The organism is Roseovarius sp. THAF9, from assembly GCF_009363715.1.
In the GTDB taxonomy this organism is placed as follows: domain Bacteria; phylum Pseudomonadota; class Alphaproteobacteria; order Rhodobacterales; family Rhodobacteraceae; genus Roseovarius.
Map to the genome: position 1 here is coordinate 2747743 of NZ_CP045404.1, position 230686 is coordinate 2978428.

Annotated in this window: 203 protein-coding genes and 4 pseudogenes (2 of these 207 running past the window's edge); 98 read left to right on the forward strand and 109 right to left on the reverse strand. The window is 63.1% G+C overall.

Annotated elements, in window-relative coordinates; genetic code table 11:
- The 4 genes in view from FIU86_RS13655 to FIU86_RS13670 are tightly spaced (at most 42 nt apart) and all read right to left on the reverse strand, a layout consistent with a single transcriptional unit that may run on beyond the window.
- Positions 1-47: the 5' end (the start) of a serine protease gene (locus tag FIU86_RS13655; protein ID WP_152475582.1), read on the reverse strand. 1075 nt of this gene lie to the left of the window's left edge; 47 of the gene's 1122 nt are visible here — the first part of the coding sequence; its start codon is at positions 45-47; its stop codon lies off the left edge, out of view.
- Positions 48-79: 32 nt separating this feature from the next.
- Positions 80-1390 carry a serine protease gene (locus FIU86_RS13660; RefSeq protein WP_152475583.1) on the reverse strand — a complete coding sequence of 437 codons (1311 nt, stop codon included), beginning with the start codon at positions 1388-1390 and terminating at the stop codon, positions 80-82.
- Entirely contained in the window at positions 1387-3570 is a 2184-nt protein-coding gene (locus tag FIU86_RS13665; RefSeq protein ID WP_152475584.1) for a S8 family serine peptidase, read from the reverse strand. The genes FIU86_RS13660 and FIU86_RS13665 overlap by 4 nt, the downstream gene beginning before the upstream one ends.
- A gap of 42 nt (positions 3571-3612) precedes the next feature.
- On the reverse strand, positions 3613-5484 hold the full coding sequence (locus tag FIU86_RS13670) for a di-heme-cytochrome C peroxidase (protein ID WP_152475585.1): 1872 nt from the start codon (positions 5482-5484) through the stop codon (positions 3613-3615).
- Positions 5485-6046: 562 nt separating this feature from the next.
- Here FIU86_RS13670 and FIU86_RS22840 point away from each other — a divergent pair.
- Positions 6047-6139: an AraC family transcriptional regulator gene (locus FIU86_RS22840; protein ID WP_302848750.1), complete on the forward strand. Its 93-nt coding sequence runs from the start codon at positions 6047-6049 to the stop codon at positions 6137-6139.
- 361 nt (positions 6140-6500) lie between these two features.
- On the opposite strand, the gene FIU86_RS13680 is transcribed toward FIU86_RS22840, so the two are convergent.
- Positions 6501-7328 carry a hypothetical protein gene (locus tag FIU86_RS13680; RefSeq protein ID WP_152475586.1) on the reverse strand — a complete coding sequence of 276 codons (828 nt, stop codon included), beginning with the start codon at positions 7326-7328 and terminating at the stop codon, positions 6501-6503.
- Positions 7329-7616: 288 nt separating this feature from the next.
- On the opposite strand from FIU86_RS13680, the pseudogene FIU86_RS13685 reads away from it, so the two are divergent.
- Positions 7617-8569: pseudogene (locus FIU86_RS13685) on the forward strand (DDE-type integrase/transposase/recombinase); the annotation flags it as partial.
- Between the two features lie 73 nt (positions 8570-8642).
- On the opposite strand, the gene FIU86_RS13690 reads toward FIU86_RS13685, so the two are convergent.
- Positions 8643-9994 (reverse strand): IS3 family transposase gene (locus tag FIU86_RS13690; protein ID WP_152473331.1). Its coding sequence is split into 2 segments (ribosomal slippage): positions 8643-9658 and positions 9658-9994, totalling 1353 coding nucleotides; the frame shifts between segments, so codons are not numbered across the junction.
- 330 nt (positions 9995-10324) lie between these two features.
- Between FIU86_RS13690 and FIU86_RS13695 the strand changes: the two genes are divergently transcribed.
- The 3 genes from FIU86_RS13695 (at position 10325) to FIU86_RS13705 (ending at position 14379) form a co-directional block, all read left to right on the forward strand.
- Positions 10325-11176: a hypothetical protein gene (locus tag FIU86_RS13695; RefSeq protein WP_152475587.1), complete on the forward strand. Its 852-nt coding sequence runs from the start codon at positions 10325-10327 to the stop codon at positions 11174-11176.
- Positions 11177-12442: 1266 nt separating this feature from the next.
- A complete protein-coding gene (locus FIU86_RS13700; RefSeq protein WP_152475588.1) occupies positions 12443-13657 on the forward strand; it encodes a CaiB/BaiF CoA-transferase family protein in 1215 nt (404 codons plus the stop codon).
- Complete coding sequence (locus FIU86_RS13705; RefSeq protein WP_152475589.1) at positions 13654-14379, forward strand: glutathione S-transferase N-terminal domain-containing protein; 726 nt, start codon at positions 13654-13656, stop codon at positions 14377-14379. The genes FIU86_RS13700 and FIU86_RS13705 overlap by 4 nt, the downstream gene beginning before the upstream one ends.
- Positions 14380-14454: 75 nt before the next feature.
- On the opposite strand, the gene FIU86_RS13710 is transcribed toward FIU86_RS13705, so the two are convergent.
- The 7 genes from FIU86_RS13710 to FIU86_RS13740 form a co-directional block, all read right to left on the reverse strand.
- A complete protein-coding gene (locus FIU86_RS13710) occupies positions 14455-15264 on the reverse strand; it encodes a metallophosphoesterase (protein WP_152475590.1) in 810 nt (269 codons plus the stop codon).
- Positions 15261-16178, reverse strand: a complete 918-nt coding sequence (locus FIU86_RS13715) for a diacylglycerol kinase family protein (RefSeq protein WP_172977507.1) — start codon at positions 16176-16178, stop codon at positions 15261-15263. Before FIU86_RS13715 ends, FIU86_RS13710 begins: the two co-directional genes overlap by 4 nt.
- Positions 16179-16391: 213 nt before the next feature.
- The gene (locus tag FIU86_RS13720) at positions 16392-17870 is read right to left on the reverse strand and encodes an aldehyde dehydrogenase (RefSeq protein WP_152475592.1); all 1479 of its coding nucleotides are present in this window, start codon (positions 17868-17870) and stop codon (positions 16392-16394) included.
- 8 nt (positions 17871-17878) lie between these two features.
- Entirely contained in the window at positions 17879-18913 is a 1035-nt protein-coding gene (locus tag FIU86_RS13725) for an LLM class flavin-dependent oxidoreductase (protein ID WP_152475593.1), read from the reverse strand.
- 2 nt (positions 18914-18915) lie between these two features.
- Positions 18916-19830 carry a flavin reductase family protein gene (locus FIU86_RS13730; protein ID WP_152475594.1) on the reverse strand — a complete coding sequence of 305 codons (915 nt, stop codon included), beginning with the start codon at positions 19828-19830 and terminating at the stop codon, positions 18916-18918.
- Entirely contained in the window at positions 19827-20615 is a 789-nt protein-coding gene (locus tag FIU86_RS13735; protein ID WP_152475595.1) for an alpha/beta fold hydrolase, read from the reverse strand. The genes FIU86_RS13730 and FIU86_RS13735 overlap by 4 nt, the downstream gene beginning before the upstream one ends.
- The gene (locus FIU86_RS13740) at positions 20587-21186 is read right to left on the reverse strand and encodes an amino acid synthesis family protein (RefSeq protein ID WP_152475596.1); all 600 of its coding nucleotides are present in this window, start codon (positions 21184-21186) and stop codon (positions 20587-20589) included. Before FIU86_RS13740 ends, FIU86_RS13735 begins: the two co-directional genes overlap by 29 nt.
- Positions 21187-21292: 106 nt before the next feature.
- Here FIU86_RS13740 and FIU86_RS13745 point away from each other — a divergent pair, with 106 nt between their 5' ends.
- The gene (locus tag FIU86_RS13745; RefSeq protein ID WP_152475597.1) at positions 21293-22123 is read left to right on the forward strand and encodes a LysR family transcriptional regulator; all 831 of its coding nucleotides are present in this window, start codon (positions 21293-21295) and stop codon (positions 22121-22123) included.
- A gap of 28 nt (positions 22124-22151) precedes the next feature.
- On the opposite strand, the gene FIU86_RS13750 is transcribed toward FIU86_RS13745, so the two are convergent.
- The 5 genes from FIU86_RS13750 to FIU86_RS13770 form a co-directional block, all read right to left on the reverse strand.
- Complete coding sequence (locus tag FIU86_RS13750) at positions 22152-24788, reverse strand: phosphoenolpyruvate carboxylase (protein ID WP_152475598.1); 2637 nt, start codon at positions 24786-24788, stop codon at positions 22152-22154.
- A 541-nt stretch (positions 24789-25329) separates the two neighbouring features.
- Complete coding sequence (locus tag FIU86_RS13755) at positions 25330-27339, reverse strand: CocE/NonD family hydrolase (RefSeq protein WP_172977508.1); 2010 nt, start codon at positions 27337-27339, stop codon at positions 25330-25332.
- Between the two features lie 151 nt (positions 27340-27490).
- Entirely contained in the window at positions 27491-28789 is a 1299-nt protein-coding gene (locus tag FIU86_RS13760) for an acetyl-CoA carboxylase biotin carboxylase subunit family protein (RefSeq protein ID WP_152475599.1), read from the reverse strand.
- 69 nt (positions 28790-28858) lie between these two features.
- Complete coding sequence (cphA, locus tag FIU86_RS13765) at positions 28859-31501, reverse strand: cyanophycin synthetase (protein ID WP_152475600.1); 2643 nt, start codon at positions 31499-31501, stop codon at positions 28859-28861.
- A complete protein-coding gene (locus FIU86_RS13770) occupies positions 31488-32348 on the reverse strand; it encodes a cyanophycinase (protein ID WP_152475601.1) in 861 nt (286 codons plus the stop codon). Before FIU86_RS13770 ends, cphA begins: the two co-directional genes overlap by 14 nt.
- A gap of 189 nt (positions 32349-32537) precedes the next feature.
- Here FIU86_RS13770 and FIU86_RS13775 point away from each other — a divergent pair, with 189 nt between their 5' ends.
- Positions 32538-33464: an isoaspartyl peptidase/L-asparaginase family protein gene (locus FIU86_RS13775; RefSeq protein WP_152475602.1), complete on the forward strand. Its 927-nt coding sequence runs from the start codon at positions 32538-32540 to the stop codon at positions 33462-33464.
- Between the two features lie 34 nt (positions 33465-33498).
- Here FIU86_RS13775 and FIU86_RS13780 read toward each other — a convergent pair whose 3' ends face one another.
- Positions 33499-34569 (reverse strand): AI-2E family transporter, encoded by a 1071-nt coding sequence (locus FIU86_RS13780; protein WP_152475603.1) that lies wholly within the window; start codon positions 34567-34569, stop codon positions 33499-33501.
- 458 nt (positions 34570-35027) lie between these two features.
- On the opposite strand from FIU86_RS13780, the gene FIU86_RS13785 reads away from it, so the two are divergent.
- Both FIU86_RS13785 and FIU86_RS13790 read left to right on the forward strand, forming a co-directional pair.
- Positions 35028-36821, forward strand: a complete 1794-nt coding sequence (locus tag FIU86_RS13785; protein WP_254703843.1) for an autotransporter assembly complex family protein — start codon at positions 35028-35030, stop codon at positions 36819-36821.
- On the forward strand, positions 36821-41077 hold the full coding sequence (locus FIU86_RS13790) for a translocation/assembly module TamB domain-containing protein (RefSeq protein ID WP_152475604.1): 4257 nt from the start codon (positions 36821-36823) through the stop codon (positions 41075-41077). Before FIU86_RS13785 ends, FIU86_RS13790 begins: the two co-directional genes overlap by 1 nt.
- On the opposite strand, the gene FIU86_RS13795 is transcribed toward FIU86_RS13790, so the two are convergent.
- A complete protein-coding gene (locus tag FIU86_RS13795) occupies positions 41071-41979 on the reverse strand; it encodes a hydrogen peroxide-inducible genes activator (protein ID WP_152475605.1) in 909 nt (302 codons plus the stop codon). The two genes, FIU86_RS13790 and FIU86_RS13795, sit on opposite strands and share 7 nt — an antisense overlap.
- Positions 41980-42169: 190 nt before the next feature.
- Here FIU86_RS13795 and katG point away from each other — a divergent pair, with 190 nt between their 5' ends.
- From katG to FIU86_RS13820, 5 genes are all read left to right on the forward strand, one after another.
- Positions 42170-44389 carry a catalase/peroxidase HPI gene (gene katG / locus FIU86_RS13800; protein ID WP_152475606.1) on the forward strand — a complete coding sequence of 740 codons (2220 nt, stop codon included), beginning with the start codon at positions 42170-42172 and terminating at the stop codon, positions 44387-44389.
- A gap of 154 nt (positions 44390-44543) precedes the next feature.
- Positions 44544-45098 (forward strand): response regulator transcription factor, encoded by a 555-nt coding sequence (locus tag FIU86_RS13805; RefSeq protein WP_152475607.1) that lies wholly within the window; start codon positions 44544-44546, stop codon positions 45096-45098.
- Positions 45099-45100: 2 nt separating this feature from the next.
- Positions 45101-45493, forward strand: a complete 393-nt coding sequence (locus FIU86_RS13810; RefSeq protein ID WP_152475608.1) for a thiol-disulfide oxidoreductase DCC family protein — start codon at positions 45101-45103, stop codon at positions 45491-45493.
- A 92-nt stretch (positions 45494-45585) separates the two neighbouring features.
- Positions 45586-46332 (forward strand): isoprenylcysteine carboxylmethyltransferase family protein, encoded by a 747-nt coding sequence (locus FIU86_RS13815; RefSeq protein WP_216647180.1) that lies wholly within the window; start codon positions 45586-45588, stop codon positions 46330-46332.
- Positions 46329-47657, forward strand: coding sequence for an AarF/ABC1/UbiB kinase family protein (locus FIU86_RS13820; RefSeq protein WP_152475609.1), 1329 nt, complete (start codon positions 46329-46331; stop codon positions 47655-47657). Before FIU86_RS13815 ends, FIU86_RS13820 begins: the two co-directional genes overlap by 4 nt.
- On the opposite strand, the gene FIU86_RS13825 is transcribed toward FIU86_RS13820, so the two are convergent.
- Positions 47654-47794, reverse strand: coding sequence for a DUF2256 domain-containing protein (locus FIU86_RS13825; protein WP_172977509.1), 141 nt, complete (start codon positions 47792-47794; stop codon positions 47654-47656). The two genes, FIU86_RS13820 and FIU86_RS13825, sit on opposite strands and share 4 nt — an antisense overlap.
- Before the next feature lie 226 nt (positions 47795-48020).
- Here FIU86_RS13825 and FIU86_RS13830 point away from each other — a divergent pair, with 226 nt between their 5' ends.
- The 3 genes from FIU86_RS13830 (at position 48021) to FIU86_RS13840 (ending at position 51633) form a co-directional block, all read left to right on the forward strand.
- A complete protein-coding gene (locus FIU86_RS13830; protein WP_152475611.1) occupies positions 48021-49601 on the forward strand; it encodes an ABC transporter substrate-binding protein in 1581 nt (526 codons plus the stop codon).
- Between the two features lie 89 nt (positions 49602-49690).
- Positions 49691-50677, forward strand: a complete 987-nt coding sequence (locus FIU86_RS13835; protein WP_152475612.1) for an ABC transporter permease — start codon at positions 49691-49693, stop codon at positions 50675-50677.
- Positions 50677-51633: an ABC transporter permease gene (locus FIU86_RS13840; protein ID WP_152475613.1), complete on the forward strand. Its 957-nt coding sequence runs from the start codon at positions 50677-50679 to the stop codon at positions 51631-51633. The genes FIU86_RS13835 and FIU86_RS13840 overlap by 1 nt, the downstream gene beginning before the upstream one ends.
- 38 nt (positions 51634-51671) lie before the next feature.
- On the opposite strand, the gene FIU86_RS22590 is transcribed toward FIU86_RS13840, so the two are convergent.
- Positions 51672-51839, reverse strand: a complete 168-nt coding sequence (locus FIU86_RS22590) for a hypothetical protein (protein WP_172977510.1) — start codon at positions 51837-51839, stop codon at positions 51672-51674.
- A 191-nt stretch (positions 51840-52030) separates the two neighbouring features.
- Here FIU86_RS22590 and FIU86_RS13845 point away from each other — a divergent pair, with 191 nt between their 5' ends.
- From FIU86_RS13845 to FIU86_RS13865, 5 genes are all read left to right on the forward strand, one after another.
- Complete coding sequence (locus tag FIU86_RS13845; protein WP_152475614.1) at positions 52031-53026, forward strand: ABC transporter ATP-binding protein; 996 nt, start codon at positions 52031-52033, stop codon at positions 53024-53026.
- On the forward strand, positions 53023-53988 hold the full coding sequence (locus FIU86_RS13850; protein WP_152475615.1) for an ABC transporter ATP-binding protein: 966 nt from the start codon (positions 53023-53025) through the stop codon (positions 53986-53988). Before FIU86_RS13845 ends, FIU86_RS13850 begins: the two co-directional genes overlap by 4 nt.
- 223 nt (positions 53989-54211) lie before the next feature.
- Positions 54212-55312, forward strand: coding sequence for a TRAP transporter substrate-binding protein DctP (gene dctP, locus FIU86_RS13855; RefSeq protein WP_152475616.1), 1101 nt, complete (start codon positions 54212-54214; stop codon positions 55310-55312).
- A gap of 79 nt (positions 55313-55391) precedes the next feature.
- A complete protein-coding gene (locus tag FIU86_RS13860; protein ID WP_152475617.1) occupies positions 55392-56705 on the forward strand; it encodes a TRAP transporter small permease subunit in 1314 nt (437 codons plus the stop codon).
- Between the two features lie 5 nt (positions 56706-56710).
- A complete protein-coding gene (locus FIU86_RS13865) occupies positions 56711-58066 on the forward strand; it encodes a TRAP transporter large permease subunit (protein WP_152475618.1) in 1356 nt (451 codons plus the stop codon).
- 80 nt (positions 58067-58146) lie between these two features.
- Here the strand turns inward: FIU86_RS13865 and FIU86_RS13870 are convergent, their stop codons facing one another.
- The 3 genes from FIU86_RS13870 to FIU86_RS13880 all read right to left on the reverse strand — a co-directional run bounded on the left by FIU86_RS13870 (position 58147) and on the right by FIU86_RS13880 (position 62504).
- A complete protein-coding gene (locus tag FIU86_RS13870; protein WP_172977511.1) occupies positions 58147-59985 on the reverse strand; it encodes a tetratricopeptide repeat-containing sulfotransferase family protein in 1839 nt (612 codons plus the stop codon).
- 227 nt (positions 59986-60212) lie between these two features.
- The gene (locus FIU86_RS13875; RefSeq protein ID WP_172977512.1) at positions 60213-61091 is read right to left on the reverse strand and encodes a Hint domain-containing protein; all 879 of its coding nucleotides are present in this window, start codon (positions 61089-61091) and stop codon (positions 60213-60215) included.
- 372 nt (positions 61092-61463) lie between these two features.
- Positions 61464-62504: a Hint domain-containing protein gene (locus FIU86_RS13880; RefSeq protein ID WP_172977513.1), complete on the reverse strand. Its 1041-nt coding sequence runs from the start codon at positions 62502-62504 to the stop codon at positions 61464-61466.
- A gap of 224 nt (positions 62505-62728) precedes the next feature.
- Between FIU86_RS13880 and FIU86_RS13885 the strand changes: the two genes are divergently transcribed.
- Positions 62729-63037 carry a hypothetical protein gene (locus FIU86_RS13885; RefSeq protein WP_152475622.1) on the forward strand — a complete coding sequence of 103 codons (309 nt, stop codon included), beginning with the start codon at positions 62729-62731 and terminating at the stop codon, positions 63035-63037.
- 12 nt (positions 63038-63049) lie between these two features.
- Here the strand turns inward: FIU86_RS13885 and FIU86_RS13890 are convergent, their stop codons facing one another.
- The 4 genes from FIU86_RS13890 to FIU86_RS13905 all read right to left on the reverse strand — a co-directional run bounded on the left by FIU86_RS13890 (position 63050) and on the right by FIU86_RS13905 (position 65345).
- Positions 63050-63568, reverse strand: coding sequence for a GNAT family N-acetyltransferase (locus FIU86_RS13890; protein WP_152475623.1), 519 nt, complete (start codon positions 63566-63568; stop codon positions 63050-63052).
- A gap of 34 nt (positions 63569-63602) precedes the next feature.
- Complete coding sequence (locus FIU86_RS13895; RefSeq protein ID WP_152475624.1) at positions 63603-64076, reverse strand: hypothetical protein; 474 nt, start codon at positions 64074-64076, stop codon at positions 63603-63605.
- Between the two features lie 26 nt (positions 64077-64102).
- The gene (locus FIU86_RS13900; RefSeq protein ID WP_152475625.1) at positions 64103-64669 is read right to left on the reverse strand and encodes a phage tail protein; all 567 of its coding nucleotides are present in this window, start codon (positions 64667-64669) and stop codon (positions 64103-64105) included.
- Between the two features lie 109 nt (positions 64670-64778).
- Positions 64779-65345 carry a phage tail protein gene (locus tag FIU86_RS13905; RefSeq protein WP_152475626.1) on the reverse strand — a complete coding sequence of 189 codons (567 nt, stop codon included), beginning with the start codon at positions 65343-65345 and terminating at the stop codon, positions 64779-64781.
- Between the two features lie 277 nt (positions 65346-65622).
- Between FIU86_RS13905 and FIU86_RS13910 the strand changes: the two genes are divergently transcribed.
- The 3 genes and pseudogenes from FIU86_RS13910 to FIU86_RS13920 all read left to right on the forward strand — a co-directional run bounded on the left by FIU86_RS13910 (position 65623) and on the right by FIU86_RS13920 (position 70012).
- The gene (locus FIU86_RS13910) at positions 65623-68505 is read left to right on the forward strand and encodes a tetratricopeptide repeat protein (protein ID WP_152475627.1); all 2883 of its coding nucleotides are present in this window, start codon (positions 65623-65625) and stop codon (positions 68503-68505) included.
- A gap of 160 nt (positions 68506-68665) precedes the next feature.
- Positions 68666-68992 (forward strand): annotated as a pseudogene (locus FIU86_RS22845) (transposase); the annotation flags it as partial.
- A gap of 24 nt (positions 68993-69016) precedes the next feature.
- Positions 69017-70012 (forward strand): LysR family transcriptional regulator, encoded by a 996-nt coding sequence (locus FIU86_RS13920; RefSeq protein ID WP_152475628.1) that lies wholly within the window; start codon positions 69017-69019, stop codon positions 70010-70012.
- On the opposite strand, the gene FIU86_RS13925 is transcribed toward FIU86_RS13920, so the two are convergent.
- Positions 70003-71523 carry a trimethylamine methyltransferase family protein gene (locus FIU86_RS13925; RefSeq protein WP_152475629.1) on the reverse strand — a complete coding sequence of 507 codons (1521 nt, stop codon included), beginning with the start codon at positions 71521-71523 and terminating at the stop codon, positions 70003-70005. The two genes, FIU86_RS13920 and FIU86_RS13925, sit on opposite strands and share 10 nt — an antisense overlap.
- 187 nt (positions 71524-71710) lie before the next feature.
- Here FIU86_RS13925 and FIU86_RS13930 point away from each other — a divergent pair, with 187 nt between their 5' ends.
- Positions 71711-74146 (forward strand): FAD-dependent oxidoreductase, encoded by a 2436-nt coding sequence (locus FIU86_RS13930; RefSeq protein ID WP_152475630.1) that lies wholly within the window; start codon positions 71711-71713, stop codon positions 74144-74146.
- A 212-nt stretch (positions 74147-74358) separates the two neighbouring features.
- Here FIU86_RS13930 and FIU86_RS13935 read toward each other — a convergent pair whose 3' ends face one another.
- The gene (locus tag FIU86_RS13935; protein ID WP_152475631.1) at positions 74359-76857 is read right to left on the reverse strand and encodes a cation:proton antiporter; all 2499 of its coding nucleotides are present in this window, start codon (positions 76855-76857) and stop codon (positions 74359-74361) included.
- A gap of 203 nt (positions 76858-77060) precedes the next feature.
- The gene (locus FIU86_RS13940) at positions 77061-77630 is read right to left on the reverse strand and encodes a carboxymuconolactone decarboxylase family protein (RefSeq protein ID WP_152475632.1); all 570 of its coding nucleotides are present in this window, start codon (positions 77628-77630) and stop codon (positions 77061-77063) included.
- 158 nt (positions 77631-77788) lie between these two features.
- Between FIU86_RS13940 and FIU86_RS13945 the strand changes: the two genes are divergently transcribed.
- Positions 77789-78334, forward strand: a complete 546-nt coding sequence (locus tag FIU86_RS13945) for a TetR/AcrR family transcriptional regulator (RefSeq protein WP_254703846.1) — start codon at positions 77789-77791, stop codon at positions 78332-78334.
- 233 nt (positions 78335-78567) lie between these two features.
- Here the strand turns inward: FIU86_RS13945 and FIU86_RS13950 are convergent, their stop codons facing one another.
- Together FIU86_RS13950 and FIU86_RS13955 are read right to left on the reverse strand one after the other, a co-directional pair.
- Positions 78568-79812 carry an MFS transporter gene (locus FIU86_RS13950; RefSeq protein WP_152475634.1) on the reverse strand — a complete coding sequence of 415 codons (1245 nt, stop codon included), beginning with the start codon at positions 79810-79812 and terminating at the stop codon, positions 78568-78570.
- A 384-nt stretch (positions 79813-80196) separates the two neighbouring features.
- Positions 80197-80694 carry a lactoylglutathione lyase family protein gene (locus FIU86_RS13955; protein ID WP_152475635.1) on the reverse strand — a complete coding sequence of 166 codons (498 nt, stop codon included), beginning with the start codon at positions 80692-80694 and terminating at the stop codon, positions 80197-80199.
- Positions 80695-80797: 103 nt separating this feature from the next.
- Between FIU86_RS13955 and FIU86_RS13960 the strand changes: the two are divergent.
- From FIU86_RS13960 to FIU86_RS13975, 4 genes and pseudogenes are all read left to right on the forward strand, one after another.
- Positions 80798-81689: pseudogene (locus FIU86_RS13960) on the forward strand (LysR family transcriptional regulator).
- A 360-nt stretch (positions 81690-82049) separates the two neighbouring features.
- Positions 82050-82820: a hypothetical protein gene (locus tag FIU86_RS13965; protein WP_152475636.1), complete on the forward strand. Its 771-nt coding sequence runs from the start codon at positions 82050-82052 to the stop codon at positions 82818-82820.
- A complete protein-coding gene (locus FIU86_RS13970) occupies positions 82817-83089 on the forward strand; it encodes a hypothetical protein (protein WP_152475637.1) in 273 nt (90 codons plus the stop codon). The genes FIU86_RS13965 and FIU86_RS13970 overlap by 4 nt, the downstream gene beginning before the upstream one ends.
- A complete protein-coding gene (locus FIU86_RS13975) occupies positions 83041-84351 on the forward strand; it encodes a hypothetical protein (RefSeq protein ID WP_152475638.1) in 1311 nt (436 codons plus the stop codon). Before FIU86_RS13970 ends, FIU86_RS13975 begins: the two co-directional genes overlap by 49 nt.
- A 31-nt stretch (positions 84352-84382) precedes the next feature.
- Here FIU86_RS13975 and FIU86_RS22850 read toward each other — a convergent pair.
- The 4 genes and pseudogenes from FIU86_RS22850 to FIU86_RS13995 all read right to left on the reverse strand — a co-directional run.
- Positions 84383-84507, reverse strand: a pseudogene (locus FIU86_RS22850) (gamma carboxymuconolactone decarboxylase); the annotation flags it as partial.
- Positions 84508-84511: 4 nt separating this feature from the next.
- Positions 84512-85957, reverse strand: coding sequence for an aldehyde dehydrogenase family protein (locus FIU86_RS13985; protein WP_152475639.1), 1446 nt, complete (start codon positions 85955-85957; stop codon positions 84512-84514).
- Between the two features lies 1 nt (position 85958).
- Positions 85959-87041: an aromatic ring-hydroxylating dioxygenase subunit alpha gene (locus tag FIU86_RS13990; protein WP_152475640.1), complete on the reverse strand. Its 1083-nt coding sequence runs from the start codon at positions 87039-87041 to the stop codon at positions 85959-85961.
- The gene (locus FIU86_RS13995) at positions 87038-87925 is read right to left on the reverse strand and encodes a MurR/RpiR family transcriptional regulator (RefSeq protein ID WP_152475641.1); all 888 of its coding nucleotides are present in this window, start codon (positions 87923-87925) and stop codon (positions 87038-87040) included. Before FIU86_RS13995 ends, FIU86_RS13990 begins: the two co-directional genes overlap by 4 nt.
- A gap of 71 nt (positions 87926-87996) precedes the next feature.
- Here FIU86_RS13995 and FIU86_RS14000 point away from each other — a divergent pair, with 71 nt between their 5' ends.
- The 3 genes from FIU86_RS14000 to FIU86_RS14010 are packed head-to-tail and all read left to right on the forward strand — an operon-like array spanning position 87997 to position 92859.
- On the forward strand, positions 87997-90471 hold the full coding sequence (locus tag FIU86_RS14000) for an FAD-dependent oxidoreductase (RefSeq protein WP_152475642.1): 2475 nt from the start codon (positions 87997-87999) through the stop codon (positions 90469-90471).
- Positions 90468-91571 (forward strand): mandelate racemase/muconate lactonizing enzyme family protein, encoded by a 1104-nt coding sequence (locus FIU86_RS14005; protein ID WP_152475643.1) that lies wholly within the window; start codon positions 90468-90470, stop codon positions 91569-91571. The genes FIU86_RS14000 and FIU86_RS14005 overlap by 4 nt, the downstream gene beginning before the upstream one ends.
- Positions 91572-91575: 4 nt before the next feature.
- Positions 91576-92859 (forward strand): aspartate aminotransferase family protein, encoded by a 1284-nt coding sequence (locus tag FIU86_RS14010; protein ID WP_152475644.1) that lies wholly within the window; start codon positions 91576-91578, stop codon positions 92857-92859.
- A 764-nt stretch (positions 92860-93623) separates the two neighbouring features.
- On the opposite strand, the gene FIU86_RS14015 is transcribed toward FIU86_RS14010, so the two are convergent.
- The 4 genes from FIU86_RS14015 to FIU86_RS14030 are packed head-to-tail and all read right to left on the reverse strand — an operon-like array spanning position 93624 to position 97813.
- Entirely contained in the window at positions 93624-94715 is a 1092-nt protein-coding gene (locus FIU86_RS14015; protein ID WP_254703847.1) for a glycosyltransferase, read from the reverse strand.
- Positions 94681-95667 carry a glycosyltransferase family A protein gene (locus FIU86_RS14020; protein WP_152475646.1) on the reverse strand — a complete coding sequence of 329 codons (987 nt, stop codon included), beginning with the start codon at positions 95665-95667 and terminating at the stop codon, positions 94681-94683. The genes FIU86_RS14015 and FIU86_RS14020 overlap by 35 nt, the downstream gene beginning before the upstream one ends.
- 11 nt (positions 95668-95678) lie before the next feature.
- Positions 95679-96602 carry a glycosyltransferase family 2 protein gene (locus FIU86_RS14025; protein WP_152475647.1) on the reverse strand — a complete coding sequence of 308 codons (924 nt, stop codon included), beginning with the start codon at positions 96600-96602 and terminating at the stop codon, positions 95679-95681.
- On the reverse strand, positions 96599-97813 hold the full coding sequence (locus tag FIU86_RS14030) for an oligosaccharide flippase family protein (protein WP_152475648.1): 1215 nt from the start codon (positions 97811-97813) through the stop codon (positions 96599-96601). The genes FIU86_RS14025 and FIU86_RS14030 overlap by 4 nt, the downstream gene beginning before the upstream one ends.
- 209 nt (positions 97814-98022) lie before the next feature.
- On the opposite strand from FIU86_RS14030, the gene FIU86_RS14035 reads away from it, so the two are divergent.
- Positions 98023-99234 carry a polysaccharide biosynthesis/export family protein gene (locus tag FIU86_RS14035; protein ID WP_152475649.1) on the forward strand — a complete coding sequence of 404 codons (1212 nt, stop codon included), beginning with the start codon at positions 98023-98025 and terminating at the stop codon, positions 99232-99234.
- Between the two features lie 3 nt (positions 99235-99237).
- Here FIU86_RS14035 and FIU86_RS14040 read toward each other — a convergent pair whose 3' ends face one another.
- The 3 genes from FIU86_RS14040 to FIU86_RS14050 form a co-directional block, all read right to left on the reverse strand.
- Complete coding sequence (locus tag FIU86_RS14040) at positions 99238-101736, reverse strand: PAS domain-containing hybrid sensor histidine kinase/response regulator (protein WP_254703848.1); 2499 nt, start codon at positions 101734-101736, stop codon at positions 99238-99240.
- Complete coding sequence (locus FIU86_RS14045; RefSeq protein WP_152475650.1) at positions 101733-102245, reverse strand: molybdopterin-dependent oxidoreductase; 513 nt, start codon at positions 102243-102245, stop codon at positions 101733-101735. Before FIU86_RS14045 ends, FIU86_RS14040 begins: the two co-directional genes overlap by 4 nt.
- Positions 102246-102360: 115 nt before the next feature.
- Positions 102361-103746, reverse strand: a complete 1386-nt coding sequence (locus tag FIU86_RS14050; RefSeq protein ID WP_152475651.1) for a WecB/TagA/CpsF family glycosyltransferase — start codon at positions 103744-103746, stop codon at positions 102361-102363.
- 285 nt (positions 103747-104031) lie between these two features.
- Here FIU86_RS14050 and FIU86_RS14055 point away from each other — a divergent pair, with 285 nt between their 5' ends.
- The 3 genes from FIU86_RS14055 (at position 104032) to FIU86_RS14065 (ending at position 107478) form a co-directional block, all read left to right on the forward strand.
- Complete coding sequence (locus FIU86_RS14055) at positions 104032-104646, forward strand: response regulator transcription factor (protein ID WP_152475652.1); 615 nt, start codon at positions 104032-104034, stop codon at positions 104644-104646.
- A gap of 115 nt (positions 104647-104761) precedes the next feature.
- The gene (locus FIU86_RS14060; protein WP_254703849.1) at positions 104762-106204 is read left to right on the forward strand and encodes a hypothetical protein; all 1443 of its coding nucleotides are present in this window, start codon (positions 104762-104764) and stop codon (positions 106202-106204) included.
- Positions 106204-107478, forward strand: coding sequence for an O-antigen ligase (locus FIU86_RS14065; protein WP_152477167.1), 1275 nt, complete (start codon positions 106204-106206; stop codon positions 107476-107478). Before FIU86_RS14060 ends, FIU86_RS14065 begins: the two co-directional genes overlap by 1 nt.
- A 152-nt stretch (positions 107479-107630) precedes the next feature.
- Here the strand turns inward: FIU86_RS14065 and FIU86_RS14070 are convergent, their stop codons facing one another.
- A complete protein-coding gene (locus FIU86_RS14070) occupies positions 107631-108008 on the reverse strand; it encodes a hypothetical protein (protein WP_152475653.1) in 378 nt (125 codons plus the stop codon).
- Positions 108009-108347: 339 nt separating this feature from the next.
- Positions 108348-110606, reverse strand: a complete 2259-nt coding sequence (locus FIU86_RS14075) for an adenosylcobalamin-dependent ribonucleoside-diphosphate reductase (protein ID WP_152475654.1) — start codon at positions 110604-110606, stop codon at positions 108348-108350.
- A gap of 262 nt (positions 110607-110868) precedes the next feature.
- On the opposite strand from FIU86_RS14075, the gene FIU86_RS14080 reads away from it, so the two are divergent.
- From FIU86_RS14080 to FIU86_RS14090, 3 genes are all read left to right on the forward strand, one after another.
- On the forward strand, positions 110869-111303 hold the full coding sequence (locus FIU86_RS14080) for a DUF1489 family protein (protein ID WP_152475655.1): 435 nt from the start codon (positions 110869-110871) through the stop codon (positions 111301-111303).
- A 318-nt stretch (positions 111304-111621) separates the two neighbouring features.
- Positions 111622-112218: an outer membrane protein gene (locus FIU86_RS14085; protein ID WP_152475656.1), complete on the forward strand. Its 597-nt coding sequence runs from the start codon at positions 111622-111624 to the stop codon at positions 112216-112218.
- A gap of 321 nt (positions 112219-112539) precedes the next feature.
- Positions 112540-113136, forward strand: a complete 597-nt coding sequence (locus tag FIU86_RS14090) for an outer membrane protein (RefSeq protein ID WP_152475657.1) — start codon at positions 112540-112542, stop codon at positions 113134-113136.
- A 246-nt stretch (positions 113137-113382) separates the two neighbouring features.
- Here FIU86_RS14090 and arsC read toward each other — a convergent pair whose 3' ends face one another.
- Genes arsC through FIU86_RS14105 form a run of 3 tightly spaced genes read right to left on the reverse strand, consistent with a single transcriptional unit; the run spans position 113383 to position 115114 of the window.
- Positions 113383-113730 (reverse strand): arsenate reductase (glutaredoxin), encoded by a 348-nt coding sequence (gene arsC, locus FIU86_RS14095; RefSeq protein ID WP_152475658.1) that lies wholly within the window; start codon positions 113728-113730, stop codon positions 113383-113385.
- A complete protein-coding gene (locus FIU86_RS14100) occupies positions 113721-114779 on the reverse strand; it encodes a quinone-dependent dihydroorotate dehydrogenase (RefSeq protein WP_152475659.1) in 1059 nt (352 codons plus the stop codon). Before FIU86_RS14100 ends, arsC begins: the two co-directional genes overlap by 10 nt.
- On the reverse strand, positions 114776-115114 hold the full coding sequence (locus tag FIU86_RS14105) for a DUF952 domain-containing protein (RefSeq protein WP_152475660.1): 339 nt from the start codon (positions 115112-115114) through the stop codon (positions 114776-114778). The genes FIU86_RS14100 and FIU86_RS14105 overlap by 4 nt, the downstream gene beginning before the upstream one ends.
- A 101-nt stretch (positions 115115-115215) precedes the next feature.
- Between FIU86_RS14105 and FIU86_RS14110 the strand changes: the two genes are divergently transcribed.
- From FIU86_RS14110 to FIU86_RS14120, 3 genes are read left to right on the forward strand one after another with little or no spacing between them, the layout of a single operon-like run.
- A complete protein-coding gene (locus FIU86_RS14110; protein WP_152475661.1) occupies positions 115216-116775 on the forward strand; it encodes a bifunctional UDP-sugar hydrolase/5'-nucleotidase in 1560 nt (519 codons plus the stop codon).
- A gap of 56 nt (positions 116776-116831) precedes the next feature.
- A complete protein-coding gene (locus FIU86_RS14115) occupies positions 116832-118019 on the forward strand; it encodes a bifunctional 2-polyprenyl-6-hydroxyphenol methylase/3-demethylubiquinol 3-O-methyltransferase UbiG (protein WP_152475662.1) in 1188 nt (395 codons plus the stop codon).
- A gap of 4 nt (positions 118020-118023) precedes the next feature.
- Positions 118024-118689: an SOS response-associated peptidase gene (locus FIU86_RS14120; protein WP_152475663.1), complete on the forward strand. Its 666-nt coding sequence runs from the start codon at positions 118024-118026 to the stop codon at positions 118687-118689.
- Between the two features lie 71 nt (positions 118690-118760).
- Here FIU86_RS14120 and FIU86_RS14125 read toward each other — a convergent pair whose 3' ends face one another.
- The 4 genes from FIU86_RS14125 to FIU86_RS14140 all read right to left on the reverse strand — a co-directional run bounded on the left by FIU86_RS14125 (position 118761) and on the right by FIU86_RS14140 (position 122116).
- Complete coding sequence (locus tag FIU86_RS14125; protein ID WP_152475664.1) at positions 118761-119756, reverse strand: type I glyceraldehyde-3-phosphate dehydrogenase; 996 nt, start codon at positions 119754-119756, stop codon at positions 118761-118763.
- Between the two features lie 86 nt (positions 119757-119842).
- A complete protein-coding gene (locus tag FIU86_RS14130) occupies positions 119843-121195 on the reverse strand; it encodes an MATE family efflux transporter (RefSeq protein WP_152475665.1) in 1353 nt (450 codons plus the stop codon).
- The gene (locus FIU86_RS14135) at positions 121188-121697 is read right to left on the reverse strand and encodes a PaaI family thioesterase (RefSeq protein WP_152475666.1); all 510 of its coding nucleotides are present in this window, start codon (positions 121695-121697) and stop codon (positions 121188-121190) included. Before FIU86_RS14135 ends, FIU86_RS14130 begins: the two co-directional genes overlap by 8 nt.
- The gene (locus FIU86_RS14140) at positions 121694-122116 is read right to left on the reverse strand and encodes a PaaI family thioesterase (RefSeq protein ID WP_152475667.1); all 423 of its coding nucleotides are present in this window, start codon (positions 122114-122116) and stop codon (positions 121694-121696) included. The genes FIU86_RS14135 and FIU86_RS14140 overlap by 4 nt, the downstream gene beginning before the upstream one ends.
- Positions 122117-122230: 114 nt before the next feature.
- Here FIU86_RS14140 and FIU86_RS14145 point away from each other — a divergent pair, with 114 nt between their 5' ends.
- The 8 genes from FIU86_RS14145 (at position 122231) to FIU86_RS14180 (ending at position 130709) form a co-directional block, all read left to right on the forward strand.
- The gene (locus tag FIU86_RS14145) at positions 122231-122599 is read left to right on the forward strand and encodes a MerR family DNA-binding transcriptional regulator (protein WP_152475668.1); all 369 of its coding nucleotides are present in this window, start codon (positions 122231-122233) and stop codon (positions 122597-122599) included.
- Positions 122600-122788: 189 nt separating this feature from the next.
- Positions 122789-123190: a MerR family DNA-binding transcriptional regulator gene (locus tag FIU86_RS14150; RefSeq protein WP_152475669.1), complete on the forward strand. Its 402-nt coding sequence runs from the start codon at positions 122789-122791 to the stop codon at positions 123188-123190.
- A 40-nt stretch (positions 123191-123230) separates the two neighbouring features.
- Positions 123231-125009, forward strand: coding sequence for an acyl-CoA dehydrogenase C-terminal domain-containing protein (locus FIU86_RS14155; protein ID WP_152475670.1), 1779 nt, complete (start codon positions 123231-123233; stop codon positions 125007-125009).
- Between the two features lie 59 nt (positions 125010-125068).
- Entirely contained in the window at positions 125069-125281 is a 213-nt protein-coding gene (locus FIU86_RS14160) for a hypothetical protein (RefSeq protein WP_152475671.1), read from the forward strand.
- Positions 125282-125292: 11 nt separating this feature from the next.
- On the forward strand, positions 125293-126432 hold the full coding sequence (locus FIU86_RS14165; RefSeq protein WP_152475672.1) for an acyl-CoA dehydrogenase family protein: 1140 nt from the start codon (positions 125293-125295) through the stop codon (positions 126430-126432).
- Positions 126433-126577: 145 nt separating this feature from the next.
- A complete protein-coding gene (locus FIU86_RS14170; protein WP_152475673.1) occupies positions 126578-127216 on the forward strand; it encodes a glutathione S-transferase family protein in 639 nt (212 codons plus the stop codon).
- Positions 127217-127278: 62 nt separating this feature from the next.
- On the forward strand, positions 127279-128490 hold the full coding sequence (locus FIU86_RS14175; RefSeq protein ID WP_152475674.1) for an acetyl-CoA C-acetyltransferase: 1212 nt from the start codon (positions 127279-127281) through the stop codon (positions 128488-128490).
- Positions 128491-128513: 23 nt separating this feature from the next.
- Entirely contained in the window at positions 128514-130709 is a 2196-nt protein-coding gene (locus FIU86_RS14180; protein WP_152475675.1) for a 3-hydroxyacyl-CoA dehydrogenase NAD-binding domain-containing protein, read from the forward strand.
- Between the two features lie 87 nt (positions 130710-130796).
- On the opposite strand, the gene FIU86_RS14185 is transcribed toward FIU86_RS14180, so the two are convergent.
- Positions 130797-131459: a Hint domain-containing protein gene (locus FIU86_RS14185; protein ID WP_152475676.1), complete on the reverse strand. Its 663-nt coding sequence runs from the start codon at positions 131457-131459 to the stop codon at positions 130797-130799.
- 175 nt (positions 131460-131634) lie between these two features.
- Entirely contained in the window at positions 131635-132279 is a 645-nt protein-coding gene (locus FIU86_RS14190) for a sulfotransferase family 2 domain-containing protein (protein ID WP_152475677.1), read from the reverse strand.
- Between the two features lie 131 nt (positions 132280-132410).
- Here FIU86_RS14190 and FIU86_RS14195 point away from each other — a divergent pair, with 131 nt between their 5' ends.
- Both FIU86_RS14195 and FIU86_RS14200 read left to right on the forward strand, forming a co-directional pair.
- Positions 132411-134033 (forward strand): AMP-binding protein, encoded by a 1623-nt coding sequence (locus tag FIU86_RS14195; protein WP_152475678.1) that lies wholly within the window; start codon positions 132411-132413, stop codon positions 134031-134033.
- A gap of 202 nt (positions 134034-134235) precedes the next feature.
- On the forward strand, positions 134236-135261 hold the full coding sequence (locus FIU86_RS14200; protein WP_152475679.1) for a hypothetical protein: 1026 nt from the start codon (positions 134236-134238) through the stop codon (positions 135259-135261).
- An 18-nt stretch (positions 135262-135279) separates the two neighbouring features.
- Here the strand turns inward: FIU86_RS14200 and FIU86_RS14205 are convergent, their stop codons facing one another.
- The 5 genes from FIU86_RS14205 to FIU86_RS14225 all read right to left on the reverse strand — a co-directional run bounded on the left by FIU86_RS14205 (position 135280) and on the right by FIU86_RS14225 (position 140403).
- On the reverse strand, positions 135280-136743 hold the full coding sequence (locus tag FIU86_RS14205; RefSeq protein ID WP_152475680.1) for an SPOR domain-containing protein: 1464 nt from the start codon (positions 136741-136743) through the stop codon (positions 135280-135282).
- 64 nt (positions 136744-136807) lie between these two features.
- Positions 136808-137440, reverse strand: coding sequence for a uracil phosphoribosyltransferase (gene upp, locus FIU86_RS14210; protein ID WP_152475681.1), 633 nt, complete (start codon positions 137438-137440; stop codon positions 136808-136810).
- Positions 137441-137515: 75 nt separating this feature from the next.
- Positions 137516-138703, reverse strand: coding sequence for a phosphopentomutase (locus FIU86_RS14215; RefSeq protein WP_152475682.1), 1188 nt, complete (start codon positions 138701-138703; stop codon positions 137516-137518).
- Entirely contained in the window at positions 138700-140007 is a 1308-nt protein-coding gene (locus FIU86_RS14220; RefSeq protein ID WP_152475683.1) for a thymidine phosphorylase, read from the reverse strand. Before FIU86_RS14220 ends, FIU86_RS14215 begins: the two co-directional genes overlap by 4 nt.
- A gap of 3 nt (positions 140008-140010) precedes the next feature.
- Positions 140011-140403, reverse strand: coding sequence for a cytidine deaminase (locus tag FIU86_RS14225; protein ID WP_152475684.1), 393 nt, complete (start codon positions 140401-140403; stop codon positions 140011-140013).
- 156 nt (positions 140404-140559) lie between these two features.
- Between FIU86_RS14225 and FIU86_RS14230 the strand changes: the two genes are divergently transcribed.
- The 3 genes from FIU86_RS14230 to FIU86_RS14240 all read left to right on the forward strand — a co-directional run bounded on the left by FIU86_RS14230 (position 140560) and on the right by FIU86_RS14240 (position 145413).
- Positions 140560-142839, forward strand: coding sequence for an NADP-dependent malic enzyme (locus FIU86_RS14230; protein ID WP_152475685.1), 2280 nt, complete (start codon positions 140560-140562; stop codon positions 142837-142839).
- Positions 142840-142960: 121 nt separating this feature from the next.
- Positions 142961-144850, forward strand: a complete 1890-nt coding sequence (prpE, locus tag FIU86_RS14235; protein ID WP_152475686.1) for a propionate-CoA ligase PrpE — start codon at positions 142961-142963, stop codon at positions 144848-144850.
- Positions 144851-144939: 89 nt separating this feature from the next.
- Positions 144940-145413 (forward strand): CIA30 family protein, encoded by a 474-nt coding sequence (locus FIU86_RS14240; RefSeq protein WP_254703850.1) that lies wholly within the window; start codon positions 144940-144942, stop codon positions 145411-145413.
- A gap of 49 nt (positions 145414-145462) precedes the next feature.
- Here the strand turns inward: FIU86_RS14240 and FIU86_RS14245 are convergent, their stop codons facing one another.
- Positions 145463-146230, reverse strand: coding sequence for an NAD kinase (locus tag FIU86_RS14245; protein WP_152475687.1), 768 nt, complete (start codon positions 146228-146230; stop codon positions 145463-145465).
- A gap of 161 nt (positions 146231-146391) precedes the next feature.
- On the opposite strand from FIU86_RS14245, the gene glyA reads away from it, so the two are divergent.
- Positions 146392-147699, forward strand: coding sequence for a serine hydroxymethyltransferase (gene glyA / locus FIU86_RS14250; protein WP_152475688.1), 1308 nt, complete (start codon positions 146392-146394; stop codon positions 147697-147699).
- Positions 147700-147751: 52 nt separating this feature from the next.
- Here the strand turns inward: glyA and FIU86_RS14255 are convergent, their stop codons facing one another.
- The gene (locus tag FIU86_RS14255) at positions 147752-148126 is read right to left on the reverse strand and encodes a hypothetical protein (protein WP_152475689.1); all 375 of its coding nucleotides are present in this window, start codon (positions 148124-148126) and stop codon (positions 147752-147754) included.
- A gap of 72 nt (positions 148127-148198) precedes the next feature.
- On the opposite strand from FIU86_RS14255, the gene FIU86_RS14260 reads away from it, so the two are divergent.
- Positions 148199-148972 carry an alpha/beta fold hydrolase gene (locus tag FIU86_RS14260; protein WP_152475690.1) on the forward strand — a complete coding sequence of 258 codons (774 nt, stop codon included), beginning with the start codon at positions 148199-148201 and terminating at the stop codon, positions 148970-148972.
- 44 nt (positions 148973-149016) lie between these two features.
- On the opposite strand, the gene FIU86_RS14265 is transcribed toward FIU86_RS14260, so the two are convergent.
- The gene (locus FIU86_RS14265) at positions 149017-149202 is read right to left on the reverse strand and encodes a CTP synthetase (protein ID WP_152475691.1); all 186 of its coding nucleotides are present in this window, start codon (positions 149200-149202) and stop codon (positions 149017-149019) included.
- A 277-nt stretch (positions 149203-149479) separates the two neighbouring features.
- Positions 149480-149701: a hypothetical protein gene (locus tag FIU86_RS14270; protein ID WP_152475692.1), complete on the reverse strand. Its 222-nt coding sequence runs from the start codon at positions 149699-149701 to the stop codon at positions 149480-149482.
- Between the two features lie 474 nt (positions 149702-150175).
- Between FIU86_RS14270 and FIU86_RS22595 the strand changes: the two genes are divergently transcribed.
- The 3 genes from FIU86_RS22595 to FIU86_RS14280 all read left to right on the forward strand — a co-directional run bounded on the left by FIU86_RS22595 (position 150176) and on the right by FIU86_RS14280 (position 151769).
- Entirely contained in the window at positions 150176-150349 is a 174-nt protein-coding gene (locus tag FIU86_RS22595; protein ID WP_172977515.1) for a hypothetical protein, read from the forward strand.
- A 343-nt stretch (positions 150350-150692) separates the two neighbouring features.
- The gene (locus FIU86_RS22600) at positions 150693-150971 is read left to right on the forward strand and encodes a hypothetical protein (RefSeq protein ID WP_172977516.1); all 279 of its coding nucleotides are present in this window, start codon (positions 150693-150695) and stop codon (positions 150969-150971) included.
- Between the two features lie 33 nt (positions 150972-151004).
- Positions 151005-151769 carry a hypothetical protein gene (locus FIU86_RS14280; protein WP_152475694.1) on the forward strand — a complete coding sequence of 255 codons (765 nt, stop codon included), beginning with the start codon at positions 151005-151007 and terminating at the stop codon, positions 151767-151769.
- A gap of 125 nt (positions 151770-151894) precedes the next feature.
- Here FIU86_RS14280 and lepA read toward each other — a convergent pair whose 3' ends face one another.
- Entirely contained in the window at positions 151895-153694 is a 1800-nt protein-coding gene (lepA, locus tag FIU86_RS14285; RefSeq protein ID WP_152475695.1) for a translation elongation factor 4, read from the reverse strand.
- A gap of 102 nt (positions 153695-153796) precedes the next feature.
- Between lepA and FIU86_RS14290 the strand changes: the two genes are divergently transcribed.
- Positions 153797-154078, forward strand: coding sequence for an acylphosphatase (locus FIU86_RS14290; RefSeq protein WP_152475696.1), 282 nt, complete (start codon positions 153797-153799; stop codon positions 154076-154078).
- Positions 154079-154268: 190 nt separating this feature from the next.
- The gene (locus FIU86_RS14295; protein ID WP_152477169.1) at positions 154269-155099 is read left to right on the forward strand and encodes an MBL fold metallo-hydrolase; all 831 of its coding nucleotides are present in this window, start codon (positions 154269-154271) and stop codon (positions 155097-155099) included.
- A 3-nt stretch (positions 155100-155102) separates the two neighbouring features.
- Here FIU86_RS14295 and FIU86_RS14300 read toward each other — a convergent pair whose 3' ends face one another.
- Positions 155103-155690, reverse strand: a complete 588-nt coding sequence (locus tag FIU86_RS14300; protein WP_152475697.1) for a GcrA family cell cycle regulator — start codon at positions 155688-155690, stop codon at positions 155103-155105.
- 125 nt (positions 155691-155815) lie between these two features.
- Here FIU86_RS14300 and FIU86_RS14305 point away from each other — a divergent pair, with 125 nt between their 5' ends.
- Positions 155816-156619 carry an ABC transporter permease gene (locus FIU86_RS14305; RefSeq protein WP_152475698.1) on the forward strand — a complete coding sequence of 268 codons (804 nt, stop codon included), beginning with the start codon at positions 155816-155818 and terminating at the stop codon, positions 156617-156619.
- Between the two features lie 67 nt (positions 156620-156686).
- Here the strand turns inward: FIU86_RS14305 and FIU86_RS14310 are convergent, their stop codons facing one another.
- From FIU86_RS14310 to FIU86_RS14320, 3 genes are all read right to left on the reverse strand, one after another.
- The gene (locus FIU86_RS14310) at positions 156687-157403 is read right to left on the reverse strand and encodes a bifunctional 2-polyprenyl-6-hydroxyphenol methylase/3-demethylubiquinol 3-O-methyltransferase UbiG (protein WP_152475699.1); all 717 of its coding nucleotides are present in this window, start codon (positions 157401-157403) and stop codon (positions 156687-156689) included.
- Positions 157400-157750 carry a hypothetical protein gene (locus FIU86_RS14315; protein ID WP_254703851.1) on the reverse strand — a complete coding sequence of 117 codons (351 nt, stop codon included), beginning with the start codon at positions 157748-157750 and terminating at the stop codon, positions 157400-157402. Before FIU86_RS14315 ends, FIU86_RS14310 begins: the two co-directional genes overlap by 4 nt.
- A gap of 145 nt (positions 157751-157895) precedes the next feature.
- Entirely contained in the window at positions 157896-158492 is a 597-nt protein-coding gene (locus FIU86_RS14320; RefSeq protein ID WP_152475700.1) for a hypothetical protein, read from the reverse strand.
- 212 nt (positions 158493-158704) lie between these two features.
- Between FIU86_RS14320 and FIU86_RS14325 the strand changes: the two genes are divergently transcribed.
- A complete protein-coding gene (locus FIU86_RS14325) occupies positions 158705-159556 on the forward strand; it encodes a DUF4394 domain-containing protein (protein WP_152475701.1) in 852 nt (283 codons plus the stop codon).
- Between the two features lie 262 nt (positions 159557-159818).
- On the opposite strand, the gene FIU86_RS14330 is transcribed toward FIU86_RS14325, so the two are convergent.
- The 9 genes from FIU86_RS14330 to coxB form a co-directional block, all read right to left on the reverse strand.
- Positions 159819-160403, reverse strand: a complete 585-nt coding sequence (locus FIU86_RS14330; protein ID WP_152475702.1) for a GNAT family N-acetyltransferase — start codon at positions 160401-160403, stop codon at positions 159819-159821.
- Complete coding sequence (locus FIU86_RS14335; protein WP_152475703.1) at positions 160403-161665, reverse strand: pitrilysin family protein; 1263 nt, start codon at positions 161663-161665, stop codon at positions 160403-160405. Before FIU86_RS14335 ends, FIU86_RS14330 begins: the two co-directional genes overlap by 1 nt.
- Positions 161662-163050: a threonine synthase gene (thrC, locus tag FIU86_RS14340; RefSeq protein ID WP_152475704.1), complete on the reverse strand. Its 1389-nt coding sequence runs from the start codon at positions 163048-163050 to the stop codon at positions 161662-161664. The genes FIU86_RS14335 and thrC overlap by 4 nt, the downstream gene beginning before the upstream one ends.
- Positions 163047-163736 carry an SURF1 family protein gene (locus FIU86_RS14345; protein ID WP_152475705.1) on the reverse strand — a complete coding sequence of 230 codons (690 nt, stop codon included), beginning with the start codon at positions 163734-163736 and terminating at the stop codon, positions 163047-163049. Before FIU86_RS14345 ends, thrC begins: the two co-directional genes overlap by 4 nt.
- A 102-nt stretch (positions 163737-163838) precedes the next feature.
- Complete coding sequence (locus tag FIU86_RS14350; protein WP_152475706.1) at positions 163839-164639, reverse strand: cytochrome c oxidase subunit 3; 801 nt, start codon at positions 164637-164639, stop codon at positions 163839-163841.
- A 26-nt stretch (positions 164640-164665) separates the two neighbouring features.
- Complete coding sequence (locus FIU86_RS14355) at positions 164666-165253, reverse strand: cytochrome c oxidase assembly protein (protein ID WP_152475707.1); 588 nt, start codon at positions 165251-165253, stop codon at positions 164666-164668.
- Positions 165253-165411 (reverse strand): hypothetical protein, encoded by a 159-nt coding sequence (locus FIU86_RS22605; protein WP_170067268.1) that lies wholly within the window; start codon positions 165409-165411, stop codon positions 165253-165255. The genes FIU86_RS14355 and FIU86_RS22605 overlap by 1 nt, the downstream gene beginning before the upstream one ends.
- Before the next feature lie 3 nt (positions 165412-165414).
- The gene (gene cyoE, locus FIU86_RS14360; protein ID WP_152475708.1) at positions 165415-166362 is read right to left on the reverse strand and encodes a heme o synthase; all 948 of its coding nucleotides are present in this window, start codon (positions 166360-166362) and stop codon (positions 165415-165417) included.
- An 86-nt stretch (positions 166363-166448) separates the two neighbouring features.
- Complete coding sequence (coxB, locus tag FIU86_RS14365) at positions 166449-167348, reverse strand: cytochrome c oxidase subunit II (protein WP_152475709.1); 900 nt, start codon at positions 167346-167348, stop codon at positions 166449-166451.
- Positions 167349-167542: 194 nt separating this feature from the next.
- Here coxB and tldD point away from each other — a divergent pair, with 194 nt between their 5' ends.
- The 4 genes from tldD (at position 167543) to topA (ending at position 173896) form a co-directional block, all read left to right on the forward strand.
- Complete coding sequence (gene tldD, locus FIU86_RS14370; RefSeq protein WP_152475710.1) at positions 167543-168970, forward strand: metalloprotease TldD; 1428 nt, start codon at positions 167543-167545, stop codon at positions 168968-168970.
- A gap of 210 nt (positions 168971-169180) precedes the next feature.
- Positions 169181-170002, forward strand: coding sequence for a class I SAM-dependent methyltransferase (locus tag FIU86_RS14375; protein ID WP_152475711.1), 822 nt, complete (start codon positions 169181-169183; stop codon positions 170000-170002).
- 106 nt (positions 170003-170108) lie between these two features.
- Complete coding sequence (gene dprA, locus FIU86_RS14380; protein WP_152475712.1) at positions 170109-171251, forward strand: DNA-processing protein DprA; 1143 nt, start codon at positions 170109-170111, stop codon at positions 171249-171251.
- 125 nt (positions 171252-171376) lie between these two features.
- A complete protein-coding gene (gene topA / locus FIU86_RS14385) occupies positions 171377-173896 on the forward strand; it encodes a type I DNA topoisomerase (protein WP_152475713.1) in 2520 nt (839 codons plus the stop codon).
- 9 nt (positions 173897-173905) lie between these two features.
- On the opposite strand, the gene FIU86_RS14390 is transcribed toward topA, so the two are convergent.
- On the reverse strand, positions 173906-174742 hold the full coding sequence (locus FIU86_RS14390; protein WP_152475714.1) for a lytic transglycosylase domain-containing protein: 837 nt from the start codon (positions 174740-174742) through the stop codon (positions 173906-173908).
- Between the two features lie 360 nt (positions 174743-175102).
- Here FIU86_RS14390 and FIU86_RS14395 point away from each other — a divergent pair, with 360 nt between their 5' ends.
- From FIU86_RS14395 to FIU86_RS14470, 16 genes are all read left to right on the forward strand, one after another.
- The gene (locus FIU86_RS14395) at positions 175103-175294 is read left to right on the forward strand and encodes a Flp family type IVb pilin (protein ID WP_152475715.1); all 192 of its coding nucleotides are present in this window, start codon (positions 175103-175105) and stop codon (positions 175292-175294) included.
- Between the two features lie 153 nt (positions 175295-175447).
- Positions 175448-175636 carry a hypothetical protein gene (locus FIU86_RS14400; protein ID WP_152475716.1) on the forward strand — a complete coding sequence of 63 codons (189 nt, stop codon included), beginning with the start codon at positions 175448-175450 and terminating at the stop codon, positions 175634-175636.
- Between the two features lie 177 nt (positions 175637-175813).
- Positions 175814-176686, forward strand: coding sequence for a Flp pilus assembly protein CpaB (gene cpaB, locus FIU86_RS14405; protein WP_152475717.1), 873 nt, complete (start codon positions 175814-175816; stop codon positions 176684-176686).
- Positions 176687-176885: 199 nt separating this feature from the next.
- On the forward strand, positions 176886-178307 hold the full coding sequence (locus tag FIU86_RS14410; RefSeq protein WP_152475718.1) for a type II and III secretion system protein family protein: 1422 nt from the start codon (positions 176886-176888) through the stop codon (positions 178305-178307).
- A 14-nt stretch (positions 178308-178321) separates the two neighbouring features.
- Positions 178322-178987, forward strand: a complete 666-nt coding sequence (locus FIU86_RS14415; RefSeq protein WP_152475719.1) for an OmpA family protein — start codon at positions 178322-178324, stop codon at positions 178985-178987.
- Positions 178988-179236: 249 nt separating this feature from the next.
- The gene (locus FIU86_RS14420; protein ID WP_152475720.1) at positions 179237-180478 is read left to right on the forward strand and encodes an AAA family ATPase; all 1242 of its coding nucleotides are present in this window, start codon (positions 179237-179239) and stop codon (positions 180476-180478) included.
- A gap of 13 nt (positions 180479-180491) precedes the next feature.
- Positions 180492-181940: a CpaF family protein gene (locus FIU86_RS14425; protein WP_152475721.1), complete on the forward strand. Its 1449-nt coding sequence runs from the start codon at positions 180492-180494 to the stop codon at positions 181938-181940.
- Positions 181941-181945: 5 nt separating this feature from the next.
- Complete coding sequence (locus tag FIU86_RS14430; RefSeq protein WP_152475722.1) at positions 181946-182914, forward strand: type II secretion system F family protein; 969 nt, start codon at positions 181946-181948, stop codon at positions 182912-182914.
- A gap of 11 nt (positions 182915-182925) precedes the next feature.
- Positions 182926-183906 carry a type II secretion system F family protein gene (locus tag FIU86_RS14435; RefSeq protein ID WP_152475723.1) on the forward strand — a complete coding sequence of 327 codons (981 nt, stop codon included), beginning with the start codon at positions 182926-182928 and terminating at the stop codon, positions 183904-183906.
- A gap of 67 nt (positions 183907-183973) precedes the next feature.
- A complete protein-coding gene (locus FIU86_RS14440) occupies positions 183974-184534 on the forward strand; it encodes a tetratricopeptide repeat protein (protein ID WP_152475724.1) in 561 nt (186 codons plus the stop codon).
- Positions 184535-184562: 28 nt separating this feature from the next.
- Positions 184563-185420, forward strand: coding sequence for a lipopolysaccharide assembly protein LapB (locus FIU86_RS14445; RefSeq protein WP_152475725.1), 858 nt, complete (start codon positions 184563-184565; stop codon positions 185418-185420).
- Positions 185421-185441: 21 nt separating this feature from the next.
- Positions 185442-185948, forward strand: coding sequence for a prepilin peptidase (locus FIU86_RS14450; protein ID WP_152475726.1), 507 nt, complete (start codon positions 185442-185444; stop codon positions 185946-185948).
- A gap of 131 nt (positions 185949-186079) precedes the next feature.
- A complete protein-coding gene (locus FIU86_RS14455) occupies positions 186080-187390 on the forward strand; it encodes an ATPase (protein WP_152475727.1) in 1311 nt (436 codons plus the stop codon).
- A 77-nt stretch (positions 187391-187467) separates the two neighbouring features.
- Complete coding sequence (locus FIU86_RS14460; protein WP_152475728.1) at positions 187468-189870, forward strand: ligase-associated DNA damage response DEXH box helicase; 2403 nt, start codon at positions 187468-187470, stop codon at positions 189868-189870.
- A gap of 50 nt (positions 189871-189920) precedes the next feature.
- Positions 189921-190595: a ligase-associated DNA damage response endonuclease PdeM gene (pdeM, locus tag FIU86_RS14465; RefSeq protein WP_152475729.1), complete on the forward strand. Its 675-nt coding sequence runs from the start codon at positions 189921-189923 to the stop codon at positions 190593-190595.
- Positions 190596-190663: 68 nt separating this feature from the next.
- On the forward strand, positions 190664-191083 hold the full coding sequence (locus FIU86_RS14470) for a PaaI family thioesterase (RefSeq protein WP_152475730.1): 420 nt from the start codon (positions 190664-190666) through the stop codon (positions 191081-191083).
- Positions 191084-191192: 109 nt separating this feature from the next.
- Here the strand turns inward: FIU86_RS14470 and folD are convergent, their stop codons facing one another.
- The 19 genes from folD to ruvC all read right to left on the reverse strand — a co-directional run bounded on the left by folD (position 191193) and on the right by ruvC (position 208395).
- Entirely contained in the window at positions 191193-192083 is an 891-nt protein-coding gene (gene folD, locus FIU86_RS14475) for a bifunctional methylenetetrahydrofolate dehydrogenase/methenyltetrahydrofolate cyclohydrolase FolD (RefSeq protein WP_152475731.1), read from the reverse strand.
- Positions 192084-192153: 70 nt separating this feature from the next.
- The gene (locus FIU86_RS14480; protein ID WP_152475732.1) at positions 192154-193830 is read right to left on the reverse strand and encodes a formate--tetrahydrofolate ligase; all 1677 of its coding nucleotides are present in this window, start codon (positions 193828-193830) and stop codon (positions 192154-192156) included.
- 146 nt (positions 193831-193976) lie between these two features.
- Complete coding sequence (locus FIU86_RS14485) at positions 193977-194585, reverse strand: MOSC domain-containing protein (RefSeq protein WP_152475733.1); 609 nt, start codon at positions 194583-194585, stop codon at positions 193977-193979.
- A gap of 118 nt (positions 194586-194703) precedes the next feature.
- Positions 194704-195411: a methyltransferase domain-containing protein gene (locus tag FIU86_RS14490; protein ID WP_152477171.1), complete on the reverse strand. Its 708-nt coding sequence runs from the start codon at positions 195409-195411 to the stop codon at positions 194704-194706.
- Positions 195412-195488: 77 nt separating this feature from the next.
- Positions 195489-197408 carry an ATP-dependent zinc metalloprotease FtsH gene (gene ftsH / locus FIU86_RS14495; protein ID WP_152475734.1) on the reverse strand — a complete coding sequence of 640 codons (1920 nt, stop codon included), beginning with the start codon at positions 197406-197408 and terminating at the stop codon, positions 195489-195491.
- Between the two features lie 78 nt (positions 197409-197486).
- Positions 197487-198740 carry a tRNA lysidine(34) synthetase TilS gene (tilS, locus tag FIU86_RS14500; protein ID WP_254703852.1) on the reverse strand — a complete coding sequence of 418 codons (1254 nt, stop codon included), beginning with the start codon at positions 198738-198740 and terminating at the stop codon, positions 197487-197489.
- The gene (gene ybgF, locus FIU86_RS14505; protein ID WP_152475735.1) at positions 198737-199615 is read right to left on the reverse strand and encodes a tol-pal system protein YbgF; all 879 of its coding nucleotides are present in this window, start codon (positions 199613-199615) and stop codon (positions 198737-198739) included. Before ybgF ends, tilS begins: the two co-directional genes overlap by 4 nt.
- Positions 199616-199634: 19 nt before the next feature.
- Positions 199635-200150 (reverse strand): peptidoglycan-associated lipoprotein Pal, encoded by a 516-nt coding sequence (gene pal / locus FIU86_RS14510; RefSeq protein WP_152475736.1) that lies wholly within the window; start codon positions 200148-200150, stop codon positions 199635-199637.
- A gap of 83 nt (positions 200151-200233) precedes the next feature.
- Positions 200234-201562: a Tol-Pal system beta propeller repeat protein TolB gene (gene tolB, locus FIU86_RS14515; protein WP_152475737.1), complete on the reverse strand. Its 1329-nt coding sequence runs from the start codon at positions 201560-201562 to the stop codon at positions 200234-200236.
- A 1-nt stretch (position 201563) separates the two neighbouring features.
- Positions 201564-201926 carry a cell envelope integrity protein TolA gene (locus tag FIU86_RS14520; protein WP_152475738.1) on the reverse strand — a complete coding sequence of 121 codons (363 nt, stop codon included), beginning with the start codon at positions 201924-201926 and terminating at the stop codon, positions 201564-201566.
- Complete coding sequence (locus FIU86_RS14525) at positions 201923-203080, reverse strand: energy transducer TonB (RefSeq protein WP_368373132.1); 1158 nt, start codon at positions 203078-203080, stop codon at positions 201923-201925. Before FIU86_RS14525 ends, FIU86_RS14520 begins: the two co-directional genes overlap by 4 nt.
- A 1-nt stretch (position 203081) precedes the next feature.
- Complete coding sequence (gene tolR, locus FIU86_RS14530) at positions 203082-203555, reverse strand: protein TolR (protein WP_057791869.1); 474 nt, start codon at positions 203553-203555, stop codon at positions 203082-203084.
- Between the two features lies 1 nt (position 203556).
- On the reverse strand, positions 203557-204252 hold the full coding sequence (gene tolQ / locus FIU86_RS14535; RefSeq protein WP_152475739.1) for a protein TolQ: 696 nt from the start codon (positions 204250-204252) through the stop codon (positions 203557-203559).
- A 115-nt stretch (positions 204253-204367) separates the two neighbouring features.
- Complete coding sequence (gene ybgC, locus FIU86_RS14540) at positions 204368-204757, reverse strand: tol-pal system-associated acyl-CoA thioesterase (protein ID WP_152475740.1); 390 nt, start codon at positions 204755-204757, stop codon at positions 204368-204370.
- A 117-nt stretch (positions 204758-204874) separates the two neighbouring features.
- Entirely contained in the window at positions 204875-205411 is a 537-nt protein-coding gene (thpR, locus tag FIU86_RS14545; protein WP_152475741.1) for an RNA 2',3'-cyclic phosphodiesterase, read from the reverse strand.
- A gap of 3 nt (positions 205412-205414) precedes the next feature.
- On the reverse strand, positions 205415-206050 hold the full coding sequence (locus tag FIU86_RS14550; RefSeq protein WP_254703853.1) for a hypothetical protein: 636 nt from the start codon (positions 206048-206050) through the stop codon (positions 205415-205417).
- Between the two features lie 95 nt (positions 206051-206145).
- Positions 206146-207174 carry a Holliday junction branch migration DNA helicase RuvB gene (gene ruvB / locus FIU86_RS14555; RefSeq protein ID WP_152475742.1) on the reverse strand — a complete coding sequence of 343 codons (1029 nt, stop codon included), beginning with the start codon at positions 207172-207174 and terminating at the stop codon, positions 206146-206148.
- Positions 207175-207232: 58 nt separating this feature from the next.
- Positions 207233-207904 carry a Holliday junction branch migration protein RuvA gene (gene ruvA, locus FIU86_RS14560; protein ID WP_152475743.1) on the reverse strand — a complete coding sequence of 224 codons (672 nt, stop codon included), beginning with the start codon at positions 207902-207904 and terminating at the stop codon, positions 207233-207235.
- Positions 207901-208395: a crossover junction endodeoxyribonuclease RuvC gene (gene ruvC / locus FIU86_RS14565; RefSeq protein ID WP_152477175.1), complete on the reverse strand. Its 495-nt coding sequence runs from the start codon at positions 208393-208395 to the stop codon at positions 207901-207903. The genes ruvA and ruvC overlap by 4 nt, the downstream gene beginning before the upstream one ends.
- Positions 208396-208700: 305 nt before the next feature.
- On the opposite strand from ruvC, the gene FIU86_RS14570 reads away from it, so the two are divergent.
- Positions 208701-208892, forward strand: a complete 192-nt coding sequence (locus FIU86_RS14570; RefSeq protein ID WP_103763404.1) for a DUF1127 domain-containing protein — start codon at positions 208701-208703, stop codon at positions 208890-208892.
- A gap of 149 nt (positions 208893-209041) precedes the next feature.
- Here the strand turns inward: FIU86_RS14570 and FIU86_RS14575 are convergent, their stop codons facing one another.
- From FIU86_RS14575 to FIU86_RS14585, 3 genes are all read right to left on the reverse strand, one after another.
- Complete coding sequence (locus FIU86_RS14575; protein ID WP_152475744.1) at positions 209042-209395, reverse strand: hypothetical protein; 354 nt, start codon at positions 209393-209395, stop codon at positions 209042-209044.
- Between the two features lie 109 nt (positions 209396-209504).
- Positions 209505-210380 carry a 50S ribosomal protein L11 methyltransferase gene (locus tag FIU86_RS14580; protein WP_152475745.1) on the reverse strand — a complete coding sequence of 292 codons (876 nt, stop codon included), beginning with the start codon at positions 210378-210380 and terminating at the stop codon, positions 209505-209507.
- Between the two features lie 22 nt (positions 210381-210402).
- On the reverse strand, positions 210403-211635 hold the full coding sequence (locus FIU86_RS14585) for an MFS transporter (protein WP_152475746.1): 1233 nt from the start codon (positions 211633-211635) through the stop codon (positions 210403-210405).
- A 141-nt stretch (positions 211636-211776) separates the two neighbouring features.
- On the opposite strand from FIU86_RS14585, the gene FIU86_RS14590 reads away from it, so the two are divergent.
- The gene (locus tag FIU86_RS14590; protein WP_152477176.1) at positions 211777-212841 is read left to right on the forward strand and encodes a YeeE/YedE family protein; all 1065 of its coding nucleotides are present in this window, start codon (positions 211777-211779) and stop codon (positions 212839-212841) included.
- 32 nt (positions 212842-212873) lie between these two features.
- Complete coding sequence (locus FIU86_RS14595; RefSeq protein WP_152475747.1) at positions 212874-213572, forward strand: hypothetical protein; 699 nt, start codon at positions 212874-212876, stop codon at positions 213570-213572.
- Here FIU86_RS14595 and FIU86_RS14600 read toward each other — a convergent pair.
- Positions 213515-214405 (reverse strand): glycosyltransferase family 10, encoded by an 891-nt coding sequence (locus FIU86_RS14600; RefSeq protein ID WP_152475748.1) that lies wholly within the window; start codon positions 214403-214405, stop codon positions 213515-213517. The two genes, FIU86_RS14595 and FIU86_RS14600, sit on opposite strands and share 58 nt — an antisense overlap.
- 130 nt (positions 214406-214535) lie before the next feature.
- Here FIU86_RS14600 and FIU86_RS14605 point away from each other — a divergent pair, with 130 nt between their 5' ends.
- From FIU86_RS14605 to FIU86_RS14615, 3 genes are all read left to right on the forward strand, one after another.
- The gene (locus FIU86_RS14605; RefSeq protein WP_152475749.1) at positions 214536-215027 is read left to right on the forward strand and encodes a flavin reductase family protein; all 492 of its coding nucleotides are present in this window, start codon (positions 214536-214538) and stop codon (positions 215025-215027) included.
- A 149-nt stretch (positions 215028-215176) separates the two neighbouring features.
- Positions 215177-215797: a hypothetical protein gene (locus FIU86_RS14610; RefSeq protein WP_152475750.1), complete on the forward strand. Its 621-nt coding sequence runs from the start codon at positions 215177-215179 to the stop codon at positions 215795-215797.
- 123 nt (positions 215798-215920) lie between these two features.
- On the forward strand, positions 215921-217159 hold the full coding sequence (locus FIU86_RS14615; protein ID WP_216647181.1) for a hypothetical protein: 1239 nt from the start codon (positions 215921-215923) through the stop codon (positions 217157-217159).
- 137 nt (positions 217160-217296) lie between these two features.
- On the opposite strand, the gene groL is transcribed toward FIU86_RS14615, so the two are convergent.
- Entirely contained in the window at positions 217297-218946 is a 1650-nt protein-coding gene (gene groL, locus FIU86_RS14620; RefSeq protein WP_152475752.1) for a chaperonin GroEL, read from the reverse strand.
- A 57-nt stretch (positions 218947-219003) separates the two neighbouring features.
- Entirely contained in the window at positions 219004-219315 is a 312-nt protein-coding gene (gene groES / locus FIU86_RS14625) for a co-chaperone GroES (protein WP_103763300.1), read from the reverse strand.
- 220 nt (positions 219316-219535) lie between these two features.
- Here groES and FIU86_RS14630 point away from each other — a divergent pair, with 220 nt between their 5' ends.
- Complete coding sequence (locus tag FIU86_RS14630; RefSeq protein WP_216647182.1) at positions 219536-220555, forward strand: TraB/GumN family protein; 1020 nt, start codon at positions 219536-219538, stop codon at positions 220553-220555.
- 190 nt (positions 220556-220745) lie between these two features.
- Here FIU86_RS14630 and meaB read toward each other — a convergent pair whose 3' ends face one another.
- Positions 220746-221732, reverse strand: a complete 987-nt coding sequence (meaB, locus tag FIU86_RS14635; protein ID WP_152475754.1) for a methylmalonyl Co-A mutase-associated GTPase MeaB — start codon at positions 221730-221732, stop codon at positions 220746-220748.
- A gap of 260 nt (positions 221733-221992) precedes the next feature.
- Here meaB and FIU86_RS14640 point away from each other — a divergent pair, with 260 nt between their 5' ends.
- From FIU86_RS14640 to FIU86_RS14655, 4 genes are all read left to right on the forward strand, one after another.
- Positions 221993-222715 carry a DUF3108 domain-containing protein gene (locus FIU86_RS14640; protein WP_172977517.1) on the forward strand — a complete coding sequence of 241 codons (723 nt, stop codon included), beginning with the start codon at positions 221993-221995 and terminating at the stop codon, positions 222713-222715.
- A gap of 7 nt (positions 222716-222722) precedes the next feature.
- Positions 222723-225167 carry an ATP-dependent helicase HrpB gene (hrpB, locus tag FIU86_RS14645; RefSeq protein WP_152475756.1) on the forward strand — a complete coding sequence of 815 codons (2445 nt, stop codon included), beginning with the start codon at positions 222723-222725 and terminating at the stop codon, positions 225165-225167.
- An 89-nt stretch (positions 225168-225256) separates the two neighbouring features.
- The gene (locus tag FIU86_RS14650) at positions 225257-225718 is read left to right on the forward strand and encodes an NUDIX hydrolase (protein ID WP_152475757.1); all 462 of its coding nucleotides are present in this window, start codon (positions 225257-225259) and stop codon (positions 225716-225718) included.
- A gap of 80 nt (positions 225719-225798) precedes the next feature.
- Positions 225799-227280: an inorganic phosphate transporter gene (locus FIU86_RS14655; RefSeq protein ID WP_152475758.1), complete on the forward strand. Its 1482-nt coding sequence runs from the start codon at positions 225799-225801 to the stop codon at positions 227278-227280.
- Between the two features lie 3 nt (positions 227281-227283).
- On the opposite strand, the gene FIU86_RS14660 is transcribed toward FIU86_RS14655, so the two are convergent.
- The 3 genes from FIU86_RS14660 to argF all read right to left on the reverse strand — a co-directional run.
- Positions 227284-228273, reverse strand: a complete 990-nt coding sequence (locus tag FIU86_RS14660; RefSeq protein ID WP_152475759.1) for a sterol desaturase family protein — start codon at positions 228271-228273, stop codon at positions 227284-227286.
- Positions 228270-229682: an NADP-dependent phosphogluconate dehydrogenase gene (gene gndA / locus FIU86_RS14665; RefSeq protein WP_152475760.1), complete on the reverse strand. Its 1413-nt coding sequence runs from the start codon at positions 229680-229682 to the stop codon at positions 228270-228272. Before gndA ends, FIU86_RS14660 begins: the two co-directional genes overlap by 4 nt.
- A gap of 256 nt (positions 229683-229938) precedes the next feature.
- Positions 229939-230686 carry the 3' portion of an ornithine carbamoyltransferase gene (argF, locus tag FIU86_RS14670; RefSeq protein WP_152475761.1) on the reverse strand. Its footprint extends 179 nt past the window's final position, so only the last 748 of its 927 coding nucleotides appear in the window; its start codon lies beyond the right edge, outside the window; it ends in the stop codon at positions 229939-229941.

The window sequence follows — 230686 nt, forward strand, 5'->3', positions numbered from 1 at the left end:
GCGATGAAAGCCAGAGCTAGCAATGTTGAAATCCGTTTTAAAAACATGGAGTTCTCCTTCCTTGGGCTGATAGATTGTGTCAATTGCTTGTGTCCGGTGCGACGCCGCCACCACTCGAGCCCGGCGAAACGATTGTCGGGTCGCCCGCGTTGCCGTCACTTTCGTTCGCGGTGGCACTTTCGGATGCGGTCGGCAGTGGCAGCGGAGTGGCGTTGTCGGTCGATGTCTCGTGGTTGGTGGAAGTTGCCGGAGCGAAAACCGGCTCGGCGGCTTCGGGCGCGTCGACACCGGTCAGAAGCGTGCCTAAGGTGGCGAGGTTAAGCTTGTCGGTGATATCGGGGTTGCCGTGGCCTGCGCGCTGCTGCCCAACGACGAGACCCTCGAGGCTGAACACTGGCGAGCCGGAAGAGCCACCCTTGGTGTCGCAGGTGTGACCGAAAGCGTGGGGTTCGGCCCCGGTGATGACGTCATCCTCACGTCCGCAGCCGACGATTGACACCTGCTTGGTTGCGCCGCCGGGGTGCTGGACGATGAACAGCGGTTCCTCAGAATCGGGGTCGGAATCCCGGAAGGAGACTGTTGCGTATTCGTCATCCGGCGAGGGTACGACGCGCAGCAATACGGTGTCTGCGGCGCTTTCGTCTTCGGCTGCGATGACCTCCGCGCACGCCACCTCCTGTCCGCGCAGCGTCGCGTTGAAGGCGTTTTTCTTGTAGCCAAACAATATTTTGGCGCCGTCGCACGTGGCATCGTCGCGAATGCAGTGGCGGCTGGTCTGGAGGAGGTCGGGGCCGACGCGGAAGGCGGTGCAATAGTCACGTGCGATGTCGTCGACGAAGAACGTCAGGCGACCGACCGCGCTCTCGACGCTGGCGACGACATCAGCGTGATCGCCGTCATAGTTGTCAACGCCGATCAGGTCGTTGTCGCCGAAGATCGACTCCAGCGCGCCTCCGGGTACGGGAAAGGCGACACGGTCGATCTCGAATGCGAGGCCGTCGAGGGCGTCGACGCCGTAGACGCTGACCTCTGCAAAGTTCGCAGGCACGGTCAGGGTCCAGTAGACCTCGCCAACAGTCAGATCTTCGCCGCGAATGGTCTCAAAGACGGTGCCAAAAGCGTTGGTGATCTCGATGACAAAATCTCGGGTGTCGGGCAGAGCGCTGATGGTCAGGCGCAGGTTCATCTCTGGCTCGGCTCCGACTGCGGCCTGCACGGGGGCCGGGATGCCAGCAACCCAGGCAAGGTTGCGGTCCCCGGCGACGATACCGGGCGGGTCAAACTCGACGTTCAAGCTGCTGACCACGCCGCCGCGATGCGATTGGGCTGAGCCGTCCCCGGCAAGCAAGGCCGCGACGATCGCCGCCGTGCAGGAGGTGCGAAGGGTCATCTTGCGCTCGCGATGAAGTCCACGAGGCGGGAAAGCTGCACCTTGTGAACGCTGTCGTCGAATTCGCCGTTGCAGGCGTCCGAGAAGGATTTCACGTCGATATGGATGCGATAGATTTCTGGGTTGTCGTCGAAACTAGCGTGCGCGCGCCCGAACCCGTCGCCGTTGGCATAGAAGAAAATACCTTCGTCATCTTTCCAGTGAAGGCGGCGAATGTCCCCGATCGGGCGAGTGAGAACGGCATCGTTCGACAGCAGTTTCAACTTGAAATCCGCGTCTTTCCACTGCTGATCCACATGCTTCTTGAAGTTCCGGACGTCGCCCGACAGCACGCAACCGTTGTCCAGCTGCATCCAGTCCTCTTCCAACAATGCCGCGCTGGCATCGAGCGCGCCGCCCTGAAGCTGCTCGACCGCGTCGGTCGACAGCCGGGAGGAATAAATCAGCCGTTCGCGTGTTTTCGTCGGGGAAAGGTTGCCGCGTTGCATCAAGAGCGCGGCGGCGGCGGTGACCTGCGGGGCGGCTTGCGAAGTACCGGTCATCGCGCCGAAGGCGCCTTTTTCGATGGTTGAGACGATGTTGCGCGCGGGCGCGCCGACTGCAAAGGTGCTGGCGCCGTAGTTGGTGAGAAACTTGTCGGGGTCGTCCTTCTGCTTCAGAAGCTCGACGCTTTCAAGTGCGCCTTCCAGCCCGACGACCGCAATGACATTCGGCAACGAGCGGGCGTAGCAGGCCGGTTTGGCGGGGCAGGTGCCCTTCTCGGCATTCACACCGTGCTTGCCGGCGGCTGCGACGAAGAGGATGTGATCGGCGAGACTTTCGATCACTTCCAGAACCGGATCCTTCTCGGCCTCGTCGACAACGCGATACGACGAGCTAAAGTTGAAGATCCGCACGCCTTCGATCACCGCGCGACGAATTGAATCCGCCAGATGCACCGGGAAGTTCGGATCGCCCTGAAGGTCGGTCGCCTCGTCGAACGGGATGACCACGTAGGAGAAGTTCGGCACGTCGCCCAACAGCCCACCGACGCCACGGGCGTTCTGCTTTGCGGCGAGGAGGCCCAGCACGTGCGTGCCGTGGTGCTTTCGTTGGACGAGGTCCGGATGCCGCACGTCGTCGTCGCAATCAGTGGTCGCGCCCTGGGCCGCGCCATCGCCGTCGCCATCGACGATGCTCAGATTGAGGACGCGGATGTTGTCGCCAAAGTCGCAATGTATCTCGGGTGTCTGGTCGATGACGCCGATAACGAAGGGGAGGATCGCGTTGATTTCAATCTCCGGGCATTTACCGTGGACGGCGACGTTGCAGAACGAGTCGAGAATGATCTGCTGATGTGTAGCAAGCGGTTCTTGCGCGAAACTGGCGAAGAGACCGGCACCGTGATTGGATTCGAACTGCAGTTCGATTGGCGCGATGAGGTCTTTCGACAGCCGTTGGTTGAACTTCTGGAACGCCGTGTCGGAGAAATCGTGGTTGGTCGGGCTCGTAGCGCGTAGCCTTTCGTAGTCTTCGATCGGGCGCTCGGACACGTTAACCCTGGCGGCGAGGTGCGGCACGAGTCGGAGAGGAAAAGGCGCCTTGTTCGACTCGCGGGTTGCCACGACAATGTCGCGCAAGCGTCCGAGAGGTTCGTCGGGGTCGGTGACGTAATCGTCAAAGCAAAGCGAATCGGTCAGGCAGATTCGCTCGATCCTGAAATCCGGCACCTCGACGGTTGCGTTGGGTTGTGCCGGTTCAGGGCGGGAGATCTGGATGATCCGCACATCGGGTATCGTGATCGTATCGGTGGGTCTCACGGTCCAGCGTTCCGGCTTGGCGAAGACACCAGCAACGCTTTGCACATCCTTGTTCCGGTTCGAGTCCGATGGCACAAGATCGCACCTGGCTTCGTTCAATTGGCATAGAAGGGTCGCGATCTGTTCGGTCATCGGGCCGACCCATGCGCCGTTCGCGCGCATCACCTCTTCGGGTGTCGTATGACCGTCCATCGGAACTTCGCGAAACGGCAGGCGTCCCGTGTTGTAAAGCGTCAGGAGAAAGTCTTGCTGCGCAAGTTGTGCCTGGTCTCGATTAACTACACGTTTTTCCCAGACAATGTCGCGGGTTTGCGCGAGCGCCGGGAGGGCAAGGGTTGCGAGGACGGCACCCAACGCCACGGTGCGAGCGAGATAAATCACTGTTCCCTCCAAGTTTTCTCCGTTCTCCGTAATTTGGAACGGTCAAAGTCCTTTCAGATATTCAACGATTGCACGGCGCTCGGAGTCGGTGAACGCCGCATTGCCATAATCATGCCCGGCGTTGGAATTGCCGGGGATGATATTGCCGTCGTCGTCACGAACGCGGAACGTCCAGGGCGCACCGCCACTCGTGAAGCCAACGTTGACGGGGTCGAACTCGCGCGAGCCAACGCCGAAGGTTTCGGGGCGGAACGGGCCGGAGCCGTCACTTTCGGCGGCAGCGAAATTGCGCGCACGCGCGGGTAGGAGGAGATCGTAGAGCGTTGGCACCGAGCCGTTGGCCCAGATGCCGTTAAGCGGGCGGGCCTTGTAGGCCAGAAGCGGATCGGACGCGGTAAGGCACTGGCGAGCACGCTCTTTTTTCACTGGGTCGACCACGCCGGGGAGAACCTCTCCGGCAGGCGTGTCCATAATGATGGTACCGCGCTCGGGCTCGATGTCAGAAAACAGCGCCGAGACCAGTTCGTCCGCCTTACCGATGATCGAGCCGACCGAAGCGTTAATGAGCATTTTTCGCGTTGCATCGACCTCGTCGATCTTGTCGCCAAAGAAGCCAAGGGTGCGCTGGCCTTCCATGTTGCCAGACGCCGTAGTGCGCAGGTAGGTGTTGCAGGCCAAGAATATATCGGTGCCGGATTCGAGAAGATTGGTCATCTGGTCGCCAGCGGGCGTGCGTAGGTCATCGGGTTCAAGATGCGCGTGGCAGCGGCGGCAGTTGGCTTCGAACAGCACGTGGCCTTCCGCCTCCAGAACCGGGTCGATCGCGCCGAGAATATCTTCGGGCCAGACTGGGGATTGCAGGCGCGAGAGCAGGCGCTCCAGTCCGACCATCTCGGTTAGCCGCGTGCTGCTGTCATAGCCAAGCCCAGCATAGCCACGGTTGGCTTCAATGTGGGCGAAGACACCGATGACCTCGGAGACGTTGCGGACCAGCGCGCCGAAATCCGTGGTCCGTCCGAAGAGCGGAAGCTTAAGGATCGAGGGGGCAATTCCGTTCCACTGGAGCAGGGTTTGCTGGTGGGTGTTCCAGATGAACGGGTAGCTGGCGGGTGCATCAGAGGCGAAATCGTCCGCCGGGCTCGCGGCTCCGTTGATCATGGAAACCTTGGTCAAGATGTGGCCCTGCGCATCGAGGCGGGCAGGACCGGCAATGACCTCGCCGTGGTTGATGGCGCGCAGCGCGGCCATCCAGTCGAGCTGTTCATTGAGCTGATCGCGGAGCGAGCTGAGCGTTTCGGCATCGGCTTGGCCACCGGAAATGGCCGTGGCGAAGCTCTGGAAACGGGCGGCGTCGGCTACGGTAGCACGCAGGGCGTCCTCGGTGCCGTTCACCAGCGCGTCGAAATCGGCTAGCGCGGGGCCGCCGTCGACGCGGAAGCGAGTTCCGTTCGAGGTGATTTCCATCGTATGGCAGGCCGAGCAGTTGAGGCCGATCCAGGGCTCGCGCATCGTCCGGGATCGGCAGGTTTCGGGGAAAGTGTCGCACATGAGGTCGGCGGTACGCCGCGGATCATGATCGACAACGAAGCCCACAGGCAGCCCCTCGGGGTTGGCAACAGAGGCTGGGTTGGGAAGGTAGCCGAGCCGCGCGAGGTTGGCGGGGCCATACATAGCTGAGGTGCCGTCAGCGGTCTTCAAGGCCAGCGCCCAAGAGAGCGGAATCAGGCGCGAGCCTTGCGAGACCGTGTACCACCATTGCCTTTGTTCTTCCGACCAGCCTTGATCGAGGCAAGTGAGGTCGCCGCCCGTGCAGGCAGTAGAAACTTCGGATAGCGGCTGTGCGGAGGACGGCAGTGCAGCGGCGCTGAATACGAAGGCGGCTGAGAAATGAAGGAATTTGAGGCACTTTTTCATGGCAAGTTCCTGCGTGCTGTGGCGCATTGGAGAAATATGGGCAGAATACATGGCAGGTCAGGCTGGCCCTCGACGCGGTATACTTAGACGCACTCCCGGACATCGGTTAGGCACGCGCATCAATGCTGGTACGGGAAAATTACTTATCTGAGAGGCATCACCTCGCCGACAAACGCTTGTTGAACGTCGCCAAAGAATGCCTGTGCGACCGCAAGGAAGAGCGCCAGAATTGCAGTAATTAAAATTTGATAACGACTTTTATGACAGAACTCCTATCGTTGAAAATGTTAACAATGTACTCTACTTTAAGGATTTAAGCAATCAGTTTGGCGCCGGGTGCATCACGCGTGAAGAGTATTAGTGCGACGATCCTCTTTCTCATTCAATAACTCTTCCAAATGGACGATCAGAGCTTACTTTGACAGTCATAACTCTTTTTTCTTGATTGTGTGCTCAACAATCTGACCGTAAGAACCATTAGTTTTTTGCTCCGCTTGATCTGCGCTACCCACTCGTGAAATGCATGCGCCTGAACAACGCCGCGATGAAGATTGCTTGAGGCATGACGGTCGACGAAACAGCGATGGATGTAGGCTACCTCAGCCCGTCGCGCTTCAGCCGTGAGTTCAAGCCTATTTATGGGCAGTCGCCCTAGCAATGGGACGAAGCTAAGCAGTTTTCATGGGTTTTGCTTGAGGCCTCGAAGGCTTGCTTATGTATGCAACCGTGAATGCGTGAATGAATGTCGGCTACGTGGGCTGCGGCTGCAGCATCACGACACCTAACTGAGCCAGCTAAATGGGCAACAACTATAGCATTAAAAACGTGAGAGTACTTGAACTAATGCGATTGAAGTGCACGACGTACATCCGCTAGTGTTTCAACAGGATTTTCAGACGGCTCAAAAAATAGATACTCATTTTCAAGAAATGATTGTGAGTGGCTAGCAACTGCCCAAAAACTAGATCTCGTCAAAGCTGCATACACAAGGACTTCGCCCGTTAAGGCCAAGTTGTCTAATCGTCTTTTGTTTCAGGGGCCACTCCATCGCTACTCAAACACCCAGCGACTACCTTGAAGAAGCGTTCTAGAGCGGCATTCTGTACAATTACTGAGACGGTGCCGCCCCCAGTATCGCTAGCACTTGCAGAACTTTGCGCAGAAATATTCCCATCTTCTTCTGGGATTTCTGGAATACCGGATACATCTGTTATCGCAGCTGAGAACGCTTGCACCAAAGCAGAAAAATTAGCAACTTCGCGCGTCGTACCATACAAAGTTCTATATTCAACTTCTCGCATGGCGAGGACCATTACAAAGGACGCAAATTGAACGGGTATCGCATTGCTTGAACTACCTGGGCTGTAGTCTTCAAGATCAACTTCTTCGTAAAGTGATCCAGAAAGAGCTATACAATTCATTCGAGAGGCGCCTTCATACAACGACTGTATCGCCGTTTTTGGGACCGCTCTTGAGCCAGCTTGTTGAACTGCCACAGCCCCAGTAGCCCTTCTAACCAATGTCTCGTCCGAGACGCCATCGACAGCGCCCAAAACCGTGGCACCAGCTGCAATTATTAGTGCACCAGTCGAGACATCCTGAATATTCTGTGATTGCCTAGCAGCACGGGCATAGGCATCAGCTTGATCGAATGCTAGACGAACGGCCCCGGACAACGAACAACTATGTGAATTTTTAGAAGTCCGAGGACATGCAAGCATTTTCATGTCGTCAAAATCGTCGAGTTGTCTGTGAGTTCCTTCAACCCCTTGAACTTGTTGCTCTAGGATAAACTCAGCGCAACCACTCAGTAAAAAAGCCAAAAGAAGCGAGCGAAACTTCATGCTTTCCCCCGAAAAAACTAATCCAAAAAAAACTCCACACACGAAAAAGTTGTATCGGAAGAAAACTTTCTCAAAACGATTCTGTCTAGTAATTTCTTTAGGTGCACTCGAGAGACGAGTTGCTGTGATCCTTGAAAGCGTCCTCGTTTAAGGTTAGGACACCGACCCATAAACGCGCAATCAGATGCGTGTTGGGGCGAGTTTGTCTAACGTCAGCACCTACCGGACAGATTTAGGTGTTTGAGGAACGGAGGATTTCTGGTTCATCGAAGCCATAATGGAGCGAAGATGAACAAGAGATCCGGAACATCCAAGGATGCTGCTGACAAGCTTGTTAGGGGTATCAAGCGTAAGACCCGCAAGCACTACTCGGCGGAGGAGAAGATCCGCATCGTGCTTGCCGGGATGCGGGGCGAAGAAAGCATAGCGGCCCTGTGCCGTCGTGAAGGGATCGCTGAGAGCCTTTATTACAGCTGGTCGAAGGAGTTTCTTGAGGCTGGGAAGAACCGGCTGGCGGGTGACACAGCCCGTCAGGCGACAGCTCCCGAGGTCAAGGAACTGCGCTCTGAGGCAGCCGCGCTGAAAGAAGTGGTCGCGGAGCTGACACTGGAGAACAGGCTGCTCAAAAAAAGCACGTTCGGGGATGGGGAGGACGACGCATGAGATACCCAGCCTCGGAGAAGCTCGAGATCATTCGGACAGTCGAAGCCTCGCATTTGCCGGTCAGGCGGACCCTGACCATGCTCGGCATTCCCAGCAGCACCTATTACCAGTGGTATGCGCGGTGGGCCGATGGCGGCGTTGACGCTTTGCGTGACACGTCCCCGCGGCCTCGGGCGGTGTGGAACCGCATCCCGGACGAGATCCGCGACGCCTTCGTTGAGTTCGCGCTGGATCATGAGGATCTGACGCCACGGGAATTGGCGGTCAAATACACCGATGAGAAACGGTATTTTGTATCTGAGTCCTCGGCATACCGCATTCTCAAGGCCCAGGACCTGATCACGGCTCCGGCCCATGTGGTGATCCGTGCCGCCGATGAGTTCCGGGACAAGACAACTCGGCCCAACGAACTCTGGCAAACCGACTTCACCTATCTCAAGGTCATCGGTTGGGGCTGGTTCTATCTCAGCACGATCCTCGACGATTACAGCCGCTACATCATCGCGTGGAAGCTCTGCACGACAATGAAGGCCGTGGATGTGACGGACACGCTGGATCTGGCGCTGGAGGCCTCGGGTGTCCGTCTTCAGAGTTTTTCGGACAAGTCGTTTGTTTTGGTAACGGAGGCTCTGGTTCGGTTTCTGTTTGAGTTTAGGCGACCGCGGCTTTGTGCTGCAACCGGCGCTTTCGGATTGTCTGTTTCTTGATCTCCTCTCTCATTTTCAGGATCGTCCGACCCCGACCGTGGTAGACGTCAGCCGGCGTCAGGTTATCCAGGCTCTCGTGGTATCGCCGAGTGTTGTAGTATCCGACGAAGTCGCCGATCTGGCGTTCAAGATCCCCCGGCAGATAGTAGTTCTCCAGCAGAACCCGGTTCTTCATGGTCTGGTGCCAGCGTTCGATCTTGCCCTGGGTCTGTGGGTGGTGCGGCGCTCCGCGGACGTGATCCATACCTTTGGTATCGAGGTAGTCGGCCAGGTCGGCCGCAACGTAGGACGAGCCGTTGTCGCTGAGCAGCCGGGGCTTGTGAACGACTGTCGCATGAGCACAGCCCGAGGCCTCCAGCGCCAGATCCAGCGTGTCCGTCACATCCACGGCCTTCATTGTCGTGCAGAGCTTCCACGCGATGATGTAGCGGCTGTAATCGTCGAGGATCGTGCTGAGATAGAACCAGCCCCAACCGATGACCTTGAGATAGGTGAAGTCGGTTTGCCAGAGTTCGTTGGGCCGAGTTGTCTTGTCCCGGAACTCATCGGCGGCACGGATCACCACATGGGCCGGAGCCGTGATCAGGTCCTGGGCCTTGAGAATGCGGTATGCCGAGGACTCAGATACAAAATACCGTTTCTCATCGGTGTATTTGACCGCCAATTCCCGTGGCGTCAGATCCTCATGATCCAGCGCGAACTCAACGAAGGCGTCGCGGATCTCGTCCGGGATGCGGTTCCACACCGCCCGAGGCCGCGGGGACGTGTCACGCAAAGCGTCAACGCCGCCATCGGCCCACCGCGCATACCACTGGTAATAGGTGCTGCTGGGAATGCCGAGCATGGTCAGGGTCCGCCTGACCGGCAAATGCGAGGCTTCGACTGTCCGAATGATCTCGAGCTTCTCCGAGGCTGGGTATCTCATGCGTCGTCCTCCCCATCCCCGAACGTGCTTTTTTTGAGCAGCCTGTTCTCCAGTGTCAGCTCCGCGACCACTTCTTTCAGCGCGGCTGCCTCAGAGCGCAGTTCCTTGACCTCGGGAGCTGTCGCCTGACGGGCTGTGTCACCCGCCAGCCGGTTCTTCCCAGCCTCAAGAAACTCCTTCGACCAGCTGTAATAAAGGCTCTCAGCGATCCCTTCACGACGGCACAGGGCCGCTATGCTTTCTTCGCCCCGCATCCCGGCAAGCACGATGCGGATCTTCTCCTCCGCCGAGTAGTGCTTGCGGGTCTTACGCTTGATACCCCTAACAAGCTTGTCAGCAGCATCCTTGGATGTTCCGGATCTCTTGTTCATCTTCGCTCCATTATGGCTTCGATGAACCAGAAATCCTCCGTTCCTCAAACACCTAAATCTGTCCGGTAGGTGCTGACGTTAGACATAATGGAAAGAGGCATGGAGAAAGGTAACCAAAGTGGATGGACCACCAACCACTAACCTTTTCTCACTGATCGCAAATACGGCGCATGCTACCGTACGACCTTCTGGTCGCGCGGCCGCAAAAAACCTTGCAAAACCAAGATCATCTACTTACCAAGTTAGAAATTTACAGTCTTTGTCTGGCCATCTGCGATGGTGAGACGAGAATTCAGTCGCTAATCAAGTGTTTCAAGGAATCTTTAGACGATGATTTTTAAGAATTCTCTTAGAGTTGCGCGCGCAAACCTCGTGCTTGCGCTTGACCCGCTACGCTTCAAGCAACGGCGGCTGATGCGCGATGCCACTGCGCCAGTCGAAGAAAAAATCAACTTCGATGCCTACCCTCGGCCCCATTTTGCCTATGGCGTGCACCGGGCAGCGATGCAGGCCAAAGCGCTTGGTATCGACGCGATCAGCGTAATTGAGTTTGGCTGCGCGGGGGGAAATGGGCTTCTGGCACTTGAAGCGATGGCACTTGAAATAGGCAAGGATGTCGGCGTGCGTGTGGACGTCTACGGGTTTGATGTGGGGGAAGGGTTGCCCAAGCCGCTCGACTACCGCGATCTGCCCTACGCGTGGAAGATGGAACAATTCAAGATGGACGTTCCAAAGCTAAAGGCGAGACTGACAGCCGCCCAATTGGTGATAGGAGACGTCGCTGACACGGTCGAGCCGTTCGGTCAACGTGAGGGTTTGGCGCCTGTTGGGTTCATATCGTTCGACTTGGATTATTATTCGTCAACAATGGCGGCGTTCAAAATCTTTGATGCCGAAACCGCAAAGATGCTACCGCGCGTCTACTGCTATTTCGACGATATCATTGGCCCTGACAACGAATTGCATTGCGAGTACGTTGGAGAGTTGCTCGCGATAAAAGACTTCAACGCATCGAAGTCGGCTAAGAAGATCGCTCAGATCAATGGCCTGTCATGGAAGCGCTATATACCGGCGCCGTGGAATGACAGCATGTTTATCATGCATGCATTCGATCATCCCCTTTATGGGGTCTACATCGATACAAAGGTCGACATGGATCTTGCGCTTGATTCCACCAACTAGCCCGATTGGCGAGGACATTTCACCACTAGACCTGCCTATTCCGATATAGCCCGAAGGAGAACGGCGCCCTTGCGACAGGTCTGCACACGTCCCCCTTTTTCCCTCTCCCCGAACACGCGATTGGACCTGTGATCGGCACTCGTTTCTTATGCGTTCCATTGGACGCACACGTCATTTTATTGAGGAAGACGGGATGGGACTAATTTCAAGATTGACGGCGCTGGCCAGCCTCGTGCCGGTGATCGCATTGGCGGCCAAGCGCGAGAAAGTCGACGTCAGGGGCGAGCTCATAGACACCTGGCGCTATTATTCGGGCGTCATGGGCAGGCCCAACGCCGTGGTCGGCACCGCGCATCACACCTACGCTTTTTGGTGCTCCGCTAGGGGATCCCCATGGGCCTGTTGGGCGAGGATAGCGAGGTCTACATGGTCTTGATGATTGAGCGCGACGATGCCTCGGCCTCGGGCTATACCCAACTGCGGCTGGCCAGCCACGAGGTGCGCGCGAACGGCATGCTCTACCGGCGCGGTTCGAGGCCAACGAGATCAATTGGAACGGCACCCAAAGGACCGTCCGGTCCGGTTTTGCCCCCGGGAAATGCCCCGATCCGAGGTGGCCGGCGGAGAAAGAGGTTCAAATCTTCGGCTTTGAAGGTCTCCTACCACCCCAGCCAATTCTCTTTGATCCTTTCCCCGCTGACCCGGCAACGCCGTCCTGGTGTCGAAGTGCCCCGGACAGTGCCCCGCCGGATGCCGCGGGTGAGCGGCTGAGTGGTTCCGGCGGAGGCATTCCCGCTTGGCCGTTAGAGGAAGTCCGGGTCCGTCCATCCCAAACGTCCAGTGCGCCCAGTCGTCGTGCTTGTTGTCTCTCTGCCAGTCGATCCGGAGATGGTCTAGGTCTACGCACCGACGGTTGTAGTAGCGGTGACGTATCATCCTGCGACCTCCCCGGTCAGCACGCAGCAGATGAATCGGTAGGCTTCGATCGTGCGATTGTGGAAACTTATCTTTCCGGGTTTGACGGTGTCAGCAACCAGAAGCCGCTGTCGGCCTGCTCGGCGCTTTCCAAAAGCGAGAGGGCCCGTCTCCGCGCCTCCTTCAGCTGAATTTCAGCACGTGCCGGAATCAAGCCTCGCTTTCGTCCTCAAAGCACGGGTGGGCGAAGCCACTTGGCCTTCGGGCCGCAAGCCGTGTAAATGAGAACCAGGGGCAGCACCAAATCGTGACGGGTCCAGTGCTTTGCAAACAAGAACGGAGTCCTACCATATGCCAGGACCGCTCAAAGGGTTTCGCGTGATCGACCTGACGACAATGATCTCTGGCCCGCTGGCCACCATGACCCTCGCGGATCAGGGCGCCGACGTGATCAAGATAGAGCATCCCCGAGGCGGCGACCACAGCCGCCAGGTCACCGGTCGGCGCGGTGGATTTTCGGCCTCTTTCCTGAACAACAACCGAGGCAAGAAATCGGTAACGCTGAACCTCAAGGACAAGCGCGGCGTTGACGCCGCGCTGAGGCTTTGCGAAACGGCGGACGTCTTCGTTCAAAACTTCAGACCCGGCGTGGCCGAGCGGATCGGCCTTGGCGAGGCGGCCGTGCGTGCAGTACGCCCCAACATCATATACACCTCCATCGCGGGGTTCGGTTTCGAAGGCGACTGGGCCGGCAAACCTGTCTACGACCCGCTCATACAGGCACTTTCCGGACTGGCGAGCGTACAAGGCGGCGCGGATGCCGCGAGACCCCGGCTTGTGCGCACCATTCTGCCCGACAAACTGACCGCAGTTCAGGCGGCCCAAAGCATCACCGCGGCCCTGCTCGCCCGCAGCCGCACCGGCCAAGGCAGCCACGTACAGATCTCCATGCTGGATACGGTTCTCGCCTTCCTGTGGAGTTCGGACATGGCGGGCTACACGTTTGTCGGCGACGAGGTGGAGCCGGACCAGAGTGGCAACGCACAAACCTTCGTCGAGCTTATCTACCAGACCGCCGATGGCTGGATGGCCGTCTCGGCTCATACGGACAGTACCTGGGCGGGGCTGGCCGCCGCCGTTGACCGGCCGGACTGGCTGGACGATCCGCGTTTCGCAACCGTTGCCGCGCGGGAAGAAAACAAACCTGCCCGTCTTGAACTAACGCAGGAGGCTTTGTTGCAGGACACGACAGAGAGCTGGATGCAGCGGCTAAGTGCCGAAGACGTACCCTGCGCGCCGGTCCTGACACGCGCCGAAGTCTACGCGCACCCGCAAGTCGTCGCCAACGGCATTGTCCTGGAACAATACCATCCTCAGGCCGGCACTCTGCGGCAGGCCAGATCACCCGCGCGGTTTTCAGCCACTCCCACTGACACTTCGTCGCCTGCCCGGCGGCTGGGCGAAGACACGCGCGCGGTGCTGACAGCGGCGGGCTTTGACGCGGCCGAGATCGACGAGATGATCGCGACCGGCGTCGCGACGGATACACAGGACAGCGAAGAATGATTGATCTTTACTACGCCCCCACACCCAACGGGTGGAAAGCCGCGATCATGCTGGAGGAGACGGGTCTTGCCTACCGTCCGATCCTGATGCGTCTTAGCGAGGGCGATCAGTTCACCCGAGAATTTCTGAAGATCAGCCCCAACGCGAAGATGCCGGCTATCGTCGACCACGCACCCGCAGATGATTGGGGCGACACCCCCGTATCCATTTTCGAATCCGGCGCGATCCTGCTTTATCTCGCGGACAAGACGCGCCAATTCGCCCCGCCGGAAAATCATCGCAGACGCCGTAAGGAACTGCTGGAGTGGCTTTTCTGGCAGGTCGGCAACCAGGGCCCGATGGGCGGACAGCTCAGCCATTTCCGAAATTACGCTCCGCGAGACCAACGCGACTACGGCTTCAAGCGGTACTTAGGCGAATACGACCGCAACCTCGGCGTGCTCGAGGCTCGGCTGGAAACACGAGACTACATCCTCGACGACTATTCCATCGCCGACATGCTGGCATTCCCGTGGGCCTTCATCGCCAAACCGCTCGGAGCCTCGCTCGACAATTTCCCGCGCGTGGCCGACTGGCGTGCACGGATCAAGGAAAGGCCGGCTGTGCAACGCGCCATCGACCTGCACAAGTCCAAGCAAAATAGCGGCCGACACCGGGTCGACAACAACACAATCCTGTTCAATCAGTCCGCAGCGTCCTTCAAACCCAAATCCGCCGACTAAAGTGTCTCGCGATAAGCTGTTGTTCAGATTTATCGCAAAACGCTTCAAGCACGATTGCAAGGACACTCGCGTCGATCATCGCTCTATTTGCGCGCCCCGTCTTTCCCAGCCGTGCTCGCCGAGCGTGTACCGGGTGCGTCCGGAGTCGTGAAAGGTGCCGTCTTCGGCCACCATCCGCGTCACGGTGACGTCTTCGGCGGTGCAATCCAGTACAGCGAAATCATTCGGATGGCCGCGTCGCCGCGTGGACAGACCGGTGCCACAGTGCAACTGCAAGGTCATGTTCGCGCCCTTTCGACGCACGAAAGGTTCAACCAACCACTGGTGAAGATGCCCCGACATGATGACGTGAGGCCCGCATTGGGCCCAGTGCTCCAGCGCCTCCGAGGCACCGATCATCAGATCCTTTTCCACATCGGCGGTATGGTGAAACGGATGATGTGCGGCGATGATGGTCAGACCGCCTTGATTCGAGGAGATTGCCTCTCCCACTCTGTGAACATCATTCTCTCCCACGCGTCCCCGCTGGTGTGCCCACGGGTCAGTCGTGTTCAGACCCACGACCTTGACGTCGCCCAGATCGACGCACGGTTCAAGCTCTGGACAAATCCAGCACTTGTAGCGTCGAAACGGGTCCAAAGCCCTCAAAAGCAGATTATAAAGCGGAATATCGTGATTGCCGGGCACACCCAGCCACGGCTGACCCAGCGAATTCATGAAGTCGGCGGCGGGTCGGAACTGAGAAGCACGCGCGCGCTGGACAAAGTCACCGGCCATGATAACCAGATCCGGTGCCGCGCCTTGTATTGCGGTCCTGAGCGGGTCCAGGAGGTCGGGGTCCTCCCTGCCGAAATGCAGGTCGCTGATCTGCACCAGCCGGATCATTCCGCCGCGGCTGCTTGGCTGGTCGCATCGGGCAGACGGACGCAAATGGCGTTCTTCAGGATGCTGAACTCGAATGGACCTTTCATGCGACGACGCTCTCCATCCAAGGCGACATCCCGCGCAGACCGCCTGGTCTCGACGGTTGCGCGTTCGCCGGTCAGCAAGGTGAAGTCCCGGCCTTTGCGCACGTCACGCAACGCGACCAGAAACGCTTTCCAGATCAACATGAAGCGGCCTACATCCGGCGCAAGCAATATCGCGAACTTGCCGTTCCTGACCGCATCCGCGCCTTCAATCTCGAATTCATCCAGCTGATACGCGCTCATGCCGACAAACATCGTGGGGGCCTTCGCGCTTTGCAGCTGCCCATCGACCTCGATGCGCATTGTCAGCGGGCTGTAGACGGTCACCATCGCCACAATGACCGACCAGTAGGCCGCCAGCCGCGACCGTCCCCAGCGCTGATAAATGCTTTCGCGCTGCTTCAGGATAGCGGGATAAAGCCCGATGCTCGCGTTGTTGATGAAAACCTGTCCGTTTACGCATCCAAGGTCGATCAACACCTTGCGCCCGGCGCAGATCGCGTCGACTGCCTCTTCGATATCCTCGGGGATACCGAAACGCCGCGCGAAATAATTGAACGTGCCGAACGGAAGAACACCAAGATCGACCCCGCTTTTGGACAGCGCCCCCGCAACCGCACAGATGGTGCCGTCCCCGCCCGCCGCGACAACGCATTCGACCCCGGGGGCTTTGATCGCTCTCGCTACCTTCGCCGCGATATCGTCGCCGCCTTTCACGGGCACGATGGTCACAGACACGCCACGCGCATCGAACAAGCGTTCGAGCGTATCTGCGCCGGGGTTGTCGTCGCCTTTCCCGGACTCGGTATTGAAGATAACTACATAAGACATGCAGGCTTTCGCGTTTCTTTGGTCGTTTCCGGTACCGGGACTGCAAATCCACAGGTCATCAGGACACATAACTGCCCGGAATTACCTTCTGTTCCGCTACAAGGTCCGAAACGTCGAAATAAACCGCCCAGCAAAAAAACTTGCGCGATCAGAACCGCGAACACCGTCCCCCGTCACACACGCTTACAGCGCCGATGAGGCACAACAAATGCATCACCGCATCACGAAAGGATTGGCCATCGGACGGTCCGATGTATTGATCCAGACGGTCTTTGTGCAGGTATAGTCGCGAACCGCTTCCAGCCCGGCTTCGCGCCCGTACCCCGACTGGTTGAAGCCTCCGAATGGCGCGATGGGCGACACAGCGCGATACGTGTTCACCCAGCAGATTCCGGCCCGCAGGCGAGACGACACGCGATGCGCCCGTGACAGGTTTTCCGTGAACACCCCGGAACCAAGACCGTAAGGCGTGCTGTTGGCCAGGGCGATGGCCTCTTCCTCGGTATCGAAGGGCAAAAGCGACATGACAGGGCCGAACATCTCGACCTTCAGGGTTTCCGTATCGGCGTCGACACACTCGACCAGGGTCGGCGCCATGTAATTTCCCGCACGGTCTTGCGGTGTACCGCCAAATCGGATCTTTGCGCCGCCCGCGACCGCAGCGGCAAGCGTTGCCTCGATCTTCCGTATCTGCTCGCCAGTGCAAAGCGGGCCGATCTGCGTATGGGGATCCAGCGGATCGCCGACGACGACGCCCTTGACCGTGTCCTCGATCCTTGCGGCCAGATCATCGAGGATCGACCGGTGCACCAGCCCGCGTGTTCCCGCCACGCAGCTTTGGCCCGAAGCCCCGAAGTTGCCTGCGATCAGGCCATTGGCCGCCCCTTCCAGGTCGGCGTCCTCGAACACGATGATGGGTGATTTCCCCCCAAGCTCCAGCGTGGTGACGGCGAAATTTTCGGCCGAGTTGCGCACGACATGCCGCGCCGTGTCCGGCCCGCCTGTGAAAGCGATGCGGTCCACGTCCGGATGGCGCGTCAGCGGAATGGCGCAATTCTGGGCATCCCCGGCAATGATCGAGACGACCCCCTTGGGAAAACCTGCCTTTTCAATCAGGCGCGCAAACTCGAGCATCGGCGCAGGCGCGATCTCGGATGCCTTCAGGACGACGGTGCAACCAGCGGCAAGCGCTGGGCCAAGCTTGGTCGCCGTCAGGAACATCTGCGCATTCCACGGCACGATCGCCGCGACGACACCAATCGGCTCGCGACGGGTGTAAACATGCATATCGGGCTTGTCGATCGGCAGGACCGCCCCTTCGATCTTGTCCGCCAATCCTGCGTAATACCGGTAATAGTCTCCGACATAAGCAGACTGGCTCGCGGTTTCGGCAAGCAGCTTGCCGCTATCGGTGGTCTCGATCCGTCCCAGTTCCGGAGCGTGTTCTTCGATCAGGTCCGCCAACCGGTAAAGCAGCTTGCCCCGCTGAGTCTGGGTCATGTCGCGCCATTCCGGATCGTCGAGCGCCCGGCGCGCGGCCAAAACGGCACGGTCGACATCCGCGGCAGACGCACAGGCAAACGTGGCCCAGTCCTGCCCGGTGGCGGGGTTCTGCGATGCCATTCTCTGGCCCTCCTCCCCGTCGGCCCAAGCACCGTCAATGAATAGCTGGAAATGTGGTTTGCTTGGCATTTTGCACCTCACCTGAAAGCCGGCATGACGTCTTCGATGAACCGCTCGAGCGAGGCCCGCTTGCGTTCGAAACTCATACCGCTGTCTATCCAAAACGAGTACTCATCATACCCGAGTTCTTCGTATTTCCTGATCTTTTCGATCACATCATCAGCCGTTCCAATGGTCAGGTCACGCGCCATATTCTCGGCGCTCATCAACCTGTTGCCTGCCATCTCTTCCTCTGTCAGAGGCGCAAGCAAGCCCTTTTCCACTGGGCGCTTGTTTTGAAACCAGGCGCCGAAATAGCAGTAGAACCGCGACAACTCGCGCGCCGCCAGCGCCACATCCTCCGCGTCGGATCCGACATAGGTATGATGCAGAAGCATGATCTTGGGGCGCGGGCCATCGTGGCTGTCGCAGGCCGCATCGAACCGTTGCTTCAGCGTGGTGATCTCGTCCAGCCCTTGCCATAACGGGGTCACCTGAATGTTGAACCCGTTATGCACGCCGAATTCATGGCTATTGGGGTCGCGCGCCGCAATCCAGATCGGCGGGCCGCCGGGCTGAACTGGCTTGGGCGCGGATGTCGTGGCGGGAAAATTGAAGAACACGCCATCATGGGCGCAGTCACCGGTCCATAGTTGAGGAAGCAGCGGCGCCAGCTCGCGCATGCGCTGACCGGCCTCCCACGCGTCCAGACCGGGCATGAGCCGTTCGTATTCATAGGAATAGGCCCCGCGCGCGATCCCCAGTTCGATGCGTCCGTCGGTCATCAGGTCAGCGGCTGCGGCCTCCCCGGCCAGTTTGATCGGGTGCCAGAACGGCGCGATGACGGTCCCGGTGCCTAGTTTCACGTTCCTGGTATGATGGGCAATATGCACCAGCGACATCAAGGGGTTCGGGGCAATTGTGAATTCCATGCCATGATGCTCGCCCGTCCAGACCGCGCGCATCCCGGCGTCATCCGCCATCTTGCACAGCTCGATCAACTCCGCTTGCAGCTGCTTGTGCGATTGGTCCTCCGTCAGACGTTCCATATGCACGAAAAGCGAGAAGTCCATTTTCATGTCCCTTCTTGTGACTGGTGTACATCCCCACGTCGCGCATCACCGATATAAAGACCGAAGCTGCGAGTCCGCGTCTCGACCGCGTATCGCATCATCATGTCGCGGATCGCGGACGAGGCGAATTTCAGATCAGGGATTTCGGCGACCGGGCACCGGGTGAAACCGGTGGTGCCGCCGCCGTTTGCCGTCGCGAGGAAATACGAGCATTGCGTATTGCCGTCGTTGAAAACCGAATAGGCAGGCCCAAGCGTCACCGGCTGTCCCCGTCCCGCCACGTCCTGACACAAGCGCTGGCGTGAATTCTCGCGATCTTCCGCAACGACCTGCGGCGGTCGAAACCCGCGATCTGTCGCTTCCAACAGCACATCATCGCCCAGTGCAATGATCGCGCCAAAGAGCGCCGCATTGCCCGACGGCTCCAACGCCGCACGCTCCAGGCCCAAGCTGAAGAACCGCCCACCAGCATAGCCCAGCCCCCGCCCGGCGTCATGGCTGACACCCTGAACCTCACCGATCAGGATCGCATGATCCCCGGCATCGACCACGTCATGAGTCCGGCACGAAAACTGCGCCACCGCACCATCGACAAGGATATTGCCAAGCGCGTCTTCGCGATGCGCGACCCGCGCAAAACGGTCGCCCTTGTAGCCGGCAAAGGTGTTCGCCACCTCTTCCTGACCCTCGGCAAGCACGTTCACGGCGAAATGAAGGCAGGTCGCAAAGCTGTCATAGGACGACAGGAACTTGCCGGGACACACCAGCAACAACGGCGGATCGAGAGACACCGACGAAAAGGAATTGGCCGCGAACCCCACGGGCTCCCCCGCCGCGTTCCGGGTGGTCACGACCGTCACGCCGGTCATGAAACTGCCGAAGGCGCGGCGCAGAGCAAGACTGTCCAAAGAGGTCATGACCACACCTCCCGCGCAAGATCGGCCAGCGCGGCGGTCACCTCTTCGGCGTGTGTCATCGGCATCATGTGCGCGGCGTCTTCGATGACCAACGCGCGGCCATCCGGGGCAAGGGCCGCCATCGCCCGCGACATCGCCGGCGTTGAATTCGGGTCACGCCCTCCCGTGGCGAAAAGCGCCGGACAAGTCAGCGCGCTGATTGCCATGCGGCTCGGACCCTCTGCGCAGGCAAAGGCCGTATAGGCCATCTTGTACCCTTTGGGGTCCACCGCGCGCAGCCATGCATCACAGGCCGTCCGCGCGGGCGAGCCCTGCGTGCCGAACCAGCGTTCCAGCGTGGGGGTCGGGCCCGGGTTCTGCACGCCATCAAGGCTCCCGGCGCGTGCCTGCACGGCCGAAGCCGCCTCCGGGGCGCGCTCGAACACGCCGTTCAGCACCCCAACCGCACAAACGCTGGACGGTGCGCAACTCGCGATTTCCAGCGCGGTCAGCGCCCCCATAGAGTGACCCGCGATCAGTGTAGGCTCGGACAGGCCCTCGATCAGCGGTAGAACGGCCGTAACGTAGTCGGACATGGAAACCGAGCCGCTCAGGCAGTCACTTTGCCCATGGCCGGGCATATCGGGCGCAATCACTCGATGATCACGGCTCAGGACATCGATCTGCGCGCCCCAGGCCAAGGCGTTGAGACCAACACCGTGCAACAGCACGATAGGCCTCCCCTCGCCCGCCTCCAACACGGACAGACCCATAACCTCAGACCGATGCAGGGTTGTCGAGGTCATGGCCCAAATCCTTCAGATCCTGATAGCGGTCCCCGATCCGGTGATGGGGCCGGCCGGACAAGGCGGCCCCCAGCACGACGACAACCTCGTCATCGCGGGGCGCATCGGGGATCGCGAATTGAATGGTCAGATAATGCGAGCGTCGTCCGGCGTCGTTCTTGTCCATCAGCGGCACCATGATCGGCGCATTGGCGGAACCGCGCGTGTTGGTGAAGGCAAGATAGGATTTGGCTTCGACCGCCTCGCGGTAAAAATTGCCGAACCGCAGGGTGTGGATCAAACCCGAGGCGTGCTCGATCTCGCCGTCAAGACCGACGACAGCCGCCTTTCCGTAGGCTTCGATCGCCGCGCCTTTGCCGGCAAGGCCGATCATCCGGTCTGTCATCATCTTGCCAAGTGCGGGGCCGTATGCGCGAATTTCCGGGCCGAGGTCTTCGACGAAGCGGCCCGCCCACGGATTTCGTAACACGACCGCGACCGCAAACATGCGCCACGGCGTGCTGGCGGTACGGTATCCTTCGATCAGCACCTCTTCGTCGAACGTCACAATTTTCCGTATCTCAGGGGTCATCGCATCATCCTTTTGCCGATGCCCCAAGTTAGAAATCCGAGAAAATTTTGACAAACGAAGGGATTACCCCCATAGGCATTAACAACACTAATACCTACCTGAACGCATGGCAAAATCTCTTCCTCCCCTCAGCTGGCTGCGTTCCTTCGAGGCCGCGGCGCGCAACCTCAGCTTCACGACCGCAGCCGAAGAAATTGGCCTCACCCAGTCGGCGGTCAGCCAGCAGGTCAAATCGCTCGAATCGCGGCTCGGCGTCCAACTTTTCATCCGCCACGCACGGGGATTGGCCCTGACGGATGCGGGCCGCCGTCTGCTGCCCGAGGTCGACGCGCCGCTCCAAGCCTTGTCGCGCGCCATGGTCGGCATGGACACACGCCCGTCCCGTAACCTGCTCACGATCGCGTCCTCGATCAGCGTCGCACATTGGAAAATAGCGCCCCGCCTGACGGAGTTCAGAGCACGTTTCCCGCAAACGGAGGTCAGGATTCTCAGCGCGATCTGGCCAGATGACTTCCACTCCACCCGCGCTGACGTCGAGATACGGTTCGGGTCCGCGCAGCAGGCCGGCCCCGAGGCCGAGGCGATCCTGCCGAACGACCTCATCGCGCTGAAGACGCCGACACTGAATGGCGATGTGGCAGACCTGCCGCTGATCGAAACGGTCGGCACATCCAGCGGTTGGCAGGCCTGGTCCAGACAGATCGAACCCGTGCCAAACCCGTCCATTTATACCGACACCTACGGCATGGCACTCCACCTCGCGGCGCAGGGCAACGGCGTGGTCTTGGCGAACGCGTGGCTGGCGCAATATGCCTTGGAAAACAAGCTTGTCACACGGGCGCATTCCGCATCGATCCCCAGCCAGGAGGGCTACCACCTGTCGGTCAACAGGGACAAATGGCAGGCTGAGGCATTCCGGGAATGGCTGTTGAGTTAGCGGCACCAATCGGCCAACCTACCGCGGCCTACCCGGTCCAGCCCAACCCCGAAGATATAGAGTTCATGGATTGAAGCAGCGGAATAGAAACCCGGTTCGGTTCATCCCGGGACCGCACATCGCGCAGCAGTGCCACCTGCAGCGCATTGATCCGGTCCAGACCGGGACGTATCCTGTCAAATCGGGCTCTCATGCGTGGGAAACGCTCGGCAATGGTCTTCTGGCCGGTCAGGAACGTGATCCCTTCGCAGGCCAGCGCGTATTCCTTGCGGACCGCCTCCGTGACACGCTTTCGGGTGTCGGCATCCGTGACCAGAGAGGCGTATTCCCCAGCGATGCCGAGGTCGCTTTGAAAGAGCGACTTCTCCACCTCGTCCACGATCAGCCGGAACAGTTTGGTCTTCTCGAACATGGCGCGAAGCGTCTCCTCTCCGCGGGTGCCCTGGAATTTTCGAAACGACTCGATGGCCGAGCCAAACCCGTACCAGCCCGTGATCAGGTGCCGGTTCTGCGACCAGGCAAAGACCCAAGGAATAGCTCGCAGGTCATCCAGCGACGCCGCGCCGAAACGGCGCGCAGGCCGCGAGCCGATCTTGAGCATGGCCAGCTCCTCCACCGGGCTGGCCTGCTGGAAATAGTCGATGAAGCCGGGCATGTGCAGAAGCGTGGAATACGCGGTCTGCGACAGGCCCGACAGCGCATCCAGCGCATCGTTGAATTCCGGCGCACGGGGCGGATCGTGCGCATCCGCCGTATGTTTCAGAACGCTCGACGCCAGAAGCTCAAGATGCGCCGCCGCGGTGCCACGATTGGCATAGTTGGCCGACACGACCTCGCCCTGCTCCGTAAGGCGCATTCTGCCGTTCACGGTATCCGTCGGCTGGGCCGCGATGGCGCGGTCCATCGGAGCGCCGCCGCGGCTGACCGATCCGCCGCGCCCGTGAAAGAAGACAGGCTTCAGACCCTGCGACGCCAAGACCCGCGTGATCTTGCGCTGCGCCTGATCCAGTTCGCAGGTCGAGCATACGAAACCGCCATCCTTGTTGCTGTCTGAATAGCCGAGCATGACCTCGATCAAGGGCCCGTCCCGCGTCAGGCTGCGTTTTGCCAGCGGCACCTTCAGAAGGTCGACAAGGATATCCGGCCCCGCGCGCAGGTCCTTGATGGTCTCGAAAAGCGGTACGACCTTGAGCTCCAGCGTCTCTGCGCCGAAGCCCGCGTAGCGCGCCAGCAGGAACACCCCCAGCAGGTCGTCCGACGAGCGCGTCATCGACAAAATGAACGGGCCGACCGCCGCCGGGTCCGGGCCATACTGGCGCTTCGACATCAGGCTCAGAAGCTTGAGGAGCTCAATGGCCTGATCCGACAACGCGTTCTGGTCCGGCTCGGGCAGTTCCGGTTCGGCCAGCTCGGCCCGAAGCCGCTTCGACCACGCGGAATCGCCATATTCCGGCACCTCGCCATCGTCCCGGCTTCGCCAGATTTCGGCGATCGTGTCCGTCGTCACCGTGGAGTTCTGACGAATATCGAGCGTGTAGATGCTGAACCCGAAGACCGAGACACGCCAACGGATCGGTCGGATGTAGCGGCGCGCCAGTTTCACCGCGTCGACTGACTCAAGTGCCTTTTCGACCATTTCCAGATCGGCAATGAAATGGCTGATATGCCGATACGTTTCCAATCGGTGCAGGATCGCCGAAATCGCCTGGCGGAACAGTTCGTTGGGGTTGCGGTCTTGCGTCGGTGAAAGCGAGGCCAGACGCTCAAGCTCGCCCTGCACCTCTGGGTCCAGCGGCACGATCCTGTTGCTGATGCTCAGGCGCTCCGCCGCAATCCGCAGATGTTCCTTGTACATGTCCATCACCGCGTCGCGCGCCCGTTTCAGCGCATGAGCGGTGCTGTCGGCAGTGACGTTCGGGTTGCCATCCCGGTCACCGCCGATCCAGGAATGAAAGCGGATGCAGGGGGACACGGCGTCAGGCGTCCCGAACCTGTTCGTGGCGGCCAGCTCGAACTGCTCGAAGACCTGCGGTACGGCGTCGAAGATCCCGTCGCGAAAGAACTGCAACCCCCACTCGATCTCGTCGCTCAGATCGGGACGTTCCAGCCGCAACTCGCCCGTCATCCACAGCAGGTCGATCTCACCCTCGATATCGGTAAGGATCGCGGCACGTTCCCGGCTGGTCCAGCGTTGCGCCTCCAATGAAACCAGATTGCGATAGATCCTGCGGTGGATCTCCAGAACCGTGACACGCTTTGCTTCGGTCGGATGCGCCGTCAGGGTTGGTCCTACCGACAGGCTTTGTGATATCTCTGCAAAGCGCTCCCGCGTCAGATCCTCGCGTGCCAGCGCTTGCGCGAAACTGCTGGGAACGGTCTCGGCCCCGCTTTGCGTCTCAACTTGGCGTCGGTCCCGAATTGTGGCGTTTTCCTCCACGATCCTCAAAAGCTGGAACCAGATGTTCAGCGCCTGAAGGTAGGGCACGGCGCCCGGTCCCGCCGGAATGACGTGCTCGGTGTCGCTATGCGCCCACTCCGCAACATGAGGCGCGCGCCGCTTCAGCACGTTTCCCCAAAGATCGAAAAGCTCCCTGCGCAGGTCGGCGGCATAGGATTCGTCACTGTCGGTGACGTCGCAGGCGGCGTTCAGCAAAACCGACGGCATCAGCTGATGTCCCGGTTTGCGCATAGAGGGCGGCCCGCATGCACGTGACGCCCGTCAGGCCTTGCGAAACTGCACCCGATGATATGTTTAGGCGTCCTGAAACAAATGCTTTCGCTTAGCCGCATGCCGTACATGATGTTCCTTCCCTTGTGGTATCGCTCACCAACCAGCGACTCAGCCGTCGCGTACGCTTTCCTGCCACACGTTTCACCTGACTTTAGCGCAATGGCGCCCTGTTCCTCAGCGTGAGGCTACTGTCCATGTCCGCTTATTGGCCTGCGGATTCCGACAGAACCCAACGTGAATCCACCTGCCCGGCGACAATAGTTGCCCCGGCAAGGTGCCACAGCACCCCCGCTGCTGACTACCTACACTTGAGTGTGAAGTCGCTTCAGGCGGGGCACCTCTGTTTGAGTGCTGTCGGCCTGAAACGAACGACATCATCCTGGCCCCGCGACCGTTTGAAAAAGACGGCGGGCATTCCATCGACTGGAAAATAACCTCGGGCGTGATGAACGCGCTCGCCAGCCTTACTCCGTTGTCAATTGTGGTCGCGCGGAATCCGAACGTCCCAGTCAAGCTCGCGGATGCAATCGCCGTTCAGAAACGCTTCAAGCCGCGCCGTGATCAGATAATCGCAGGCGGTGCAGGTCATTTGTGTCCGGGTGACGGTTTTCACGCTCCAATCCTCGCGCGCCATCTCGTGGGTCCACGTCACCTCGCCGGTGGCCGAAGTCGGATCTTCGGGCAGAATCGTGTAACGTTCCTTGGCCGCGGCCGCGTGGAAATACCCCTGGCTCAGGATCGTCGCCGCGCCCTCGTCGTCGGTCACCTCGATGCTCAGCAGCCCGGTCTCGACGTCCTCGCCCAGACGCCAGGTCGCGCCGGGCGCGCGTTCAACGTCCAGCTCCAGCAACTCGGCCGACCGGGCCGGGCCGAAGGCATCGACCGCCTCGGGCGCGTCCTTGCGCATCGGCAGATCCAGCACGCACTCTCCCGTCAGCATGGTCAGGGTCACCGGCTCCGGCGCCGGCCAGGCAATGGGAAAATAACTGGTCGAAACGCCCAGCCGGATACGATGCCCCGCGCGGAAGGTCTGCGCGACATGCTTCATCGGCACGCGCACCGTGTATTGGCGCCCGGGCTCCAGATTTTCCGGCTGCTCGTGGCTTTCGCGATGCGTCAGGTTCAGCAAGCCATAGCTCACCCGTGTCGCCGCACCGTCGGGGGCCACGTCCATCAACCGCAGCGCCACCTGCGCCACCGGCTTGTCCACTTTGAACGTCAATGTCAGCCCCGGATCGCCTATCATGTGGCAATCCTCCTGCAAGGGTGCGGTCTGAAACGTCAGGCTGCCCGCATCCTCGCGCCGCTGGTCACCGGGCTGGTCCCCTGGATGCCCGTAAGAGCACCACTTGCCGCCATGCCGCCCGACCCAGAGCGGCGAGCAGATGTCCAGCGCGTCCTGCGGCCCCTCCACGCCAATGCCCCCGTCAGAAGTCAGCGAAAACGCGCGGCGTTCCACGTTGGGCGACGGCCATGACGGCTCGTCGATCCAGACACCCTCGCGCGTGTCATAATGTGTCTGTGGCCGGGCGTGATCCTGCAGGAACACACGCAGCTTCGGCTCATCCGCGATACTCGTGTCCCGCCCCTTCATCCACTGGTCCCACCAGCGCACCTCTTCGGTCAGCCAGTCGATCGCCGGACCCGGCTCGCCCAGATGCGGGTAGCGATGCGACCACGGCCCCACCAGCCCCTTCACCGGGCTCTTCAGGTTTTCCACCAGCCGGAACACTGCGCGGCAATAGCCGTCGGCCCAGCCGCTGACGGCATAGACCGGCACCTCGATATCCGAGAAATCCTCGCAGACCGACCCATGCTTCCAGAAAGCGTCCCGAGTCTGGTGCTGCATCCAGTTCTCCAGCCACAGGCCCGACCCGTCCAGTCGCTCTTCCCACATCCCGCGCCAGCGGTCGCCTACATGCGCGGGGTCCGGCGGCAGTGTATTGATCCCGAACATCACCGATGCCCATGACAGGTGATCACCCAGCAGCGTGCCGCCCATGTAATGGATGTCGTCGGCATACCGGTCATCCGTCGAACAGATCGTGACCACCGCCTTCAGCGCCGGGGGTCGCAGCGCGGCAAGCTGCAAGCCATTGAAACCGCCCCAGGAAATCCCGACGATCCCGACCCCGCCATCGCACCAGTCCTGCGCCGCGATCCACGCAATCACATCGCAGCCATCCTGCAGCTCTTCTTCGGTATATTCGTCCGTCATCAGCCCTTCGGACTCGCCCGTGCCACGCAAGTCGACGCGCACATAGGCATAGCCCTGCGCCGCCATCCACGGCGCCCGGGCGTGATCTCGCTCCAGCGTCTTGTCGTTCTTGCGATAGGGGATGAACTCAAGAATCGCCGGCACCGGCTCTGGGTCCGCGCCCTCCGGCATCCAGACCCGCGCCGCCAGCCGCGTGCCGTCCGGCATGGGGATTTCAAGATGCTCGATTTCTCGGATGGTCTGCGGCAGCGGATGGTCGATTATCATGAGAAACGCTCGGATCTAGGGGCGATGTGGTGTCCGAGCCCGCGTACCGCCCGCGCCGGCGGATGTCCAGCCGATGACACCAAAGCGCCCGATCCCGGGCCTAACCCGGGATCTCGCCCTCACGGGGATGCCGGCAAGATGCGCTGCCAGCTTACTCCTCGATGTCCGTGAACTCGTAATTCAGCCGCTTCATCACCTGCTCGTAATTCCAAAGCAGTTTCGACTGTTTCTGCGCCCCCATCCAGACCGACGCCACCGCATAGCTGTAGGCGTCCTGCTCCGGCAGCTCCGACAGTTTCGCGCCCTTTTTGACGTAAGAGGTGATGCGCGTGCCCTCTACCTGTTCGGCAGCGACCTCCACTTCGGCGCGCGACGGCGCACGGGCCACGGTCGCGTCGTTGAAGAACACCCGGTAGAAGAACTCCGCCGCGACGGTTTCCGGCCCTTCGCCCTGGGGCATGTCGGGCTTGCGGCCCAAGCCAAGATCGACTGTCACCTGCTGGTGGCTGACCCCATCGACCATCTCGAAAAGGTCACAGTGGGACTGCGCGATGCGCGTGTTGATCTCCAGCAGCCAGATCTGGTTCTGCACCTCATCCCAATAATACTCGATGTTGAACCCGGCATTGTCATAACCGATATGCTTCATCACCGTCTTGGTGATCTCGGCCATCTGCTCCTGGATGCGCGGCGGCAGGGTGGACGGGTAGAGATAGTAGAAAAAGCTCAGAACCTGCGGATAGCGGATCGAATCCACCGTGCCGTAAGGAACGACCTCGCCGTTATGCACGTAGCCCTCGACGGTGCATTGCCGCCCGCCGATCACCCGCTCGGCCATGCAGTAATGCCCTTCCACCGCTTTGACGTCTTCGGGCAGGTTGGCCTTGTTCAGGATATAATTGAACGGCTCGGAAATCTCGTTGATCTCGGCGCGGAAGGCCTCGGTCGCGTAGGCGAAATCCTCGGGGCTATCGATGCGAAAGCCAAGCCGCGAGCCGGACGACTTGATCGGCTTCACGAAAAAGGGAAAGCGTAGACCCGCCTCGCCGATCTTGGACAAGGCCTCGTCGTCGAACGGGTCAAAAGCGGTGAAGTTGGGCGTATGATCGGGGATCACCTCGGCCATGACCTTGCGCGACCAATACTTGTGCTCGCATTTCAGAAGCGATTCCAGGGACGCGTTCCGCGTACCGTATTTCTCGCACAAGAGCGGCAGCATGGTGGACACCGGAAAGTCGATATAGCCCACGATCGCGTCGATCGAGCCGTCGAAGGCATCCAGCGTCTCTTCGGCCCGGCGCAGCATGTCCGGGATATCGAAAATCTGCGTGTCCGACACTTCGGCAGAGGTCAGAAGCGGGTGGAACTCCACATCCTCCACGCCGCGCAGTCGCTTCAGGCGCTCTGCGTTCAATTCGTTCATTCCGACGACGAAAACGTTCTTGGTCATATCTGTCCCCTATGGGTGAAACGCCCGAAACCGGGCGCGGTTCCCAGTCTTGTGTCGTTCCGCGCCCCGTTACGTCTGCGCCAGATCCGCCTGTGTGCCATAGGTACGACCCTTGAGCCGTTCCGTTGCACCCTCGATGTCATCGACCAGCAACAACAGGAAATCCCCCGGCTTCGCCTCTGAAATGGCGCGATCCATCGCGGCTTGCTCGTCCATGATGAGCTCGACCGCGCCTGCGGCGCCGGCGTCTTTCGCGCCCTGTTCGATCAACCTGCCGGTCTCGCCTTCGCTGCGTCCGCGCGCATCGGTCTCGTAAACGTAGACCGCGTCGCACATCTTCGCCAATTGCGCACCCAGCGCAGCAAGGTCCTCGTCCCGGCGGTTGCCCGGGGCCGTGGCCACCGCGATCTTGCGCTGTTGCCCCAGGCCGTTGACCAGCGGCTCCAACGCCTCCAGCGCCGGGACGTTGTGGCCATAGTCGATCAGGCATTTCACGCCGTCGGCCTCGAAGTAGTTGGTCCGCCCCGGCATCTGCGCCGGTGTCGGGTGGAAGCTCAACAGACCCGCGCGGATATCGTCGATCTCAAGCCCGTGCGCCAGCGCGGCAGCCGTGGCCGCCATGGCGTTCTGCACGTTGAAGGGCGCGTGCCCCTCGAAGGAAATCGGAACGTCGTTGACCGCCGCCACCTCGACCTCGACCTGGCCACGCAACAGCACGATCCGGCCTTGGCGCACGGTAACAACCATCTTGTGGTCGGCCAGATGGTCCTTCAGGTCCGGGTTGTCGGGGTCCATCGTGAAGTAGATGATCTCGCCCCGCGCCCAGTAGGTGCCCTGGTCCATCACCAGCGGGTCGTCGGCGTTCAGCACGCAAAAGCCGCCGATCTTCTTGACCGCGTCGACGACCACAGTCTTGCACCGCGCCAGTTCGTCCAGCGTATGAATGTCACGCTCGCCCAGATGATCCGACGCGATGTTCAGCAACACGCCCACATCGCATTCGTCAAACCCGAGGCCCCGGCGCATGATCCCGCCGCGCGCAACTTCCAGAACGGCGTGTTCCACCGTCGGCTCGTGCAGCACCGCGTGTGCGGCGGCGGGGCCGGAATAGTCGCCCCGCAGGATGACGTGATTGTCGATCTCGATCGTGCCGGTACAGCCCATGCCCACCGAGTTGCCCGCCTGCCGCAGGATATGCGTGATCAGGCGCGTCGTCGTGGTTTTGCCGTTGGTGCCGGTGATCGCGGTGATCGGGATACGTCCGTCATCCGTTGGATCCGGGAACAGCATGTCGACAACAGCCTCGCCGACCGGCCGCGGCGTGCCGTGGGTGGGTGCCATATGCATCCGAAAACCGGGGCCCGCATTGACCTCGACCACCCCGGCCGATTGCTGGTCCAGCGGTTTGGACAAGGTTTCGGCCAGCATATCGATCCCGATGATATCCAGACCGACAATCCGTCCGATCCGTTCCATCGCGAACTTGATCTCGGGATGCACCTCGTCGGTCAGGTCCGTAGCGGTGCCGCCGGTCGAGATGTTGGCGGTGGATTTCAGATAGATGATCTCGCCCTTAGCGGGCACGGAGTCGAGCGTCAACTCGGCCTGCTCCAGCAGGCGCATCGTCTGTTCGTCCACGATGATCTGGGTCAGCAGGTTCTCGTGCCCCACACCGCGGCGCGGGTCCTCGTTTTCCTTGTCGATCAATTGCTGGATGGTGGAGGTGCCGTCACCTTCGACATGTGCCGGACGGCGGCGGGCGGCGGCTATCATCTTGCCGCCGACGACGAGAATGCGGTGATCTTCGCCCTTGATATAGCTCTCGACGATCACCGCTCCGTAATCGTCGCGACAGCGCGCCAGCGCCGCCTCGTAGCCCGATTTCAGCTCTTCCTCGTTGGTGATGTCGGTGGTCACGCCGCGCCCGTGGTTGCCCGACAGCGGCTTGGTGACGACCGGCCAGCCGATCCAGTCAGCCGCATCCTTGATCTCGTCCCAGGAATAACAGATGTAGCCCTTGGGCACCGCCACGCCGGCATCATCGAGCACCTGCTTGGTCCACTCCTTGTCGTCGGCAATCGAGTGTCCGATGATGCCCGACGCATCCGTCACGGTCGCCTGAAACTTGCGCTGCTTCACGCCATGGCCCAGCTGGGTATAGCTGGTGCCTTCGGTCAGATTGTACCACGGGATATTGCGCGCTTTCGCGGCGTTCACGATCGACCCGGTGGACGGTCCCAGCGCGTTCGCGTCCCGGACCTCTTTCAGCCTGTCGATCACCGGCTCCAGATCCACGTCCTTGCCATCGTAAAGCGCTTGCACGATCTCGACCGCCTCTTCGCCGCAGGCCAGCCCACTCGCTTCGTCGCGATAGCGGTAGACGACGTGGTAGACACCCTTGTCGTAGCTGTCGACGGTCTTGCCGTAGCCCACCGAAAAGCCGATCAGGTTCTGCAATTCGATCGCCACATGCTCGACCATGTGCCCGGCCCAGGTGCCGTCTTTCACCCGGGACAAAAAACCACCAGCCTCTCCGACAGAGCAGCGATGCTCGTAAATCGTGGGGATCAGCGCTTGCAGCTTGTCAGCAATGCCGTCGACCTTGTCACTCGGCCGGTCTTCGAGTTCCTCGATGTCCAGCCGCATATAGATCGACTGATAGCGACTGTAGTAGTTCGGTCCGCGCAGCGCACGGTGTTCAAGTATACGCATCCTTCAGCTCCAGGCTCTCGGCCCCAAGCTGTTTGGCACTCAGGACCTGCCGGTCCGCCAGGTTGTATCCATCACCCTCGACCAGCGCATGCATCACGACGTTGTGGACGCTCACCGCCTCACCGTCTGATAAGTCGAATACATTGCAACTGGTTATGTCCGAACTGTCAACGAGGATTACGTGACCGGGCCCAAAGGCCTTTATGACACCGTTCTCGAACAATACGGCCGCGTCTTCACCCAACCCGATCCCCAGGTATTCGGGGTTGGTGGCCCCCACTTCCATCAGCCGCGAAAATCGGCCGCGCTCCAGAAAATGGGTGTCGATGATGACCCCTTCGATCAGGCCGAAACCGGCGCTCATTTTCACCGCGCCCTTGCGAAGGCTGTCGATCGCGCTGCCGCCATATACCATCGTGCTTGATTGGCAGGCCGCGCCGGCGCTGGTCCCCGCGATCACGGCGCCCTCTAGGTAAATGGATCGAATCGCCTCTAGTGCCTCCGAAGCGCCGAAGATGCTGGTCAGGCGCATCTGGTCACCGCCGGATATGAAAAGCACGTCACACTTTCGGATCATTTCGACCATCTTGGCATCATCGGCATCGGACCGCTCGCGGATGCGCACATCAAGCACTTCGGCCGCGCCCAGCGCGCTGAACGCCTCTTCGTACGCTGGAAAGACCTCATCGGGGATGCTGCTGGCGGTGGTGATCACACCGACGACCGGCGCCTCGGCAGAGGATAATTTCAGGACCCGCCCAAGAATGGCCGCCTTTGCCGATTTGTCTTCGGCGCCGCCAATTGCGACAAGTTTGCCCCGGGGCAACGGTTTCACGGACATATCCATCGAGTAACTCCATCCATCTCTGGACTCATATCTATATGTTGTGGATGTTACCATCCCGTTCACAAGAATGTCACGTTAACCAAGCCCCGCAACTGCAAAAGCGGTCGCAACGTCACGAATCCCGCGCTATGTGGGATTCTCGGCAACCAAAGCCCGCCAAAACGGCACGAAACAAGGCAGGAGCAAGATATGAGCGACGGATTTGCACTGGCGATTCACGGTGGTGCCGGGGTTCTGCCCCGGTCGGAGATGAGCGCAGAGCGTGAAGCCGCCTGTCACGCCGCGCTTGCCCGCGTTCTGGAGGCGGGTGAGTCGGTGCTCGCCGCCGATGGCACTGCACTCGACGCCGTCACGGCGGCGGTCCGCGCGTTGGAGGATGAGCCGCTGTTCAACGCCGGGCGCGGCGCCGTCTTTACCCGTGCAGGAACGCACGAGATGGACGCCGCCCTCATGGACGGGCGCGACCGCCGCGCCGGGGCCGTGGCGGGTATCTGCGGCCCGCGCCACCCGGTCGACGCCGCCCGCGCGGTCATGGAGCATACCTCGCACGTGCTCATGGCCGGCGAAGGCGCGCACACAGTCGCCCGCGAGGCCGACCTGCCGTTCGAGAAAGAGAGCTATTTCTTCACGCAGGAGCGTTGGGACACGCTGCAAGAGACCTTGCAGATGGAGGCCGACGGCACGCTCGACGACGACCCTTCACGGCGCCACGGCACCGTCGGCGCCGTGGCCCGCGACCGGGCCGGAAACCTTGCCGCTGCCACCTCCACCGGCGGCATGACAGCCAAAAGCGCCGGACGCATCGGCGACAGCCCCCTGATCGGCGCCGGCACGCTCGCTCTCAACGAAAGCTGCGCGGTCTCGGCCACCGGCGACGGCGAGGCGTTCATCCGCCTGTCGGTCGCACATGAAATCGACGCCCGTATCCGCTTGGCCGGCCAGACCGTCACCGACGCCGCGGCGCAGGTGGTGATGCATGGTCTCGTGGCCATAGGGGGATCGGGGGGTCTCATTGCCATCGGCGCGGACGGCACCGTCACCATGCCCTTCAACTGCGAAGGCATGTATCGCGGCCAGTCGGTCGAAGGAGGGCAGCGCGACACCTTGATCTACTGATCAGGTCCTCCGCGCCCGACGCTCTCTGCCTGCCTCAGGAGGCCCTCCGGCTTTCGATTTCCTCGTTCAGCCGGTCAAGCTCGCGGTCGTCCTCGGGCAGACCTTCGCGCGAGAGCAGCACCGCCACCTTCCGCAATTGCGGCACATGGCTGCAAATCACCAGCAGCATCACCATGATCGGCACCGACAGGAACATCCCCGGAATGCCCCAGACCGCACCCCAGAACGCCAGGCTGATGATGATCCCGAAGGATGACAGCCGCAGCGCCCGCCCCATCAGCCACGGGTCGATCACGTTGCCGTTCACGAACTGGATGATCCCGGTGATCACGAACAGCACCGCCGTCACCGACGCCTCGCCCGTCTCGACATAGCCCACCAGCGCCACCATCCCGGTGGCCACGATCGACCCGATATTGGGAATATAATTCAGGATGAAGGTCAGTATCCCCAGCGACAGCGCCAGCTCGATGCGGAAGAACGTCGCCACCGCGTAAACCATCGCCCCGGTGATCAGGCTGACCAGCGTCTTGATCAGCAGGTAATAATTCACCCGGTGAATGATCGAGATGAAGATCCGGTTCGCCCGCTCTGCCTGTGCCGGGTCGTCAAAGAAGTTCGACATCTTGGTCCCGAACCATATCCGCTCGGCGAACAGGAAGCCGAAGAACAGGATGACCAGCACCGTGCCCTGCATCAGGCTGCCCGCCTGCCCCGCCACGGTCCGCACATATCCCGAGACTTCGACGCTGTTGAGCGAGTTCAGCACCGCCCGCTCCACGTCCTCGCCCATCCACGCGAACAGCGATGCCACCGCCGACGGTGCGCGCTCGGCATAGGACAGCGTCGTGCCCAAGACCGTGTTCAGCTGCGCCAATATGATCGACGACAACAGCAGCAGCGCTGTCGAGATCAGCAGGAGCGCCACGATGGACGCCAACCAGTTGGGAATGCGAAACCGCCCGATGCTCTGCCGTGCGATCAGCCGGATCACGTCCGAGGTCAGCGTGAACAGGATCACCGCCACCGCCAGCGAAATCAGGATGAAGCGGGCCTGCACCAGCAGGAACAGCACCACGGCGAAGGCGATGATAACCAACGCCACCGTCCGGACCTGAGAATATTTCTGCGTGTCCCCCAAGTGCCCTTTCAACGGATCGAGTTCTCTTATCTTACCGGACGTAATATTCCCTCTCGCGACGATGGGCAATCGCCTGACACTGCGCGTTCCGATCCGATCGGGCCATTAGCAGGTGGCAAAGATGCTGCGCCGATGCCATGCGTTACGGCAATTGCCTGGACCTTTGACACCACGCGCCTCCCGGGGAGCAGCAGGGACAATACGGCGCACCCGCGTCAACATCGCTTCGGAGAAATCTTGCCGATCACGCAAGTGTTTGCGCCCGATCGCCTTGAAAATGAACTTTCCTGCTGGGAATGCCGCTGCCCCCGTTCTAGTTTGTTGCCGGATGGGGAGACGCGCAGCGCGAAACTGGCGCACGTCGCATTTTTCCCATCGTCACGCCTTGGGCCCGCTGCGGGCCCCGGAAACGGAGCTGCCTGTTGTTCAAGTGTCGTCGCGTCGCGCCCTGGTTTGTCGTTTTGACCCTGCTGTTGATCCGCCCCGTGCTGGCGGTCGAAGCCACGGTACAGGTCCGTGGAGCATCGGAGGACCTGGTCGAGTACCTCAGCAGGTCCTCCCTCAGCGTCGAAACCGCAGAGGCAGAAGACGCGACGGCCCAGGATGTCCTGGCCGCCGCGCGCGCCGATTACGCCCGGATGGTGGGGGCGCTTTATGACGCCGGCTACTACGGTGGCGTGGTCAGCATCCGCGTCGACGGGCGCGAAGCGGCCGACATCTCGCCCATCGCCGGGCCCAGCCGCGTGAACCGTGTCGTCGTGATCGTGCAACCCGGGACGCCTTTCACCTTTTCCCGTGCCGCCATCGGCCCCGTGGCTCCCGAATCCGAACTGCCCGAAGGCTATGCTCGTGGTCAGCGCGCCGGCGCCACCGTCATCCGCGACGCGGCAGAGGCGGGCGTCACCGGCTGGCGCGAGGCCGGCCACGCCAAGGTCGAACTCGACGGCCAGTCGATCACCGCCGACCACCGCAATTCGACACTGGCATCCGAAATCCGCCTGTCCCCCGGCCCCCAGCTGCGCTTTGGCGACCTCGTGATCACGCGCCCCAGCGCCGTGCGCGCCAACCGCATCCGCGCCATCGCCGGCCTGCCCTCAGGCAAGGTCTTCTCGCCCGAAGAACTCGAAGACGCCAGCCAGCGCTTGCGCCGCACCGGCGCGTTCCGCTCGGTCGTGCTGAACGAGGCCGAGGTTCCCAAGCCCGACGGCACGCTCGATATCCAGGCCGAGGTCATCGACGCCAAGCCCCGCCGCATCGGCTTTGGCGCCGAAATCGCCTCGCTCGAAGGCCTGACGCTAAGCGGCTTCTGGTTGCACCGCAACCTTCTTGGCGGCGCCGAACGCCTGCGTATCGAAGGCGAGGTCGGCGGCATCGGCGGCGACTCGGGCGGCATCGACTATCGCCTGTCCGCCCGCTTCGAACGCCCCGCCACCTTCACGCCCGACACCACCGCCTTTCTTCAGGCCCGGGCCGAGGAAGTGGACGAAGAGGACTACCGCCAGCGCACCTTCGAGATCGGCGGCGGCGTGTCGCACATCTTCTCGGACGAGCTAGAAGGCGAGATCGGCATCGCCTATCAATATGCCGAGATCGACGACGACCTCGGCTCGCGCACCAACGAATTGCTGCTCCTGCCCGGCAAGCTGACCTTCGACAATCGCGACGACGCGCTCGACGCCACGGAAGGGTTTTACGTCGGGCTGGAGGCCACGCCGTTTCTTGCGCTCGACGCGGGCGACCCGGCCTTCCGCCTCTATGCCGACGCGCGGACCTACGTGGGCTTTGGTGAAAACGACACGATCGTGCTGGCTGGCCGCGGCCAGATCGGCTCGGTCACCGGCGCATCGCTCGTGGACGTGCCGCCCGACATGCTGTTCTTCTCCGGCGGCTCCAACACCGTGCGCGGCCAGCCTTACCAGTCGCTCGGCGTCGATCTGGGCGGCGGCAACACCAGCGGCGGCCGCTCGTTCCTTGCGTTCTCTGGCGAGGTGCGCGCACGTGTGGCCGACTCCTGGCAGGTTGTGGGCTTTGCCGACACCGGCTTTGTCGGTCGCGACAGCTTCGGCAGCGACAATGGCGACTGGCATTCCGGTGCCGGCTTCGGCATCCGCTACGACACCGGCATCGGCCCGATCCGCTTTGACGTGGCCACCCCGCTCGACGGCGACGCGGGCGAAGACTACGAGTTCTACATCGGTATTGGACAGGCATTTTGATGCGCCTACTGCTTTCTCTCCTTCTCGTTCTCACTTTCGCGATCTCGACGCCCCTGCTCGCCCAGGATCAGGAGGAAGAAGACAAGTCGTTTATCGAGAACTGGCTGCAGGACAACCTCTCCGGCGCGGGCCGCGATGTAACTGTCACCGGCTTTAGCGGCGCTCTTTCGTCCAATGCCACGCTCGAACGACTGACAATCGCCGACGAGAATGGCGTCTGGCTGACGCTGCGCGACGCATCGCTCGTGTGGTCCCGGTCCGCCCTGCTGAGCGGCCGGCTGGAGGTCGAAGAGCTTACTGCCGCCGAAGTCATCCTCGAACGTCTGCCCTCGGGGGGCGAAACCGTCAGCACCGACGACGCCGAGGCGACACAGTTCTCCCTGCCCGAATTGCCGGTCTCGGTAAATGTCGAACTGGTCCAGATCGAAACGGTGGAACTCGGAGAGTCCGTGCTTGGCGAACCGGCCCGGCTGTCGCTGGAAGGCAGCGCCAACCTGGCCGACGGTGAGGGCACCGCCAACCTCGCCATCCAGCGGCTGGACCGGCAAGACAGCCTGACTTTCGAAGGCTCTTTTGCGAACGAAAGCCGCGTCCTTGCGATCGATCTCGATTTCCAGGAAGGCCCCGAAGGCATCGTCTCCACCCTGCTCGGCATCCCGGAGACGCCCGCTCTGCGTCTGCAGGTGACCGGCGACGCCCCCCTGTCGGATTTCTCCGCTCGCATCCTGCTCAGCTCCGATGGCCAAGAACGCTTTGGCGGCACCGTGAATGTCGGCGCCATCGACGGCGACGACACCCAAGGCTACACGTTTGCCGCAGATCTTGATGGCGACCTACGCCCGCTCTTCGAGGAACAGTTTCAACCCTTCTTCGGCGAAGCCACCCGCCTCTCCGTCTCCGGTCAGACCGAGGCCAGCGGTCGGCTGGTGCTCGACGAACTGGCCCTCGCCTCCGAGGCGCTGGAGCTTCAGGGCAACCTAGCGCTCTCGGCCTCCGGCTGGCCGGAAACGCTCCAGCTTGAGGGCCGTATCGGAAGCGACGAGGGCGACGTCGTGCGCCTTCCGATTTCCGGCGCGCCGACAACCCTTCAAAACGCCCGGCTCACCGCCAGCTTCGATGCCGCACAGGACGATGCCTGGCAGGCCGAAATGCAGATCGTCGACCTCGTTCAGGAAAACGGATTGCAACTGGATCGTGCCACGCTTTCGGGCACGGGCCAGATCACGGATGCCCCCGACAGATCCTTTTCGGGCGACATCACCTTCAATACCGAAGGCGTGGATCATTCCGATCCCGCGCTGGCCGAGGCCATTGGCGCCGCGCCGGCGGGCAGCATGACCCTCGACTGGCAACAGGATCAGCCTCTTGTGATCGACGCGCTCGACGTCGAAAGCGGCAACGTCACCCTCACCGCCAACGGTGAACTCGAAAGCCTCGAAGACGGCTTTCCCTTCACCGGCAGCGCGACGCTGAACGCCGCCGACCTGTCGCGCTTTGCGGCCATCTCGAACCAAGATATCTCCGGCGCCGCAAATGCGACGCTGGAAGGCACCGGCACGCTTCTGGGCGGGTCCTTCGATATCGAACTCGAGGCCGAAACCAACGATCTGGCCATCGGCCAACCGCGCCTCGACCCGCTGATGACCGGCCAGGGCACCCTGTCGCTGGCCGCGCGCCGCGACACCACCGGCACCGTGCTTGAGCGGCTCACTATCCAGACGCAGGCCATCGCCGCCAACGCCTCGGGCCGGCTCGATGCCGATGATGGCCAGCTGGACATCGAGGCACGGCTGAAGAACGTCGCGCAAGTCGAGCCCACGCTGTCCGGCCCTGCCACACTGACGACATCCGTCAACTGGAGCACCGGCGATGCCCTCAACATCTCCGCGCTCGAAGCCACCTTGGCCGAAGCCACGCTGACCGGCAGCGGCGCGGTCTTCCCCGAAGACCCCAACCTGCCCGCCGAAGGCAAGGTGACGCTCGCGGCGCAGGACCTCTCGCGCTTTGCCCAACTGGCGGGTCGTGACCTGGACGGCGCGGCGACTGTCGTGCTCGAAGGTTCCGGGCGCATCCGCGGCGGCGCGTTCGACATCGTGCTCGACGCCGAAACCAACGATGTCGAAATCGGCGAGCCGCGCGTCGACGCGCTGATGAACGGCGCAGGCACAGTGTCCATCGCCGCACAGCGCGACACCGACGGCACCGTGCTCGAACGCTTCTCGGTCCGAACGCCGGCGCTCGAGGCCGACGCCTCGGGCCGGCTCGATTCCGATGACGGCGAAGTGACCCTCAAGGCTGCCATCGCAGACCTCGCCCGGATCGAGCCGCGCATGTCCGGGCCCGCCACCCTCGACACCGCCGCAACCTGGGAAAAGGGCGGCGCGGTCACCATCTCGCGGCTCGAAGCCTCCGGTGCTGGCACGACGCTTTCGGCGACAGGCGCCGTCTTCCCCGACGATGCACTGCTGCCGGTCGAAGGCCAGATGATGCTGAATGCCAGCGACCTGTCGCGCCTCGCGCCGCTTCTGAACCGTCCGCTGACCGGCAGCCTCGACATGACGCTCGAAGGCTCTGGCCAGGTACGCGGCCGCACGCTCGACATCACCACGGATATCGACGGCTCCAACCTGCGCACCGGCATCGCCCAACTCGATCAGCTGATCGCCGGCAGCATCGACGCCCGCGCCTCCGTCGCACTGGGCGAGTCCGCGCCCGGCATCCGCTACATCGACATCCAGACGCCGCGCGTGACCGTCGATGCCGAAGGCAGCGGCCCCGGCGCACCGGTCAACCTGTCGGCCCGGCTTGCAGACCTTGGCATTTTCGTTCCCGATTTCCCCGGCGCGGTCTCGGCCAATGGCACGATCACGATCGTCGACCGGGCCGGCGAACAGATCCGCCTGTCGCTCAATGCGTCCGGCCCTGGCGGCACCAATGCCCGCGTCAACGGGTCGATCAACGGCTACGGCAACAGCCTCGATCTCGACGTGAACGGCTCTGCGCCCCTCGCGCTGGCCAATCCGTTCCTCGCGCCGCGCTCCATCACCGGACTTGCCAATTTCGACCTCAGCGTCAACGGCCCGCCTGCGCTGAATTCCCTGTCGGGTGTGATCAACGTCTCGGACGGCCGCGTCGCCCTGCCCCGCCTGTCGTCCGCCATCACCGGCATCACCGGCGCTGTCCGCCTGGCCTCGGGCCGGGCCGAAACAAACATTACCGCCTCGATGGGCACCGGCGGCAATTTTCGCGTGCGCGGGCCGATCACCCTGTCGGCGCCGTTCAACGCCAATCTGGAGGCCGCGCTGAACGATCTGGTCGTGACCGACCCCGACCTTTACACCACTACCCTGTCGGGCCAGGTCGGCATCAACGGCCCGCTGACAGGCGGCGCCACCATCGGCGGCACCGTCAACCTGGGCCGGACCGAGCTGCGCGTGCCGTCGGGAAGCGGCACCCGCACCCCCGGCGACATTCCCGAGATCACCCATATCGGCGAGCCCGCCGACGTGCGTCGAACCCGCGCCCGCGCCGGGATCATCGGCCAGGACAGCGGCGGCACTCCCGTCGCCTTCCCACTGGATCTTGTCATCAACGCGCCGAACCGGATCTTCGTGCGCGGGCGCGGCCTTGACGCCGAGCTGGGCGGTCGCTTGCGCCTTCAGGGCACCACCGCCGACGTCGTGCCCAGCGGCCTCTTCGAACTCATTCGCGGACGGCTCGATATTCTGGGCCGCCGTCTTGACCTGACCGAAGGCGTGATCGACCTGCGCGGTGCGCTCGACCCCTACCTGCGCTTCGTAGCCGAAACCGAGAATGACGGCATCCTCGTGCGCACCATCATTGAGGGGCTGGCAAGCTCGCCTTCCGTCCGCTTCGAATCCGTCCCCGACCTGCCGCAGGACGAGGCCGTGGCCCGCCTGCTCTTCGGGCGCGGCCTCGACGACATCTCGGCCTTCCAGGCGGCCCAGCTTGTCGCCGCCGCCGCCACGCTTTCGGGCCAGCGCTCGGGCGGTCTGGACATTCGCGGGGCCCTCGGCCTCAGCAATCTCGACGTGTCCACGTCCGAGGACGGCGCGACACAGGTCACCGCCGGCGCTTACCTGTCGGAAAACCTCTATTCCGAGGTCACCGCCGACAGCGAAGGCAATCAGGAGATCAATCTCAACCTCGACATCGGGCGTAACCTGACTGTCAAGGGCTCGACCAGCACCACAGGCAACACCGGCGTCGGCATCTTCTTCGAAAAGGATTACTGAGCCGCCTCGCGCGGTTCAGACTCATCCTGCGTCAGCAGGTCAGCGATCGCGCGGAACCGTTCGGCCAGCGGGCTGGTCTTGCGCCAGACCATGCCGACTTGGCGCTTGGGCTGTGGGTCACGGAACCGCGCCACCGACACCGGCGCCGACCGGGTTTCCACCGGCACCGCCATTTCGGGGATCAGCGTAACCCCCATCCCCGCGCCCACCATCTGAACCAATGTCGACAGCGATGTGCCCTCCAGGCCGTCACGCAGCCCGCCACCGGGGATGTTGCAAAAGGCAAGCGCCTGGTCGCGAAAGCAATGCCCTTCCTCCAGCAGCAACAGCCGCCGCATGTGCAGGGTCGTCACGTCCGGCACCGGCGCATGCGCCTCGGCCTCGGGCCGCACCAACATCATCGGCTCCTCGAAGACCGGGTATTCTTCCAGCGACCGCTCCGACACCGGCAGAGCGACAAGGGCCAAATCCAGCCCGCCCTCACCCAGATCGGCGATCAGCCTTGGCGTGATACTCTCGCGCACCTGCACGTCCAAGTCGGGAAACGCCGCATTCAGCCGCGTCAGGAACCGCGGCAGAAGATAAGGCGCGATCGTCGGAATGACGCCCAGCCGCAGCCGCCCGCTCAATCCCTCCTGCGCCTTGCGCGCAAGGTCCGACAACTCGTCGACCGACCGCAGGATCTCGCGCACCCGCTCGGCAAACTCCACGCCAAACCCGGTCAACCGCACCTCGCGCGTCGTGCGCTCGAAGAGCGCCGCGCCCGCCGAGGCCTCCAATGCCTTTATCTGCACCGACAGCGCCGGCTGGGTGACCGCGCAAATCTCGGCGGCCCGCCCGAAATGGCCAGTACGGGCCAGCACCTCGAAATAGCGCAACTGTTTCAGTGAGATATTTTTCATAAGAAATATTTATCAATTCAATCAATAAATGCAACTTATTCTCATTGAAATGCCTTGCTATGCTTCGCACCAGAAAAGCGATTCCCGCGTTGCACAACGCGCGGCAATGCTTACGTCTTTTAAACAAGCAATCGGCCCCGGATCATACGCATCCGGGCGCAGTCAGACAGCAAACCGTGGGAGAGACTCAATGGACGGCAACGATCTCGAAAACTCCGGCAAATGCCCGGTCATGCATGGTGCGACGCGGTTCAGCGTCCAGTCCAACCGCGATTGGTGGCCGAACCAACTGAACCTCAAGATCCTGCATCAGAACACCCCTGAATCCGACCCGATGGGTCCGGATTTCAGCTATGCCGAAGCCTTCAAGGGCCTCGACATGGACGCGCTGAAAAAAGACCTCAAGGCGCTGATGACCGACAGCCAGGATTGGTGGCCAGCAGACTATGGTCACTATGGCGGCTTCTTCATCCGCATGGCGTGGCACTCGGCGGGCACCTACCGCACCTCCGACGGGCGCGGCGGCTCGCGCTCGGGCACGCAACGGTTCGCCCCGCTCAACAGCTGGCCCGACAACGGCAACCTCGACAAGGCCCGTCGCCTGCTCTGGCCGATCAAGCAGAAATACGGAAATGCCATTTCTTGGGCAGACCTGATGATCCTCGCCGGCAACGTGGCGATTGAGGACATGGGCGGCCCGATCTTCGGCTTCGGCGGCGGCCGCAAGGACGTCTTCGAGCCCGAGGAAGACGTTTATTGGGGCTCGGAAAAAGAGTGGCTTGCCACGTCGGACAAACCCAACAGCCGCTATTCCGGCGACCGCAAGCTGGAAGACCCGCTTGCCGCCGTGCAGATGGGCCTGATCTACGTTAATCCCGAAGGCCCCGACGGCCAGCCAGACCCGCTCGCCTCGGCCCGCGACATCCGTGAAACCTTCGCCCGTATGGCGATGAACGACTATGAAACCGTCGCGCTCACCGCCGGCGGCCACACCTTCGGCAAGGCGCACGGCGCGGGCGACCCCTCGCATGTGGGCGCCGAGCCCGAAGGCGGCGCGATGGAGGCACAGGGCTTCGGCTGGCTCTCCACCTACGGCTCTGGCAAAGGCCGCGACGCGATCACGTCCGGTATAGAAGGTGCGTGGACGCCCAACCCCACCGCATGGGACATGGGCTATTTCGACGTGCTCTTCGGCTACGAATGGGAACTGGTCAAAAGCCCCGCCGGCGCGTGGCAATGGCAGCCCAAAGACCAGAAGCCCGAGGATATGGCCCCCGATCCCGAGGAGCCCTCGACCCGCAACCAGCACATCATGATGACCACCGCCGACATGGCGATGCGCATGGATCCCGAGTACGAGAAGATCTCGCGCCACTTCCATGCCAATCCCGACGAGTTCGCCGATGCCTTCGCGCGCGCATGGTTCAAGCTGACCCATCGCGACATGGGTCCGCGCAACATGTATCTGGGCAACGAAGTGCCCGACGAAGTGCTGATCTGGCAGGATCCGGTGCCGGAAGTCGACCATCCGCTGGTCGACGAGGCGGACGTGAAAACGCTCAAGGCCAAGCTGCGCGATTCCGGTCTGTCGGTCTCGGAACTGGCCTACACGGCATGGTCCTCGGCCTCGACCTTCCGCGGCTCGGACATGCGCGGCGGTGCCAACGGCGCGCGCATCCGTCTTGCCCCGCAAAAGGACTGGGACGTCAACCAGCCCGAGCAACTGGCCAAGGTCCTGAAGGTGCTCGAGGGTATCAAGGCCGACTTCGACGCGTCCGCCTCGGGCGGCAAGAAGATCTCGCTGGCCGACCTCATCGTTCTGGGTGGTAACGCCGCGGTCGAGGCGGCGGCCAAGGCCGGCGGTCACGAAGTCACCGTGCCCTTTACCCCGGGCCGGACCGACGCCACCGACGAGATGACCGACGCCGAATCCTTTGAGATCATGGAGCCGCAGGCCGACGGGTTCCGCAACTACCTCTCCGGCGACTTCACCGTGTCTGCCGAGGAACTGATGATCGACCGCGCGCATCTGCTGGGCCTCTCGGCGCCGCAGATGACCGTTCTGATCGGCGGGTTGCGGATGCTGGGCACCAACTACGGCGGCACGGCGCATGGCGTCTTCACCGACCGTGTCGGCACGCTCAGCAACGACTTCTTCGTCAACCTGATGGACATGGGCACCGTCTGGGAAGCGACCGACGACAAGGGCATGACCTTCATCGGGAAGGACCGCAAGACCGGCGACAAGAAGTGGGACGCGACCCGCTGCGACCTCGTCTTCGGCTCGAACTCGCAACTGCGGGCGCAAGCCGAGGTCTACGCCCAGGCCGACAATGGCGGCAAGTTCGTCAAGGACTTCGTCAAGGCATGGGCCAAGGTCATGGATGCCGACCGGGTCCAACCGGGCTAAGGGCCTGATGCCAGGCTAGAAAATCAGACGGCGCCTCGGATCATCCCGGGGCGCCGTCGGCGTTTCGGTGCCCCCCTGCGCAAACTGTCGCACCCCGGACCCGGCAGTCATCCAACCCCGTCCCGCGCACGTATCAGGTGCAAGAGAGGATGATATGACAAAGCTACCCAAAGACACCACGCTCCTGATCGTCGAGAATGACGACGTCTTCCGCGAGCAATTGTCCAAGGTCATGGCCAGCCGTGGCTTTGACCCCATTCCGGCCGCGACCGTGAGCGAGGCCGCCGCCGCGATCGACACGCGACAACCTGCCTTCGCCATCATCGACCTGCATCTCGGCGAAGGCTCGGGACTCGAGGTGATCGAAATGCTGAAGAAACAGCGCAAATCGGCCCGCGCCCTCGTGCTGACCGGCTATGGCGACACACCCACTGCCGTGGCGGCGGTCAAGCTCGGCGCCATCGACTATCTCGCCAAGCCCGCCGATGGGGACGAAATCGTGGATGCCCTGCTGGCCGCGGAAGGGGTGCAGCCCCCGGCACCGCAAAACCCGATTTCGCCCGAGGAGGCCAAGCGCGTGCATATCGAACGTTTCTTGGAACGCACAGACGGCAACATTACAAAGACTGCACAGTTGCTGAACATGCACCGCCGCACCCTTCAGCGGATACTGAAGCGCGAGCCCGAACTCGGCAAGGACCCGGGCTGATCGTGCAGGGCGCAGATGATACTCGGCTGACGGTCTACTACGACGGGTCCTGCCCGCTATGCCGTGCTGAAATAGGCTTCTATCAGAAACGCGACCGGGCAGATCGCATCAATTTCACCGACATCTCGCGCAGCCCGGCAGACCCCGCACCCGACCTTGACCGCGATGCGGCAATGGGCCGGTTCCACACTCGCCGCCCCGACGGCACCCTAGTGTCCGGAGCCGCCGGTTTCTTCGAGGTGTGGAAACGCCTGCCCGGCTGGCGACACCTTGCAAAACTCTCGCGCATTCCGGGCGTCGTGCCGCTTGCCGAATTGGCATACCGCGCGTTCCTCATCCTGCGTCCGGCCCTCGTGCGCCTGCTCGGTCCCATGCTGCGTCGCCGGTCGGCCTGACCATGCCCGAACCCGCTCCATTCAGACGGTTTCTCGTTTTGCTGCGCGGCAACTTTTCGCCCGAACCGGGCGCGCGCCGGATCATCACGGCTTTGCTGATCGGCGCGGTCGTCCACAGCATCTTCGCCATCGCGGTTGTTTCCATGATCGTCGGCATGTTTTTCGGCATGAGCCGCGCCTTCGGCAGCGTTCCTGCCCTGTGGCACTGGCTCGCGAACGCGGCCCTTTTGCTGCAATTTCCCCTCGCCCATTCGCTTTTGCTGAACGGCCGCGGCCCGCGCATCGTGGCGCGGATTGTACCCGGGCAATACGGCGGCACGCTCGCGACCAGTACCTTCGCCATCATCGCCTCGCTTCAGCTTGCCGCGCTTTTTCTCCTCTGGACGCCCTCCGGCATCGTCTGGTGGCAGCCGGACGGTGCCATCTTCGCGGCGCTCTGCACCGCCTACGCTGCCTCTTGGCTATTGCTGATCAAGGCCAGCATCGACGCCGGCGCCGAGGTACAGTCGGGCGCCTTGGGTTGGATGTCGATGCTGCAGGAGATCAAACCGCGCTATCCGGATATGCCCCGAACCGGCCTCTTTCGCATCATACGACAGCCGATCTACGTGTCCTTCGCGCTTACCACCTGGACCGTTCCTGTCTGGACGCCTGACCAGCTTTTGCTTGCAAGCGTTTTCACGGCCTACTGCCTTCTTGCTCCGGTTCTCAAAGAACGTAGGTTCCGCGCGCGCTACGGCGCAAAGTTCGACGCCTACCAGGCCAAGGTGCCCTATGCCGTGCCGCGCTTTACCGCCGGGTCCCCAGCGCCAAATCCCAGCTCACGAGACCACGGATGAACGACCAGAACCCACCCGACCGCAAACGCGCCGCCCGCATTCCCACCGGGCGCTTCAACCGCATGGCCCGGACCGGCGGCATGGCGACTGCATTGGCGGGCAACGTCGCCACGCGCGGCGGATGGGAATTGTTGCGCGGCCGCAAACCCCGGCTGCAGGACCTGCTGATGACACCGTCCAACGTCACCCGCGTGGCCGATCACTTGGCGAACATGCGCGGGGCCGCCATGAAAGCGGGGCAGCTTCTGTCGATGGAAACCGCCGACATGCTGCCGCCAGAGCTGGCCGAGATCCTCGCCCGCCTGCGCGCCGACGCCCAGTTCATGCCGCCCTCGCAGCTGAAAAAGGTTCTGGCCGGCAATTGGGGCCGCGACTTTCTGCGCCATTTCAAACGCTTCGACGTGCACCCCATTGCCGCCGCGTCGATCGGACAGGTGCACCGCGCCCAGACCCGCGACGGACGCGACCTCGCGATCAAGGTGCAATATCCCGGCATCCGCGACAGCATCGACAGCGACATGCGCAACCTCGGCCTGATCCTACGCCGGTCCGGCATGATGCCCGCCAGCTTCGACACGGACCGCATGCTGACCGACGCCGCCGCGCAGCTGCACGAGGAAACCGACTACGCGCGCGAAGCCGCCGCACTTAATCGTTTCCGCTCACATCTCGCGGATGACGCCGATTTCGTCCTGCCTGAGGTGCACGACGACCTCAGTACGCGCGACATCCTTGCCATGACTTTTGTCGAAGGCCAAAGCATCGACACCGCATCGGAACTGGATCAGCCCACCCGCGACCGCATCGCAACCGCGCTCGTCACGCTGACCCTGCGAGAGCTTTTCGAACTGCACGACATGCAGACCGACCCCAACTTCGCAAACTACCGCTACCAGCCCGACACCGGCCTTATCGTGCTGCTGGATTTCGGCGCGACGCTGCAATTCGAGCCCGGGCGCGTGGACAGCTACCGCGCCCTATTCAACGCCGCGCTGACCGGGGACGACGACGCGGCCTGGGATGCGATGATCGCCATCGGCCTCGTGGGTGCCGACACGTCTGACACCGACCGCGCCCACATCCTGCGCCTCTTTGGGATCGCCGCCGAACCGCTGCGCCAAGGCGGCACGCTCGATTTCGCAACCTGCGGCCTCTTGGCCCGCCTGCGCCGCGAGGGGTTGCTCTTGGCCGACGAACAGGTCGACATCCACGCGCCGCCCACCGACACGCTCTTGCTGCAACGCAAGGTGCTGGGCTGCTACCTACTTGCCGAACGTCTGGGTGCGAGGGTCGATCTCGACCCGATCCTCGCGCGGTTCGCCTAATCCTTCGACCGTGCCCGCTTGCACCGTTCCGAGCAATAGCGCACCTCGTCCCAGACCTTTTCCCACTTCTTGCGCCACGTGAACGGTCGACCGCAGGCCGCACAAACCTTCGTAGGCAAATCCGATTTTCGTCGCATTTTCACAGCTTTCGCAGGCCCTCTGTCGCTCTATCCGTGCCCTCGCAAGCTAGCCCGAAACGCCGCGCCGTCACCCTGCCAAACGCCCATCCCGACGGTTTGCCCTTCCGTTTTTCACGTGACGTGAAGGCATCTGACCATTCGTTTGCTTGCAGCGCCGGACCACTCAGTTATGTTTTCGGGATCAGCCCGAGGATCAACCCGGGCGAAATCCAGGGAGACTTTCATGAAAACCAAGACAGTCCTTGCCGCCGCACTGCTCGCCACCACGGCGATGACCGGCGCATCGGCCGAAACGCTGCGATGGGCCCGCGCGGGCGATTCGCTGACGCTCGACCCCCACGCCCAGAACGAAGGGCCGACGCACACTCTCTCGCACCAGATCTACGAACCACTGATCATCCGTGACCACTCGGGTGAGTTCCAGGCCGCGCTGGCGACCGACTGGGCGCCCAAGGAAAGCGACCCGAACGTCTGGGTCTTCAACCTGCGTCAGGGCGTCACCTATCACGACGGCGCCGACTTCACCGCCGAGGACGTGGTGTTTTCGATCAACCGCGCCAAGTCCGAAACATCGGCGATGAAGGAACTCCTGACCTCGATCACCGAGGTGCGCGCCGTTGACGATCACACCGTCGAATTCGTCACCGACGGTCCCAACCCGATCCTTCCGGCCAACCTCACCAACCTCTTCATGATGGACAAGGGCTGGGCCGAGGAAAACGACGCCGTCGCCGTTCAGGATGTGGCGGGCGGCGAAACAACCTTTGCCTCGTCCAACACCAACGGCACCGGCGCCTTTACGCTGGTCAGCCGCGAACCGGACGTGAAGACGGTGCTGGAAGCGAACGAGAATTACTGGGGCAAGGATGAGTTCCCCCTCGACGTGACCGAGATCATTTACACCCCGATCCAGAACGCCGCCACCCGCGTGGCAGCGCTGCTCTCGGGCGAGGTCGACTTCATCCAGGACGTGCCGGTGCAGGATTTGGGCCGGGTCGGCGACACCGAGGGCCTTGTCGTCAAGACCGCGCCGCAGAACCGCGTGATCTTCTTCGGCATGAACATGGGCGCCGACGATATCGAGAATGACGACGTCGATGGCGCCAACCCGCTGGCCGACGCCAAGGTGCGCAAGGCGATGTCCATGGCAATCAACCGCGACGCCATCAAGCAGGTCGTCATGCGTGACCAGTCCCAGCCCGCGGGCATGATCGCCCCGCCCTTCGTCAACGGCTGGAACGAGGAAATGGACAGCAGCGCGACCACTGACATCGAGGCCGCCAAGGCCCTGATGGAAGAGGCCGGTTATGGCGACGGCTTCAGCATCCAGCTCGACTGCCCCAACGACCGCTACGTCAACGACGAGGCGATCTGCCAGGCGGCCGTCGGGATGCTGGCGCAGATCGGCGTCACCGTGAACCTGGATGCCAAACCCAAGGCACAGCACTTCCCGCTCATCGAGAACGGCGAGACGGATTTCTACATGCTGGGCTGGGGCGTTCCGACCTACGATTCGGAATATATCTTCAACTTCCTCGTCCACACCCGCGGCGACGAGCGCGGCAGCTGGAACGGCACCGGCTATTCCAACCCCGAGCTTGACGAAAAAATCGTCAGCCTCGCCTCGGAAACCGATCTCGAGGCGCGCAACGCCACGATCAACGAGATCTGGCAGGTGGTTCAGGAAGAACAACTTTACATTCCGATCCACCACCAGGTGCTGAACTGGGGCATGACCGACGCGGTCGGCACCGAAGTCAGCCCCGAGGACGATCCCAAGTTCAAGTTCTTCGAAATGAACTAAGCCAATCGCGGGCGGCCTTCCGGGGCCGCCTGCCTGCCGTCACGGGCCAGCACATGAACCGCGCGTGACGACCGCTTCGGGGGCGAAACATGCTAGCATATATAATCCGGCGCGTGGCCCAGTCCGTGCTCGTGCTTCTCGTGGTGGGCCTCGTGGCCTTCGCGATGTTCCGGTTCGTCGGCGATCCGGTCGACAACATGCTCGGCCAGGAACGCACCGTCGCCGATATCGAACGGCTGCGCTCCGAACTCGGCCTCGATCAGAATTTCGCCGTCCAGTACTACAAGTTTCTGACCAACGCCGTGCAGGGCAATTTCGGTCTCAGCTACCGGCAGGGCCGGCCCGTGGCCGATATCCTGATCGAACGCCTGCCCGCCACGCTGGAACTGGCCTTCGTCTCGGGGCTTCTGGCACTTATCGGCGGCATCGGGCTTGGCATCTACACCGCAATCCGAAGGCGCGGGATCTCGGCCAACATCATCATGACCGCCTCGCTCATAGGGGTGTCGCTGCCCACCTTCCTGATCGGCATCCTGCTGATCTACGTCTTCTCGGTCGAGCTTGGCTGGCTGCCCAGTTTCGGGCGCGGCGAGGTGACCTTCGTCAACGGCTGGTCCACCGGGTTCCTGACCAAATCCGGGCTTCAGGCGCTCATCCTGCCCGCCATCACGCTGGGCCTTTACCAGATGACCCTGATCATGCGGCTGGTGCGCACCGAGATGCTCGAGGTGCTGCGCATGGATTACATCCGCTTCGCCCGCGCCCGCGGCATCCGCGAACGCGCGATCAACTTCCGCCATGCGCTGAAGAACACGCTGGTGCCTGTGATCACCATCACCGGGCTTCAGTTGGGATCCATCATCGCCTTCGCCATTATCACTGAAACCGTGTTCCAGTGGCCCGGCGTCGGCCTTCTCTTCATCAACGCGATCCAGTTCGTCGACATCCCCGTGATGGCCGCCTACCTGATGATGATCTCCGTCATGTTCGTGGGCATCAACCTGATCGTCGACATGCTCTATTTCGCCATCGACCCGCGCCTGCGCGTGGACCGCAGCGCTGCAGGAGGCCACTGATGACCGATACACCCGTCACATCACCGGCGCCTAAAGTGCGCGACAGCCGCTTTCGCCGCATCTGGGAAAGCGATTTCATGTGGTCCTTCCGGCACGCACCGGTGGCCATCGCCTCTTTCGCGGTGGTACTGATCCTGATCCTCTCGGCCGTCTTCGCGCCGCTCATCGCGCCGTTTGACCCGTTCAACCCGGCCTCGCTGAACCTGATGAATGGCTTCACCCCGCCGGGCGAGGCCAACGCCTTTACCGGCGATACCTTTATCCTCGGCACCGACGACCAAGGCCGCGACGTCTTCTCGACCATCCTCTACGGGATGCGCATATCGCTCTTCGTGGGCTTCGCCGCCGTCTTCCTCGCCATGCTGATCGGCATCACGCTGGGGCTGATCGCGGGCTATGTCGGGGGCTGGACCGAGACGATCATCATGCGCATCGCCGATGTGCAGCTGACCTTTCCGGCGATCCTCGTCGCCATGCTGATCTTCGGCATTGCCAAGGGCATCACGCCGCCCGCCTATCGCGACCAGATGGCGCTCTGGGTGCTGATCCTCGCCATCGGCCTGTCCGACTGGGTGCAGTTCGCCCGCGTGGTGCGCGGCACAACGCTGGTGGAAAAGAACAAGGAATACGTTCAGGCCGCCCGCCTGATCGGGCGCTCGCCCGTCATCATCATGCTCAAGCACATCCTGCCCAATGTGCTCAACCCGGTGCTGGTCATTGCCACGATTTCGCTGGCCCTCGCCATCATCGCAGAGGCCACGCTCAGCTTCCTCGGCGTCGGCGCCCCGCCCACCAAACCCTCGCTCGGCACGCTCATCCGCATCGGGCAGGAGTTCATGTTCTCCGGCGAATGGTGGATCCTGCTCTTCCCGGCCGGCACCTTGCTGGCGCTGGCGCTCTCGATCAACCTGCTGGGCGACTGGCTGCGCGACGCACTGAACCCGAGGCTCAGATGACGGGCACGCTTTTTCCTACCCGGCAGGGCGGCAGCGGGTCACTCCGCGTCGTCCGCGCTTTCACGGATGCACCAGCGGTTGTCGACGGCAACCCACTCGATATCACCCTCGGTGGCGTGGACCGTGACCGTGCCGGCATCCGACGACAATATACCCGCACCGATTGTTGTCAGGAACAGCGCAAACGCTTCGCTGGTCAAACACATGACTATACTCCTTCAGACCTGCGCCTCATCGGCCTGTCACATGCCCGGCGCGCGTCGGCGGCAGGACAGATCGAGGCCCCCTGCAATCATGCAGCGGCGCACACGTCCCTAAGGTTAAGATACAGTGCGCCGCTCAAATGTCCCGAAAATGCAGGGCAAATCCGCGTGATGCTTGCGAAAGGTCTTCCCGTATGACCGACACTCCCATCCTCTCCGTCCGCGACCTGACCGTGGAAATTCCCACCCGGCACGGCATCCTGCGCCCCGTGGATCACGTCAGCTATGACATCCGCGCGGGCGAGATCCTCGGCGTCGTGGGCGAATCCGGCGCCGGGAAATCCATGACCGGCAACGCCGTTATCGGCCTTCTGGACCCGCCCGCGCGCATCACCGGCGGCGCGGTTCTGCTGAAGGGCGAACCCATCCATGACATCCCGCGCGCCAAGCTGCGCCGCCTGCGGGGCAAGCACATGGGCATGATCTTTCAGGATCCGCTGACGTCGCTCAACCCGCTCCTGACCATCGGCGACCAGCTGACCGAGACCATCACCGAGCACCTGAACGTGAGTCAGGACGAGGCCGGCAAGCGCGCCATTGCGGCGCTGGACGAGGTCGGCATCCCCGCCGCCTCCGCACGCATCGGCAGCTATCCGCACGAGTTCTCCGGCGGTATGCGCCAGCGTGTGGTGATCGCACTCGCCCTCTGCGCCGAGCCGGAACTGGTCATCGCCGACGAGCCCACCACCGCGCTCGACGTCTCGGTGCAGGCCCAGATCGTTTCCCTTCTGAAACGCCTCTGCCGCGAACGCGGCGTGGCGGTCATGCTGGTCACCCACGACATGGGCGTGATCGCCGAGGCCGCCGACCGCGTCGCCGTCATGTATGCCGGCCGCCTGGCCGAACTTGGCCCGGTGCGCGAGGTCATCACCAACGCCCACCACCCCTATACCGCAGGGCTCATGGCCTCGACCCCGCTCGCCAGCGTGGGGCAAAAGCGCCTGAAACAGATCCCCGGCGCCATGCCCCGCCTGGGCGCCCTGCCCGACGGCTGCGCTTTCCACCCCCGCTGCGAATATGCCGAAGCCAAATGCCGCCGCGAACCCGGCCCCAGCATCGAGGCCTGCGACGGCCGCGCCGCCTGCTGGTTCCCGCTCGGCACCACGCAAGAGGAGGACACCGTCGCATGAGCGCCCAGATCTCCATCCGCAACCTCACCCGCCGCTTCGACGTCTCGAAACCGTGGCTCAACCGCGTGATCGAACGGCTGAACAAGGCGTACCTGACGGCCGTCTCGGACGTCTCCTTTGATATCGAGGAGAACAGCGTCTACGCCCTCGTTGGCGAAAGCGGCTCGGGCAAGTCCACCATCGGCAAGATCGTCGTCGGCCTCACCCCGCCCTCGGAAGGCAGCGTCGAGATCAACGGCACCGATCTGGCGACTGAGACCGACGCGTCCAAGATCGAAGCGGTCCGCGACGAGATCCAGATGATCTTTCAGGATCCCTTCGCCTCGCTGAACCCGCGCTGGCGGGTGCGCGACATCATCGCCGAACCGGTCGCGGCCAAGGGCGGCGACACCTCCGGCCTCGCGGAACGCCTACTGGAACAGGTCGGGCTTTCCGCCGCCGACGCCTCCAAGTACCCGCACGAGTTCTCTGGCGGTCAGCGCCAGCGGATCTGCATCGCCCGCGCGTTGGCGTCGGAGCCCAAGATCATCGTCTGCGACGAGCCCACCTCTGCGCTCGACGTCTCGGTGCAAAGCCAGGTCCTGAACCTCATGTCCGACCTGCGAGAGGAGTTCGGGCTGACCTACCTCTTCATCAGCCACGACCTGACCGTTGTGCGCCACATGGCCGACCGCATCGGCGTGCTCTACCTTGGCCGGCTGGTCGAGGAAGCGCCGCGCGACGCGCTCTTCACCGACCCCAAGCATCCCTATACCCAGATGCTGTTCGACGCGGCCCCCCGCATGGATGCCTTCGGGCGCGAGGTCGATCCCCCCAAGGGCGAAATCCCCGACGCGATCAACCCGCCGTCGGGCTGCGCCTTTCATCCCCGCTGCCCCATCGCCATCGACAGATGCAGCAAGGAACGCCCCGAGATGCGCCAACTGGGCCAGACCCGCGTCGCCTGCCACCGAGCCGAGTAGCGCCGCCCTTTCCTGCGCCCCGGGCTGTGCTAGGTTTGCTCTAGGCGAAACGTGTCCGTGACGCGTCCGCCGCGACGACCGCGTGGTTTTAACGGTGCATGTCAGGGTTGAGGGGTCATCACGAATTGGAAAATTAACTTTACCAATTTGGCGGTTTGTCTTAACGCTATAGAGGTCCGGAACCTGAGAAATACAGGACCGGCCACGAACTGGGAGGAATTACATGACCAACAAACTGACAACGCGGCGCAATGCGCTGCGCACCATCGCCGGTGCCGGGGCCGCCACGCTCGCCGCACCGCACGTCGCGGGCGCACAGGCCAACGGCACGACCTGGAAAATCCAGACAAGCTGGCCCGGCGGCGCCGGCCTTCAGATCTTCCGCGACTGGTGCGGAACCATCGCCGAGAAAACCGGCGGCGAACTGACGTTCCAGCCCTTCGGCGCCAATGACGTCGTGGGCGATTTCCAGCTTTACGACGCGGTGAAGAACGGCGTTCTGGAAGCGGTGAACCCCTTCACAATCTATGCCCAGGGCATCATCCCGGCGGCGACGTTCCTGACGTCCATCCCGCTTGGCATGCGCAACCCGCATGAATTCGACGTGTTCTACTACGGCCTGGGCGGCATCGACATCGCGCGCGAACTTTACGCCGCGCAAGGCCTGCACTTCGTCGGCCCCGTGCACCACGGCCCGAACATCATCCACTCCAAGGTTCCGATCCGCTCGATCGACGACTTCGCGGGCCGCAAGATGCGCCTGCCCGGTGGCATGGTCGCCGAGATCTTTAACGAGATCGGCGCCGAAACCACTGTTCTGCCCGGCTCGGAAATCTTCCCGGCGCTGGAAAAGGGCACCATCGACGTGGCCGACTACGTGGGTCCCGCTGTGAACTACGCCCTCGGCTTCAGCCAGGTCACCGACTACATCGTCATGGGCCCTCCGGGCTTCATGTCGCTCTACCAGCCGGTCGACACCATGGACATCACCGTGGGCATGGACGCCTGGAATGCGCTCTCGCCCGAGATGCAGCAATTCGTCGAGATGGAAACCCACGTGTATTCCGACATGCACCACGCCGCGATCCAGGCCGCAGACCAGGAAGCCTGGGAACAGTTCGAGGCCGACGGCACCGAGGTCACCCGCCTCAGCCAGGACGACGTGGCCCTGATGACCGAGGTCGCCGTGCCGATCTGGTTCGACTACGCCAACCGCGACCCCCAAGCCGCACGTGTGTTCAAGATTCAGCTTGATTACATGCAGTCCGGTTCGCTGGGCTATGTCGACCCGGCTCTGACCGAGGGGCTCGAGCTCAAGCTCTGATCCCCCGACCGATCCGCCGCCCGAGGGCCCCGCGCCCCCGGGCGGCATTTTTCAACGCTTTCAACGAGTGAGGACCGCAATGCCGGGGCTCAGCTTCACGCTGCCGCATTGGCTGTACTGGGTGGGACTGATCGTCTTTCCCATCATCGCGATGATCCTGTCGCGCCGACCACAGCCCGAAGAGAAACGCTACACCCTGCCGCTGGCCTACATGATCGCCGTCACTGGCGGCATCCTCGGCCTGCACCGCTTTTATCTCAAGAGCTTGTGGGGCCTGGTCTTCATCCCGATCTTCCTCTTTATCCTCTACGCCAACGCGCAGACGCAGGACGCCCGCACGATCCTCTCGGGCTTCGACAACGAGCTGCGCGTGGCCCAGCGGGTGATCGACCGCGAACAGGGCCGCGTCGAAGAGGCCCGCGCCGACTTGCCTGACCTTCAGGCCGCCTATGACGAGGCCGAAGAAGGCAGCTTTACCCAGCGCGCCGCCGAACGCCGACTGGACCGGGCGAAGGAAACCCTCGACAGCGGGGCCGCCCGCCTCGAAGAAGCACAGGACACGCTGGAAGAGATCCGCCCGCAACAGGTCGAGGCGTTCCGCACCCGCGCCTGGTGGGACAATGCCGCGGGCTATGGCTTCTATGCGCTTCTGGCACTTCTGGCGATCGACCTACTGCTGATGCCCATGCTGGTGCGTCGCGCCAATGAACAGATCCCGCCCGACGAGGTGTCCGAGACTGAAAAGGCCCTCGCCGCCCACGAGGCAGAGGAAGAAGGCCCCAAGCACGACAGCGACTATGCCGAGAACTGGATCGACCGCCTGTCGCTCTTCTGCGGCGAATTCGTGGCCTATTGGGCCGTCATCGCCGTGTTCGTCTACTATTACGAGGTGCTGGCCCGCTACGTCTTCGGCTCGCCCACCAACTGGGCGCACGAGGCGATGTACCTGATGTTCGGGATGCAGTACCTGATCGCCGGCGCCTACGCGATGCTGACCGAAACCCATGTGCGCGTGGACATCTTCTATGCGCCGATGCGGAAAAAGAACAAGGCGTGGGTCGACCTGCTGACCTCGATCTTCTTCTTCATCTTCGCCGGCACGCTCTTGGTCACCTCATGGATCTTCGCCATGGACGCCATCGCCGTGCCGTCCGGCAACGCGGTCGTGTCCGACTGGGCGCGAGGCCAGATCACCTTTGGCGAGATGGTCTCGGGCTTCGGTCTGAACCAGTGGACCGATCCCAACATCCGCTGGGGCGAGATCAGCTTCAACGAATGGGAAGTGCCGCTTTGGCCGATGAAATGGGTCATGGTCATGGGCGGGCTGCTGCTCGTCCTGCAAGGCATCTCGAAACTGTCGAAAGACATCCGTGAAATCGCACGGGGGAACTGAGGCTCATGGGTATTGAAATCGACATCGCGTGGCTCACGCTCATCATGTTCGGCAGCCTTCTGGCGCTCTTGATGGCGGGCCTGCCACTGGCCTTCGTCACCGGCGGCCTGGCCTGCGTGTTCCTCTTCATCCTCGGCGATGAACGCGCACTCAACATTGTGCCCAGCCGCATCTTCCCGCTGATGACCAACTATCAGCTCTCGGCGATCCCGCTCTTCATCTTCATGGCTGCCATGCTGGAAAGGGCAGGCATCATCAACGACATGTTCGACGTGATCTACAAGGTCATGGGCGGGCTGAAGGGCGGGCTGGCCGCGGCCACCATCATCGCCTCGACGATCCTGGCCGCCATGGTCGGCGTGATCGGCGCGGCGGTCGTGACGATGGGCATCATCGCCCTGCCGGCGATGCTGAAGCGCCACTACGATCCCAAGATCGCCATGGGCTCGATCATGGCCGGCGGCACGCTGGGCATCCTGATCCCGCCGTCGATCCTTGCGATCATCTACGCGGTGGTGGCCGAACAATCGGTGGGCGAGCTCTTCATCGGCGCGGTCATCCCGGGCCTGATGCTCTCGAGCATGTACATCGCCTACGTCGTCGTGCGCAGCTACATCAATCCCGCCCTCGGCCCCGCTATCCCGGTCGAGGAACGCGTGTCGAACCGCGAAAAGATGCAACTGATCGGCAAGATGGCCGCGCCCATCACGCTGGTCGCAGTGGTGCTCGGCATCATCTTCTCCGGCGTCGCCACCCCGGTCGAGGCCGCAGGCATCGGCACCTTCGGCGCCTTCATCGTGGCCGCCATCCACCGCAAGCTCGACTGGCCCACCATCCGCGAGGCCTGCACCACGACGCTCAAGGCGTCCGCCATGGTCATCTGGATCATGTTCGGCGCCACGATCTTCGTGGGCCTCTACGTACTCGAAGGCGGGCAACAGTTCGTGCAGGACGCGCTGGCGGCCACCGGCCTTGGCCCGTGGGGCATCCTGATCCTCATGCAAATCCTTTTGGTGATCCTCGGCATGTTCCTCGACTGGGTCGGCATCCTTCTCCTCTGCGTGCCCATCTTCGTGCCGATCATAAAGGCGCTCGGCGCCGCCGCGTTCGGCCTCGACAGCCCCGAGGACCTGGTGCTGTGGTTCGGCGTGCTCTACCTCGTGAACATGCAGATGAGCTTTCTGTCGCCGCCCTTCGGCTACGCGCTCTTCTACCTGCGCGGGGTGGCGCCGCCCGAGATCCCGATGACGGACATCTTCAAGTCCGCCCTGCCCTTCCTGTTCCTGCAGATTGTCGGGCTGGTGCTCTGCATGGTCTTCCCGCAGATCATCACCTGGCTGCCTCGGCTGATCTACGGCTGACGCGATCAAGAAAAGCGGCCCCTGCATTGCGCGGGGGCCGTCATTTTAACGCGATATTATTTTACGTCACACGATGACGCTTACCCGTCCAGCCCGCACGCCTTGCGGTCTTCGGGCGACAGGTGCCCGCCCAGCCGTTCGGCCAGATCCTTCAGCAGCGGGCCATAGCGCTGCCATTTTGCGACCGAGCTGGCATAAATCGGTTCCCGCACCTGGCTGACCGACGCGGTATTTACGGCCCGCAAGGACTTGGTGTAATCCAGAACGCCCGCGTCGTAGGGCAAGCCGACAAAGTCTAGCACCTCCCGCATCTGCGCCTCGGGATCGGCCACGACTTTCTCGTAGTCCACGAACCGTACCTGATCAGGCAGGGTTTCCAGCTGGTGGCGCGCGGTCTTGTCGAACTGGTCGTAGACCTGCGCCATTGTCTCGAAACTGGTCGAGAAGGGTTGGTTGTTCCCAAAGTTCTGCATGTAGTTGGACAACAGGTTGTCCAGCGGGTGCCGGCGCATGATCAGGATCTTTGCCCGCGGAAACGCCAGCGCCAGAAGCCCCGCGTAAAGATAGTTATTGGGCATCTTGTCGGTCACGTATTCCGACCGCAGCCCCTCGCGGTGCAGAAAGGTCTGGTACTGCTCGCCCAGCCGGGTCAGCATGTCGTTGGTCACGATGCTGTCGGGCGCTTCCTCCTCCAGCACCTGTCTCAGGTCCGGGCTGTTGTGAAACGCATAGGCCGTGGCGCGCAGCTCGCCGCCCGCCTGCACCTTCGGATGACGCGAGAACATCTGCTCCATCAGCGTCGTGCCCGACCGCGGCATTCCGCAAATGAAGATCGGCGCGACCTCGTGCAGACCGGCCCCGCGATGACGCGCGACAAAGGCAGGCGTGACCAGGCTGCGCATCCGCTGCTCGCGCGTGAGGAAGGTCTCGGCGTCGAACGGGTACATTTCGGCGGTGATCGCGTTGCCCTTGTGGAAATGTCCTATGGCCGTCTCGGCGTCGCCCAGATCGTCCGCGGCCTTGCCACATGCGAAATGCAACTGCGCGCGCTGCCGCTCCGGCAAGGTTTCGGCGCGGTCCGCGTATTGCGTGAGCAGGCGGTATTCGGGGCTGTCCGCCGTGGTCTTGCGCAGCGCGATCAGCCGGGTCAGCGCACCCAGCGCACGTCCGGGCTGTGCCGCGACCTCCAGAAACGCCTTGGCCGCCTCGTCCATCCTGCCCATCGCGGCCAGGATATTGCCAAGGTGCAGCTTCGCCTCATGGGCGTCCGGATCGATCTCGAGCGCGCGCCGCGCGTGATGTTCCGCCGCCTCGTGCCGCTCGGCGCGAAACAACGCGTGCGCCAGACCGACATGCGCCGCCACCGATTGCGGGTCCAGCGCCAGCGCGCGAAACAACGGATCGACCGCCGGCTGGAACCGGAAACTCCGGATATAGGCCTGCGCCAAGTTCAGGTGCACGTCGACCACGTCACTGTTCAGCCGGGCGGCCGTGTTCAAGGCCGTGATCGCCTCGTCATAGGCCTGTCTCGAAACCAGTAGCGCGCCAAGATTGGCCTGCGCCAGGGCATTGTTCGGCGCGACCTCGACCGCCTGTCGCAAATGGGTCATCGCCTTGTCCGCCTGACCGGCCTGCGCCAGGAAGACGCCGTAATCCACCAAGGCCGGAACGTTATCCGGATCATGGTCGATTACGGTGGCCAGCAAGCTCAGACCGGCCTCGGTTTCGCCCTGCTGGACAAGGTTCAGACCCTTCAGGTGCAAGAGCTGCGGATGATCCGGATACTCGGACAAAAGCGCGTTGATCGCCTTACCCGCCTCGTCGAACCGACCGGCATTCTGGTGACGCTGGATGCGGGCCACCTCCTCGTTGACCTGCTTCAGGCGGGCGGTGGGATCGGTTTCGGTGCTCGAACTCATGAACGGCTCTTTGGCTGGGGGATTTGCGTATGTCAGCATAGGCCCCGGCCCTCCCGCCGCCAACCGTCTATTGCCAAAACGCGCCACGACCTATCGCTTTTTCCGGGTCGAGATTCGGGCGCGTGCGCCGTCCACTCACAAATCCCGCGGGCTGTCGGCATCGCAGTAGGAACACATGAAAAAGCCCGCATGTGCGGGCCCTTCCCTTATCCGTTCGACCAAAGCAGTCAGGCCACCTGCGCAACCCGCGTCAGGCCCAGCGCGTAGGCGCGGGCCGAGAGCTGATCCACCACGTCCTGCGGCACCATCCGGCGCGCCACGATGCGCGGCACGGCCATTTCGGCGATGATCGGCGCATCCGCCTGCTCGTGCCCGTTCACAAAGGCGTCGCGGCCCACCGCGTCCAGATAGGTTTCCGACGCCGCATCCTCGGCCAGCACCAGCTCGTGCGTGCCGGTGTCGATGTGGTAATAGGTGAACCCGTCCTGCGGCATCTGCGCCGCCTGGGTGATCGAGCGTCCGTTCACCAGCGCCGTCGCGTTGTAGAGGATACCGTCGATCTCCATCGCGTGGTCGGGAGAGACGTAAAGGTCGCGCGACGGCACGCCCGGCGCGATCGACCCGGCGGCAAAGCGCACCGGAAAGGCCTTGGCGGGCGTGACGCTCGCGGTGTCGATGGGCTGGATGCCCAGCCAGCGCACCGTGGTCGTGCCGCCCTCCGCCGTCAGGATCTGGTCGCCCGGCTGCAGGTCTTCCACCGCCACGCGGCCCTTGGGCGTCGCGATGCCCGTGCCTCCGAGGTAGCAGGTGACGGAGGCCGACAGGCTGTCGATCTTGAAAAAGTTGATACCCGCAGTCGATGCTGTAAATCGGATGCTTTCGTAATTTTCCGGCGTTGCGAAATTGATCAGCTGGCTGGCCCCCGTGACCGCAAAAGTCTGGTTCAATGCCGTGTTCGTCTCGTGAACGAAGGTCACGGACCAAGAGCCTGTTACCGTAGCGCCGACCACAAGGGCGATAGAACCGCCGGTCGCGCCGAAATCGGTCGAGGCCTGCGTCGAATTCAGGTCGAGCGTGAAGACAGCTCCATCGAAAAAATCAAACATGGTGATATTCCCGCCAGAGCCGACGCCATTTGACGCAAAAGCCCCCGGATTTGCAGTGGTACTCAGGGTGAAGTTGACCGCGCTTCCGGTTGATGTATCGGGAATATCCAGCTCAAACGTCGTTCCCGACGTACTTGCACCGCCGTCCGCAAAGTCGAATGTGGGCATGCTCTAAATCCGTGATGACCAACTACGTTACCGGGTGACCTTGGCAGTTCTGTCTTTGAAAAGCAAACTCGCGGTGGATGGATTTTGCAGAAGACCTTCAGCATCGCGTTGCACGGCAAACTCCGAGGCCGTCGGTCAAGCAGGCGCGAGACATGAAAAAGCCCGCATGTGCGGGCCTTTCCCTTTTCCGTTCGGGCAAAGCGGTCAGGCCACCTGAGCAACCCGCGTCAGGCCCAGCGCGTCGGCGCGGGCCGAGAGCTGATCCACCACGTCCTGCGGCACCATCCGGCGCGCCACGATGCGCGGCACGGCCATCTCGGCGATGATCGGCGCATCCGCCTGCTCGTGCCCGTTCACAAAGGCGTCGCGGCCCACCGCGTCCAGATAGGTTTCCGACGCCGCATCCTCGGCCAGCACCAGCTCATGCGTGCCGGTGTCGATGTGGTAATAGGTGAACCCGTCCTGCGGCATCTGCGCCGCCTGGGTGATCGAGCGTCCGTTCACCAGCGCCGTCGCGTTGTAGAGGATACCGTCGATCTCCATCGCATGGTCGGGCGAGACGTAAAGGTCGCGCGACGGCACGCCCGGCGCAATCGACCCGGCGGCGAAACGCACCGGAAAGGCCGTGGCCGGCGTCACGGTCGCGGTGTCGATCGGCTGGATGCCCAGCCAGCGCACCGTGGTCGTGCCGCCCTCCGCCGTCAGGATCTGGTCGCCCGGCTGCAGGTCTTCCACCGCCACGCGGCCCCCGGGCGTCGCGATGCCCGTGCCTTCGAGGTAGCAGGTGACGGAGGCCGACAGGCTGTCGATCGTGATCCCGTTACTAGCCCCGGTCGCCGTGAAGCGGATGCTTTCGTAATTTTCTGCCGTCGCGAAATTGATCACCTGGCTGGCCCCCGTGACCGCAAATGTCTCGTTCAATGCCGGGTTCGTTTCGTGAAGGAAGGTCACAACCCAGTTGCCTTGTACGAAGGATCCGAGCTGAAGGCCGATAGAACCGCCGGTCGCGCCGAAATTAGTCAAGGCCTGCGTCGAATTCAGATCGAGCGTGAACACACCGCTTCCGCTGTCACTTATGGAGATTAGCCCGCCGAAGGCGCTGGAATTTTGCGCAAAAGCGTCCGGATTTCCGCTGGTACTCAGGGTAAAGTTGACCGCGCTTCCCGTCGACGTATCGGTAAAACCGAAGTCGAACGTCGATCCCGCCGTGAATCCACCGCCGTCCGTAAACTCGAATGTAGGCATACTGTCCTCTCGGAGTTGAGTTTTGCCAATCCTACGGTAAAAGCCGCCACCGCTCCAAGAGAATTCCACACCTATTGCGTGAAAGTTTTGCGGCATTTTCTGGCTCAGCGTGACGGAGCGCGCGGGCGACACGCCCCGCAAAGCCAGCTATACCGCCGTCATGAATTGCCATCCTTGAAACGGTATGACAGGTTGCAACGCGTTACACCAACACCAGGAAGACCATGAAACTGACAGCCGCCCTTTTCGAGCCGCATGTCGGCGCGGAGATCATCGTGCATCTCGACGACGGCACACCGTTTCCGCTGAGGCTTGAAAACGTCAAGCGCGCAACCAGGTCCAGCGCGCAGGGCCCGGACACCGACACGGCTGACTGCACGGTGTTCTCGCTGGGTCTCGCGGGGCCACGGCAGCCTGTCATCAAGGCGCTGACCTATCCCATGACCCTGCCCGGCTTTGAGCCGATCCACCTGTTCATCAGCCCCCACGCGCAGGATGATGACGCGACCTATTACAACATCGCCGTCACCTGACGGACCAAAGGTCTAGGCGGTCTGCCGCGCGGGCGTCCAGATCATCGACACATAGGGCGCGGGCCGCGCCTGCACCACGAACCCCAACCGCCGGTAAAGCCGCTCGGGCCGGCGCCCGTCAAGGGTGCTGAGCGTGACATCCCGCCCCCGCGCGGCGGCTTCGTCGCAAAGTGCCCGGAACATCAGCGTTCCCACACCCCGCCCCTGGAACGCAGGCAGAATGGCGGCGTCGACCGCGTGTACCGGATCGGCCGAGAAATCCACCAGAAAGCGCCCGATTGGCTCGGGCCCTTCGGTCAGGATCAGGTCGGACGCGCCCGGCCAGTCGCGGGCGTATTGTGCGCACCGCGCCGCGAACTGCGGCTCCAGCAGCCGGGCCAGATCAGGTTCCGACAGGGGAAGAGCGCCCATTTTCTGACGCTCGCAGGCCATGAACAGCTGTTTCAGGAACGCGGTGTGCCGCGCCTCGGCCGGCACAAGCGTGTATCCCGGCAGGGTCAGCACCCACGCGCCGGCGCTGGCCGAACTCATGAAGACGCGACCGCCATGCGTATCCGCCCGGCGCCTAGTTGAGCACCAGCTCGATCATGGACCCGCCCGACCGGCGCGGCAGGGTCTTGAGAAAGGCGTCGATCTGCCCGATCCGGGGATGCGAAAGCCGGTGTATCCCGTCCTCCAGCCCGGCCAAAATCTGGGCGTCTGGCCCGTCAAAGATCGCCGATACGCTGAGCCGTCGTGTCAGGACACCCGGACGCGCAGGGTCGCTCTCCGGCGAGGCCACGTCAACGAGCCGTAGCGCCAGGGCTCCGTGCGTTCGCGTCGAGACGCGAAACCGCTGCCCCAAAAATGGCCGAAGTTCGTCCGCGGTGGCGGTCTCCCAACGGGCCGGGGCGACGGGCGTCATCGGCGCATCCATGGCGGAGACGCCTGGCTCGGCGCTGTTGTGTGCGAATGCGGGCACCGGCAACGCCAGCGCCCCTGTAAGGGCGGCCTTCGTGGCCAGAACCATCCGACGGGTCCAACCGGTTTTTTCAGTCATGTTCGTCTCCGTTTTTCGGCGGCGCTTCAGTTGCGCGACGGGAAGATTCCAAAAAGCGCGATGATGTAGTTCACCGCCAGGTAAGGTTGCACGTTGGTGTGGGACTGGCTGCCTCCGGCGTTGCCCAGAGTCACGCTCGTATCGACCTCCAGCATCGCGGGGTCCATCGTCACATCGTCCACCACGGCGTTGGGCCGGAAGATATTCGTGCCTGCCGCCAGCATGTTGCCCGCCGGCGTGCTGGCAGACCCCGGACGCGATTCCGCCCGCATGTTCGCGGTCGTCTGCACGTTGGCCGCATGGGTGTGGTTCGGCATCTCGGCCTCTGTCAGCGTCACGTTTTCCGCGCCGCCTTTTTGCCCCTGGATGTACGAGCTCAGGCCCGGGCCCTGCCGCGGACCGATCGCGACCCTGCCACGCAGGTCCGGCAGTCCGAAGGTCGTTCGCCCATCGCCGCCATACGTCGTCCCCAATATCGCGAACAATGCGTTGTTCTGACTGATCGCCAAAAGCTGTCCGTCGCAAAAGGCCCAATTGCGTGGCGCGAAGTTGCCGCCAAACATGATGATCTCTCCGATGAAAGGATCCGACATCAATACTCTCCTTCAAATTTTTCGGCCAGAGCACCGACCGTGCCGGGGGGGCGTTTTAAATCGGCCTGACGGCGCCCCCAATGCACCGCAAGCAACCGTTCAAATCACGTCAGCTGCGCGACGGGAAAATCCCTTCGAGCGCGATGATGTAGTTCACCGCCAGGTAAGGTTGCACGTTGGTGTGAGGCTGGCTGCCTCCGGCGTTGCCGAGGGTCACGCTCGTGTCGACCTCCAGCATCGCGGGGTCCATGGTCACATCGTCCACCACGGCGTTGGGCCGGAAGATGTTCGTGCCGGCCGCCAGCATGTTGCCCGCCGGCGTGCTGGCAGACCCCGGACGCGATTCCGCCCGCATGTTCGCGGTCGTCTGCACGTTGGCCGCATGGGTGTGGTTCGGCATCTCCAACTGTGTCAGCGTCACACTTTCCACGCCGCCGCGCGCACCCACCGGATAGAAGGACAATCCGGGGCCCTGCCGCGGACCCAGCGGCGCGCGGCCGCGCAGATCCGGCAGCCCGAAAGTGGTGCGCCCGTCACCGCCATAGGTCGTGCCCACGAGCGAGAAAAGCGCGGCGTTCTGGTTGATGGGCAAAAGCTGGCCATCGCAAAATGCCCATCCCCGTGGTGCGAAATTGCCACCGAACAACACGATTTGGGCGATGAAAGGCTCTGACATGCAATGCATCCTTTTGGAATATATCTACGGGCAAATGCCCGCTTTGGTTGACCATAACTGAATTTTTTCCGCGGCGTGACTCTTTCTTCTCGAATACGGAAAAAATCGCCTCTCCGCCGTTTCCGAACGCAACACGCTCCCCGCAACACCGCTGCACCCGCCCTTGCCCATCTGCCGCACCTCGGACGATCCCGTTTCCCAAAGCCAGGGCGTGCGTGCTAAGCATTGACCGCAGTTTCGCGCTGTCTTCAATGATCCCAACCGCTGTGGCCCGACCATGACGCAATCCAAGACGCCCGGTGCACTGATGGCCGATCTGCGTGCGCTTGACGCGGGCGGGCAAGAGACCGCCGTATCCGACCTGTTGGCGTCCATCCTGCGTCATCATCCCGATTTCATGCCGGCGCACCGGTTTCGCATCGACCGGCTGCTGGGGGCGGGCCTGAACGCCGAGGCGCTAGACCTGGCGCAGCGCACCGCCAACGCGTTTCCCGCCATGCGGGCCATGACGACGACACGGCAGGCCACGGCGCTCGACCGGCTGGGACAGACCGAGCAGGCGCTGCGTATGCTCGGGTCTTTGCACGACGATGCCGCCGAGGACATGCCCGCCACCGTGCTTTTCGCCACTCTGCTGGCAAGGGACGGCATGGCGGATCGCGCCGAGCCGCTCTTTCGGCAGGTTCTGTCGCAAGCGCCCGACCACCCCGGCGCCCGGCGCGGCCTGATCGACATCGCCTTGGCCCGCGGCGACGCCGACGCGGCGCTGGACCTGTGTGACGACGCCCGGCCCCATGACGACGCCGCGGCGAGCCTGCTTTCGATCCGGCGCGCCCGCGCTCTGGATCACCTGGGCCGCACGTCCGAAGCCGCCGCGCTTTTGGACAGCGAGGTGGCGGGCGGCAACCGGTCGGACCAGGTTCTGATTCAACTCGCGTGGATGCAGCGCCAGTTGGGGCGGCTCGACGCGGCCCTGCAAAGCTTTGCCGCCGTGCTGGCAACCACACCCGACCATCTCGGCGCCGTGCAGGGCAGCGTCGCAATCCTGCGCCAGCAGGGCGCGATGGACGCGGCGCTGAAGGTCTGTGATGCCGCTATCGCGAAGGCCAAGGACGCCCCCGACCTAATTCACATGCGCCGCGCGGAGATTCTTACCGACATGGGCCGCGCCTCCGAGGCCGCGGCCGCGCTCAAGACCGCGCGGGCCAGTGGCGACGCTACCGGCCAGCTCGACCTTGCCCTGGCCCGCGCGTACGTGGCGTTGGGCAATCCCGACGCGGCGCGCGAGGCATTCGAACAGGCCGCGAGGTCGGTCGAGACCAGGGCCACGGCGCTGATGGGCCTCGCGGACCTGTCGCGCAAGGCGGGTGACCACGACCGGACGCTGACCCACCTGAACGCCGCGGCAGAGACAAGCGACGGCGCCGACGCCGCCGTGACACTTGCCCTGTGCGAGGCGCTGATCCATGCCGGTCGCGCCCGGCAGGTCGCGCCGCATCTCCGGGCGCTGATCGAAAGCGACGCGCCCTTGAACGATCCGCAGATCGAGCAGTTGCTGAACATCGCTGAACGGCAGGCGCTGCCCGACGTCACCCGCCACCTGATCCGGCTGACCAGCGGACGCAGTTCGCTCACGGCCGCTCTTGCACGCCGGTTGCTGCGTCTTGCGCATATCACGGCAGACCGCGACAGCCTGGACCGGATCACACACGGCCTTCTGCCACGGGTGCCGCCGCAACAGCGTTGCGCGCTCAGGGCCGAGGCCGTCGCGCTCTGCGATGGGCCGGACGCCGCAATAGAATTTGCCCGCACGTCGCAGGACGACCGCGGCACGCCCGATCGGATCATCGTACTCGGCCGGCTGCTGATCGACGCCGGGACACCGGCGCTGGCGATGCGTTACCTGCGCTTTGCTCTGCGGACCTGGCCCGCGCATCCGGCCCTCGTGACCGTGTTTGTCCACGCCTGCGTCGGGGCGCGGGATTTCACCGCCGGGCACGCCTGCCTCGACCGGCTGGAGAACGACCTTCCCGGCACCGATACCGAGGCGCACCGGCTTGCGCTGTTTTATGGCGCAGGCGCCGACCGCAGCGTGCTGGACCGCGCATTGCGTCGGCGCGATCTCGGGCTGCCTGGCCTGCATCCGCGGCAGCTTCTGGATCTCTGCTTGTCCTGTGGCGATCTGGACCGGGCGCTTGCGATCCAGAACGGCATCCGCAACGATCCCGGCAGCAGCGGCCGGGTCGCCGCGCATTTCACCACCGGACTGCAAGGCCGGATGCTGACCGATCTGCACGTCTTTCGCACGCTCGAAGCCAAGGCCATCAGCGCTGGCGTCCCCCCCGAAGACGCCAGCACCCGCTTGGCGGACCAGTATTACTACCCGGCCAAGTGTATCCTCGACGCCTGGGCGGACCAAAGCGGGTCCACCCTGCCGCGACGCGAGACACCCGTGCCGCACCGCATCTTCCAGTACTGGGACAGGGCAACGCCGCCCGACGACATCGCCGGCCTGATCGCCGGATGGCAGAACGTGCCCGGTTTCGAGCACGTACTGATGAACCGCACCCGCGCGATCACGATGCTGCGCCGCCAGTTCGGCCCGCGCGTCGTCACCGCCTTTCAAAGGGCCCGCCACGTGACCGAGGAAAGCGACCTGCTGCGGCTTTGCCTGATCTTCAGGTTCGGCGGTGTCTACAGCGACGCAGACGATCGGCGCGTGGGCGACATCGCGGATCTTGCCGATCTGGGCGCGGGGCTGCTGGTCAGTCGAGAACCGATCGGCGCCATCGCGAACAACACCCTGATTGCGCCACCGGGCAACCCGATCCTGCGCATCGCCTTGCAGATGACGGTGCAGGCGCTCCTGGCGCGGGATTCGGACGGCGCCTGGTTCAAGTCCGGCCCCGGGATGCTGACCCGCGCCGCTGCCGTTTTCCTGCGCGACGCCGAGACGTCCGAGGCCGTCCGCAACCTGACGCTGATCGACGGTGAAACGCTGCGCCGCCATGTCGAGCCCCATATCCGCCTGCCCTACAAGAAAACCGCCAGCTACTGGAACGCGCAGGACCGGGCTCTCAGCAAGACCGTGCGCGAAAGCCTTCTCGGACTGGCAGACCTGCCGGAGAGGGACGGGCGCAAGCCCGCCACCATCGGCTGACACCGGGCCTTCGACGCTAAGGACGCGCACGCCCCTCAAAGCCCGGCCCCTGATGCGGCAAGCGGCCTTCAGAACTCGCCCCAAGCCTCGGCAGCCGCCTAAAGACCAAGGCACGAGGCCGGTGAAAGCTGCGAACGTGCTTGAGCGTGAGTTCGAGGCAGGCAGCCCTTGGGAGAATAGCTACGTCGAGAGCTTCAACGCTCGCCTCCGAGATGAATTGCTGAACAGGGAGATCTTCTACTCGCTCAAAGAGGCCCAGATCATCATCGAGGGTTGGAGGAAGCACTGCAACACCAAACGGCCCCACAGCGCCTTGGGGTACCGGCCGCCAGCGCCCGAGAGCATCATCCCAATAGACCAGAGGCCGGCCATGCACTTACAATCAAGCTGGACCAGTCAGGTTAGGCCGCTCCGTTTGCTGTTCCTTGCAGTTTCGGGATTTAAGTGGCCCTTGGCGGAAGAATGGCAGATTGTTGGTGCAGGCTAACTACACGGTAGGACTGATTTCAAAATGCCTAACCCCAGCGCGCGCAAGGCGCTAAACCTGAGATGGTTGGAAATCTTTCAGCTGTGCGCGCGGAACGGCTCACTCCGGCAGACGGCAGACGCGACCGGACTGTCGGTCAGTACCGTGTCGCACCACCTGCGCAGCCTGGAGCATCACCTGGGCGTCGCGCTTTTCAATCATACGCGCCGGCCGATGGTTCTGACACCGAAAGGGCACGTGTTTCTGCGCGACATCGATATCGCACTGCGGGCAATCCGCAAGGCCAAGGCGGAGGCGTCGGCGGGGAACCTGACCGAGGCCAGCCATCTGAGACTGGGCACGATCGAGGATCTTGAAAGCGACGTGATACCGGACCTGGCCGTTCACCTGTCGCAACGGATGCCCGATTGCGATTTTTTGTATCATACGGCCACGAGCCGAGAGATCATCGAGATGCTGCGCGACCGGGAGCTGGACCTCGGCATTGCGACCGCGCCGCCGGACCGGTTGCGCGACCTTCAGGACAGGCCACTGTTACGGGATCCCTTCGTCATCGTATTGCCGGCGGGGGTGGAGCCGTCGGTGTCCGAAGTGCTGAAAGATGGGTTCAGCCTGCCGTTCCTGCAGTTTTCCAGCGACCTGATCATCGCCCGGCAGATCGAGGCCCAGCTGCGCCGCGTGGGGTTCACCCTGCCGCACAAGTTCGAATGCGGCAGCAATCAGACGCTGATGGCGATGGTCGCGGCGGGGGCGGGATGGACGATCACCACGCCGCTTCTGTTCTCGCGGGCGAAGCGGTTCCAGCCGCAGTTGCTGATGCAGCCCTTTCCGGGCAAGCGGTTTGCGCGGACGCTGTCGCTGATCACGACGCCGGATTGTTCGCGGTCGATGCTGGATATCGTGAACGGCAGGATTCGCCGCGCGCTTGAAACGCAGGTGATACGGCCGTTGGTCGCGACCGCGCCGTGGCTTGAAAACCAGTTCAAGCTGGTTGATGCGGTTGGTGAGGATCAGTCGTAGAGGATGTTGAACCGCTGACGGATGGCGCGGTCCTGCTGGGGTGTCAGGTAGTCGGGGCGGTGCGTTTCCAGAATTTCGCGGGCCCGGGCATTGGCCACCGACCAGGCGTCCTTCGCCCCGGTCTGCGCCCATGTTCGCGGCTCCTCGCGGTTGGCGAGGGCGGGATAGAAATAATCGCGCTCCATCGCCGCAAAGGTATGCTGCCCGCCCAGGAAATGCCCGTCGCCCAGAACCGCGTCGACGATCGCGTCATAGCCGAGATTCGCCTCGCTAACCTCGATCCCGCGCAGGGCGCGATAGGTGTGGGAATGCATCTCGTCGTCCAGGACGAAGGCCTCGAAACTCGCGCCCAGAAGCGAAGCGGTCATGCCGGAGCTTTCGTAGATCAGGTTGCCACCCGCCAGCGCCGCAGCCATCGAGGTCAGGCCCTTTTCCATGCCGTATTGCGCGTCGATGGCCTTGGCGTCGGTCATGGAACACGCTACCCCCGACGGCAGGCCCAGCCAGTTCGACAGCTGCGCCGACGCGGCGTTCAGAAGCGCGGTCTCACCGCTGCCCCCGGCAAAGGCGCCGGTGCGCAGGTCTATGACCAGCGGCCAGTTGGAGAAAACCATCGGAAAGCCCGGCCGGATGGCGTGGACCATCACCAGGCTGGCCAGCGTTTCGGCCAGTGACTGGGCAAGGAACCCGGCCATCGTCGCGGGCGCGGTAGCCCCGGCCTGTGCTGCGGTGATGCAGGACATCGGAATGTTGTACCGGATGCATTCATAAACCACGTCGACCGCATCCTCACCGAAGCGCAGGGGCGAAATGATCGGGCTGATATGCGCCTTCACGAAGGGCCGTTCCGAGAAAGCACCGGGGCCGCCGGCGGCGATGTCGAGCATCTCGACGATCGGTGCCACGTGGCTTGCCAGGGTAAAGGAGGTGGCGGTTGGTTTCGTGGTGTTGCGCAGGAGCGCATAGACGGTGTTAACGTCCAGGTCGAAAGTGTCGGGCACGTCCGTGGCCACGCAACAGCGGGTGTACCAGCTGACATTGGCGAGCGTGTCCTGCAACCGGGTGAAATCATGCAGGTCGGCCAGGGTCGAAGGACGGTAGAGGTGGGTGTCTAGGTCCAGCGTCTGCACCGCAGCGCCACCGGTGCCGAAATGCACGCGGTTGCCGCCGACCTCGATGGACCGCGACGGATCGCGCCCGTGCAGGGTGAAGGTCTTGGCGGCGTGGTCCACCGCGTCCTGCACCAACGTCGGCGGGAAGAGGATGCGGCCTCTCTCGCCCTCCAGCGCACCGACGCGCATCAGGTCACCCCGCAGCCGGTCTGGCACCTCGCCCAGGCCCAGCTTGGCAAGCAGGGCCAGCGCGGTGTCGTAGATCGCGTTTAGGTCGGCCTCGGTCAGGGGCTTGTAGGCGCCGCCGGCCTGACCGGGCGGACAAGGATCAAACAGGGGCTTGGCGCGACGTTGCGCCATCCGCTCCACCCGTCCGGCACGTCTAGATCTTTCCGCCACGAGGGTCCGCTTTCGTCGTTGAGGGCTGGGTTGATCTGGGCAGGATATGTCGAGGCGGGCAAGACTTGGTGGAGAGAATTCGAAAATATCGAAATACAATTCCAGTAATATCGTAATAACCGCGTTTCGGTTGCCAGAACGGCAAAATCACGCCCCAGTCGCGAACAGACATCGACGGAGACGGATCATGAAATCGCGGACCAAGGTTGCGGTCATCGGCGGGGGCATCGCGGGGTGTTCGACGCTCTATCACCTGACCCAGGAAGGCTGGAGCGACGTGGTGCTGATCGAGCGGGACGAGCTGACATCCGGCACGACCTGGCATTCGGCGGCGCAGGTGACCAATTTCGGCATGAACCAGACAATGGTGGGCCTGAAATCGCATTCCATCGCGCTTTACAGGAAACTGCGGGACGATCCCGATTATCCCGTGGGCTATCACCATGGCGACGGCGGCATTCGTCTGGCCAATACCGAGGCGCAGATGCAGGGATATCGCCATTTCGCATCGATGGCACGCGGAATGGGTGTCACCTACGAAGTGATTGATGCCGAGGAATGTGCCCGCCGCCATCCCCTGATCTCGACCGACAACCTGCTGGGCGGGCTTTGGGATGGCGAGGATGGAGATATTGACCCCGCGCAGCTGTGCCAGGCGCTGGCCTTTCATGCCCGCAAGGCCGGTGCGGAGGTTTACCGCCAGACCACCGTGACCGGACTAACCCAGAAGGCGGATGATACCTGGACGGTCGAGACGGACAAGGGCGTGATCGACGCCGATATCGTGGTGAACGCCTGCGGCTACCGCGTGAACGAGGTGGGCGCGATGATGGGGGTGCATCATCCCGTCGCGTCGATGGAACACCAGTATTTCGTGACGGATGACATCCCCGCGATTGCAGCAGCGGGCCACCGTATGCCCCTGCTGCGTTGCCCGATTTCGGACTATTACTCCCGCCAGGAAAAGGGCGGACTCCTGGTGGGCTTCTACGAGCAGGATTGCAAAACCTGGGGCATGGACGGGATCAGCCCCGATTTTTCCAACGATCTTTGCCCCGATGACCTCGACCGGGTTATGGACGTGCTGGAAGGCGCGTTCGCGCGGATGCCGGTGCTGGCCGAGGTCGGCATCAAGCGGGTGGTCAATGGCCCGATCACCTATACGATGGACGGCGCGCCGCTGGTCGGCCCGATCCCGGGCAAGCGCAACGCGTTCTGCATCATCGGCCTGCGCGCCGGGCTGGGAGAAGGCGGCGGGCATGGCTGGCTTCTGGCGCAGCAGATCGTGCATGGCGAGGCGTGCTATGACACCTGGTGCCTCGACCCGCGCCGCTTTACCGGCCACGCCAATGTCGAACTGACCTCGCGCAAGGCGATCGAGGATTACCAGAACGAGTTCCGCTTTCACTTCCCTCATGAACACCGCCCGGCGGGCCGACCCGCCAAGACAACGCCACTGACCCCGGTGCTGGCCGCCGAAGGGGCAGAGTTTACCGTTGTAAACGGATGGGAGCGGGTGGAGTACATCAAGCCTGACCCCGCGTTTCATCCCACGCTCTCCTTCGACTTCGACGAGGCGTTCGACATCGTCGGCGCCGAGGTGCGAAACGTGCAGGATAGTGTCGGGCTTTGCGAGGTCAGCGGGTTCAACCGGTTCGAGGTCACCGGTGCCGATCGGCATGCATTCCTTGACCGGATGTTCTGCGGCGCGGTGACGAAGCGCACTGGCCGCGTTGGGCTGGGCTACATGCTCAACCATCACGGCATGGTCAAGGGCGAGGCGACGGTGGCGAACCTGCCCGCCTCGGACCGGGGACCGGAGCGGGTCTGGTATGGCTCGGCGGCGGCCAGCGAATACCATGACATGGACTGGTTGCAGATGCACCTGCGAGACGATGAGGATGTGCACATCCGCAGCCTGACCAACGACCAGACGATCCTGGTGCTGGCCGGTCCGAAGTCGCGCGATGTCATGCAGGCGGTCAGCCGGGCCGATTGGTCGGCGGAGGCGTTCCCGTGGCTGTCGGTGCGCGAATGTTTCATCGGCTTTGCCCCTGCCACCGTGATGTCGGTCAGCTTTTCCGGCGAACTGGCTTATGAAATTCACGTGCCAAACGCGTCGCTTTATGCGGCCTACCTGGCGCTGCGCGAGGCGGGCGAGGCGCATGGGATGCAGCTTTTCGGGGCTCGCGCCGTGGAGGTGATGCGACTGGAGAAGGGTTTCCTGCACTGGAAAGCAGACCTTCTGACAGAGTTCGACCCGTACGAGACCGGGCTGGACCGGTTCGTCAAACCGGACAAGGGCGATTTCATCGGCAAAGAGGCGTTGGCGCGGCACCATGCGAGTGGTCTGCGCAAACGGCTGGTCACGTTGAAGGTCGGGTCAACACAGGGCCCGGCCCACCCCGGCGCCTCTGTCGAGTTGAACGGCGAGGTCGTCGGAACGATCACCTCCGGCGCATGGGGGCACCGGGTTGGTATGAACCTCGCCTATGCCTTTGTGGACGCCGATGTCGTGGAGGCAGAGGCGAAGATCGCTTTGGACCTATGTGGCGAATTGGTAGAGGTGCAGGTGATTGAACCGTGTCCCTATGATCCTGGCCATACACGAATGCGGCAATGACTTCGCAGTGCCGAGACAGCGCGCGTCAGGGAATTGGAAGATCTGCCGCCGCTTTTGTTTACTCGATCCAGCCAAAGACTGACTCAAGCATCATCTTTCGGGATTTCTAATGGATTTTCATGCGCGGTTATCGGGAGGGGATACCTTCCCCTCATCGCTAACGGCACGGAGCGCTCATCAGCAAAACGAAGAGTTCCGCAGCCAGTGCCTCACTACCGTGGCAAAAGTCCTGCCTGATCTATCCCTCGTTTGTCGGCACTGGAAAGGACTGCATCGCGAAGCGTTTGGCTCCGATCCAATAACCTTCGGAATCTTTCTTCATCCAACACGAGTAGTGTCGTCGGAGCAATAGCGCGAACATCGGCACGAGGTGCCTTGTTCGTCAGAATTGCTATCTGGCCAAACATCTCTCCGCGTCCTAAGCGCCATTTCTGTCCGGCGCTCTCCAATTCCACCGCGCCAGAAGCAATGAAGAACACGCTTTTACCAACATTCTCCTTGCGAAGGAGCACCTCCCCCGCATCGACATAACGTGTCTTGAGTGTTCGCCCCAACTTCTTCGTGGCGTTCTTTTCAAGATCTGCAAAAAGTGGGAATTGCCGGACAAGGGTTACCCTGTGTACCGCAACGTCGAGACGTGGCCGTTGCTCCGCCGCCATCCGGCGCATTGCCAATTCCTGCATCAGCGCCGTGTAGACCTCGGCGCCGATCAGTCCGTCTTCGCGCATCGCAACATACTCACGTTCTTCCATACGAAGCGCGGTGCGGCGTATGAAGCGCCGTTCAAGTTCCTCGGCATAACCGGGATATTGCAGCCTCATTCCCTCGAGTGCGGTGTCGATCATCTCAATCCGCCGCGCCAGAAGCTCGTGCAATAACTCGGCGACCCGCCGGCCGTGGATGCGACGTATGCGACCATCTATGAACGCGCCCAGATCACGCAGAATCAGACGTTGCGACAACAGCAGTTCGAACCGGTCCGCCGTCATCCTCGCGAGCGGCCCTGATATCCCGAGCCGGCCATGCAGCAGAACCGCGGCTCGAAACGCTCGTCCATAAGAGACGCTCCGGCGGGCCGCGCGCTGATAACCGCTCCGACCTTGCGTACGGGCGCCTTCGATCAGCCTGTCCGCATCGGAGATTAATAGTTCCGCCATGCGGGCAGATACCGTCCGTTCCCGCACCCGGGCGAGAAGCGTATCACGTTCATGGCCGGCCAGAGCAATCAAGCCCAGAGCAATACGATCCCGGTCAAGGATGTCCGCGTTTTCTTCGGCCATCTTTACCGCACCGTCCAGCCGCTCACCAAATCGCTTGGCCTCGGAGCGGACGGTCTCATGGTTGAGATCGTAGCTCTCGGTGGTCTTTGCCACGTCTTCTCGTACTGTCTGCAAGGCAACGGCCACGACCTGCCGGGAAAGCGCGTCATCGATCGGGGAAAGCCGGTCGAGTCCGAGACGCGCAATGATCCAGCGCAGCGTGGTGCCCTGCACCATTAGCGTAAACAACGTAAAACCTGTGGCGAGGATGCCGACGACACGCTGGATATCGCCTGGTACCCGGACACTCTCGGTGACCGCGAGCGCCAACGCGAGTGTCACGGCGCCCCGGAGACCGCCCCAAAGTATCGCCGCTCGATAGGGGCGCTCGACGGTCGGCGAAAGCTTGAGCGCCGTCAAGACCGGCATCAGGCCGAACAGGATCGCGGCTCTCGCGGCAACGGCAGCAAGGATCACCACGCCGACCAGCAGGAAGTCTTCAAGCCGGACTTCTTCCAGCAACCGGGGGATCAACAACGCGGCCAGAATGAAGATGAGGGCGCCAGCCCAGTGCGCCAGCACACCCCAGAGTTCTCGAAGGTTCAACCATGCTTGCGGTGGCAGGCGGCCGGGAGCCGTAAGGTTAAGTGTCAGTCCAGCGGCAACCACTGCGATCACGCCTGACGCTTCAACGCCCCGCTCCGTAACGATATAGGCAAGGTAGGGCAATGCCACCGAAATCGAGATTTGCGCAAGCTCGTGACGGCTGAACAATGCCATCACCCAAACGGCGATCCGCGCGGCCAGCCACCCAGTGAGCGCGCCACCCGCAATAAGGAACGGAAACCGTGCCAAGGCGTCTCCAAGCTCGGGATCCGGGATGCCCAGCATCACGAAACCCATGAAGAGACCGAACAATGCAATTGCTGCCGCATCGTTCAGAAGGCTCTCGCCTTCGATGATCCGGGCCAGGCGACGCGGCGCCGAGATTGATCGGAAGATCGAAACCACAGCCGAGGGATCTGTGGTCGACACAATGGAGCCGATCAGCAGGCAGGCTGCCAAGGGCAGCGCGCTGACCCAAAAGAGTGCATAGCCAACGGAAATGGTTGCGACGACTACGGCAAGTACCGCCAACACCAGGATCGGGACCCAATCGTCCAGCATCCGCCGCAAGTTCATTTCGAGGGTCGCCTGGAACAGGAGTGTCGGCAAAAAGACATAGAGGAAGACGTTGGACTTGATCGGCAATCCGAGTATCGCCTGGGCAACGGGGTTGAGCACATCCGTAAGGTCGGTTCGCAAAAAGAACGTCGCCCCAGCGCCGATCACGATGCCGAGTACCGCGAGGATCACGCTATAGGGCAGCCGCAAACGCGCAGCCACGGGTTCGGCGATCCCGATGACGAGAAAGAGCGACGCAATGACGGTCGTGACGAGGATGATATCCATGTACTGGGAATATCAGAAGATATTCTGGACGCATCTCTGTTCTTTTCTGATTGGGTTATAGAATATGTGCGACGCACGACATTTCCTGTGAGCCAACGCCGAGGGCGTGTTCAGCGCCACCCACCGAACAATTAAGCCCAGCACCGACGGGTGCTGGGCAGAGATGAATTGTTCAAAATATGCTCTCAGGGAACCTGATACCGTCAAGCCGCGTCTTTGCGTTTCCTTTCCCAAGCGAACGCTTTCATCGGTTCGTCAACAGGCGTTTCCGCAAGATGGTTCGTGTAGTTCGACATGACTTTCTGTGAAAGGCCAAGAATTACTTCAAGCACCTGACGTTTCGTGAAGCCGGCATCAAGGAAAGATTTCACGGCTGCATCGTCCACATTGCCTCGCCCACGAACAACGGCGAGTGTAAAGGTGCGCAGCGCTTCGAGACGGTCAGAGGGCAACGGCGTTTCGTTGCGGAGCGCATCGGTAATCGCATCGTCGACCTTCATCATCTTTGCAATGCCAGTGTGGGCGGGCACGCAGTAGTGGCATTCATGTTCAACATTGATGGATTGCCAGACCACAGTTAGCTCGTCTTTGTCAAAGCTGGTCTGCTCCGCGAACAGCTTGTGCAGCTGCTGATAACCCTCCAGCAGTGCCGGGGCTTCGGCCATCACGGCATGAAGGCCGGGGATGCGGCCAAACGCTTTCTGCGAATTCTCGAGAAGCACTTGGCTATCCTCAGGCGCAGTGTCCATCGTGTGTCTTTTGAACTCGGTCATAACGTTTCCTCTTCTTTCTTGAGTGATTGCTCAAAAACCACGTAACTTTACTTGAGCGATCGTTCAAGATAATTCTTGGACGATCACACAAATGAGATCGGAGGCAAGAGATGGGACGTGCAGCAACCTATGATCGCGACTCAGTGCTGGAAACGGCGATGGCACTGTTCTGGGCGCGCGGTTATCACGCTACATCTCTGAAAGATCTCGAGAGCGCGCTCGATATGCGGCCTGGGTCCATTTATGCGGCCTTCGGCTCCAAAGCGGACCTCTTTCGCGCCGCTCTCGATCTTTACGCCGCCACGGGACGGACGGCGTTCAAGGACACGATGGCACAGGCGAATTCTCCTATCGCAGGGCTCGCTGCGCATGTCCGGATGCTTGCGGGGATGTGTCAAAAGGCTGTTCCGTCCCGCGCGTGCATGCTGGTTAAATCGCTGCTGGAAACACCAGACGACGAACCCGAACTGCGGCAGTCGGTTGAGGCAATGATGCGGCAGACCGAAATGGCCTTCGCAGACGCCTTTCGGTCTGCAATCGAGACCGGAGAGATCGCACCCGACGCAAACCCGGATCGTCTGGCGGCGCGCCTGCAGGCCGGAATCTTTGGTCTGCGGGCCTATGCGCAGAGAACAGACTCTGCAAGCCGGATCGAAGCGATCGCGGAAGATATGGCTCGCGAAATTGAAGGGCTCCGCGTTTGAGAGCCTATATGCACCTCTGACGTCATGGCTCAGTAATGCGGACCTTGTTGCCCGCCCCAGCGAAAGACCAGTCCCCGCCCCGATCTTCAGACCACCGCGCACGGCCCAATCCGGCCGGTGAAGAACTTAAATGTCGTTGCACTGAGTATCGAGAGTGCGGGCATTCGTTTTTGCTCGCAGCCCGGGCCTGCCTGATGCCATGGCCGATTGATACCGACTTGTGCGAAGGATGATCACTCGTTCTCCCCTTCCTGCTCGGTCGTCCACTCGGTTACCGCGGTCACGGCCACCTGCGACGCGTTCGGCGAAAGCGAAACATAGTCTCCCGCCTCGTCCGCAGGGGGCGCAGAGCGGACCGTCATGCGATAGGCGCACCAGGCAGCGATCGCGAGGAAGGTGCCGGCGATGAACAGCCAGAACCCATCATCGCCCATGAGATCCATCATCTGGCCCGTGATAAGTGGCCCGGCAATGGCGCCGAGGCCGTAAATGAAGATCATTCCGCCCGAGGCCGCGGGCATGTCCTCGAGCTCCAGGTAGTCGTTGCAATAGGCGATCAGCAACGAATAGAGCGGCGAGGCCATGCCGCCCATGATAACCCCCGTGCCGAGCAGGACCGGAAAACTCGGACCGAAGAGCCACGGTATCAGGCTGGCGACGCCGCCGACCACGGCGACCCCGAGGATCAGCAGGCGCCGGTCGAAGATGTCCGACAGCCAGCCTACGGGCACCTGGAACAGGATGGAGCCAACGAAGATGGAGGCCACGAAGAGCGTGATCCGGCCCGTCGAAAGACCGATCTCGCTGCCATAGACCGAGGCCATGCCGAGCTGAGCCGCGAACACGCCGCCCAGCAGCAGTGTTCCTACCGTCGCGAGAGGCGAAGTGTAGTAGAGCCGCTTGAGGCTCATCGGCTTGATGTTTTCCGCGAATGGCACGGGGCTTGCCGACAGCAAAATCGGCGCAAAGGAGAGAGACACCAGGATGGAGGCGACCGCGAACACCGTGAAGGTCTCGACGGGTATCACGCCGACCAACACCTGCGCGCCGACCATGCCGAAGGTCTGTGCCAGCATATAGGCCGACAGGATGGTGCCGCGCGTCGTGTTCGTCGCCTTGTCGTTCAGCCAGCTTTCGGCAGAGACGTAGACCCCCGACAGACAGAACCCCAGCAACAGGCGGATGAGCGCCCAGGCCCAAGGTTCCACAAATATCGGAAAGGCAATCAGGCCCGCGGACATGAAGGAGCCCAAAGCCGCGAAGACCCGCACGTGACCGACACTGCGGATAAAACTCGACGCCATCCGAGAGCCGATCAGGAAGCCGGCAAAATAGGCAGAGGTCACGATCGACAGCTCGAATGTCGAGAACCCTTCTAGCCCGCCGCGCACGCCCATCAGTGTGGATTGCATGCCATTGCCGATCATTATGAGAAACACGCCGAAAAGCAGGGCCCAGACGTGCAGGATGACTGTCATTTCCGGACCTCGCGGCATTCGGGTAGCTGTCCACGGCACCCTTGGGCCAGACATACGCAGGCAAAGTCAACAGCGTTGTTTCGCGGTTGCAAGCGTAGATGAAAGCGACCAATGGGAATTGCTCGTTGTTGTCCGTAAGATGATCGCATTGCACAGGTCTTTTCACGCGCTCAGCGATCTTCATGCACCCACGTTGGATCAAGAAACCTCAACGGGCTCATCGGGCTGCAAGCTGTTCAATCACGCCTACGAGATCAATGCTTCGCGTGATGTCCCAGCCATGTGCAGCCGCCACGCCAAGCGCAACGCGGAACAGATCGCACGACCCAATTGAACGATGTCGGGTTCTACCGGCCCCATGTCGCACAGAGCCGTCGCGACCAACTATTCGTAGGCGCCGGCGGAATAGGTGAGCTCATAGCTGTGGCTGTAGAGCTCAAAGACGATGCCGAATGGGTCTTCGACGTAAACCATCCGGTAGGGCTTCGTCCCGGGGAAGTACTCGCGTACCGGCATACGCTGCCGTCCGCCGGCTTCAACAATCCGTTGGGCCAAACCTTCGACGTCCGGGTCCTGTACCGCGAAGTGGAAAGTGCCGTGGCGCTTGTGCTCGAGCTTGTCATCGGGCGCGTAGTTGCCGGGGAACTCGAAGATCTCGATCCCGATACCGTCGGCGGTCGACAGATGCGCGATCCTCAGCGAGCCCCATCCACGGCCGAACACGTCCGTGCACATGATGCCGATGGCGCTCTCGTCCTCTACGGCCTCAGAGGGTTCCATCACGACGTAGAACCCGAGGACTTCGGAGTAGAACTTCACGGCCGCGTCGAGGTCAGGAACGGACAGGCCGATGTGGGAAAAGGTGCGTGGTGTCTGGGGCATCTCATATCTCCATTGGTGTTGTGTCGACGCCGATATGGACCGCACGCACTCTTTTGTGAAATTATCAATCAGCATAGAAATCAGAACGAATCGTTATCCTTTAATGCTCAACGCCACTTGGCTCGAAACCCTTTACCACGCTTTGCGAAACCGGGCACTTCACCCAGGCCGCAGCGCGTCTGAACATGACCCAACCGGGCGTGAGTCAGCATCTCAGGAAACTCGAGGAGCAGGTCGGACAGGGGCTGATCAGTCGGCAGGGCAAGAGCTTTACCCTCACCCCGGCGGGCGAAGCGGTCTTCGAGCTTGGCCTGTCGCGCCGCGCTGAGGAGAAGCACCTGCGCGACGCCATCGAGGCAGATGACCCGGACACTGGGCCGGTTCACATCGCATGTTCCGGCAGCTTCGCGATGCTGCTTTACCCTATCCTGCTGCCCTGGATGCGCAGCGCACCCAACCTGAGCGTCCATCTCACGGCCGCGCCGCAGGCCGAGATCCTGGCAGGGCTTCTGGAAGGACGCTTCGACCTGGGCGTGCTCTGGGCGGACCCCAATCACGCGCGACTCGAAGGCAAACGTATTGGACGCGAGGAGCTATGTCTCGTCCTGCCGGCGGACGCAGCCGACACGCCTGTGTCTTTCGCCGACCTCGAGTCTCGCGGTTTCATCGCGCATCCCGACGGATATGGCTATGCCGACGACTTGCTGAGGCTGAATTTCCCGGACGACTACCCTGGCGCCGACCGGCTGAGCGTGCGCGGTTCAGTTAACCAAATCGGTCAGATTCCTGCGGCCGTGGCAAAGGGGATCGGGTACACGCTCCTTCCTAGAAGCGGCTTGGAGGCTTTCAGCGAAAAAGAGAACCTCTCCATCGCCCAGCTTCCCAAGCGACGCTGGCACGATCTCTGGCTCGTCGAGCGCTGCGGCCGTCGCTTGTCGGCGCGAGCGCGATACGCGCAAGACATGATCGAGAAGGCAGCCGCACAGCTCCAGTGAACAGAAATACAGACCCGCGGAAGCGCGATGACGGGTGTTCACACAAACGCTTTTGCCGATGCTCACGGCCCGAACCTGCCGTTCGTGACTTGTGCCGCCAATGTCCAGTCAAGCACGGAAACCAGTCCGGCTTTTTTGAAGCTGAGCCATGGTGCGCGAGAACGCTCTTTCATTTCGGCACCAGAAATCTATTCAGCTCGATACACACAGAAACTTCTTGACCGAACGAGCCGATCCGCAAGGATGGACCTCACATATTTTGGATTTGATCTTATGCGCCGATTTCTTGCTTTCGTCGTTTTTATTGCTTTCGCCCCTCAGCCACTGTTTGCGGAATGGCGTGTCGGACCGGGGTCGGATTTGTATGAGGGAACCGTATCGGCCTTCGGCGTAACCGAGCGTGGCGTTGGGGCCCTGGCCCTCATGTGCCGAGAGGGCAAGCCTTTGCTCTGGACCCAAGGTTGGGCGCTTTCGAAGGCGGGACCTGACCGGCAGGAAAACTTCGCGGTCATTGTCGACGGGCAGAGTTTCCCCGTGCGCGGCTTGCATCTGCCTGAAGAAGGGCTCTGGACCGGTGCGCCACCCGGTGCACTGATCGCGGCGCTCAGGGCAGGCTCGCGCGCCGTGGTGGCGGTGCCCGGCGAGGCGCAGGTAGGTGTCTCCCTTCGCGGGTCGTCGCGCGCTATCAGCCAAGTGCTTGATGGATGCGAGGGCGATGAGACGACCGCCGCCAGCGCACCTGAGCAGGGCCGCGTGGTACTGTTCGGTCAACTGATCGCGACCCAATGCGGCGGCGGCTACTCGATCACCGATGATGCCGAGATGACCGGACGGCTGGATGGCGACGACACACCGGATTTCGTGCTCGACTGGGGAGGTGTGACCTGCGACGACCGGTCCAAGGGTCGTGGGGCCGGGTTTTGCGGTGCCGCGCTGTGCACGATCGAGATCGCTTTCACCGAAACGCAAAGCCGCCAGCAAGTGCTGGGGGTCAATCCGGAACTGGTCGATCGAGCCTTTGGCCAGAAGGCCTTGAAAACGACCACGCAAGGCGCCACCTGCGGCGGCGCAACACAAGTCTGCGAAATCATCTGGGTCTGGAACGGCTCGAAACTGGAGCCGCTGCAGTGAGATCTATCCTGGCGCTCCTCTTGGCTCTGACGCCCGGTCTCGCCGCCGCACAGCTTGAGTACGAGCTTGGTATTTTCGCGGCTATGATCGAAGCGCCGGAGGGCACCCCGGTGGCCACCGCCACTGTCACCGGCGGCACTCCGGGCAACCTGACCTATCTGACCGTTTCGTCTGTTGGGGACCTCGACGGCGTCTGTGTTCGGATCTGGAACCAAGGTCCGTGTCATGCAGTCACCCGCAGCAGGCCCCTGCCCGGCTACGCCTGCTGATCCTCCTCGATGCACGGGTCAGCTCGGATGACATGATGGCCAAGATGAGCAACATGCAGATGACGCGTATGCCGCTTGTAAGCCAGTATGACCTGGCAAGCGGTGAAGGTTTGTCCTTCATGACGCAGAACGACTTTGGTGGATGGGAGATGCCGGTTGCGCCCGTCGCTCCCTCCGGGCAGAGCGCGGGCCTTGCGATCCTGCGAGATTCCGCGATCACGGCTTTGACGGCGGGCGCTCCGGTGGCGCATCCCGAGAACGGTCTTGTCGGAATCGTGGCGCGGGCAGGCGATGGTGCGGGCGCGGTAATGGCAATCGGGGATGCGTTCCAGGCCGCAGTGGCGGCGGGTGTCGAGATAGACGAAGCGCTGATGCCGCAGGCGGCCGGAGAAAGCGGTCTGCCGCCCCCGATCGAACGCGAGATAGGCAAGGTCTACTATTTTCACGACTACAGCGACCTGGGCTATATCAACGGCTTCTACGGGCCGGGCAAGGCGGGCGGGTTCGATCCGTCTTTCGTGACCACGATCGATTTCTCGGTTTGGTCCGTCGCCCTGTCGGGTGCGGGTGGCACGAAGATTGCGCAAGGCGACAAGAACGCGCCGCTCGTCCAGAACGGCATGTCGCTCGAGGCGCCGTTTCGGGGGCATGCGGATGACTACCTCGCCAGCTGCATCATCCATGCGACGCCGTCGTCGGAAGGCCAGCCGATCTTCCTGGTCCAGTTCTGGCGGAGTGCACCGGAACGCTACAATCCCAACACCGATAGCAAATCCTACGACGAGGCCGCCCCGGCGATGACCGGCTGGGCCGCAGGAGAGAGCACCTGCGGCGATGCGATCCGGCACATGGGATCGGAGCGGCTGGCGGCGCTGGCGAATTCCGAAGCTGCAACGGGGTCCGCCGCGCAACCAGCCGAAGGAGGCGGTGCCCCTGCCGCCCCGGCCACGCCACAGGTCACTTCTACGCAAGGCGAGTGGCGGCGCGTGGACACGTGGGCGGCAACGGGGCTTGAGGGTTTATTCCGGGATCTTCCCGAGGGCCGAATGCTGATGATCGGATGCACTGTCAGCGGGGAACTCGCTGTCGCGATATCGCCCGGACAGAATGTTCAGACCATCGACGGCGAGATGCCCGCGATCGCTCCTGACAAGACACGGTACATCCTGAGATCCGCCAAGATACCGGACATCATCAGCGTGGACATAAATGGCAGGATATTGGATGTCGCTGTGTCTGCGGATGCAGGACCGTGCAGTTAGCGGCGGCATCCAAGCGCACTCGGTCGCAATTCGCCTCCTGAAAAGGGCGGGTAAACTCATCGACGGCGGCAAGGTTCTTGTCCATGTATTCCGCCCCAGCGTGGCCTTGCGCTGCTCGAGACACTTGAGGAACAGGTCCTCACCGAACGCATCCATCAACTTACCCTTTCAATTTCAGTGCGACATTCTTGGTCTGCACGTAATTCCACAGCGCCTCCCGTCCCTTTTCCCGGCCATAGCCGGATTTGCCGAAACCGCCAAAGGGCGTCTCCACCCCGCCCGCGAACCATTCGTTGACAAAAACCTGCCCGGCGCGCATCTGCCGGGCCGCGCGCGTGGCGCGATCCATATCCGCGGTAAAGACGCCACCGACGAGGCCATATTGCGTGCCATTGGCGATCTCCATCGCCTGCGCCTCGTCGCGGAACTTGAGCACCGACAGGACCGGGCCAAAGACCTCCTCCTGCGCGATGGTCATCTCTGGGGTGACATTCGCCATAACGGTGGGTTCAAGGAAGGCGCCGGGAATGTTCATCTTGCGCCCGCCCGTGGCCACCGTGGCTCCCTGCGCTTCGGCGTCCGAGACCATCCCGGCGGCGCGATCGCGCTGCCCTTCGCTGACCATGGCCCCCATGTTGGCCCCCGCCTCGGTCCGTTCCATCCCCGGCCCGACAGACAGGGATTTGGCCACTTTCACTGCCCGCTCGACCAGTTCATCGTGACGCGATTCATGCACGATCACCCGGCTCATCGCGCTGCACACTTGGCCCGCGTTGAAATAGATGCCCCAGCGGATGTCATTCTCAAACGCTTCCAGATCGGCGTCTTCATGCACGATGGCCGCCGATTTCCCGCCCAGTTCCAGAACGCAAGGCACCACGTTCTGCGCCGCCGCCGTGGCGATGGCGACACCCGTGGGCACCGAACCGGTAAAGACGATCTGATTGACATCCGGGTGGCCTGACAGGGCCGCACCCGCCTGACGGCCCCACCCGCACAGGATATTGACCGCCCCCTTGGGCAGGCCCACCGTCTCGGCGGCATGGGCGAAGATAAAATCACTCAGCGGCGTCAGTTCAGGGGTCTTGATCACGCAAGTATTGCCCGTGGCCAAAGCCGCCGACAGCGACCGCGCGGTCATCTCGACGGGATAGTTCCACGGGATGATCTGCGCCGATACCCCATAAGGCTCGCAATCGGTGAAATCGTAATAGCCCGCGCCCAGCGGGATCGACTTGCCTTCCACTGTTGAGGCCTGATTGCCGTAATACTCGAAGTAAAGCGCCGCGCCGCGCACCTCGATCTCGGCCTCCCACAGCGGCTTACCCTGTTCCTGGGTCAGGACATTGGCCACCTTGTCAAGGTTATCCAGCAGGTACTGCCCCATAGCCTGCACCATGCGCCCTCGCTCAAGCGGGCGCATGTCGCGCAGCGCCCCCGTTTGATGCACGCGTTTGGCGGCCTGCACGGCGCGGTCCACGTCGGCCTCATCCGCCAAAGCCTGCTCCGCCAGGTTCTCGCCGGTGCCCGGGTTGATCACGTCAATCCGCCCCGCGCCGCCATCACACCACGCACCGTCGATGTAGTTTTTCCAATACGCGCGCATCTTAGCTTTCGATTCCCTCGCGCATCCATTTTTGCAGGGTCAACACGGAGTGCTCCGAGTTCACGCCACATTCCGGATCGACAACCAGCGGACCCGGTATGTAGCCGCGTGATTTAAGCCCGCGCTGCACGGATTCGACGAGGTGGATGTCCTCCTCCACGGTTGTAGCCCGGTCCTGCACCGCCAGCCGGCGGATCACTTCGCTGTCCCAGCCGCCTTCGGTATACCAGCCGCGCCAGACAACCACATGATCGGGGTCGATCGCGCGCCAGTGGTAGGTGTTCAGCACGTTGCCCGGATAAACCTGAAAGCTGAACATCGGCCATAGGAACCAGCTTGAATATTCCTCGGAATGCGGCTTTGAGCGGTCGATGTCGTAGCTCATGTTCTCAAGGCTCTGACATTCCGTCGTGTGTCTCAGGCAATAGCCTTCTGGCTGGATGTCATAAGTTTCGGGCTTGATGACCCCTGTCGCGAAGGTCGGATGGTTGAGCGAGCAATGGTAGCATTCGGAGTAGTTCTCGACCGAGACCTTCCAGTTGCAGTTTTCCGGGATTTCCACCCATTCAAGCGGTTTCAGGCTTTCCCAGTGCGGCAGCCATTCCATCAACTCTTCGCGCACCCCCGGGAACCACGCGTCCATCGGGGCCGCGTCAGGATCGAGATTGACGAAGATGAAGCCCAGGAAAAGCTCGGTGCGCACCTCGGTCAGGCAGACAGCGGACTTGTCGAAGCCTGGAACGGACTTGGTGTTCGGCGCCGCGCGCAGTTCGCCGGTCAGCTCGTAAGTCCAGGCGTGGTAGGGGCAGACAACGACGCGGGTGGAGCCTTCGCCATTGACGAGCTGATGCGCCCGGTGCTGACAGACATTGTAGAACGTGCGGATCTCGCCGTCGCGTCCCTTGATACAGAACAGGCTTTCGCCCGCCATTTCGAAAGCGAAGTAATCGCCGGGGTACTCCAGTTGGCTGCCGTGGCCGGCGAACTGCCATGTCCGGGCCAAAACACCCTTTCGTTCCGCCTCGAAGATGGCTGGATCGGTGTAGTAACGCGCATCAAGCGAATGTGTGAGCGGTGCGTTCATTCGGGCTCCTCCTGATAGAGGCCGAGCTGGTGCCGGCGACGGTGGAATTTCTCGACCCGTTCCACGATCTCATCGCTGGCAACGGAAATGACGAAGCTGAGCATGGTTTCGAGCAGGGCAACGGTTGCCACGGATGACGGAAAGAACTGCGGCGTGTCGGCCGCCACGGTGAAGCTGTGATTGGCGGCAAGGCTGATCGGGCTGGCCGGGCTGTCAGAGATGGCGATGACGGTGACGCCCTGATCGCGGGCGATGCGCACCGCGTCGATGACTTCGGTACGGTAGGGCTTCATCGTCATCGCGATCAATACATCGCGGCCATCAGCCCAGGCCAGGTCGTCCACCGGGGTGGAGCCGGGGCGCGGTATGGCGTGGAACTGGGTCATGCCGGTGGAAGCAAGATAGGTGAAGTTGCGCGCGTTCGAATTGTGAACGCCCACGCCAAGAGTGAAGACTTGGCGTGATGCCCAGATCGCTTCAGCGGCTGCCTTGAGCGCCTCTTCGGATATCCCCGCGAAGGTCTCATCTATATTGCGCACGGCGGCACCGATCATATCGGCGTAAAGCCCGCCAATCTCACCGGACTTGCGAATATCCTGAAGCCAGCGGGCGCGGTCAGGAAAACTGACGCCGCCCCGCCGGATCGCCTCGCGGAAGGGCGCGCGAAAATCCTCGTAGCCTTCGAACCCGACCTGCCGGGCCATGCGAACAAAGGTGTTGGGTTTGACATTCGCCGCAACGGCGATCTCGCGCACGGTGGAAACGCCTACATCTGCAGGGTTTTCCAGTACGTAGCGCGCAGCCTTCTGCGCCTCGGGAGTCAGCTTGTCCCATTCGGCCGTAAGGCGATCAAGGATCGTATTTGATACATATGTGTCATTCATGATTGACGATGGTACAAATGTCCTTTTAATCTGTCCACAGAAAATGCGACTCTGCGAACAGGAAAACCGCCATGTCCGAATCCAACTTCCCCACACAGGCCCGCGTCGTCATCGTCGGGGGTGGCGTCATGGGCGTTGGCCTGGCCTATCATCTGGGCCACGAGGGCTGGGGGCCTGACACCGTCCTTTTGGAAAAGGCGGAACTGACCAGCGGGTCGACATGGCACGCGGCGGGACAGATCACGCATTCGACATCGAGCTTCAGCCTCGGCAAATGCGTGGATTACAACATCGAACTTTATTCCGGCGCCCTGGAGGCCGAGACGGGGCAGGCTGTCACGTGGCATGGCTGCGGCTCTTTCAGGCTGGCCTATACCGAGGACGAGATGGACTGGCTGCGCCATACCCTATCGGTCGGTCGCACTCTGGGGTTCAACATCGAGCTTGTCGGCCCCGACCGCGTGGCCGAACTGCATCCGTTCTACAATCTCGATGGGGTCCTTGGCGCGCTGCACACGCCCGACGACGGGCATGTCGATCCGACCAACGTGACCATGGCCATGGCCGCCGGTGCGCGCCAGAAAGGCGTGCGGATCATCCGCCGCTGCCGCGCCACCAACATCACCCGGCAGGGCGAGGACTGGGTGGTTGAAACCGAGAAAGGCACGATTCGCTGCGAGCATGTGGTCAACGCGGGCGGCACCTATGCCCGCCAGATGGGCGAATGGTCGGGCCTGCAACTGCCCATGACCTCCATGACCCACCACTATTTCGTGACCGATACTGTACCGGAATTCGAGCAACTGGACCGCGAATTACCCGTGATCCGCGATGACAAGCTGGTGTCCGGCTATATCCGGATGGAGCAGAAGAAAGGCCTGATCGGGATTTATGAAAAGGAGAACCCCAATACCGTTTGGGAGGATCATTGCCCCTGGGACGCCGAGAATGAGTTGTTCGAGGCCGATTACGACCGGGTCATGCCGTGGCTGCAAAACGCGCTGGACCGGATGCCAATATTCGCCGAGCTGGGCATCACCCGCGATGTGCACGGCGCCATCAGCCATCCGCCCGACGGCAACCCGCTGATCGGCCCCGCACCCGGCGTGCGCAATTACTGGTGCTGCTGCGGAACGCAGATCGGCATCGGATGGGGGCCGGGGCTCACGCGCGAATTGGCCCGCTGGATGGTGCATGGCGCGGCCGATATCTCGATGCGCGACTATGACCCGCGCCGCTTCGGCAATTACGCCACCAAAGAATGGCAAGTCATCAAGGCCAAAGAAGATTACTGCCTGCGCCACGAAATCCCCTTTCCACATTTCAACCGTTTGGCGGGGCGGCCGGTGAAACCCTCCCCGCTCTATGAGCGCCTCAAGGCCAAGGGCGCGGTCTTTGAAGAGGTCTATGGACACGAACGCCCCCGCTGGTTTGCCCGCGATGGCGTAGCGCAGGAAGATCACTACTCCTTCCGCCGCAACGCGGTACACGATGTGGTGGGTGCCGAGTGTAAAACCGTGCGCGAGGCGGTGGGCATCATGGACATTTCCGCTTTCACCAAGGTCGAGGTTGCAGGGCCCGGCGCCGAGGCGTTGCTGGATCGTCTGGTCGCGAACCGCCTGCCAAAGAAGGTGGGCGGTATCGCGTTGACCCACATGCTCAACCGGCGTGGGCGGATCGAGTTGGAAACCACGGTCGTCCGGTTGGCCGAGAACCGCTTCTATCTCGTCTGCGCCGCGTTTTTCGAGCAGCGCCTGCTGGACCATCTCGAACAGAACCGCGCCGGCGAGGACGCGCGGGTCATCCTGCGCTCCAACGACTGGGCTGCTCTTGCTCTCAACGGCCCGGCCTCCCGCGCGGTTTTGGCCCAATGCACCGATGCCGACCTGTCGAATACCGGGTTCCGCTGGCTGACGGCACAACAGATCACCGTGGCCGGTGCGCCGGTCTGGGCCTTCCGCATGTCCTACGCCGGTGAGTTGGGGTGGGAATTCCACATCCCCCGCGAACATGCTCTGGCCGTTTACGACGCGCTTTGGGCGGCGGGTGAGGCGCATGGCATCGCCGACTATGGCAGCTTTGCGATGAACGCCCTGCGGATGGAAAAGGGCTTCAAAGGCGCGGGGGAGTTGACCAACGAAGTCACCCTGCCCGAGGCCGATGTCATGCGCTTTGCAAAGCTCGACAAAGAGTACCTGGGGGTTGAGGCCACCCGAGAAAGCGCTGCTCAGGCCGAGGCCGGGCAGCACCCCTGGACCTGCGCCTACCTCGAGATCGAGCCGGATGGCGAGATTGACGGACATGGCGGCGAAGCCGTGCTGCTGAATGGGGAAGTTGTCGGGTCTACCGCCTCGGTGGCCTATGGCCACACCGTCGGCAAGATCCTCGCCTTCGCTTACGTCAAACCGCGCGCCGCCAGTCCCGGCACCGAATTGCAGGTGTTGATCCATGGAGCGCCCCGCTCCGCCCATGTTCTGGGTGAACCGGCCTACGACCCTCAGAGCCTCCTGCCGCGCACCGACGCCGTAGCAGAGCCCGCCGAATGAAGATCACGCGCCTCTCGATATGGCATGTGCCGCTGACCAGTCACACGACCTATTACATGGCCGACGGCAAAACCTGCGACACGGTGGAAACCGTGGTGATCGCGGTCGAGACTGACACCGGACTGACCGGCTGGGGCGAGGTTTGCCCGATCCCCCATTACCTGCCTGCCTACGCTCGCGGGGTTGCCCCTGCCCTGAGCGAACTGGCACCCGTCATCCTTGGCGGTGACCCTCTGGGGGCCGAGGCCCTGATGGCCCGCGCCAATACCTGGCTCACCGGCCACGCCTATGCCAAGTCCGCGCTGGATATCGCGCTTTGGGATATCACCGGTAGAGCCGCAGGGTTGCCGCTTTATGCGCTTCTGGGTGGCAGGCAAGTGGCCGACCTGCCGCTTTATCATTCGATCACCTGCGTCGCGCCCGATGAAATGGCGCGTATCGCCCGCGACGCGCAGGCCGGAGGCATCACCCAGTTTCAGGCCAAGCTGGGCGCCTCGGGCGATTGGCAAACGGATGTTGAACGCTTGACCAAGGTCCGCGAGGCCGTAGGCCCCGGCCCGCTGGTCTACGGAGACTGGAACTGCGGCGCGACGACACTCTGGGCCACGCGAGTCGGACGGGCGGTGGCCGACCTTGACGTCATGCTGGAACAGCCCTGCGCCACGCTCGCCGAATGCGCCCAGGTGCGCGCCGCCACGGGCCTGCCCATGAAACTGGATGAACTGGCGCATGATACGGCCACGCTTTTGCAGGCGCATAGCCTTGGCATCATGGATGCGGTGGCGCTGAAGCTGTCGAAATTTGGCGGGCTTTCGGCCCTGAGACGGGCGCGCGACCTCTGCCTGCACCTCGGCGCCAAAATGTGCATCGAATGCACTTGGGGCTCGGATATCGCCACAGCCGCCGCACTTCACCTTGCTGCAGCCACAAATCCCGCGCGGGTGCTCAATGTGTGCGACCTCTCGGGCTATGTCAGTCCGCGCATTGCACCCGACGGCCCCGTCCGGGCCAATGGGCGCATCCCCCCGCCCAACGGCCCGGGCCTTGGCGTCACGCCCGATCGCGCCGTTCTGGGCACGCCTGACCTGATACTGGATTGAACACATGAACAGACAGCACACCCAAGCCGAATGGGCCGAGCGCGCCCGCGCCGTGCTTCCCGCCGGGGGCTTTGGCAATTTCGACCCCTCGATCGTGATCCGCGAAGGCCGCGGGTCTCGGGTCTGGGACGAGGACGGCAAAGAGTACGTCGATTACCTCATCGGATCGGGCCCCATGCTTTTGGGCCATGGCCACCCCGAGGTGTTGGACGCGGTGTTCGAACAACTCCCTAAAGGCCAGACATTCTTCGCCAACAACGTGCTCGGCATCGAACTGGCCGAGGAAATCTGCCGCGCCGTCCCCTGTGCCGAACAACTTCGCTATGTCTCGTCGGGCGGCGAGGCGGATATGTACGCAATGCGCCTCGCCCGCGCCTTCACCGGGCGCGACAAGATCGTTAAATTCGAGGGCGGTTACCACGGCATGTCAGCCGAGGCGCAGATGAGCCTTGCCCCCTCACGGCGTGAGAATTTTCCACAGGCCATTCCCGACAGCGCCGGTATCCCCCGAAGCGTGGCCGACGAGATGCTGATCGCGCCGTTCAACGATTTCGACTACATCCGCTCGCTTCTCGCCGAGTATGAGGGGCAGATTGCCGGTCTGATCGTAGAGCCGCTGCAGCGCATCATCCCGCCCGCGCCGGGCTTTCTTGAATTGCTGCGCGAGGAGTGCACGCGATACGGCATCGTCCTGATCTTTGACGAGGTCGTAACGGGTTTTCGTTTCGCCTATGGCGGCGCACAGGAACACTACGGCGTCACGCCGGACCTGTGTACCTTGGGCAAAGTGATCGGGGGCGGCTTTCCCCTCGCGGCGACAGTGGGGCGGGCCGACATCATGGGGCATTTCGACAAGGCCGCCGTGGGCGAGGAAGGCTGGTTGATGCAGCTCGGGACGCTCTCGGGCAACCCGGTGGCGGCAGCGGCAGGGCTCAAAAGCCTCGAAATCCTGCGCCGCGACGGACAATATGCGCGGCTTCGCGAACTTGGTGACAGGGTCGGGGGCATGATCCGCGACGCGCTTGAGCCAACGGGTATTCCCTATCGCATCGTGGGCGATGCGACGCTGTTTGAAGTTGTCTTCACTGCGCAGGATGCGCGGGACTACAGGGCCGTGCAAGCAGGCGACGCCGGCCGCGCAAAACTCTGGAACGACGCGTTGCGACACCACGGGATCTTCAAATCTCCCGGCAAGACATATCCAAGCCTCGCCCTGACCGAGGACGACCTTGCCGTGACGCTTGAAGCGATCCAATCTGCGGCTGCGGCGATTGAAGCAAAGGCCTGACCGCGCCGTCTAAACGGGGTCGGCTATTGCTTTGGCATCGGGTCAGAAGGCACAGACACTGGGCGAAAGATGCAGCAGATCCAACCGAAGCGGATGTTGGCAGGTTCCGCAGCGAATGATCGCTGCCCGCCTTCCCTGTCAAGCATGCCGAACGGCCCGTATGTATGTACCGGCTGCTGTTCGCAATTGATTTCTCGCATGTTCTCGAAAGTCGCTCATATGTATCTGGCCTGTTGATCGACATGCGGGTCGTGGCCTTATTGGGATTACGTACGCGCCGTGAGCTCATTACCGGCAAGGTCCAATTTGACCGAATGGGCCGTCAGACTCTGGGGGCGTAATTGTTGCGTTCCATGCTTTCTTTCAGTCGCGAACTCTTCTGGGTCGATCCGGCTTATACGCCGATAGCGACTTCGTCCCTGGGAGCGTCAGACGCCGTTTTGTATCTCAAGATACTCCACGCCACTCGCGCCAGATTGTTGGCCGCTGCGACAGCAGGCTTATTGCGCATCACCAACTGCCCGTAAGGCTCGAAGGCCACGATATGAAATGTGTCTTTGCCGATATCGATGCCAACTTACATCAGCTCATCAAAATCGTTCTTCGGCATGCTACTTCTCCTATCTGCAGGTGAAATGGGCCAAGCCTAACCTGCCGGGTGAAGCAGCCGGTACATCCCATTGGCTGACATTCAATGGATCAAGAATTCCGTACCGCAGCGAGCACTAATCTGAACCTTCTGTCATAAGAAACAATTCATCCAACTACACACTCGCTTCACGGGTGAAGCTCTCGGCCGATGATTTTGTTGAATGGAAACCGATGTGGTGGGCGATCAATCGTGACCAAGCAAACGCGAAAGTTCTTTCGCAATCGCAGGCCCGCTCGGGGCTCCGGATTGCCGGATTGACCTCGAATGCGGCAGCAAGCGCTTTCGCCCAAGCGGTTTCACTATGACCCGCGACAAACGTGGCTTCGGCGCCTGCGCTTGTTTTCAGGCCATCGATGTTCGAGCAGATGACAGGACGACCGGCGGCGCGTGCTTCCAGTGCCACCAGTCCGAAGGCTTCCCAGCGCGACGGGATGGCGACGAAATCGACCGACCGCATCTCGCGGTCCGGGCTATCAGAATGGCCGAAGAACCGGATGCGCCGATCACCGGCGGCAAGTGCGCGCAGTTCCGTTTCTTCCGGGCCGGTGCCGTGAATGTGCAGCGACGCATCCTTGTTCGGCAATTTGCGAAAGGCACGGATCAGAATGTCGAACCCTTTCTGGCGATGAAGGCGACCGATTGCGCCGATCACTTGCGGCTTGCGTGTTGCAGCTTCGATCGAGCGAAAGTCTTGCAGATCGACCACCGGTGCGATGATGCGAAGCGCGTCAGGTGAAACGAGGCGGCGGCGCTTCATCCATTCTGCCTGCGCATGGCTTACAGCGACGACACTGTCGAACAGAGCCAGCGATGTCCGCAACATCGTGAAGAACCTCAGCTTGGAGGGAACGTTCAAAGCGGTGAACGCCTCTGTGTAGCTGTGTTCCACATGTACGAGCGGTTTGCTGGCATGACGGGCGCGGAACGCGATAAGTGCTGGAAGTCTGCGCCAGCTGAGGCTGAGGTGCGAGACGATCATATCCGCATCGCAAATCGGCAAAGCGCCCTTGCGCGATACGACGTGCAAGCTGTGGCGGGCAGATCGGGCCATCATGGGACAGGTCCGGATATGCTGAAGAACACGGTTCACGCCGCCCGGGGTGGCATCATCGACAAGGTGCAGGACGTGGGGAAGGTCGGTCATTGATCTCTCTCTTTCTTTTTTGAGGTCACGCGCGGGCGGCGCGCAATACAGAGCGGGCAAGCGTCATCGGCAGGTCGCCGAACCGCGCCGTGGCGTGGGCCGCCAGCAGGGTCGACACGCTCCGCAGCGGCTCTTCGAAGATCGGGCGGGCAGACTCACGGTATGCGCGGGCAATCAAGGTACATGCGGTTTCTCCGTCCCCGCTGCTGACCGCGCGACGGGCAAGATAGCGCAGTTGATAGGCGCGGGCCGCGGCTTCGTATCTCGCGAAAAACTCCGATGCCGTTGGGCGCAGCTTGCTCACCATGCGCTCCCATGATGCGAGTTGGGCGTCCACATTGGCCGAGAGCCCGGTGGAATTGACACGGTATTCCGTCAGCAGGCCGGGAACGCCCGCAATGATCCAATCGGTACAAAGGCACAAACGCATCCAGCACTCGATATCCTCGGACTGACGAAATGTTTCGTCGAAGATCCAGTCGCGTTTCATCTCAGAAGCGGGTCGCCAAGCAATCTCTGCAAGCGCCTCGCGACGAATGACCGGGGCGGATCCGTTTCCGATGGGGTTGCGTTTGAAGACATGGGCTGGCGACACGTCGTAAAGGCGGGGGCGCTGCGCATGCCCTATGCGTTGGCCTGCCTCATCGATCATCGCCGAGCCGGAATAGCTGATACCCACCTCAGGCTTTCCAAGCAGGTGATCTACATGAGTGGCGAGCTTTTCGGGCATCCAAAGGTCATCGGCGTCGCAAAACCCGATGACTTCACCCTGCGCCTCTGCAATGCCGCTGTTGCGTGCGCCTGCAAGCCCACGGTTGAACTGATGGAGAAGCCGAAACCGGCTGTCCGAGGCGGCGTGGATACTGGCGATCAGGGCCGTGTCGTCGATCGATCCGTCATCGATGATAACGACCTCGAAATCACGGAATGTCTGTGCACTGAGCGAGGCAAGCGTCGCAGGGAGTGTGGCGGCGGCATTGTAGGCGGGTACGATGATCGTAGCGTAGGGCATGGGACAGATCCTCAATTGGCAAAAAGATATTGGCGGGTGGGTTCGGGCAGACACGGCAGCAGCAGCGCGGCGAGCGCGATCAGCCCGCCGCGGCGGGCCGGCAGAAGAAAGGCGGCGGCATGCTGGTAGCATCCTTCGAGGACAAGACGCTGCACGGTGGCGGCGGGAGCACCCACGCGAAGGGCCCGGCGCGCGAGATAGCGCAGGTGCACGGCCTCCGCCCGCGGATCGGTGCGAAAGCCGAACCGGGCCGCGGTTTCGAGCGCAGCACACCGTCCGGCACGCATTCTGTCGATATCCGCAGACAGGCCACGCGGGCTGAGCCGGTAGAGCACATGATCCGCATCAAGTCCCAAAAGGCGGTGGCCGGATCCCACGAGATGGACCAGGAACTCCAGATCTTCGTTGTGAACGAGGTCTTCGCGGAAACCGCCGAGGATTTCGAATGTGTCGCGGCGCAGAGATAGGTTGGACAGCGTGCAGACCGGGTTCTCGCCGAGCAACGATGGGACGGTCACGTCGCCTGCCGGCACGTGCGAGCGGGTGCGGACGTGGCCGGGGTCTTCATTGAAAAAACCCACCCGCCCGAAGACGGCCTGAACCTGACCCCTGCCGAGATGTTGCGCAACATCACGCAGCTTGTGACGCTTCCAGATGTCATCGGCGTCGCAAAAGGCTATGATGTCGCCGGTGGACTGCACGATCGCACCATGGTTGCGAGCGGCACTGGGGCCTTTGCGCGGATTGCGCACCAACTTAAGGCGAGGGTCGCCTTGCACCAAGGATTTGGCGACGCTCCAGCTGCTGTCGGCCGATCCGTCCTCCACAAGTACCGCCTCCCAATCGTTGAAGCTTTGGTCCTGCAATGCTGCGATGGTGGCTGGCAGTGTGTGGGCGGCGTTGAAAACAGGAATGACAATGGAAATGCGGGTCATGACAGGGCGCTCTCGGGGATCGAAGTAAAGGCGAATTTCAGGGCCGGACGGGAGAGCAGCAGCATGATGATGCTGGCCGTCACCAAGTAGCCCCAGGCGATGGCGTCGAGGCCGAAAGGAGCAGCGATCACGACGTTCAGCATGACCGCCGCCGTCAACAGCACTGTACCTTTGAGTTCCAGCATCGGGCGGTTCTCGGCCCGGTGCCAGCCGGCGGTCGCCGTCCAGAGCATTGTGGGGATGGCGACAAGGCAAAGGATGGATACCGGTTTCGCCAAGGCGTCCCAGCCCTCGCCAAGCAGCAGCGGCACATACCACTCGGCGAGCAGGGCCTGCAGGATGACTGCGGGTGCCACGATGCCGATGGACAGGGCGAACCCCTGGCGCATGGCCGCGGAACGGTCGGAGTGCGCGCAGAGATGCGGGAAAAGCACCGCGGCGAAAGCGGCTGAAAAGGAGGAGGCAAGGCTGAGGCCGGCGTTGAAGGCCATGAAGTAAAGGCCGAGAATTTCCGGGCCAAGCAGCGCGCCGACGATGAGCTTGTCGGCATGCAGCCGCGCGGTCATGATCATTTCGGTGCCCAGGATCGGCCAGCCGAACCGAATGAACGGGCGGGTCGCGGCCTTGCCTTGCTCTGGAATACTGTGCCACGGGTGCAGGCGGCGCATCGCCACGAGCCAGAAGGGCGCGGTCAGAAGCCGTGGCAAGACAAGCGCCAAGGCCGACGGCCACACCATTGCGAGAGCCACCGAGATCAGGTTCGCCAGCACGGTCTGCCCACCGGCGATGGCGGCAGTCTGCTTTAGCTTGCCTGCCCTCATGGCCAGCCCCGCCTGGACCAGCCCGCCGGGCATGAACAGGTACTCGCCAGCCAGGACAAGGATCAGTGTGGCCATTGCAATGTTGCCGGTCAGCGCCCATACACCACCGGCGATGACGCATTGGATTGCGAAAAGACCAAGGCACCAGACCCAGAAGAGGTCACGCGCCCGGTTGCAGGTTGGTGCAAGCTCGGATGCCGGGGCGGCGATGATGCGCTGCCCGATGCCGTTCTGGGTCAGCGACTTCAACAGGTCCCCGATCGCCAGCGCGGCGGCGGCCACGCCTATCTCTGCCACGTCGAGCGTGCGGGCCACGGCAATGACGACACCGAGGCGCGACAGCTTGGTCGCGATCTCGGAGGCACCGTAGGCAATCAGGTGACTGAACATGGAGGAAGGTCTGGGCACGGTCGCTTGGCTTTCATTAAGGTTGGCTATTCCTACCCGCCAATGACACGCCCGTCGCGGGCGCGGCGGGAGAGCAAGACGCCGCTATCGAGTGGTCACCTATCCTTTCGGGTCACACTTCCACCCGATTGAACGCGTGGAGCGAACAAAACCCTGCATTAGAAAACGCTAAGTTGTACTTAGGAAGAATCATGACTGCTGTTCGCACACGCCTGCTCGGCTCTTGCCTGAGCCTCGCCCTCACCGCCGCTTGCGGCGATGCCCCCGCGCCCGAGAACCTCGCGCCCGTCAAGAGCGGAGGCGCGTATCAGGCGCAGTACCGCGAGCCACTTCGCAGGTCCGAGGACCAGCCCATTCTGCGGTCAGAGCAGATGAACGCCCGCAAATGCAGACCGGGTCAGGGCGCAGGGGGCAAGGGCGGCAGCGTCGCCGCCGGATTGCGCGGTGAACGCCTGTCGCGGAATGACCTTGTCGATATCAGAATTTCCGACGATGAGACCTTCAACGGTGATTACGTCGTGTCGCGCGACGGTGACCTGAAACTCCCCTTCCTCCCACCGGTGCGCGCGCAAGGGCGTACCACCGGAGACATTGAAGTGCAGATCGCGCGGCTTCTCGTGCGGGAAGGTTTCTACGACGAGGCACCGCGCATCTCTGCGCGTGTCTCTGATTTCGCAAGCGTCAACGTGGCAGTGTCCGGAGCGGTTTTTGAGCCGCACGCGGTAGAGATCGGCACCCGTGTCGCCGACGACATCGACCGGGCGCGGCAGGCGGCACTCGGCGCGTCCACCGAGGCGCGCAATCTTTCGGCAGCGCTGCGCGCGGTTGGCGGCATTCGCCCGGATGCCGACCTTTCCGCTGTGGAACTGCGCCGTAACGGCACCCGGCATGTCCTCGACATGCGCGGCGTCTTCAAAGGCCGCAACGCGGTCGACGTTATGCTGCTGACCGGCGACGAGATCAGGGTGCCCTCACGCCAGTGTTTCCAGGACGACCTGATGCGTCCCAGCCCGATCAGCCCGCCCGGCATATCCCTGTTCCTGTCCAACCTGACCCAGCCGGCGACCGGAAATGCCCCATCGGCCGTGGGCCGAGAGGTCCGCGAAGTTCCCTACGGAACGCGGTTCATGCAGGCAGTGATCAATACCAACTGCGTCGGTGGCGCGCGAGCGACCAGCGCCAAGCGTTCAGCCGTCCTGTTCACGCGCGACCCGATCACGGGCGTCTCGACGGTGATCGAGCGCAAGATCGAGGACATGCTGCGCCGCGCGGATCGGGACGATTACGACCCCTATCTGCTGCCGGGTGACGCGATCGCCTGCTACGACAGCAGCGTCACGAATTTTACCGAGGTTGCAAAGATCGTCGGTGCGGTTGTGGCCACAGGCGCAATCATCGACTGATGGTCAGGAAAGCGAAGGGTCGGGCAGATGCTCTCGGGTCTGCCTTGCTGTTTCGATTGCCCGCTCCACAAGGTCGCGATCACCGCTTTCTGCCGCCATTTCAACAGCGACCAGCGCGTCGCGCAGGTCCGGTTGACCGAATGCGGCGGCGCTGCCGGCCACCTTGTGCGCTTCTGCGGCAATCTCGGACATGTCGTCCGGTCCGGTGTCAAGCCAGTCGAAGAGCGCGTTCATCTGTGACACGTAGCGGGCAGTCAGGCGATCCAAGGTATTCTGTTCCTTTTGCGGAGCGACCGATGCTTCGACTGCCGATTGCTCGCCAGACGTGAATTGGTTGATAACCCGCACGAGTTCTTCCTCGACAAGCGGTTTTGGAAGAAAGCCAGACATACCAGCCGCGATAAAACGGTCCTTGGCCTCTGGCAAAACGTTGGCCGAGAACGCCACAATCGGCGCATCTCGGTTAGGACCGTTGCCAGCGCGGATGGCGCGTGTTGCACCCAGCCCGTCAAGCACGGGCATCCGTATGTCCATCAAGATAAGATCGAAACGTCCCTTTTCGGCGGCTTCTACAGCCTCCTGGCCGTTGCGTGCCTCTGTCACCCGGTGGCCGAGGCCAAACAGTGTTTCCCCTGCCAGTTCGAGGTTGATCTCGTTATCCTCGACCAACAGGATATTGTGACCTTGAGCTTCGGGACACGAGCGTTGCGGGTCATCATCTTCTTCGGGACCATCGACGCAGGTCAATGGCAAGCGCACCCAGAATACACTGCCCTCGTCTTCTGTGCTTTCGACCCCGATCTCTCCGTCCATCGCCTCGACAAACCGGCGGGCAATGCCAAGGCCCAGGCCGGTCCCTGCGGTCGCGCCTTCGCCGGTGTTGTCGATCGTCTGAAAGTCGCCGAATATCCGCTCTTGGTCAGCTTCGGGAATACCAACACCCGTGTCGATCACACGCAGATCCAATCCGCTTTCGCTGCATTCCGCTTCAACTACGATACGTCCGTCGCGCGTGAACTTGATGGCGTTGCCGACGAGATTCAGCAGCACCTGTTGCAGACGCGAAGCGTCAATGCGCACCCATGTCGCCGGATCTCCGATCCAACCCCATTGAATATGGTTGCCGTTTGCCTCGGCCGCACTGGCCTGCGAGTCCACGATATCCTGCATGAGACGCCCGAGATGCACGACCTCCTCGCGCGGCTCGGCGGCGCCGGCTTCGAAACGCGCGACATCGAGGACGGCATCGACATGATGCATCAACACGCCCCCCGATATGTCCATGTTGCGCACGTATCGGTCCTGTGTCACCGAGAGCGGTGTCTTCTCGAGAAGAGCGAGGTTGCCAAGAAGCCCGTTCAGCGGCGTTCTGATTTCATGTGTCATCATGGCCAGGAAGTCGGCTTTGGCCTTCTCTCCTGCAAGCGCCTTGTCGCGGGCCTCGACCAGTTCGGTTTCAGCCGCAACACGGTGAGAAATATCACGCAGAAATGCGACAATCATCTCGTCCTCGCCCGACTCCGCCATTTCCAATGCCAGCTCGACGGGGAATATCTCACCATTGCGCCGTTTGGCTTCAAGCCGAACCCGGCCCTGGCCCACCACGCGCTGCTCACCCGAGATGCGCATGCGTTGCATTCCGGCGTCATGGGCTGCGCGGTGGTGGTCCGGCACGACAATGTCCGCGATGTTCTTTCCTAGAACCTCATCGGTGGAATACTGAAAGATGCGTTCCGCAGCCTTGTTGAAATTCAGAATCCGCCCGTCCAGATCCGCGACTATGACGGCATCCAGGGAGGTTTCGAGAATGGTATTGAGTCGGGAGTAGGCATCGGCCAGTTCATGCCCCCGGGTTTCCGTTTGCTTGCCCACCCGCCGGGTATGACCCAGCAATACGATCAACGCCAGTACGAGCGCCGCAGCAATAAGCGCCAGGCGCAAAAGCGTGGAGGCGAAGTTTTCACGGCTTTGGTCCGACCGTTCCACAAAATACTGAAGCCCCGTGGTTGCGGCCGTGCGCAGCAGCGGCCTTATTTCATCGGCGGCCTCGCTCAAGGCGGGGAGTGCGGCGCGCAATTGATCGCGAGGTCCGTCGATGATCGGGATCACGGCATCAAGCCTGTTTCGGATCGTCGCGATCGATTGCCCGAAAGGCTCAATCTGTCGTAACTCCGTATAGAGCGCGCCGGTGTGCAGAGTGTCTATTCGGCTGTAGAATACGTCGAACTCGACGATCAACTCCTCCAGTGCGTCTGGATCTGTGCTTGACTGCGCGCTCTGTACGGCGTTTCGAAAATCAAGGAACTCAACCTCCGCCTGCGACAGCACCCAGTGAACGTTGTCGGACCGAGCAGAGTTCAGAAAGCGCAGGTCGCGGATGATCTCGGAAATCAGAAACGTGATGGACAGCACGCACAACAAACCGACCAGGACCAGCAAAAGCTGGCCCCGGCGCCATAGTGCGGTATCGCGTGATCGCTGTTGCGATGTGGCTTCAATCATTCCTTGATGGTGATCCGATCGAGTTGCCAGATACTGCGAGAGTAGATGACTTCGGTCCGGTAGTCACTGGAAGACGAGAAGGGATAGATCACCCAGAGCGGTCCCTTGTCACGGCGCGACAATTCCTTGCCGTCCATCGCATAGGCAACGATCGGCCCGCCCTCTGTCGCGTCGGACATCGGTATCGTCACGCTGTAGTCGTTGATCGCGGTCGCCTCGATCGTGCTGCCTTCGGCGCCGAGGTGATCGAGCAGAGTCTTGAGCCGCACGCCCGTGAAAACGTGGTCTCCGGGGGTCCAGATGGTATCGGTTTTGATTTCGCTCTCGCCAAGTGCGCGCAGCATTTCCAAATCGAAAGTCGCGGCTTCGCCATCATTGGTCATTTCGATATCGCCGGAAACAGTCAGCAAGACGCGACCCTCAGGCAATGGCAGGCTTTCGGCTGTAGCCTGCAGCGCCCACAGGCTGACTGCAACGACAACGGCCGGGACGACGCGGAAGAGGTTCATGTGATGCTCCTGTATCTTGGTTAATCAGTTTCTCGCATTTCTGCGCGAAGCTGTATGCTGGTCATACGGATCAGCCTTGTATCCGTTCGAATAGTTCGCCGTCCGACCGGATAGTTCAGTAGGCTCCCCGCCCGGACAGGACGGCCCGCACCGTCAGGGAAAGCAGCATCAGGTCGAGGATCATGCTATTCGATCGGACATAGGCAACATCCATGTCGATCATCTTGTCGAACCCGATATCGGCGCGACCAGAGACTTGCCACAGTCCGGTAATACCTGGCCGGACCTTCAGCCGCTCCAGCGCCGCTGCAGGGTAAGCTGCAACCTCGCGCGGCAGTGCCGGGCGTGGCCCGACCACTGACATGTGGCCCAAAAAGACATTCAGGATTTGCGGCAGTTCATCTACCGAATAGCGACGCAGGAATCGACCAACACGGGTCACACGCGGATCGTGGCGCGACTTGAAGCAGATACCCTCGCGATCGGACTGCAACCGTATTGCGGCCAGTCGTTCCTCGGCATCGGTATGCATTGTGCGGAACTTGTAGATGGTAAAAAGAGCCCCGTCGCGACCGACGCGCGTCTGCTTGAAAAGGGCGGGCCCCTTGCTGTCGAGCCTGATAAGAGCCGCGACACAGAGCAGTATGGGCGAAAGAGCCAGTAGAGCCAAGCCACTCGTGACCATGTCGAAGCATCGCTTGCCAATCGCTTCCGGGCCGGCCATCCGCACCGCATGGACGGCAGCGCGACCCAGGAATGCGGCGTTGCCGAGCAGATATCGCTTGGCCAGGCGCCGCGGTTCTTGCGCGAGACGCCAGATCCATTCCATCCGTGCAGCCCGGACCAGCCTTGGTGCCCGGGTGACATTCCCGGCCAGAAAGTCGAACAGGGCCCCTACGCCAAGGACCACGCGCGGAGACAGGCCCGGCAGATGCCTGTCTATCCAGATTTCCTGCCGAGGTACGCCCATTGCGACAAGAAGTATATCGGCGCCGGAGGCATTGATCCGGGCCACGGCGGCGTCTTCGTCGGCGGCGCCATCATAGCCATCGAGCGTACCGGCGACGCGCAAACCGGGAATGGTCGTCACAAGTTTCTTTGCCGCTTTGTCTGCCGTGCCGGGGGTCGCTCCGAACAGGAACACGGATAGCCCCCTCCGTGCTGCCTCGGCCAGAAGAGCCGGCGTGAAATCCGTACCGTTAAGGTTCTGGGTCAAACCCGCACCGCTCATGCGGGCGGCCAGTTCGACCCCAATGCCGTCCGGTAGGATCAGGTCGGCTCGGCCAAGCGCGGCGGCATAGCCGCGGTCGCCTGCACGGACATTCGCGCAATGCGCGTTCAGAAAGAATACGCTCCGCACAGAACCAGAAAGAACGTGCTCCACAGTCTGTTCAGTCGTCGCATCGACGAGCGGCAAGCCAAGGATGGTTCTGCGGGCGAGCGACGGCGAAACAGGCGTTGCAGCGGTTTCGAACGTTGCGAAAGGGTGGTGTCGGGTCATGTCGGGTCTCCGGGATGAAATTGAGCTTTCCCGGTTCATGCCCTCGCCACCTGTCGCACCGCAATTTCCCGGCCGTATAACCGGGGAACGCATTCGATACATCGCGCATCCGGACGCGTATCTCACGCTCGAAAGGCTGTGCGACGCGCTGCAGGCGGGATCGATGCTACCCGGATGGATACATCAGGTAGCCGGTTTCCCCGTTAAATGTTCTACCCAATGCCGTAATCTTGTCTTAAGTCGCGTTTAGATTGCATTAACCGATTCACCGAGGACCAGTTCGAAATGAGAGTTCTGATTGCCGACGACCATGATCTGCTGCGTGATACGCTCATCGCGTTTCTCAGCGCGGACAATGATATGGAACTGGGAAGCGCGTCGAACTTCGAAGAGGCGAAACGGCGGATTCGCGAGGATGCGCATTACGATCTTGTTCTGCTCGACTACAAGATGCCGGGCATGAAAGGGCTTGAAAGCCTGTCGGAGGCGATTGGACTGGAAGGCGGACAACGGGTCGCGCTGATCTCCGGGCAGGCCACCCGCGAAATCGCGGAAGAAGCACTCGGCCTGGGAGCTGCCGGTTTCGTGCCCAAGACCTTGCCGGCCAAGTCTCTCGTGAATGCGGTCAAGTTCATGGCCATGGGTGAGCAATACGCCCCCATCGATTTCATGAAAGCTCAGGAAGAGGACGAACCGCACGCCATGGCAGAGCAGCTGACCAAGCGCGAGCAGGAAGTTCTGAAAGGACTGACCGAAGGCAAGTCGAACAAGGCCATCGCGCGTGACCTCGATCTGACCGAGCCGACGATCAAGCTTCACATGAAGACCCTCTTCCGCAAGCTGGAGGTCAACAACCGAACGCAAGCGGCCATCGTGGCCCGGGATGCCGGTCTCTTCTGATGGCACACCTGTCCGGAAGGATATAAGGCGGGGCAAAAGCCCCACGTGACCCACCAGTCGCGCAGGCGAATTGCAACAAGATCCGGGATAGGGATTTCGGCGAAGGAGATCGCCGATGACCACCCCGAGCATTGCCTCGACAGATATGCAGAAACCGCGCCGCGCCCCGGGCGCCATGCGCAAGCTGGTGCGCCGTGCGCTTATCGGTGGCGCGCCTAGCGACAGCAGGCGTATTCCCCGCTACGTCTGGATCTGCACTTTGGGTCTTGCCGCGATCTGGGCGCCGATCACGGGGTATCTGAAAACCGCCGCGCCCAGCTTTGCCAGCCACATGTCACTTATCCTGCCCGGCTCGGGGTCGGCTTCGTCGGTTAACCTTGCCGAAATCGGGCAGGCCTCCAGCCATGCAAATTCCGCCTTCTCCAGCAATTCGATCAGCCCGACGGAAACCTACAAGCGGCTTCTCGCCGCGGACCGCGTGATCAGGGATGCCGCCGATCGTCTTGGCATCAAGACCAGAGATTTCGGAAAGCCCCAGGTCAAGCTGGTCGATCAGACGGCATTTATCCACGTCAAGGTAACCGGGCCGGCCCCCGAAACGGCGCAGGCGCGCAATTCCGCACTGCTCAGCGCCTTTTTCGACGAGATTGACCGCCTGCGCAGTGACGAAATGGACAGCCGTCAGACTGGCGGCCTCGATGCGATAACCGAGTACAAGGACTCAGTGGCCGCGACGCGCGTGGAAATCGAGAAGTTGCGCGCCGAGACCGGTCTTCATTCAGCCGAGCAATACAATCGCCAGGTCGACGAACTCGATCTGCTGCGCGCAAAAATCGACACTGCCACCGCGGAATACGAGCGTAGCGCGGCGGCTGTTACCGGGCTGGAAGCCCAGCTGGGAACAGATGCGGAAACGGCCGCACGCATCCTGCGGCTGAATGGCGATGGCGCCTATACTGCACTCATCGATGCGATGGCAGAGGCCGAGACAGAATTGGCGCGGGCCAAATCACGATACGGCAAACGCCACCCCGAAGTGCTCAAAGCACTTGCCGCAATGGAGACTGCCCGGTCCGAGGCCACTGCACGTGCCGTGTCCCTCACCGGTGACGCAAGCGCGCTTGAGCGGTCCCTCGATGGTGCCCGGGACGCACTTCTGACCGAACTCGTCAGACAGGACGCTGCTCGCGCCGGTTTACTGGCCGAGTTGACCGAGCTGCGCGAACTCGTATCGACCCAGGCCGGTCGAATTGAGGCGCTTGCGCCGAAAGCGGCCCGCCTCGAGGATCTGCAGCGCGATTTCAACGTGGCCGAAGCCGTTTTCGCGTCGGCGATCGCCCGCACTCAGTCCAGCAAAGCCGACGTGTTCGCCTCTTACCCGCTTGTTCAGGTGCTCGAAGATCCGACCCTACCCGAAGCCCCCTCTTCCCCACGCAAGAAACTGGCCATTGCCGCCGGTGCCGCAGCCAGCATCCTTCTGATCTTCGCTCTTTCGCTCGCCTGGATCCGGCGCACCCTGATCGAAAAGCTGATCTCCGAAAAGGGCCGCATGGCATGATGCGGCCTGAAAACCCGGCCGAGGGCATGGTCTGGAAGGCGATCCTCTGGACCTGGCCCTTCTATGCACTTGGGGCGCTCTATGTGGTTGGGCCGGTGCTGGCGTGGCTCATCGCGGGGTTGGCCGTATTGTCATTATACCTTGGGCCGGCGATACGGTCTGACCTGCGGGCCACGGGCCCGATCCCGCCTGTTGTCTGGGCATGGATCATCGGGATGCTGGTGATGCTCGTAGCCTTGTGGGCCGGGCATCTGAACTGGGATCTTGGGCTGAAACAAACCATTAAATCCTCGATCGGCTGGGCAAAAGGATGGGCGCTTCTCGCGTTGTTCCCGCTGGCGGGCGCCGTTCTCCCGATACGAAGAGAATTGCTGATCCGTGCGCAGTGCCGCCTCGGCTTCTGGACGCTCTGCATCGCGCCAGTACTGCTTGTCGCCCCCTATATCGGTTTGCCTGAGCGCATCTGGACCTCGCCCCTGAAGGCTGTTGGCGGTCCGGGGCCCGAATACTTTACGGTCTTCCTGTTTACGTTCGATCCCGCGTCATGGACGCCCAGATGGCAATTCTATGCGCCTTGGTCGCCGTTCGCCGCGCTTCTCGGCGTCGTCATGGTGCTGTTTGCCCTGGAAGAGAAAGAGGGTCGTTGGCGCGCGGCCGGCATCGCCGCGGGCACTTTGATGATCCTCGCGTCGAAATCCCGTATGGGGCTCGTAGGGCTGGTGGCTTGTACGGTCGGCCCTCGCCTCGTGCCTCTGGTGCTTCGTAGCTGGGCGTGGGCTGGACTTGCGGCCTTCACGGCATCCCTTGCCGTCACTGGACCGTGGCTATTGGAAAAGATCGGCGCAGGCGTCGATGGCTTCAAATCTGCCCGTGCCGACAGCACGCGCGTTCGAGCGACACTCCAACGTATCGCCCAAGAGCGTTGGCAGGAGGATGCACCGTGGTTCGGACACGGCACCGTTCAACCAGGTCCACACTTGGTGGAATACATGCCGATCGGCACGCACCATACTTGGTTTGGGCTCCTGTTCGTCAAGGGATTGGTAGGGTTTATAGCCTTGGCGTGTCCGTTGATCTGGCAAACTTCGCTCGCATTCAAAGATGCAGCCCTCAGTCCGCGCGGGCGCTTACCGCTCGGGTTATGTATGGTCGTCGTCTTGCTCTCCTTCGGAGAGAACATAGAAATCGAGGCATATTTGCTCTGGCCTGCCCTGTTGTGCCTTGGAATACATGCCCGTGAATGCAGTCATTCGTTTGTTCGAGGAGTGCCGTAACTGCTTCTGGTGGCAGTTTGGATCGCCTATTGAGCATATCTATAACCCAATGTCTGAATTCGCCCTCTGCGCCGGTCTCACCGACAAAGCCGAGCAATTTGACAACCTGCCGCGCAGGACTGCAAGCCGCCATCGGGCCCGTTTCTCGCAGCTTACAGCCAATGATCATAAACCGCCTCGAGCGCGCGCAGTCCCCGACCCAGAGCCTCTGCGCAGTGCCGCGCGTCACAGGCTGGAGGATCATCTGGGTGGACGGCCGCGAAGCGTCTGGCCTCGACACTGCTGATGTAGTTGGTGAGTTCGAGATGAAGCAGGCGGCAAAGCGCGAGAATTTCGCCGCGGCGGGCAGCCAGATCGTTGCCAGTTTTCGCTGCCTCGACGACGGAGCGGGCCCGTGCGGCCCATTTTCGTCCGCCAAGCAGATCGGCCGAGGCCACAAGCCTGTCACCCTCTGCGCGCAGCCAGCGAATAAATTCGCTGGCCTTGTTCATGTGCCGGAGCAAGGCACGAATATCGGGAATGTGTTTCATGGGATCACCTTTCTTGGTGGAATGCACGACCCGCCGTGGGTCGCTTCAGAAGATCCCTGCTCCGGTCAATTGATTTCTTTTCCGGCGCCCGTGCTACCGCCGGCAAGGGGTTGCTCGGCGCGGCCTCATCAAGAGGGCCGCGCCGGACACACCCCTGACGGTATTGGCGCACAAACTCACTCTAAAAGGCCGTATTCTGGTGCCTTCAAGTCGCTTCGGGAAAAGCCTAAACGTCACAGCGCCTTACAGGCGCCGGCAAAACTTTAGCTGACGCATGGCAGTAAAATCCGCCAATTTGGCATAACTACGCCCGCAACGACACAGGACAACCCAACACCCTCACGCGCACTTCGAATGCCCGCAGGACGCACAGGTCAGGCACCCCTCGACCTTGCGCATGTCATAGCTGCCGCAGGACGGACAGGCCGGCCCGCGCGGCGCGTCCAGGTTGACCACGTTCGCCGTCGGGTCTTCCTTCAGGCCCAGCCCCTCGCCTTCCAGGAACCCGATATTGATCATGTGGTTCTCCAGCACGCCGCCGATCGCGGCCAGCATCGAGGGGATGTATTTCCCGTTCATCCACGCGCCGCCGCGCGGGTCGAAAACCGCCTTCAGCTCCTCAACCACGAAAGACACGTCGCCGCCCCGCCGGAAGACCGCACTGATCATCCGCGTCAACGCCACGGTCCAGGCGAAATGCTCCATGTTCTTGGAGTTGATGAACACCTCGAAGGGCCGCCGCCGTCCCTCCAGCACGATATCGTTCACCGTCACGTAAATCGCGTGGCTGCTGTCCGGCCATTTCAGCTTGTATGTCGCGCCTTCCAGTTCCGTCGGCCGGTCCAGCGGCTCGGACATGTAAACCACCTCGCCGCCTTCCACGGGCATCGGCACCTTGTCCTCGGACTCCACGCTCAGCACGCTGCCAGTGATGTCGTTGGGCCGGTAGGTCGTGCACCCCTTGCAGCCCGTGTCCCAGGCTTGCATGTAGACTTCCTTGAACGCCTCGAAGCCAATGTCGGCGGGCACGTTGATCGTCTTGGAAATGCTGCTGTCGACCCATCTTTGCGCCGCCGCCTGCATCTTCACATGCGCCTCGGGCTCCAGCGTCTGGGCATTGACGAAATAGTCCGGCAAGTCCCTGTCGCCGAACCGCTCGCGCCACATCTGCACGGCGTAATCCACCACCTCTTCCTCGGTGCGGCTGCCATCTTTCTGCAACACCTTGCGCGTATAGGAATAGGCAAAGACCGGCTCGATCCCGCTGCTGACGTTGCCGGCATAAAGGCTGATCGTCCCGGTGGGCGCGACGCTGGTCAGCAGAGCGTTGCGGATGCCATGTTCGGCCACCGCCGCACGCACATCCTCGTCCATCGCCTGCATCATGCCACTCTGCAAATAGGGCTCCGCCTCGAAGAGCGGAAATGCCCCCTTCTCCTTTGCCAGTTCCACAGACGCCAGGTAAGCCGCCCGCGCAATCGCCTTCATCCAGGCCTCGCACTGCGCCGCCGCCGCGTCGTCGCCATAGCGCAGCCCGCACATCAACAGCGCATCGGCCAGCCCCGTCACCCCCAACCCGATCCGCCGCTTGGCCTGCGCCTCGGCGCGTTGCTCGGGCAGCGGAAATTTCGACACGTCCACAACGTTGTCCATCATCCGCACCGCCGTCGCCACCAGCTCGGCCAGCGCAGCCTCGTCGATCCCTGCACTCTCCTCGAACGGCTCCATCACCAGCCGCGCCAAATTGATCGATCCCAACAGGCACGCACCATAGGGCGGCAACGGCTGCTCGCCACAGGGGTTGGTCGCCGCGATCGTCTCGCAGTAATGCAGGTTGTTGGCTTTGTTGATCCGGTCGATGAAAATCACGCCGGGTTCCGCGAAATCATAGGTCGCCTGCATGATCCGGTTCCACAGGTCCCGCGCCTCGACCGTTTTGTAAACCTTGTCGCCGAAGACCAGCTCCCACGGCCCGTCCGCTTTCACGGCCTCCATGAAATCATCTGTCACCAGCACACTCAGGTTGAACATCCGCAGCCGCGCCGCGTCGCTCTTCACCGCGATGAAATCCTCGATATCCGGGTGATCGCACCGCATGGTCGCCATCATCGCCCCGCGCCGGCTGCCGGCACTCATGATCGTGCGGCACATCGCGTCCCACACATCCATGAAGCTCAATGGCCCGCTGGCATCCGCCGCCACCCCCTCGACCAGCGCGCCCTTGGGCCGGATGGTCGAGAAGTCATACCCGATCCCGCCCCCCTGCTGCATGGTCAGCGCGGCTTCGCGCAGGCCCTCGAAAATGCCGCTCATGCTGTCGGGGATCGTCCCCATCACGAAACAGTTGAACAGCGTCACCGCCCGCCCCGTCCCGGCCCCCGCCGTGATCCGACCGGCGGGCAGAAACTTGAAATCTTCCAACGCGTGATAGAACCGCTCTTCCCACGCATCAGGCTCGGCTTCCGCCTGCGCCACAGCCCGCGCGATCCGCCGCCAGCTGTCCTCCACCGTGCCGTCGATGGCCGTGCCATCTGCCTCTTTCAGGCGATATTTCATATCCCAGATGGCCTCGGCGATGGGGGCAGCGAATCGAGTCATGGCAGCACACTTCTGGTAGAGGAACAGACCGAAGACACTACAGATTGCGCCCGCCCCGGTCAATCCGGCCATGCGGCACAATCCCCCGCCCACCGGCTTTTTCTTGCACCATACACTCCGGGGGTTTGGGGGCAGCGCCCCCAAGGCCTGCGTGGCCCGAACGCAATCAAAGCTGTGTGTCGCGGGCACCCTACACGGTCGCACCCGCTTGAAATCCCCCGCCCCGGGCATAGGATAAGACGCGGTGAAAGTGGGAACAGTCGTGACAGATCCGAAAACACATCTCGTCAAGCTCTCGGTCGGTTCGGAAACCGTCGAAAGTCTCATCGCTTGGCAATCCAGCAAACAGGCGCAGGGACCCGACGGCCTGCCCCGCCACGTCACCCGTATGTGGCCCCGGCGCGAGGCCGAACTGCTGATGGGCGGCTCGATCTACTGGGTCATCCAGGGCCTGATCCAGTGCCGCCAGCGCATCCTTCGCCTAGACGAGGTGATCCGCGCCGACGGCATCCGCCGCTGCGGCATCGTGCTGGAGCCGGAAATCATCCGAACCACCACCGCCCGCAAGCGCCCGTTCCAGGGCTGGCGCTATCTCGCCCCCGCCGACGCGCCGGCCGACCTTCCTGCAAACCGCCAGAACGAAGACGCGCTGCCCGCGGATCTCAGCGCGGCGCTGGCCGATATCGGCGTGCTCTGACCACCCCTATTCCCGCGAAGCGTCCGGGCGCGGCCTGCACGGCCCTGCACCAGCGCACACCTCCCTGAACATCCCCGCACCGCACACCCTCTGAATCGGCGAATTTCCGCGCTTACATCTTGAAAAGCCGACATTATTCAGCGGCTTTCCGCCAGAAAGCCGACCCGTTTTCAGCGCCGCGCCGCCATTCACGCGCAGGTGATCGCCCGTGTCCCGACACCCCCCTTGCGACAGTTTTCGTCCAGACCATATCAGCCCAACACAGCGCAAACGACAACGCGCTGCGGAACGAAACAGACATGCCGAAAGGACAGCATGATGAAACGAGCAACACCGATCCTCGCGGCCGCCCTCGCCGTTGGCGCCGCCCCCGCATTCGCAGGCAACACATCGGCCCCGGTCGACGACACGATCGTCGCCACGCCGCAACCCGCGCCTGCGCCGACCAATTTCGGCCCCGACTGGACCGGCGCCTATGGCGGTGTCCAACTGGGCTACGGTGACGTCGACACGGACGTGTCGGGCAGTGACGATGGCGTGATCGGCGGTCTGACCGCAGGCTACGACTACGACCTCGGCAATTTCGTCGTCGGTGGCGGTCTTGATTACGATTTCGCCGATATCGGCGTCGCCAACAACGCGGCAACCCTCGAAAACGTGTTCCGCGCCAAGGTACGCGGCGGCTACAAGCTGGGCGATGGCCTGCTCTATGCTACCGGCGGGTATGCCCAGGCCGAAACCGACAACCTCGGCAGCGACGATGGCTACTTCATCGGTGGCGGCTACGAGCACATGATCACCCAGAACTTCTCGATGGGCGGCGAACTGCTCTACCACGAGTTCGACAATTACAACAGCACCGCTGTCGATGTCGAAGCGACCACGCTTCAGGTCCGCGGCACCTTCCGCTTCTAAGGCGCGCGCCCAACGGCGCCGCTCATGGACCTGACGATGACACAGCCCGGGCCTGCATTTTGCCGGCCCGGGCTTAATTTTTTTGAACTCCTTTCGAACAGAAAAGTTCCAACTTTCCGAAGAGGCGAGTGGATGAAAGCGGATTTCCGCCCAAGGTGTATCCCCCATGCATCGCCCTTTAAAATAACGCGGCCCGGACACTGCCAAACACACACCGTCTATTGCACAATCGCGGTCACGAGCCATATGACCGGCTTAACGGCGTGCGCCCCCGCGCTCTGCCTCTCTTGCGCAAGTAAACGGTCCTGAAAGGATAGTAATATGAAACGAGCAGCCCCCCTTCTTGCGGCCGCTTTTGCACTTGGCGCCGCGCCCGCATTCGCCGGCAACCTCACGCCGGTGCAAGACGACGTCGTGACGCCGCCCCCGCCGCCTCCGGTTGCCGCAACCCCGAACTGGACCGGCCTCTACGGCGGTGTGCAACTGGGCTACAACAACCTTGATTCCAACATCTCCGGCAGCGATGACACTGTGATCGGCGGTCTCTTCGTCGGCTACGACTACGACTTCGGCAACTTCGTACTGGGCAGCAGCCTCGACTACGATTTCACCGATGCCGAAATCGCGGCCGGGCCGAACCTGCCCGTCGATCTGGAAAATATCTTCCGCGCCAAGCTGCGCGCCGGCTACAAGCTGGGCGACGGCCTGATCTACGGCACCGGCGGCTACGCCAAGGCGTTCACTGACAACCTGGGCGACGATGACGGCTACTTCGTCGGCGCAGGCTACGAGACGATGGTCACGGACAGCTTCTCGCTCGGCGGCGAACTGCTCTATCACGAGTTCGACAACTTCAACGGCAGCAACGCCGATGTCGAACCGACCACGGTTCAGCTTCGCGGCACGTTCCGCTTCTGATCCGCGATACCGGGTCTTGCCGTCCGGCGCGCCCCGGGCGGACGGATTGCAGGCGGGTTCCCGAAATGCCGGGGACCCGCTTTTTTAATGCTGGATGTCCGGGGCGCCGGGTGCGGGTATCGCACGGTCTCTTCATAAATGGTCCTCCGACCACGGCACCGTCGCGATTCCACCCGAATACCGACGCGATACCGACGCGGTTTTCGGGCTTTTGTCCGGATTAACGATTGGGTCGAAAAACGACGGCTACAGGATGTCCAGAACCGCTTCGGGTGGTCGTCCGATGGCGGCCTTGTCCCCGGCGAAAACGATGGGCCGCTCGATCAGGATCGGATGCGCCGCCATGGCCGCCAGCAGCGTCGCCTCGTCGCTTTCCTTGCCCAGGCCCAGCTCGCGATACGTCGACTCCTTGTTTCGGATCAATGCGCTAGCTGTCATACCCAAAGCCGTCAGCACCGCGCGCAACTCTGCCTCGTCCGGCGCCTCCTCCAAGTAGCGCCGCACCTTCGGTGCAATCCCACGCTCTTCCAGCAGGGTCAGCGTCTGCCGCGATTTCGAACAGCGCGGATTGTGCCATATCTCGATCACAGCCATGCGTCCCGCCCCGTGCCAACCGCCTCGCTCACGTTAGTAAAACCCTTTTCTTCCAAGAGCTTGTCCAGGCCTCGCGCAATCCGCTCAACAAGGCCGATCCCCTCGAAAACCATCGCCGAATAAAGCTGCACCGCGCTTGCACCGGCCCGTATTTTCTCCAGCGCCTGCTCGGCGTTTGCCACACCGCCCACACCGATCAAGGGCATCGTCCCCCCGGTCAGCTGCGCCAGCCGCGCCAGCACCCTTGTCGACCGCTCGAACAGCGGCGCCCCCGACAGCCCGCCCGCCTGCTTTCTCATCGGGCTTTGCAGCCCATCCCGGTTGAGCGTGGTGTTTGTCGCGATGATCGCCGCAACGCCGCCCGCCTGCGCGACATCCGCCAGCTCTGACAGCTCCAAGTCACTGAGATCAGGCGCGATTTTCAAAAAGACCGGGATCGGTCTTTCCAGCCAGCTCCGTGCCTCCATCACGCCTTTCAGCAGCGCCGCCAGCGCCTCGGGACCTTGCAGGTCGCGCAGCTTTTCAGTGTTGGGGCTCGAGACATTCACGGTCGCGAAATCAAGGTGCGGCCCGCACCGCGCCAGCACGCGGGCAAAATCCTCGGCCCGGTCCGCGCTGTCCTTGTTGGCGCCAAGGTTCAGCCCGATCACCGCGTCCCTGGGACGTGTAGCCAGCCTTCGCACCACGTCCTCCATCCCATTGTTGTTAAAGCCGAAACGGTTGATTACCGCGCGATCTTCCGACAACCGAAACAGTCGTGGCTTCGGGTTGCCCGCCTGCGGCTTCGGCGTCACCGCACCGGCCTCGATGAACCCGAAACCCGCTCTCGACAGAGCGGACAACGCCACCGCGTTCTTGTCGAACCCCGCCGCCAGCCCGATCGGATTGGCCAGCCGAAGACCCGCCACCTCACAGCGCAATCGGTCCGACGTGACCAACCCCGGCAACGGCACCAGCCCCGCACGCAACGCCTGCAACGCAAGCCCGTGGGCCCGTTCCGGCTCCAGCCGGTGCATCAGGCCCAGACCGATCCTGTCGGCCAGTCTCATACCGCGCCAGCCGGAAACTGATGCACCCCGTCAACCAGCGGCAGCGGCTGTGCCCAGACGACATCGTCCAGTCGCAAAACCCTGTAAAGATGTGGGAATTTATCGCCGCCGCGCGACACCTCCCATGCGAGGTCATCGCCCAGCCGGTCAGTTTCCACCGCCACAATAACAAGGTCCTCCACACCCTCGAAATGCTTCGCCGCCGTTTCAGGCGCCTGCATCGGCGTCGAGAAATGGATATAGCCGTCGGCCACGTCCACCAGCGCGCCGCGCGTTTCCTCTTCGGACCGCAGCGCGGCCCACTCCTCTGCCCGGAAAATCTTGTAAATCAACATGGCTTGGTGATGCCCCGCCACACGCGCTTGGTCAAGCGGATTGCCTTTGACGCATCGCGCGCCTTCCTGCAATCTTCCCGCATTCGTCAGGAGGCACATCCATGAGAGTCATTGCCCTTACCCTTTCCGGCCTGTTGACGGCCACTGCGGCACAGGCCGACTACACGCTCAACATATTGCACACGAACGATTTTCACGCCCGGTTCGAGCCGATCAACAAGTACAACTCGACCTGCGCGCCCGAAGATAACGATGCCGGCGAATGCTTCGGCGGGTCCGCGCGTCTCGCCACGGCCATCGAAGAGGCCCGCGCCGACGCTCTCAACCCGGTGTTGTTCGACGGCGGCGACCAGTTCCAGGGCACGCTTTTTTACAACTATTACAAGGGCAAGCTGGCCGCCGAAATGATGAACCGGCTGGGCTATGACGCGATGACCGTGGGCAACCACGAGTTCGATGACGGCCCCGAGGTGCTGCGCGGCTTCATGGACGCCGTCGAGTTTCCTGTGCTGATGTCCAACGCCGATACCAGCCGCGAACCCCTGCTTGCCGACGTCATCCAGAAATCAACCGTCATTGAACGTGACGGCGAAAAGATCGGCCTGATCGGCCTGACCCCGCAGAACACCGACGAACTGGCCAGCCCGGGACCCAACATCATCTTCACCCCACCCGCCGATGCCGTGCAGCACGAGGTCGACAAGCTAACCGAACAGGGCGTCAACAAGATCATCGTGCTCTCCCATTCCGGCTACGGCGTTGATCGGAAAGTGGCCGAGAATACCACCGGCGTCGACGTGATCGTGGGCGGGCATTCCAACACCTACCTGGCCAATGATGACCCCGACGCCTTCGGCCCCTACCCCACGATGGTGGGCAACACGGCCATCGTTCAGGCCTATGCCTATGGCAAGTTTCTGGGCCGGCTCGACGTTGTTTTCAATGACGCGGGCGAGGTCACCACCGCCACCGGCAATCCGCTGATCATGGACGCCGCCGTAGTCGAAGATGCCGAAATCGTCTCGCGCATCCAGGAGGCCGCCAAGCCGCTGGACGAAATCCGCAACAAGGTCGTGGCCGAGGCGACGGAGGCGATCAATGGCGACCGCGACACGTGCCGCGCGGGGGAATGCGCCATGGGCAATGCCGTGGCCGAGGCGATGCTGGCCCGCGTGGCCGATCAAGGCGTCGAGATCGCGCTGATGAACGGCGGCGGCGTGCGCGCGTCGATCAACGCGGGGCCCGTCACAATGGGCGAGGTGCTGACCGTACTGCCCTTCCAGAACACGCTTTCCACTTTCCGTATCGACGGCGCCACGCTGAAAGAGGCGCTGGAGAACGGCGTCAGCCAGTTCGGCGAGGGTGCGGGCCGTTTCCCGCAGGTGGCCGGAATGACTTTCGTGTTCGACCCCTCTGCCGAGGTTGGCAGCCGTATCACCGAGGTAACTGTCGGGGGCGAACCTCTTGATCCCGAACGCGATTATCTGGCCGTGTCGAACGATTATCTGCGCAATGGCGGTGACGGCTATTCCATGCTGCGCGATGCCGCGGACGCTTATGATTTCGGCCCCGACGTGGCCGATGTGCTGGCCGAGTACCTTGCGCAGAACTCATCCTACATGCCCGAGACGGATGGGCGCATTCGCCAGGCCGGGCAATAGTCCTCACCCCGCCGCTTCGGCTTTGCAATCCGGGCGGCGCGCGGCATAAAGGCGCCATGAATACGGTGCGCGACCAATACGAGGCCTATCCCTATCCCGAACGGGATCCGAGGGACGAGAAAAAGCGGCTTATCCTCGGCTCGCCTTCCTTGCCGCAGGAAATCGACCATTACGTCTTCGGCGGTCAGCGGGACTGGTCTCAACCGCTGCGCATCCTCGTGGCGGGTGGCGGCACCGGCGACGGGCTCATTCAGGTGACCGCCCTTCTCACCCAGTACGGCAAGCCATACGAGGCCACCTATATCGACCTCTCCACCGCCTCGCGTAAGGTGGCCGAGGCGCGGGCGAAAACCCGTGGACTGAAGAGTATCACCTTTGTCACTGGCAGCCTTCTGGATGCTCCCGACCATGGACCGTTCGACTATATCGATTGCTGTGGCGTGCTGCACCACTTGCCCGACCCGGATGCCGGGTTCAGCGCCCTGCGAGCCGCCCTCGCGCCCGACGGCGGCATGGGCTTCATGGTCTACGCACCCTATGGCCGGTCCGGTGTCTATCCCTTGCAGGAGGCATTTACCGCGCTCTACGGCGAAAAGCCACCGAAAGACCGGCTCAAGGCTGCAAAGCATATCGTCGACGGTCTGCCCGAAGGCCATCCCTTCAAATCCAACCCAAATCTCAATGATCACAAGAGCGGCGACGCGGGTTTTTACGACCTGCTCTTGCACAGCACAGACCGCGCTTACGACGTGCAGTCGCTGGCCGAAACGCTCGACCGCACCGGCTGGTCCTTCGCGGGCTTCACTGTCCCGATCCTCTATGACCTCGCACGTCTGGCCCCCGTTCCCGACGGAATGAGCCCTGTTGAGGCGATGGCAGTGGCCGAGAAACTGAACGGCACGATCCGCACGCACACCGGCTATGCCACCGACACGCCGCGCCCCACAGCCTCCGGCAAGACCCGCACGCTGGTGCCGCATATTAAGGGCCTGCAAGCCCCGCAGTTGGCCCGCGCCGTGGCGCAGGGACAAACGCCTGCGCTCGACACGGACGGCATCAAGGGCAAGCTCGCCCTGCCAAAACAAGCCGCGCCTGTGATTGCCGCCATTGATGGGCGCCGCAACCTTCAGGAGATCGCCGCGCAGACCGGCCTTGATCCGATCAGCTTTGGCGGGCTCTGGACCCAGGTCGAGAAGGCACTGCTGCCCTGGGGCTTGCTGATCTACTCGAACGTGCTGAGGTAACCCCATGTGCGGACGTTTCGCCGTCACCCTGCCGCAGGACGCCATGGCACAGCTTTTTGCCGCGCGCCCCGTTAACGATTTGCCGACGGTTCCCAATTACAACGTCTGTCCGACCAACGATGTGCACGTGGTGACCTCGGACAGCGCCGACCGGCAACTTGGGTCGATGCGCTGGGGCTTCATCCCGCACTGGTACAAGACGCCCGCTGACGGCCCGCTGCTGATCAACGCCCGGGCCGAAACCATCGCGGAAAAGCCCGCCTTCCGGTCGGCCGCCCGCAACCGGCGCTGCCTGATCCCGGCCAGTGGTTTCTACGAATGGACCAAGGACGAAGACGGCAATCGCCTGCCATGGTTCATCCATCCGGCCGAAGGCGACGCGCTGGCCTTCGCCGGGATCTACCAGTCCTGGGACAAGGGTGATGCGCCGATGACCACCTGCGCCATCGTCACGACCGGGGCGAATGAGCCGATGGGAAAGATTCATCACCGGATGCCGGTGATCCTGGCCGAAACGGACTGGCCGCTCTGGCTGGGCGAGGCGGGCCACGGTGCGGCCACGTTGATGACCGCGGCACCGGACGATGCGCTGCGGTTCTACCGCGTGGACCCGAAGGTCAATTCCAACCGGGCCTCGGGACCCGACTTGATCGAACCGCTCGGCAACTGATTATTCGTACGAATAATCAGCATGTTACACGACGCGCCCCGTGCCCGAGATTATTCGTACAAATAATCTCGTCACCGCGCCGCCATCAGCCGCGCCATGTCGAGCATGCGGCAGGAAAAGCCCCACTCGTTGTCGTACCAGCCGAAGACGCGCAGAAGGCCGCCCGCAGACACGCTCGTCTCGGGCCCGACGAGGATCAGGGATTCCGGCCGTCCCCGCAGGTCGGAGCTGACCAGCGGTTGCTCGGTCCAGCCGAATACACCGCCGGGCCGCACCGCCCCTTGCAGGACGGAATTTACCGTTGCAGCGTTTACCCTCTCGCGCGTCTGCACGGTCAGGTCGATGCAGGACACGCTAGCCGTGGGCACGCGGATCGCCCGCGCCTCGATCCGGCCTTTCAGATGCGGCAGCACAAGCCCGGTCTGATTCTGCGCACTGGTCGTCGTGGGCACCATCGACAGGGCCGCCGCGCGGCTGCGCTCGGGCGCGGCACGGGGTTTGTCCACCGTGGGCTGGCTGCCGGTATAGCAGTGCACCGTGGTCATCTGCCCGCTGACCAATCCGAACGCCTCGTCCAGCAGCCGCGCCAGCGGGGCCAGCGCGTTTGTCGTGCACGAGGCATTGGACACGATCCGGTGATTGGACAGATCGTCTTCGTTGGCACCCATCACCAGCGTCACATCCGCCTCCGCCGACGGACCGGACACCAGCACATTTCGCGCGCCCGCCTCCAATCCGCGTTCCGCCACGGCGCGTTTGCCCCCCATGCCGGTGCAGTCCAGCACGATGTCCACCCCCCGCAAGTCAATCTGGCGCAGGTCCGGCTGCGCGTGAAACGGAATTCGGCGCCCGCCCACGATCAGGGTTTGTTCCTCGGTGTGCACGTCCTCCGGCCACGGGCCGAACACACTATCGTACTGAAAGAGATATGCGCAGGTGCTCAGCGGTTCGATATCGTTGATCGCGACCAGTTCGAAATCCCGGGCGTCACGCAGCAGGATCCGCAGCAGGGTCCGGCCAATACGACCGAAGCCGTTTATCGCGACACGGATCGGCGGGTTCGACATATCGGTGTCTCCTAGGACGTCATTTCGTTTCGGACAATTGCCGCGACCGGGGACGTTTGCCAGCCGTGAAACAAAATTTGATCAAATTATGCACCCGCCTCCGTGGTGTCCGTCTGTGCACCCGGAGCAACCGAAGACTCGAGCGCGGGATACCGCAGCCAGAGCGTCACACCCCGCGCCACGAAGCTGATCAGAAGCGCCAGCCACAGCCCGTGATTGCCCAGCCACGGCACCAACACCAAGACGGCGGCGACGTAGATCGCAAGGCTCAGCGCCATCATGTTCCGCATGTCCCCGGCCCGTGTCGCGCCGATGAATATCCCGTCCAGCATGAAAGGTGCCACGCCGACCACCGGCGCGATACAGACGTAGATCAGAAAGTTTCGCGCTTCGATCTGAACCTCAGGCGCCTTCGCCATCAGGTCAATGATCGCCCCGCCCCATAGGGCAAAGCCAACCGCCATCAGAACCACGATTGTCAGGGCCCAGACACTGGCCAAGATCGCGCCACGGCGCAGACGCGCGACACTGCGCCGTCCGAACGCTTGCCCTACCAGCGCCTCGGCTGCGAATGCGAAGCCATCCAGCGCATGCGCCGAGATGTTCAGGAACTGCAACAGGACCTGGTTCGCGGCCAGCGTGACGTCGCCAAAGTCACCGCCAATCAGCAGGAAGGAAATGAAAATCGCCTGCAGCATCAGGGACCGCAGCAGGATGTCGCGGTTCACCGACATCATTCGGGCCAGCTGCACCCTGTCAAACACCCGGCCCCAGTCGCGCCACGCGGCCACACGCCAGACGTCGCGGCATAGCCACAGGCCAAGGATCAGGCCCGACCATTCGGCAACGAAAGTCGCCCAGGCCACCCCGGTCACGCCCAGGTCCAGGCCCAGTACGAACCAAAGGTCCAACAGGATGTTGATCCCGTTCATCGCGACTTGAAGCACCAGCACCGCGCGGGTCCGCTCCAACGCGATCAACCAGCCGGTGACACCATACAGGGCGATCAAGGCAGGCGCGCTCCAGACCCGGATGGCCATGTAGTCCCGCGCCAGCACCTCGACCTCCGCGCTGGCGGGTGACACGAGAAATGCCCCCGCAAACAACGGCAGCTGCAGAAAGATTATGCCCACGCCTGCCATGACGCCGATCATCAGCGACCGGGTCAGCATGGCGGCCACCTCGCCGGTCTGTCCCGCCCCGTGCGCCTGGCTGGTGAGGCCCGTTGTGCCCATCCGCAGAAAACCGAAGACCCAGTAAAGCCCGGTCAGGATGATCGCGCCGATACCGACTGCGCCGATGGGCACGGCCTCGCCCAACTGACCCACGACGCCTGTATCCACCGCACCCAGGATCGGGACTGTGGCATTCGACAGCACGATCGGAATGGCGATGTTGAGCACGCGTTTATGCGTGATCTCCGCCGGTGTCTCAGCCATCGCGGCGCGGCATCAGGAAGTGACCGGTTGCCTGTGCAAAGGGGCGTGCGCGGTTGTCTTGCCACGCCTCGGCTCGAACGGAGGCATAGCGCCGGCCCGAGCGGGTCACCACCGAGCGGGCATAGGCATCCCGCGGCAGGCCCGAGCGCAGGTAATCCACGGTGAAATCAATCGTCTTGGGCAGGCGCGGCAGGTCGCCGGCTTCGAAGGTTTCCAAAGCCAGCTCGCCGGATTCCATCTCGTCCCACAGCATCGCCCAGCTCAGCGTTATGATCGATGTTACCTCGAGAAACGCCGAGGTGGCCCCGCCATGCAAGGCCGGCAAGAGCGGGTTGCCGATCAGCTTTTCCTCGAAGGGCATCACCCCGGTCAGCTCGTCGCCGCGACGGTCGAATTGGATCCCCATGAAACGGATATAGGGCACGTGATCCACCAGAGCATGAAGCGCCGCGTCGCGGCGTTGCTTGATGACTTGCACGGGTTCGGGACGCGACCGGCTCATGATTTGCTCGCCACTGTGAAGGTGCCGGTGGCCTGCGCGACGGGCCGGTCCGCATCGTCGTCCAGCGTCTGCGCCCGGACGAAGGCAACCGAGCGGGTGATGTGATAGCACTCGGCCCGCGCCCGTATTGCCTGGCCGGGCTTGGCCGGGCGCATGTAATCGATACGCAGGTCTATCGTGGCCGTGGCCCCGGGCGACTCCGGATGGCTCATCACCGCCGCGCCGCAACAGGTGTCCATTAGCGCCGACACGGCACCGCCGTGGATCACCCCGGTTTCCGGGTCGCCGACAAGATGATCAGCATAGTCCATCTTCATCTCGGCCACACCGTCGCCGACATGCGTGATCTCCATCCCCAGCGCCTTGGCATGCGGAATGGCGCCCATGAACTGCGCGGCGATCTTGTTATTGTCGGTCATGAAAAATCCTGCGGCTTGGTCGCCTCTTTATGGTCCCGAATGTCGGCGCGCTGCAAGGGTGCCTGTTGCGCGATCCGCCCTAAGTCTCTTAAGTAGACGTCAGGAGGGTCCGCGATGCCAGAGCAACGCCTGTCATTCAAGGAGATGTGCGCCAAGTTTGACGTGACGCCGCGCACGCTGCGCTACTATGAGTATATCGAGTTGCTCAGTCCGACACGCGAAGGGCGCTCGCGCTATTACGGTCCGCGCGAAGTGGCCCGCATGACACTGATCCTGCGCGGTCGTCGCTGGGGTTTCGCACTGGAAGACATTCGGCAGTGGCTGGAAATCTATGAGGAAAAGGGCACCGAGACGCAGTTGCGTACCTGGATAGACCTTGCCGACCGCCAGTTGGAAGAGCTGCGCAGCCAGAAGGAACAGCTGGAACAGTCCATCGCGGAGCTGAAAGAGGCCCGCGATTCGACCGAAAAGTCGCTCGGCTAGACCTTCGGCCGTCCGGCCACCCTCTACGTTTCCGCAAAATAATTGCGCGGGCCGCAGGTTGACCTTGCCTGATCTTACGTAAAGCACAAAGTGACGTTACGTAGTGGTTACGTAAACCTGCTTACGTGTTGTACCGATAGCCATCGCCTCACATGTTCCGGCCACGCAACGAGATTTACGGAAACCGACATGACCGATGAAACGATGACCATTCGCGAGATGTGCGACGCGTACAACGTGACGCCGCGAACCTTGCGTTTCTACGAGGCGAAAGAGCTGCTCTTCCCGCGCAGGGAAGGTCAAAAGCGTCTGTTCACGAAAAGCGACCGCGCCCGGCTCAAGCTGATCCTGCGCGGCAAGCGCTTCGGCTTCAGCCTTGAGGAAATCCGCCAGCTTTTGAACCTTTATGACCGGGGCGACCAGCAGCTGACGCAGCTGGAAAGCACATATGAAATCGCCAAGGACCGGCTGGAAGAGCTTGAGCGCCAACGCGACGAGCTGACCGCGGCCATCGACGACCTGCGCGACCAGATGAAATGGGGCGAGAGGATGATCTCCTCGCTCCGCCAGACACCCAAAGCCGCGGAATGATCCCCGGCCCGACACTGTGATGATGTAGGGAGACCACCACATGCCGAGCTACACCCCGCCCACCAAGGACATGCAGTTCATTCTCCATGACGTCCTGAAGGTCAGCACCACCGACACCCCCGGCTATGCCGAGCTAGACCGTGACTTCACCGGCGCCGTTCTGGAAGAGGCTGGGAAGATCTCGTCCGAGGTTCTGGCGCCTTTGAACGTCGTCGGCGACACTGAGGGCTGCAAGCTGGAAAACGGCGTCGTGCGCACGCCTACCGGTTTCAAGGACGCGTTCGACCAGGTGCGCGAAGGCGGCTGGACCGCGCTCGACCTGCCCGAGGAATTTGGCGGGCAGAACATGCCCTATATCCTCGGCACCGCAGTGGGCGAGATGTTCTCGGCCGCGAACCAGGCCTTTACCATGTACCAAGGCCTGACCCACGGCGCGGCCTCGGCGATCCTGGCGCACGGGTCCGAGGATCAAAAGGCGACCTACCTGCCCAAGATGGCGTCCTGCGACTGGACCGGCACCATGAACCTGACCGAGCCACATTGCGGCACCGATCTAGGCCTGATGCGCACCAAGGCGGACCCGCGGGGCGACGGCAGCTACAAGATCACCGGCCAGAAGATCTTCATTTCGTCGGGCGAACACGACATGGCCGACAACATCATCCACCTGGTGCTTGCCAAGATCCCCGGCGGCCCCGAGGGCATCAAGGGCGTCAGCCTCTTCATTGTGCCGAAATTCATGGTCAAGGAAGACGGCTCGCTGGGTGAGCGCAACGGCGTCGCCTGCGGCAAGATCGAGGAGAAGATGGGCATCCACGGCAACTCGACCTGCGTCATGAACTATGACGAGGCGACGGGTTACCTGCTGGGCGAAGAGCACAAGGGCATGCGCGCCATGTTCACCATGATGAACGAGGCCCGTATCGGTGTCGGCATGCAGGGCCTCGCGCAGGCCGACGTGGCCTACCAGAACGCACTGGAATACGCCAAGGACCGCCTGCAGGGCCGCGACGTGACCGGCGTCAAGAACCCCGATGGCCCCGCCGACCCGCTGATCGTCCACCCGGACATCCGCCGCGCGCTACTCGACCAGAAAAGCTTTGTCGAAGGTGCGCGCGCCTTCCTTCTGTGGGGCAGCCAGATGATCGACCAGTCGCATCGCGGCAATGACGAGGCCGCCGAGGGCATGGTCAGCCTGCTGACCCCGATCATCAAGGGCTTTCTGACCGACGAGGGCTTCGACATGACGATCCTCGCCCAGCAGGTCTATGGCGGCCATGGCTATATCGAGGAATGGGGCATGTCCCAGTTTGCTCGCGACGCCCGGATCGCCATGATCTATGAAGGTGCCAACGGCGTTCAGGCGCTCGACCTCGTCGGCCGCAAGCTGGCGCAGGACGGAGGCAAGCACGTCATGGCGTTCTTCGACATGGTCAAGGCGTTCATCAAGGAGAACGAAGGCCACCCGGCGCTGAAGCAGGACTTCCTCGACCCGCTCAAGGAAAGTTCCAAGCACCTGCAACAGGCCGGGATGTTCTTCATGCAGAACGGCATGAAGAACCCCAATGCCGCGCTGTCGGGCTCGTACGACTTCATGCACCTCTTCGGCCATGTCTGCCTTGGCCTGATGTGGGCACAGATGGCCAAAGCCGCGCATGAGGCGATCGAGGCAGGTGACGGCGACACTGCGTTCTACAAGACCAAGATCGCCACGGGCCGCTTCTACATGAAGCGCCGCCTGCCCGCGACGGGGATGCACCTGGCGCGCATCGAATCCGGCGCCGAGCCCGTGATGGAGCTTGAAGCCGAGGCATTCTGAAGACCGTGGGGTGGGTTTGAAACCCACCCTACGCACGCCACGATGACTGGGAGGACATCATGCCGAAACGCTTTCGCCTGACCCGCCGCTTCAACGCCGCGATGACCGAAGACGGCTATCGCCGCTTGCGAAAATTCGCGCAGGATGCGGGGCTCGACGAGGGCGAGGCACTGTCCTTCCTCTTCGAAAATTTCGACAGCGTGATCGACGAGGATACGTTCGGTCACCGCTTGCGGATCTTCAACTCAGAACTCGACGCCCGCAAACGCTAGGGAGGCACCTCATGTCCGCATGGATGACCGACGAGCACGAAATGCTCACCGAGATGACGGCCAAGTTCATCACCGAGGAATGGGGCCCACATTTCGAGCGCTGGCGCAAGGCCGGCATCATGGACCGCGAGATATGGCAGCAGGCCGGTGAGCTTGGCCTGCTCTGCCCCTCGATCCCCGAGGAATACGGTGGCGCGGGTGGCGATTTCGGCCACGAGGCGGTGATCTGCATCGAGCAGTCCCGCGCCAACCTTGCCAGCTGGGGCAATCCGATCCACTCCGGGATCGTGGCGCACTATCTGCTGGCCTATGGCAGCGAAGAGCAAAAGAAGCGCTGGCTGCCCAAGATGGTTTCGGGCGATCTGGTGGGGGCGCTTGCCATGACCGAACCCGGCGCGGGCTCGGACCTGCAAGGCATGAAAACCAAGGCCCTGCGCGAGGGCAATTCCTATCGCCTCACGGGGCAAAAGACGTTCATCACCAACGGCCAGCACGCCGACCTGATCATCGTCGCCGCTAAGACCGATCCCAAGCAAGGCGCCAAGGGCATTTCGCTCGTGGTGGTCGAAACCGAGGGCGCCGAGGGGTTCACTCGCGGTCGCAACCTTGAAAAGAACGGTCTGAAGGCGGGCGACACCTCCGAACTCTTCTTCGACAATGTCGAAATTCCGCCGGAAAACATCCTTGGCGGCGAAGAGGGCCGCGGATTCTACCAGATGATGGAACAACTGCCCCAGGAACGCCTGATCATCGCCTGCGGCGCTCAAGGCGCGCTGGAAGGCGCCGTCGCCCGCACCATCGCCTATACCAAGGAACGCGAAGCCTTCGGCGCACCGATCTTCGACAAGTTCCAGACCATCCGCTTCACCCTGACCGAGTGCCTGACCAAGACCAAGGTCTGTCGCGCCTTTCTTGACGAGTGCATCGAGGAACACCTTCACGGCAAGCTGAGCGTCGAGAAGGCCGCGATGGCGAAGTACTGGCTGACCGACACGCAGTTCGAGGTGCTGGACGCCTGCGTTCAACTGCATGGCGGCTACGGCTACATGGCCGAGTACGACATCGCCGAGATGTGGGCCGACGCGCGGGTGCAACGCATCTACGGTGGCACCAACGAGATCATGAAAGAACTGATTTCGAGGTCGCTATGAAAATTCGGCCCGCGCGTCTGCCGCAAATTGCGGGGCGCCTTCGGCGAGAGCATTTGGAGAACAGTGAAAGCGCGCCCCGCCTTTCATCGTTCCAGAAATACTCAAATCCAACGCCTGCCAAGAGAACGAAACTGGGAGTGAGGACATGACGATCAAGCTGCACTGCTTCGGCGAAAGCGGCAACGCCTACAAGGCGGCGCTGGCACTAGAGCTGTCCGGCCTCGACTGGGAACCGGTGAAGGTCGACTTCTTCGGCGGCGAGACTCGCGGCGACGTATATCGCAAGAGCGTCAACGAGATGGGCGAAGCGCCGGTTTTGATCGACGGCGATATTCGCCTGACCCAGTCCGGCGTGATTCAGCAATACGTCACCGATAAGACCGGCAAATTCGGCGGCCGCGACCAAGAAGAGAAGTACGAGGTTCTCCGCTGGGTCCTGTGGGACAATCACAAGCTTTCCAGCCAGGCCGGAATGACCCGGTTCCTGATGAACTTCCTGCCTGAGGACAAGCGCCCGGCGGAGGTCATCACCTTTACCCAAGGCCGTTTGAAGGCCGCCTACGCCACCCTGAACACCCGGCTCGAGGGGCGCGACTGGATCGTCGGCGACGGGCTGACCAACGCCGACATTTCCTGCTGCGCCTACCTCTTTTACCCCGAGCCTTTTGGCTTTGGCCGCGCCGACTGGCCCAATATCGACCGCTGGCTTTCCAATATCGAGGCGCTGCCCTGCTGGAAACATCCCTATGACTTGATGCCGGGCTCCCCGGCGGACCGCGCCTGAGCTGGCCTCAGCGCGCACACAAACCAAAACAGACACGACAGGACAACCAAAGGAGTCCGAACATGACCGAAGCCTATATCTATGACGCGGTCCGCACGCCGCGCGGCAAGGGCCGCAAGGACGGCGCGCTGCACGAGGTGACCGCAGTGCGCCTCAGCACCCATGTGCTGAACGCGCTGAAAGATCGCAACGGCCTTGATGGTCACGCGGTCGAGGACGTGATCTGGGGCAACGTCACGCAGGTGATGGAACAAGGCGGCTGCCTTGCACGGACCGCCGTGCTGGCCTCGGACCTCGATGAATCCATACCCGGCCTGGCCATCAACCGCTTTTGTGCGTCGGGCATGGAAGCCGTGAACCTGGCTGCGAACCAGGTCAAGGGCGGCGCGGGCGAGGCCTATATCGCCGGCGGCGTCGAGATGATGGGCCGCGTGGCCATGGGCAGCGACGGTGCGGCGATTGCCGTGGATCCCAGCGTGGCCATGGACAGCTATTTCGTCCCGCAGGGCATCAGCGCCGACATCATCGCCACCGAGTACGGCTTCAACCGCGACCAGGCCGATGCGCTGGCGGTTGAGAGCCAGAACCGCGCCGCAGCGGCGTGGAAAGATAACCGCTTCGAAAAGTCTATCATCGAGGTGAAGGACCAGAACGGCCTGACCATCCTCGATCATGACGAATATATGCGCCCCGGTACCGACATGCAGGCGCTGGGTGCGCTCAATGCCAGCTTCCAGCAGATGGGTGAGGTGATGCCCGGCTTCGACGCCGTGGCGAAGCTGAAATACCCGCACCTTGAGAAGATCAACCACATCCACCACGCCGGCAACAGCTCCGGCATCGTGGACGGCTCGGCCGGTGTACTGATTGGCTCCAAGGAATTCGGCGAGAAATGGGGCCTGAAGCCCCGCGCCCGCATCCGCCAGACCTGCAAGATCGGGACCGATCCGACGATCATGCTGACCGGCCCCGTACCTGCGACGCAGAAGATCCTGGCCGACAGCGGCATGAACATCGGCGACATCGACCTTTTCGAGGTGAACGAGGCCTTCGCCTCGGTCGTGTTGCGCTTCATGCAGGCCTTTGATGTCGATCCCGAGCTGGTCAACGTCAACGGCGGCTCCATCGCCATGGGCCACCCGCTGGGCGCCACTGGCGCGATCATCATCGGCACGCTGCTGGATGAACTGGAGCGCTCGGACAAGGAAGTCGGGCTGGCCACGCTTTGCATCGCGTCCGGCATGGGCGCGGCCACGATCATCGAACGCGTGTAACCCGGGATACGAGGATTAGAAACATGACTGATTTCACGATGGAAAAAGGCGCCGACGGCGTCGCGATCATCACCTGGGACACCCAAGGCAAGTCCATGAACGTGATGAACATGGAAGGCTGGCCCCTGCTGGAAAGCCTGGTTGACGACGCGCTGGCCGATGACGCGGTCAAAGGCATCGTCATCACCTCGGGCAAGGAGGGCACCTTTGCCGGGGGCATGGACCTCAACGTCATCGCCAAGATGAAGGAAATGGCCGGCGACAACCCGGCGCAGGGCTTGATGGACGGTCTGATGAACATGCACTCGATCCTGCGCAAGATCGAGCGCGGCGGCATGGACGACAAGAACAAGGGCGGCAAGCCCATCGCCGCCGCCCTGCCCGGCACGGCGCTTGGCATCGGGCTGGAGATTCCGCTCGCCTGCCACCGCATCTTTGCCGCCGACAACCCCAAGGCCAAGATCGGCCTGCCCGAGATCATGGTCGGCATCTTTCCCGGCGCGGGCGGCACCACCCGCCTTGTCCGCAAGCTGGGCGCAATGGGCGCCTCGCCCCTGCTTCTCGAAGGCAAGCTGAACGACCCCAAGAAAGCCAAGTCCGCCGGAGTGGTGGATGAGGTCGTGCCCGCCGACGAGCTGATCGCCAAGGCCAGGGAATGGGTCCTTTCCGAGCCCAGCTTCGTAAAGCCGTGGGACGAGAAAGGCTACAAGATGCCCGGCGGCGCGCCCTATCACCCGGCGGGCTTCATGACTTTCGTTGGCGCCTCGGCCATGGTCAACGGCAAGACGCAAGGTGCCTTCCCGGCGGCGAAGGCGCTGCTCTCTGCGGTCTATGAAGGTGCGCTCGTGCCCTTCGACACCGCGCTCAAGATCGAGGCGCGCTGGTTCACCAACGTCCTGATGAACCCCTCCTCGGCGGCCATGATCCGCAGTCTATTCATCAACAAGGAAGCGCTGGAAAAAGGCGCCAACCGCCCCGACGTGCCCGACCAGAAGGTCAAGAAGGTCGGCGTCATGGGTGCCGGCATGATGGGCGCGGGCATCGCGCTGGTCTCGGCCATGGCGGGGATGGAGGTCGTGTTGATCGACCAGAAACAGGAAGCCGCCGACAAGGGCAAAGCCTATACCGCCGACTACATGGACAAGGGCATCAAGCGCGGCAAGGCCACCGAAGAGAAGAAGGCCGCGACGCTGGACCTTATCACCGCGACCACCGATTACACCGCGCTGAAAGGCGCGGACCTGATCATCGAGGCCGTGTTCGAGGATCCGGGGGTCAAGGCCGAGGTCACCAAGGAAGTTCTGAAAGTCGTGGGCGACGATTGCATCTTCGCCACCAACACCTCGACCCTGCCCATCACGGAACTGGCCAAGGCATCGGACAATCCCGAGCAGTTCATCGGCATCCACTTCTTCTCGCCCGTCGAGAAGATGATGCTGGTCGAGATCATCAAGGGTGCGGAAACCGGCCCACGGGCAGTGGCGAAAGCACTGGATTACGTGCGGCAAATCCGCAAGACGCCCATCGTCGTGAATGACGCGCGGTTCTTCTACTGCAACCGCTGCATCATCCCCTACATCAACGAGGGCATCCGCATGGTGGCCGAGGGCGTGACGCCCGCGCTGATCGACAACGCCGCGCGTCAGCTGGGCTTCCCGGTGGGGCCGCTGCAACTGGTCGACGAGACCTCGATCGACCTTGGCGCCAAGATTGCCCGCGCCACCAAGGCCGCGATGGGCGACAACTACCCGGATGCCGCCGTGGACGAGGTGATCTTCTGGATGGAAGAAGAGGGCCGCCTAGGACGCAAGTCCAACGCGGGCTTCTTCGACTATGACGAGAAGGGCAAGCGGCAGGGCTACTGGCACGGGCTGGAGGAGAAATACCCCCATGCCGAAGACCAGCCCGACCTGATCGAAGTGCAGCATCGCCTGATGTTCGCACAGGTGCTGGAAGCGGTGCGTGCGCTGGAAGAAGGCGTTCTGGAAGACATCCGCGAAGGCGATGTCGGCGCGATCCTCGCCTGGGGCTTCGCGCCCTGGTCGGGCGGTCCGTTCTCGTGGCTCGACATCATCGGCACGCCCTACGCGGCCGAGCGATGCGACGAGTTGACGGCCAAGTTCGGCGACCGCTTCGCGACGCCGGATCTGCTGCGCGAGATGGCCGGCAAGAACCAGTCCTTCTACGGACGTTTCGGCACGCAGGCAGAAGCCGCATAGCGGCAATCTTTCGAGCAAGAAAGCAAAACCCGCGCGGCCAGGCAACCGCGCGGGTTTCTTCGTTCCGGTGCGAAAAGCTGCGAGCCGCTACGCCGGAACAGCCGCTGCCCAAACGTCCTGGGGCGAATTGGAGCAAGCTGCGGCAATCTCTTCTTCGATCTGCACCGCCAGGAACCGCGCCTCGTCCATCGACAGGACCGAGTAGAACGGGCGCGCCTCTTCGGCGAAGGCCGCATCGACCATGTCGGCAAAGGCGGGGCAGAAGAAGAGCGCCCCGTTTTCCGCGAACACCACCTGGTCGGCGGCGAAATGCAAGACCACAACTTCGACATCGCCCTCGGGCGGGGTGCGGGCGACACCGTAAAGCCCCTCGATCGCCTCGGCGGGCATCAGGGTGAAGGGGTCGCCGTAGAGGTCCTCGGCCGCATCGCTTTCCACCATGATATTCTGGCCCGGCAAGACCCGCATCACCTCGCGGTTGCCCAGCGCATCCGCGGGCACCTCCAGCGGCCAGAACTGACGCGGGCAGTGGTCCTGCCCGCTCCACAGACGGACGCGGCTCACTTTCGTGATCGTCTGAAGCCCGCCGTCAAAGGTCAGCACCTTGTCGCCCTCCGCAATCGCCTCGACCGGGCGCCAGCCCATGCCGGTCGCCACTTTCGTGCCGGAAATCAGCCCCGATTTGACTGCTGTTGCGTTCGCATTCCCAAAGCTTTCGCGCTTTCCAAGCGTGGACGTCCATCCGAACATTGATCTTTTCCCCTCTTGTGCCGTTGGCAGACGGCGTCAGCAGACAAGGCCCATGTGGCGTGATTCTCAGGACGCTCCTTGGTCGGAAAAGTGTCACGATTTGGGCATTGTTTCGGCAACGTGACCATTTGCGGACTATTCGAAAAATAAACCTGAAACTTGAAACGAAAGGCGTTCAGAATTGATAGCCGAACCTTTCGATATCCGGCGCGCACAGCCGCGACAACAGTTCGGCATCGGTCTCATTGTAATACACGCGATAGTCCTGCCCGCGGTCCGACCGGTTCTCATGCGGCAGGTCCAAGCGGAACCCAAGGTGATCCCACAGCGGCTCGGCCTCGTCTTCGAAATGCTCCAGCCGGATGAAAAGCCCGGCCTGATCCTGCCCATCCGCCCTGCGCATATAGCGGGCATAATCCCAGGTGCGGATTGCGGCCTGCATGTCCGCCGCATTGAGAAATCCGGTGAAATCGGCGGTCTTGGCCCTGGAGACGGCGGGATGGTCGAATGTCTGGGTCCGCAACCAGTGATAGTAGCTGACCATCCTGTCCCACGGGTTGCGCACCAAGGTGAAGCACAAGCCCTGCGCCACGAAACCGGGCGTCACCAGCCCGTCGAGATCGGCCAGCGTGGAATGTTTCCACAACCGACCGGCGCTTTGCACATCCTTGATCCGCCTCCGCCGCTTTTTCGCTTTCGGCGTGTCACCGATCAGGATGTCGTCCCGCATTGCGCGTCCTTCCAGCGCCAGCGCCAGGGAGGTGCCTCCCGTCTTGGGGATGTGCACGAAGATATAGTTTCTTCCGGGCGAGATGATCATGAAAGAACGCTAGGCTATCGCGTCGGGCTTGGAAAGATTGCCGCAAGTGCGAAACAGCTTTGCGTTCGGCCTCGAAATACGCGATACCTCCTGCCGATCAGGACATACGCTTTCACGAAAGGACATCGTGCATGGGTTGGATGAAGGATGAAACCGGTCTCGAAAGAACCGCCGCGAACTACGTGCCGCTGACGCCCCTGTCGCACCTGCGGCGCGCGTCACATGTATTTCCCGATCACGAGGCCCTGGTCTACGGCAGCTTCCGCAAGACCTATGCGGAGTATTACGAGCGCGTCACCCGCCTCGCCTCTGCCTTGCAGAAGATCGGTATCGAACCCGGCGACGTCGTGGCGACAATCCTGCCCAATATTCCCGCCCATGCCGAGGCGCATTTCGGCGTGCCTGCTTGCGGGGCAGTGCTGAACGCCATAAACACCCGGGTCGAGGCCGACACGATCGCGTACATCCTCGATCATGGCGAGGCCAAGGTGGTGATGGTCGACCCGCAATTCCTGTCCACGACGCTCGAGGCGATCGACAAAATGGACGGCCCCGCGCCCAAGATCATCGAGGTGCCCGACGATCTGGCCGGCGTGAAGCCCTATGGCGACCATCAGCTCTACGAGGATTTCCTGGAAACCGGCGACCCCGATTTTCAGTGGATCATGCCACAGGACGAATGGGAAAGCCTCGCGCTGAACTACACCTCCGGCACCACCGGGCGGCCCAAGGGCGTGGTCTATCACCACCGCGGCGCCTACCTGCTGACCATGGGTAGCGTGGTGACATGGCCCCTGCCGCGCCACGCGCGCTACCTCACCATCGTTCCCCTATTCCATTGCAACAACTGGAACCACACTTGGGCGATCCCGATGGTCGGCGGCACAGTGGTCTGCTGTCGCGACATCACCGCGGCCAATATCTATAACGCCATCGCGGACGAGGGCGTCACCCACTTCGGCGCGGCCCCCATCGTGCTGAACATGATCGTCAACGCCAAAGATGAAGAACGGCGCGAGTTCGATCACGCGGTCAATGTCTTCACCGCGGGCGCTCCGCCCCCTGCCGCCACCCTGCGCGCGATCGAGCCGTTGGGCTTTGACGTTTCGCAGGTCTACGGCCTGACCGAAACCTACGGTCACGTCACCGAATGCATGTGGCATGATCGCTGGGACGACCTGCCCGAGGAAGAACGCTATGCCATCAAGGCGCGGACCGGCATCCTCATGCCCTTCATGGACGATATCACCGCGCTCGATCCCGACACCATGGAACAGGTTCCGATGGATGGCGAAACGCAGGGTGAGGTCATGATCCGCGGCAATGCAGTGATGAAAGGCTACCTCAAGAACCCCAAGGCCACCGAGGAAGCGTTCCGCGGCGGCTACTTCCACTCCGGCGACATCGCCTATCAGCACGAGGACGGCTATCTCAAGATCGCCGACCGCGCCAAGGACATCATTATTTCCGGGGGCGAGAACATCAGCTCGGTCGAGATCGAAGGCGCGTTGATGATGCACCCAGCGGTCCTCCTATGCGCCGTGGTGGCCATGCCGGACGAGAAGTGGGGTGAGGTGCCCTGCGCCTTCGTCGAGGTCAAGGAAACCGCCACCGTTACTGAACAGGACCTCATTGCCTTCTGTCGCGAGCGGCTGGCCGGGTTCAAATGCCCCAAGAAGGTCGTGTTCGAGGAACTGCCCAAGACGTCCACCGGCAAAATTCAGAAGTTCGAATTGCGAAAGGCTTTCAAATAAAGCGTTTCGCCTTTAACCTAAGGCATCAATTAAAGGCGAAGCGCGTGCAACGGTTGTCTGTTGCACGGAGCTTCACGACAAGCTGTGATTCAGGGTTATCGCGAAACGCTTTAGGCGCCGTGCCATCGGCAATTGCCCGTTCGCAGCTCGTCGTGATACACTGGCCCGAACGCGCTAACGAGGCAGAGCAGGCCCACGCGACATGACGGCGTTAAGCGAATACGAACGGCTGGAGGCATCCGGCCTGTGGCGGGCGTCCCCGGACACGCAGCGCGTTGATGTCTACGTTTCCCTCGGTGACGCCACCCTGACCATTCTCGACCGGCGCGAACAGCCGCTGACCCATTGGTCGCTTGCCGCCATCGCCAGGGCCAATCCGGGCAAGCGCCCGGCGCTCTACCATCCCGACGGCGACGCAGGCGAGACGCTGGAACTGGGCGACGACGCGTCCGAGGTGATCGATGCCATCGAAAAGCTGCGCACCGCCGTCGACCGGGCCCGCCCGCATCCGGGGCGGCTTCGGCTGGTGATGTTCCTGGGCAGTCTTGCCGCTGTCGCCGCTCTGGCAACCCTGTGGCTGCCAGGGGCGTTGCGCGATCACGCCACCAAGGTCCTGCCAGACGTGAAACGTGACGAAATCGGCCAGGCCCTGCGCCGCCATATCGAGCGGGTCACCGGCCCGGCCTGTGACGGCCCCGACGGGCGCCGCGCCCTGTCGGAACTGGCCAGCCGGCTTCCGGCCAGGGGCGATCCTGGCTCGCTCGACGTGATGCGCGACGGCGTGAAGGGCGCGGTCGCCCTCCCCGGCAAGACCATCCTGCTGGACCGCGCCTTGGTCGAAGATTTCGAAGAGCCCGACGTGCTGGCCGGCTTCGTCATCGAACAGCGCCTTCGCGCCAGTGTCCAAGACCCGATCGACGCACTTCTGCAATACGCCGGCACCTGGGACAGCATTCGCCTGCTGACCACTGGCGCGTTGTCCGAGGATGTTTTGTCGAACTATGCCCGTCACCTGCTGACGCAAGACGAAGAGCCGCTACCGGACGAAACGCTGCTGAACGGTTTCGAAAGCTGGTCGGTGCGCTCCACGCCCTATGCCTACGCGCTGGATGTGACCGGCGAGTCCACGCTTGGGCTGATCGAGGCCGACCCCTTCGCGAGCGAAGCGCCACCGCCGATCCTCAGCGATGCGGACTGGCTGCGGCTGCAAGGCATCTGCGGCGGCTGACGCCGCAGATCTGCCCTATCACTTGCGGAAATAGGCGTTGGGATAACCCGCGCGGCGCACGGCCTGCATCCCCGATTGAAGCTGTGATTGCGTTCCGAACGGACCGACGACAACCGAAGTGTAGGGTTGCCCCTTATGCGTCGTCTTGCCCATCCGCGCGGGAAGCCCGGCATTGGCAAGCCGCTGCGCCGCGCTGCGGGCCAGCTCCGGCGCACTGAAGATCCCGACCTGCACATAGCGATGGCTGGCAGCCTTGGCCGGTGCCTTGGGCGCAGAGGACCGTGTCGACACCGTTGGTTTCACGGTCTGCCTGCGGAGGGCGGTCTTGGCGACATTGCGGGTCCGCTTGACGGTGCGGACCTGCCCGTCGCGGCCACGCACGACGGTGATCGGGTCGGGCACCATCTGGCCCCGTGTGGCGATGATAACGCCCGCCGCTCGCTGCTGTTCGAAGCTGGTATAGGGATACTGCAACCCGGGATAGTTATGCGTCACCTCGCGCCCCGTGCGCCGGTTGATCAGGCGGCGCGGCACGGTCTTGGTCCAGGCGACATCCATCATCGCCTTGCCGGCAAAAGTCTGGTGCGCGCGTTGCGGGTTCAAACGGCCGTCTTCCCAGACAGGCTGATAGCCTTCGGGCACGTAAACGCCGCGCGTGCTGTTGACCTGCCGCTCGTAGACATGGCGCGGTGCCACGCGCACGGGCGGCGACTGCACCTCCCGCGGGGTCACCACTTGCCCGGGCTGTACCACAGAGGCGGGCGCAGGCTGCGTCTGCGCCGCAGGGGTTGCCGTGGCGACGCGGATGGCAGTGCCGGTGCCGGACCCGCCGGAAATCACGTTGGCATGCGGCGTGGTTTGCGGACCGCACCGCACCGCGAGGCCCGGCCTGCTCTGGACGTAGCGCTGCGAGACCGCGCTCGCGCCCTGACAGGCAGGCAGGCTCTGCACCGCGCGCCGGGTCTTCGGGGCCGGCTTCGGCGCAGGTTTCGGCGCGGCCACCGTTCTGGGCGAGACCGTGATGATCTTGGGCGAGGTTGCAGCAGTGCGGGGCGCGGCGGGCTTCGACGCCGGGGCCGGGCGCACGACTTTCTTCGGCGCAGTCGCCACGCGCCTGGTCGTCGGGGCCGGCTTCGGCGCCGCGGCGGACTGTTGCGGTACGGTAATGACCTCGGGTTGTCGTGCGGCGGTTTGCGCCGGCGCGGGGCGCGCCGATGCGGTCGCGGTACCAGCACCCAAAGACGGCTTGAATCCGCAGATCACCTTGCGTCCCCGCGTCACACGCGGCACCCAGGTAACGTCTCCGTCGATCCCGGCGCGGATGAATACGCATCCCCTGCTGTCGACATATTGGCGTCCGGTGTAACTCGACGGTGGAAACTCCGCCGGAACCCTTGCACCTGAATCACTCTGCGCCACGGCTCCGCCGTGGACGACAGTTGTGGCGATTGCAGCTATCGCCAGAACACGCGTCAGTTTCATGTTGCCCCCAAGACAATTGGGGAAAGATTGCCTTATTATTTTTGCTGAGTAAACAGCATTTGGCCTATTTGGTACCGAACATCCGGTCGCCCGCATCACCTAGGCCAGGCAGGATGTATCCGATGTCGTTAAGCCGCTCGTCCAGCGCCGCCGTCACGATCGGCACGTCCGGGTGCGCTTCCTTCATCCGGGCCACGCCTTCGGGCGCGGCCAGCAAGCACAGGAACCGGATATCGGTCGCGCCCGCCTCTTTCACCATTTCGACCGCAGCCGCCGAGGAGTTGCCTGTGGCCAGCATCGGATCGACGAGGATGGTCAGCCGTTTGTCCAACTGCTCGGGCACCTTGAAATAATACTTCACTGGCTTCAGCGTCTCTTCATCGCGGTACAGCCCAACGAATCCGACCCGGGCGGAGGGTATCAGCTCCAGCATCCCGTCGAGCAATCCATTCCCAGCCCGCAGGATCGAGATCAGCGCCAGCTTGCGCCCCGCCAGAACCGGTGCGTCCATCTCCTGCAACGGTGTCTCGATCGTCTGCGTGGTCATCTTCAACTCATGCGTGACCTCGTAGGCCAGCAATTGGCTGATTTCCCGCAGAAGCTGCCGGAAAACGGCGGTCGGGGTATGCTTGTCGCGCATGAGTGTCAGCTTGTGCTGCACCAGCGGGTGGGTCACAACGGTCAGGTGCTCTTTCATCTCGGCTCCGTTCGGCAAGGCAGGCATGGACTGACCCGTTCTTTCCAGAAAAACCCGCGAAGGGCAACGCAGAGCTCAAGGAAGGAAGGACCGCCCCGGCCCGCGCTCGGCAAGCCCAAGATGGGCGGCCACGCTCGCGGCCACATCGACGAAATCCACGATCCCGGCCTCATGCGGTACGACCCCGGCCGCCAGCACCGGCACCCGCTCGCGCGTGTGGTCGGTGCCGGGCCAGGTGGGGTCGTTGCCATGGTCGGCGGTGATCAGCATCAGGTCCCCGGGCCTCAGACGCGCAAGGCACCGGCCGATGCCGGCATCGAACCGCTCCAGCGCCTCCGCGTAGCCCTTCACATCCCGCCGGTGCCCGTATTTGCTGTCGAACTCGACGAAATTGGCGAATGTCAGGCTGCCCTCTTCGGCCCCGGCCACCGCCTGTTCCAGCGCCTCCATCAGTTCCGCATCGCTGCCAGTCACAGCGTCGTCGATCCCCTGCATCGAGAAGATGTCGCCGATCTTGCCGATCCCGTGTACATTTCGGCCCTCGGCGCGGGCCCAATCGCACAAGGTAGGCGCTGGCGGGGCCATGGCGTAGTCCCTGCGCCTGCCGGTGCGCTCGAACCCTTCGGAGGCGGAGCCGACGAAGGGCCGCGCGATCACCCGTCCGACGCCCATCTCGTGCAAGAGCGGTGCGATATTGCGGCAAAGGTCCAGCAACCGATCCAGCCCGAACCGCTCTTCGTGGGCGGCCACCTGGAACACGCTGTCGGTCGAGGTATAGCAAATCGGCCAGCCCGTGCGCACGTGCTCTGCACCGAGCGCCTTCAGGATTTCGGTACCCGAGGCGTGGCAGTTCCCAAGGATCCCATCGACCCCAGCCGCCTGCTGGACCGCCGCCACCAGCGCCTGAGGAAAGGCCGGCACCGTCTGGGGAAAGACGTGCCAGACAAACGGCACCGGCACCCCGGCCAGCTCCCAATGACCCATCGGCGTATCCTTGCCCGGCGAGATTTCCTGTGCCGCACCCCAGCACCCTTCGGGCGCCGCGCCAAGCCCCGGCGCCCTTTCACCCGAGGCCAGCGTCACCGCCGCACCAAGCCCCAGCCTGTCAAGATTGGGCAGGCTCAGCCCTCCGGGCCGCGTCTGCGCGATATGGGCCAGCGTGTTGGCGCCGGTATCAGGAACAGGTCCGTTGAAGAACCTGTCGGCATCCGGCGCGCCGCCGATGCCCACCGAGTCCATGACCACCAGAAACGCCCGACTCATGGCCCGACATTCTCGATCACCAGGGGTTTTTCGGCAGGGGCCGCCGGACCGATGACCATCGCGTCGCGGATGATGGCCTCGGCAGCGTCGGCATGGGCCGCACGGCTGGCGTGAATGCGCAACAGGGGCTGCCCCGCGATCACCTCCGCGCCAAGGGGCAGGATATCGGACAAGCCCACGGCCGGGTCGATCCGGTCGCTTTCCACCTTCCGCCCGCCGCCCAGCGCGATCACCGCATGGCCCAGCGCCTCGCCGTCAATCGCGGCGACAAAACCGGGCGCCTGCGCCGGCACCTCGCGGATAATCGTCGCCTCGGGCAAAAACCGCTGCCACGTTTCGACGAACTGCACCGGCCCGCCCAGCGCACGCAGCATCCTTCCAAAGACCTCTGCCGCCTGCCCGTTCTTCAACACGTTCAGCACCTGGCGCGTGCCGCTTTCCGGGCTGTCGCAAAGCCCGCCATGATAAAGCGCCTCGCCGCCCAGATAACAGGTCAGCTTCGCCAGCCGTCCCTCGACCGTTCCGGTCAGGACGCGCATCGCCTCGGCCACTTCCACGGCATTGCCCGCCGACGAGGCGAGCGGTTGGTTCATATCGGTGATCAACGCGCTGCACCGGCATCCGGCCGCATTCGCCGTCTCCACCAGCGATTCCGCCAGCGCCCGCGCCGCGCCAATGTCCTTCATGAACGCGCCCGAGCCCTGCTTGACGTCCAGAACCAAGCCTGTCAGCCCCGCCGCCAGCTTCTTGGACAGGATCGAGGCTGTGATCAGATCGACACTTTCCACCGTTCCCGAGACGTCCCGCACCGCGTAAAGCCTCCGGTCGGCCGGTGCGATCTCGGCGCTGGCGGCGGCGATCACGACCCCGAGTTCCTCGACAATCCTTTGCAACCGTGCGGTCTCCAACTCGGTCGAAACGCCCGGGATGGCCTCCATCTTGTCCAGCGTGCCCCCGGTATGGCCCAGGCCGCGCCCCGAGATCATTGGCACGGCTGCGCCGCAGGCCGCCAACGCCGGGGCCAGTACCAGGCTAATGCAATCCCCGATACCGCCGGTCGAATGCTTGTCGAGAACAGGACGATCAGTGCGCCACTGCAAGATCTGCCCACTGTCGCGCATCGCCAGCGTCAGGGCGCGGCGGCTTTCGGGTGCAAGCGATTTCAGCAAAACCGCCATGGCAAAAGCCCCGGCCTGCGCGTCACTCACGCCGCCATCGGCCAGCCCCTTCACGAAACCGCCGAGCGACGCGTCGGACACCGAGTCGCCATCGCGTATGGCCGCTATGACACCGCGCGTCTCCAACTCTCAGCCTCTCACCATGTGATGCGTCGCAAAAGCGCCGGGCAATAGCTCTTTCAGGGTCCGCGTAACCGTCGTGCCGCCCAGCGTGGCCATCGTGACCGGCATATCCCCGCCACCGAATTCCGCCAGTTTCTGCCGGCAGCCGCCGCAGGGCGTCACCGGCTCCGGGCTGTCGGCAATGACCAGTATTTCTGCAATCTCGGTCTCGCCCGCCGCCACCATCGCGGCGATGGCCCCGGCCTCGGCGCATGTGCCTTCGGGATAGGCCACGTTCTCCACGTTGCATCCGGCAAATATCCGGCCCGTCTGGGTTTTCAGCGCCGCCCCGACCTTGAAGCCCGAATAGGGCGCGTAGGCGTTTTCCCGGACGCGCCGCGCCTCTTCCAGCAAACTCATCCCGCCTCCCGGCTTTCTGCCCATGTCGTCGCCGTTTAAAGATTGCGTCGCCAAGCTTCGATATGCAAGCTAACTGTGACCCGGTATCATCAGGGCTGGAACATCCGGCGGATACAATATAGTTTAGCCTTAAACTAATTTTCTCAGAGGGACCTCATGGCAGACAACTCGAACGAAACCTTGCGCCAGGCGGCACTGACCTACCACGAGTTCCCCAAGCCCGGTAAACTGGAAATCCGGGCGACGAAACCGCTGGCGAATGGCCGCGACCTTGCCCGCGCCTACTCGCCCGGCGTGGCCGAAGCCTGCCTTGAAATCAAGGCCAACCCCTCCGATGCCAGCCGCTACACCAGCCGCGCCAACCAGGTGGCCGTGGTCACCAACGGCACTGCCGTGCTGGGCCTTGGCAATATCGGCGCGCTCGCCGCCAAACCGGTGATGGAAGGCAAGGCGGTTCTCTTCAAGAAATTCGCCAATATCGACTGTTTCGACTTGGAACTAGACGAGCAGGACCCCGAGCGCCTGGCCGAGATCGTCTGCGCGCTGGAGCCGTCCTTCGGCGCCATCAACCTCGAGGATATCAAGGCGCCCGACTGTTTCATCGTCGAAAAAATCTGTCGCGAGCACATGAACATCCCCGTTTTCCACGACGACCAGCATGGCACCGCCATTGTCGTCGGCGCCGCCGCCACGAACGCGCTGCACGTGGCCGGCAAGTCCTTTGAGGATATCAAGATCGTCTCGACCGGGGGCGGGGCCGCCGGCATCGCCTGCCTCAACCTGCTGCTGAAACTCGGCGTGAAACGTGAAAACATCTGGCTTTGCGACATTCACGGCCTCGTTTACGAAGGCCGTACCGAAGACATGAACCCGCAAAAGGCCGCCTTTGCCCAGAAAACCGATCTGCGCACGCTTGGCGATGTGATCGAGGGCGCAGATCTCTTCCTTGGCCTCTCGGGCGCAGGCGTGCTGCAGCCCGATCATGTCGCCCAAATGTCCAACAGCCCCATCATCCTCGCGCTGGCGAACCCGATGCCGGAAATCATGCCCGACGAAGTGCGCAAGGTTGCGCCCAATGCGATCATCGCGACGGGCCGAAGCGATTTTCCCAACCAGGTCAACAACGTGCTCTGCTTCCCGTTCATCTTCCGCGGGGCGCTCGACGTGGGTGCCACGGACATAAACGACGCCATGCAGATCGCCTGCGTCGAGGCCATCGCCGAGCTGGCCCGCGCCACCACCTCGGCCGAGGCTGCCGCCGCCTACCAGGGCGAGCCGATGAATTTCGGGCCCGACTACCTGATCCCGAAACCTTTCGATCCGCGCCTTTCCAGCGTCGTGCCCACCGCCGTGGCCAAGGCCGCGATGGACTCGGGCGTGGCCGCGCGGCCCATCGTGGATCTCAACGCCTATTCGGCCAACCTTCAGGCGTCGGTCTTCAAGTCGGCCCTTCTGATGCGCCCGGTCTTCGAGGCCGCGGCCACGGCCGCCCGCCGGATCGTTTTTGCAGAGGGCGAGGACGAGCGCGTATTGCGCGCCGCTCAGGCCATTCTCGAGGAAACGACCGAGCTGCCGATCCTTATTGGCCGCCCCGACGTGATCGCCGCCCGGTGCGAGCGCATTGGTCTGGAGATCCGCCCCGACAAGGATTTCAGCATCGTGAACCCCGAACGCGACCACCGGTACCGCGACTATTGGGCCACCTATCATGACATCATGAAACGCCGCGGCGTCACGCCCGACCTCGCCAAGGCGATCATGCGCACCAACACCACCGCCATCGGCGCGATCATGGTGTACCGCGAAGAGGCGGACTCGCTCATCTGCGGCACGTTCGGCGAATACCGCTGGCACATGAACTACGTAAACCAGGTGCTGGGCGACGCCGAGCATCACCCGCACGGCGCCCTTTCGATGATGATCCTCGAGGACGGCCCGCTGTTCATTGCCGACACCCATGTGCGCACCCGGCCCACGCCCGAGGAACTGGCAGAAACCGCCATCGGCGCCGCCCGCCACGTCAAGCGGTTCGGCCTCGAGCCCAATGTCGCCTTCTGCTCGCAGTCGCAATTCGGCAATCAGGGCAGCGATTCCGGCAACCGCCTGCGAGAGGCGCTCAGCATCCTTGACCGGGAGCCGCGCAATTTCTGCTACGAGGGCGAGATGAACCTTGACGCCGCGCTTGATCCGGACTTGCGCCAGCGGCTCCTGCCCGACAACCGCATGGAAGGGGCAGCCAATGTGCTGCTTTTCTCCAACGGAGATACCGCATCGGGCGTGCGCAACATCCTGAAAATGAAGTCTGGCGGACTGGAGGTCGGGCCGATCCTGATGGGCATGGGCAACCGGGCGCATATCGTGACCCCCTCGATCACCGCACGCGGATTGCTCAACATGGCGGCCATCGCCGGCACTCCGGTGGCGCACTACGGCTGACGCGTCCGGGATATTCCTCACCGCGGCGGCTTGCGGTATTGTGCCACGGGCCGCCCGGACAGTCTTGTCTTGGCGCATTGCCCTGGCGTAAACGAGGCGCGAGGACCGTGGAGGGGATACAATGGCATACAATGACATTTACGAAGGCTGGAAGAACGACCCGGAAGGCTTTTGGATGCAGGCCGCCGAGGCGATCGACTGGGACGAGAAACCCACCAAGGCGCTCTTCGACGACAAAGCTCCCTTCTATGAGTGGTACAGCGACGGCAAGGTGAACGGCTGCTACAACGCCGTCGACCGCCACGTCGAGGCCGGGCGCGGCGACCAGGTGGCGATCATCCATGACAGCCCGATCACCGACAGTATTACCAAGATCACCTATGCGGAGTTGCGTGACCGGGTCGCCAGCCTCGCCGGGGCGCTAAAGGCCAAGGGCGTGCAAAAGGGTGACCGCGTCATCATCTACATGCCCATGGTCCCCGAAGCGCTTGAGGCGATGCTGGCCTGCGCCCGGATCGGCGCCATACACTCGGTCGTCTTCGGCGGGTTTGCAGCACACGAGCTGGCCGTACGCATCGACGACGCCAAGCCGAAATGCATCATCGCCGCCTCCTGCGGGTTGGAGCCGGGCCGCGTCGTTCACTACAAACCCCTGCTTGACGGCGCCGTGGACCAGGCCACGCACAAGCCCGACTTCTGCGTGATCTTCCAACGCGAGCAGGAGACAGCCACCCTGACCCAAGGTCGCGATGTCGACTGGCACGATTTCCAGAAAGGCATCGAACCCGCCGACTGCCTGCCGGTCGAGGGCAATCATCCCGCCTACATCCTCTACACCTCCGGCACCACGGGCGCGCCCAAGGGGGTCGTCCGGGCCACGGGCGGCCATCTCGTGGCACTGAACTGGACCATGAAGAACATCTACAATGTCGATCCGGGCGACGTGTTCTGGGCCGCGTCCGATGTGGGTTGGGTCGTCGGCCACAGCTATATTTGCTATGGGCCGCTCATCCACGGCAACACCACCATCGTGTTCGAGGGCAAGCCCGTCGGCACCCCGGATGCGGGCACGTTCTGGCGTGTGATCGAACAGCACAAAGTGAAGTCCTTCTTCACCGCGCCCACCGCCTTCCGCGCGGTCAAGCGCGAAGACCCGCATGGCGAATACCTCAAGAAATACGACCTGTCGGGCCTCAATGCCATCTATCTGGCTGGCGAACGCGCCGACCCCGACACCATCGAGTGGACACAAAAGATGACCGGAAAGCCAGTCTATGACCACTGGTGGCAAACCGAAACTGGCTGGACCATCGCGGGCAACCCCGTCGGGGTCGAGGCGCTGCCGGTCAAGATCGGCTCGCCCACCGTGGCGATGCCCGGCTACGACATCCAGATTCTCGACGATGCCGGCCACCCCGTGGCCCCCGGCACGCTGGGCGCCATCGCGATCAAGCTGCCCCTGCCCCCGGGCACCCTGCCCACGCTCTGGAACGCCGAGGACCGTTTCCGCAAAAGCTATCTCGATCACTTCCCGGGCTACTACGAAACCGGCGACGCCGGCATGGTCGACGAGGATGGCTATGTCTGGATCATGGCGCGCACCGATGACGTGATCAACGTCGCGGGCCATCGCCTATCTACTGGCGGGATGGAAGAAGTGCTCGCCAGCCACCCGGACGTGGCCGAATGCGCCGTCATCGGCGTCAGCGATCAACTCAAGGGACAACTGCCCGTGGGCTTCGTCTGCCTGACCAAAGGCGTCGACCGCCCACACGAGGAAATTACCGCCGAGTGCGTCAAGCTGGTGCGCGACCAGATCGGCCCGGTCGCGGCTTTCAAGCTGGCCGTGGTCGTGGACCGCCTGCCCAAGACCCGCTCGGGCAAGATCCTGCGCGCCACCATGGTCAAGATCGCCGACAATCAGGACTTCAAGATGCCCGCCACGATCGACGATCCCGCGATCCTGGACGAAATCAAGGATGCGCTTCGCACCATCGGCCTCGCCAAGTGAACGGAGGGCCTGCCGCAAAGCCCAAGCGCGCCATTGTCGCCGTGGCCTGTCTGCTCTGGCCCATGGCCAGCCAAGCCCAGGAGGCTCTCATGCGCCTGCCCCTGAACGAGCCCGGCCGCTGGACATATGTCGGTGACACGGTCATGGGCGGCGTCAGCGAAGGCGCGGCCCGCGTCGAAACCCAAAGTGGACAGCCTGTGCTGCGCCTGACAGGCCAGGTCAGTACCGCCAACAACGGCGGCTTCATCCAAACCCGCACCAAGCTCGACACAGCGCCGTCCGCCGATGCCTACGGTGTCGTGATAGAGGCCCGCGGCAACGATCAACGTTATTTCGTGCACCTTCGCACCACCGGCACCTCCCTGCCCTGGCAATACTACCAAGCGGCCTTCGACGTCACATCAGACTGGCGCGAATACAGGCTGCCTTTCGAGGCTTTCAAGCCGTCCGGCAACCTCCTGCGCGCGGTGCCCGACGCGGACAGCATCCGCAGCGTCGGGATCGTCGCCTTCGGGCGCAACCACCAGGCCGATATCAGCGTCCGCCTAGTTGGATTCTATTAAAGCGTTTCACCTTTCGCTGATGGCTCAGGTTAGGCGCGAAACGCCTTGATCAGCTGAACTGCTCTCGCAGCAGCCGTTCCTCCAGCCCGTGCCCCGGATCGAATAATATCCGGTGTTCAATGGTAGGATCGGACCGCACTTCGACCGACAGGACATTTCGGATGGAACTGCTGTCCGCATCCGCCATCACCGGCCGCTTATCGGGGTCCAAAACGTCGAACCGCACATGCGCGTTCTTGGGCAAGAGCGCCCCGCGCCACCGCCTGGGCCGGAACGCCGCCACCGCCGTCAGCGCCAGCACGTCCGATCCAATCGGCAGGATTGGTCCGTGTGCGCTGTAGTTATAGGCCGTGGACCCGGCAGGCGTCGCCAAAAGGCAGCCGTCGCAGCTCAGTTCTTCCAAGCGCAACCGCCCATCCACCGTGATCCGCAGCTTGGCCGCCTGCGGCCCCGCCCGCAGCAAAGACACCTCGTTGATCGCGAGCGCCTCGTGCGTTTGTCCGTCCTTGTCCGTGGCTGACATGAACAGCGGGTTTATGACTTCTTCCTCGGCCTCGTCCAGCCGCTCCAACAGATCCGATTCGCTGTACTCGTTCATCAGGAAGCCGACCGTACCGCGATTCATTCCGTAGACCGGCTTTCCCAGCTTCTGAACCGCGTGCAGCGTCTCGAGCATGAACCCGTCGCCGCCCAGCGCCACGATCAGATCCGCGTCCTCGGGCGTCGCATCGCCGAACCGCGCAGCAAGCGCCGCTCGGGCGGTCTGTGCAATGGGCACGTTGCTGGCGACAAAGGCGATTTTCTGCGGATTGCCCATTTTGGCTACCTTGATTTGTTCTGGAAGTTGATCGAAGCATAAATTGCGCCTTCGTACCAGCGATGCCGGTCCGCGGGTGACATGTGTCGCATTACCGCCTTTCAAAAAGCCGGTGTTTCCGATACGAAATCGCTTGGCTCGCAATGTGGAGGACATCAACAATGGCGCACGACGGAAATCAAGAATTTGTTTCAGAAGGCTTTTTCACGGAATCGCTTACGTCTCGCGACCCCGATATCGCCGAAGCTATCCAAAAGGAACTCGGCCGCCAGCGCGACGAGATCGAGCTGATCGCTTCGGAAAACATCGTCTCTGCCGCCGTGATGGAAGCGCAAGGCAGCGTGATGACCAACAAATACGCCGAAGGCTATGCCGGCCGGCGTTACTATGGCGGCTGCCAGTTCGTCGACATTGCCGAGAATCTGGCCATCGAGCGTGCGTGCAAACTCTTCGACTGCGGTTTTGCCAACGTGCAGCCCAATTCGGGCAGCCAGGCCAACCAAGGTGTGTTTACCGCCCTGCTGCAACCAGGCGACACGATCCTGGGCATGAGCCTCGACGCAGGCGGCCACCTGACCCACGGCGCCGCCCCCAACCAATCGGGCAAATGGTTTAACGCCGTGCAATACGGCGTCCGCAAGGAAGACAACCTGATCGACTACGACCAGGTCGAGGCGCTTGCGAAGGAACATCAGCCCAAGCTGCTGATCGCCGGCGGCTCCGCCGTGCCGCGCCAGATCGACTTCGCCCGCATGCGCGAGATTGCCGACATGGTTGGCGCCTATCTGCACGTGGATATGGCCCACTTTGCGGGTCTAGTGGCTGCGGGTCTGCACCCCTCGCCCTTCCCGCACGCGCATGTCGCAACCACGACCACGCACAAAACCCTGCGGGGCCCGCGTGGCGGCATGATCCTCACAAATGACGAGGCGCTGGCGAAGAAGTTCAACTCGGCCATCTTCCCCGGCATCCAGGGCGGGCCGCTGATGCATGTGATCGCCGCGAAGGCCGTCGCCTTTGGCGAAGCACTGCGGCCCGAGTTCAAGTCCTATATCCAGCAGGTCATCACCAACGCGCAGGCGATGAGCGACCAACTGATCAAGGGCGGGCTGGATACCGTGACCCACGGCACCGACACCCACGTCCTGCTGGTCGACCTGCGGCCCAAGGGCGTCAAAGGCAACGCGACAGAGAAGTCGCTGGGCCGTGCCCACATCACCTGCAACAAGAACGGCGTGCCCTTCGACCCCGAGAAACCCACCGTCACCAGCGGCATCCGTCTCGGCTCGCCCGCCGGAACGACCCGTGGTTTCGGCGAGGAGGAATTCCGCCAGATCGCCGACTGGATCGTCGAGGTGGTCGACGGGCTTGCAGCCAATGGTGAGGACGGCAACGGCGATGCCGAGGCGAAAGTGAAAACCGAGGTCGCGGACCTTTGCGCTCGCTTCCCGCTTTACCCGAACCTCTGATCTCGGCCTGACCGATCCTGGAACCCGCGTAAGCCTTTGCTTGCGCGGGTTCTTATATGACGCCCTGCCAGCGCAGCGCGATCAGTACAACTGCGGCCAGAATCAATAGGTTGAATACCAAACCGGCCAGCCAGTGGATCAGCCGGCTGCGCCGCCGGTCCGCCGCGTCGATGGATTTCAGGTGGGTCTCCAAAGCCTCGAACGCCTTCTCTACACGCGCCTCATCCACCTGGGTGGCCAAGCGCGGATGCGCCAATTTCCGCTCTGCTTCCACCAGGTACCGGCCTTCGTCCCGAAGCCGCTTGGGCAACAGCCGCCCGGCGCGGCGCAGCCGCGTGCCAAGGGTCTTGCCACGAAGCCCCAGCTTTTCGTGAAGCTGCTTTTCAAGCGCCTCGCGCCGTGTGCCAAATTGTTTGCGATCAATCACTTAAGCCACTCCTCGGCGGCGCACACTAGGCGCAATTGATTGCGGGGGCAATGGCGTGTATTGGCTTGTGCCATGCTGAACGTCATTCACCACGCCTCGGACGGCGATGCACCGCCGCTTCTTATCGCCCACGGCCTTTATGGTTCGGGCCGCAATTGGGGCGTCATCGCCAAACGACTGTCCGACAGGGGCGCGGTCATGGCCGTCGACATGCGCAATCATGGCACAAGCCCTTGGTTTTCCGAGCATTCTTACGAGGACATGGCCGCTGACCTCGCCGAGGTGATCGAGGCCGAAGCTGACGGTCCGATCGACGTGCTCGGCCATTCCATGGGCGGCAAGGCGGCGATGGTGCTGGCGTTGACCCGGCCCGACCTTGTGCACCGGCTGATCGTGGCCGACATCGCGCCCGTCAGCTATGGCCACAGCCAGGCGCAGTATATCGACGCGATGCGCCGCGTGGATCTGTCGGCGATCACCAAGCGATCAGACGCCGAGGCGCAGTTGAAAGGCGTCGTCGATGACCCGGCGCTCATTCCCTTCTTCACGCAATCGCTTGACGTGAAAGAGAAAAAATGGCGCCTCAACCTCGACACGCTCGAGGCGGAGATGCCGAAAATCCTCAGCTTTCCCGACTTGGACAACCGGTTCGACGGCAAGACGCTGTTTCTGTCCGGTGCGAATTCCGACTACGTCGCGCGAGAGTATCGCGCCCATATCAAGGACCTGTTCCCCGACGCGACCTTCATCAAGATCAAGGACGCGGGCCACTGGCTGCATGCCGAGCGGCCGCGCGAGTTTGAATCCGCCGTGCGGGGATGGCTGGAAAATACCGCGTCGGTATAGCGTCGGTATCCGGGTGGCATCGCGTCGGTGCGAAATCCCCGGCGTCAGCGGGCCTGATACAGCTGTTTCGCCACGATCCACGACACCGGGAAAGCCACTACGAACCCCGCCGTGGCGGTGACAAGGATCGGCGTCAGCGTGTCATAGCCCATGGCCAGGGCGGCGATGACGAACGAGCCTGCCAGGGTGGATCCGATAAAAACATGCAAGATAACCATCAACCAGATCATGGTGTGTCTCCGAGTGGAAATGTTGCGCGTGCCCTGCATAGCGCCCCGCGCGCCCACGCGCCTTGATCTGGGTCACATGCCCTGTGGCCGAATTACGAAGATATGGTGAAATCTGCCATCCCCGCCACCAGACCTGGTTGACCGATGGCACAGCGCGCTATATCGCAATGGCACAGGTGTTAGACGCGGTAGCATCACTGACAGCGGGGTCCGGCGGCCATTGGCCACGGACCCCGTTCGCGTTCCGACCTACTGCCATCCGGCGCATCGGAAGAAGTTAAGGCGCCAGGTGCTCAGACGCGGTCTTTGCATCGCGGGGGTCACCCCGCACCCTGACGCCTTTGCCGAACTGACCACCCCAAGGGGCATCCGGCCCAGCTTTGCCGCCGGCCTCGAAGAGGCCCTTGGCGATCTCGTCACCCGAGGGCAACGACATCGTTCCACATCCGTCGCCGGACATGGCCGCCTTGGCGCCCGAAAGCACCTTGGCCGCGAACACGGGACAGGCCCGCGTTCGTTTGCATCGACCCGGCGATACGCAGGTCAACCTTGCCTCGAAAGGCGCGGCATCCCCGAGCATCGGCCTGAACTGACTTGAGCGGTCGTTAAGGTCTTGCGGCCCCCGGTTCCGCCCGCGCCGGTCCCGAGGGGCCTTTGCGGCGCTGCGTCGGATCTGTGACCCGCTGCAGTCATTGGAATGACACACCTGAAACTACCGTCGGGCAAGAAAAAAGCACTGCGGCATCGAAATTTCTTGGGGATAACCTGTTGATATCGCCGGTGGATTTCCGGTGGATAAGTACAGAAAGTCAAATGTTCCGGCCCCTTTAAGTCGGGATAACCGCAATTCTGACGAGAGCGGGCGCGGCGGCCCAGATTCTGCAGTTGCAAATTAACCTCTTTACTAAAATTGACTCAGATGAGCGCGACTCACGTGGTATCGTCGGAGTATTCATCACCTTGGTGGGGACCCATGCTTAAAACAACTTTATGCGCCGCTGCCGCGGCCTTTCTCGTTATGGCCGATACTGCAAAGGCCGATACTTACATCCTCGTCAGCTGCTATCGTGGACCGTGGAACGAAGTGATCTGGGACAAGGCGAACCCGAACTTCGTCAACTCGCTGGTTCAGGCGGGCTACAGCTAGCAGGAGGCGACCAGTATCGCCAACTACATCTGCCGCGATCCGCGGCTGGTGGACAACCCGATCGCGCTGGCGAAGGAAGTGCGGGCCGCGATGAGAGCCGCGCCGCGGGGTTAAGCATTCAGATCGGACGGCCGGGTTCGTCCGATAACTTCAAAACATGCAGAGCGCGCCGGATGGTGCGATTTGTGCTTTCAGGCGAGCAAAGCGACGCTCACCCGCACATCGTGCGCCGTCACTTCCGAGGCGGTTTCTCCGGCCAACGCCGTTAAAGATTGAAATTTCCCGCGTTTTCACCTATAAATTGTCTTTGCAAGACGAACTTCCTTTTCAAGCGAGGTTTCTAATGCGTATTGTTTTGATTTGTTTGATTACCGCTCTCCATTTCCCACAAGTCGCAGCCTCGCAAGAGTGCGATGCGGCCTGTCTTGAGAAAGTCGAAGCCTACCAGAAGTGGCGCAAGCGCAAGGACGACCCTGCTAAGCAGAGCCTCGAAGTCATGCGCCCCCTGCAGTCTGTGGACGATTTCTACGACATGAATTCCGACGACCTGTTCTCGGACCAGATCAAGAAGGGACATGAAGAACGTAAATTCGAAGCTATCGAGAAACTGAAAAGCCCTTGATCGATACACATCCGTATTACGAAAGGCCCGACCATGTTTTCAAAAGAAAATTTCAAATTCAACACGTTAACCTGGCTGCTCGTCCTTTTCATGTGCATTGGTGCGACCTACTTCCTGCCATACTTCCTGCAGTTTCACACCTCGTACAAGGTTATCGAACACGATCTGGAACAAGCCAACACACTGACCGTGGACGGCTCCAAAAGGTCGATCATCGTCAAGGACGGCTTCATGTGCGCCGAGCCGTCGCCGGACGCGGCATCGACCATCGCGACCAGCCTCGTTGCGGACGTCGCATTCAAATCCGGCCAGAACAACGGCGATGCGGGCATAGGCATCCTGACCGATCCGCGGACCCAGGCCCTGTTTCGCCGGACGCAAGGAATCCAGGCCATCCGGGACGGCATGTTCAGGCTGTGCGAAGCGCGGATGAACAGCGCGGTGGACGAGGATTTCTACGAAGAACAGATGACGGACCTGCTGCTGACGCTGAACTTCATCGTGCCGCTGGAGCTATGCATCAACGCTAGCACGAAGATGGGCGAGTACTACACCAGTTCAAACGGCGAAGACGTGCTGCAGGTCTCGGCGCAGGAGCAAGGCAGCTCGCAATTCTCGGTGCTCGAATACATGTCCTATTGCATGAACATTTCCAAGGATTACGGATTGACGCTCGCCGAAAGCGCCTCGCGCACCCGCCACAATCGCCGGCTGCTCGAACATGAACGCTGGAAAGAAGAGTTTCAGATCAACGCGTTCAAGAGCGAACAAAGCGCCGGGCAGGGTGTGAGCGAGTGAGGTTGACCGCGAAGGCAGACATTCAATTATCCATCTTCAGCGCTTTATTTTATCTTTTCACCGGGGTGGGCACGCAATTGGCTGCGCCAATCGCTTCCGCACACTCGCATCAAAAACGGTCAGCCTCAGCTGTCCATTTTTAATGCGCTAATGAACGCCTCCTGCGGGATATCCACCTTCCCGAACTGGCGCATCTTCTTCTTGCCCGCCTTCTGCTTGTCCAGCAGCTTGCGTTTCCGGCTGGCGTCGCCGCCATAGCACTTCGCCGTCACGTCCTTGCGCAGGGCCGACAAAGTTTCTCGCGCGATCACCTTGCCGCCGATGGCCGCCTGGATCGGGATCTTGAACATGTGGCGCGGGATCAGGTCCTTCAGCTTTTCGCACATCGCCCGCCCGCGCATCTCGGCCCTGTCGCGGTGGACCATCATCGACAGCGCGTCGACAGGCTCGTCATTCACCAACACGGACATCTTCACCAGGTTGTCCTCGCGGTAGCCTTCAAGCTGATAATCGAAAGAGGCATAGCCCCGCGTCACGGATTTCAGCCGGTCGTAGAAGTCGAACACCACCTCGTTCAGCGGAAGGTCATAGACCGCCATCGCACGGCTGCCGGCATAGGTCAGGTCAAGCTGGATGCCCCGCCGGTCCTGGCAGAGCTTCAGCACGTCGCCCAGAAACTCGTCGGGCACCAGGATCGTCGCCTTGATGCGCGGCTCCTCCACATGGGCCACGACCGACGGGTCGGGCATGTCGGCGGGGTTGTGCAGGTCGATCTGCGTGCCGTCCTTCATATAGACGTGGTAGATCACCGAGGGCGCCGTGGTAATGAGCTCGATATCGTATTCCCGCTCAATCCGGTCGCGGACGACCTCTAGGTGCAAAAGCCCCAGGAACCCGCAGCGGAACCCGAAGCCCAGCGCGGTGGAGCTTTCCATCTCGTAGCTGAACGACGCGTCGTTGAGCGCCAGTTTCTCGATGGCATCGCGCAAATCCTCGAACTCCGCCGAATCCACGGGGAAAAGCCCGCAGAAGACCACCGGCTGTGACGGGTTGAAGCCGGGCAAGGGCTCGGGCGTCTGGTTCTTCTCCAGCGTGATCGTGTCACCCACGCGGGTGTCGCGCACCTGCTTGATGGAAGCGTTGAGATAGCCGATCTCGCCCGGCCCCAGCTCCTTGACCGCCTTCATCGACGGGCGGTAGACGCCGATATCGTCCACGTCATAGGTGCCGCCGGTCTTCATCATGCGGATGCGGTCGCCCTTCTTCAGGACACCGTCGATGATCCGTATGATACAGATCACGCCCAGGTACTGGTCGTACTTGCTGTCCACCAACATCGCCTTCAGCGGCGCGTCACGGGTGCCCGTGGGCGGCGGCAGCAGGGTGACGATGGCTTCCAGCACCTCGCGGATGCCCTCGCCCGTCTTGGCCGACACCGGGATCGCGCCCGAGGCGTCGATGCCGATCACGTCCTCGACCTGCTCGGCCACGCGGCTGATATCCGAGGCCGGCAGGTCGATCTTGTTGAAAACGGGGACGATCTCGTGATCGGCGTCGATCGCCTGGTAGACATTGGCCAGGGTCTGCGCCTCGACCCCTTGGGTGGAATCCACGACCAGCAGCGAGCCCTCGACCGCCCGCATGGAGCGCGAGACCTCGTAGGCGAAATCGACGTGGCCGGGCGTGTCGATCAGGTTCAGCACGTAATCCTCGCCATCGAGCGCGGTATACTCGATGCGCACGGTGTTGGCCTTGATGGTGATGCCGCGCTCGCGCTCGATATCCATCGCGTCCAGAAGCTGTTCCTTCATGTCCCGGTCGGGCACCGTATCGGTGGCCTGGATCAGCCTGTCGGCCAGCGTCGATTTGCCGTGGTCGATATGCGCCACGATGGAGAAATTGCGGATATGCGAAAGCGGTGTCATGCGGTTGGTATGTAGGGGATTTGGGGGGTGGTCAAGGTGGCTTGAGCACGCGGGACATGAGCGCGAAACGCCCTATGTCATTTCCCAGAACAGGAGGCGACCATGCATAACGAAACGACACTGACCGGCGTTCTGGTGACCGGCAAGGTGCAGGGCGTGAACTACCGCGCCTGGACGCAGGAAGAGGCGAAGTCGCGCGGTCTGCGCGGCTGGGTCCGCAACGAGGCCGATGGGTCGGTCCGGGCCGCTCTGACGGGGCCGGAAGAGGCAGTGGCAGATATGCTGCGCGCGATGGAAAAAGGCCCACCGGCGGCCAAGGTCGCGCGGGTGGAGCCGGAACCCGCCGAGGCGCCGGAGCAGGACGGGTTCGAGATCCTGCGATGAGGGGCGTACTTGGCGCGACGTCATCCCGGACTTGATCCGGGATCTCCTGCTCGTGGGCACGCCGCCACGGACAACGCGCCATCTATATGCTTCTGAAACAGGCATCGCGCGGCTCGGCGTTACCGCCGCGCTGGCGCAAAGCTGACTTTCGCGCGCCATGCGCTACACTTCTCGGCAGGAGGTACTGCCGATGGTCCGTCTCGCCCTTTTGCTCGCCGCTCTCACCACCCCTGCCGTGGCGCAGGAGGCCGAGCGCAAGCCCAGCCATTGCCTGTCCATCGCGCAATCCGCACCGGGGCTCGAATATATTCAAAAGGCCAGTTTTCGGGATCCGGTGCCGCAGGACAGGGTGCGCATTCATTACATCGCCCACGCGTCATTCCTGATCCAGGCCCATAACGGAACCAGCGCGGTCACCGATTTCACCGGCTTTATCGGCAACGTGGATTTCCTGCCCGATGTCGTGACGATGAACCACGCGCACGAAACCCACTGGACGCCCTTCCCCGATCCCGGCATCCCCAACGTCCTGCCCGGCTGGGGGGAAGAGCATGGCGAAGGGATCGATCATTATGTCGATCTGGGCGACATGGTGATCCGCAATGTCTCGACCGATATTCGCTCGCGCTATGGCGCGCCGGCGGAGCCCGAGGGCAACTCGATCTTCGTCTTCGAGACGGCGGGGTTGTGCATCGGCCATCTGGGTCACCTGCACCACATGCCAACGGACGAGCAATTCGCGGCCCTGGGCCGGGTCGATGTGTTGCTGGCGCCGGTCGACGGGGGCTACACGCTGCCCCTGCCGCGGATGATCGAGACGGTCAAACGCCTGCGGTCGTCCATCGTCATTCCGATGCACTGGTTCGGCGACGGCACGCTTCAGGCGTTTCTGGCAGCGATGGAAGAGGAATTCGCCGTCGTGCGCACCGAGAACAGTGCACTGACCGTGTCGCTCGATACGCTTCCGGGCCAGCCCACCGTCATGGTGCTGCGGCCCCGGTGGCTGCGCGAGCCGGACTGAGCCCTACCGTTTGCGGTCGCGGCGCGAGCTCATGGGCTGGAACGCGACGCCGACATGGGCCTCGCAATAGGGCTTGCCGGATTTCACCGGCAGACCGCAGAACCAGAAATCCGACGTCGCCGGGTCGCCCACGGGCCACTTGCAGGTCCGCTCGGTCAATTCCATAAGCGACAGCTTCTTCGCCTTCTTCTCGATCTCGCTGACCTTGGCCAACGCCTCGGGGTCGATCTCGTTCGCAGACGGCTGCGGCGGCAAGGGTTGGCCCGCGGGGATGATCGCCTTGACGCGGCTCGCCGCGGCTGTGGGCGCCGGCTCTTCCTTGGGCTCGGGCTGCTTCGCCTCGGGCTTCGGCGCAGCAGGCTTGGCTTTGGGAGCGGGCTTGGCCTTGGGCGCGGGTTTGGGCTTGGCCGTGCTTTCCGAGGCCGCAGCCCCGTTGCCCGATCCGCTGCGGTTCGACAGGCCAAGGCGGTGCACCTTGCCGATCACCGCGTTGCGGGTCACGCCACCCAGTTCCTTGGCGATCTGGCTGGCCGACTGGCCCTCGCTCCACATCTTCTTCAGCAGTTCGACGCGCTCGTCACTCCAGGACATGAGCCACCTTTCATTGGTTCAACACGCCGCCGGTGCACCGAGGGCGTGGTCTTTTTTCCAGTTGCCCTATTCTAATCACTGGGCGTTGAGTTACAAGGCACCGCGAGACGACAATCGAGGCAGAGATGCAGGAATTCCACGAAATGGGCAGCCGCCGCTTCGGGCGGGTCAACTGGCTTGGGCTGGCCACGCTGGCCAAGCGCGAAACACAGCGCTTTCTGGCCGTCTGGACGCAGACGCTGATGGCGCCGCTGGCGACGGCGGGGCTTTTCATGGTAATCTTTTCCATCGCCATCGGAGAGCGACGGGGCGACGTGATGGGCGTGGATTTCACCACCTTCATCGCGCCCGGCATCCTGATGATGACGGTGATCCAGAACAGTTTCGCCAACACGTCCTCGTCCATCGTGATTTCAAAGGTGCAGGGCAATATCGTCGATACGCTTATGCCGCCCCTGTCGCCGGCCGAGTTGGTACTGGGCTACCTCGCAGGGGCCGTGGCGCGGGGCGTGCTGGTGGCGCTGGCCATCGCCGTGGGGCTGGCGCTGTTTTTGGGGATCGTGCCGGCGCATCCGTTGATCTGGCTGGGCTTCGTGACGCTGGGCGCGGCGTTTCTGGGCGCGCTTGGCATGGTCGCGGGCATCTTCGCACAGAAATTCGACCAGATGGCCGCGATCACCAACTTCATCGTCACGCCGCTCGCGTTCCTGTCGGGCACGTTCTACTCGGTCGAGGCGCTGCCCGGTGCGCTCTACACGATCAGCCACGTGAACCCCGTCTTCTACCTGATGGACGGCGGGCGCTATGGCATGATCGGCGTCTCGGACAGCAGCGTGTCGCTGGGCGCGGCGATCGTGCTGGGCTCGACAGTGGCGGTGTCTCTGCTGGCCTGGGCGCTGTTCCGCAAGGGCTATCGGCTGAAGGCGTGAGCGAGCCCATCTTCTGCGCAGAGAATGGCGGCAAAAATGCGCATTTTCGCGCGCCCCGCGGTGCCGGTCAGCCCTGCTCCGCCGGGCTCAGCGCGCAGACATGACGCACCTTGCGCCCGTCGCGGAAATAGTCGTGCATCCCGCGCCGGTCCTCGCCCAGAATAAGGTCGTGGTTGATCCATGTGGCCTCGTAATTCAACGCCTCGGCCATGAAGTCGGTGGCCTTGCGTGACGGCACGCCAACAACAGTGTGGCTGCGCCCCTCGACCTCGGTCACCGCGTTAAGCTGGTTGGACACTTCTTCCTTCAGAACCTGGATCATGGCGTTGTCTAGCACGATGAACTCGCTGTCGATGATCACCAGTTCGGGCTGCAACGCCCGGATGAGTGACAGCAGGCGGAAGTGATCCATCACGTGGTAGAAGATGCCGTAAAGCGCCACCACGTCGAACCGTTCGCCCGCCGCGCCCCGCGCTTCGAGATCGGCGAAAAGATCGCCGCAGGTCAGCCGCACGCGCGGTGTGAACTCCGTGTCCGGGAAAGCATCGAACCGCGCCACCAGCTCGGGCCGGGCCTCGACCCCCACGACCTCGGACGCGCCGGCGGCCGCCAGCGCGTAGGACCACCGCCCGTCATGGGCGGCGATGTCCAGAACGCGGGCGCCTTCTATCTGCGGTAGAAACGGGTCGATGATCAGCTTGTGCCGCTGGTTCAGCCGATAGATCGTGGTCGCGTTGTCGTCATAGGGGGGAAGTTCGGTCAGAAAGTCGAACAACCCGCTCATCGGCACAGCCGCTCGGCGCGTTCGCCATAGGCGCGATAGGCTTTCCAGAAGCTTTCATCCCGGCTCCGGTCCGACTGGCGAATTTCCTGGGCCTTGTGCGGGTCGCGATAGAACGCCGCCGCGCGGCGCTGGTCGGACGGGTTCAGCGTCTGGTCCGCCGCTGCCTGGATACAGCCGCAGAGCGCGCGCGACCGCGACTTGCGGTCCGACGCAATGCAAGCGTTGGAAATGGGGCCCGACGCCATCGGCGCGGCCCGACTGACCGATCCGCTGCGCCCGTCGAAGCGGTCTGGCTGGCCACAACCGGCAAGGCCGACGGCCACGAACGTCATCAATAGCTTTTTCATCAGGACTGTCCTGCTCTGTCCTCGAGGTGGCGGCGGGATCGCGGGTTTGCCCCGTCTTGGCCGCACCGTTTCGTTAACCTTCAATACGGGTGATATTGCCCCATCGCCCAGGGTTTTTCAATCGGGATGACGCGGGTCGCGACGCTCAGTCCTGCGACGGGTTCTCTTCGGGGCGCGTGGTGTCGTACTGATTGCCGGGCGAGGTAAAGCGCGTCCAGCGTGCCGGCAGAATAGAGCCGGAGGTCAGCGCGAGGTTCTCGCCCGTCGCCGGCATGAACCAGATCTCGGCTCCGGTGCCGTCGCTGTCGCGCTCGCGCACCACCGCACGGCGCGGAATGCGGATTTCAACGCTGGCCGCGGCTCGATACGGCAGGCCCGTGCCCATGCAGGTGGCCGGGGCGCCGACATAGCTCTCGGCAGGCGCAACCTCGTTGAACACCCTGAGATCGTGCAGCACCACCTCCCCATCCACGGCCAGCGATCCGGGTGCCAGAAGGTCGCGCACATGCGGGCGCACATAGGCTGTCAGCCGCTCGCTTTGCGCCCAGACGCCGCAGAGCGCCAGCTGCCCGTCGATGGCACGGCGCGGCTCGACCGCCACGGTGATCCCGCCGCCGGTGCTGAAATCGCCGCCGCCCAACGTGATATCGCCGGTCAACGGCACGGTATCGGGCGCGGCCATGGCGTGGCCTGACAGGCTGAACACGGCCAGCGTGGCAGTCATAAAGGCGCGGAATGACATGATGCAGCTCTCCGTTGTGAGTTGCCCAAGGCTACACAGCCTTCCCATGCGCTTCAACAGGACCGCCAACACCTCTGTGTGAAACCGCGAACGTGTAGTGAGGAAATAAATCCGAGCGCTCTGAAACTTCTCTCGCTCACCATCCGTGTTTCTGGTCAAGCGCCGGCCAAAAGGACTGGTTGCGTAAGCTAAAAAAGAGAGAGAGGAACACCATGTATACTCGTACCATTACCGCTGTTTCCGCCCTGTCTATGCTGGGGGGCGCCGCCCTCGCGCAAAGCGACAGTGCAGATATGGGCTTTGCCCTTGCCAATGACGGCATGACCCTTGTTTCCATGGCCGACATCACGTCGCCCACCGACGTGCAGACCATGGACCTGAGCGAGTCGCTGGATGCCATCGCATGGCGCCCGGTCACCGGCGAACTGCTGGGCTTCAAGAACGGCATGGTCGTCACCATCGACCCCGCGAGCGGTGAAATGACCGATCTCGAAGCGTCGTTCAACGAAGACGCGATGGTGGCCGACGGCTCGAAGGTCGCGTTCGACTTCAACAACAAGATCGACGCCGTCCGCGCCGTCTCGTCGGAAGAAGACAACCTGGTCTATTTCCCCAAGGATTTCAGCGCCGAGGACAAGGCCGGCAAGGTCGTGCGCGTCAATGATCTGGCCTATGCCGAGGGCGATGCCAATGCCAGCGCCGACCCGGTGATCTATGCCAACGCCTATACCAACGCAATCAATGGCGAGACCGCCGGCAGCACGTTTCAATACGCGCTCGACGCCGAGACGGACTCGCTGGTCAGCCTGGCCAATAACGAAGGCACGCTGGAAACCATCGCCGAAATCACCGTCGACGGCGAAGCCGTGGACCTGAGCGACTGGGGCGGGTTCGACATCATGTCACCGTCCGAGGGCGAAGACATGGCCTATGCCATCCTGCAGATGGAAGGCGCAGACAGCGCCGGCTTCTACACCATCAACCTGGAAACGGGTGAGGCGATGATGCAGGCCGATCTGGGCATGGGCGGTTTCACCGCGCTGGCCATCGCACAGGCGCGCTAAGGCGACGATTACGTAACGAGTATCCCTGTTGTCCAGTTGGGTAACGAGTGTATTGGGGATGTAACGAGTGATGAGGGGGGCCTTTGGGCGCCCCTCTTTTTGTGCGTAGCAGGCGAATGTTGCGACCGCGCGGGACAGAGGCGCTGCAAAGCAGCGCCGCCGCGCGATCGCCCGCTGACCGAAAGGCGATTGCACGCAATCGCCGAAAGGGGGGCCGCCCCCCCTTGGCTGGCATTCGCGCGGCTATCAGAGCCTGGCCGCCCTACCCCACATCCGTGCGCCCGCGCCGATCCCCGCGCAGCGCGGCGTAAAGAACATGTGTCCGCCAGCGCCCGGCAATCTGCAGGTAACTCTGCGCCACGCCCTCATACTTGAACCCGCAGCTTTCCAGCAGTCGCCGCGAGGGCGCGTTTTCCGGCAGGCAGGCCGCCTCCAGCCGCGACAGGTCCAGCCGCTCGAACGCGTGATGCGACACCGCCTGCAAGGCCTCGCGCATGTAGCCCTTTCGCGCATAGGGCTGGCCGGTCCAGTACCCCAGCGTGCCCGCCTGTGCCGGGCCGCGGCGGATATTGTCCAGCGTGATCGCCCCCACCAGCGCGTCGTCCTCGCGCCGGAACAGGAAGAGCGGCACCGCCGAGCCTGACGAGATCGACCGCTGCGACCAGTAGACCCTGTTGGCGAAGCCCTTGCGCGACAGGTGGTCGGCCGCCCATTGCGGCTCCCACGGGGTCAGGAAATCGGCACTGCTTTCGCGCAGGGTTGACCAGTCGCGGAAGTCGGTCAGGACGGGCTGACGCAGGGTCAGGCGTTCCGTCTCGATCCGGATCTTCCGGCGCGGCAGGAACATCAGGCCGCGCGCCTTTCCTGCAAGGTCTGCAAGGACGGCGCATGGCTCACGGGCCCGTAAAGCGCCAGCGCAGCGGGTGCTTGCGTTGCGATCACCTCGGCATGCGATTTGAGATCTGCAAGCGTGACCGCGTCGATCCGCTCCACCACCTCGTCAAGGTCCGGCACCCGGCCCCAGATCTGCATCATCCGCGCCGAGCGTTCGGCCCGGTTCGACGGGCTTTCCAGCCCCATCAGCAACCCGGCCTTCATCTGCGCCCGCGCGCGGTCCAGCTCGGCCTGGCTGAAATCTTCGGCGGCGCGCTTCATCTCGTCCACCGTCAGCCGGCCAAGGCTTTCCATCTCGTCCGCCGAAGTGCCGGCATAGATCGTAAGCATCCCGGTATCCGCATAGGCCCCGGCCTGCGCAAAGATCGTATAGCACAGCCCCCGCCGCTCGCGAATTTCCTGGAACAGGCGCGAGGACATCGAACCGCCCAGCGCCGAGGCATAGATCTGCGCGGTGTGAATGTCGGGGCTGGAGTAGTTCGAGCTTTCGAACGCCATGGCGAAATGCGCCTGTTCCAACGTGCGCACGGTGCGCGTCTCGCCCCCGGCGAACTTGGCCGCCGGTGGCGCGACGGTGTTGGAGGGCTGCATGTCGCCGAACGCCTCTTCGGCCAGCTTGACCAGCGCATCGTGATCCACGGCACCGGCAGCGGACAGGATCATCTGCCCCGGGCGATAGCGCTGATCGACGAAGCGCGTCAGGTCATCGCGCGAAAAGCTGCGCACGCGGTCCTCGGGGCCCAGGATCGTGCGGCCCAGCGGGTGGTTGGGATAGGCCTGCTCCTGCAACCAGTCGAAGATGATGTCGTCGGGCGTATCCAGCGCCTGCCCGATCTCCTGCAGGATCACCCCGCGCTCGACCTCGATCTCGCGCGCATCGAAAACCGGGTTGCGCAGGATATCGGCCACCACGTCCAGCGCCAGCGGCACGTCATCGGCCAGCACGCGGGCGTAATAGGCCGTCACCTCGCGGCTGGTATAGGCGTTTATATAGCCGCCCACATCCTCTATCGCCTCGGCAATCTCCAACGCGTTGCGCCGCTCGGTGCCCTTGAAGGCCATGTGTTCGAGAAAATGCGCGATACCGTTCTGCGCGGCGTCCTCGTGCCGGGCCCCGGCCAGAACCCACACGCCGATGGCGGCCGATTGCAGGCCCGGCATGTGTTCGGTGACGATGCGAAATCCGTTGTCGAGAGTGGTCAGGTTGACGGTCAATTCGGGATGCGGTCCTTGATGAGGGTTTCGATGGCGGCAAGGTCGTTCTCGACCCGCGTCACGCGTTCCGACCGCTCATACAGGTCGGCCATGCGGTCCGGCAAGGGGGGATGTTGGCCGCTGGCCTCTTCCACCGCCGCCGGAAATTTCGCCGGGTGCGCCGTGGCCAGCGTGATCATCGGCGTGGCCGCGTCGCGCATCTCCTCGGCCACCTTCACGCCGACGGCGGAATGCGGGCACAGAAGTTCCCCGGCGGCGTTCCACGTCTCCAGGATCGTCGCGCGGGTCTCGTCCTCGGCGCAACGGCCCGAGGCGAAGATTTCCCGCAGCGCCTCAAGCGCGCCCTGGCTGACCGAAAAACCGCCGGCTTTCAACTCGTCCATCAGCTGCGCCACGGCGGCGCCATCCTGATCATAGGCATAGTAGAGCGCCCGCTCGAAATTCGAGCTGACCTGGATATCCATCGATGGGCTGATCGAGGGGATCACGCCGTCAGGCTTGTACTCGCTCGTTGTAAGGCAGCGATGCAGGATGTCGTTCTGGTTGGTGGCGACGATCAGCTGGTCAATGGGCAAGCCCATGCGCTTGGCGATGTAGCCCGCGAAGATATCCCCGAAATTGCCCGTGGGCACGGTGAAGCTCACCTTGCGCTCCGGCGCGCCCAGCGACACGGCGGAGGTGAAGTAATAGACCACCTGCGCCAACACCCGCGCCCAGTTGATCGAGTTCACGCCGGCCAGACGGACCGCATCGCGGAACTGGAAATCGTTGAACATGTCCTTCACCCGCGCCTGGCAGGCGTCGAAATCGCCGTCGACGGCGATGGCGTGCACGTTGTCCTCGGCGGGCGTGGTCATCTGCCGGCGCTGCACCTCGCTGACCCGGCCATGGGGGTAGAGGATGAACACATCCACCTTGTCCAGCCCCCGGAACGCCTCGATCGCGGCCGAGCCAGTGTCGCCCGAGGTGGCGCCCACGATGCAAACCCGGTCGCCCGAGCGCTTTAGCGACGCCTCGAACAGCTGGCCGATCAGCTGCATCGCGAAATCCTTGAACGCGAGCGTCGGCCCATTGAACAGTTCCAGCAGGAAGTGCCCGGCATCCAGCTGTTTTAGCGGCGCGCGGGCGGCGTGTCCGAAGCCCGCATAGGTGCGCGCGATGATTTCGCGGAACTCATCGTCGGTAAAGGCGTCGCCGATGAAAGGCCGCATGATGCGAAACGCCGCCTCTTCGTAACTGGCCCCGTGCAGCGCCTTGATGTCGTCCGCCGAAAGCGTCGGGATGCTCTCGGGCAGATACAGCCCTCCGTCCCGCGCCAGCCCGGTCAGCATGGCTTCCTCGAAACTCAAGACGGGCGCGTTGCCCCGGGTCGAGATGTATTTCATCGGTCCAGTCCTTTTGCGGCGCCACGGCCGCGGAAGATATAGAAGGCGGTCATCGCCAGCCAGATGGCGGCCAGCGAGAACCACGTGATCGCGTATTGCAAGTGATCGTTCGGAATGTGCGCGGTGTCCACCGGCAAGGGCGTCACGGAATCCTCTGGTTGCGACAATTCACGCGCCACCAACAGTACCGGCTCGGTGTCCAGCACGTCGCCCATCTGGCCCAGGTCCCGCGCGAACCACGTGTTGCCCTCGATATCGTTTTCGGGCGTCGAACTGTTGCGGTCGTCGGGCCAGTGCAGGTTGCCGGTGACGGTCACCTCATCACCCGGCGCAGCCTCTAGCGTTTCACTTTGCCGGATAAAGCCGCGATCCACGAGGATGCGCCGCCCCGCCTCGGTCTCGAAGGGCGAGATCACCAGGTATCCCGCGCCGACCTGCTTGCGGCTCACCAGCACGCGCAGCGCACCTTCGCCGAATTGCCCGGTCACGGTAACCGGCAGGTACCTGTCGGCCTCGGGATCGAAACTTGCGGGCAGCGCCACAGGCTCGGCGGCGATGCGCGTCTCGATCCGGGACAGGATGCCTTCCTTCCACTCCAGCCGCTGCATTTGCCACACGCCCAACCAGACCAGCACGGCCGCACCGGCCAGGCCGAAGATCAGCGGAAGGAGCAGGTTTCTTTGCATGACACCCCATCTGACGCGAAAATGCGGAAGGCACCCCCTCCGCATCTTCCTCTGGCTTTAAATATCCCCGCCGGAGGTAGAGAATTTTCGTACGAAAATTCTTCAGCCGCCCCAGATGTAGACCGCGGCGAACAGGAACAGCCACACCACGTCGACGAAGTGCCAGTACCAGGCGGCAGCCTCGAAGCCGATGTGTTTTTCGGGCGTAAAGTGCCCCCGCATCAGCCGCATCAGGCAAACGAACAGGAAGATCGTGCCGATCACCACATGCGCGCCATGAAAGCCCGTCGCCATGAAGAAGTTGGCGCCGTAGATATTGCCCGAGAACCCAAAGGCGGCATGGCTGTATTCATAAGCCTGCAACCCGGTGAAGATCACACCGAGGGCGATGGCGATGGTCAAGCCCCATTTAACATCGTTCCGGTTGTTTTCATGCACCAGCGCGTGGTGCGCCCAGGTCGCCGCCATGCCCGAGCAAAGCAGGATCAACGTGTTAATCAGCGGCAGGTGCCAGGGGTCGAACGTCTCGATACCCGCCGGCGGCCAGACCCCATCGGTGATCGGAGACATCTCGCCCATCGGGTAGATCGCGTGCTTGAAGAAGCTCCAGAACCACGCCGCGAAGAACATGACCTCGGACATGATGAACATGATGAAGCCATAGCGCAGGCCGATCCGCACCACCGGCGTGTGATCGCCGGCATGGCTTTCCTTGATCGTGTCGGCCCACCAGCCGAACATCACGTAGGCAACGCCCACGAAGCCGGCCAGCAGCATCCACGGCCCGCTGCCGTGGAAGAAAAGGACCGCGCCGAACAGCATGACGAACCCGGCCAATGCGCCCAGCAGGGGCCAGATTGAGGGGTTCAGAATGTGGTAGTCGTGATTTTTTTCATGTGCCATCTGGCTTGGTCCCTCGTCGGTGGCTCTCAGTTCACGGTATTATCAGGTGTCTCGCTCTTGTCGAGCGCGGCCTGCGTTTCGTCTTCGGGCAGGTCGATCTCGTAGAACGTATAACCCAATGTGATGGTCTTGGTGTACTTCGCATCACGGTCGTCGACAATCTCGGGATCGACGAAAAACGTCACCGGCATCTGCACACGCTCGCCCGGTTGCAGCACCTGCTGCTCGAAGCAGAAGCAATCGATCTTGGTGAAGAACCCGCCCGCCTCGAACGGGGTGACGTTGTAGCTGGCCGACCCTGCGACAGGTTTGTCCGTCGGGTTGTAAGCCTCATAGAACGCCAGCCCGGTCTCGCCGATTCGGATCTCCATCTCGCGCTGCACCGGCTTGAACTCCCACGGAAAGCCGCGCTCGTTGCTGGCGTCGAAGCGCACCTTGATCGTCCGGTCCAGGATCTCGTCCGAGCCGAGATCGGCCACGTTGGTCTCGCCGCCATAGCCGGTGACCCGGCAGAACCAGTCGTAAAGCGGCACCGACGCCCAGGCCAGCGCGCCCATGGTGACGCCCACCGCCACCAGCCGCATCACCGTCTTGGTATTCCGGTCCATCGCCATCAGCTTGCCTCCTCTGTCGTCACCGCGAAATCGTCGTCAGAGACCTTGGCAATGGTCAGCCCGAAGACAAGTGCGACAAAAGCGGCCAGTACCAGGCCAAGGCCAAGGTTGCGCGAAAACCGGCGCTTGTGCATTTCGTGTTGGCGCGACAGGGACATGGTTTACCAGCCTCCCAAACCGTAGGGCGCCAGCAGCGCCTCGGCGGCAATCGCGCCGAAATGGGCGAAAAGGTACAGCAGCGACGCCTTGAAGAACTTGCGCTCGGCAAGGTACTTGTCGGCTTCCGACGCGGCCTCGTCCCGGCGCCAGATATCCACGGCCCCTTTCAGGAAGTTGAGGTTCAGCACCACGGCAATTGCGAGGTATAGCGGCCCGCCCACGCTCGTGAACCCCAGCCCGATGGCCAGTGCGGCCAGCAGCACGGTATAGACCAGGATGTGCACGCGGGTCGACCGGCGGCCGTGGGTCACGGTCAGCATCGGCACCTGCGCGTTGTCGTAATCCATCTTGGTGAACAGCGCCAAGGCCCAGAAATGCGGCGGCGTCCACATGAAGGTCAGGCAGAACATCAGCACCGCCTCGATCGAGACCGAGCCGGTGGCCGCGGCCCAGCCGATCATCGGGGGGAAGGCGCCCGCCGCGCCGCCAATCACGATGTTCTGCGGCGTCCAGCGTTTCAGCCACATGGTGTAGATCACAATGTAGAAGAAGATGGTGAAGGCCAAGAGCCCTGCCGCCAGCAGATTCGTCGCCAGCCCCAGCATCACGACCGAGAAGCCCGACAACGCCATGCCGAAGGCGAACGCCTCGTCCCGCGTGACTTTGCCCGCCGGAATGGGGCGTTTGGCGGTGCGCTTCATCACCGAGTCTATATCGGCGTCCCACCACATGTTGAGCGCGCCCGACGCGCCCCCGCCCACGGCGATGAACAGGATCGCGGCAAAACCCACCACCGGGTGCACAGACACGGGCGCGGCGATCAGGCCGACAAAGGCCGTGAACACCACCAGCGTCATCACGCGCGGCTTCAACAGCGCGAAGAAATCGCCGAAGGTGGCTTCGCCCTCGAAGCCCTGAACCTTGGTCGTGTTGAGACTTGCGTCGCTCATGGTGTCTCCGAAACACGGGATGCGCCCGGGGGCGCATCCTGCGGGGGATGGCATGGGGCGCGCGTGCTGCGCGCCCCGGCTGTCTTTTACTCGGCGGAGGCCAGTTTCACGCGATCAGGCAGCGTCGACGGGTCGCCGGCATATTCGTCGATCGCGCCTTCAAGCCACGCGTCGTAGTCTTCCTGGCTGACGACCTTGACGGTGATCGGCATGTAGGCATGCGCCTGGCCACACAATTCGGAACATTGACCGAAATAAACGCCTTCCTTCTCGGCGTTGAACCACAGCTGCGCAATCCGGCCCGGAACGGCATCCTGCTTTACACCGAAGGCGGGGATGGTCCAGCTGTGGATCACGTCCGCGCCGGTGACCTGCATCACGACCGTCTTGCCCACGGGCACGACGACGGCGGTGTCTGTGGCCAGCAGGAACTCGTCCTCGGAATAGCCGGCCTCTTGCAACTGCGCGCGGACGTCGTCGGTCAGGCGGTTGTCGCCGCCGGTGGCGGGCGCGCCGATCATGTAGCTGTCGAACGCGAAATCGTGGTCCATGTATTCATAGCCCCAGTACCACTGATAGCCGGTGACCTTGATGTTGACGTCGCCCTCAGGGATTTCCTGTTGCTTGAACAGCACCGGAAGCGAGAACGCCGCGATAAAGACCAGGATCACGATCGGCACGACCGTCCACGCCACCTCGATCGGCGAGTTGTGGGTAAAGCTGGCCGGTGTTGGGTTGGCCTTCTTGTTGTAGCGCACAATGCAATAGACCAGCAGCGCACAGACGAAGATGGTGATCGCGGTGATGATCACCAGCACCATGCCGTCGAGCCATTGCAGGTCGCGGGCCAGCTCCGTGGCGGCCGGTTGAAAGCCCATCGCGCCTTGTTCAGGCTTGCCGATGATTTCCAGATTGTCCTGTGCCATCGCCGGAAGCGCCGTTGCGGCGGCCATCATGGACGCCAGAAAGCTGGTGAATTTGCGCATGTTGCACCCTGATCCCGTTAGTTCGGTTTTGTCTTTAGCAGAACGTTCCAAGGCGCATGCCATGGAATCCCGTTGTTCGCGATGTAAATAACAATATTCTTACGGGGCGTACAAGGAAATGCGTTGCGGCAAACGGACGCTTTTGAAACCGTTAAAATATTGGCGTTTCCACCGCCCGGAGCAGGAGCAACAAGATGACTTCAGACGTTTTTCGCCCTTTCGAGACCCAGATCGAGCGCGAGGCGGCGCTGGGCAAGCTGCGCGAAGCGGTGGCCGGGGCGGATGATGGCGAGCTCTTCCTTGAGCGCCGCCGGGCGGAATCGCTCGTGTTCGACGATGGCCGGGTCAAGACCGCCTCCTATGACGCGGGCCAAGGCTTTGGCCTGCGCGCCGTGCGGGGCGAGGTGGCCGGCTATGCGCATTCGTCCGAGATTTCAGAGGCCGCGATGGGCCGCGCCGTCGAAACCGCGCGCCTCGCCGTGGGAGATGGCGGCGGGACGATGGCCGACGCCCCTTCGCCCACCAACAAGCGGCTCTATTCCGACGCCGACCCCATTGCCGGTCATGAATTCCCGGTAAAACTCGACACCCTGCGCGAGATCGACGCCTACCTGCGCGACATGGACCCGCGCGTGGTGCAGGTCACCGCCACCATCGCCGCCTCTCTGCAAGAGGTCGTGATCCTTCGGGCCGACGGGCACGAGGTCTCCGATACCCGGCCCATGACTCGTCTCAATATAAGTGTCATCGTCGAAAAGGACGGCCGCCGGGAAACCGGCAGCGTCGGCGGCGGCGGGCGCGTCATGCTCGACGGGCTGATCGCACCCGAAGACTGGCAGGCCAAGGCCCGCGAGGCGCTGCGCGTGGCACTGGTGAACCTCGAGGCCGAGGCGGCGCCTGCCGGCGTGATGGACGTGGTCCTCGGCCCCGGCTGGCCGGGCATCCTGCTGCACGAGGCCATCGGCCACGGGCTGGAAGGCGATTTTAACCGCAAGGGCAGTTCGGCCTTTGCCGGTCTGATGGGCCAGCGCATCGCCGCACCCGGCGTAACGGTTCTGGACGACGGCACCATTCCCGACCGGCGCGGCAGCATCACCGTGGATGACGAGGGAACGCCCTCGGGCAAGAACGTGTTGATCGAAGACGGTATCCTCGTGGGCTACATGCAGGATCGCCAGAACGCCCGCCTGATGGGCGTCGAGGCCACCGGCAACGGACGCCGCCAAAGCTATGCCCACGCGCCGATGCCGCGCATGACGAACACCTACATGCTGGGCGGCGAGGCGACGCGGGACGAGATCGTGGCCGACCTTAAGGACGGCATCTATGCCGTGGGCTTCGGCGGCGGGCAGGTGGACATCACCAATGGCAAGTTCGTCTTTTCCTGCACCGAGGCCTACCGCGTGAAGAACGGCAAGATCGGCGCGCCGGTGAAGGGCGCCACGCTGATCGGCGACGGGGCAACGGCGCTGCAACAGATCCGGGCGCTTGGCAACGACATGGCGCTTGATCCCGGCATGGGCAATTGCGGCAAGCAGGGGCAATGGGTGCCCGTGGGTGTGGGCCAGCCGACGGTGATGATCGGCGGTCTGACAGTGGGCGGCTCGCAGGCGGGGAGTTGAGCGAGGCGCCTGCAAGGAGCTGCGCGATCGCCAGACCGCGGGCTGGCGGCCCAACAGTGGTTTAGCGAGCTTTATGGCAGCCACATCCGCAAGACTTCCAATCGAAGCGCCGACATTCCCAAATCGCCAGCTCGGGGGGCGGTCTGGCGATCGCGCGGCGGCCTCCGGCCTTTATTCCGCGCGATCCAAGTTTCAAAAGCACGTACTAATATGACAGACCCGACCCAGAACCTCGACACCGACGCCCTGCGCACCTTCGGCGAAAACGTCGATTTCGGCCGCACCGCCTCCGATTATGCGACCCACCGCGCCGGCTTCCCGCTTGCCTTCTTCGACCTTCTCGCAGAGCGCGGCTGGGCCAGCCCCGGCCAGACGGCCGTCGATCTGGGCTGCGGCACCGGCACTGTCGCGCGTGGACTGGCGACGCGCAGGCTTCGAGTCACCGGCATAGACCCGGCGCAGCCGCTCTTGGATGAGGCCGTGAGGCTCGACCATGCGACAGGCGTCGAGGTCATCTACAAGAACGGGACCGCCGAGGCGACGGGCCTTGCCGCCGCCACGGCAGACCTTGTTACTGCGGGTCAATGCTGGCACTGGTTCGACCGCCCTGCCGCGGCCGCAGAGGTCGCGCGCCTGCTGCGCCCCGGCGGGCGGGTCGTGATTGCACATTTCGACTGGCTGCCGCTGCCCGGCAACGTGGTGGCGACGACCGAGGCGCTAATCCTGCACTACAATCCCGACTGGGCCGGGGCGGGCGGCACCGGTCTCTATCCTGCGTGGCTAACGGGTCTTGCCAACGCCGGTTTCACCGCGTTGGAAACCGCGTCCTTCGACGTCTTGCAGCCCTACACGCATGCCGCCTGGCGTGGGCGCATCCGGGCCAGCGCCGGCGTCGCCGCGTCGCTCGACGCCGAGGCAACGGCGCGATTCGACGCCGACCTCGCGGCCATGCTGGTGCGCGACTTCCCAGACGATCCCTTGGAGGTGCCGCACCGGGTCTGGATGGCAACAGGTACCCTAGCCGGTGAATGAACTTTGATCCGTCTACATGCAAAATTTCTTCAACCGGAAGGGGTTTGGTTTACTCCCTATTAACCAACCGCGCGTATCACTGACCCTGCAACTAGGCGAAGTCACGATGTCCGAGGAAACACATCCTTCCACTCACCCCCCACTCCCACCCACCACGGAAGATGATCGGGTGTCGTGGCTTCGTCTGTTGCGCTCTCGCCGGGTCGGCCCGGCGACATTTTACCGGCTGATGAACGAACACGGCACCGCGCAGGCCGCGCTGGAGGCCTTGCCCGAGGTCGCCCGTGCCGCAGGCGTCGAGAAATATTCCTCCTGCCCCGTAGGCGTGGCCGAGGCTGAACTGAAAGCCGGCGCCGCCATCGGCGCGCGGTTGATCTTCATGGGCAGCCCCGACTATCCCGATTTTCTGGCAGGCATACCCGATGCGCCGCCCTTCCTGTGGGCCGCCGGAGAGGGAACGCACCTGCTGCACCGCCCCATGGTGGCGCTTGTCGGCGCACGCAACGCGTCTTCGCTGGGTCTGCGCATGGCCAAGGCGCTGGCCGGTGCGCTCTCTGAGCAGGGTCATGTCGTTGTCTCCGGCCTCGCCCGGGGAATCGACGCGGCATCGCATCTGGCCGCGCTGGATCACGGCACGATCGCGGTCGTCGCCGGTGGCGTCGACGTCATGTATCCCGCCGAGAACACAAAACTGGCAGAGGATATCGCGCGGACAGGCCTGCGCCTGTCGGAACAGCCCATCGGCATGACCCCGCAGGCGCGGCACTTTCCGGCCCGCAACCGCATCATCAGCGGCATGGCGCAGGCCGTCGTCGTGGTCGAGGCCGCGGCCAAGTCCGGCTCGCTCATCACCGCGCGCAATGCGCTGGATCAGGGGCGCGACGTGCTGGCGGTGCCGGGCCATCCGTTCGACGCCCGCGCCGCAGGCTGCAACATGCTGATCCGCGACGGTGCCACGCTGGTGCGCAACGCCGAAGACGTGCTCGCCGCCCTGCCCGCCCGCTCGGACACGGCGCCACCACCGCAGCCCGAACTGCGGCTGGCCCCGCCGCCGGAACAGCGCAGCCTGAAAGAAACCGCCCGGCTTCATACCGACATCCTGAACCGCCTCGGCCCCGCACCGCTGGCCGAGGATCAACTGATCCGCGACCTCTCCGCCCCCGCCGCGCAGGTGTCGCCGGTTCTCACCGATCTCGAGGTCGACGGCAAGATCCGGCGCCATCCCGGCGGGCTCGTCTCGCTCAACTGAGGCGACGCGCCCGACGACCACGCGTTCCGCGCCGCATTGACAATACCCATACACACACCACATGTTGCGCCGCCATGGGGCCGGGCCGAGTCGTCCGCCCCCGTTTTCAGATCGTAGGAGTGTTCATGCCAGTCGTTGTTGTCGAATCCCCGGCCAAGGCCAAGACGATCAACAAGTACCTGGGCAAGGACTATACCGTGTTGGCCTCCTACGGGCATGTGCGCGACCTTCCGGCCAAGAACGGCTCGGTCGATCCCGACCAGGATTTCGAGATGACCTGGGAGGTCGGCAATGACAGCAAGAAACATATCAAGGCCATCGCTGACGCGCTGAAGGACGACAATTCCCTGATCCTCGCCACTGACCCCGACCGCGAAGGCGAGGCGATCAGTTGGCACCTGGAAGAAGCGTTGCGCAAGCGCCGCGCCATCAAGAAGGACACCGACGTCAAGCGCGTGGTGTTCAACGCCATCACCAAGACCGCTGTCACCGAGGCGATGCAGAACCCGCGCGACGTGGACGGCCCGCTGGTCGAGGCCTATCTGGCCCGCCGCGCGCTGGACTACCTCGTGGGCTTCAACCTGTCGCCCGTCCTGTGGCGCAAACTGCCCGGCGCACGCAGCGCGGGCCGGGTGCAATCGGTCTGCCTGCGCCTGATCGTCGAGCGCGAGATGGAGATCGAGGCGTTCAACCCGCGCGAATACTGGAGCGTCAAGGCGCTCCTGACCACGCCCCGGGGCCAGGAGTTCGAGGCGCGTCTGGTCAGCCTGGCCGGTGACAAGCTCGACAAGTACGACCTTGAGAACGCCACGCAGGCCGAAATGGCGCAACAGGCGATCGAGAGCCGCGACCTCAGCGTCACCAGCGTCGAGGCCAAGCCCGGCAGCCGCAACCCCAGCCCGCCCTTCATGACCTCCACGTTGCAACAAGAGGCCAGCCGCAAGTTCGGCATGGGCGCCCGGCAATGCATGAGCGCGGCCCAGCGCCTTTATGAGGCCGGACACATTACATATATGCGGACAGACGGCATCGACATGGCCCCCGAGGCCGTCGAGGCCGCCCGCGATGCGATCGGCGAGCGCTTCGGCAAGGACTACGTGCCGTCCTCTCCCCGCATCTACAAGAACAAGGCCAAGAACGCTCAGGAAGCGCATGAATGCATCCGGCCCACCGAGATGACGCGCGATGTCGACAGCCTGAAACTGTCAGAGCCCGACCAGCGCAAGCTCTATGACCTCATCTGGAAGCGCACGCTGGCCTGCCAGATGGAAGGCGCGCGGCTGGAACGTACCACGGTCGAGATCGGCTCGAAGGACGGGCAGGTCGGCCTGCGCGCCACGGGCCAGGTCGTGCTCTTCGACGGGTTCCTGCGGATCTACGAGGAGGGCCGCGACGATGCGGTCGTGGATGACGATGACAAGCGCCTGCCGCAACTGGCCGAGGGCGACAAGACCGACAAGCGCTCGGTCACCCCCGAACAGCATTTCACCCAGCCGCCGCCCCGCTATACCGAGGCGACGCTGGTCAAGCAGATGGAAGAGCTGGGCATCGGCCGCCCCTCGACCTATGCCAGCATTGTCACCACGATCCAGGAACGTGAATATGTCCGCAAGGACAAGAACCGCCTGATCCCCGAGGACAAGGGCCGGATCGTCACGATCTTCCTGCTCAACTTCTTTCGCAAATACGTGGGCTACGAGTTCACCGCCAACCTCGAGGAAGAACTGGACGTCATTTCGGCCGGCGACGCGGACTATAAAAAGGTGCTGGCCGAGTTCTGGCGCGATTTCCACGCCGCGGTCGAGGAAGCGTCGGAATTGCGCATCGCCGAAGTGCTCGACAAGCTGGACGAAGCGCTGGCGCCGCAGCTTTACCCCCCGCGCGAGGACGGGTCAGATCCGCGCATCTGCCCCAAATGCGGCGAGGGGCGGCTGCATCTGAAGACCTCGCGCACGGGCGGCTTCGTGGGCTGCGGCAATTACCCCGAATGCACCTATACCCGCCCCATCGCGGGCGAAGGCGCCGAGGGCGACGAGCGTGTGCTGGGCGAGGATCAGGGAGACGAGATCTGGCTGAAGTCGGGCCGCTTCGGGCCCTACGTGCAGCGGGGCGAGCCCACGCCCGAGAACAAGAAACCGCCCCGCGCGTCGCTGCCCAAGGGTTGGGACAAGGACGAGATGACGCTGGAAAAGGCGCTGACGTTGCTGAGCCTGCCGCGCATCGTGGGCGAGCATCCCGATGGCGGCGAGGTGAAATCCAATTTCGGGCGGTTCGGACCTTATGTCATGCACCAGGCCGAGGACGAGGCGAAACCCGTTTACGTGAACCTCAAGGATCCCGCCGATGTCTTCGAGATCGGCATGAACCGCGCGGTCGAACTTTTGGCCGAAAAGCGCGCCAACCCGGGGCGCGGACGCGGGCGCACCGCCGCCAAGCCGCTCAAGGAACTGGGCGAGCACCCCGAAAGCGGCGGGCCGGTCAATGTCATGGAAGGCCGCTATGGGCCTTACGTGAAATGGGACAAGGTCAATGCCACCCTGCCCAAGGATGTGGAACCGGCCAACGTCACCATGGATATGGCGGTGGAACTGATCGCCGAGAAGGCCGCGAAGAAAGGTAAAGGCCGCGCCAAGAAGAAGGCGTGAACCCGGTTCTCAGTAAGACGCCAGCGTCAGCGCGCAGGCATCGGTGATCAGTTCGGGCTGCGTCTTGCACAACCCGCTGGCCACCTTGAAGGCCGCCAGAACCTTGGGCACGTAATCGCGGGTCTCGGCATAGGGCGGCACGCCTTCATGCTTCTTCACCGCGTTCTCGCCAGCGTTGTAACCCGCCAGCGCCAGCACGGCGTCGCCGCCGAATTCCTTCATCAGCCAGTCTAGGTAGGCCACCCCGCCCTTGATATTCTGCCCCGCCTGCAGCGAGTCGCTCACGCCGAAACGCTCCGCCGTGGCCGGGATCAGCTGCATCAGCCCCTGCGCGCCGGCGCCGCTGACCGCATCCGTCCGCCCGCCCGATTCAACAGAGATCACCGCCAGCACCAACGCCGGTGACACCTCGGTCCCGATCGTGGCGCGCAGGATGTCGGCGCCATGAACGCGGGCGATCTCCTGCATGTGCTGCAACCGTGGCCCCTTGACCGACGCACCGCCCGGCCCATCCCGCAGGTTTTCGAACGCCAGGCGCAGGCGGTCCGGCCCGCTGGTCTTGTCGTCGGTGGGCACTTTCGTCCAGAACCAGCCATAGGCGGCGGTCACGCTCGGCACCACGGGAATGTCCGCCGCCGCGTCGTCGCCGCTCTTGCTTTTGCCGGTGGGTTTCAGATGGGCCTGGTCTTCGGGGTCGATCTGCACCGTGATAAGCTTGCCGCCGCCTTTCTTGGGCGGCTTGCCTTTCTTGAAGGTGAATTCGGGAAACGGCGGCGGATCGCCCGCGTGAACGGGGAATGCACACGCCAGGCACACGCCAAGGGCGAGAAGTCGTTTGAATCGCATGGTCGGGCCTGCTCTGCCTCGGTTGGTTTTTCGACAGTATGACACCAATCGCGTCTTTTGCCTACAATTGTAGTGCTTTTGCGAACGCCCAACTTGGCCCTTCGGCAGGGGAACCCACTCGAAAAGCGAAAAAACCAATAAATTTATACTTTTTAAATCATTCAAAATCAACACCTTAACTGAATTCTTTGCGGAAACGTTAACACGAACCAAAAACGCTCAAATGCCGCCCAATTCTTGCCGGATTCGGACGGCTATATGCTCCTCATACCGCAACGCAGCGGGCCAAAGAGAGAGGCGGCCCACTCACCTGCTAGCGGTTGTAACCTGAGTAAAACTGATCCTTTGGAGGGACCAACCATGATCAAATTCATCAAAAATTTCCGCAAGGACGAAGAAGGTGCCGTGACTGTTGACTGGGTCGTTCTGACCGCAGCCATCGTGGGCCTGGGCGTTGCAGGCGTTGCCACCGTTTCGAACGGTGTGAACACCCTGGCAAGCAACATCCAAACCGGTGTTGAAGCGCAAGAAGTTGACGGCGCCGGCGATTGATCCAAGCGCACGTCTTGAAGAGCGCCGCACGTCCATCGGGCGTGCGGCGCTTTTCTTTTGCCGGGGGCCGATCACCAATTTTACCCTGATCAGGCCTCACTGGCGCCATAATTCGCAAGCACATTTCATTTGAACAGCTGCACGAGGTTTCACATGTTTAAGATCTTAGAGCGCTTCGCAAAATCGGAAGAAGGCGCGGTCACTGTCGACTGGGTCGTTCTGACGGCCGGAATCGTTGGTATGGCGGTGGGAGCCATTCAGACCGTGGGCGATGCGAACGAGGCGCTGGGCAACAGTGCGTCTACGGCAATCGCGACCCAGTCTGTCAAAGGCGTCGACTAGACCCCGACCACGTTCCCCGCCACGACTTTGCCGAGAGGCACGGTTCAATCTTTGACATCCACGAACGTCTTCCACAAAGCGCCACGCCGTCACCTTTGTGCAGCCACAATATCACGGCACCTTTACAGATAAGGCGTCAAAAGCGCCAACAGAGCAGCAGTAACGAAAGGACACGCCATGCGTTTGGTGTTTGGACTTGTACTTATTCTCGGCCTCGGACTGGCAGGTTTTGCAGTCTATATGGCCAAGAACTACATCCAGGGCTACCAGGCCCAACTCGAACAGGAACGCGCCAAAAGCGCCCCGGCCTTTGAAACGGTCGACGTCTATGTCGCAAAGCAGAAACTGGAATACGGCCAGCGCCTGCTGAAGGAGCACGTGTCGATGGTCGCCTATCCCGCCGGGTCATTGCCCGCGGGCACCTTTTCCACCGAGGAAGAGCTTTTCCCCGAGGGCGAGGACGAACCCCGCACGATTCTGCGTACGATGGAACCCAAAGAGGCGATTCTGGACGTGAAGGTCACCGGACCGGGCGAAGATGCCGGCATCACTTCGCAACTCGCGCGCGGCATGCGCGCCTTTGCGATCGAGGTCGACGTGTCCAGCGGCGTCTCTGGCTTTCTGCGCCCAGGCGACCGCGTGGATGTCTACTGGACCGGCAGAGACGCTTCCGCCAAGGGAATTGATGGCCGCCGCGGTGGCCGCGAGGTTACCAAGCTGATCGAAACCGGTGTACGTCTGATCGCGGTCGACCAGGTGGCCAACGGCGACACGACCGAGGCGATCATCGCCCGCACCGTGACGGTGGCCATCAAGCCGCAGCAGGTGGCGGCGCTTGCCCAGGCCCAATCCACCGGCAGCCTGTCGCTGTCGCTGGTCGGCGCCGACGACGAAACCGTGGCCGAAGCCATCGAGGTCGACCAGAACATGCTGCTGGGGATCGAACAGGCCGCGGCCCCCGCGCCGGAGGTCCAGGAAGAGATCTGCACGATCAAGACCCGCCGCGGCGGCGAGGTGATCTCGACACCGATCCCCTGCACAACGAACTGACACACACAACATATTGTGTTCACGAGGCGCCCCTACCACAGGGCGCCTCGTTTCTTTCTGGCAACTGTCCCCAAAAATCCACAATAACAGCGCGTCGAAAGTGGTTGATTCTTGAAAAAATTTTTGAATTGGCCCACAGTCCTCTCAATTCCGGGCGAAAAGACCCGATTAATGAGGCGTGATCGGAAAGGCAGGTCACATGAAAAATTCGAGCGTGTTCAAGGCTGCCCTTGTAGGGCTGGCTGTCATATTCTCCCCTGTTGCCGAAATGGCAATGGCGGAAAACATCACGGTGATCCGCAAGGGCGCGAACCGTGATCTCAGCATCCCGATGAACCGGGCCGTCGTTATCGAAAGCGACACACCCTTCGCGGAGCTGAGTATCGCAAACCCCTCTATCGCGGACTTTTCGACATTGTCGGACCGCACCGTATACGTGCTGGGCAAGGCGCCCGGGCGCACCACCCTGACCCTTCTGGATGCGACGGGCCGGCTGATCACCAACGTGGAGGTGCATGTCAGCCCCGATATTTCGGAGTTCAAGGAACGGCTGCAACAGATCATGCCGAGCGAAAAGATCGAGGTTCGCTCGGCCAATGACGGCATCGTTTTGTCGGGCACCGTTTCCAGCGCCGGCAAGATGGACCGCGCACTGGAGTTGGCCAATCGCTACGCGCCCGAACGGGTGTCGAACCTGCTTTCGGTCTCCGGCAAGCAGCAGGTGATGCTGAAAGTCCGCTTTGCCGAGATGCAGCGCACCGTCTCCAAGGCCCTTGGCACCTCGTTGTCTCTGGATGCACGGTCGGCGGGCAGCGCCGGCTTCATCGGCGGCTCGGGCACCACCAACACCCAGGGCGGCGTTCTGGGCACATTGGCGGGCGCGATCCCGACCGTTCAGAACAATTTCGGCGCGCTTGCCATCGGTTTCGACATCGGCTCCACCGAGGTTGGCATCCTGTTGGAAGCACTGGAAGAAAAAGGTGCCGTGCGCACTCTGGCGGAACCCAACCTGACCGCCCTTTCCGGCCAGGAGGCAAAGTTCCTCGCAGGCGGCGAATTCCCGATCCCGGTGGCGCAGGAAAACGGCACCACCACGATCGAGTTCAAGCCCTTCGGCGTCGAGCTCAACTTCACCCCGCGCGTGCTGGACGACGAGGTCATCAACCTGGAAATGGCCGCGGCCGTCTCCTCGCTTGACCCCGCAAACGGCATCCAGGCCGACGGTCTGAACGTGGCCGCCTTCCGGCGCCGCGACGCCTCGACCACCGTGGTGATGCGTGACGGGCAGAGCTTTGCGATTGCCGGCCTGCTGCAGGATGACTTCCGAGACACTGCGGGCCAGATCCCGTGGCTGGGTGATATCCCGATCCTCGGCGCGCTTTTCCGCAGCGCGGAATACGAACGCGCCCAGACCGAGCTGGTGATCATCGTCACCGCGCACCTCGTGACTCCGACCAGCGGCACGGTTCTTGCCCTGCCGACCGACCGGGTCAAGCTGCCGACAGAAAAAGACCTGTTCCTGAATGGACGCGTCGCCAAGGACGTGCGCCGGTCAGGCGGTTCGGCCGGCGAAGTCGCCCGGCAGGATTTCAACGGGTCCTACGGCTACGTGATGGACTGAGGAGAGACGAGGCCATGAAATATCATCTTCTGATTACCGCGTCGGTTCTCGCCCTCGCCGGGTGTTCGCAGCAGGGGCAGGTCTACAAGTCCTACTTCGGCGAAGCGGGCGGCCTCGTGGACGGCGGCAATTTCGGCAACGCCAACATGCACAACCAATTGGTGATGCGGGGCGAGAAAGGCTATGTCTACGATCTGGCCAACCGCTTCTCGAACGAGGTTCTGAGCACGGTCAACTTCGCCTTCAACAGCGCCCAGCTCGATGCCGGCGCCCGTGACACGCTGCGCGAACAGGCCCGCTGGATCAAGCAGTTCCCCGAGGTCCGCTTCCGGGTCTACGGCCACACCGACCTCGTCGGGTCCGCCGGGTATAACAAGAGCCTCGGACAGCAACGCGCCAACGCGGTCGTCAACTACCTCGTATCCCAGGGCATCAGCCGCAGCCGCCTCGAGGCCGTCGTGTCCTTCGGCGAGGCACAGCCACTGGTCGTGACGCAGGGCCGCGAACGCCGCAACCGCCGCACGGTGACCGAGGTCACCGGCTTTGTCGCGTCGCATCCCATCGTCATGGACGGCAAATATGCCGAGGTGGTCTATCGCGAATATGTCGAAAGCGCCGAGTCAAAGTCGACCCTGGTCATGGTCGAAGAAGGCTCTGACGTCGCCGGCGGCGACGAATGATCTGAATTCTCCCTGTCCGGCCACAGGCCGGGCCACCTGAAGAACCCGCCCGAAACAATCTGTTGGGGCGGGTTTTTTTTGTCCCGAGATATCGCACAATTACGATCTTTTGGCCCCATTATCGCCCAGATTTTCCAGCAGTTTCTGAGCATGGCAATGGGTCCGTCGCGTGTATGCGCATGGCCCAACAGCTTTAAAATAACGGTTTCCGACGCATCGACGTCGCAACAAATATGGGGCCGACCAGAGATGAGTAGTGTGCAAAAACAACCCGAATCCAGCCCGATCACGGCGTGCACCATCAGCCGTGACGTGCAGGATTTCGACCTGTTGATCGAGGACATGGAAACCGCCCTGGGTGAGGCATGGGGCGATCTTGGCTTCGCCGAGGCGCTGGCCTTTCTCAACCAGCCCGAGGCCGACGGTCTCGAGTTCGTGGCGCTGGCCATCGACGCCAGCGACGAGGACGAGATCGGACTGCTCAGCGAGATCATCACCATGGCCAAGGCGCGCGGGATCAAGGTGATCCTCATCGCCGAGGATGTCAGCCCAGCGTCGCTGCACCAGCTTCTGCGCCAGGGCGCGGATGAATTCGTCCCCTACCCTCTGCCCGAGAACGAGCTGCAGGCCGCGATCGACCGCCTGCATCGCAGCGAAACCACCGCACCCGCCGCCACCGCCGCCGCCCCATTCGGCGATTCGAGCAGTCCGGGCGACGGGGTTCTGCTGGCGGTTCAGGGCCTTGCCGGCGGCACCGGCGCCACGACCCTGGCGGTGAACCTGGCCTGGGAACTGGCCTCTGTCTCCAAGACCGACGCCCCGCGCGTCTGCATTCTCGACCTCGGCCTGCAAACCGGCTCGGTCGCCACCTATCTCGACCTGCCGCGCAAGGATGTGGTCTACGAAATGTGGGCCGACACCGACTCGATGGACGAGGATATCTTCAAGCAGGCGCTGGTCTCCTTCGACGAAAAGCTATGGGTTCTGACCGCGCCCACCGACATCCTGCCGCTCGACATGATCACGCCCGAGGACGTGCAGCGTGTTCTCGACATGGCCCGGGCCAAGTTCGACTATGTCATCGTCGACATGCCCAGCACCTTGGTCCAATGGACAGAAACGGTGCTGCATTCCGCGCAGATCTACTTCGCCACGCTGGAGCTCGACATGCGCTCGGCCCAGAACGCGCTGCGCCTGAAACGCGCCCTGCGCTCCGAGGACCTGCCGATCGAGAAATTGCGTTTCTGCCTCAACCGCGCGCCGAAATTCACCGATCTGAATGGCAAGAGCCGCGTCAAACGCATGGCCGAAAGCCTGGAAATCAGCATCGAGGTGCAACTGCCCGACGGCGGCAAGCCGGTGATGCAGGCCGGCGACCACGGCACGCCGCTGGCAAGCGCCGCCGGAAAGAACCCGCTGCGCAAGGAAATCGCCAAGCTGGCGGTCTCGCTGCACGCGCTTGGCCAGAGCGACGCCGATCAGGCCGCATAAAGGAAGTTAACCAATGTTCTCGCGATACAAGAAGACGACCGAAGGCGCCCAGCCGGTCAAGGCCGCCAAGGCCGCGGCGACCGTTGAGGCGCCCAAGACAGCCCCGGTGGAACAGGCCCAAAGCGTTTCGCTGCGCAAGCCGCTCCAGAAAGCGGCGGCGACCGCCGCGCCGCAGGACAAGGACCGCAAGCGCAAGGAACGTCTGTCCGAAATCAAGATCGAACTGCACCGCGCGCTTCTGGACAACCTGAATCTCGGTGCGCTGGAAAGTGCGACAGAGGCCGACCTGCGCGCGGAGATCGCGTCGATTGCAGGCGAGGCGCTGGAAGAACGCAGCATCGTTCTGAACCGCGAGGATCGGACCACGCTGACGCAGGACCTCTATGACGAGGTGCGCGGCCTTGGCCCGCTGGAACCGCTGCTCAAGGACGACACCGTCAACGATATTCTGGTCAACGGACCACAGCAGGTGTTCGTGGAACGCGCGGGCAAGCTGGAACTGACCGACACGACCTTCAAGGACGAAAAGCACCTTCTGCGGATCATCGACAAGATCGTGTCGGCCGTGGGCCGGCGCGTCGACGAATCCAACCCCTACGTCGACGCCCGTCTGCAGGACGGCTCGCGTTTCAACGCCATGGTCCCGCCTGTCGCGGTGGATGGCAGCCTGGTGTCCATTCGTAAGTTCAAGAAGGACAAGCTGGGTATCGACGACCTCGTGAATTTCGGCGCCTTTTCCGAGGAAATGGCCGCCTATCTTCAGGCCGCTGTCGCCACCCGCCTCAACGTGATCGTCTCGGGCGGCACGGGTTCGGGTAAGACGACCACGCTCAACGCCCTGTCGTCCTTTATCGACAATTCCGAACGCATCCTGACCATCGAGGATACCGCGGAACTTCAGCTGCAACAGATCCACGTGGGCCGGATGGAAAGCCGCCCGCCCAACGTCGAGGGCAAGGGCGAGGTCAGTCCCCGCGACTGTCTGAAAAACGCCCTGCGGATGCGCCCCGACCGCATCATCGTGGGTGAGACGCGCGGCGAGGAAGTGATCGACATGCTTCAGGCCATGAACACCGGCCACGACGGATCCATGACCACGATCCACGCCAACAACCCGCGCGACGGCATCAGCCGTCTGGAAAACATGGTTGCCATGGCCGGTATCGAGATGCCGCTCAAGGCCGTGCGCAGCCAGATCGCGTCGGCCGTGAACCTTCTGGTGCAGGCCAGCCGCTTGCAGGATGGCTCGCGCCGGATGACCTCGATCACCGAGATCACCGGGATGGAAGGCGACGTGATTTCCATGCAGGAGATTTTCCGCTTCCAGCGCGTCGGCCTGACACCGGAAAACAAGATCATCGGCCATTTCACCGGCACCGGTGTGCGGTCGAACTATTCAGAACGGTTCCGCTTGTGGGGGTATGACCTGCCGCCCAGCATCTATGAACCCGTGGGAGAGTAAACGCCATGTCTATCAGTGCAGAGCCAATCATTTACGGCCTAATCTTCATCGGGATCATGGTCCTGGTGCAGGGTCTTTACCTGACCGTCTTCGGACGCTCTATCAGCCTCAACAATCGCGTGAACCGCCGGCTGGAAATGCTCGACAAGAGCGGCAACCGCGAAGAGGTGATGGAAAAGCTGCGCAAGGAGATGGAACAGCATCTCAAGGCGCGCAAGATCCCGCTTTACTCGATCCTCGCGACCAAGGCCCAGATGGGGGCCATCGCGTTTTCGCCCAAGCAGTTGATGATGCTGATGGTGGCCTGTGCCTTCATCGCTTTCATCGGCCTGTCGGTCGGCACCAGCACGGCCTTGCCCGTGCGTGTCCTCGTTTCTCTTGCGATGGGCGTGGGCGGCATTTTCGTCTGGGTCAACATGAAGGCCGGCAAACGCATGGCCATGCTGGAAGAGCAGTTGCCCGACGCCATTGAACTCATGGTTCGCTCGCTTCGCGTCGGCCATCCCTTCACCTCGGCCATTTCCATTGTCGCCAACGAGGTCGCCGACCCGCTGGCCACCGAGTTCGGCGTCATCGCCGACGAGGCCGCCTATGGTCGCGACATCGGCGAGGCGCTCAAGGACATGGCCGAACGTCTGGACATGCAGGATTTGCGCTTTCTTGCCGTGGCCGTGACCATCCAGCAGCAATCGGGCGGTAACCTGGCCGAGATCCTGGATGGCCTGGCCAAGGTGATCCGCGCCCGCTTCCGCCTGTTCCGCCGCGTCAAGGCCATCACCGCCGAGGCGAAATGGTCCGGCAAGTTCCTGTCGGGTTTCCCGATCCTCGCGCTGATCGCGATCCAGATGATCAAGCCGGACTATTACGACGAGGCGATGGAACACCCCTACTTCATCCCGGCCTGCCTGGCCGTGGGCGGCTTCCTCATCGCGAACCTGTTCGTGATGCGCGCCCTCGTGAACATCAAAGTGTAAAGGCCACGACCATGTTGGACACGATTTCACAGTTCATGACCGATACGCTGGGCCCATTCGGCCCGCTGATCGCGGTGGGCACACTGGGCCTGCTTCTGGTCATCATGACGATCCCGATCCTGATCCGCGAGTCGAACGATCCGCTGGACAAGATCAAGAAGCAGTCGCGCAGCGGCCTGTCGACAGAGGACCAGAAGAAAAAGCTGCGCACCGGTCAGCGCAACGAGAAGCTGGACAAGTATGCGAAGTTCCTCGAACCCGAGGATGAAAAGCAGCTCAGCCAGATCCGCCTGACCCTGATGCAGGCCGGCTATCGCGGTCGCGACGCCGTGCGCTATTTCCACTTCGCGCAGTTTGCGCTCGGCATCGGCTTTCTGATCCTAGGCGTGCTCTACTTCATCGTGTTCCTCGCGGGCAACGACGATACCACGACCCAGCAGACGCTGATGTACATCCTTGGCCCCGGCGGCATCGGCTACATGATCCCCAAGTACTGGGTGACCAAGCGCCAGCAGCAGCGCCAGCAGGAAATCGAGGAGGGCTTTCCCGACAGCCTCGACATGATGCTGACCTGCGTCGAGGCGGGCCAGTCGCTCGACCAGGCGATCATCCGGGTGTCCAAAGAAATCCGCGCCTCCTACCCCGCGCTCTCCGAGGAATTCGAGATCGTCTCGCACCAGATCAAGGCCGGCCGCGACAAGCCCTCGGTCCTGAACGAGATGGCCGAACGCTGCGGCGTGCAGGATATTTCCAGCTTTGTAACCGTGCTTGTGCAATCACAATCCTTCGGCACCTCGATCGCCGACGCCCTGCGCGTCTATGCCGGCGAGATGCGTGACAAACGGGTCATGCGGGCCGAAGAAAAGGCCAACAAGCTGCCGACGAAGATGACATTGGCCACGATGATGCTTACAGTGCCACCATTGCTGATCATTCTGGTCGGCCCGTCGGTGTTGGGTATCATGGAACTCTTCTCGATGTCGGCCCAGTAACTACCGGACCAAAGATAGGCAGGCCCTCAGGGGCCTGTTAACACGAATAAGAGGCGGCAAAACCGGCATGGCACGAGCAGGGGTCTGGCTCCTTGTTTCCTTCGCTCTCGTCGCGGGCTGCGGCGCGGGCGCTTCGCGTGACCCTGACAATCCCTACGCCCCCGGCGTTGCAAAGGATGGCGAAGCCGTGGATTCCAAGCTGGTGGGTCACCGCCTCGTGGCCGCGGGCGAATTCGAGCTGGCGATCGACGCCTTTTCCCGCGCCGCGCTCGACGAAGGCATGAGCGCCGATGTGCTCGCGGGGCTGGGCACCGCCAATCTCGGCCTGGGGCGTCTGCACACCGCCGAACGCCTGCTGCGACAGGCCATCGAAAAGGACGAATTCTCGCCCGAAGTCTGGAACAACCTTGGCGTCGTCCTGCTGGAAAAGGGCGAAAACGGCGAGGCCGAACAGGTTTTCAAGAAGGCCTACGCGCTCGACAATGGCCAAAGTGACTCAATCCGCGACAATTTGCGGTTAGTTCTCGCAAAATCGGAAAATTCTCTTTATAGTGAAGAGTTAGAACAAGATTATAAGCTGGTGCGGCGCGGGAGCAGCGACTACCTGATCCGCAGTATACCAGGTTGAGGCAAAGGCAGTAAAAGGACGCAAAAAAATGCGCCATCCTATTCTTATGTGCATCTGCGTGGGCAGCGCATTTGCCCTTTCCGCTTGTGATGATAAGGCCGGCAAGGCCGATGTGGACCGGGCCTTGTCCGATCTCAACGTCGTCGACGAAAGCAACCTCGGCGATGTCATGCTGACCGTGGCAGACCCAAACGAGTCCGTGAAATATTTCCAGCGCACGCTGGGCGAAAAGCCTGACCGCATCGACGTGCGCCGCGGCCTCGCGCAATCTCTCATTCGCGCCAAGCGCCACACCGAGGCCGTCGCGGCCTGGAAAAACGTGGTCGAGCATGAAAAATCCACCAATGACGACCAGGTGGAATACGCCGACGCACTCATTCGCAACAACGAATGGAAACGCGCCGACGAGGTGCTGGATTCCGTCCCGCCCACCCACGAGACGTTCAAGCGCTACCGGCTCGAGGCGATGATCGCCGACAGCAACCAGAACTGGAAAAAGGCCGACAGCTTCTACGAGACCGCCATCGGCCTGACGACCACGCCCGCCAGTGTGATGAACAACTGGGGCTATTCCAAGCTGACCCGCGGCGATTTCCCCGCCGCCGAGCGCCTGTTCACCGACGCGATCCGGCAGGATGACAGCCTGTTCACCGCCAAGAACAACCTTGTGCTGGCCCGCGGCGCACAAAAGAAATATTCGCTGCCCGTCCTGCAGACCAGCCAGGAAGAGCGCGCGCAACTGCTCTACACGCTGGGCCTGTCGGCCATCAAGCAGGGCGACACCAGTATCGGCAAGGGCCTGCTGCGCGACGCCATCGACACCCATCCCCAGCATTTCGAGGCCGCCGCGCGCAGCCTGCAAGCGTTGGAAAATAACGTCGAGTAACCGGCAGACGAGGCGCGGGCCATGCCCTTTGATATCACCAGCTGGGCGGCGCTCTGGTTCCTGCCTTTCGTCACCCCGGTCTGTCTCTGGGTGATGTGGAGCGACCTCAAGGCCATGCGCATTCCCAATACTTCGGTGCTGACGCTGGCGGGGATCTTCGTGATCGTGGGCCTCTGGGCCGTCACCCCCTTCTGGCCGGACTACGCATGGCGCATTGCGATCATGGTCTTCGCGCTGGTGATCGGTTTCATCGCCAATGCCGGCGGGCTGATGGGCGCGGGTGACAGCAAGTTCATCGCCGCCGCGGCCTCCTTCATCGCCCCCGCCGACTGGCGGATCATTATGTTTCTCTTTGCCGCCAACCTCCTGGCCTGTTTCGTCACGCACCGCCTCGCGAAACACACGCCGCTGCGCCGGCTCGCCCCCGACTGGGTCAGCTGGGACCGCGGCAAGAAGTTCCCCATGGGCTTTGCCCTGGGTGCGACACTGGTGATCTATCTCGGCCTCGGCGCCGCCTACGGCGCCTGAGGCGCCTGCCCCAACGACGCCCGCGAGAGACCACAATTTCCGCATGATTTGATGCCATCCTGCCCCGGATTGCGCCGCTCAACGCGGTGCCTGAGACATGTCAACTTGTTGAAGAAAACGGGCAGAAAACCATGAACATGCAAGTGACCAGCGGCGTCCAGCCGCCCCCGCCGCCTTCCGGGCTCGACGAAATGCAGCTTCCCATCGTGATGATGCGGGACATCCTGCTGAAAACCATGTTCCGCAAGAACCTGGACATGGTCAGCGAAATCTCCGAGGCGATCTGCCTGCCCCGCGCCGTCACGCAGGAACTGGTGGACATGGCCCGCCAGCAACGCCTGCTCGAGGCGACCGGCACGCTCAACGCCAATTCGGGCGGCGAAATGGGCTTTCAGTTGACCGATGCGGGCAAGTCCCGTGCGCTCGACGCCCTGTCGCAATCGGAATATTTCGGCGCCATGCCGGTGCCGCTGGCCGTCTACCGCGAACAGGTCAAGCGCCAGTCGATCCGCAACATCCAGATCACCCGGGACGAACTGACCGGCGCGATGGGGCACCTGGTGCTGCCCGACGACCTGCTCGATCACCTCGGCCCCGCGGTGTCGGCCGGCCGCTCGATCCTGATGTATGGCCCGCCCGGCAACGGGAAATCCTCGATCTCGAACGGCATCCGCGACGCGATGGGCGACAAGATCTATGTCCCCCGCGCCATCGAATACGCGGGCCAGGTCATCACCGTCTACGACCCCATCGTGCATTCCAAGGCCGAGGTCGAGGTCGATGACCCCAACTCCCTGCGCCGCAAGCGCACCTTCGACACCCGCTACGTACGCTGCGAGCGGCCCACGGTCATCACCGGGGGTGAGCTGTCGCTCTCGATGCTTGACCTGGTCTACAACCCGACCGCACGGACCTACCAGGCGCCGCTGCAGCTCAAATCAACGGGGGGCATCTTCATCGTCGACGACCTTGGCCGCCAGGCCGAGCCGCCGCAAAGCCTCGTCAACCGCTGGATCGTCCCGCTGGAGGAATCCAAGGACATCCTCGCCCTGCAATCGGGCGAGAAATTCGAGGTGCCGTTCGACACGCTGGTCATTTTCTCGACCAACTTCCACCCCAACGAGATCTTCGACCAGGCCGCCCTGCGCCGGATCTTCTTCAAGATCAAGATCGACGGGCCGAACCAGCAGGATTTCCTCAAGATCTTCGCGATGGTGGCCAAGAAGCGCGGCATGCCGCTGGACGAGGACACCCTGCTGCACCTTCTGAAGGTCAAGTACCCGACCATCGACAACGTCTACGCCAACTACCAGCCGATCTTCCTCATCGACCAGATGATCTCGATCTGCGAATTCGAGGGCATCCCCTATCAGATGCGCCCCGACCTGCTCGATCGCGCCTGGGCGAACATGTTCGTCAAGAACGAAAAGATCGTGAAGTAAGCGCCGCCCGGAGTTTTCCAAAAACTCCGGGCAAAACTTTTCCTGAAAAGTTTTGCGGTTCCGCCTACATCTGGCGGATGACGTCGTTACCCCCTGTTTTCACCGAATGGTTCGCTTCGCGCGGCTGGTCCATCCACCCGCACCAGCAGGCGATGCTGGACCGTGCCGATGACCCCGCCCTTCTGCTCATTGCCCCCACCGGCGGCGGCAAGACGCTGGCCGGGTTCCTGCCCACGCTGGTCGATATCGCAGAGCACGGCCACGACGGGCTGCACACCCTCTACATCTCCCCGCTCAAGGCGCTCGCTGCTGACATCAAGCGCAACCTGACCACGCCTGTGTCAGAGATGGACCTGCCCATCCGCATCGAGGACCGCACCGGCGACACGTCCTCGTCGGCCAAGCGCCGCCAGCGCGCCGACCCGCCGCATATCCTGCTGACGACGCCCGAAAGCCTGGCGCTCCTCACCTCCTACGAAGACGCCCCCCGCATCTTCAAAGGGCTGAAACGGATCGTCGTCGACGAGATCCACGCACTGGCCGAGTCCAAGCGCGGCGATCAGCTTTTCCTCGCCCTCAGCCGCCTTCAGGCCATGTGCCCCGGCCTGCGCCGCGTGGGCCTCTCGGCCACGGTCGAGGACCCTCAGGCAATCGCCAAACTCCTCGCCCGCCACCCCGATCCGTGCGAGATCCTCATGGCCGATCCCGGCCCCGAGCCCGATATCGCCATGCTGCAAACCGATGCCACTCCACCGTGGTCCGGGGGCGGCGCGGCCTATGCGATCCCCGCCGTTCTGGAAGAGGTGAAACGCCACCGCATCACCCTCATCTTTCACAACACGCGCGCCCAGGCCGAGATTTTCTTTCACAACCTCTGGCTCGCCAACGAGGACGCCCTGCCCATCGGCATCCACCACGGCTCTCTCGACCGGGCGCAGCGCGAACGGGTCGAGGCCGCCATGCAACGCGGCGAGCTGCGCGCCGTTGTCTGCACCGGCAGTCTGGACCTTGGCATCGACTGGGGCGATGTGGACCTCGTGATCCAGGTCGGCGCGCCCAAGAACGTCAAGCGTCTGGTCCAGCGCATCGGGCGCGCCAACCACCGCTACAACGCGCCGTCAAAGGCGCTGCTCGTGCCCGCCAACCGCTTCGAGGTCATCGAATGCGTCGCAGCGTTGCAGGCCGTGCGCGACCACGATCTCGACGGCGAGCCACGCGGTCCCGGCCCCCGCGACGTGCTCTGCCAACATATCCTTATCCGCGCCTGCGCCGGGCCGTTCGATGCAGATGCATTGTTCGAGGAGGTCAAGACCGTCGGTGCCTACGCCTCCCTGACCCGCGCCCAGTTCGACGCCTGTCTCGATTTCTGCGCCACCGGTGGCTATGCCCTTCGCGCATATGACCAATGGCAGCGCCTGCTCAACCGCGACGGGCTGTGGCAGCTGCGCGACCCGCGCAGCGCCCGCCTGATCCGGATGAATATCGGCACCATTCAGGATGCCGATTTGCTCAAGGTTCGCATGCGCCGCAACCGCGGCGGCAAGCCCCTGGGCGAGGTCGAGGAAGGCTTCGCAGCCTCCCTCACCCCCGGCGACACGTTTCTGATCGGCGGGCAGATCGTGAAATACGAGGGCCTGCGCGAAACCGTGGTCGAGGTCAGCCGCGACGCCGCGAAGAAACCCAAGATCGCCACCTTCGCCGGCACCAAGTTCGCCACCTCCACCCAGCTCAGCCAGCGCATCCTGTCGCTCCTGCACTCGGGCGACCACTCCGCCCTGCCCGCCCACACCGCCGACTGGATTGCGTTACAACAGGACGTGTCGCACCTCCCACAAGCGGGCCGCCTGCTCATCGAAAGCTTCCCCCATGACGGGCGCGAACACGCCTGCATCTACGGCTTCGCTGGCCGCAACGCGCAACAGACGCTGGGCCTGATCCTCAGCAAACGGATGGAGGAGATGCGTCTCGCCCCCATGGGGTTCGTCTCGACCGATTACGCCACGCTGATCTGGGGGCTGGAGCCGCTGACCGACGCCACCGGCCTTCTGGACCGCGCCGCGCTGCGCGAAGGCCTCGACAAGTGGCTGGCCGGTAACCAGCTGATAAAGCGTACCTTTCGCGCTTCGGCCACCATTGCGGGCCTGATCCAGCGCAACCTGCCCCAAGTCCGCAAATCCGGGCGGCAGGCGACGTTTTCCTCCGATATCCTCTACGACACGCTGGCCAAATATGACCCCGATCACCTGCTTCTGGACATCACGCGGCAAGAGGCGATGCGCGGCCTGATCGACTTTGGCCGGATCGAGGAAATGCTCGACCGCATCGGCGACCGCGTCGACCTGATCCGCCTGCCCCGCGTCACGCCCTTCGCCGCGCCCTTGTTCCTCGAAGCGGGGCGCACCCCTGTCGAAGGCAGCGCACAGGACCGGCTGCTCGAGGAAGAGACACAACGCCTGATGCAGGCTGCGGGCCTCGCCTGACCCTCCGAAAACCGCTTGCAAAATCAGTCGCCCCGCGTGATGAACGAAGCATGAACGGCTACGAGTTCACATTGGCAGGCGCCCGCCTCACCGCCCTCGGCTCCGGCGCGCTCTACTGGCGTGACCAGAACCTGCTTTGCGTGTCGGACATGCACCTTGGCAAGACCGAACGCCGCGCTCGGCTGGGCGAGGCGCAACTGCCCCCCTACGAGACGCACGATACGCTGTCGCGGCTTCAGGCCGACCTGGAAGCCACCGGTGCCCATACCGTCATCTGCCTCGGCGACAGCTTCGACGATGCGCTCGCCGCCCGCGCCTTGCTGGAGGCAGAAAAACTCTGGATCAGCCGCCTTCAGGCCGGCCGCCGCTGGGTCTGGATCGAGGGCAACCACGATCCCGGCCCCGTCGACCTCGGCGGCGCGCACCTGTTCGAGTTGCCCGTGCCGCCGCTGACCTTCCGCCACATCGCGCAACCGGGCTATTCCGGCGAGGTGTCGGGGCACTACCACCCCAAGGTCACGCTGCCCGTCCGGGGCCGCGCCATCACCCGCCCCGCCTTCCTGCTCGACAGCGACCGCCTGATCATGCCCGCCTACGGCACCTATACCGGAGGCCTGCGCAGCCACGACACCGCGCTCTGCGACCTCATGCGCCCCGAGGCGCTGGCGATCCTGACGGGCAAGACGCCCCATCCCGCGCCCATGCCGCGCGGCGCCAAGGCATGACCGGCACTGTTCCTATTCACACGCGCACGGCCTAGACCGTCTAAAGACCCCACGGAGACCACAGCCCCATGTCTGCCCCCTTCGAGACCCGCATCCGCGACAGCTTCGCCCGGCAATCCATGATGCAAACGCTGGGCGCCACGCTCACCGGCATCGCCGAGGGGCGGGTCGAGATCACCGCCCCCATCCTCGAGGGCAGCCGCCAGCAGCAGGGCGTCGCCCATGCCGGCCTGACCTTCGCCATCGGCGACAGTGCTGCGGGCTATTCCGCGCTGACCCTGGTTCCCGAGGGGATGGAAGTGATGACCACTGAGATGAAGATCAACCTGCTGGCCCCCGGCGCGGGCGACGCCCTCGTCGCCCGGGGTCGGGTGATCAAACCCGGTCGCCGCCTGATGGTGGTGCAATCGGATATTTTTGCCGTGACCGATGGCGCGGAGCGCCACATCGCCATGATGGTCGGCACCATGATTCCAGTGGACCTGTAGCGGCGCGCGCCCCGGATAATCTGCGACCAAGTCTACCAAAAAATGAGGGAAGTCCCCGCCCGTGGGGGCGGTGGGGGGCTGCCCGGCGGAGGCCACCGGGCAAGAGGTCTCAGGCCGTCAGCCCTTCGGGCTCCGACAACCCGTTGGCGCGGCAGCAGGCCGTCACCGTGTTGGCCAGCAGGCACGCGATGGTCATCGGCCCCACGCCGCCCGGCACCGGGGTGATCGCCCCAGCACGCGCCGCGCAGGACTCATAATCCGCATCGCCCACCAGCTTGTTCTTGCCGTCGCGCTCGATCCGGTTGATGCCCACGTCGATCACGGTGGCCCCTTCCTTGATCCAGTCGCCCGGCACCATCTCGGGCCGGCCCACGGCGGCCACCACGATATCTGCGCGGCGCACGACCTCGGGAAGATCTTTTGTGCGGCTATGCGCGATGGTCACGGTGCAGCTGTCGCCCAGCAAAAGCTGCGCCATCGGCTTGCCCACGATGTTCGAGCGCCCGACAACCACCGCGTCCATGCCGGAAAGGCTCCCATGGTGTTCACGCAGCATCATCAGACAGCCCAGCGGCGTGCAGGGCACCATGCTTTTCTGTCCCGTGCCCAGCAGGCCCACGTTCGAGATATGAAACCCGTCCACGTCCTTGGCCGGGTCGATCGAGTTGATCACCAGGTCGGAATCCAGATGATCCGGCAGCGGCAGTTGCACAAGGATGCCATGCACGTCCTTGTCGTTGTTCAGCTTGTCGATCAGCGCCAGCAGATCCTCCTCCGAGGTGTCCGCCTCCAGCTTGTGCTCGTAGGAATTCATGCCGACCTCGACGGTCTGCTTGCCCTTCGAACGCACGTAAACCTGACTCGCCGGGTCCTCGCCCACCAGCACCACGGCCAGCCCCGGCGTGATGCCATGCTCTTCCTTCAGGCGGTCCACGTGTCCCGCCACCTTCTCGCGCACTTTTGCGGCAAACGCCTTGCCGTCGATAATCTCTGCCGTCATGTCTTTCCTCCCGGCCCGAAAATGGTCCCCCACCCTATACCTTTGGCACGGGGCGGGGGAAACCGGTCCTTTAGAACAATCCTTCGATTTCGCCCTGGTCGTTCAGGCGGATGGATTCGGACGCCGGTCGGCTGGGCAGGCCCGGCATGGTCATGATCTCGCCGCAGACGACGACGACGAAGCCCGCACCCGCCGACAGGCGCACTTCGCGCACCGGGACCGAGTGGCCCGTGGGCGCGCCGCGCTGCGTGGGATCGGTCGAGAAGCTGTATTGCGTTTTCGCCATGCACACCGGCAGGTTGCCATAGCCCTGCTCTTCCCAGCTCTTCAGCTGGTCTCGCACCTTCTTGTCCGCGATCACCTCGTCGGCGCGGTAGATCTTCTTGGCGATCGTTTCGACCTTCTCGAACAGGCCCATCTCGTCGGGGTAGATCGGCTTGAAGTCCGCCTCGCCCTTCTCGATCGTCTCGACCACTTTCGTCGCCAGATCCGCCGAGCCTTCCGAGCCCAGCTCCCAGTGGCGGCTCAGCACCGCCTCGGCGCCGTTTTCGGCCACGAAGTCCTTCACCGCCTGCACCTCGGCATCGGTGTCGGTCACGAAGTGGTTGATCGCCACCACCACCGGTACACCGAAAGACTTAACATTCTCGATATGCCGGCCCAGGTTCGGGCAGCCCGCCTTCACCGCGTCCACGTTCTCGGCGCCAAGGTCCGCCTTGGCCACGCCGCCGTTCATCTTCATCGCCCGCACCGTGGCGACCAGAACCACCGCCGACGGCGCGATCCCGGCCTTGCGGCACTTGATGTTCATGAACTTCTCGGCGCCCAGGTCCGCGCCGAAGCCAGCTTCCGTCACCACGTAATCGGCGAGTTTCAGCGCCGTCTTCGTGGCGATGACCGAGTTGCAGCCATGCGCGATGTTGGCGAACGGGCCGCCATGCACGAAGGCCGGGTTGTTTTCCAGCGTCTGCACCAGGTTGGGCTGCATCGCGTCCTTCAGAAGAACGGTCATCGCGCCCTCGGCCTTGATGTCGCGGCAATAGACCGGGCTGCGGTCGCGGCGATAGGCCACGATCATCGCGCCCAGCCGCTCCTCGAGGTCCTTGAGGTCCTTGGCCAGGCACAGGATCGCCATGACCTCCGAGGCCACGGTGATGTCGAAGCCATCCTCGCGGGCAAAGCCGTTGGCCACGCCGCCCAAGCTGGACGTGATCTGACGCAGCGAGCGGTCGTTCATGTCCACGACCCGGCGCCAGACGATCCGGCGGGTGTCGATCTCGGCGTCGTTGCCCCAGTAGACGTGGTTGTCGATCATCGCGCTCAAGAGCGCGTGGGCCGAGGTGATCGCGTGGAAGTCGCCGGTGAAGTGCAGGTTCATGTCCTCCATCGGCACGACCTGGGCATAGCCGCCACCCGCGGCGCCGCCCTTCATCCCGAAGTTCGGGCCCAGGGACGCTTCGCGGATGCAGATCATCGCCTTCTTGCCGATGTGATTGAGGCCGTCGCCCAGGCCCACGGTCGTGGTGGTCTTGCCCTCGCCCGCCGGCGTCGGGTTGATCGCGGTCACCAGGATCAGCTTGCCGTCCTCGTTGCCCTGGACCGAGTTGATATATTCCTGGCTCACCTTCGCCTTGTCATGCCCGTAAGGCAGCAGATGTTCGCCCGGAATCCCAAGCTTGTCGCCAATCTCCTGGATCGGCTTCTTCGATGCCGCACGCGCAATCTCGATGTCTGATTTGTGGCTCATTGTGTCTTCCCTTTGGACATAAGCGATGATGCTTCGGGAACAGCCATACAAACTAGAGGGGCCTCACCCGGTCAGGAATCCGACATTTCCGAGGGCTGATGCGGCAGCCTGTCGCGCCCGCGTTTCACATCGGAAACAGCTCGCGCTCAGAAGGACTTGCCGCTCAGGCAGGCCTCCAGATGCAACCAAGGCCGCTGGTCCGGCACGTGCAGGCGCATCCGGTCGCCCACGCGCAGCGGGCCGGGCCGTTCCACCCAAGCCGTGACGCCCCGCCGGTGCGCCGCGGCGGGTTTGAAGAGCTTGCCCAGACCGGGATGGTCTTTTTCCAACTCCTTGGCGGGCCAGATGCAGGGCCGGTTCTCCATGTCCACGATCAGCGCCGTGCCGCTGTCGGTCTGCAAGCGCGACGAGGGCGGCAGGCGACTGAAATCGTCGATGCCTTTCAGCACCAGCGACGCGCCCAGCCATTCCGGGCGCAGGCTGTCGATCCCGATCTCCTGCGCGATCGCCGCCATCTCTTCGGCGGACACGATGGACAACTGCCGCACATTGGCAATCTCGGTGCCTTCCGCGTGCTGGTCCTTTACCCGCACACAGGCGGGCCGCGTCCGCCCACCGTGGAACTCGCCGGGCACGCCGTCCCAAGTCAGATCCACCTGCTCCATCGGGGCCGAGCGGATATCGCTCTCCTGGTCCGCAACGCACCCGATCCAGGTGATTTCGGCATAGTGGTCAGTGGGTATCAATGCGGGCATGGTGTTTTCCGGGACGTCGGACACAGTTTCGACCTGTCACACCGGCAGGTCAATCGTGGGACGCACCGGAATTTTCCGAAAATTCCGACCCGTTTTCTTTGCAAGAAAACGGCCTTGCTCAAACCGACAGGGTAAAGAACATCCGGCGGAACGGAAACAGGACAGAGCCATCCGCGCGCACCGGGTAGGCCGCGTGCATCGCTTCCTCGTAGCGCTTGATCAGCGCCGCCTTCTCGTCCTCGTCCAGCGCCTCCAGCACGGGGCGGGCATAGGTGCTTTCGGTGAAGCGGCGCACCGGGTGACTGCCCGGTTCGGCCATCAGGCGCTGGTAATACTCGGTTTCCCACAAACGGAACTGGCCCATGCCGGACAAAAGCTCGTCGTATTTCACCGGGGCCATGACGCCGGGCGTGCCCATCTTCTCGACCCGGCCCGGGAACATTTCCTCGACCAGGCTCAGCCACACGCGGTGCGACGGCGCCTTGTTCTGATGCGGCATCTGTACCGCCAGCGTACCGCCCTTGGACAGCATCCGCGCCAGCCGGGGCAGCAATTGCTCGTGGTTGCCCACCCAGTGCAGCGCAGCGTTGGAAAAGATCAGTCCGGGCGTTCGCGAGGGCGTCCACTCCGCGATGTCAGCCTGGCTGAAACTGTCGTAACCCTTGGCGGCGCGGGCCTTTTCCAGCATCGCGGGGCTGGCATCGACCCCGATCACCTTGCGGCTGCCGGCCCGCGCCCGCAGCGCATCGCCCAAGGCACCGTTGCCACAGCCAAGGTCGTAGATGTCGCCCGCGCCCATGCTGCTGATCGTGTTGACCAGGTCCAGGCCCGGACGCAGCCGCAGATCATGGAACCGGGCGTAGGCGCCCGGGTTCCAGTCGGTCTTCGCGTTGGTCGTCGTCGTCACGCTGTCGGTTCCGGCTCCATGCCGCCATCCGGCGGTGTCGACTTCGGCTTGGTCTTGGGAATGGCCGTCAGCGACGGCTTGTCGTCCTTCTGAGGCGTGCCGCCCCGATCGTCATCCGCCTCGGGCGGATCGCCATTGATCACGCGCTCGATCTCCTCGCCGGTCAGGGTCTCGTATTCCAGCAGGCCCTGTGCCAGACGCTCCCACTCTTCCTGCTTGTCAGTCAGGATGTCATGGGCCCGCTGGTAAGCGTCGTCGATCATGCGCTTCACCTCGTCCTCGATCAGCTCTTTCGTGTGAGCCGAGATCGAGAAACCGCCGGCGCTGTTGCCCATGTAACCTTCGTGCGCCTGCTCGTAATCAACGTTGCCCACCTTGTCGGACATCCCCCAGCGCAGCACCATCGCACGGGCCAGCGAGGACGCCTGCTGGATATCGCCCGCGGGGCCGTTCGATACCGCGTCGGGGCCGTACTTGATGATCTCGGCCGCCTTGCCGGCCATGGTCATCGCCAGCTTTTCCTCGCATTCCGACTTGTGCCAGTTCAGGCGGTCGATCTCGGGCAGGCTGACCACCATGCCCAACGCACCGCCGCGCGGGATGATCGTCGCCTTGTAGACCGGATCGCATTGCGGCAGCGCGAGGCCCACGATGGCATGACCGGCCTCGTGATAGGCGGTCTTTTCCTTCTGCTCGGGCGTCAGGACCATGGATCGCCGCTCGGCGCCCATCATGACTTTGTCTTTGGCCTGCTCGAAATCGACCATCGACACGAACCGCCGGCCGACACGGGCGGCCATCAGCGCCGCCTCGTTCACAAGGTTGGCCAGATCCGCACCCGAGAAACCGGGCGTACCGCGCGCGATGATGCGCAGGTCCACGTCGGGGCCCAGCGGAGTCTTTCGGGCGTGTACGCCCAGAATCTTCTCGCGGCCCTTGATGTCGGGGTTGGGCACCGTCACCTGGCGGTCGAACCGGCCCGGACGCAGCAGCGCGGGGTCCAGCACGTCCTTGCGGTTGGTGGCCGCGACGATGATCACGCCTTCATTGGCCTCGAACCCGTCCATCTCGACCAGCAACTGGTTGAGGGTCTGTTCGCGCTCGTCATTGCCGCCGCCATAGCCGGCGCCACGGTGCCGGCCCACGGCGTCGATCTCGTCGATGAAAACAATACAGGGCGCATTCTTCTTGGCCTGTTCGAACATGTCGCGCACGCGGGACGCACCGACACCCACGAACATCTCGACGAAGTCCGAACCCGAAATGGTGAAGAATGGCACGCCCGCCTCGCCCGCAATCGCACGGGCCAGCAGTGTCTTACCGGTACCCGGAGGCCCGACCAGCAGCGCGCCCTTGGGGATCTTGCCACCCAGGCGCGAGAATTTCTGCGGGTTACGCAGGAATTCGACGATCTCTTCCAGCTCTTCCTTGGCCTCGTCGATGCCGGCCACGTCGTCAAACGTCACGCGGCCATGCTTTTCGGTCAGCATCTTGGCCTTGGACTTGCCAAAGCCCATGGCGCCGCCCTTGCCGCCGCCTTGCATGCGGTTCATGAAGTAGATCCACACACCGATCAGCAGCACGAAAGGCAGAAGCGAAATCAGGAAGGTCTGAAAGCCGGATTGTTCCTGCGATTCCGCCTTGATCGGTATATCCTGCTCCAAAAGCAGCGACGTCACCTCGGCATCTTCGGGCTTGATGGTCGAGTAATTGTTGCCGTCCTCGCCCCTGAACCGCACGTTTTCACCGTCCAGCGTGACCTCGGACACCTCGCCGTCCTCGACCGCCTCGACGAATTCCGAATAGGGAATTGCCTGACTTTGCAATGTGTTGCCGGATCCGTTGAACAGGCTGAACAGCGCCATGATCAACAGGAACAGGACCAACCAAAAGGCGAAGTTTCTCGCGTTGCCCAAGGGCTTTCTCCTCACGTGATGCCGGGCCTGACCTACCACAGGGCCCGTGTATGATAAATAGAGATCGTTAAGTGATGTTCAATGCGCAAGGATGCTGGCAAAGAACATGTCTTCATCCCGCAAAAGTGTTGCAGTCCAGCCCTCTGAAAACCCCGCAAGCGGCGCCGCGACCAAATGCCCGCCCCGCCAGACCGCCGGACTGGCCAAGAGCGACGCCCGTGGCAACCCCGGCTGCACCCGCTCTGCGCACTGCGCCAGACCCGCCTCGCCGAGCGCGGCCACCTCGGCCCCATCGGGCCACGGCCCGTCCAGTTGCCAGCGGCCGTCCCACGCCTCACCCGGCGCGGTCCGCACCTGCGCCACCGCCTTCGGCTCGCGCGAGAACCGCAGTTGATCCGCCCCCACGCTCATCATCACCCCGTGCAAGGTCATGCCGTTGCCACCGCTAATCGCCTCCAGCATCAGGTCCACCGCCTTGCCGCGCGGACCGTAATCCGCGCCGCTGATCCAGCGCAGGATCTCCTGCACCATGCGGCGGCAGATGTCGCGTGGCAGGGTCCGGAAGCCCTTGCACTCGACCATCACGTCGCCCCGGTCGAAACTGACGAGGTTGCGCGCCGCCAGAAAAACATACCAATACAGCGTGCTGCGCACCTCGCCCAGGTGGCGGGCGACATTGCCCAGCCCCCGCGCGGTCACGCCAAGGTCTTCCAGCGCGGTCAGCGCCTTGCGCACCCGCGCCCGTTCAAAGGCGTCGTCCTCGTTGGTCGGATCGTCGACCCAAGCCAGACCCTCGTATTCCACCAGCACACGCAGCTCGGCGCGCGACACCTGCAACAGCGGGCGGCGGAACTCCACCGCGCCCTGCCGCCAGCTTGGCGCCATTGCCGCCAGCCCATCGACCCCCGCCTCGCGCATCAGCCGCATGACAAAGGTCTCGGCCACGTCGTTCAGCGTATGGCCCAGCGCCACGTCGGTGATCTGCTCCGTCTCGGCCCAGTCCGCGATCAGGCCGTACCGCGCGCGCCGCGCCTGGTCGGGCAGGTTTCCCGCACCGTCCCAGCCGCGCCATTCCAGCGTCTTGTGCGGAACGTCCAGCCGGGCACAGAGCTCCGCCACGCCCGCCGCCTCATCGCGCGACGCCGCGCGCAGACCGTGATCCACCGTCACCGCGTAAGGGTCCGGCCCGTCCTGCGCCGCCCACTGCCGGGCCAGCAGCAGCAAGCCCAGCGAATCGCTGCCTCCGGACACGGCAATGCCCAGCCGCTTGGGCCGGGCAGTCCCGAATGTCGCCACGAATTGATCAAGAATATGCGCCGTGGGGCTGTTCACGAACACCCAAGGTTCTGCATCGCCGAGGCCGCTTGCCCCACCGCGGGCGATTGCGGAAAGCGCTGCGCCACCTCTCCCAGGGTCAGGCAAGCCTCGTTGGTCTGGCCCAGCGCGCCCAGCGACCGGCCAAGCAGGAACAGCGCCTGCGGCGCTTGCGGGCCGTCCGGCGCGGTGCTGAACGTGTCCAGATAGGCGCGCGCCGCACCCGTCATGTCATTGGCCTGCTCCAGCGCCTCGCCACGCTTCAGCCCGGCCTGCGCCTCCATCGGGCTGCCGGGATAGTTGGTGGTGAAACGCTCGAACTGCTCGGCCGCGGCGGCGTACTCGCCCGCCTCGAACGCCGCCATGGCCGTGTCGAAATCGGCCTGCTCGGCCGCGGCCATCTGAACGCCGCTGTCGTTGCCCGTGGTGCCGCCCGTGGTCGCTGTGCCAGTCGTGTCGGTGGCCGGCGCGGTGCTCGTCGTGCCTTGCCCGGACGTCGACGGCTCGACCCCGCCCAGCGTGTCGCCGGGCTCGATGCTGCCGATATCACAGGAAGGCTCCAACTCGCAGATCCGGAATTCCAGGTCGCCCACGCGGTTGGTTCCGTCGGTCACCACGCTGTCGATACGAAACTCCAGTTCCTCGGTCTTCGAGGTCAGGCGCTGCAACTCGGACTCAATGGTGTTCACCCGGTCCAGCACGCTTCCGCCTACGGTCGCGTTGCCGCTGGCGCCGGTGGTGTTCAGCTCTCGCTTCAGCTTCTGCAATTCGACATAGAGCACCGATAGCTCCTGCCGGATATCCGCCAGAGTTTCGGTATTGGCCTGGGCCGAGGCCGCAACCGGCCCCATCCCGAACGCGGCCACCACGAGGCCCAGTATTACACGACGCATGTTCACCCCACCATTCGTCCTAGCTTGTCGGCACCGCCGAGATCACCGTCACGGCGCGGCGGTTCTTGGCATAGCACGCTTCGTTACTGCAGATCTCCAGCGGGCGTTCCTTGCCATAGCTGATGACCTTCAGACGCGCCGGGCTGACCCCCTTCGAGATCAGGTATTCCTGTACCGCGTTGGCGCGGCGTGCGCCCAGCGCGATGTTGTATTGCCGCGTGCCCTGCTCGTCGGCGTGGCCTTCGATGATGGCGTTGTATGCCGTGTTCGTGGCCAGCCATTGCGCCTGCCCGTCCAGCGTCGCCGTCGCCGTGGGCGACAGGGTGGACTGGTCCACGGCGAACAGAACGCGGTCGCCAATCGTCTGCTGGAAATAGAGCGGCGATTGCGGATCCTGCGCGGTGCCCGCGACGCCGCTTGCCGTGCCGCTGGTGCCCGCGCCGTTGTTGTATTGATCGCCGAACCGGTCGGGATTGCTGCAGGCGCTCACCGCCAGCCCCGCCACCACGATCAGTGCCTTGCTCAGATGTTTCATTTCAGTGCCCCACTCGATGCTTTGTTGCTCTTGAATTGGTTAATATCATAGGCCCGTAACGGATGCATGTCCCTTTTGCGGCCTCAGTTCTGCAGCGGCCCCCAGGACGGATCCGACGCGCCGGTCTCGGTGCGGACCTGCTTGAGGTTGCGCCCGGTGATGTCCACCGACCACAGGCTCGACGTGCCCTGCGCGCCTTGGGTTTCGCGGGTGAACATGATGACCCGGCCATTGGGGGCCCAAGTCGGGCTCTCGTCCAGGAAGGACGCGGTCAACAGGCGCTCCTCGCTGCCATCGGTGCGCATCACGCCGATATGGAACCGGCCTTTGGATTGCTTGGTAAAGGCAATCAGATCGCCGCGCGGCGACCAGACCGGCGTGCCATAACGGCCCTGGCCGAAGCTGATCCGCGTTGCCTCGCCGCCACTGGCGGGCATCACGTAAAGCTGCGGCGTGCCCGAGCGGTCGGATTCGAACACGATCTTGCTGCCATCCGGGCTAAAACTCGGCGCGGTCTCGATCGACGGCGTCGTGGTCAGGCGCGAGGTTTGCCCGGACGCGATATTCAACTGGTAAAGGTCGGTGTTGCCGCCCGTGGTCAGGCTATAGACGATGGTCTGCCCGTTGGGCGCAAAGCGCGGCGCGAAACTCATCTCGCCATCGGCGGCATTCAGCACGTTGCGGCCCGCCGTGGCCACGTCCAGCACGTAGATCTTGGGAAAGCCGCTTTCATAACTGGTATATAGCACCCGGTCCCCATTGGGCGAGAACCGCGGCGCCAGCACGATCGACGCGCTGTCGGTCAGGTAGGTCACATTGGCGCCGTCGTAATCCATGATCGCCAGCCGCTTTTGCCGCGCATCCTTTGGCCCGGTTTCGGAGACAAACACGACGCGGCTGTCGAAATACGGGTCTTCGCCCGTCAGCCGTGAATACACCTGGTCCGAGACCTTGTGCGCAATGCGCCGCCAGCCATCCACGGTGCCCACGAATTGCAGGCCATCGCCCATCTGCTGCCCCGCGAACACGTCATAAAGCCGGAACTTCACGACGACCTTGCCGCTGTCATCCACATTGACGCCACCCACGATCAGCGCCTGCGCGTTGATCGCCTTCCAGTCGGCGAACTGCACCGGGCTGGAAAACGCGGTGACGCGCGCGATATGCGCGTCCTGCGGAATTTCGCGGAAAAGACCCGTGCCGGTCAGGTCGGCGGCGATAACCCGCGTGATATTGGCCGCCATCTCCTGCGCCTGGGCGCTCTCGGCCACGAAATTCGGCACGGCAAAGGGCAAGGGCTCGATCACGCCCTCGGTGATTTCGATCCTCAGCGGCCCGCTGCGCTCTTCCTGCGCCATCACCGGCGCCGCAAGGCCTGCAAGGATCGCCACAAGGGCCAGAAATACTCTCATGTCACTGCTCCCCTTCGACACCTGGGTCGAATGTCATTTCTATCTCGCGCCACGCCTCGTACTGATCGGCTGGCAGGTCATACCCGTCGCGCCCGCATCTCAGGATGGCACGTGGCGCCACCATGAAAGAGTCCGTGTCGGACATTTCACGGGGAATTGAGCGCAGGCTTTCGTCAATCACGGTGCCATCCCGGTCCATCTTGAACGCTACGGTGACAACCGCGCCGCCCTCGGCCGGGTTCCAGCAGCGCTGTACGTCCTCGCGAAACCCGTCGATCCAGTCGGATGCCTGCGCCCCGGACACCGCCGCCGGGGCCAAAAGACCCGCCAGCACCGCCCCACCAATGATACCGTGCCGTTTCATCGGATCCGCATGTTCTCCGGGTTGAAGGTCATTTCGATCTCGCGCCATGTCGCGTATTTCTCGACCGGCAGGTCATATCCCCGCGCCCCGCAACGGATGATCGCCCGCCGCGCGGCCTCGAACGCTTGCTGTGCCGAGGAATTGCTGCCCCCCTCGCTGCTGATCATGCGGATCGAGTTCGTGACCGGGCGGCCATCCTCGGACATCGACACCGCCACCGTCACCGTGGTCGCCAGCGCGTCGGAACTCAGCGAGCCGACGTTCCAGCATTCCTGCACCGCCACGCGCAGCCCGTCCTTTTCCCCGGCGGTCAGCGGCGGGCCCTGCGGCGTGCCCTGCGATTGCGTGTCGGCGCCCAGCGCCTCGGCCAGCGCGTCGTTCACGGCCGAGCTGTCGGGGCTGGTGGCCTGCTGCGTCTCTGGTTCGGGGTCGGCCTGCTGCGCAGGCTCCTCGCGCGGCTCCGGGTCCGGGTCGGGCTGTGCCGCCGGTGTCGGCTGTTCGGGCCGCGTGCGCGGCCGGACCGAGCGTGTCGGCGCCGCAGAAGCGACTTCCTCGGCCTCGGTCACGATCTCGGTCGTGGCCTCCTGCCGGGCGGTTTCCTCCTGCTCAGGCGTCGGCTCCTCGGCCTGCTCCGAGGGCTCGGGGGCCTCTTGGTCCACGTCAGCGATCTCGACATCCGGCTCGGGCTGTTCCACCGCCTCGGGAGCGACACGCGGCGCGGGCCGGGGCTGCGGGCGATCCGACTGTTCGGGCGCCAGAACGGCGGTATCTTCCTGCGGCGGCGTCGGCTCCTGCGGCGCGTCGGCGATCTCGGCCTCCGGAACGGGCACCGGCTCGGGCTCGACGGCCTCGGGCACCGGGTCCGGCTCGGTACTCTCGGTCACTTCGGGCTGGTCCTGCTCGGGGGCCGTATCGGGCTCGGATGACAGTTCCGGCGCCTGCCCTTCCTCGGGCGGCTCGGGCGTGTCGACATTGGCGACCGCATCCGGCGACGGCTCGGCAACCATCGCGGCGTATTCCTCTTCCGAGACCGCCGTCACCTCGGTCACCTCGAACGGCAACGGCTCGGACTGAAACGCCCCGCCGAAGATGGCAAAGACGATCAGGCCCGTATGGGCCACACCGGAAATGATCTGCCCGGTGTCCAGCCGCATCTCAGCCGCCCTGCTCGTCAAGCGTGGGACCGCCGGTATCCGTCACCAGCCCGATATTGGCGAACCCGCCGCGATTGAGCGCGCCCATCACCTGCATCACGTCTGAATAGGGCACCGCCCCGTCCGCCCGCAGGAACACCCGCGTGCTGTCACGCTCCGTCGCGATGGCGCGCAGCCGGTTCACCAGCTCGCCGCGCTGCACCTCGGTGGTCTGAATCATCACGACTCCCTCGGCGGTCAGCGTCACGGTCAGCGGCTCTTCTTCCTCGCCCGGCAGCGCATTGGCCGCGGTCTCGGGCAGTTGCACCGGCACGCCCACGGTCATCAGCGGCGCGGCCACCATAAAGATGATCAGCAGCACCAGCATCACGTCCACAAAGGGCGTGACGTTGATCTCGGCCATCGGCCGGCTGCGGCCCCGGCCTCTGCGCCTGCGGCCCGTGTCACCTGATTTCTGAACGACGCCCGCACCCATGTCAGCTGTCCAATTGCCGACTTAGGATCGTCGCGAATTCGTCGGCAAACGCTTCGTAGCTGGCCACGATCCGATCGGCATCCGCACTCAGCTTGTTGTAGAACACCACCGCCGGAATGGCCGCCAGCAGGCCCAGACCCGTCGCCAGAAGCGCCTCCGCGATGCCCGGCGCCACGACAGCGAGGTTGGTGTTCTGCTGCTCGGCGATCTCGATAAAGGCGTTCATGATCCCCCAGACCGTGCCAAAGAGGCCCACAAAAGGCGACACCGACCCGATCGAGGCCAGAATTGTCAGTCCGCTCTGCAACTTCTCGCTTTCCTTCACGATGGCCACGTCCATGCTGCGGTCGATCCGCGCCGTGGCCCCCGCGATCAGCGCCCCGTCGGTGCGGTGCGACCGCCGCCATTCGCTCATGCCGGCGGCAAAAACGCGCTCGGATTGTCCCGCCGGGTCGGGTCCGATCTCGTCGAAGAGCTCATCCAACGGCTCACCCGACCAGAAGCGCCGGTCGAACGCCTCCGCCTCGGCGCGCGCCTTGCGATAGGTGATGGTCTTCTGGATGATGATCGACCACGCCCAGAAGGACGCCACGATCAGCATCAGCATCACCAGTTTCACGATAAGCGTCGCGCGTGCGAACAATCCCCACAGCGAGAAATCAATCTCCTGTGCCATTGCCAGGGTTTCTGCTTCCATCTGCCTGCTCTTTGCTCTGCCGGGCCTTGTTGACTGGCCGTACTGAGCGCGAAACTAGACGATTTCCAAGGGGAAAGCCAACCTCAACCGCATCCGCGCGGTCAATTGCAGGTGATCAATGCAGCATCAGGCGGATATTTGCCGGTAGCCGCGCCGGGTGGCCGGTCTCGTTGATGCACACGATGGTCACCTGCGCCGAAAAGATCAGCTCTTCACCGCGCAGGACATGCTGATCCATGACAAGCCGGGCGCCAGTGACCGTGGTCACGCTGGTCCGCACCTCAAGCTCGTCGTCGAACTTGGCCGGGTGATGATAGTCCGCCTCGACCCGCCGCACGGCGAACACCACGCCATCGTCGCGCCGCATCGCATTCTGGTCGACGCCAAGGCCCCGCACCCAGTCGCTGCGCGCACGTTCTATGTACCTGAGGTAATTGGCATAATAGACGATCCCTGCCATGTCGGTATCTTCGTAATATACGCGGATGGGAAACGTATGGACCATGCCTGACTTTTACGGTGCACGGGCGGCGGCGGCAATCCCAAAGAGGGGCTCTGCCCCACGGCGAACCTGCGGTTCACCGCTCCCCGGGATATTTCTGGCCAGAGGAAGATAGTGCCGCTACAGCGGATAGTCGGCCAGCACGTCATAGACCGGGCCATCCGGCGTCAGGGTCGAGCCACAAAGGCAGAACCGATCCACCGCGAACGGCCCCGCGCGAAACTCGGCCCAAGCGCCAAGGAACGCGGTCAGCCGGCCCATGTCCACCGGCCTTGACCTCGGGAACCGGGCCAGCGTGACATGTGGGCGAAACCGCTCGCGCGGCAGGTCGATCCCCGCCAGCCGGGCCGCGCCGCGCACCTTGTCATGCAATTGCCGCAGCGGCTCCACCTTGGCCACATCGGCCCAGACCAGCGCCGGACGCCGCCCGCCTTTCACCTCGACACCCGTGAATTCCATCTCCCAATCCGGCACGCGGATCTCGCCCAGCGCCGTGTCCAACTCTTCCAGCACCGCCCCGGGCTGATCGTCGAGAAAGGTCAGCGTCATGTGAAGGTTCTCCTCGTCCACGAGCCGCCCTTGCCGCAGCGCCTCCTGCACCGGCAAGAGCGCCTCTATCGCCGCGTCGTCCAGCGGGACACCGACAAAGGTCCGCAACTGCTACATCTGCCCCAGCCGCGCACTCAGACGCAGTGCGTGGCTGGAATCCTGCGCCACGGCGGGCATGACCGGATCGTACCCCGCCCGGATCACCGCGCCGATATCGGGCCGCAGGATCACCTGCCCCTCGCCCGCCTGCGCCAGAACCGAGCGGTCGGTGAATGCCGTGTCGGACCACAGCAGGATCGTCTGCGCCACCTGCGCCAGCGCCAGCGTGTCGGCAGGCACTTTCGACAATTGCGCATCCATCCGCAGGAAAACGAAGCTGGCCTTGATCGCGCCCGCCTCGTCAAAGCGGAAAATGCGGTACTGGTTGGCATCCGCCGCCTTCAGCCGCGCCACCAGCGGGCCAAGGTCCGGGATCATCCGGTCCATATCCGGCACCTCCAGCAACTCGCCCCACTCCCGGAAGAAAAAGAACATCAGGTTCACGCCCAATTCCGGGTCGGTCTCGGCCATCTGGTGGCCCGCCATCATCACCACGGCCTCGACCGCGCCCTTGACGACCTCCAGCGTCTTGTCGTCGGTGCCAAAGACCACCGGCACGATGGGCCGCCCCCAACGCGCAAAGAGGTAAGAGCCATCGGCACGCGTGAACAGCGCCTCGACGTCTTCGGGAGAGATCAGATCAGCCATGGCCTTTCCCTACCAAAGCGGCCAGTCCATGCAAGTCAAAGCCCCCTTCCTCTGGCGACAAATATCCTCGCCGATGGCACAAAACTCTTCTGGCGCTACCTCTCGAACAGGTCACCCGACCCCGCCGCCTTGGGCGCGGCCATCCCCAGATGCGTCCAGGCCCGCGCCGCCAGCATCCGCCCCCGCGGCGTGCGCTGGATCAGTCCCTGCTGCAACAAAAACGGCTCGATCACCTCTTCCAGCGCATCGCGGCTCTCGCTGAGCGCGGCGCTCAGCGTCTCGATGCCGACGGGCCCGCCTTGGTAGGCCTCGGCAATGAGGCGCAGGTAGCGCCGGTCGGCCCCGTCAAGGCCCAGCCCATCCACGCCCAGCCGGGTCAGCGCGCTATCGGCCAGCCCTTGCGTGATCCGCCCGTCGCCCTCGACCACAGCGAAATCCACGACACGCCTCAGCAGCCGCCCGGCCACCCGTGGCGTGCCCCGCGCCCGCCGCGCGATCTCCAGCGCGCCCTGCGCCTCTGCCGGAACGCCCAGCTTCTGCGCATTGCGCGTCACGATCTCGTTCAACTCGTCCTCTGTGTAGAACTGCAACCGCGTGGGTATCCCGAACCGGTCGCGCAAGGGCGTCGTCAGCAGCCCCAGCCGCGTCGTCGCCCCCACCAGCGTGAAGGGCTGCAACTCGATCCGTACCGTCCGCGCCGCCGGCCCCTCGCCGATCACAAGGTCCAGCTCGAAATCCTCCATCGCGGGGTAAAGCACCTCTTCCACCGCCGGGTTGAGCCGGTGAATCTCGTCGATGAACAGAACGTCATTGGCCTCCAGGTTCGTCAGGATCGCGGCCAGGTCACCCGCCTTGGCCAGAACCGGACCCGAGGTCATCCGAAACCCCACGCCCAGCTCGCGCGCCATGATCTGCGCCAGCGTCGTCTTGCCAAGGCCGGGGGGGCCGTGAAACAGCGTGTGGTCCATCGCCTCGCCCCGCTGCCGGGCCGACTGGATGAACACCTTCAGGTTCGCCCGCGCCTCCGCCTGCCCGATGAAATCCGCCAGCGCCTGCGGCCGCAAAGCGCGGTCCACATCCTCGGGCAAGGCCTCGGGGCGCAGGGTTGGGTCAGGCTCGGTCATGCGTCAATCGTCCCACGTCCACGCGGCAGGTCGCAAGACCTCTCGAGCACCGCTTGCCTCATCCCTTCGGCGCCAACAGCTTCAGCGCGGCGCGGATGAGGTCGGCGGTCGCAGCCTCGGGCGCCTCGCCCGCGGCCTGCGCCACCGCGCCCGCCGCCTCGGAGGGGCCGTAGCCAAGGTTCGTCAGCGCCGACAGCGCCTCGGCCTGTGCCGCGCCGTCCGGGGCCTTGGCGGGCGCGGGCTTGACCACCGGCGCCTCGATCACCTCGCCCTCGTCCGCGACCACCTCCGGCGCGGCGGCCTGCGCGCTCGCGCCCATCGCCATCACCTCCGGCGCCTTGTCCTTCAATTCGATCACCACGCGCTGCGCCGTCTTGGGGCCGATCCCCTTGGCCGCCTTCACCGCGTTCACGTCGCCCAAGGCAATCGCCCGGCCCACGCCCTCCGGTCCCAGCGTCCCCAGGATCGCCAGCGACGCCTTCGCCCCGATCCCCTGCACGCTCATCAGCAACCGGTGCCATTCCTTCTCGATCAGCGAGGTAAAGCCATAAAGCTGCAACAGGTCCTCACGCACCAACAGATCGGTATAAAGCGCCACATGCTCGCCCGCCCCCGGCAGCGCCGCAAGCGTCCGGTCCGAGCAATAGATGAGATAGCCCACACCCTTCACGTCAATCAGAACGTGATCGGCGGCGCGATAGTCGATGCGTCCCGCGATCCGCCCGATCATGCGCGCACCTTCTCTTTCAGCACCCGTGCAGGCCCGTGATGCGCGTGGCAGATGGCAATCGCCAGCGCGTCGGCGGCGTCCGCCCCCGCCAGCTCGACCCCCGGCAATTGCACGCGCACCATATGCGCCACCTGGTCCTTGCCGGCATGGCCCACGCCCACCACCGTCTTCTTCACCGTGTTGGGCGCGTACTCGCCCACGTCCAGCCCGAACTGCGCCGGCACCAGCAGCGCGATACCCCGCGCCTGTCCCAGCTTCAGTGTGCCCGCCCCGTCCTTGTTGACGAAGGTCTGCTCCACCGCTGCCGCCCCGGGCGCGTATTGTCCAATGATATCCGTAAGTTGTCCATGCAGCGACAGCAGCCGCGCCGCCAGCGTGCCCCCGTCCCCATGGCAAATCCCGTTCGCCACATGGCTCAGGCGGCTGCCTTCCATGTCGATCACGCCCCACCCGAGGTTGCGTAGGCCCGGATCGATCCCGATGACCCGCATCTGCACTGCCCGCCCTTGCTTGTTTTTCAACGCCCTAGCACGAAAGGGGAACAAACGCCAAGCACTTCCACGCGGAAAACCACCCTTCGGCGTCATGCGCCGCGCGCGGATCACACCGCCTCGACATCCCTCCGCACAATATATGAACATGAAAAATAAAGCATTAACATGACGTTAAGTAAAAATGACCCATGCAATGCCTGCATACTGACTATGCGGAAAATGCGTGTTGTCCGACTCTGCCGAAGCTCCTAACTCCAGCCTCAGAACAACGAATGTACCGACTGACATCAAGGACCATGACAATGGCTGCAATCGACACCACCCGCAGCGTGCACCACGGCGCCCATTTCGGCTCCATCTTCGCACGCATTCTCGCAACCGTTTCCGCCTGGAACGACGCCCGCGTCACCCGCAACGCACTCAGCCGCCTGAGCGACCGCGAGCTGGACGACATCGGCCTGTCGCGTGGCGATATCGAACGCGCGATCCGCTAATCCCGGATCTCGCCCGCCCGGCGTCCTCTCCCTGCGCCGGACAGCAAAAAGCCCTGCACGGGACCAACGTGCAGGGCTTTTCGTATGAATAACTTGTCTTGAAATGAGAGGCGTCTTTGGAGGGCTGAGAGGCCGAACGTTACAACTCGTTACTTGACGAAGGGACGCAGATACTGCGCGATGAAGCTGGACACCTGGTCCTTCTGCATCACGAAGGCGCCGGCCTGTTCGACCACGGTGCCGGATTTCAGCGCGTCGACCCGCTGGTCGTAGATCGCGCTGCCCAGATGCGCCAGGATCATCGCTTTGAACAGGAATACGCCCAGAATCAGGAACGCCAGACCGCGGACCGAAAAGCCCTGCGCGCGGCGCTTGGGGCGGAAAACGATCAGGCCGTCGCGCGTCACCTTGGCGGAATAACCGTTGGCCAGGCGGGCGCGGTTGCGGTCGATCTTTTTCAGGCGGGCATCGAAGCCCTGATAGGTGTTGGTCGCGTTGGTCATGGCAGCGTCCTAAACTCTGTTCATCCCCGTTCCCTTGATGATGAAACTAGGTTTGAAATGTGGCAAAAGTGGGGCGCCCGCCTTTAAATAACTTTTTTTCCAAGCCTTTTCAGACACTTTTACGGGTCATTATCGTTGTCCACTCACCAATCTGGTCCCGCGATACGACACTGTTTCCAGCCTCGGTATAAACCGCCGCAACCTCGTCGGCCTGTTCATTTAAAATGCCAGATAGAATCACTTGGCCCCCGGGCTTCAATGCCGCGGTGATTCCCGGCGCCAGCGCGATCAGCGGCGCTTTCAGGATATTCGCGAACACCAGATCGAACGGCGCGGCCCCGGCGATTCCCGGATGGTCCAGCCCCTCGGCCTCCAGGCAGGTCACCCGGCCCACAAGGTCATTGGCCGCCACGTTGGCCTCCGCCACCTCGACCGCGACCGCGTCGATATCGCTAGCCAGGATCGTCGCCTCGGGCCAGACCCGCGCCGCCGCCATGGCCAGCACCGCGGTGCCACATCCCAGATCCAGCACGCTGTCCTGAGGCCCTTGCTCGGCGTTCAGACGGTCCAGCGCCTTCAGACAGCCCAGCGTCGTGCCGTGATGCCCGGTGCCGAACGCCATAGACGCCTCGATCAACAGCGGCAGCGCATCCTCGGGCACCTTGTCGGCATCGTGACTGCCGTAGACAAAGAACCGCCCCGCCACCACCGGCGTCAGTTCCCGCTTCACCTTGGCGACCCAATCCGTCTCGGGCAATTCGGATACCGTGAAATCGCGTGCCCCGTGCATCGACGCCAGCAGCGCCAGCCCCGCCGCATCCGGCGCATCCTCGAAATAGCCGCCCACTTCCCACAGGCCGGACCCGTCCTCCAGCTCGAACACGCCCACGCCCGTGGGCTCGGGGGTCAGACGTTCCAGCGCCTCGCCCAGGGCTTCGGCCTCGGTTTTGCCGGGCAGCGTCGTCAAAGCGGTGAATGTGGGCATGCAGCCTCCCTTGGCGATGAAATCACTCCGCCGGGGCGGGCGCCCGGGCGGTCAGAACCGTCTCATACCCCGGTTCGGGGTGACGGGGAATAAGCATCGCAAGGATAAATGACACGCCCGCCATCGCGGCGGCCATCACGAACACCGCCACCGGCGACACCAGCCACAGATAGCCCAGCGCGGCGGGCAGAAAGACGGCCGCGATGTGGTTGATCGTGAACGCCACCGCGGCGGTGGGCGCGATGTCACCCGGATCGGCGATCTTCTGGAAATAGGTCTTCAGCGCCAGCGCCAGCGCGAAGAGCAGGTGGTCGATCACGTAAAGCGTCGCCGCCAGAACCACGCCCCAGCTGAAAAAGTAGAGCCCGCCGTAAAGCAGGAACACAATCGCCAACCCGGCATATTCGAACAGAAGCGTTGCGCGCTCCCCGAACACATGCACCGCGCGGCCCATCAATGGCGCGAACACCATGTTGGCCACAAGGTTGATCAAGTAAAGCGCCGTGACCTCGTGCACCTCAAAGCCGAATTTCTCGACCATCATGAAGCCCGCGAAGACGATGAAGATCTGCCGCCGCGCCCCCGACATGAACTGCAACGCGTAATAGAGCCAGTACCGCCGCCGCAGCACCATCTTCTTGATCTGCGGATTGGGCGCCTCGAACTGCGGAAAGGCAAAGACGCAATACAATGCGATCAGCACCGTCGCCCCGCCCGCGATCATGTAGACGGTGTTATAGCTCAGATCGAGAGTCTCCCACGTCATCACGATCAGCACGTAAGCCACCAGCGTCGTGCCCGACCCGGCGGCCAGCAGCCAGCCCAGCATTTGCGGCGCGCGCTCCTTCTTCAGCCATTGCAGCTGCAAGGACTGGTTCACTGTTTCGAAATAGTGAAACCCGATGGAACTCAGCATGGTGATCGTCAGGATTCCGCCCAAACTGGGAAACCAAGCCGTGATCGCGGTCGCCACGCCCAAGAGGATCAGCGACACCAACGCCAGCGTCTGCTCGCGCATGAAAATGATGATCGCGATCACGCCGATGGCCAGGAAGCCGGGGATTTCCCGCACCGTGTGCAGCCAGCCGATATCCGAGCCATCGAACCCTGCCGCCTCGATGACGAAATTGTTGAGCAGCGCCGACCACGTGGCAAAGGCCAGCGGCATCGCCGCGGCCATCAGGAACAAGAGCGCCACCGGCCGCCGCCAGATCGGCAACTCCCGCGCCAGTTCAAGGGGGTATGTCCTCGCCATGAACACGCTTTACGCCGATCTTTCCGCTTTGACCATTGCTTCGGCTGCAAAGCGACTGTGCAAAAATACGCGGCCTGATCTGGATCAAGGCCGACCGCCCGGCGCGATGGCATGACCCGATACGAAGGAAAGGCAAGGGTCATGGACGTTCTCGCCCTCGTGGAATGGATCGGCGAAGCCCCGGCAGCGGCGCTCCTGGGTCTGCTCACCGGCGTGATCTTCGGCGTCGCGGCACAACGCTCGCGCTTTTGCCTGCGTGCGGCGTCGGTGGAATTCGCCCGGGGCCGCATGGGCGACCGCATCGCGGTGTGGTTCCTGACCTTCTCGACCGCCGTCGTCTGGGTGCAAGGCGCGCAACTCTTGGGCCTCTTCCGCGCCTCCGACGCCCGCATGATGGCCATCCCCGGCAGCTGGTCCGGCGCGGTGATCGGCGGGCTCATCTTCGGCGCGGGCATGGTGCTGGCGCGCGGCTGTCCCGGACGCCTTCTGGTGCTCGCGGCCACCGGCAACCTGCGGGCCATCACCACCGGCCTCGTCTTCGCCGTCGCGGCACAAATGAGCCTGTCGGGAATGCTCTCGGACCTGCGAACCCAACTGGCCGCGCTCTGGACCACCCAGGGCGGTCACAACATGGCCCTGCTCAGCACGCTTGGCCTGCCGTCTTATAGTGGCCTGCTGATCGGCCTTGCCTTCGCTGTTTTGGCCCTCGTCGTGGCGCGCCGCAACCGCATCGGCGCCGCTCGCCTTGTCTTCGCCTCCGGCGTGGGCTTCGCCGTCGCGGTGGGGTGGGTGTCGACCTTCGCGCTGGCGCAGGTCAGCTTCGATCCCGTCGCTGTGACAAGTGCCACGTTCAGCGGCCCATCGGCCAACACGCTGATGTTCTTTCTGGTCTCCGACCCGGTGCTGAACTTCGATATCGGCATGGTCCCGGGCGTGTTCCTCGGCTCCTTTCTCGCGTCCTCCTTCGCCCGAGAGTTCCGTTTTCAAGGCTTCGAAGACGCGGCCAACATGCGCCGCATGATGACCGGCGCGGTGATGATGGGCTTCGGCGCGATGCTGGCAGGGGGCTGCTCCATCGGCAATGGCGTCACGGGGGCCTCGATCTTCGCCGGGACCGCCTGGCTCGCGCTCTTTTCCATGTGGATCGGCGCGATGATCACCGATTTGCTTGTGGATCAGGGCCGCGTTGGCGCAAAAACGGCCTGATCTCCACCGTCCGGTTGCCGCGCCGCCTGCTCATGTACGCCATCTCGCTCACCTCCATCCCGCCACGGTTCTCCCGGCTTGGCCCCGTCCTTGCCGCACTCCTCGCCCAGCGCCCCGCACCGGCGCGCGTCTTTCTCGCCCTGCCCGCGCAGTACAGCCGATATCCCGGGCCGGTCGCGCCACCGCCCCTACCGGACGGCGTCACCCTGTTGCACAGCAACACCGACCTCGGCCCGGCCACCAAGGCCCTGCCCGCCGCCGGCGCCCTCGCCGGAACCGACCTGCGCCTGATCTACTGCGATGACGACTGGCTCTATGCACCCGGCTGGGCCGCGCAGCTTCTGACCCGGGGCGAAGAGGCCACCACCGGCCAGGCCTGGGACATCGCCAGGCTCGGCCGCACCGGCACCGGCACCGACATCGCCCAGGGCTTTGCCGGTGTCTGCATCCGCCCCGCCTGGCTGGCCGCGCCGGATATGACCCCTCCGCCCGAAGCGCGCCCCGTCGATGACATTTGGCTCTCTGGTCAACTCGCGCGCCACGGCATACCGCTGCGCGCCCGGCCATCGGCCCGCCAGCAGATGCGCCCGGCCTATGACGACGCCCACGCCCTGCAACACACCACGGCCCGCGACACCGCCAACCGCGCCTGCGCGGCACGGCTTCACGCGCTTTACGGCATCTGGCCCGAGCCCCCCGCGCCCAGGACCGCCCGCGCCGCCCGCTCGTAGAACTCGGCATAAACCGCCGCCTGCGGGATCGCCGCCTCCAGCTTGGGCAACAGCGCGGCATAGCGCGCCTCCGACAGGTCCTGCACCGCGGCCTTCATCTCAGCCTCGCTTTCGCAGACGATCATCCCGGCGGGGTCGATGAACTCGGCGATATTGGGACACCCCCAGTAGATCGGCACGCATTTGCACAGCACCGCGTCGATCAGCTTCTCGGTGAAGTAATTCACCTCCCGCACGTTCTCGATCACCAGCGAAAAGCGATACGGCGCCAGCCCGTCGGCCTTGTGCTCGAACGGCTGATAGCCCCCGCCCATCACATCGACGTCCAGCCCCTCGGCACGGGCGTGATCCGCCATCTCGTGGCGCAGCGCATGTCCCTCCTGCGACCGCTTGGCCGAGGCGATGAGGCTGCACGCCCTGGTCTTCGTCAGGTCCAGCGCCGTCCAGTCCCCGACCCAGGTACAGCCCAACGGAAACAGCACGCCGTTCGGGATCGCCGCCAGCAGGCCGGCATTGGAGCACAGCACCTTGTGAAACCGCGCATATTGCCGCCGCAGCTTTTGCATGTGGTCGCCGTGAATGGCCTCGGGTTCCAGCACCATCACCGACACTTTCGCCCGCGTGCCCAGCCACGGCCGCCGATAGAGCAGGCTCGACGTGTAGACCACCAGGTGATCGTCCCGTCCCAGGTCGCGCAGCGTCTTGTCCGCCCCTGCCAGCCGCGCGGGGCGTCCCCTTGGCCAGACCAGCGCATCAAGGCGCACGCGCCCCGGCCGCAGGCCCGGCCGGACATCGTAAGGCATGATCGCAATGGCGTCGGAAACAGCGTTCATAGCCGCTCTGATAGGGCCAAACCAAGGGGCGTGCAATTGTCCGCATCCGCCTTCCGCCATTGACATCCCCGCTCGGGATGCCAGCATAAGGGCCACTCGGGGGGAACGGGTTCGGCCACAAGGGCATCTAATGACCAACGCGCGCGACGCATTCATCGGGGCCATGCGACAGGTGGCCGCCACGGTCACCGTCGTCACCACCGACGGCGCCGCCGGCCGCGCGGGGGCGACGGTCAGCGCGTTCACCTCGCTGTCGGCCGATCCCCCTTCGGTGCTGGTCTGCCTCAAGGCCGACAGCACCATCGCCCGCGCGGTGGCATCGAACGGCGTTTTCTGCGTCAACATCCTGCCCGAGGACGCCGATCACCTCGCGCAGCGCTTCGCCGGCCTGTTCGACGCCGACACGCCCGACCGCTTCGAAGGGGTCGAGGTTTCGGAAACCGAATATGGCCCGCTTCTGCCCCGCGCCACGGCGTTTTCCTGCGCCCTCACGGACCGCCACGTTCACGGCAGCCACGCCATCTGCATCGGCGAAGTCACCGGCATCTCGGACGCCGGGGAAAAACCGCTGACCTACATGAGTGGCACCTACCACATCGTCCGCCCCAAATCGCCGGTCTGACCTCTCGCGCCTCTTCCCTTCGCCCCGCGCGACGCCACAACCAAAACGCGATTTCCCCGCTTTTGGCACCATCTCGCTTTGCAGACGCCGCAATATGGCCCGGATTCGCGGTTAATACTTGGTCGACGACAGAGAAGAGGAACCGGGACATGGCCTATCTGGACTCCAACACCAAAGCGGGCTTGCACACCGTTGACATGACAGCCACCGCGCAGGGCCTCGTGGCCGGCGAGCGGTTCGAACGCTTCAAGGTCGAGGCGATGACCGAAATGGCCTTGCGTATCGCGGGCATCGTGATGGTCATGGGCTCGGTCACCATGTGGTTCTTCCTGCCGGTCGATCCCGAAACCGGCCGCCTGGCCGCGCACGGAATGATGGCCTCGCTCATGGCGCTGGCCGGCCTCGGCGTCTTCGTCTACGGCACCCGTGGCTTTCGCCGGCGCATGACGCTGGACATGCAGGCCGGCAAGCTGACCCTGACCAAGATCAACATGCACGACCAGGCCCGCGTCAGCCGCGTGCTCGACCTCGGCGCGATCGAAAGCATTTTCCTGCGCCGTCCGGCCCATGCCGGCGGCATGGCCACCCTGCTGGTGCGCGTCGCGGGCAAGTCGGCACCCGCCATAGCACTTTCCGGCGAAATCCACGAGATCGAGGAAGTCCACGCCGAGCTTTGCGCCGTGCTCAAGGGAACCAGCGCATGCGCCGTTCGCAAGCCCTCGCTGCGCATCTCGGACGGACCGGAACGCCCCAGGCGCATCGCCGCCTGAAACGGCAACCGGCACCGACCCGCACGACCGGCACCGCCCCATAACAGGCCGGGGCTCCTCCGGATTGCCCTGGGACGGTCTTTGCCGCATTCTGATCCCGTTAACCAATTCGGGATTTGAATGATGAAGCCTTTTTCGACGTTCCTGACGCTGGCCCTCGCCCTTTGCCTTTTCACCGCTGAAGCCGCATCCGCGCAGGACAACCCTGTTCAGGCCGCCCGCGCTGCTGGGCTTTACGGGATCACCCCCGACCTCAGCCGCCAGACCGGAAACGCACGCGCCCAAGAGGGGCAGGAGATCGCCTGGACCCGTTTCGGCATCCACTTCGAGGAATACAATAATCGCGCCTTTGTCGCCGCCCTCAAACCCGGCGGAGCCGCCGCATCGCAAGGCGCCAAGGTCGGCGATGTGTTGCGCGGCACCGATATCATGGGCGGCAGCGCGGGATTGACGGGCGTTCTGCAGGCCTTCGCCAGCGCGGCCTCCCGCGATACCCCCTCGGTCCTGCTTTACGTCTTCGATACCGACAGCGGCTGGCAGCGCGAATACCGCCTGACCGCCGCGGCGCCGGACGGAACCGTCGTCAGTATTCCGCCTGCATTGCGCGGGGCCGCCACCTCTCATGCCGGGCTGATGGCGATCCTGCGCGCCGACCCGGGTTTTGCCGATCCGGCCGATATCGCCTATGACGCGATGCTGGCGCTTCAGGCAATATCGAAACACGTCAAGGCCTGCTACGGTCCGAACGCCGTTGCGATCCCCGTCCAGATCACCACCACCACCACGACGCGCGACGGCTTCGGCATCATCAAGGATACCGAAACCGACCAGTACGGAGAGTTACTGCGCGTCCGGCCGGAATTCGCGTCCTGGGCCCGGTCCAATCTGCGCATCTACCAGACCCAGCCGATCTCGACCGTGCGCAGCGCGGTTCTGGAACTCATCTCGCAACAGGGCTGCGACGGCGAAGGCGTCCGCCAGCTTGAGGCCGGTCTGGCCAAGGTGATGAACGTCGCCCTGCCCGAGCCTGCGCCCGCGCCGCAAACTGGCGGCATCCCGGACACGGCCGATGCCTTCATCGCGCAATGCTACCCGCTGATGATCCAGCGGATGCAAAGCAAGGGCCATATGGCGTCAGAGCGGTCGACGGCGCAGATCTGCCTTTGCCAGGAACATGCCGCGCGCGCCCTCGACGACGCGGCGCTTTATGCCAGTCTCAAGAATGCCGATGACAGCTACTACATCGCGAATCCCGACCTGCACGGCCGTTTCGACCGGTCCTTCATGGAATGCTTCCGCGCCCCCGAAGGCTCCGCGCTGCGCGACAGGGTCGAGGCGCTCTGGCGCGAGATGAATATCTGAAACCGGCCCCTACCGGCCGACAAAAAAGGGCCGCCCCGAACGGGACGGCCCTCTTTTTTTCTGCGGCACCCTCTCGGCATTTGACTGCGCCAAAGGCCTACAGGGGGCGTCACTTGCGTAACCGCAAGTGACGTTTCTTACATCATGCCGCCCATGCCGCCCATGTCGGGCATGCCGCCGCCTGCACCGGCGCCAGCGCCTTCTTTCTGCGGCTTGTCGGCAACCATCGCTTCGGTCGTGATCAGCAGACCGGCGATCGAAGAGGCGTCTTCCAGCGCAGTGCGCACGACCTTCGCGGGGTCGATCACGCCGAACTTGAACATGTCGCCATATTCTTCGGTCTGCGCGTTGAAGCCGAACTTCAGGTCGTCCGATTCACGGATCTTGCCCGCAACAACCGAACCGTCGACACCGGCGTTCTCCGCGATCTGGCGCAGCGGCGATTCAAGCGCCTTGCGGACGATGGCGATGCCGTTGTTCTGGTCGCTGTTGGCACCCTCGACACCGTCCAGCGCCTTCGCACCTTGGACAAGCGCGACACCGCCGCCCACGACGATACCTTCCTGAACGGCCGCGCGGGTCGCGTTCAGCGCGTCATCGACACGGTCCTTGCGCTCTTTCACTTCGACCTCGGTCATGCCGCCCACGCGGATGACGGCAACGCCACCTGCGAGTTTCGCAACGCGCTCTTGCAGCTTCTCGCGGTCGTAGTCGCTGGTGGTTTCCTCGATCTGCGTGCGGATCTGGCTGACCCGTGCTTCGATCTCGGCTTTTTCGCCCGCACCGTCGACGATGGTGGTTTCGTCCTTGGTGATCGACACCTTCTTGGCTTGGCCAAGCATGTCCATCGTGACGTTGTCCAGCTTCATGCCCAGATCTTCGGAAATCACCTGGCCGCCGGTCAGGATCGCGATGTCCTGCAGCATGGCCTTGCGACGGTCACCAAAGCCCGGCGCCTTGACGGCGGCGATCTTCAGGCCACCGCGCAGCTTGTTGACCACGAGGGTCGCCAGCGCTTCGCCTTCGACGTCTTCGGCGATGATCAGCAGCGGTTTCTGCGACTGGATGACTTGCTCCAGCAGCGGCACCATCGGCTGCAGCGACGAGAGTTTCTTCTCGTGCAGCAGGATCATGCAGTCTTCCAGCTCGGTGGTCATCTTGTCGGCGTTGGTCACGAAGTACGGGCTCAGGTAGCCACGGTCGAACTGCATGCCCTCGACGACGTCGGTCTCGGTGACGAGGCCCTTGTTTTCCTCTACGGTGATGACACCCTCGTTGCCGACCTTCTGCATCGCGTCCGCGATCATCTGGCCGATCTCGGCTTCGCCGTTGGCCGACACGGTGCCAACTTGCGCCACTTCGGCCGAGTCGTTGACTTCACGTGCGGCGGATTTGATCGCTTCAACGACTTTGCTGGTCGCAAGGTCGATGCCGCGCTTGAGGTCCATCGGGTTCATGCCCGCGGCCACGGCCTTCATGCCTTCTTTCACGATGGCTTGGGCCAGAACGGTCGCGGTGGTGGTGCCGTCGCCGGCTTCGTCATTGGTGCGGCTGGCGACTTCTTTCACCATTTGCGCGCCCATGTTCTCGAACTTATCTTCCAGTTCGATTTCCTTGGCAACCGACACACCGTCCTTGGTGATGCGCGGCGCGCCGAAGGATTTGTCCAGAACCACGTTACGGCCTTTGGGGCCAAGGGTTACCTTGACCGCATCGGCCAGGACGTTGACGCCGCGCAGCATCTTGTTGCGGGCATCGGTATCGAATTTCACGTCTTTTGCAGACATTTAAGTCGCTCCTGATGTTTTTGGTTGATGTTCAGCTTAGGATACGATCCGTGGCGTTCAGGCGGCTTGCGCGGCCTTCGCGTCGGTCGTCACACCCAGGATGTCGCTCTCTTTCATGATCAGCAGCTCTTCGCCGTCGATCGTGATTTCCGTGCCCGACCATTTGCCGAACAGGATGCGGTCGCCGACGGAAACGGCCATCTCGATCAGCTCGCCGTTATCCTTGCGGGCGCCATCGCCAACAGCAACGACTTCACCTTCGCTGGGTTTTTCCTTGGCACTGTCGGGGATAATCAGCCCACCAGCGGTTTTTTCTTCGCTCTCAACGCGGCGTACAAGCACGCGGTCATGCAGCGGTTTGAATGCCATAGCTTTTGCTCCTTGGCTATCAAGTTTCCCTCAAGCCTCCCTGCGGAGGCCGTTATCACTCACCGTAGTCGAGTGCTAACGGCGCATAGCTAAGGAGCGATCACGAAGCTGTCAACATGAGTCTGACAAAATTTTGTGCCGCCAGGCACGGGGCGTTGTTGCACGCATCGCCTTGCCCCTCTACATCTTGTTTGAGCCACGTAAAACAAGGGGTCAGATGATGAAAACTTTCCGCATTGCTCTGCTGGCTCCCTTATGTTTCGCGCTGGGCTTCGCCCTGCCCGCCGCCGCGCAAGAAACCCAAGGCAACAACTGCGGCGGCGCCGACCTGATCGACGCGCTGGACCCCGGCACGCGCAAAAAGCTGGAGCGCGAAGCCGCGGCGATGCCCCATTCCGAGGGGATCCAGTGGCAGGCCAAGCGCGGCGACACGGTGATCGACATTTTCGGCACCTATCACTTCGAACACCGCCTGACCGACGCGCATCTTCAGCGGCTGGAGCCGATCATCACCGCTGCCGACAAGATATACCTTGAAATCTCCAACGACGACCAGATGGCGATGCAGCGGGCGATGGCCGAAAACCCGTCGCTCATGTTCATCACCGAGGGCCCCACCCTGCCCGACCTTCTGGGCGAGGAAGACTGGCAGCAGTACCGCGAAGAGATGCAGGCCCGCATGATCCCCGGCTTCATGGCCGCCAAGTTCAAGCCGCTCTGGGCCGGGATGATGCTGGGCATCGGCCCGTGCGAGGCGCAGGCCGGCGCATTCGAGGCCAAGGGCATCGACATGCTGGTCGGCGACCGCGCCGCCGAGGTGGGCAATCCCAGCCGCTCGCTCGAAGAGTTCGACGCCCTTCTGACCCTGCTCGACAGCTTCCCGATGGACGACCAGATCGAGATGATCCGCATGTCGCTCGCCTGGCCCGGCGACATGAACGATCTCTCCTACACGATCCGCGAACGCTACCTTTCCGAAGAGATCGCGATGACGCTGGTGTTCTCGCGCTACGTGTCCGAGGAATATGGCGGCGAGGCCGGGGCCGAGGGCTTCGCCATGGTCGAGGACCTGCTGCTTGAAAAACGCAACCTCGGCTGGATCGACCGGCTGGAGGCGCAGGTCGCCCCGGGCGACCACGTCCTCATCGCCGTGGGCGCCGGACACCTGCCCGGCGAGGTCGGCATCCTCAAGCTGCTGGAAGACAAGGGCTACACCGTCACACGCATGGAACAACTCTAAGCCCTACCGCCCTTCCCGCCCCGGACGTGATCCGGGACCTCGTAGGGTGGGCGAAAACCCAAGCGCCCTGCGTTAACCACCCCTTAACCATGCACCCTCCGTTCACGGGCGTTCCCGCGCCCGCCGCACCGCCGCAATACCACCCGAACACCGACGCGATACCGACGCGGGTTTCGCCGCTCCGGTCCGATTAACCCTTTGATTCGGAGAGCTGATCCAACACCCGCTGCGCCGCCACGCTGGGCACCGTGCGCCCCGCCGCCACGTCCTCGGCGCCCTCTTCCATCAGCGCCCGCGCCTCGGGTGTGTCCAGTTGCGCCATCAGGCCCCGCTTCACTTCCTCGCCGAACCAGTACCGCGCCTGCGCCTCGCGCCGTGCATCGAAATGCCCGTTCTCACGGCGCCAGTCGACCAGCGCAGTCATCTCGTCCCAAGCCGCTTTCAGCCCCTCGTCCTGCAAGGCCGACACCATCATCGCCTTGGGAAACCCCTCCGGGTCCTGCGGCCGTTTGCGCAGCAACCGCAACGCCCCGGAATAGTCGCTGCAGGTCCGCGTCGCCGCCGACTTCAGCTCGCCATCGGCCTTGTTTACAAGGATCAGATCGGCAATCTCCATGATCCCGCGCTTCACCCCTTGCAACTCGTCGCCGCCCGCCGGGGCCAGCAGCAGCAGGAACAGATCGCACATCTCCGACACCACCGTCTCGGACTGCCCCACGCCCACCGTCTCGATCAGCACCACGTCAAAGCCTGCCGCCTCGCACAGCGTCACCGCCTCGCGCGTGCGCCGCGCCACGCCACCCAGATGCGTCTGGCTGGGCGACGGGCGGATGAACGCGCCGGGCTCGCGGCTCAGCCGCTCCATCCGCGTCTTGTCGCCCAGGATCGACCCGCCCGACCGCGCCGAACTCGGGTCCACCGCTAGCACCGCCACGCGCAGCCCCATGCCGGTCAGCATCATGCCAAACGCCTCGATAAACGTGCTTTTTCCCACTCCGGGCGTGCCCGACAGACCAATGCGGATCGCCTGCTTGCCATGCCCCGCGACCCGGTCCAGCAGGGCCTGCGCTGCCTCGCGATGATCGGCACGCCCGCTTTCCACCAGCGTGATCGCACGCGCCAGCGCCCGGCGTTCCCGCGCCACCAACTGTTCGGCAAGCTTTTCAGTATCGGTCATCGCGAGTCGTCTCCTCCGGTCCGGATCGCCGCATTGCGATCCCTGTCAGGGCCTTCCGCCTTGTGCCCCAGCCGGGCCGGAAATGTCCAGCAACCGCGGCAGGCCTCGGCACCGCCGGGCCGGTTTACGAATTCCTAACCACTTGTGAACCACACTCCCCCACGGACCCACTGCAGATGCCGGGATGAAATCCGGGCTGACTGTGCTACGCTAAGCCTTGCGCCATGCCCTTTCACGGATGCAATGCAAGAGGCCCGCACGTGACAGTTAAGACCCGGTTAACCAATATCGCCCTCGCGGCGCTTCTTACCGCGCTCGGCACGACCACCGCGCTCGCGGACAGCAGCCAGGCCCGCTACGACGTACGCCTGATCGGCGCCAAGGTCGGCGAAATGGCCATGGCCAGCAACGAAACGGCCAGCGCCTACAGCACCCGCGCCCGCTTCGCCACCACGGGTGCTGTGTCCGCTCTCAAGCGGGCCAGCTTCGACCTCTCCGCCAAGGGCCGCAAGTCCGGCAATCGCCTTGTCCCCACCCGCTATTCCGAGGTGACGTCCGAGGGCCGCCGTTCGACCAACCTCAAGATCGCCTTTTCCGGCGGCGTCGCCACCCGCGTCACCGGCGACACCGGCAGCAGCGCACCCGCCGTCAATCCACGCTCCCTGCCCGGCGCCTACGACCCGTTGACGGCGCTCTATGCCGCCCTGCGCGATCAGGCCCCGAGCGAGCTTTGTTCTTTGAATTCAGATGTTTACGACGGCCACCGCCACGCCCGCCTCAGCCTCACCAGCCGCAAGGCACTGGGTGGCGGTCGCATCCAATGCTCGGGCCAGTACCGACGCATCGCCGGCTATTCCGAGCGCGAGCTACGCCACAGCACGGCGCCCGTGTCGATCATCTATGTCCCGAAGGGGAACGCCATGCGCGCCGACACCGTGATCGTGCGCACCCGCTATGGCAAAGTGTCGATGCATCGCCGATAAGGCGGTCATGACCCGGCAGAAACTTCCCATAGACGACGCCATCCCGGCGCTTCTGACCGCGCTGCGTGACACCGGGCGCGCTGTGCTGCAAGCGCCCCCCGGCGCGGGCAAGACCACCGTCGTCCCCCTTGAAATGCTGGCCGCAAACCTCACCACCGGCTGCATCGTCATGCTGGAGCCCCGCCGCCTCGCCGCCCGCGCCGCGGCCGAGCGCATGGCGGCGACCTTGGGCGAAAAGGCAGGCGAAACAGTGGGCTACCGAGTCCGCGGCGACGCCAAAGTCTCCGAGGCGACCCGCATCGAGGTCGTCACCGAAGGCATCCTCACCCGCCGCATCCAATCCGACCCCGAACTCACCGGCATCGGCGCGGTGATCTTCGACGAGTTCCACGAACGCTCCCTCAACGCCGATCTGGGCCTTGCCCTCTGCCTCGAAGTTGCCGGCGCCCTGCGCGACGACCTGCTGCTCTTGGCCATGTCCGCAACGCTCGACGCCGCCCCGGTGGCCGAGCTGATGCAGGCCCCCATAGTCACCTCCGAAGGCCGCAGCTTCCCGGTCGAGACCCGCCATCTCGACGCGCCAACGCTCAAGAAAACAAGGTGGGACGCGGCCCTCGCCGACCTTGTGACGAAAGCCGTCTCCGAGACCACTGGCGGCGTTCTCGTTTTCCTCCCCGGCGAAGGCGAGATCCGCCGGACCGACGCACTCCTGAAAGACCGCCTTCCGCCCGACTGTCACATCCGCCCCCTCTTCGGTGCGATGGACTTCGCCGCCCAACGCGCCGCCATCGCTCCCGCAATCGAAGGCCGCAAGGTGGTCCTCGCGACCTCCATCGCCGAAACCTCGCTGACCATCGAGGATATCCGCGTGGTGGTCGACGGCGGCAAGTCCCGCCGCGCCCGGTTCGACCCCGGCTCCGGCATGTCGCGGCTGGTGACCGAGCCCGTCACCCGCGCCGAGGCCACGCAACGCGCAGGCCGCGCGGGGCGCGTCGCGGAAGGCACCTGCTACCGCCTGTGGACCAAGGGAGAGGAAGGCGCTCTGCCCGCCTATCCCCCTGCCGAAATCGAGGCGACCGACCTTTCGGGCCTCGCCCTCGAACTGGCGCTCTGGGGCGCCACCCCGGACGACCTGCCCTTCCTCACCCCGCCTAATCCCGGCAGCTATGCCGAGGCGCAGGCGCTGCTGCACATGCTGGGTGCTCTGGACGCGACCCACCGCATTACCGAGCATGGCAAGGCATTGGCCAAGCTTCCCCTGCATCCCCGCCTTGCCCATATGCTGGGCACCGCCGGGCCCGACGCGGCCCTGCTCGCTGCATTGCTGGCCGGCCGCGACCCCCTGCCGCGCGGCGCCCCAGTAGACCTCACCCTGCGCATGGCCGCCCTGCGAGACCTCAAGGGCCGCCACCCGCATCCCGCCAACCACGGCGCGGTGATGCGCATCCGTGCGGAAGCCAAGCGCTTGGCCGCACAGGCAAAATCGACACCGAAAGGCTGGATGAGCGACGCCGAATGCGCGGCCCTCGCCTACCCTGACCGCATCGGTCTGCGCCGCAAGGGCGACGCCCCCCGCTTCGTTCTGTCGGGCGGCAAGGGCGCGCTTTTGCCCGACGAAGACCCCCTCGCCGGTCAACGCCTGCTGGTCGCCACCGACCTCGACGGCAACCCGCGCGAGGCCCGCATCCGGCAGGCCATCGCGCTTTCCGAGTCCGAACTTCGCGCGCTTTTTGCAGACCAGATCGCTTGGCAGGATGTCTGCCAATGGGACCGACGCGAGCGCCGTGTGTTGGCCCGCAAACAGGAACGCTTCGGCGCGCTGGTTCTGGACGACCGCATGTGGAAGGACGCCCCCGACGACGCCGTAGCCCTTGCCATGCTGGACGGTATCCGCGACCTCGGCCTCAAATGGTCCGACCCCGCCCGCCGCTTCGCCGCCCGCGTCGCCCTCTTGCGCGAGGCGGGCGAGGACCTGCCCGATATGTCCGACGCCGCCCTTCTGGACGAGCTTGAGACTTGGCTCTTGCCCTATATCACCGGCCTCAAGACCGCCGCTGACTGGAAATCATTCGACATGCTGGACGCCCTGCGCGCCCGGCTCTCCTACGACCAGATGCAGCGCGTCGATGCTGCCGCCCCGGCGCATTTCACCACGCCCCTCGGCCGCCGCATCCCCATCGACTATTCCGGCGACCATCCCGAGATCTCGCTGCGGCTGCAGGAAATGTTCGGCCAGACCACGCACCCCACCGTGGGCCGCACGCCCTTGCGCGTCACGCTCCTGTCGCCCGCAGGCCGCCCGGTGCAGACCACGCTCGACATTCCCGGCTTCTGGGACAGTTCCTATGCAGACGTGCGAAAGGATATGCGCGGGCATTATCCCAAGCACCCCTGGCCCGAAAACCCGCGCGAGGCCGACCCGACCCTGCGCGCCAAACGCCGCAACTCCTGACTAATTCAGGAAAATTAAACGCAAAGTTTGATTTTCGGCGCAAGAAACGTATATACTTTTTTGAAAAGACGTAAGACGCGAGCAGAACCATGACAACCTCGATGAAGAGGGCTTGGACGGAATACGTCCAGCCGATCCTACGCCGCCCGCCTGAACTGCAGGTCGCGGCTCTGTGCTACCGCGAAATCGCGTCGGGCGAGAAACAGGTCCTGCTCGTCACCAGTCGCGGCACCGGCCGCTGGATCGTGCCCAAAGGATGGCCGATGGACGGCAAGAAAGCCGCCGAAGCCGCGCTTCAGGAAGCGTGGGAAGAGGCCGGCGTTGCCGATTGCGCCGCGATCGAGGGCCATGTCGGCAGCTACGCCTACGACAAGCATCTCGATGATGGCTACGATGCCCCGGTCGAGGTCGAGGTGTTCAAGGTCCGCGTCAAGCAACTGGCCGACATCTACCCCGAACATGACGAACGCACGCGCCGCTGGGTCAGCCCCGCCGATGCGGCTGAAATGGTACAGGAACCGGGTCTGAAGGCCATTCTGCTGGAAATGTAACGGTTTTATGACAGTGCGGCATTGAACCGCCGCGCCAGACCGGCTAGCGCTCTGCCCCGAACCGGACCGGGAGGGGACCGTTGGCCGACAACCCGCAGAACAACCAGTGGAAGACGCTCGACAAGGATCTCGGGCGGATCTCCCAGATCGAATACGCGACGGCTTACGTCTCGCGGCCCCTGGTCTCGCTCGGCATCGCCTTGGCCTTCATGGTCATCGCGGGGCTTGGCGCGGCGCTCTTTTTCGGGGCCTTTCCCAGCAATACGGTGGTCATCGTCGCAGCCATCTTCGGTGCCTACATGGCGCTCAATATCGGCGCCAACGACGTGGCGAACAACATGGGCCCCGCCGTGGGGGCCAACGCCCTCACCATGGGCGGCGCCATCGTCATCGCGGCCATTTGCGAAAGCGCGGGGGCCCTGCTGGCGGGCGGCGACGTGGTGTCGACCATTTCCAAGGGCATCATCGACCCTAGCGGCATGCAGAACACCCAGACCTTCATCTGGGCGATGATGGCCGCCCTCATCTCCGCCGCGCTCTGGGTCAACCTCGCCACCAAGGTCGGTGCGCCCGTGTCAACCACGCATTCGGTCGTGGGCGGCGTCATGGGCGCCGGCATCGCCGCCGCGGGGCTAGCCACGGTGAACTGGCCCACCATGGGCGCCATCGCCGCCAGCTGGGTGATCTCGCCCGTGCTGGGCGGGGTCATCGCCGCGGCTTTCCTGGCTCTGATCAAGACCCGGATCGTCTACCGCGACGACAAGATCGCCGCCGCCCGCCGCTGGGTGCCGATCCTCGTGGGGCTGATGGCCGGCACCTTCGCCACCTACCTTGCCATGAAGGGCCTCAAACGCATCGTCAAGATCGACATCGGCACTGCCCTCGTGATCGGCGCGGCGGCCGGGGCGGCGATCTATGCCCTGACCATCCCCTTGATCCGGCGCCAGTCGGAGGGTTTGGAAAACCGCCGCCGCTCGCTCAAGGCGCTCTTCGGCCTGCCGCTCATCATTTCAGCGGCGCTACTGTCCTTCGCTCACGGCGCGAATGACGTCGCCAACGCCGTGGGCCCCCTCGCGGCCATCGTCTACGCCTCCGAGGCCGGCGGCTTTGCCGGCGAGGTGGCGATCCCGCTCTGGGTCATGATCATCGGCGCCTTCGGCATTTCCTTCGGCCTGTTCCTCTTTGGCCCCAAGCTCATCCGCATGGTCGGCAGCCAGATCACCAAGCTCGATCCGATGCGCGCCTATTGCGTCGCCCTGTCGGCGGCCGTCACCGTCATCGTCGCCAGCTGGCTGGGCCTGCCGGTCAGTTCCACGCATATCGCGGTGGGCGGCGTCTTCGGCGTCGGCTTTTTCCGCGAATGGTACATGGAACGCCGCCTTCAGAAAGGCCTGACAACCGGCGGCACGGGCAAGCGCCTCGCCCCCGAGGAACGCCGCCGCCGCAAGCTGGTGCGCCGCAGCCACTTCATGACCATCGTCGCCGCTTGGGTCATCACCGTGCCCGCCGCCGCGGTGATGTCAGCGGTCATCTTCTTCGTGCTCAACAGCCTGACAGGCTGACCCTCAGGCCCGCCGCCCGCGCCGGTCCTTCAGCGCCTCGTGCGCTTCGACCGTACCATCGTGGAAGGTCCCGAACCACTTGTCCCACGGAACCTCCAGGTTGCCGTAATTCACCTCGAAATAGCGGTGATGCATCTGGTGATGGAACGTCCCCAGCGCCAGTGACTTGCGGTCCTTCACCAGCAGGCTTTCGTACCCGGTATGCGAGGTCGCCGCCGTCAGTGCCTGATGCTGCATATGGAACAGGATATGCAGCGGATGCGCCGGCACCACCAGGTGGATCAGGATCGAGCTGAAGAAGATCACGTGCTCGACGGGGTGCATCGACAGGCCCGACCACGGCCCCACATTGACGTTTCGATGATGCAAGCTGTGTGCGATCCGGTACAGCGGCCCCCAGTGCAGTGCCCGATGCACCCAGTAGAAATGAAACGATATCCACACCGGCGTCAGCAGAAACAGCAGCACGAACGACACCGGGCTGTCGGCCCATGCCAAGGCTGGCATCCATCCGTTGCCCATCGCCCAGAACATCCCCACCTCGTAGGCCGTCCAGAACCCGACACCGCTGGTCAGCGTCCAGAACATGTTGTCCCGCACCTGCCCGCCCAAGCTGAATTGCCGCCCCTTGCGCATCAGGTCGCGCGGGTCGAACTTCAACCGCACGCCTTGCCCGCGTCGCATGTAGAAGAACCAGTGCAATCCTCCCGCGACCAGCGTCATCAGCACCATGTTCCGCAGCCAGATCCCGGCGATCCAGTCCAGGCTCAGCGTCTTCGTTGCCTCCAGCGAGGGCTGGAAAAACGCCCAGACGACCAGCGCGATGCCGACAAGCATCAGGTTCTCCGCCACCGCAAACCACCGCGCCGCGATCCATGACACCATCCGCCGCGGCTCCGGCGGCCAGCTGAAGAAAGGCGACACGGCAATCGGCACTTCCGGCACGTGGTGCCACCCGGGAAGGGTTTCGCGCCCTCCTCCGCCGGTGCTCATGCCTCGTCCCACCACGGCCCGTGAAACTTGCCGTCCCGGCCCAGTCGCTCGAACCCGTGATACCCGAAGAAATCCCGCTGCGCCTGGATGATGTTCGCGGTGCCATAGCCCTGCCGCATGCTGTCATACCATTGCAGCGCCGCCGACAGCGCCGGGATCGCGTGGCCATGCGCCACGGCCTCCGCTACGACCTTGCGCAACGCCGGCACGGTCCGCTTCAGGATCTCCGCGAAACGCGGCGACAGGAACAACTGCCCGTGCGGCAGATCCTCGCGGAACGCCTCCGAGATATCGTCCAGCAGCACCGATCTGATTATGCAGCCCGCCCGCCAGACCTCGGCAATCCGCGCATGGTCGAGCGCCCACTCATACTCTTGCGACGCCGCCTCCAGCACGCGAAACCCCTGCGCATAGCACAGAACCCGCGCCGCCATGAACGCCTCCGCCAGGGTGTCCTCATCCAGGGACAGCAGACCGCGTGCGCCGCCCAGCAGGTCCTGTGCCTTGACGCGCGTGTCCTTCTCAGACGACCACGCGCGCGCGGCCACCGCTGCCTCGATCATGGTCGCGGCCTGCCCCATGCGCACCGCCTCCACCACTGCCCAGCGCCCCGTGCCCTTTTGTCCCGCGGCGTCCTTGATGACATCCACCACCGGATGCCCCGTCGCCGGATCGGTATAGGCCAACAGTTCGCCGGTGATCTCCACCAGGTAGGATTTCAGCGCGCCGTCGTTCCAACTGGAAAACAGCGCCCCGATCTGCGCCGGCGACCAGACACAGCCGTAATGCAGCAGGCCATAGATCTCGGCGATCACCTGCATGTCGGCATATTCGATGCCGTTATGCACAGTCTTGATGAAATGCCCCGCCCCGTCCGGGCCAAGGTGATCGACGCACGGGTCATCCTCGTACCGCGCTGCGATTGCCCGCAGAACATCACGCAACTGATCCCAGCTGTGATCGCTGCCGCCGACCATCATCGACGGCCCGTGCCGCGCGCCCTGCTCGCCACCCGACACGCCCATCCCGACGAAATGCAGACCTTTCTCCGAAAGCGCCTTCGACCGCCGCCGCGTGTCATGGAAATCGGCATTGCCGCCGTCGATGATCGTGTCGCCCTCCGCCAGCAAGGGCGCCACCTCCTCGATCATCGCATCCATGGGCTTGCCGGACGGGATCATGAACAGCATCAATCTCGGCGTCTTCAGCCCGGCCACGAAATCGCGCAAGTTTTCATGCGGATGCAAGCGCGCGGCCAGCGGCCCGGCCTCATCGACAAACGCACCGATCCAGTCGGCTTCGCGGTTGGTCACCGCCACCTCGAACCCTTTCTCGGCCATGTTCAGCGCCAGCGCGCTGCCCATCGTGCCCAGCCCGTAAACCCCGATCTGTGCGATACCGCCTGCCATGTCCGCTCCTATGCTTCCCGGCCAGCGTAGACCGCACCGCGCCGGATGCCAAGAAACCCGACCATGCGGTCCGAGGGGGTTCCTGCGGCGCGCCCTTTTTCTTGGCAGAAATACTCTCGCCGAAGGCCGTCACAGCATTAGCCTAGCCAAGACACCCAGCGCGCACGCGTCACGCCCGCCAAGCATCCGAGGAGGCGCCCGCAGGGCAACGACGAGACAAACCTGCGCGCGTGCAACGCGCTCCTGCAGGTCAGGCTCAGACGCCCAGACACCAGCGCATGATCGCTTTCTGTGCGTGCAGGCGGTTCTCGGCCTCGTCGAATACGACCGAGTGCGGCCCGTCCATCACCGGGCTCGTCACCTCTTCCTCGCGATGCGCGGGCAGGCAATGCATGAACAGCGCGTCGTCCTTGGCGTGCTTCATCAACTCCGCATTCACCTGGTAGGGGCGCAGCATGTTGTGGCGCCGTTCCTTGCTGGACTGGCTGTCATGCATGCTGACCCACGTATCCGTCACCACCAGATCCGCGCCCTCAACGGCCTTGGCCGCGTCGCGCTCGATGGTGATCGTGCTGCCCGCCTTGCGCGCCAGCCCGACGAATTCGTCCTCCGGGTCCAGCTGCGCCGGCCCGGTGAATGTCATGTCGAATCCGAACTGTCCCGCCGCGTGCAGGAAGGATGAACAAACGTTGTTGCCGTCTCCGGCCCAGACCACCTTCTTGCCCTTGATCGGCCCGCGATGTTCTTCATAGGTCATCACGTCGGCCATGATCTGGCAGGGATGCGTGCGGTCGGTCAGCCCGTTGATCACGGGCACGTCGGCATACTCGGCCATCTCCTGCAGCACGCTTTCATCGAAGGTCCGGATCATGATCAGGTCGACATAGCGGCTCATCACCCGCGCGGTGTCGGCAATGGTCTCGCCGTGGCCCAGCTGCATGTCCGCGCCCGACAGCACCATCGTCTCGCCGCCCATCTGGCGCACCCCCACGTCAAAGCTGGTG

Coding starts and splice junctions, on each gene's coding strand:
- FIU86_RS13885 (WP_152475622.1), top strand. CDS start 62,729: ATGAAACTGACAGCCGCCCTTTTCGAGCCGCATGTCGGCGCGGAGATC.
- FIU86_RS14085 (WP_152475656.1), top strand. CDS start 111,622: ATGAAACGAGCAACACCGATCCTCGCGGCCGCCCTCGCCGTTGGCGCC.
- FIU86_RS13730 (WP_152475594.1), bottom strand. CDS start 19,830: ATGACCTCTTTGGACAGTCTTGCTCTGCGCCGCGCCTTCGGCAGTTTC.
- FIU86_RS14400 (WP_152475716.1), top strand. CDS start 175,448: ATGTTTAAGATCTTAGAGCGCTTCGCAAAATCGGAAGAAGGCGCGGTC.
- FIU86_RS13825 (WP_172977509.1), bottom strand. CDS start 47,794: ATGCGACGAAAATCGGATTTGCCTACGAAGGTTTGTGCGGCCTGCGGT.
- FIU86_RS14240 (WP_254703850.1), top strand. CDS start 144,940: ATGCGCCTGCCCCTGAACGAGCCCGGCCGCTGGACATATGTCGGTGAC.
- FIU86_RS14570 (WP_103763404.1), top strand. CDS start 208,701: ATGGCTGCAATCGACACCACCCGCAGCGTGCACCACGGCGCCCATTTC.
- FIU86_RS13710 (WP_152475590.1), bottom strand. CDS start 15,264: ATGATCCGGCTGGTGCAGATCAGCGACCTGCATTTCGGCAGGGAGGAC.
- FIU86_RS14065 (WP_152477167.1), top strand. CDS start 106,204: ATGCGGCCTGAAAACCCGGCCGAGGGCATGGTCTGGAAGGCGATCCTC.
- FIU86_RS14375 (WP_152475711.1), top strand. CDS start 169,181: ATGACAGACCCGACCCAGAACCTCGACACCGACGCCCTGCGCACCTTC.
- FIU86_RS13865 (WP_152475618.1), top strand. CDS start 56,711: ATGGGTATTGAAATCGACATCGCGTGGCTCACGCTCATCATGTTCGGC.
- FIU86_RS14070 (WP_152475653.1), bottom strand. CDS start 108,008: ATGAAACACATTCCCGATATTCGTGCCTTGCTCCGGCACATGAACAAG.
- glyA (WP_152475688.1), top strand. CDS start 146,392: ATGGCGCACGACGGAAATCAAGAATTTGTTTCAGAAGGCTTTTTCACG.
- tldD (WP_152475710.1), top strand. CDS start 167,543: ATGACTTCAGACGTTTTTCGCCCTTTCGAGACCCAGATCGAGCGCGAG.
- FIU86_RS14310 (WP_152475699.1), bottom strand. CDS start 157,403: ATGAGCGGGTTGTTCGACTTTCTGACCGAACTTCCCCCCTATGACGAC.
- FIU86_RS14110 (WP_152475661.1), top strand. CDS start 115,216: ATGAGAGTCATTGCCCTTACCCTTTCCGGCCTGTTGACGGCCACTGCG.
- FIU86_RS13900 (WP_152475625.1), bottom strand. CDS start 64,669: ATGTCGGATCCTTTCATCGGAGAGATCATCATGTTTGGCGGCAACTTC.
- FIU86_RS13835 (WP_152475612.1), top strand. CDS start 49,691: ATGCTAGCATATATAATCCGGCGCGTGGCCCAGTCCGTGCTCGTGCTT.
- FIU86_RS14155 (WP_152475670.1), top strand. CDS start 123,231: ATGCCGAGCTACACCCCGCCCACCAAGGACATGCAGTTCATTCTCCAT.
- lepA (WP_152475695.1), bottom strand. CDS start 153,694: ATGACACCGCTTTCGCATATCCGCAATTTCTCCATCGTGGCGCATATC.
- FIU86_RS14470 (WP_152475730.1), top strand. CDS start 190,664: ATGTCTGCCCCCTTCGAGACCCGCATCCGCGACAGCTTCGCCCGGCAA.
- topA (WP_152475713.1), top strand. CDS start 171,377: ATGCCAGTCGTTGTTGTCGAATCCCCGGCCAAGGCCAAGACGATCAAC.
- FIU86_RS14575 (WP_152475744.1), bottom strand. CDS start 209,395: ATGACCAACGCGACCAACACCTATCAGGGCTTCGATGCCCGCCTGAAA.
- coxB (WP_152475709.1), bottom strand. CDS start 167,348: ATGCGCAAATTCACCAGCTTTCTGGCGTCCATGATGGCCGCCGCAACG.
- FIU86_RS14205 (WP_152475680.1), bottom strand. CDS start 136,743: ATGAAACTGACGCGTGTTCTGGCGATAGCTGCAATCGCCACAACTGTC.
- pdeM (WP_152475729.1), top strand. CDS start 189,921: ATGAACGGCTACGAGTTCACATTGGCAGGCGCCCGCCTCACCGCCCTC.
- FIU86_RS14615 (WP_216647181.1), top strand. CDS start 215,921: ATGAAGCCTTTTTCGACGTTCCTGACGCTGGCCCTCGCCCTTTGCCTT.
- FIU86_RS13990 (WP_152475640.1), bottom strand. CDS start 87,041: ATGAACGCACCGCTCACACATTCGCTTGATGCGCGTTACTACACCGAT.
- FIU86_RS22840 (WP_302848750.1), top strand. CDS start 6,047: ATGACGGTCGACGAAACAGCGATGGATGTAGGCTACCTCAGCCCGTCG.
- FIU86_RS14180 (WP_152475675.1), top strand. CDS start 128,514: ATGACTGATTTCACGATGGAAAAAGGCGCCGACGGCGTCGCGATCATC.
- FIU86_RS14160 (WP_152475671.1), top strand. CDS start 125,069: ATGCCGAAACGCTTTCGCCTGACCCGCCGCTTCAACGCCGCGATGACC.
- FIU86_RS14395 (WP_152475715.1), top strand. CDS start 175,103: ATGATCAAATTCATCAAAAATTTCCGCAAGGACGAAGAAGGTGCCGTG.
- FIU86_RS14120 (WP_152475663.1), top strand. CDS start 118,024: ATGTGCGGACGTTTCGCCGTCACCCTGCCGCAGGACGCCATGGCACAG.
- FIU86_RS14040 (WP_254703848.1), bottom strand. CDS start 101,736: ATGATTGAAGCCACATCGCAACAGCGATCACGCGATACCGCACTATGG.
- FIU86_RS14610 (WP_152475750.1), top strand. CDS start 215,177: ATGGCCTATCTGGACTCCAACACCAAAGCGGGCTTGCACACCGTTGAC.
- FIU86_RS13660 (WP_152475583.1), bottom strand. CDS start 1,390: ATGACCCTTCGCACCTCCTGCACGGCGGCGATCGTCGCGGCCTTGCTT.
- FIU86_RS13875 (WP_172977512.1), bottom strand. CDS start 61,091: ATGTTTGATTTTTTCGATGGAGCTGTCTTCACGCTCGACCTGAATTCG.
- FIU86_RS14580 (WP_152475745.1), bottom strand. CDS start 210,380: ATGCCCACATTCACCGCTTTGACGACGCTGCCCGGCAAAACCGAGGCC.
- FIU86_RS13715 (WP_172977507.1), bottom strand. CDS start 16,178: ATGTCTTATGTAGTTATCTTCAATACCGAGTCCGGGAAAGGCGACGAC.
- cpaB (WP_152475717.1), top strand. CDS start 175,814: ATGCGTTTGGTGTTTGGACTTGTACTTATTCTCGGCCTCGGACTGGCA.
- ybgC (WP_152475740.1), bottom strand. CDS start 204,757: ATGGTCCATACGTTTCCCATCCGCGTATATTACGAAGATACCGACATG.
- folD (WP_152475731.1), bottom strand. CDS start 192,083: ATGACGGCAGAGATTATCGACGGCAAGGCGTTTGCCGCAAAAGTGCGC.
- FIU86_RS14590 (WP_152477176.1), top strand. CDS start 211,777: ATGGACGTTCTCGCCCTCGTGGAATGGATCGGCGAAGCCCCGGCAGCG.
- FIU86_RS14585 (WP_152475746.1), bottom strand. CDS start 211,635: ATGGCGAGGACATACCCCCTTGAACTGGCGCGGGAGTTGCCGATCTGG.
- FIU86_RS14170 (WP_152475673.1), top strand. CDS start 126,578: ATGACGATCAAGCTGCACTGCTTCGGCGAAAGCGGCAACGCCTACAAG.
- FIU86_RS13840 (WP_152475613.1), top strand. CDS start 50,677: ATGACCGATACACCCGTCACATCACCGGCGCCTAAAGTGCGCGACAGC.
- FIU86_RS14660 (WP_152475759.1), bottom strand. CDS start 228,273: ATGAGCACCGGCGGAGGAGGGCGCGAAACCCTTCCCGGGTGGCACCAC.
- FIU86_RS14225 (WP_152475684.1), bottom strand. CDS start 140,403: ATGAGTTTGCTGGAAGAGGCGCGGCGCGTCCGGGAAAACGCCTACGCG.
- FIU86_RS14135 (WP_152475666.1), bottom strand. CDS start 121,697: ATGAGCCGGTCGCGTCCCGAACCCGTGCAAGTCATCAAGCAACGCCGC.
- ruvA (WP_152475743.1), bottom strand. CDS start 207,904: ATGATCGGGCGGATCGCGGGACGCATCGACTATCGCGCCGCCGATCAC.
- FIU86_RS13680 (WP_152475586.1), bottom strand. CDS start 7,328: ATGAAGTTTCGCTCGCTTCTTTTGGCTTTTTTACTGAGTGGTTGCGCT.
- tolB (WP_152475737.1), bottom strand. CDS start 201,562: ATGAGAGTATTTCTGGCCCTTGTGGCGATCCTTGCAGGCCTTGCGGCG.
- FIU86_RS13985 (WP_152475639.1), bottom strand. CDS start 85,957: ATGCGCGCGTATTGGAAAAACTACATCGACGGTGCGTGGTGTGATGGC.
- FIU86_RS14460 (WP_152475728.1), top strand. CDS start 187,468: ATGACGTCGTTACCCCCTGTTTTCACCGAATGGTTCGCTTCGCGCGGC.
- prpE (WP_152475686.1), top strand. CDS start 142,961: ATGGCATACAATGACATTTACGAAGGCTGGAAGAACGACCCGGAAGGC.
- FIU86_RS14200 (WP_152475679.1), top strand. CDS start 134,236: ATGACGGCGTTAAGCGAATACGAACGGCTGGAGGCATCCGGCCTGTGG.
- FIU86_RS13795 (WP_152475605.1), bottom strand. CDS start 41,979: ATGAAAAATATCTCACTGAAACAGTTGCGCTATTTCGAGGTGCTGGCC.
- FIU86_RS13845 (WP_152475614.1), top strand. CDS start 52,031: ATGACCGACACTCCCATCCTCTCCGTCCGCGACCTGACCGTGGAAATT.
- FIU86_RS13955 (WP_152475635.1), bottom strand. CDS start 80,694: ATGCCCCAGACACCACGCACCTTTTCCCACATCGGCCTGTCCGTTCCT.
- FIU86_RS14330 (WP_152475702.1), bottom strand. CDS start 160,403: ATGTTCCTGCCGCGCCGGAAGATCCGGATCGAGACGGAACGCCTGACC.
- FIU86_RS14525 (WP_368373132.1), bottom strand. CDS start 203,080: ATGCGGCTGGACACCGGGCAGATCATTTCCGGTGTGGCCCATACGGGC.
- FIU86_RS14600 (WP_152475748.1), bottom strand. CDS start 214,405: ATGAACGCTGTTTCCGACGCCATTGCGATCATGCCTTACGATGTCCGG.
- FIU86_RS14480 (WP_152475732.1), bottom strand. CDS start 193,830: ATGAGCCACAAATCAGACATCGAGATTGCGCGTGCGGCATCGAAGAAG.
- FIU86_RS13760 (WP_152475599.1), bottom strand. CDS start 28,789: ATGACCAAGAACGTTTTCGTCGTCGGAATGAACGAATTGAACGCAGAG.
- FIU86_RS13720 (WP_152475592.1), bottom strand. CDS start 17,870: ATGCCAAGCAAACCACATTTCCAGCTATTCATTGACGGTGCTTGGGCC.
- FIU86_RS13905 (WP_152475626.1), bottom strand. CDS start 65,345: ATGTCAGAGCCTTTCATCGCCCAAATCGTGTTGTTCGGTGGCAATTTC.
- FIU86_RS22600 (WP_172977516.1), top strand. CDS start 150,693: ATGCGTATTGTTTTGATTTGTTTGATTACCGCTCTCCATTTCCCACAA.
- FIU86_RS14550 (WP_254703853.1), bottom strand. CDS start 206,050: ATGGCTGATCTGATCTCTCCCGAAGACGTCGAGGCGCTGTTCACGCGT.
- FIU86_RS13735 (WP_152475595.1), bottom strand. CDS start 20,615: ATGACCTCGACAACCCTGCATCGGTCTGAGGTTATGGGTCTGTCCGTG.
- FIU86_RS14290 (WP_152475696.1), top strand. CDS start 153,797: ATGCATAACGAAACGACACTGACCGGCGTTCTGGTGACCGGCAAGGTG.
- FIU86_RS14415 (WP_152475719.1), top strand. CDS start 178,322: ATGAAATATCATCTTCTGATTACCGCGTCGGTTCTCGCCCTCGCCGGG.
- FIU86_RS14455 (WP_152475727.1), top strand. CDS start 186,080: ATGAACATGCAAGTGACCAGCGGCGTCCAGCCGCCCCCGCCGCCTTCC.
- FIU86_RS14050 (WP_152475651.1), bottom strand. CDS start 103,746: ATGACCCGACACCACCCTTTCGCAACGTTCGAAACCGCTGCAACGCCT.
- FIU86_RS14115 (WP_152475662.1), top strand. CDS start 116,832: ATGAATACGGTGCGCGACCAATACGAGGCCTATCCCTATCCCGAACGG.
- FIU86_RS14650 (WP_152475757.1), top strand. CDS start 225,257: ATGACAACCTCGATGAAGAGGGCTTGGACGGAATACGTCCAGCCGATC.
- FIU86_RS13945 (WP_254703846.1), top strand. CDS start 77,789: ATGGCACTGTTCTGGGCGCGCGGTTATCACGCTACATCTCTGAAAGAT.
- FIU86_RS14000 (WP_152475642.1), top strand. CDS start 87,997: ATGTCCGAATCCAACTTCCCCACACAGGCCCGCGTCGTCATCGTCGGG.
- FIU86_RS13790 (WP_152475604.1), top strand. CDS start 36,821: ATGCGCCTACTGCTTTCTCTCCTTCTCGTTCTCACTTTCGCGATCTCG.
- FIU86_RS13910 (WP_152475627.1), top strand. CDS start 65,623: ATGACGCAATCCAAGACGCCCGGTGCACTGATGGCCGATCTGCGTGCG.
- FIU86_RS14355 (WP_152475707.1), bottom strand. CDS start 165,253: ATGGCGATGGACCGGAATACCAAGACGGTGATGCGGCTGGTGGCGGTG.
- FIU86_RS14140 (WP_152475667.1), bottom strand. CDS start 122,116: ATGACCGACAATAACAAGATCGCCGCGCAGTTCATGGGCGCCATTCCG.
- FIU86_RS14215 (WP_152475682.1), bottom strand. CDS start 138,703: ATGAGTCGGGCGTTTCTGGTGGTCATGGACTCGGTGGGCATCGGCGGC.
- FIU86_RS14105 (WP_152475660.1), bottom strand. CDS start 115,114: ATGTTGATTTACAAGATTTTCCGGGCAGAGGAGTGGGCCGCGCTGCGG.
- FIU86_RS14075 (WP_152475654.1), bottom strand. CDS start 110,606: ATGACTCGATTCGCTGCCCCCATCGCCGAGGCCATCTGGGATATGAAA.
- FIU86_RS13670 (WP_152475585.1), bottom strand. CDS start 5,484: ATGAAAAAGTGCCTCAAATTCCTTCATTTCTCAGCCGCCTTCGTATTC.
- FIU86_RS14190 (WP_152475677.1), bottom strand. CDS start 132,279: ATGATCATCTCGCCCGGAAGAAACTATATCTTCGTGCACATCCCCAAG.
- FIU86_RS14045 (WP_152475650.1), bottom strand. CDS start 102,245: ATGAACCTCTTCCGCGTCGTCCCGGCCGTTGTCGTTGCAGTCAGCCTG.
- FIU86_RS14430 (WP_152475722.1), top strand. CDS start 181,946: ATGTCTATCAGTGCAGAGCCAATCATTTACGGCCTAATCTTCATCGGG.
- FIU86_RS14595 (WP_152475747.1), top strand. CDS start 212,874: ATGTACGCCATCTCGCTCACCTCCATCCCGCCACGGTTCTCCCGGCTT.
- upp (WP_152475681.1), bottom strand. CDS start 137,440: ATGAAAGAGCACCTGACCGTTGTGACCCACCCGCTGGTGCAGCACAAG.
- FIU86_RS13820 (WP_152475609.1), top strand. CDS start 46,329: ATGAACGACCAGAACCCACCCGACCGCAAACGCGCCGCCCGCATTCCC.
- cyoE (WP_152475708.1), bottom strand. CDS start 166,362: ATGAGCGACGCAAGTCTCAACACGACCAAGGTTCAGGGCTTCGAGGGC.
- FIU86_RS14305 (WP_152475698.1), top strand. CDS start 155,816: ATGCAGGAATTCCACGAAATGGGCAGCCGCCGCTTCGGGCGGGTCAAC.
- FIU86_RS13755 (WP_172977508.1), bottom strand. CDS start 27,339: ATGATAATCGACCATCCGCTGCCGCAGACCATCCGAGAAATCGAGCAT.
- FIU86_RS14320 (WP_152475700.1), bottom strand. CDS start 158,492: ATGTCATTCCGCGCCTTTATGACTGCCACGCTGGCCGTGTTCAGCCTG.
- FIU86_RS13695 (WP_152475587.1), top strand. CDS start 10,325: ATGATTTTTAAGAATTCTCTTAGAGTTGCGCGCGCAAACCTCGTGCTT.
- FIU86_RS14150 (WP_152475669.1), top strand. CDS start 122,789: ATGACCGATGAAACGATGACCATTCGCGAGATGTGCGACGCGTACAAC.
- FIU86_RS13880 (WP_172977513.1), bottom strand. CDS start 62,504: ATGCCTACATTCGAGTTTACGGACGGCGGTGGATTCACGGCGGGATCG.
- FIU86_RS14440 (WP_152475724.1), top strand. CDS start 183,974: ATGGCACGAGCAGGGGTCTGGCTCCTTGTTTCCTTCGCTCTCGTCGCG.
- thrC (WP_152475704.1), bottom strand. CDS start 163,050: ATGAAATACATCTCGACCCGGGGCAACGCGCCCGTCTTGAGTTTCGAG.
- FIU86_RS14390 (WP_152475714.1), bottom strand. CDS start 174,742: ATGCGATTCAAACGACTTCTCGCCCTTGGCGTGTGCCTGGCGTGTGCA.
- ruvC (WP_152477175.1), bottom strand. CDS start 208,395: ATGCGGGTCATCGGGATCGATCCGGGCCTACGCAACCTCGGGTGGGGC.
- FIU86_RS13895 (WP_152475624.1), bottom strand. CDS start 64,076: ATGACTGAAAAAACCGGTTGGACCCGTCGGATGGTTCTGGCCACGAAG.
- FIU86_RS13725 (WP_152475593.1), bottom strand. CDS start 18,913: ATGGACTTCTCGCTTTTCGTGCATATGGAACGTCTGACGGAGGACCAA.
- FIU86_RS13920 (WP_152475628.1), top strand. CDS start 69,017: ATGCCTAACCCCAGCGCGCGCAAGGCGCTAAACCTGAGATGGTTGGAA.
- FIU86_RS13830 (WP_152475611.1), top strand. CDS start 48,021: ATGAAAACCAAGACAGTCCTTGCCGCCGCACTGCTCGCCACCACGGCG.
- FIU86_RS14010 (WP_152475644.1), top strand. CDS start 91,576: ATGAACAGACAGCACACCCAAGCCGAATGGGCCGAGCGCGCCCGCGCC.
- FIU86_RS22595 (WP_172977515.1), top strand. CDS start 150,176: ATGCTTAAAACAACTTTATGCGCCGCTGCCGCGGCCTTTCTCGTTATG.
- tolQ (WP_152475739.1), bottom strand. CDS start 204,252: ATGGAAGCAGAAACCCTGGCAATGGCACAGGAGATTGATTTCTCGCTG.
- FIU86_RS14485 (WP_152475733.1), bottom strand. CDS start 194,585: ATGCCCGCATTGATACCCACTGACCACTATGCCGAAATCACCTGGATC.
- dctP (WP_152475616.1), top strand. CDS start 54,212: ATGACCAACAAACTGACAACGCGGCGCAATGCGCTGCGCACCATCGCC.
- FIU86_RS14245 (WP_152475687.1), bottom strand. CDS start 146,230: ATGGGCAATCCGCAGAAAATCGCCTTTGTCGCCAGCAACGTGCCCATT.
- FIU86_RS14445 (WP_152475725.1), top strand. CDS start 184,563: ATGCGCCATCCTATTCTTATGTGCATCTGCGTGGGCAGCGCATTTGCC.
- FIU86_RS14280 (WP_152475694.1), top strand. CDS start 151,005: ATGTTTTCAAAAGAAAATTTCAAATTCAACACGTTAACCTGGCTGCTC.
- FIU86_RS14055 (WP_152475652.1), top strand. CDS start 104,032: ATGAGAGTTCTGATTGCCGACGACCATGATCTGCTGCGTGATACGCTC.
- gndA (WP_152475760.1), bottom strand. CDS start 229,682: ATGGCAGGCGGTATCGCACAGATCGGGGTTTACGGGCTGGGCACGATG.
- FIU86_RS13870 (WP_172977511.1), bottom strand. CDS start 59,985: ATGAGTTCGAGCACCGAAACCGATCCCACCGCCCGCCTGAAGCAGGTC.
- FIU86_RS14030 (WP_152475648.1), bottom strand. CDS start 97,813: ATGTTCAGTCACCTGATTGCCTACGGTGCCTCCGAGATCGCGACCAAG.
- FIU86_RS14300 (WP_152475697.1), bottom strand. CDS start 155,690: ATGTCCTGGAGTGACGAGCGCGTCGAACTGCTGAAGAAGATGTGGAGC.
- FIU86_RS13740 (WP_152475596.1), bottom strand. CDS start 21,186: ATGACCCCTGAGATACGGAAAATTGTGACGTTCGACGAAGAGGTGCTG.
- FIU86_RS14520 (WP_152475738.1), bottom strand. CDS start 201,926: ATGAAACGGCACGGTATCATTGGTGGGGCGGTGCTGGCGGGTCTTTTG.
- FIU86_RS14410 (WP_152475718.1), top strand. CDS start 176,886: ATGAAAAATTCGAGCGTGTTCAAGGCTGCCCTTGTAGGGCTGGCTGTC.
- FIU86_RS13995 (WP_152475641.1), bottom strand. CDS start 87,925: ATGAATGACACATATGTATCAAATACGATCCTTGATCGCCTTACGGCC.
- FIU86_RS14315 (WP_254703851.1), bottom strand. CDS start 157,750: ATGAAAAAGCTATTGATGACGTTCGTGGCCGTCGGCCTTGCCGGTTGT.
- FIU86_RS22605 (WP_170067268.1), bottom strand. CDS start 165,411: ATGTCCCTGTCGCGCCAACACGAAATGCACAAGCGCCGGTTTTCGCGC.
- FIU86_RS13700 (WP_152475588.1), top strand. CDS start 12,443: ATGCCAGGACCGCTCAAAGGGTTTCGCGTGATCGACCTGACGACAATG.
- FIU86_RS14005 (WP_152475643.1), top strand. CDS start 90,468: ATGAAGATCACGCGCCTCTCGATATGGCATGTGCCGCTGACCAGTCAC.
- katG (WP_152475606.1), top strand. CDS start 42,170: ATGGACGGCAACGATCTCGAAAACTCCGGCAAATGCCCGGTCATGCAT.
- FIU86_RS14325 (WP_152475701.1), top strand. CDS start 158,705: ATGTATACTCGTACCATTACCGCTGTTTCCGCCCTGTCTATGCTGGGG.
- FIU86_RS13850 (WP_152475615.1), top strand. CDS start 53,023: ATGAGCGCCCAGATCTCCATCCGCAACCTCACCCGCCGCTTCGACGTC.
- FIU86_RS13860 (WP_152475617.1), top strand. CDS start 55,392: ATGCCGGGGCTCAGCTTCACGCTGCCGCATTGGCTGTACTGGGTGGGA.
- ybgF (WP_152475735.1), bottom strand. CDS start 199,615: ATGCGTCGTGTAATACTGGGCCTCGTGGTGGCCGCGTTCGGGATGGGG.
- FIU86_RS14435 (WP_152475723.1), top strand. CDS start 182,926: ATGTTGGACACGATTTCACAGTTCATGACCGATACGCTGGGCCCATTC.
- FIU86_RS14145 (WP_152475668.1), top strand. CDS start 122,231: ATGCCAGAGCAACGCCTGTCATTCAAGGAGATGTGCGCCAAGTTTGAC.
- FIU86_RS13770 (WP_152475601.1), bottom strand. CDS start 32,348: ATGGATATGTCCGTGAAACCGTTGCCCCGGGGCAAACTTGTCGCAATT.
- FIU86_RS22590 (WP_172977510.1), bottom strand. CDS start 51,839: ATGTGTTTGACCAGCGAAGCGTTTGCGCTGTTCCTGACAACAATCGGT.
- dprA (WP_152475712.1), top strand. CDS start 170,109: ATGTCCGAGGAAACACATCCTTCCACTCACCCCCCACTCCCACCCACC.
- FIU86_RS14295 (WP_152477169.1), top strand. CDS start 154,269: ATGGTCCGTCTCGCCCTTTTGCTCGCCGCTCTCACCACCCCTGCCGTG.
- FIU86_RS13705 (WP_152475589.1), top strand. CDS start 13,654: ATGATTGATCTTTACTACGCCCCCACACCCAACGGGTGGAAAGCCGCG.
- FIU86_RS14450 (WP_152475726.1), top strand. CDS start 185,442: ATGCCCTTTGATATCACCAGCTGGGCGGCGCTCTGGTTCCTGCCTTTC.
- FIU86_RS14100 (WP_152475659.1), bottom strand. CDS start 114,779: ATGAGACTGGCCGACAGGATCGGTCTGGGCCTGATGCACCGGCTGGAG.
- FIU86_RS13805 (WP_152475607.1), top strand. CDS start 44,544: ATGACAAAGCTACCCAAAGACACCACGCTCCTGATCGTCGAGAATGAC.
- FIU86_RS14020 (WP_152475646.1), bottom strand. CDS start 95,667: ATGCCCTACGCTACGATCATCGTACCCGCCTACAATGCCGCCGCCACA.
- FIU86_RS14195 (WP_152475678.1), top strand. CDS start 132,411: ATGGGTTGGATGAAGGATGAAACCGGTCTCGAAAGAACCGCCGCGAAC.
- FIU86_RS14130 (WP_152475665.1), bottom strand. CDS start 121,195: ATGGCTGAGACACCGGCGGAGATCACGCATAAACGCGTGCTCAACATC.
- hrpB (WP_152475756.1), top strand. CDS start 222,723: ATGACCCGGCAGAAACTTCCCATAGACGACGCCATCCCGGCGCTTCTG.
- FIU86_RS14165 (WP_152475672.1), top strand. CDS start 125,293: ATGTCCGCATGGATGACCGACGAGCACGAAATGCTCACCGAGATGACG.
- groL (WP_152475752.1), bottom strand. CDS start 218,946: ATGTCTGCAAAAGACGTGAAATTCGATACCGATGCCCGCAACAAGATG.
- FIU86_RS14090 (WP_152475657.1), top strand. CDS start 112,540: ATGAAACGAGCAGCCCCCCTTCTTGCGGCCGCTTTTGCACTTGGCGCC.
- FIU86_RS14035 (WP_152475649.1), top strand. CDS start 98,023: ATGACTGCTGTTCGCACACGCCTGCTCGGCTCTTGCCTGAGCCTCGCC.
- FIU86_RS13745 (WP_152475597.1), top strand. CDS start 21,293: ATGGCAAAATCTCTTCCTCCCCTCAGCTGGCTGCGTTCCTTCGAGGCC.
- FIU86_RS14025 (WP_152475647.1), bottom strand. CDS start 96,602: ATGACCCGCATTTCCATTGTCATTCCTGTTTTCAACGCCGCCCACACA.
- arsC (WP_152475658.1), bottom strand. CDS start 113,730: ATGGCTGTGATCGAGATATGGCACAATCCGCGCTGTTCGAAATCGCGG.
- ruvB (WP_152475742.1), bottom strand. CDS start 207,174: ATGACCGAGCCTGACCCAACCCTGCGCCCCGAGGCCTTGCCCGAGGAT.
- FIU86_RS14230 (WP_152475685.1), top strand. CDS start 140,560: ATGGCAGACAACTCGAACGAAACCTTGCGCCAGGCGGCACTGACCTAC.
- FIU86_RS14605 (WP_152475749.1), top strand. CDS start 214,536: ATGACCAACGCGCGCGACGCATTCATCGGGGCCATGCGACAGGTGGCC.
- FIU86_RS13890 (WP_152475623.1), bottom strand. CDS start 63,568: ATGAGTTCGGCCAGCGCCGGCGCGTGGGTGCTGACCCTGCCGGGATAC.
- tolR (WP_057791869.1), bottom strand. CDS start 203,555: ATGGGTGCGGGCGTCGTTCAGAAATCAGGTGACACGGGCCGCAGGCGC.
- FIU86_RS14185 (WP_152475676.1), bottom strand. CDS start 131,459: ATGTTCGGATGGACGTCCACGCTTGGAAAGCGCGAAAGCTTTGGGAAT.
- pal (WP_152475736.1), bottom strand. CDS start 200,150: ATGAAACATCTGAGCAAGGCACTGATCGTGGTGGCGGGGCTGGCGGTG.
- FIU86_RS13750 (WP_152475598.1), bottom strand. CDS start 24,788: ATGCCGTCGGTTTTGCTGAACGCCGCCTGCGACGTCACCGACAGTGAC.
- FIU86_RS13775 (WP_152475602.1), top strand. CDS start 32,538: ATGAGCGACGGATTTGCACTGGCGATTCACGGTGGTGCCGGGGTTCTG.
- FIU86_RS14420 (WP_152475720.1), top strand. CDS start 179,237: ATGAGTAGTGTGCAAAAACAACCCGAATCCAGCCCGATCACGGCGTGC.
- FIU86_RS13940 (WP_152475632.1), bottom strand. CDS start 77,630: ATGACCGAGTTCAAAAGACACACGATGGACACTGCGCCTGAGGATAGC.
- groES (WP_103763300.1), bottom strand. CDS start 219,315: ATGGCATTCAAACCGCTGCATGACCGCGTGCTTGTACGCCGCGTTGAG.
- FIU86_RS14630 (WP_216647182.1), top strand. CDS start 219,536: ATGAAAACTTTCCGCATTGCTCTGCTGGCTCCCTTATGTTTCGCGCTG.
- FIU86_RS14260 (WP_152475690.1), top strand. CDS start 148,199: ATGCTGAACGTCATTCACCACGCCTCGGACGGCGATGCACCGCCGCTT.
- FIU86_RS13935 (WP_152475631.1), bottom strand. CDS start 76,857: ATGGATATCATCCTCGTCACGACCGTCATTGCGTCGCTCTTTCTCGTC.
- meaB (WP_152475754.1), bottom strand. CDS start 221,732: ATGACCGATACTGAAAAGCTTGCCGAACAGTTGGTGGCGCGGGAACGC.
- FIU86_RS14175 (WP_152475674.1), top strand. CDS start 127,279: ATGACCGAAGCCTATATCTATGACGCGGTCCGCACGCCGCGCGGCAAG.
- FIU86_RS13950 (WP_152475634.1), bottom strand. CDS start 79,812: ATGACAGTCATCCTGCACGTCTGGGCCCTGCTTTTCGGCGTGTTTCTC.
- cphA (WP_152475600.1), bottom strand. CDS start 31,501: ATGCGTATACTTGAACACCGTGCGCTGCGCGGACCGAACTACTACAGT.
- FIU86_RS14350 (WP_152475706.1), bottom strand. CDS start 164,639: ATGGCACATGAAAAAAATCACGACTACCACATTCTGAACCCCTCAATC.
- FIU86_RS14265 (WP_152475691.1), bottom strand. CDS start 149,202: ATGATCTGGTTGATGGTTATCTTGCATGTTTTTATCGGATCCACCCTG.
- FIU86_RS14125 (WP_152475664.1), bottom strand. CDS start 119,756: ATGTCGAACCCGCCGATCCGTGTCGCGATAAACGGCTTCGGTCGTATT.
- FIU86_RS14060 (WP_254703849.1), top strand. CDS start 104,762: ATGACCACCCCGAGCATTGCCTCGACAGATATGCAGAAACCGCGCCGC.
- FIU86_RS14345 (WP_152475705.1), bottom strand. CDS start 163,736: ATGCAAAGAAACCTGCTCCTTCCGCTGATCTTCGGCCTGGCCGGTGCG.
- FIU86_RS13930 (WP_152475630.1), top strand. CDS start 71,711: ATGAAATCGCGGACCAAGGTTGCGGTCATCGGCGGGGGCATCGCGGGG.
- FIU86_RS14425 (WP_152475721.1), top strand. CDS start 180,492: ATGTTCTCGCGATACAAGAAGACGACCGAAGGCGCCCAGCCGGTCAAG.